The organism is Pandoraea horticolens, from assembly GCF_902459555.1.
GTDB classification, from domain to species: domain Bacteria; phylum Pseudomonadota; class Gammaproteobacteria; order Burkholderiales; family Burkholderiaceae; genus Pandoraea; species Pandoraea horticolens.
In genome coordinates this window covers 337,643-568,328 of the sequence record NZ_CABPSM010000002.1, presented here as the reverse complement: position 1 = coordinate 568,328, position 230,686 = coordinate 337,643, and the positions used below count along the sequence as shown (strand labels likewise).

Annotated in this window: 207 protein-coding genes, 8 tRNA genes, 1 other RNA gene and 2 pseudogenes (2 of these 218 cut by a window edge); 86 read left to right on the top strand and 132 right to left on the bottom strand. The window is 62.1% G+C overall.

All coding sequences use genetic code 11. The features are described 5' to 3' along the window. Nucleotides 1–580, top strand: the 3' portion of a protein-coding gene (lexA, locus tag PHO31112_RS06470) for a transcriptional repressor LexA (RefSeq protein ID WP_010803787.1). Its footprint begins 74 nt before the window's first position; only the last 580 of its 654 coding nucleotides appear in the window; its start codon lies off the left edge, out of view; the stop codon is at nt 578–580. 175 nt (nt 581–755) lie between these two features. Next, nucleotides 756–1,175 (top strand): hypothetical protein, encoded by a 420-nt coding sequence (locus PHO31112_RS06465; protein WP_150619722.1) that lies wholly within the window; start codon nt 756–758, stop codon nt 1,173–1,175. A 43-nt stretch (nt 1,176–1,218) separates the two neighbouring features. Here PHO31112_RS06465 and PHO31112_RS06460 read toward each other — a convergent pair whose 3' ends face one another. Together PHO31112_RS06460 and typA are read right to left on the bottom strand one after the other, a co-directional pair. Continuing rightward, nucleotides 1,219–2,331: an enoyl-CoA hydratase/isomerase family protein gene (locus PHO31112_RS06460; protein ID WP_150619721.1), complete on the bottom strand. Its 1,113-nt coding sequence runs from the start codon at nt 2,329–2,331 to the stop codon at nt 1,219–1,221. 209 nt (nt 2,332–2,540) lie between these two features. Beyond that, entirely contained in the window at nt 2,541–4,364 is a 1,824-nt protein-coding gene (gene typA / locus PHO31112_RS06455) for a translational GTPase TypA (protein WP_010803784.1), read from the bottom strand. Nucleotides 4,365–4,658: 294 nt separating this feature from the next. Between typA and PHO31112_RS06450 the strand changes: the two genes are divergently transcribed. The 5 genes from PHO31112_RS06450 (at nt 4,659) to PHO31112_RS06430 (ending at nt 10,505) form a co-directional block, all read left to right on the top strand. Beyond that, nucleotides 4,659–5,168, top strand: a complete 510-nt coding sequence (locus PHO31112_RS06450; RefSeq protein WP_150619720.1) for a MarR family winged helix-turn-helix transcriptional regulator — start codon at nt 4,659–4,661, stop codon at nt 5,166–5,168. 119 nt (nt 5,169–5,287) lie between these two features. After that, nucleotides 5,288–6,805: an efflux transporter outer membrane subunit gene (locus PHO31112_RS06445; protein ID WP_150619719.1), complete on the top strand. Its 1,518-nt coding sequence runs from the start codon at nt 5,288–5,290 to the stop codon at nt 6,803–6,805. A gap of 73 nt (nt 6,806–6,878) precedes the next feature. Beyond that, complete coding sequence (locus PHO31112_RS06440; RefSeq protein ID WP_150619718.1) at nt 6,879–8,114, top strand: HlyD/EmrA/EmrK family protein; 1,236 nt, start codon at nt 6,879–6,881, stop codon at nt 8,112–8,114. A 37-nt stretch (nt 8,115–8,151) separates the two neighbouring features. Continuing rightward, nucleotides 8,152–9,702 (top strand): DHA2 family efflux MFS transporter permease subunit, encoded by a 1,551-nt coding sequence (locus PHO31112_RS06435; protein WP_150619717.1) that lies wholly within the window; start codon nt 8,152–8,154, stop codon nt 9,700–9,702. 308 nt (nt 9,703–10,010) lie between these two features. Beyond that, nucleotides 10,011–10,505, top strand: a complete 495-nt coding sequence (locus PHO31112_RS06430) for an acyl-CoA thioesterase (protein WP_150619716.1) — start codon at nt 10,011–10,013, stop codon at nt 10,503–10,505. A gap of 68 nt (nt 10,506–10,573) precedes the next feature. Here PHO31112_RS06430 and truB read toward each other — a convergent pair whose 3' ends face one another. From truB to scpB, 7 genes are all read right to left on the bottom strand, one after another. Then, nucleotides 10,574–11,560: a tRNA pseudouridine(55) synthase TruB gene (gene truB, locus PHO31112_RS06425; protein WP_150619715.1), complete on the bottom strand. Its 987-nt coding sequence runs from the start codon at nt 11,558–11,560 to the stop codon at nt 10,574–10,576. A 128-nt stretch (nt 11,561–11,688) separates the two neighbouring features. After that, nucleotides 11,689–12,105: a 30S ribosome-binding factor RbfA gene (gene rbfA, locus PHO31112_RS06420; RefSeq protein ID WP_010803777.1), complete on the bottom strand. Its 417-nt coding sequence runs from the start codon at nt 12,103–12,105 to the stop codon at nt 11,689–11,691. A gap of 83 nt (nt 12,106–12,188) precedes the next feature. Further along, nucleotides 12,189–15,176, bottom strand: a complete 2,988-nt coding sequence (infB, locus tag PHO31112_RS06415) for a translation initiation factor IF-2 (protein ID WP_150619714.1) — start codon at nt 15,174–15,176, stop codon at nt 12,189–12,191. 80 nt (nt 15,177–15,256) lie between these two features. Beyond that, nucleotides 15,257–16,732, bottom strand: a complete 1,476-nt coding sequence (gene nusA, locus PHO31112_RS06410; RefSeq protein WP_150586786.1) for a transcription termination factor NusA — start codon at nt 16,730–16,732, stop codon at nt 15,257–15,259. Then, nucleotides 16,729–17,187 carry a ribosome maturation factor RimP gene (rimP, locus tag PHO31112_RS06405; RefSeq protein ID WP_010803774.1) on the bottom strand — a complete coding sequence of 153 codons (459 nt, stop codon included), beginning with the start codon at nt 17,185–17,187 and terminating at the stop codon, nt 16,729–16,731. The genes nusA and rimP overlap by 4 nt, the downstream gene beginning before the upstream one ends. Before the next feature lie 428 nt (nt 17,188–17,615). Next, on the bottom strand, nt 17,616–19,373 hold the full coding sequence (locus PHO31112_RS06400) for a pseudouridine synthase (protein WP_246177794.1): 1,758 nt from the start codon (nt 19,371–19,373) through the stop codon (nt 17,616–17,618). A 181-nt stretch (nt 19,374–19,554) separates the two neighbouring features. Further along, the gene (gene scpB / locus PHO31112_RS06395; RefSeq protein WP_150619712.1) at nt 19,555–20,778 is read right to left on the bottom strand and encodes an SMC-Scp complex subunit ScpB; all 1,224 of its coding nucleotides are present in this window, start codon (nt 20,776–20,778) and stop codon (nt 19,555–19,557) included. Between the two features lie 327 nt (nt 20,779–21,105). Here scpB and fnr point away from each other — a divergent pair, with 327 nt between their 5' ends. Both fnr and PHO31112_RS06385 read left to right on the top strand, forming a co-directional pair. Continuing rightward, a complete protein-coding gene (gene fnr, locus PHO31112_RS06390) occupies nt 21,106–21,834 on the top strand; it encodes a fumarate/nitrate reduction transcriptional regulator Fnr (RefSeq protein ID WP_150619711.1) in 729 nt (242 codons plus the stop codon). 262 nt (nt 21,835–22,096) lie between these two features. After that, nucleotides 22,097–22,531: a YybH family protein gene (locus PHO31112_RS06385; protein ID WP_150619710.1), complete on the top strand. Its 435-nt coding sequence runs from the start codon at nt 22,097–22,099 to the stop codon at nt 22,529–22,531. A gap of 7 nt (nt 22,532–22,538) precedes the next feature. Here PHO31112_RS06385 and PHO31112_RS06380 read toward each other — a convergent pair whose 3' ends face one another. Then, on the bottom strand, nt 22,539–23,477 hold the full coding sequence (locus PHO31112_RS06380) for a LysR family transcriptional regulator (protein ID WP_150619709.1): 939 nt from the start codon (nt 23,475–23,477) through the stop codon (nt 22,539–22,541). A gap of 140 nt (nt 23,478–23,617) precedes the next feature. Here PHO31112_RS06380 and PHO31112_RS06375 point away from each other — a divergent pair, with 140 nt between their 5' ends. Continuing rightward, complete coding sequence (locus tag PHO31112_RS06375) at nt 23,618–24,634, top strand: zinc-binding alcohol dehydrogenase family protein (RefSeq protein WP_150619708.1); 1,017 nt, start codon at nt 23,618–23,620, stop codon at nt 24,632–24,634. Nucleotides 24,635–24,741: 107 nt separating this feature from the next. Here PHO31112_RS06375 and PHO31112_RS06370 read toward each other — a convergent pair whose 3' ends face one another. The 5 genes from PHO31112_RS06370 to hrpA all read right to left on the bottom strand — a co-directional run bounded on the left by PHO31112_RS06370 (nt 24,742) and on the right by hrpA (nt 33,192). After that, a complete protein-coding gene (locus PHO31112_RS06370) occupies nt 24,742–25,581 on the bottom strand; it encodes a competence/damage-inducible protein A (protein WP_150619707.1) in 840 nt (279 codons plus the stop codon). Between the two features lie 89 nt (nt 25,582–25,670). Next, nucleotides 25,671–26,615, bottom strand: a complete 945-nt coding sequence (locus tag PHO31112_RS06365) for an EI24 domain-containing protein (RefSeq protein ID WP_150619706.1) — start codon at nt 26,613–26,615, stop codon at nt 25,671–25,673. After that, nucleotides 26,612–27,652, bottom strand: coding sequence for a sterol desaturase family protein (locus PHO31112_RS06360; RefSeq protein ID WP_150619705.1), 1,041 nt, complete (start codon nt 27,650–27,652; stop codon nt 26,612–26,614). Before PHO31112_RS06360 ends, PHO31112_RS06365 begins: the two co-directional genes overlap by 4 nt. Before the next feature lie 63 nt (nt 27,653–27,715). Next, nucleotides 27,716–28,711 (bottom strand): YncE family protein, encoded by a 996-nt coding sequence (locus tag PHO31112_RS06355; protein ID WP_150619704.1) that lies wholly within the window; start codon nt 28,709–28,711, stop codon nt 27,716–27,718. 296 nt (nt 28,712–29,007) lie between these two features. Continuing rightward, entirely contained in the window at nt 29,008–33,192 is a 4,185-nt protein-coding gene (gene hrpA, locus PHO31112_RS06350) for an ATP-dependent RNA helicase HrpA (RefSeq protein WP_150619703.1), read from the bottom strand. A gap of 44 nt (nt 33,193–33,236) precedes the next feature. On the opposite strand from hrpA, the gene argA reads away from it, so the two are divergent. Then, the gene (gene argA / locus PHO31112_RS06345; protein ID WP_150619702.1) at nt 33,237–34,586 is read left to right on the top strand and encodes an amino-acid N-acetyltransferase; all 1,350 of its coding nucleotides are present in this window, start codon (nt 33,237–33,239) and stop codon (nt 34,584–34,586) included. Between the two features lie 189 nt (nt 34,587–34,775). Beyond that, nucleotides 34,776–35,051 (top strand): oxidative damage protection protein, encoded by a 276-nt coding sequence (locus tag PHO31112_RS06340; protein ID WP_010804639.1) that lies wholly within the window; start codon nt 34,776–34,778, stop codon nt 35,049–35,051. Between the two features lie 194 nt (nt 35,052–35,245). On the opposite strand, the gene PHO31112_RS06335 is transcribed toward PHO31112_RS06340, so the two are convergent. Next, a complete protein-coding gene (locus PHO31112_RS06335; RefSeq protein WP_150619701.1) occupies nt 35,246–36,316 on the bottom strand; it encodes a zinc ribbon domain-containing protein in 1,071 nt (356 codons plus the stop codon). Between the two features lie 15 nt (nt 36,317–36,331). Beyond that, the gene (rpiA, locus tag PHO31112_RS06330) at nt 36,332–37,024 is read right to left on the bottom strand and encodes a ribose-5-phosphate isomerase RpiA (RefSeq protein ID WP_150619700.1); all 693 of its coding nucleotides are present in this window, start codon (nt 37,022–37,024) and stop codon (nt 36,332–36,334) included. 127 nt (nt 37,025–37,151) lie between these two features. Between rpiA and tal the strand changes: the two genes are divergently transcribed. Further along, nucleotides 37,152–38,102 carry a transaldolase gene (gene tal / locus PHO31112_RS06325; RefSeq protein ID WP_150619699.1) on the top strand — a complete coding sequence of 317 codons (951 nt, stop codon included), beginning with the start codon at nt 37,152–37,154 and terminating at the stop codon, nt 38,100–38,102. 48 nt (nt 38,103–38,150) lie between these two features. Here tal and rlmB read toward each other — a convergent pair whose 3' ends face one another. Both rlmB and rnr read right to left on the bottom strand, forming a co-directional pair. Continuing rightward, nucleotides 38,151–38,924, bottom strand: coding sequence for a 23S rRNA (guanosine(2251)-2'-O)-methyltransferase RlmB (rlmB, locus tag PHO31112_RS06320; RefSeq protein WP_150619698.1), 774 nt, complete (start codon nt 38,922–38,924; stop codon nt 38,151–38,153). A 216-nt stretch (nt 38,925–39,140) separates the two neighbouring features. After that, nucleotides 39,141–41,693, bottom strand: coding sequence for a ribonuclease R (gene rnr, locus PHO31112_RS06315; RefSeq protein WP_150619697.1), 2,553 nt, complete (start codon nt 41,691–41,693; stop codon nt 39,141–39,143). A 280-nt stretch (nt 41,694–41,973) separates the two neighbouring features. On the opposite strand from rnr, the gene PHO31112_RS06310 reads away from it, so the two are divergent. Further along, nucleotides 41,974–42,058 (top strand) — tRNA-Leu (locus tag PHO31112_RS06310). Nucleotides 42,059–42,280: 222 nt separating this feature from the next. Here PHO31112_RS06310 and PHO31112_RS06305 read toward each other — a convergent pair. Next, complete coding sequence (locus PHO31112_RS06305; protein ID WP_150619696.1) at nt 42,281–43,165, bottom strand: LysR family transcriptional regulator; 885 nt, start codon at nt 43,163–43,165, stop codon at nt 42,281–42,283. 97 nt (nt 43,166–43,262) lie between these two features. Here PHO31112_RS06305 and PHO31112_RS06300 point away from each other — a divergent pair, with 97 nt between their 5' ends. Further along, a complete protein-coding gene (locus PHO31112_RS06300) occupies nt 43,263–43,871 on the top strand; it encodes a short chain dehydrogenase (RefSeq protein ID WP_150619695.1) in 609 nt (202 codons plus the stop codon). Nucleotides 43,872–43,934: 63 nt separating this feature from the next. On the opposite strand, the gene PHO31112_RS06295 is transcribed toward PHO31112_RS06300, so the two are convergent. Beyond that, nucleotides 43,935–44,132: a hypothetical protein gene (locus PHO31112_RS06295; RefSeq protein WP_150619694.1), complete on the bottom strand. Its 198-nt coding sequence runs from the start codon at nt 44,130–44,132 to the stop codon at nt 43,935–43,937. 232 nt (nt 44,133–44,364) lie between these two features. Between PHO31112_RS06295 and PHO31112_RS06290 the strand changes: the two genes are divergently transcribed. From PHO31112_RS06290 to PHO31112_RS06250, 9 genes are all read left to right on the top strand, one after another. Then, on the top strand, nt 44,365–45,279 hold the full coding sequence (locus PHO31112_RS06290) for a LysR family transcriptional regulator (RefSeq protein WP_150619693.1): 915 nt from the start codon (nt 44,365–44,367) through the stop codon (nt 45,277–45,279). Nucleotides 45,280–45,416: 137 nt separating this feature from the next. Further along, a tRNA-Leu gene (locus PHO31112_RS06285) sits at nt 45,417–45,501 on the top strand. Nucleotides 45,502–45,870: 369 nt separating this feature from the next. After that, the gene (locus PHO31112_RS06280) at nt 45,871–46,914 is read left to right on the top strand and encodes an AraC family transcriptional regulator (RefSeq protein ID WP_150619692.1); all 1,044 of its coding nucleotides are present in this window, start codon (nt 45,871–45,873) and stop codon (nt 46,912–46,914) included. A 176-nt stretch (nt 46,915–47,090) separates the two neighbouring features. Further along, on the top strand, nt 47,091–47,657 hold the full coding sequence (locus PHO31112_RS06275; RefSeq protein WP_150619691.1) for a carboxymuconolactone decarboxylase family protein: 567 nt from the start codon (nt 47,091–47,093) through the stop codon (nt 47,655–47,657). Then, on the top strand, nt 47,654–48,793 hold the full coding sequence (locus tag PHO31112_RS06270; protein ID WP_150619690.1) for an acyl-CoA dehydrogenase family protein: 1,140 nt from the start codon (nt 47,654–47,656) through the stop codon (nt 48,791–48,793). Before PHO31112_RS06275 ends, PHO31112_RS06270 begins: the two co-directional genes overlap by 4 nt. Next, nucleotides 48,790–49,641 carry an ABC transporter ATP-binding protein gene (locus tag PHO31112_RS06265; protein WP_150619689.1) on the top strand — a complete coding sequence of 284 codons (852 nt, stop codon included), beginning with the start codon at nt 48,790–48,792 and terminating at the stop codon, nt 49,639–49,641. Before PHO31112_RS06270 ends, PHO31112_RS06265 begins: the two co-directional genes overlap by 4 nt. A 34-nt stretch (nt 49,642–49,675) precedes the next feature. Beyond that, entirely contained in the window at nt 49,676–50,860 is a 1,185-nt protein-coding gene (locus tag PHO31112_RS06260; RefSeq protein ID WP_150619688.1) for an ABC transporter substrate-binding protein, read from the top strand. Next, complete coding sequence (locus PHO31112_RS06255; protein WP_174995557.1) at nt 50,853–51,704, top strand: ABC transporter permease; 852 nt, start codon at nt 50,853–50,855, stop codon at nt 51,702–51,704. The genes PHO31112_RS06260 and PHO31112_RS06255 overlap by 8 nt, the downstream gene beginning before the upstream one ends. Before the next feature lie 158 nt (nt 51,705–51,862). After that, nucleotides 51,863–52,534, top strand: coding sequence for a 16S rRNA pseudouridine(516) synthase (locus PHO31112_RS06250; RefSeq protein WP_150619687.1), 672 nt, complete (start codon nt 51,863–51,865; stop codon nt 52,532–52,534). A gap of 33 nt (nt 52,535–52,567) precedes the next feature. On the opposite strand, the gene PHO31112_RS06245 is transcribed toward PHO31112_RS06250, so the two are convergent. From PHO31112_RS06245 to PHO31112_RS06220, 6 genes are all read right to left on the bottom strand, one after another. Continuing rightward, a complete protein-coding gene (locus PHO31112_RS06245) occupies nt 52,568–53,440 on the bottom strand; it encodes a 23S rRNA (adenine(2030)-N(6))-methyltransferase RlmJ (protein ID WP_150619686.1) in 873 nt (290 codons plus the stop codon). Further along, nucleotides 53,440–54,102, bottom strand: coding sequence for a DNA-3-methyladenine glycosylase I (locus tag PHO31112_RS06240; RefSeq protein ID WP_150619685.1), 663 nt, complete (start codon nt 54,100–54,102; stop codon nt 53,440–53,442). The genes PHO31112_RS06245 and PHO31112_RS06240 overlap by 1 nt, the downstream gene beginning before the upstream one ends. A gap of 263 nt (nt 54,103–54,365) precedes the next feature. Then, nucleotides 54,366–55,127, bottom strand: coding sequence for an SDR family NAD(P)-dependent oxidoreductase (locus PHO31112_RS06235; protein ID WP_150619684.1), 762 nt, complete (start codon nt 55,125–55,127; stop codon nt 54,366–54,368). A 121-nt stretch (nt 55,128–55,248) separates the two neighbouring features. Continuing rightward, complete coding sequence (locus PHO31112_RS06230) at nt 55,249–56,109, bottom strand: fumarylacetoacetate hydrolase family protein (RefSeq protein WP_150619683.1); 861 nt, start codon at nt 56,107–56,109, stop codon at nt 55,249–55,251. A 19-nt stretch (nt 56,110–56,128) separates the two neighbouring features. Next, complete coding sequence (locus tag PHO31112_RS06225; protein WP_150619682.1) at nt 56,129–56,884, bottom strand: SDR family oxidoreductase; 756 nt, start codon at nt 56,882–56,884, stop codon at nt 56,129–56,131. Between the two features lie 90 nt (nt 56,885–56,974). Continuing rightward, nucleotides 56,975–57,703, bottom strand: a complete 729-nt coding sequence (locus tag PHO31112_RS06220) for a FadR/GntR family transcriptional regulator (RefSeq protein WP_150619681.1) — start codon at nt 57,701–57,703, stop codon at nt 56,975–56,977. Between the two features lie 389 nt (nt 57,704–58,092). On the opposite strand from PHO31112_RS06220, the gene PHO31112_RS06215 reads away from it, so the two are divergent. Further along, nucleotides 58,093–59,175, top strand: coding sequence for a calcium:cation antiporter (locus tag PHO31112_RS06215; protein WP_150619680.1), 1,083 nt, complete (start codon nt 58,093–58,095; stop codon nt 59,173–59,175). A gap of 112 nt (nt 59,176–59,287) precedes the next feature. Here the strand turns inward: PHO31112_RS06215 and PHO31112_RS06210 are convergent, their stop codons facing one another. Beyond that, the gene (locus PHO31112_RS06210; protein WP_150619679.1) at nt 59,288–59,509 is read right to left on the bottom strand and encodes a hypothetical protein; all 222 of its coding nucleotides are present in this window, start codon (nt 59,507–59,509) and stop codon (nt 59,288–59,290) included. 71 nt (nt 59,510–59,580) lie between these two features. Next, nucleotides 59,581–59,868, bottom strand: coding sequence for a hypothetical protein (locus tag PHO31112_RS06205; protein WP_150619678.1), 288 nt, complete (start codon nt 59,866–59,868; stop codon nt 59,581–59,583). A gap of 84 nt (nt 59,869–59,952) precedes the next feature. Between PHO31112_RS06205 and PHO31112_RS06200 the strand changes: the two genes are divergently transcribed. The 3 genes from PHO31112_RS06200 (at nt 59,953) to PHO31112_RS06190 (ending at nt 61,922) form a co-directional block, all read left to right on the top strand. Then, nucleotides 59,953–60,690: a riboflavin synthase subunit alpha gene (locus PHO31112_RS06200; protein WP_150619677.1), complete on the top strand. Its 738-nt coding sequence runs from the start codon at nt 59,953–59,955 to the stop codon at nt 60,688–60,690. Nucleotides 60,691–61,084: 394 nt separating this feature from the next. Further along, nucleotides 61,085–61,672 (top strand): DUF2975 domain-containing protein, encoded by a 588-nt coding sequence (locus PHO31112_RS28130; protein ID WP_150619676.1) that lies wholly within the window; start codon nt 61,085–61,087, stop codon nt 61,670–61,672. Between the two features lie 10 nt (nt 61,673–61,682). After that, nucleotides 61,683–61,922: a helix-turn-helix domain-containing protein gene (locus PHO31112_RS06190; RefSeq protein ID WP_150619675.1), complete on the top strand. Its 240-nt coding sequence runs from the start codon at nt 61,683–61,685 to the stop codon at nt 61,920–61,922. 307 nt (nt 61,923–62,229) lie between these two features. On the opposite strand, the gene PHO31112_RS06185 is transcribed toward PHO31112_RS06190, so the two are convergent. Further along, nucleotides 62,230–62,481 (bottom strand): hypothetical protein, encoded by a 252-nt coding sequence (locus PHO31112_RS06185; protein ID WP_150619674.1) that lies wholly within the window; start codon nt 62,479–62,481, stop codon nt 62,230–62,232. A 331-nt stretch (nt 62,482–62,812) separates the two neighbouring features. Between PHO31112_RS06185 and xth the strand changes: the two genes are divergently transcribed. Next, nucleotides 62,813–63,592 (top strand): exodeoxyribonuclease III, encoded by a 780-nt coding sequence (gene xth / locus PHO31112_RS06180; protein WP_150619673.1) that lies wholly within the window; start codon nt 62,813–62,815, stop codon nt 63,590–63,592. A 92-nt stretch (nt 63,593–63,684) separates the two neighbouring features. Here the strand turns inward: xth and PHO31112_RS06175 are convergent, their stop codons facing one another. The 6 genes and pseudogenes from PHO31112_RS06175 to glnA all read right to left on the bottom strand — a co-directional run bounded on the left by PHO31112_RS06175 (nt 63,685) and on the right by glnA (nt 73,301). Continuing rightward, complete coding sequence (locus PHO31112_RS06175) at nt 63,685–64,629, bottom strand: flagellar brake protein (protein ID WP_174995555.1); 945 nt, start codon at nt 64,627–64,629, stop codon at nt 63,685–63,687. Nucleotides 64,630–64,933: 304 nt separating this feature from the next. Continuing rightward, on the bottom strand, nt 64,934–67,795 hold the full coding sequence (locus PHO31112_RS06170; RefSeq protein WP_174995553.1) for a pentapeptide repeat-containing protein: 2,862 nt from the start codon (nt 67,793–67,795) through the stop codon (nt 64,934–64,936). A 125-nt stretch (nt 67,796–67,920) separates the two neighbouring features. Next, nucleotides 67,921–68,802: a dTDP-4-dehydrorhamnose reductase gene (gene rfbD / locus PHO31112_RS06165; protein ID WP_150619670.1), complete on the bottom strand. Its 882-nt coding sequence runs from the start codon at nt 68,800–68,802 to the stop codon at nt 67,921–67,923. A 53-nt stretch (nt 68,803–68,855) separates the two neighbouring features. Then, nucleotides 68,856–70,442 (bottom strand): nitrogen regulation protein NR(I), encoded by a 1,587-nt coding sequence (ntrC, locus tag PHO31112_RS06160; protein ID WP_150619669.1) that lies wholly within the window; start codon nt 70,440–70,442, stop codon nt 68,856–68,858. Between the two features lie 62 nt (nt 70,443–70,504). Continuing rightward, a pseudogene (gene glnL / locus PHO31112_RS06155) lies at nt 70,505–71,572 on the bottom strand (nitrogen regulation protein NR(II)); the annotation flags it as partial. Between the two features lie 313 nt (nt 71,573–71,885). Continuing rightward, on the bottom strand, nt 71,886–73,301 hold the full coding sequence (gene glnA, locus PHO31112_RS06150) for a type I glutamate--ammonia ligase (protein WP_010804603.1): 1,416 nt from the start codon (nt 73,299–73,301) through the stop codon (nt 71,886–71,888). Between the two features lie 482 nt (nt 73,302–73,783). Here glnA and PHO31112_RS06145 point away from each other — a divergent pair, with 482 nt between their 5' ends. From PHO31112_RS06145 to PHO31112_RS06105, 9 genes are all read left to right on the top strand, one after another. Beyond that, nucleotides 73,784–74,251 (top strand): rhodanese-like domain-containing protein, encoded by a 468-nt coding sequence (locus PHO31112_RS06145; RefSeq protein WP_150619668.1) that lies wholly within the window; start codon nt 73,784–73,786, stop codon nt 74,249–74,251. Nucleotides 74,252–74,301: 50 nt separating this feature from the next. After that, the gene (locus tag PHO31112_RS06140) at nt 74,302–74,919 is read left to right on the top strand and encodes a LysE family translocator (protein ID WP_150619667.1); all 618 of its coding nucleotides are present in this window, start codon (nt 74,302–74,304) and stop codon (nt 74,917–74,919) included. Nucleotides 74,920–75,176: 257 nt separating this feature from the next. Next, the gene (locus PHO31112_RS06135) at nt 75,177–75,497 is read left to right on the top strand and encodes a DUF4148 domain-containing protein (protein ID WP_150619790.1); all 321 of its coding nucleotides are present in this window, start codon (nt 75,177–75,179) and stop codon (nt 75,495–75,497) included. Between the two features lie 421 nt (nt 75,498–75,918). Next, entirely contained in the window at nt 75,919–76,158 is a 240-nt protein-coding gene (locus tag PHO31112_RS06130; RefSeq protein WP_010804600.1) for a hypothetical protein, read from the top strand. Nucleotides 76,159–76,332: 174 nt separating this feature from the next. Continuing rightward, nucleotides 76,333–76,518: a hypothetical protein gene (locus PHO31112_RS06125; RefSeq protein ID WP_150619666.1), complete on the top strand. Its 186-nt coding sequence runs from the start codon at nt 76,333–76,335 to the stop codon at nt 76,516–76,518. A 72-nt stretch (nt 76,519–76,590) separates the two neighbouring features. Continuing rightward, nucleotides 76,591–76,666 (top strand) — tRNA-Lys (locus tag PHO31112_RS06120). A gap of 56 nt (nt 76,667–76,722) precedes the next feature. Further along, a tRNA-Lys gene (locus tag PHO31112_RS06115) sits at nt 76,723–76,798 on the top strand. Nucleotides 76,799–76,853: 55 nt separating this feature from the next. Beyond that, nucleotides 76,854–76,929: transfer RNA gene (locus PHO31112_RS06110), tRNA-Lys, on the top strand. 193 nt (nt 76,930–77,122) lie between these two features. Further along, entirely contained in the window at nt 77,123–77,311 is a 189-nt protein-coding gene (locus tag PHO31112_RS06105; protein WP_150619665.1) for a glycine zipper 2TM domain-containing protein, read from the top strand. 27 nt (nt 77,312–77,338) lie between these two features. Here the strand turns inward: PHO31112_RS06105 and PHO31112_RS06100 are convergent, their stop codons facing one another. Next, nucleotides 77,339–77,701, bottom strand: a complete 363-nt coding sequence (locus PHO31112_RS06100) for a hypothetical protein (protein WP_150619664.1) — start codon at nt 77,699–77,701, stop codon at nt 77,339–77,341. A 352-nt stretch (nt 77,702–78,053) separates the two neighbouring features. Between PHO31112_RS06100 and PHO31112_RS06095 the strand changes: the two genes are divergently transcribed. The 5 genes from PHO31112_RS06095 (at nt 78,054) to pdxY (ending at nt 84,788) form a co-directional block, all read left to right on the top strand. Beyond that, on the top strand, nt 78,054–78,323 hold the full coding sequence (locus PHO31112_RS06095) for a MoaD/ThiS family protein (RefSeq protein ID WP_150619663.1): 270 nt from the start codon (nt 78,054–78,056) through the stop codon (nt 78,321–78,323). A 46-nt stretch (nt 78,324–78,369) separates the two neighbouring features. Continuing rightward, nucleotides 78,370–79,485, top strand: a complete 1,116-nt coding sequence (locus PHO31112_RS06090) for a beta propeller repeat protein (RefSeq protein WP_150619662.1) — start codon at nt 78,370–78,372, stop codon at nt 79,483–79,485. A 306-nt stretch (nt 79,486–79,791) separates the two neighbouring features. Beyond that, nucleotides 79,792–81,438 (top strand): methyl-accepting chemotaxis protein, encoded by a 1,647-nt coding sequence (locus PHO31112_RS06085; RefSeq protein WP_150619661.1) that lies wholly within the window; start codon nt 79,792–79,794, stop codon nt 81,436–81,438. Nucleotides 81,439–81,690: 252 nt separating this feature from the next. Further along, complete coding sequence (gene fusA / locus PHO31112_RS06080) at nt 81,691–83,787, top strand: elongation factor G (protein ID WP_150619660.1); 2,097 nt, start codon at nt 81,691–81,693, stop codon at nt 83,785–83,787. 143 nt (nt 83,788–83,930) lie between these two features. Further along, nucleotides 83,931–84,788, top strand: a complete 858-nt coding sequence (gene pdxY, locus PHO31112_RS06075; RefSeq protein WP_150619659.1) for a pyridoxal kinase PdxY — start codon at nt 83,931–83,933, stop codon at nt 84,786–84,788. Between the two features lie 28 nt (nt 84,789–84,816). Here the strand turns inward: pdxY and fghA are convergent, their stop codons facing one another. Next, the gene (gene fghA, locus PHO31112_RS06070; RefSeq protein WP_150619658.1) at nt 84,817–85,671 is read right to left on the bottom strand and encodes an S-formylglutathione hydrolase; all 855 of its coding nucleotides are present in this window, start codon (nt 85,669–85,671) and stop codon (nt 84,817–84,819) included. Nucleotides 85,672–86,061: 390 nt separating this feature from the next. On the opposite strand from fghA, the gene PHO31112_RS27390 reads away from it, so the two are divergent. The 6 genes from PHO31112_RS27390 (at nt 86,062) to PHO31112_RS06045 (ending at nt 89,655) form a co-directional block, all read left to right on the top strand. After that, entirely contained in the window at nt 86,062–86,214 is a 153-nt protein-coding gene (locus PHO31112_RS27390; protein WP_217427010.1) for a hypothetical protein, read from the top strand. Nucleotides 86,215–86,619: 405 nt separating this feature from the next. Further along, nucleotides 86,620–86,826 (top strand): hypothetical protein, encoded by a 207-nt coding sequence (locus PHO31112_RS06065; RefSeq protein WP_150619657.1) that lies wholly within the window; start codon nt 86,620–86,622, stop codon nt 86,824–86,826. Nucleotides 86,827–86,935: 109 nt separating this feature from the next. Further along, a complete protein-coding gene (locus tag PHO31112_RS06060; protein WP_150619656.1) occupies nt 86,936–87,127 on the top strand; it encodes a hypothetical protein in 192 nt (63 codons plus the stop codon). Between the two features lie 413 nt (nt 87,128–87,540). Beyond that, nucleotides 87,541–87,834: a hypothetical protein gene (locus tag PHO31112_RS06055; protein WP_150619655.1), complete on the top strand. Its 294-nt coding sequence runs from the start codon at nt 87,541–87,543 to the stop codon at nt 87,832–87,834. A 127-nt stretch (nt 87,835–87,961) separates the two neighbouring features. After that, nucleotides 87,962–88,705 carry a GntR family transcriptional regulator gene (locus PHO31112_RS06050; protein WP_150619654.1) on the top strand — a complete coding sequence of 248 codons (744 nt, stop codon included), beginning with the start codon at nt 87,962–87,964 and terminating at the stop codon, nt 88,703–88,705. A 2-nt stretch (nt 88,706–88,707) separates the two neighbouring features. Beyond that, nucleotides 88,708–89,655 carry an AEC family transporter gene (locus PHO31112_RS06045; RefSeq protein WP_150619653.1) on the top strand — a complete coding sequence of 316 codons (948 nt, stop codon included), beginning with the start codon at nt 88,708–88,710 and terminating at the stop codon, nt 89,653–89,655. Between the two features lie 60 nt (nt 89,656–89,715). On the opposite strand, the gene PHO31112_RS06040 is transcribed toward PHO31112_RS06045, so the two are convergent. After that, nucleotides 89,716–90,798 (bottom strand): GGDEF domain-containing protein, encoded by a 1,083-nt coding sequence (locus PHO31112_RS06040; RefSeq protein ID WP_246177774.1) that lies wholly within the window; start codon nt 90,796–90,798, stop codon nt 89,716–89,718. A 526-nt stretch (nt 90,799–91,324) separates the two neighbouring features. Here PHO31112_RS06040 and PHO31112_RS06035 point away from each other — a divergent pair. From PHO31112_RS06035 to PHO31112_RS06020, 4 genes are all read left to right on the top strand, one after another. Then, nucleotides 91,325–91,660: a hypothetical protein gene (locus PHO31112_RS06035; RefSeq protein ID WP_150619652.1), complete on the top strand. Its 336-nt coding sequence runs from the start codon at nt 91,325–91,327 to the stop codon at nt 91,658–91,660. Between the two features lie 255 nt (nt 91,661–91,915). Then, nucleotides 91,916–92,440, top strand: a complete 525-nt coding sequence (locus PHO31112_RS06030; RefSeq protein ID WP_150619651.1) for a GNAT family N-acetyltransferase — start codon at nt 91,916–91,918, stop codon at nt 92,438–92,440. A gap of 293 nt (nt 92,441–92,733) precedes the next feature. Then, complete coding sequence (locus PHO31112_RS06025) at nt 92,734–92,937, top strand: cold-shock protein (protein ID WP_150619650.1); 204 nt, start codon at nt 92,734–92,736, stop codon at nt 92,935–92,937. 143 nt (nt 92,938–93,080) lie between these two features. Next, nucleotides 93,081–94,076 (top strand): glutathione S-transferase family protein, encoded by a 996-nt coding sequence (locus PHO31112_RS06020; protein ID WP_150619649.1) that lies wholly within the window; start codon nt 93,081–93,083, stop codon nt 94,074–94,076. A gap of 14 nt (nt 94,077–94,090) precedes the next feature. Here the strand turns inward: PHO31112_RS06020 and PHO31112_RS06015 are convergent, their stop codons facing one another. From PHO31112_RS06015 to PHO31112_RS06000, 4 genes are all read right to left on the bottom strand, one after another. After that, complete coding sequence (locus tag PHO31112_RS06015; protein ID WP_217427009.1) at nt 94,091–94,903, bottom strand: SDR family NAD(P)-dependent oxidoreductase; 813 nt, start codon at nt 94,901–94,903, stop codon at nt 94,091–94,093. Between the two features lie 87 nt (nt 94,904–94,990). Continuing rightward, nucleotides 94,991–95,422, bottom strand: coding sequence for a MarR family winged helix-turn-helix transcriptional regulator (locus PHO31112_RS06010; protein ID WP_150619648.1), 432 nt, complete (start codon nt 95,420–95,422; stop codon nt 94,991–94,993). A 194-nt stretch (nt 95,423–95,616) separates the two neighbouring features. Further along, nucleotides 95,617–96,819 (bottom strand): formate-dependent phosphoribosylglycinamide formyltransferase, encoded by a 1,203-nt coding sequence (gene purT / locus PHO31112_RS06005; RefSeq protein ID WP_150619647.1) that lies wholly within the window; start codon nt 96,817–96,819, stop codon nt 95,617–95,619. A gap of 105 nt (nt 96,820–96,924) precedes the next feature. Further along, nucleotides 96,925–97,611: a TetR/AcrR family transcriptional regulator gene (locus PHO31112_RS06000; RefSeq protein WP_246177772.1), complete on the bottom strand. Its 687-nt coding sequence runs from the start codon at nt 97,609–97,611 to the stop codon at nt 96,925–96,927. Between the two features lie 122 nt (nt 97,612–97,733). Between PHO31112_RS06000 and PHO31112_RS05995 the strand changes: the two genes are divergently transcribed. From PHO31112_RS05995 to PHO31112_RS05980, 4 genes are all read left to right on the top strand, one after another. Continuing rightward, nucleotides 97,734–98,630 carry an SDR family NAD(P)-dependent oxidoreductase gene (locus PHO31112_RS05995; RefSeq protein WP_150619645.1) on the top strand — a complete coding sequence of 299 codons (897 nt, stop codon included), beginning with the start codon at nt 97,734–97,736 and terminating at the stop codon, nt 98,628–98,630. Nucleotides 98,631–98,652: 22 nt separating this feature from the next. Next, a complete protein-coding gene (locus tag PHO31112_RS05990; RefSeq protein WP_150619644.1) occupies nt 98,653–100,233 on the top strand; it encodes a flavin-containing monooxygenase in 1,581 nt (526 codons plus the stop codon). 67 nt (nt 100,234–100,300) lie between these two features. Next, on the top strand, nt 100,301–101,320 hold the full coding sequence (locus PHO31112_RS05985) for an alpha/beta fold hydrolase (RefSeq protein WP_150619643.1): 1,020 nt from the start codon (nt 100,301–100,303) through the stop codon (nt 101,318–101,320). A 145-nt stretch (nt 101,321–101,465) separates the two neighbouring features. Further along, a complete protein-coding gene (locus PHO31112_RS05980; RefSeq protein ID WP_150619642.1) occupies nt 101,466–103,163 on the top strand; it encodes an MBL fold metallo-hydrolase in 1,698 nt (565 codons plus the stop codon). Between the two features lie 18 nt (nt 103,164–103,181). Here PHO31112_RS05980 and PHO31112_RS05975 read toward each other — a convergent pair whose 3' ends face one another. From PHO31112_RS05975 to PHO31112_RS05950, 5 genes and pseudogenes are all read right to left on the bottom strand, one after another. Beyond that, nucleotides 103,182–103,433, bottom strand: coding sequence for a hypothetical protein (locus PHO31112_RS05975; RefSeq protein WP_150619641.1), 252 nt, complete (start codon nt 103,431–103,433; stop codon nt 103,182–103,184). An 86-nt stretch (nt 103,434–103,519) separates the two neighbouring features. Further along, nucleotides 103,520–103,774 (bottom strand): DUF1488 family protein, encoded by a 255-nt coding sequence (locus tag PHO31112_RS05970; protein ID WP_150619640.1) that lies wholly within the window; start codon nt 103,772–103,774, stop codon nt 103,520–103,522. Nucleotides 103,775–104,740: 966 nt separating this feature from the next. After that, nucleotides 104,741–105,100 carry a hypothetical protein gene (locus PHO31112_RS05965; protein WP_150619639.1) on the bottom strand — a complete coding sequence of 120 codons (360 nt, stop codon included), beginning with the start codon at nt 105,098–105,100 and terminating at the stop codon, nt 104,741–104,743. Nucleotides 105,101–106,060: 960 nt separating this feature from the next. Beyond that, nucleotides 106,061–107,017: a hypothetical protein gene (locus tag PHO31112_RS05955; protein WP_246177771.1), complete on the bottom strand. Its 957-nt coding sequence runs from the start codon at nt 107,015–107,017 to the stop codon at nt 106,061–106,063. Beyond that, nucleotides 107,014–108,029 (bottom strand): annotated as a pseudogene (locus PHO31112_RS05950) (Tn3 family transposase); the annotation flags it as partial. The gene PHO31112_RS05955 and the pseudogene PHO31112_RS05950, both read right to left, overlap by 4 nt. A gap of 10 nt (nt 108,030–108,039) precedes the next feature. On the opposite strand from PHO31112_RS05950, the gene PHO31112_RS28125 reads away from it, so the two are divergent. Then, entirely contained in the window at nt 108,040–108,243 is a 204-nt protein-coding gene (locus PHO31112_RS28125) for a helix-turn-helix domain-containing protein (protein ID WP_150619638.1), read from the top strand. A 156-nt stretch (nt 108,244–108,399) separates the two neighbouring features. Here the strand turns inward: PHO31112_RS28125 and PHO31112_RS05940 are convergent, their stop codons facing one another. The 5 genes from PHO31112_RS05940 to dusA form a co-directional block, all read right to left on the bottom strand. Beyond that, the gene (locus PHO31112_RS05940; protein WP_150619637.1) at nt 108,400–108,876 is read right to left on the bottom strand and encodes a hypothetical protein; all 477 of its coding nucleotides are present in this window, start codon (nt 108,874–108,876) and stop codon (nt 108,400–108,402) included. Nucleotides 108,877–108,974: 98 nt separating this feature from the next. Beyond that, a protein-coding gene (locus PHO31112_RS05935; RefSeq protein WP_150619636.1) for an IS3 family transposase occupies nt 108,975–110,080 on the bottom strand; the annotation gives its coding sequence in 2 pieces (ribosomal slippage) (nt 108,975–109,814 and nt 109,817–110,080; 1,104 coding nt in all). A gap of 68 nt (nt 110,081–110,148) precedes the next feature. Continuing rightward, nucleotides 110,149–110,673, bottom strand: a complete 525-nt coding sequence (locus PHO31112_RS05930) for a hypothetical protein (protein ID WP_150619635.1) — start codon at nt 110,671–110,673, stop codon at nt 110,149–110,151. 1,111 nt (nt 110,674–111,784) lie between these two features. Beyond that, nucleotides 111,785–111,860, bottom strand: a tRNA-His gene (locus tag PHO31112_RS05925). A gap of 186 nt (nt 111,861–112,046) precedes the next feature. Then, nucleotides 112,047–113,060 (bottom strand): tRNA dihydrouridine(20/20a) synthase DusA, encoded by a 1,014-nt coding sequence (gene dusA / locus PHO31112_RS05920; protein WP_150619634.1) that lies wholly within the window; start codon nt 113,058–113,060, stop codon nt 112,047–112,049. Between the two features lie 230 nt (nt 113,061–113,290). Here dusA and PHO31112_RS05915 point away from each other — a divergent pair, with 230 nt between their 5' ends. After that, on the top strand, nt 113,291–114,175 hold the full coding sequence (locus PHO31112_RS05915) for an EamA family transporter (RefSeq protein WP_150619633.1): 885 nt from the start codon (nt 113,291–113,293) through the stop codon (nt 114,173–114,175). Here PHO31112_RS05915 and PHO31112_RS05910 read toward each other — a convergent pair. Together PHO31112_RS05910 and PHO31112_RS05905 are read right to left on the bottom strand one after the other, a co-directional pair. Next, on the bottom strand, nt 114,144–114,608 hold the full coding sequence (locus PHO31112_RS05910; protein ID WP_150619632.1) for a GNAT family N-acetyltransferase: 465 nt from the start codon (nt 114,606–114,608) through the stop codon (nt 114,144–114,146). The two genes, PHO31112_RS05915 and PHO31112_RS05910, sit on opposite strands and share 32 nt — an antisense overlap. A 114-nt stretch (nt 114,609–114,722) precedes the next feature. Further along, nucleotides 114,723–114,799 (bottom strand) — tRNA-Met (locus PHO31112_RS05905). 199 nt (nt 114,800–114,998) lie between these two features. On the opposite strand from PHO31112_RS05905, the gene PHO31112_RS05900 reads away from it, so the two are divergent. From PHO31112_RS05900 to PHO31112_RS05875, 6 genes are all read left to right on the top strand, one after another. Continuing rightward, complete coding sequence (locus PHO31112_RS05900; RefSeq protein WP_246177792.1) at nt 114,999–115,616, top strand: NUDIX hydrolase; 618 nt, start codon at nt 114,999–115,001, stop codon at nt 115,614–115,616. A gap of 59 nt (nt 115,617–115,675) precedes the next feature. Beyond that, nucleotides 115,676–116,440, top strand: coding sequence for a leucyl/phenylalanyl-tRNA--protein transferase (gene aat / locus PHO31112_RS05895; protein ID WP_150619630.1), 765 nt, complete (start codon nt 115,676–115,678; stop codon nt 116,438–116,440). After that, nucleotides 116,437–117,213, top strand: a complete 777-nt coding sequence (locus tag PHO31112_RS05890; RefSeq protein ID WP_150619629.1) for an arginyltransferase — start codon at nt 116,437–116,439, stop codon at nt 117,211–117,213. Before aat ends, PHO31112_RS05890 begins: the two co-directional genes overlap by 4 nt. A gap of 146 nt (nt 117,214–117,359) precedes the next feature. Beyond that, nucleotides 117,360–118,388: a quinone-dependent dihydroorotate dehydrogenase gene (locus PHO31112_RS05885; protein ID WP_150619628.1), complete on the top strand. Its 1,029-nt coding sequence runs from the start codon at nt 117,360–117,362 to the stop codon at nt 118,386–118,388. 44 nt (nt 118,389–118,432) lie between these two features. Then, complete coding sequence (locus tag PHO31112_RS05880; RefSeq protein ID WP_150619627.1) at nt 118,433–119,230, top strand: transporter substrate-binding domain-containing protein; 798 nt, start codon at nt 118,433–118,435, stop codon at nt 119,228–119,230. Nucleotides 119,231–119,343: 113 nt separating this feature from the next. Next, nucleotides 119,344–120,003, top strand: coding sequence for an amino acid ABC transporter permease (locus PHO31112_RS05875; protein ID WP_150619626.1), 660 nt, complete (start codon nt 119,344–119,346; stop codon nt 120,001–120,003). Between the two features lie 99 nt (nt 120,004–120,102). Here PHO31112_RS05875 and PHO31112_RS05870 read toward each other — a convergent pair whose 3' ends face one another. The 3 genes from PHO31112_RS05870 to PHO31112_RS05860 form a co-directional block, all read right to left on the bottom strand. Then, nucleotides 120,103–121,512, bottom strand: coding sequence for a lactate utilization protein B (locus PHO31112_RS05870; RefSeq protein WP_150619625.1), 1,410 nt, complete (start codon nt 121,510–121,512; stop codon nt 120,103–120,105). A gap of 79 nt (nt 121,513–121,591) precedes the next feature. Further along, entirely contained in the window at nt 121,592–122,317 is a 726-nt protein-coding gene (locus tag PHO31112_RS05865) for a (Fe-S)-binding protein (RefSeq protein ID WP_010807259.1), read from the bottom strand. A gap of 110 nt (nt 122,318–122,427) precedes the next feature. After that, on the bottom strand, nt 122,428–123,777 hold the full coding sequence (locus tag PHO31112_RS05860) for a hypothetical protein (RefSeq protein ID WP_150619624.1): 1,350 nt from the start codon (nt 123,775–123,777) through the stop codon (nt 122,428–122,430). Between the two features lie 275 nt (nt 123,778–124,052). Here PHO31112_RS05860 and PHO31112_RS05855 point away from each other — a divergent pair, with 275 nt between their 5' ends. Beyond that, nucleotides 124,053–124,883: an IclR family transcriptional regulator gene (locus PHO31112_RS05855; protein WP_150619623.1), complete on the top strand. Its 831-nt coding sequence runs from the start codon at nt 124,053–124,055 to the stop codon at nt 124,881–124,883. A gap of 77 nt (nt 124,884–124,960) precedes the next feature. Here PHO31112_RS05855 and pbpG read toward each other — a convergent pair whose 3' ends face one another. The 4 genes from pbpG to PHO31112_RS05835 form a co-directional block, all read right to left on the bottom strand. Further along, nucleotides 124,961–126,226, bottom strand: coding sequence for a D-alanyl-D-alanine endopeptidase (gene pbpG / locus PHO31112_RS05850; RefSeq protein WP_150619622.1), 1,266 nt, complete (start codon nt 126,224–126,226; stop codon nt 124,961–124,963). A gap of 188 nt (nt 126,227–126,414) precedes the next feature. Beyond that, the gene (locus PHO31112_RS05845) at nt 126,415–127,146 is read right to left on the bottom strand and encodes a nitroreductase (RefSeq protein ID WP_150619786.1); all 732 of its coding nucleotides are present in this window, start codon (nt 127,144–127,146) and stop codon (nt 126,415–126,417) included. A gap of 134 nt (nt 127,147–127,280) precedes the next feature. Further along, complete coding sequence (locus PHO31112_RS05840) at nt 127,281–128,270, bottom strand: DMT family transporter (RefSeq protein WP_150619621.1); 990 nt, start codon at nt 128,268–128,270, stop codon at nt 127,281–127,283. After that, on the bottom strand, nt 128,267–129,208 hold the full coding sequence (locus PHO31112_RS05835) for a histone deacetylase family protein (RefSeq protein WP_150619620.1): 942 nt from the start codon (nt 129,206–129,208) through the stop codon (nt 128,267–128,269). The genes PHO31112_RS05840 and PHO31112_RS05835 overlap by 4 nt, the downstream gene beginning before the upstream one ends. 477 nt (nt 129,209–129,685) lie before the next feature. On the opposite strand from PHO31112_RS05835, the gene PHO31112_RS05830 reads away from it, so the two are divergent. Then, the gene (locus tag PHO31112_RS05830; RefSeq protein WP_150619619.1) at nt 129,686–130,246 is read left to right on the top strand and encodes a phasin family protein; all 561 of its coding nucleotides are present in this window, start codon (nt 129,686–129,688) and stop codon (nt 130,244–130,246) included. Nucleotides 130,247–130,666: 420 nt separating this feature from the next. Here the strand turns inward: PHO31112_RS05830 and lpdA are convergent, their stop codons facing one another. The 4 genes from lpdA to aceE all read right to left on the bottom strand — a co-directional run bounded on the left by lpdA (nt 130,667) and on the right by aceE (nt 137,537). Then, nucleotides 130,667–132,430 (bottom strand): dihydrolipoyl dehydrogenase, encoded by a 1,764-nt coding sequence (gene lpdA / locus PHO31112_RS05825; RefSeq protein WP_150619618.1) that lies wholly within the window; start codon nt 132,428–132,430, stop codon nt 130,667–130,669. 20 nt (nt 132,431–132,450) lie between these two features. Further along, entirely contained in the window at nt 132,451–133,032 is a 582-nt protein-coding gene (locus tag PHO31112_RS05820) for an Ntn hydrolase family protein (RefSeq protein WP_010807268.1), read from the bottom strand. An 82-nt stretch (nt 133,033–133,114) separates the two neighbouring features. Next, nucleotides 133,115–134,752 (bottom strand): dihydrolipoyllysine-residue acetyltransferase, encoded by a 1,638-nt coding sequence (aceF, locus tag PHO31112_RS05815; protein ID WP_150619617.1) that lies wholly within the window; start codon nt 134,750–134,752, stop codon nt 133,115–133,117. A gap of 97 nt (nt 134,753–134,849) precedes the next feature. Beyond that, nucleotides 134,850–137,537, bottom strand: coding sequence for a pyruvate dehydrogenase (acetyl-transferring), homodimeric type (gene aceE, locus PHO31112_RS05810; protein WP_150619616.1), 2,688 nt, complete (start codon nt 137,535–137,537; stop codon nt 134,850–134,852). A 342-nt stretch (nt 137,538–137,879) separates the two neighbouring features. Between aceE and PHO31112_RS05805 the strand changes: the two genes are divergently transcribed. From PHO31112_RS05805 to PHO31112_RS05790, 4 genes are all read left to right on the top strand, one after another. Continuing rightward, on the top strand, nt 137,880–140,363 hold the full coding sequence (locus PHO31112_RS05805; RefSeq protein ID WP_246177769.1) for a PAS domain-containing sensor histidine kinase: 2,484 nt from the start codon (nt 137,880–137,882) through the stop codon (nt 140,361–140,363). Then, nucleotides 140,360–141,004 (top strand): response regulator transcription factor, encoded by a 645-nt coding sequence (locus PHO31112_RS05800; protein WP_150619615.1) that lies wholly within the window; start codon nt 140,360–140,362, stop codon nt 141,002–141,004. The genes PHO31112_RS05805 and PHO31112_RS05800 overlap by 4 nt, the downstream gene beginning before the upstream one ends. Before the next feature lie 332 nt (nt 141,005–141,336). Then, nucleotides 141,337–142,191 (top strand): bifunctional methylenetetrahydrofolate dehydrogenase/methenyltetrahydrofolate cyclohydrolase FolD, encoded by an 855-nt coding sequence (folD, locus tag PHO31112_RS05795; RefSeq protein ID WP_150619614.1) that lies wholly within the window; start codon nt 141,337–141,339, stop codon nt 142,189–142,191. A 343-nt stretch (nt 142,192–142,534) separates the two neighbouring features. Next, on the top strand, nt 142,535–144,613 hold the full coding sequence (locus PHO31112_RS05790; protein WP_150619613.1) for a M3 family metallopeptidase: 2,079 nt from the start codon (nt 142,535–142,537) through the stop codon (nt 144,611–144,613). 117 nt (nt 144,614–144,730) lie between these two features. Here PHO31112_RS05790 and PHO31112_RS05785 read toward each other — a convergent pair whose 3' ends face one another. From PHO31112_RS05785 to ndk, 17 genes are all read right to left on the bottom strand, one after another. Then, nucleotides 144,731–145,588: a DUF4189 domain-containing protein gene (locus tag PHO31112_RS05785; protein WP_150619612.1), complete on the bottom strand. Its 858-nt coding sequence runs from the start codon at nt 145,586–145,588 to the stop codon at nt 144,731–144,733. Between the two features lie 41 nt (nt 145,589–145,629). Then, on the bottom strand, nt 145,630–146,166 hold the full coding sequence (locus tag PHO31112_RS05780) for a phosphoribosyltransferase (RefSeq protein ID WP_150619611.1): 537 nt from the start codon (nt 146,164–146,166) through the stop codon (nt 145,630–145,632). Nucleotides 146,167–146,193: 27 nt separating this feature from the next. After that, nucleotides 146,194–147,534 (bottom strand): adenylosuccinate synthase, encoded by a 1,341-nt coding sequence (locus PHO31112_RS05775; protein WP_150619610.1) that lies wholly within the window; start codon nt 147,532–147,534, stop codon nt 146,194–146,196. Nucleotides 147,535–147,608: 74 nt separating this feature from the next. Beyond that, nucleotides 147,609–148,769, bottom strand: coding sequence for an ATP phosphoribosyltransferase regulatory subunit (locus tag PHO31112_RS05770; protein WP_150619609.1), 1,161 nt, complete (start codon nt 148,767–148,769; stop codon nt 147,609–147,611). 38 nt (nt 148,770–148,807) lie between these two features. Next, nucleotides 148,808–148,999 carry a DUF2065 domain-containing protein gene (locus PHO31112_RS05765; RefSeq protein WP_036660910.1) on the bottom strand — a complete coding sequence of 64 codons (192 nt, stop codon included), beginning with the start codon at nt 148,997–148,999 and terminating at the stop codon, nt 148,808–148,810. A gap of 72 nt (nt 149,000–149,071) precedes the next feature. Then, nucleotides 149,072–149,971: a protease modulator HflC gene (gene hflC, locus PHO31112_RS05760; protein WP_150619608.1), complete on the bottom strand. Its 900-nt coding sequence runs from the start codon at nt 149,969–149,971 to the stop codon at nt 149,072–149,074. Nucleotides 149,972–149,983: 12 nt separating this feature from the next. Then, nucleotides 149,984–151,306, bottom strand: a complete 1,323-nt coding sequence (hflK, locus tag PHO31112_RS05755; RefSeq protein ID WP_343042713.1) for an FtsH protease activity modulator HflK — start codon at nt 151,304–151,306, stop codon at nt 149,984–149,986. Between the two features lie 250 nt (nt 151,307–151,556). After that, nucleotides 151,557–152,720: a GTPase HflX gene (gene hflX / locus PHO31112_RS05750; protein ID WP_281355083.1), complete on the bottom strand. Its 1,164-nt coding sequence runs from the start codon at nt 152,718–152,720 to the stop codon at nt 151,557–151,559. A 105-nt stretch (nt 152,721–152,825) separates the two neighbouring features. Continuing rightward, the gene (gene hfq, locus PHO31112_RS05745) at nt 152,826–153,062 is read right to left on the bottom strand and encodes an RNA chaperone Hfq (protein WP_010807283.1); all 237 of its coding nucleotides are present in this window, start codon (nt 153,060–153,062) and stop codon (nt 152,826–152,828) included. 126 nt (nt 153,063–153,188) lie between these two features. Next, nucleotides 153,189–154,526: a ribosome biogenesis GTPase Der gene (gene der, locus PHO31112_RS05740; RefSeq protein ID WP_150619606.1), complete on the bottom strand. Its 1,338-nt coding sequence runs from the start codon at nt 154,524–154,526 to the stop codon at nt 153,189–153,191. A gap of 78 nt (nt 154,527–154,604) precedes the next feature. Next, a complete protein-coding gene (gene bamB, locus PHO31112_RS05735) occupies nt 154,605–155,783 on the bottom strand; it encodes an outer membrane protein assembly factor BamB (protein ID WP_174995579.1) in 1,179 nt (392 codons plus the stop codon). 105 nt (nt 155,784–155,888) lie between these two features. Next, entirely contained in the window at nt 155,889–156,518 is a 630-nt protein-coding gene (locus tag PHO31112_RS05730; protein WP_010807286.1) for a YfgM family protein, read from the bottom strand. 32 nt (nt 156,519–156,550) lie between these two features. After that, nucleotides 156,551–157,927 (bottom strand): histidine--tRNA ligase, encoded by a 1,377-nt coding sequence (gene hisS / locus PHO31112_RS05725; RefSeq protein ID WP_150619604.1) that lies wholly within the window; start codon nt 157,925–157,927, stop codon nt 156,551–156,553. 23 nt (nt 157,928–157,950) lie between these two features. Next, on the bottom strand, nt 157,951–159,231 hold the full coding sequence (gene ispG / locus PHO31112_RS05720) for a flavodoxin-dependent (E)-4-hydroxy-3-methylbut-2-enyl-diphosphate synthase (protein ID WP_150619603.1): 1,281 nt from the start codon (nt 159,229–159,231) through the stop codon (nt 157,951–157,953). An 18-nt stretch (nt 159,232–159,249) separates the two neighbouring features. Beyond that, nucleotides 159,250–160,326: a helix-turn-helix domain-containing protein gene (locus PHO31112_RS05715; protein WP_174995551.1), complete on the bottom strand. Its 1,077-nt coding sequence runs from the start codon at nt 160,324–160,326 to the stop codon at nt 159,250–159,252. A 261-nt stretch (nt 160,327–160,587) separates the two neighbouring features. Beyond that, on the bottom strand, nt 160,588–161,709 hold the full coding sequence (rlmN, locus tag PHO31112_RS05710) for a dual-specificity RNA methyltransferase RlmN (RefSeq protein ID WP_150619601.1): 1,122 nt from the start codon (nt 161,707–161,709) through the stop codon (nt 160,588–160,590). Between the two features lie 59 nt (nt 161,710–161,768). Continuing rightward, nucleotides 161,769–162,194, bottom strand: a complete 426-nt coding sequence (gene ndk / locus PHO31112_RS05705) for a nucleoside-diphosphate kinase (RefSeq protein WP_150619600.1) — start codon at nt 162,192–162,194, stop codon at nt 161,769–161,771. Nucleotides 162,195–162,601: 407 nt separating this feature from the next. Here ndk and PHO31112_RS05700 point away from each other — a divergent pair, with 407 nt between their 5' ends. Beyond that, nucleotides 162,602–163,303, top strand: coding sequence for a Bax inhibitor-1/YccA family protein (locus PHO31112_RS05700; RefSeq protein ID WP_010807292.1), 702 nt, complete (start codon nt 162,602–162,604; stop codon nt 163,301–163,303). A 193-nt stretch (nt 163,304–163,496) separates the two neighbouring features. Here PHO31112_RS05700 and rlmD read toward each other — a convergent pair whose 3' ends face one another. The 11 genes from rlmD to PHO31112_RS05645 all read right to left on the bottom strand — a co-directional run bounded on the left by rlmD (nt 163,497) and on the right by PHO31112_RS05645 (nt 175,314). Beyond that, complete coding sequence (gene rlmD, locus PHO31112_RS05695) at nt 163,497–165,026, bottom strand: 23S rRNA (uracil(1939)-C(5))-methyltransferase RlmD (protein ID WP_281355081.1); 1,530 nt, start codon at nt 165,024–165,026, stop codon at nt 163,497–163,499. 108 nt (nt 165,027–165,134) lie between these two features. Next, on the bottom strand, nt 165,135–165,911 hold the full coding sequence (locus PHO31112_RS05690) for a 3'-5' exonuclease (protein ID WP_150619599.1): 777 nt from the start codon (nt 165,909–165,911) through the stop codon (nt 165,135–165,137). A gap of 96 nt (nt 165,912–166,007) precedes the next feature. After that, complete coding sequence (gene rpoS, locus PHO31112_RS05685; protein WP_150619598.1) at nt 166,008–167,105, bottom strand: RNA polymerase sigma factor RpoS; 1,098 nt, start codon at nt 167,103–167,105, stop codon at nt 166,008–166,010. A 15-nt stretch (nt 167,106–167,120) separates the two neighbouring features. Beyond that, entirely contained in the window at nt 167,121–167,903 is a 783-nt protein-coding gene (locus PHO31112_RS05680) for a peptidoglycan DD-metalloendopeptidase family protein (RefSeq protein ID WP_246177789.1), read from the bottom strand. Nucleotides 167,904–167,988: 85 nt separating this feature from the next. Continuing rightward, a complete protein-coding gene (locus tag PHO31112_RS05675) occupies nt 167,989–169,137 on the bottom strand; it encodes a protein-L-isoaspartate(D-aspartate) O-methyltransferase (RefSeq protein ID WP_150619596.1) in 1,149 nt (382 codons plus the stop codon). Next, nucleotides 169,134–169,895: a 5'/3'-nucleotidase SurE gene (gene surE / locus PHO31112_RS05670; RefSeq protein WP_150619595.1), complete on the bottom strand. Its 762-nt coding sequence runs from the start codon at nt 169,893–169,895 to the stop codon at nt 169,134–169,136. The genes PHO31112_RS05675 and surE overlap by 4 nt, the downstream gene beginning before the upstream one ends. Before the next feature lie 172 nt (nt 169,896–170,067). Continuing rightward, nucleotides 170,068–170,886 (bottom strand): ABC transporter permease, encoded by an 819-nt coding sequence (locus tag PHO31112_RS05665; protein ID WP_010807299.1) that lies wholly within the window; start codon nt 170,884–170,886, stop codon nt 170,068–170,070. A 162-nt stretch (nt 170,887–171,048) separates the two neighbouring features. Then, nucleotides 171,049–171,861 (bottom strand): ABC transporter ATP-binding protein, encoded by an 813-nt coding sequence (locus tag PHO31112_RS05660; protein ID WP_150619783.1) that lies wholly within the window; start codon nt 171,859–171,861, stop codon nt 171,049–171,051. After that, nucleotides 171,861–172,892, bottom strand: coding sequence for an ABC transporter substrate-binding protein (locus tag PHO31112_RS05655; protein WP_150619594.1), 1,032 nt, complete (start codon nt 172,890–172,892; stop codon nt 171,861–171,863). Before PHO31112_RS05655 ends, PHO31112_RS05660 begins: the two co-directional genes overlap by 1 nt. A gap of 107 nt (nt 172,893–172,999) precedes the next feature. Beyond that, a complete protein-coding gene (locus PHO31112_RS05650) occupies nt 173,000–174,202 on the bottom strand; it encodes a CaiB/BaiF CoA transferase family protein (protein ID WP_150619782.1) in 1,203 nt (400 codons plus the stop codon). 326 nt (nt 174,203–174,528) lie between these two features. Further along, nucleotides 174,529–175,314: a helix-turn-helix transcriptional regulator gene (locus tag PHO31112_RS05645; RefSeq protein ID WP_246177764.1), complete on the bottom strand. Its 786-nt coding sequence runs from the start codon at nt 175,312–175,314 to the stop codon at nt 174,529–174,531. A gap of 79 nt (nt 175,315–175,393) precedes the next feature. Between PHO31112_RS05645 and PHO31112_RS05640 the strand changes: the two genes are divergently transcribed. Beyond that, the gene (locus PHO31112_RS05640) at nt 175,394–176,104 is read left to right on the top strand and encodes a hypothetical protein (RefSeq protein ID WP_150619593.1); all 711 of its coding nucleotides are present in this window, start codon (nt 175,394–175,396) and stop codon (nt 176,102–176,104) included. Nucleotides 176,105–176,247: 143 nt separating this feature from the next. Here PHO31112_RS05640 and PHO31112_RS05635 read toward each other — a convergent pair whose 3' ends face one another. From PHO31112_RS05635 to ffs, 12 genes are all read right to left on the bottom strand, one after another. Then, nucleotides 176,248–177,579 (bottom strand): hypothetical protein, encoded by a 1,332-nt coding sequence (locus PHO31112_RS05635; RefSeq protein WP_150619592.1) that lies wholly within the window; start codon nt 177,577–177,579, stop codon nt 176,248–176,250. 306 nt (nt 177,580–177,885) lie between these two features. After that, nucleotides 177,886–178,647, bottom strand: a complete 762-nt coding sequence (locus PHO31112_RS05630) for a peptidase C39 (protein ID WP_150619591.1) — start codon at nt 178,645–178,647, stop codon at nt 177,886–177,888. 12 nt (nt 178,648–178,659) lie between these two features. Next, nucleotides 178,660–179,370, bottom strand: a complete 711-nt coding sequence (locus PHO31112_RS05625; protein ID WP_246177763.1) for a C39 family peptidase — start codon at nt 179,368–179,370, stop codon at nt 178,660–178,662. 52 nt (nt 179,371–179,422) lie between these two features. Then, the gene (locus PHO31112_RS05620; protein WP_150619590.1) at nt 179,423–180,598 is read right to left on the bottom strand and encodes a hypothetical protein; all 1,176 of its coding nucleotides are present in this window, start codon (nt 180,596–180,598) and stop codon (nt 179,423–179,425) included. A 30-nt stretch (nt 180,599–180,628) separates the two neighbouring features. Continuing rightward, entirely contained in the window at nt 180,629–181,279 is a 651-nt protein-coding gene (locus PHO31112_RS05615; RefSeq protein WP_150619589.1) for a hypothetical protein, read from the bottom strand. Then, complete coding sequence (locus tag PHO31112_RS05610) at nt 181,276–181,782, bottom strand: hypothetical protein (RefSeq protein ID WP_150619588.1); 507 nt, start codon at nt 181,780–181,782, stop codon at nt 181,276–181,278. The genes PHO31112_RS05615 and PHO31112_RS05610 overlap by 4 nt, the downstream gene beginning before the upstream one ends. Nucleotides 181,783–181,787: 5 nt before the next feature. Further along, nucleotides 181,788–182,339, bottom strand: coding sequence for a hypothetical protein (locus tag PHO31112_RS05605; protein WP_150619587.1), 552 nt, complete (start codon nt 182,337–182,339; stop codon nt 181,788–181,790). A gap of 746 nt (nt 182,340–183,085) precedes the next feature. Then, nucleotides 183,086–184,444 (bottom strand): sigma-54 dependent transcriptional regulator, encoded by a 1,359-nt coding sequence (locus tag PHO31112_RS05600; RefSeq protein WP_039374662.1) that lies wholly within the window; start codon nt 184,442–184,444, stop codon nt 183,086–183,088. Between the two features lie 250 nt (nt 184,445–184,694). Next, complete coding sequence (gene recR, locus PHO31112_RS05595; protein ID WP_150619586.1) at nt 184,695–185,291, bottom strand: recombination mediator RecR; 597 nt, start codon at nt 185,289–185,291, stop codon at nt 184,695–184,697. A gap of 34 nt (nt 185,292–185,325) precedes the next feature. Next, nucleotides 185,326–185,652 carry a YbaB/EbfC family nucleoid-associated protein gene (locus PHO31112_RS05590; RefSeq protein WP_010807314.1) on the bottom strand — a complete coding sequence of 109 codons (327 nt, stop codon included), beginning with the start codon at nt 185,650–185,652 and terminating at the stop codon, nt 185,326–185,328. A 101-nt stretch (nt 185,653–185,753) separates the two neighbouring features. Further along, entirely contained in the window at nt 185,754–187,640 is a 1,887-nt protein-coding gene (gene dnaX, locus PHO31112_RS05585; protein ID WP_150619585.1) for a DNA polymerase III subunit gamma/tau, read from the bottom strand. Between the two features lie 302 nt (nt 187,641–187,942). Continuing rightward, nucleotides 187,943–188,041, bottom strand: an RNA gene (gene ffs / locus PHO31112_RS05580) — signal recognition particle sRNA small type. Between the two features lie 291 nt (nt 188,042–188,332). On the opposite strand from ffs, the gene trxA reads away from it, so the two are divergent. The 3 genes from trxA (at nt 188,333) to PHO31112_RS05565 (ending at nt 191,350) form a co-directional block, all read left to right on the top strand. Next, on the top strand, nt 188,333–188,659 hold the full coding sequence (gene trxA, locus PHO31112_RS05575; protein WP_010807316.1) for a thioredoxin TrxA: 327 nt from the start codon (nt 188,333–188,335) through the stop codon (nt 188,657–188,659). A 190-nt stretch (nt 188,660–188,849) separates the two neighbouring features. Further along, nucleotides 188,850–190,112: a transcription termination factor Rho gene (gene rho / locus PHO31112_RS05570; protein ID WP_150559269.1), complete on the top strand. Its 1,263-nt coding sequence runs from the start codon at nt 188,850–188,852 to the stop codon at nt 190,110–190,112. A gap of 233 nt (nt 190,113–190,345) precedes the next feature. After that, complete coding sequence (locus PHO31112_RS05565) at nt 190,346–191,350, top strand: tetratricopeptide repeat protein (RefSeq protein ID WP_150619584.1); 1,005 nt, start codon at nt 190,346–190,348, stop codon at nt 191,348–191,350. 156 nt (nt 191,351–191,506) lie between these two features. Here the strand turns inward: PHO31112_RS05565 and PHO31112_RS05560 are convergent, their stop codons facing one another. Continuing rightward, nucleotides 191,507–192,562: an extracellular solute-binding protein gene (locus tag PHO31112_RS05560; protein ID WP_150619583.1), complete on the bottom strand. Its 1,056-nt coding sequence runs from the start codon at nt 192,560–192,562 to the stop codon at nt 191,507–191,509. A 473-nt stretch (nt 192,563–193,035) separates the two neighbouring features. On the opposite strand from PHO31112_RS05560, the gene PHO31112_RS05555 reads away from it, so the two are divergent. Continuing rightward, a complete protein-coding gene (locus tag PHO31112_RS05555) occupies nt 193,036–194,106 on the top strand; it encodes a patatin-like phospholipase family protein (protein WP_246177760.1) in 1,071 nt (356 codons plus the stop codon). A 155-nt stretch (nt 194,107–194,261) separates the two neighbouring features. Here PHO31112_RS05555 and PHO31112_RS05550 read toward each other — a convergent pair whose 3' ends face one another. From PHO31112_RS05550 to PHO31112_RS05530, 5 genes are all read right to left on the bottom strand, one after another. Next, on the bottom strand, nt 194,262–194,972 hold the full coding sequence (locus tag PHO31112_RS05550; protein WP_150619582.1) for a C40 family peptidase: 711 nt from the start codon (nt 194,970–194,972) through the stop codon (nt 194,262–194,264). 311 nt (nt 194,973–195,283) lie between these two features. Continuing rightward, nucleotides 195,284–196,879, bottom strand: a complete 1,596-nt coding sequence (locus PHO31112_RS05545) for an ABC transporter ATP-binding protein (protein WP_150619581.1) — start codon at nt 196,877–196,879, stop codon at nt 195,284–195,286. Then, on the bottom strand, nt 196,876–197,988 hold the full coding sequence (locus PHO31112_RS05540; RefSeq protein ID WP_150619580.1) for an ABC transporter permease: 1,113 nt from the start codon (nt 197,986–197,988) through the stop codon (nt 196,876–196,878). The genes PHO31112_RS05545 and PHO31112_RS05540 overlap by 4 nt, the downstream gene beginning before the upstream one ends. Nucleotide 197,989: 1 nt before the next feature. Further along, entirely contained in the window at nt 197,990–199,045 is a 1,056-nt protein-coding gene (locus PHO31112_RS05535) for a microcin C ABC transporter permease YejB (protein WP_150619579.1), read from the bottom strand. Between the two features lie 44 nt (nt 199,046–199,089). After that, the gene (locus PHO31112_RS05530) at nt 199,090–201,177 is read right to left on the bottom strand and encodes an extracellular solute-binding protein (RefSeq protein WP_425495161.1); all 2,088 of its coding nucleotides are present in this window, start codon (nt 201,175–201,177) and stop codon (nt 199,090–199,092) included. A gap of 127 nt (nt 201,178–201,304) precedes the next feature. Here PHO31112_RS05530 and PHO31112_RS05525 point away from each other — a divergent pair, with 127 nt between their 5' ends. Then, complete coding sequence (locus PHO31112_RS05525; RefSeq protein ID WP_246177758.1) at nt 201,305–202,213, top strand: aspartyl/asparaginyl beta-hydroxylase domain-containing protein; 909 nt, start codon at nt 201,305–201,307, stop codon at nt 202,211–202,213. Nucleotides 202,214–202,280: 67 nt separating this feature from the next. Here the strand turns inward: PHO31112_RS05525 and PHO31112_RS05520 are convergent, their stop codons facing one another. The 8 genes from PHO31112_RS05520 to cysS all read right to left on the bottom strand — a co-directional run bounded on the left by PHO31112_RS05520 (nt 202,281) and on the right by cysS (nt 211,080). Then, nucleotides 202,281–203,507, bottom strand: a complete 1,227-nt coding sequence (locus PHO31112_RS05520; RefSeq protein ID WP_150619576.1) for an MFS transporter — start codon at nt 203,505–203,507, stop codon at nt 202,281–202,283. Between the two features lie 132 nt (nt 203,508–203,639). Further along, entirely contained in the window at nt 203,640–203,981 is a 342-nt protein-coding gene (locus PHO31112_RS05515) for an FKBP-type peptidyl-prolyl cis-trans isomerase (RefSeq protein ID WP_010807328.1), read from the bottom strand. A gap of 121 nt (nt 203,982–204,102) precedes the next feature. Beyond that, nucleotides 204,103–204,196 (bottom strand) — tRNA-Ser (locus tag PHO31112_RS05510). Between the two features lie 226 nt (nt 204,197–204,422). Further along, the gene (locus PHO31112_RS05505; RefSeq protein ID WP_150619575.1) at nt 204,423–205,673 is read right to left on the bottom strand and encodes an aspartate kinase; all 1,251 of its coding nucleotides are present in this window, start codon (nt 205,671–205,673) and stop codon (nt 204,423–204,425) included. Between the two features lie 197 nt (nt 205,674–205,870). Continuing rightward, nucleotides 205,871–207,343, bottom strand: coding sequence for a tRNA lysidine(34) synthetase TilS (gene tilS, locus PHO31112_RS05500; protein ID WP_174995549.1), 1,473 nt, complete (start codon nt 207,341–207,343; stop codon nt 205,871–205,873). A 115-nt stretch (nt 207,344–207,458) separates the two neighbouring features. Beyond that, a complete protein-coding gene (locus PHO31112_RS05495; protein WP_150619573.1) occupies nt 207,459–208,427 on the bottom strand; it encodes an acetyl-CoA carboxylase carboxyltransferase subunit alpha in 969 nt (322 codons plus the stop codon). 154 nt (nt 208,428–208,581) lie between these two features. Then, the gene (locus PHO31112_RS05490; RefSeq protein ID WP_150619572.1) at nt 208,582–209,652 is read right to left on the bottom strand and encodes an endonuclease III domain-containing protein; all 1,071 of its coding nucleotides are present in this window, start codon (nt 209,650–209,652) and stop codon (nt 208,582–208,584) included. A gap of 24 nt (nt 209,653–209,676) precedes the next feature. Beyond that, nucleotides 209,677–211,080 (bottom strand): cysteine--tRNA ligase, encoded by a 1,404-nt coding sequence (gene cysS, locus PHO31112_RS05485; RefSeq protein ID WP_150619571.1) that lies wholly within the window; start codon nt 211,078–211,080, stop codon nt 209,677–209,679. A 336-nt stretch (nt 211,081–211,416) separates the two neighbouring features. On the opposite strand from cysS, the gene PHO31112_RS05480 reads away from it, so the two are divergent. From PHO31112_RS05480 to PHO31112_RS05465, 4 genes are read left to right on the top strand one after another with little or no spacing between them, the layout of a single operon-like run. Beyond that, nucleotides 211,417–212,055 (top strand): tetratricopeptide repeat protein, encoded by a 639-nt coding sequence (locus tag PHO31112_RS05480; RefSeq protein WP_246177757.1) that lies wholly within the window; start codon nt 211,417–211,419, stop codon nt 212,053–212,055. 52 nt (nt 212,056–212,107) lie between these two features. Continuing rightward, nucleotides 212,108–212,704 carry a peptidylprolyl isomerase gene (locus tag PHO31112_RS05475; protein ID WP_150619569.1) on the top strand — a complete coding sequence of 199 codons (597 nt, stop codon included), beginning with the start codon at nt 212,108–212,110 and terminating at the stop codon, nt 212,702–212,704. 44 nt (nt 212,705–212,748) lie between these two features. Then, the gene (locus PHO31112_RS05470; RefSeq protein WP_150619568.1) at nt 212,749–213,243 is read left to right on the top strand and encodes a peptidylprolyl isomerase; all 495 of its coding nucleotides are present in this window, start codon (nt 212,749–212,751) and stop codon (nt 213,241–213,243) included. Nucleotides 213,244–213,271: 28 nt separating this feature from the next. Then, complete coding sequence (locus PHO31112_RS05465; protein WP_150619567.1) at nt 213,272–214,144, top strand: UDP-2,3-diacylglucosamine diphosphatase; 873 nt, start codon at nt 213,272–213,274, stop codon at nt 214,142–214,144. Nucleotides 214,145–214,217: 73 nt separating this feature from the next. Here the strand turns inward: PHO31112_RS05465 and cysE are convergent, their stop codons facing one another. Then, entirely contained in the window at nt 214,218–214,997 is a 780-nt protein-coding gene (cysE, locus tag PHO31112_RS05460) for a serine O-acetyltransferase (protein WP_150619566.1), read from the bottom strand. Between the two features lie 93 nt (nt 214,998–215,090). Further along, entirely contained in the window at nt 215,091–215,918 is an 828-nt protein-coding gene (locus PHO31112_RS05455) for an RNA methyltransferase (RefSeq protein WP_150619565.1), read from the bottom strand. Nucleotides 215,919–216,315: 397 nt separating this feature from the next. Here PHO31112_RS05455 and PHO31112_RS05450 point away from each other — a divergent pair, with 397 nt between their 5' ends. Next, nucleotides 216,316–217,176, top strand: a complete 861-nt coding sequence (locus PHO31112_RS05450) for an inositol monophosphatase family protein (RefSeq protein WP_150619564.1) — start codon at nt 216,316–216,318, stop codon at nt 217,174–217,176. Between the two features lie 122 nt (nt 217,177–217,298). Here the strand turns inward: PHO31112_RS05450 and gltX are convergent, their stop codons facing one another. From gltX to ssuE, 6 genes are all read right to left on the bottom strand, one after another. Beyond that, nucleotides 217,299–218,690, bottom strand: a complete 1,392-nt coding sequence (gene gltX, locus PHO31112_RS05445) for a glutamate--tRNA ligase (protein WP_150619563.1) — start codon at nt 218,688–218,690, stop codon at nt 217,299–217,301. A 256-nt stretch (nt 218,691–218,946) separates the two neighbouring features. Next, a complete protein-coding gene (locus tag PHO31112_RS05440; RefSeq protein WP_010807342.1) occupies nt 218,947–219,162 on the bottom strand; it encodes a TOBE domain-containing protein in 216 nt (71 codons plus the stop codon). A 53-nt stretch (nt 219,163–219,215) separates the two neighbouring features. Then, on the bottom strand, nt 219,216–220,229 hold the full coding sequence (locus tag PHO31112_RS05435) for an ATP-binding cassette domain-containing protein (RefSeq protein ID WP_150619562.1): 1,014 nt from the start codon (nt 220,227–220,229) through the stop codon (nt 219,216–219,218). After that, entirely contained in the window at nt 220,226–221,077 is an 852-nt protein-coding gene (gene ssuC / locus PHO31112_RS05430) for an aliphatic sulfonate ABC transporter permease SsuC (RefSeq protein ID WP_150619561.1), read from the bottom strand. Before ssuC ends, PHO31112_RS05435 begins: the two co-directional genes overlap by 4 nt. A gap of 87 nt (nt 221,078–221,164) precedes the next feature. After that, nucleotides 221,165–222,316, bottom strand: a complete 1,152-nt coding sequence (gene ssuD / locus PHO31112_RS05425; protein WP_150619560.1) for an FMNH2-dependent alkanesulfonate monooxygenase — start codon at nt 222,314–222,316, stop codon at nt 221,165–221,167. 14 nt (nt 222,317–222,330) lie between these two features. Then, entirely contained in the window at nt 222,331–222,933 is a 603-nt protein-coding gene (gene ssuE, locus PHO31112_RS05420) for an NADPH-dependent FMN reductase (RefSeq protein ID WP_150619559.1), read from the bottom strand. Nucleotides 222,934–223,221: 288 nt separating this feature from the next. Between ssuE and PHO31112_RS05415 the strand changes: the two genes are divergently transcribed. From PHO31112_RS05415 to PHO31112_RS05405, 3 genes are all read left to right on the top strand, one after another. Next, nucleotides 223,222–224,007 carry an AraC family transcriptional regulator gene (locus tag PHO31112_RS05415; RefSeq protein WP_150619558.1) on the top strand — a complete coding sequence of 262 codons (786 nt, stop codon included), beginning with the start codon at nt 223,222–223,224 and terminating at the stop codon, nt 224,005–224,007. A gap of 125 nt (nt 224,008–224,132) precedes the next feature. After that, complete coding sequence (locus tag PHO31112_RS05410) at nt 224,133–224,471, top strand: tRNA-binding protein (protein ID WP_150619557.1); 339 nt, start codon at nt 224,133–224,135, stop codon at nt 224,469–224,471. A gap of 229 nt (nt 224,472–224,700) precedes the next feature. Further along, complete coding sequence (locus PHO31112_RS05405) at nt 224,701–226,311, top strand: phosphoethanolamine transferase (RefSeq protein ID WP_150619556.1); 1,611 nt, start codon at nt 224,701–224,703, stop codon at nt 226,309–226,311. A 101-nt stretch (nt 226,312–226,412) separates the two neighbouring features. Here the strand turns inward: PHO31112_RS05405 and PHO31112_RS05400 are convergent, their stop codons facing one another. The 4 genes from PHO31112_RS05400 to purF all read right to left on the bottom strand — a co-directional run. Then, nucleotides 226,413–227,846, bottom strand: coding sequence for an NAD-dependent succinate-semialdehyde dehydrogenase (locus tag PHO31112_RS05400; RefSeq protein WP_150619555.1), 1,434 nt, complete (start codon nt 227,844–227,846; stop codon nt 226,413–226,415). 232 nt (nt 227,847–228,078) lie between these two features. Next, the gene (gene hisC, locus PHO31112_RS05395; protein ID WP_150619554.1) at nt 228,079–229,149 is read right to left on the bottom strand and encodes a histidinol-phosphate transaminase; all 1,071 of its coding nucleotides are present in this window, start codon (nt 229,147–229,149) and stop codon (nt 228,079–228,081) included. A 14-nt stretch (nt 229,150–229,163) separates the two neighbouring features. Next, complete coding sequence (locus PHO31112_RS05390; RefSeq protein WP_150619553.1) at nt 229,164–230,351, bottom strand: O-succinylhomoserine sulfhydrylase; 1,188 nt, start codon at nt 230,349–230,351, stop codon at nt 229,164–229,166. A 246-nt stretch (nt 230,352–230,597) separates the two neighbouring features. Then, nucleotides 230,598–230,686: the 3' end of an amidophosphoribosyltransferase gene (purF, locus tag PHO31112_RS05385; protein ID WP_150619552.1), read on the bottom strand. The gene runs 1,432 nt beyond the window's last position; the window shows 89 of its 1,521 coding nt (coding positions 1,433–1,521); its start codon lies beyond the right edge, outside the window — the gene reads right to left on this strand; the stop codon is at nt 230,598–230,600.

Here is a 230,686-nt window from a genome sequence, read left to right as displayed (position 1 = left end):
ACCGACACGCGCTGAAATCGCCGCCGAACTCGGCTTCTCTTCCGCCAATGCCGCGGAGGAGCACCTGCGGGCGCTAGCGCGCAAAGGGGTGATCGAATTGGCTGCGGGTCAATCGCGCGGCATCCGCCTCAAGCGCCTGGACGAAGCCGGCGGTGTGCACCAGTTCACGTTGCCGCACATGGGCCTGATGCAGTTGTCGCTGCCGCTCGTCGGACGCGTGGCTGCCGGCAGCCCGATCCTTGCGCAGGAACACATTGAGCGCAACTTCCAGTGCGACCCGAACATGTTCGCGCGCCAGCCCGACTACTTGCTGAAGGTGCGCGGGATGTCGATGCGCGATGCAGGCATTCTCGACGGCGATCTGCTGGCCGTGCAGAAGGCCGCCGATGCGCGCGAGGGCCAGATTGTCGTGGCGCGCCTTGGCGACGACGTGACCGTTAAACGCTTTCACCGCGTGCCGGGCGGCGTCGAGCTGATCGCCGAGAACCCGGATTTCGAAAACATCAACGTCAATGAAGGTAGCGGCGACTTTGCGCTCGAAGGCATTGCGGTCGGCCTAATCCGCAACAACGATCTCTAAGCGCGACGCCGGGGACTGCGCGTGGTAGCGCAGCCCCCCCCCCCCCACTCCCTGAAGATTTGCATTTCCGACTGCGCCGGGCTGGGTCCGGCGCCCGTGCCCTGCTGCGCCCGCGATTTGCGAAATACGTGGCAGGACGCGTCCTTCAGACCCACATTGGAAAAAGGATCGCATCATGGCTCGACTCTTTGGTTTGCTGCGTACGTCTTTTGGTCAATCGCGTGTGCGAGTCACCTCGCAAGCTCGGCTGTCAGCCGTGTACGGACTCTCGGCCTTGTCTGGCCCGTTCGCCTCCGCCCCCGCCATTGCCCGCTCCTACACGGTGCCCGCACGCGCACGCAGCACCGTCCTGCCCCGCACCCTCGCGGCCGCCGTGGCGTCGGCAACGCGCCGCGCATGTCCATCCGGAAAAGCCATCAAGACATCGCGTAATGTGCGCGAACTTCAACGTCGCGATACGCAAGCGACATCAGCGGATCACGACGTACGTGTATATCGCGACGTATCCCACATCGTGATGGTGGGCAGCATCGCCGACATCTGCCGCAAACTCGATCAGGCGGTCGGCGAGCAGTTCTGTCTCGCAGCGGTATAAGCACTCAGGCTCGCCCGCGGCTACGTCGCTCGGCAGACGACGCTTACTTGCCGAGTTGGCGTAGCGGATTGTCGGCGCCGAGCCGATCCCCGTCGAAGAAGCGCGCAACGTCTGCGGGTTTCACCGACTCAATGTCGGCATGCCGCCAACGCGGCGTGTGGTCCTTGTCGACAACCAATGCGCGAATGCCTTCGACACTCTCCGCGCCGGTACGCCCATCGAGATTGAAGACGCTTCGCATCATCAGCCATTCCTCACGGAGTTCATCGGCTAACGACAGCTTGCGTGCGCGACGCACCTGCTCCAACGTGACGCAAACCATCAACGGCGAGCGCCTGCTGCGCAGAAGATGTTCCGTCTCCTCTGCCCATCCCGAATATTCACAGCGCGCTTCGTGCTTGAGCGCCCTCAGAATGGCCGGCATGTCCGACTGCCCGAAGTGGCTGTCGATCACATCGCGCAGCGGCGCGAGCTTGCCCGGCGCCAAACCAGCCGGCGGCAGCGTTTCACGGGCGAACAGGCGCGCGGCGTTGAGTACGGCGTCGCCATCTTGCCACTCGCCGTTTGCCAGCAACTCGCACAGCGCCGGCAATGAGGCACGCGGAACAACCGCGTCGGCCAGACCGATTTCACAAGCGTCGACCGCACCAAACACAATACCGGTCGTGCCAAGGTACTCGCCGAGATGCCCCGCGAGGTTAGCAAGGAAGCTCCCGCCGCCAACGTCCGGGAACAGACCGATGGCTGTCTCCGGCATCGCCATGCGCGTTGCCTCAGTAACGATGCGCAACGCTGCGCCCTGCGAGATCCCCATGCCGCCGCCCATCACCACGCCGTCCATCAGCGCAATGTAGGGCTTCGGGTACGTGGCGATCGTGTAATTCAACGTGTACTCGTCCGTGAAGAAATCCATGATGTCGGTGCGCCCTGCGCTCACGGCCTCGTGGAAATATCGAATGTCGCCACCCGCACACAAACCCTTCTCGCCTTCGCCTTGCAAGACAACGCCCAGCACCCTGGGATCGTCACGCCAAGCGTCGAGTGCCGACGCCATCGCACGAATCATGTCATGCGAGAGTGCGTTGAGCGCCTTTGGGCGGGTCAGGGTAATGAAGCCGATGCGGCCGCGGATTTCGGTTCGAACAAATTCGGTCATGTCTGGCGAGTGCTTCAGAAATATCTACGGAACGGACGCGCGCGCGACGCGACCTCTCGGGGGCTATCGACAGCATGCAGGCACCCGTGCACCGCATGTCGGAAACCACAACGAAAAAAGCCGGTGCGAAGCACCGGCTTTCTTTCCAACAGACTAGCGGCGAGGCGCAGCAGATACTCATCTGCTACGCTGCGTCGCCATTGCCGGCGTTACTTCTGCTCACGCGATGCGCGCTTACGCTCGTGTTCCACGAGGTAGCGCTTGCGCAGTCGAATCGTCTGCGGCGTGACTTCAACCAGTTCGTCGTCATCGATGAACTCGACAGCGTATTCGAGGCTCATCGCGATCGGCGGCACCAGACGCACGGCTTCGTCGGTACCCGACGCACGCACGTTCGTAAGCTGCTTGCCCTTGATCGGGTTGACCACGAGGTCGTTGTCACGGCTATGGATACCGATGATCATGCCTTCGTACAGCGCGTCGCCCGGCGACACGAACATGCGGCCGCGATCCTGCAGCTTCCACAGCGCGTAGGCCACAGCGGCACCGTCATCCTGCGAGATCAGCACGCCGTTGCGGCGCTCACCCAACGTACCATCCTTAAGCGGTGCGTAAGCGTCGAAAATGTGGCTCATCAGGCCCGTACCACGGGTCATCGACAGGAACTCGCCCTGGAAGCCGATCAGGCCGCGAGCCGGAATGCGGTACTCGAGGCGCGTACGGCCACGACCGTCCGACACCATGTCCAGCATTTCGCCCTTGCGGCGGCCGATTTCTTCCATGACCGCGCCCTGGTGCTCGTCTTCCAGGTCGATGGTCAGCATTTCGTACGGCTCGTGCTTCACGCCGTCGATTTCCTTGAGCACCACGCGCGGACGCGACACGGCCAGTTCATAGCCTTCGCGACGCATGTTCTCGATGAGAATCGTCAGGTGCAGTTCGCCACGGCCCGACACTTCGAAGACGGAGTCTTCCGCCGTGTCTTTCACGCGCAGCGCCACGTTGTGATTCAGTTCCTTGTGCAGACGGTCGCGGATCTGACGGCTCGTCACGAACTTGCCTTCACGGCCGGCCAGCGGCGACGTGTTCACGCAGAAGTTCATGGTCAACGTCGGCTCATCCACCGTCAGCAACGGCAGGGCTTCCGGCGTGTCGACGTCGCAAATCGTCGCGCCGATACCCACGTCTTCAATGCCGTTGATCAGCACGATGTCGCCCGCTTCCGCACCTTCCGGCGACATCACACGCTCCAGGCCCCTGAACGTCAGCACCTGGTTGATCTTGCGCTTGAGCACTTCGCCTTCCGGACCGAAGCGCATCACCACTTGCTGGCCCGGCTTGATGCGGCCACGCGTGATACGGCCGACACCGATGCGGCCAACGAACGTCGAGTAGTCGAGCGAGCTGATCTGCAATTGCAGCGGGCCGTCGACATCCGCTTCGCGGACCGGCACATGCTCGAGAATCGCCTCGAACAGCGGGCGCATGGTGCCCTCGCGCACATCGGAGTCGAGGCTCGCGAAACCGTTCAGCGCCGACGCGTAGACGATCGGGAAGTCGAGCTGCTCGTCGGTTGCGCCGAGCTTGTCCATCAGGTCGAACGTCTGGTTGATCACCCAATCCGGACGTGCGCCCGGACGGTCGATCTTGTTGACCACGACGATCGGCTTCAGACCGAGGGCCAGCGCCTTGCGGGTCACGAAGCGCGTTTGCGGCATCGGGCCTTCGACGGCGTCGACGAGCAACAGCACGCTGTCGACCATCGAAAGCACACGCTCCACTTCACCGCCGAAGTCCGCGTGTCCCGGGGTATCGACGATGTTGATGTGCGTGCCTTCGTATTCGACGGCACAGTTTTTGGCGAGGATCGTGATGCCGCGCTCTTTTTCGATGTCGTTCGAGTCCATCACGCGTTCAGCGACTTGCTGATTTTCGCGGAAAGTGCCCGACTGGCGCAGCAACTGGTCGACGAGCGTGGTTTTGCCGTGGTCGACGTGCGCGATGATGGCGATATTACGGAGAGCGCGGGTCATGAAAGAGGTGCTCGAAAAAAGCCTTTGGAGAATCCGCGATTCTACCACTTGCGCATGTCTCGCGTCATGGCCTTTCTGCAATGCAACAACGATGTACGACTTTCAGGCACCGTCGTCATGAAACGCTCCCCACCCTTCCTCCCCCCCCCCCCGATTTTTGTCGCCACGCACCAATCTGGCGTAAAGCATCGAGCTCTCTGTCGAAATACTTGCCCAGTCAACTATTGCATGGCCTTGAAATTTATTAAGCGGACGCTATAATCGTGACTAGTCAACTATTGCAGCAACACGGAAATGACCGAACCGCCCGCCCCCCCCTCCGCTACCGCGCCGACGCCGCAGCCGGGCGCGCCCCAGAGCGATCCTCCCCGCAACGCATATGACATCGACGATTCCCTCGGGTATCTCGTTGCCCGGGTGCGCCAGTTGATTCTGGCCGAGTTGACGAAGGAAACGTCGCAGTACGGCCTGACGAGCACACAGGCGACCATGCTTTACAAGGTCGCCACGGGTAAGAGCAAGACGGCGGCCGATCTGGCGCGTGACTACTGTATAGACGCGAGCGCGGTCACCCGCCTGCTCGATCGGCTTGAAGCACACGGGTTGCTGATACGTGAGCGCAGCAAGATGGATCGCCGCACGGTGAACCTGAGTGCGACCGAAGCCGGATACGCAATGGCCGATCGGATGCCCGACATTTTCGTGCGTGCCGCCGACCATCTGTTGCGCGGTTTTACCGTGGAGGAAGTGGGTTTTCTGAAAAGCCTGTTGCGGCGAGTCATCGCCAACGGCGAGTCTGGGTGACGGTGAAAGCCGTTCCGATCTGCCCTAAAAAAACATGACGAGTCCACTATTTCATGCCCTCGTCAATGCCCGATTCCCGATTATTGTCAGTACAAGACTTCACTCGTAAAGGTTTTGCGATGAAAGCGGCCTCACCGTTCCTCCCGCATCTGCGGGCCCGCTCAGCGATTTCCGCCCTCTGTCTCGCGGCCGTCACACTGAGCTTCGCGGGTTGTGCGAATTTCGCCGGCATCCACAGCGACAAGCAGATCAGCACACCCGATCAGTATCAAACTCAGCGTAGCCTGCCCTCCGAGGGTGGCCAATGGCCGGGTACCGACTGGGCGCAACGCTTTGGCGATCCGCAACTCGTCTCTCTGATCGACGAAGCCCTCGCAGGCAACCCCGATCTGGCCATGGCGGCCGCCCGGTTGAAGGCGGCGCAAGCGCAGACCGAAGGAGCCGCCGCAGCATTGCTGCCGTCGGTCGGCTTCTCGGGCGACATCTACCGCTCGAAGTTCACCGAAAACACGATCTACCCGGCAGGCTTCGGCGGTGCGTGGTTCACGCAGGGCGATCTGACCGCTTCGTTGTCGTGGGAACTCGACCTGTGGGGCAAGAACCGTTCGGCACGCGCGCAAGCCACGTCGGCTGAGCGGGCCGAAGAAGCCGAAGATCAGGAAGTGCGGCTCGCGCTGGCCACGGCCGTCGCGCGCTCGTACAACCAGCTCGCGCAGCAATACGCACTGCACGACGTTCTCGATCGTGTGAGCAAACAACGCCAGAACCTCGGCAGGCTCACCGCTGATCGCGTTCGCTCGGGTCTCGATACGCAGGTCGAGCAGAAGCAGGCTGACAGCAACACCGCCGACATTCAGACGCAAATCGCCCAACTCGACGGCCAGATCCTGCTCACGCGCCATCAACTCGGCGTGTTGCTCGGCAAGGGGCCGGATCGCGGTCTGGAAATTGCACCGCCCAAACTGGCTCAGTTGCCTACACCCGCCCTGCCCGACAACCTGCCGCTCGCGCTGCTCGGCCGTCGCCCCGACATCGTCTCGGCACGCTGGGGCGTGGAAGCGCAGCTCAAGGGCGTGGACGTCGCGAAGGCACGTTTCTATCCGGATGTGAACCTCAACGCCGCGTTCGGCTTCTCCACCTTCGGGCTGGGCAAGCTGATCGATCCGAGCAGCCAGGGCATTCAGGCCGGCCCGGTGATTTCGCTACCGATCTTCGACGGCGGCCGTCTACGCGCCAACCTGAAGGGCCAGTACGCCGCATATGAAAGTGCAGTGGCGAACTACGATTCGACGCTTAACAAAGCGCTTGGCGACATCGCCGATCGCATGTCGTCGATCCGCTCTGCCGACAAGCAGATGGTGTCGCAACGCGTGGCGCAGGATGCCGCACAACGCGCCTACGATCTGGCCGTCGATCGTTACAAGGCCGGTCTCACGCCGCAGTTGACCGTGCTCACGGCCGAGTCGTCGCTACTCGCACAGGAACAGACACACGTGAATATCGACAGCGCACGGCGCGACCAGCAGATCGGCCTGATCAAGGCATTGGGCGGCGGTTTCGATGCTCAGGCAGCGGGCCTCGTCGTGGGTCAGGAACGCCCGGCAGATACCCAAGGCGGCGCCGCACAGACGCACTGACCGGCAGCTACACGTCACACAAGACAGAAAAGACAACGTCAAAGCACATTAAGAGATTAGTACGGAGCAAATGATGAGCGAGAACCAACAACAAGCGCCTGCTCAGCCGGCCCAAGGCAATGGCAAGCGCCGCCGCATGATGCTGACGCTGACGGCCGTGATTGCCATTGCGGCCATCGGTTACGGCGCCTACTACGCGCTGTATGCGCGCTACTACGAAGATACCGACGATGCGTATGTCGCGGGCAACGTGGTGCAGATTACGCCGCAGGTGGCCGGCACCGTGACCGGCGTGAAGGTCGACGACACGCAGATGGTCAAGGCTGGCCAGCCGCTGGTCACGCTGGACCAGACCGACGCTCGTGTGGCGTTGCTGAAGTCCGAAGCGAATCTGGCGCAGACCGTGCGTCAGGTACGCACCTATTTCGTGAATAACGATGCCTATGCCGCCACCGTGGCAATGCGCGAATCGGAACTGGCCAAGGCGCAGGCCGACGTGAAGCGTCGTGAAATGGCGATTGCCACAGGCGCCGTGTCGCGTGAAGAACTGGCCCACGCTCAGGACGCCGTGAAGTCGGCACAAGCCGGTCTCGAACAGGCGCGTGCGCAGTTGGTGTCGAACAAGGCGCTCACCGACAAGACCTCGGTGACCACGCACCCGAACGTGCAGCAGGCCGCAGCCCAGGTACGCGCCGCGTATCTCGACTACGCTCGCACGTCGATCCCCGCCCCGGTCGACGGCTACGTGGCCAAGCGCTCGGTGCAGGTCGGCCAGCGCGTAGCGACGGGTGCCCCGCTCATGGCGCTGGTGCCGCTCAACCAAGTCTGGGTCGACGCCAACTTCAAGGAAGTGCAGATCGCGCACATGCGTGTGGGACAGCCGGTGACGCTCACGGCCGACGTGTACGGTTCGTCGGTCGAATACAAGGGCACCGTCGCGGGCTTCTCCGCAGGCACGGGCAGCGCCTTCTCGTTGCTGCCGGCGCAGAACGCCACGGGTAACTGGATCAAGGTCGTGCAACGTCTGCCGGTGCGTATCGCGCTCGATGCGAAGCAGTTGCAACAGCATCCGCTGCGTGTCGGTCTGTCGATGCAGGTCAAGGTCAACGTGCGTAACACGGACGGCAAGGAACTGGGTGAAGCGCCGACGCTGCCGGTGTATTCGACCGACGTGTACGACAAGGTCGGCCACGACGCCGACGACATCGTCGCCAAGATCATTACCGAAAACGCGGGTGCCGCGGCTGCCGCTGGCAGCGGTGGCGCCAACGACACGCGCAATCAGCCGGCTCGCGCACGTCCCCTGTAAAGCGGAGGGGGGTGCCCCCCACCCCCTTTGATATCTCATGGCAACTCAACACGCTCCTGGCCCCCTGTCGGGGGGCCAGTTGGTACTCGGCACCATCGCGTTGTCGCTCGCCACGTTCATGAACGTGCTCGACACATCGATTGCCAACGTATCCATTCCCGCCATTTCCGGCGACCTGGGTGTCTCGTCGAGCCAAGGCACATGGGTGATTACGTCGTTTGCCGTCGCCAACGCCATTTCGGTACCGCTCACGGGCTGGCTCACCGAACGCTTCGGCGCGGTGCGACTGTTCATCACGTCGATCCTGCTGTTTGTGCTGGCCTCGTGGCTGTGCGGCATGGCGCCCACGCTCGAGATCCTGCTCGCGGCCCGTGTGTTACAAGGCGCCGTGGCCGGGCCGATGATCCCGCTCTCGCAATCGCTGCTGCTCTCGAGCTACCCCCCCGCAAAGAGTTCGATGGCGCTGGCGTTATGGGGCATGACAACGCTCGTCGCGCCGGTGATGGGCCCGATTCTCGGTGGCTGGATTTCCGACAACTACCGTTGGCCGTGGATCTTCTACATCAACATTCCAGTCGGCATTGCCGCCGCGTATGTCACGTGGCTGATCTACGCCAAGCGCGAAACGCCCACACAGCGCAAACCGATCGATACGGTCGGGCTGGCCTTGCTCGTGTTGTGGGTCGGCTCGTTGCAAGTGATGCTGGACAAAGGCAAGGAACTCGACTGGTTCAATTCGTCGACCATTGTCGTGCTTGCGCTCGTGGCGCTGGTGTCGTTCTGCTTCTTCGTCATCTGGGAGATTACCGAGAAGCATCCGGTGGTCGATCTGACGCTCTTCAAGCGGGTCAACTTCACCGGCGGCGTGGTGGCTATCTCGGTGGGCTACGGCCTGTTCTTCGGTAATCTCGTGATCCTGCCGCAGTGGTTGCAGATCTATCTCGGCTACACGGCCACGGAGGCGGGTCTGGTAATGGCGCCGGTGGGTCTGTTCGCCATCATCTTGTCGCCGATCATCGGCAAGACGCTGCCAAAGCTCGATGCCCGCTGGGTCGTGACAGTCTCGTTCCTGTTGTTCGCGCTGGTGTTCTTGATGCGCTCGCATTTCAACACCCTCGTCGATACGCGCACGCTGATGATCCCGACGTTCCTGCAGGGCGTACCGATGTCGATGTTCTTCATCCCGCTCACGGCCATCATCCTGTCGGGGTTGCCGGCGCACCGCATTCCGGCAGCGGCGGGTCTGTCCAACTTCGTGCGGATTACCTGCGGCGCGGTGGGCACGTCGATTGCGACGACCATGTGGGACAACCGGATCACGCTGCACCATGCACAGTTGACCGAGCATCTGACACCGTACGACTCAACGTTCAATGCCTCGGTGCAGAGCCTCAACCAACTCGGCATGACGACGCCGCAGGCCAACGGTTACATCGACCAGTTGGTCACACAGCAGTCGGCCATGCTCGGCGCCAACGACATTTTCTGGATCTCGGCGCTGCTGTTTGTGCTGATGATCGCGATGGTGTGGATTACGCGCCCGATGAAGGGCGGTGGCGGCGGAGACGCCGCAGCCGGCGCCCACTGAAGCCAAGTCTTCCCCCCCGAGTGCCCGGCCCTGCTCTGTACTGCCGGGCACTTCTTGAACCCCGCTGATGTTTAGCGGGGTTTTTTTCATCGGCCACGGCAGGCGCTTGCGCGCTTGGCACGCTCTCGGCATGGGTGCGAGGCGGTCATACCGACCCAACCACCGTGAATCAACGTGAACGGGTACCTGCGCGAGGCGTCGGCATACCTTGCGCAATCGCAGTATCATGGCGCTTTCCCCGCCTCGCCACCCCAAAACCGGAAGGTAGCCGGGAAAGAAAGAACCATCAGCCCGCAAAAATAAACATCATGAATACCCCGCAGAACCAAAGCGAACGCTCCGAAATCACTTTCCGCTTTCTGGCCGAGCCGGCCGCCGTCAATTTCGGTGGCAAGGTGCACGGGGGCTCCCTCATGAAGTGGATAGACGAAGTGGCGTACGCTTGCGCAGCCACGTGGTCGGGCCGCTATTGCGTGACGGTCAGCGTCGGCAACATCCGCTTCCGCCGTCCGATTCTGGTGGGTAATCTCGTGGAACTGCGCGCACGTATCGTGGCGACGGGCCGCACCAGCATGCACATCCATGTATCCGTGCACGCGGGCGACCCCAAGTGGGGCGAGTTGCGTCAGACGACCGACTGCCTGATGGTGTTTGTCGCCGTCGACGAAAACAATCACCCGGTCGGCGTGCCGTCCTTCGAGCCAAAGACGGAAGAGCAAAAGGCGTTGGCGAAGTACGCGATAGACGTCAAGGCAGCGCTGGACGCCATCGTCGAACTCAAACCCGAAAACGTCTCGAACTAAGAACGGCGAACCGTCAGCGGTAAGGGTGACGGCGATGCGCGAAAACGCACCACCGTCAGCACGACCGCTTACTGCGTTTTCAAAAGGCGCTGCGGCGTGAGCAGTGCCTCGCCATCCAACCGCGCAACCCCCAGCAAACGAACAGCGGCGTCGCCAACGGCTTCGGCGTAGACCTTCACCTCGATGTCATGATGTGCGGCGGCGCACGCGCGCAGGGGCTGAGGACAGCGGGTCTCGTCCAGACGCAGCCGTTGCCCATGAGCGAACCGCTTCGCGAGCGTTTCGTCGAGCCAGACTGCCGGCAGCGTCTTCAGCAGCGCATCGACCGGTGCCAGCTTCTCAACGCGCTGCGCGTGACCGATCGCCGCCAGATCCTCCAGCGTGACGGCCCCTTCCAGGGTAAGCGCGCCAACCGCCGTGCGTCGCAACGCGCGCAAATGCGCCCCGCAGCCCAGCGCTTCGCCGATGTCTTCCGCCAGCGTACGCACATAAGTACCTTTGCTGCACGTCACGCGGAAAGTGAACTCGGCAGCGTCGGGCAACGAGCACGCCATCATTTCCAGCAGATGGATCGTGACGTCGCGCGCTTCACGCTCGAGGGTCTGCCCGGCACGCGCATATTCATACAACGGTTTTCCATCGCGCTTGAGCGCTGAGTACATCGGCGGCACTTGGGAGATGGGTCCCGTGAAGCGCGGCAGCATCGCGCGAATCGCCGCTTCGTCCACCGTCACGGGACGCGTGAGCAGCACCTCCCCTTCCGCGTCACCCGTCGTCGTGGTCGCGCCCAGACGCACATGCGCCTCGTATGTCTTGTCGGCTTCGAGCAAATCCTGCGAGAACTTCGTCGCCTCGCCGAAGCACAGTGGCAACAAACCGGTCGCCAGGGGGTCGAGCGTGCCCGTATGGCCCGCCTTCAACGCCTGCAACAGACGCTTGGCCTTGATCAGCGCGTCGTTGGACGAGAGGCCCAGCGGCTTGTCCAGCAGCAGCACGCCATCGAGGGCGAAACGGGGGAGTTTTTGGCGGGGTGCCTGCGAATGCGGGTCCGTCATGATGCGGGGATTGCTTGAGAGATTCTTGTCGGAATCGACCCCTGGCACTCTTCACGAATGCACAGGCATCGCTAAATCACCGGGCTCGCCATCGGCCAGCCCGGCAGGCTGCGTCGTCAATCGACAGCTTACTTGCCGTCGTCTTCCTTGTCGCTGTCTTGCACGCCGCCTTCGCCCGCTTCTTCTTTCGCGCGCGTAGCGTTGGCGGTATCGATCAGTCGCGACATCTCGATGGCGCGCTCGATCGACTGATCGAAGTGGAAGTGCAGCGTCGGCACTGTGTGGATGTGCAAGCGCTTGAACAGCAGATTGCGCAGATAACCGGCTGCCTCGTTGAGCGCCTCACCGGTCGCCTTCGGATCGCCGGTCAGCGTTGTGTAATACACCTTCGCATGCGCATAATCCGGCGTCACTTCCACGCTTTGCAGCGTGACCAGACCAATACGCGGGTCCTTCACTTCGCGTTGAATCAACTCCGACAGATCGCGCTGGATCTGGTCGTTGATACGAAGATTCCGACCCGGAACGCCACGTTTCTTTGCCATAACATACTCGCTAATAATGCAATGGCCCACGCCACCGGTTTCCCGGTTTGGTGGGCCATTCCACATCCGTTGTGCAAATCGCGTTACAGCGAACGCGCAACTTCCGTGATTTCGAACGCTTCCAGTTGGTCGCCTTCCGTGATGTCGTTGAAGTTCTTCACCGACAGACCGCACTCGAAGCCGGACTTGACTTCCTTCACGTCATCCTTGAAGCGCTTGAGCGAATCCAGCTCGCCCGTGAAGATGACAACGTTGTCGCGCAGCACACGCACATGCGACGAACGCTTGACGAAGCCGTCGAGCACCATACAGCCGGCGACCTTCCCGATCTTCGGCACGCTGAACGTCTGGCGCACATCGATGAGACCCGTAATCACTTCCTTCTTCTCCGGCGCCAGCATGCCCGACATCGCCGCCTTCACCTCATCCACTGCGTCATAGATGATGTTGTAGTAACGAATGTCGATACCGTTCGACTCGGCCAACTTGCGTGCCAGTGCATCCGCACGCGTATTGAAGCCGATGATGACCGCCTTCGAAGCCGTTGCCAGGTTGACGTCGCTTTCGCTGATGCCCCCCACCGCCGCGTGCACGATCTGCACACGCACTTCCGGCGTCGAGAGCTTGTTGAGCGATTGCGCCAGCGCTTCCTGTGAACCCTGCACGTCGGCCTTGATGATCAACGGCAGCGTCTTCACTTCGCCTTCGGTCATCTGCTCCAGCAGGTTCTCGAGCTTCGCCGCCTGTTGCTTGGCCAGCTTCACGTCGCGGAACTTGCCTTGACGGAACAGCGCGATTTCGCGTGCCTTGCGCTCGTCCTGAACCACCAGCACTTCTTCACCGGCACCCGGCACTTCCGACAGACCCTGAATTTCCACAGGGATCGACGGACCGGCTTCCTTCGCGCTCTTGCCGGTTTCATCCAGCATGGCGCGCACACGGCCGTAAGCCTGACCGGCCAGCACCATGTCGCCGCGATTGAGCGTACCCGACTGCACCAGAATCGTTGCCACCGGACCCTTACCCTTGTCCAGCTTCGCTTCGATCACGATACCCTTGGCCGGGGCATCCACCGGCGCCTTCAGCTCCAGCACTTCGGCCTGCAACAGCACGTTCTCGAGCAGATCGTCGATACCCGCACCCGTCTTGGCCGACACCGGCACGAACGGCGAATCGCCACCGTACTCTTCCGGCACCACACCCTCGGCCACGAGTTCCTGCTTCACGCGGTCCGGGTTGGCTTCCGGCTTATCGATTTTGTTGATCGCCACCACGATCGGCACACCGGCCGACTTCGCGTGAGCGATCGCTTCCTTCGTCTGCGGCATCACACCGTCGTCCGCCGCAACCACCAGAATCACGATGTCCGTTGCCTGTGCGCCACGAGCACGCATGGCCGTAAAGGCCTCGTGACCCGGCGTATCGAGGAACGTCACCGTGCCGCGCGGCGTGTCGACGTGATACGCACCGATGTGCTGCGTAATACCGCCGGCTTCGCCCGCCGCCACCTTGGCACGACGGATGTAGTCCAGCAGCGAGGTCTTGCCGTGGTCGACGTGACCCATCACGGTCACCACCGGCGGACGCGGGAGCGATTCGACTTCCTTCGCTTCGTTGCCCAGTTCCAGCAGCGTTTCCGGATCGTCCAGCTTCGCAGCGATCGCACGGTGGCCAAGCTCCTCCACCACGATCATTGCCGTTTCCTGATCCAGCACCTGATTGATGGTCACCATCTGCCCCATCTTCATCATCAGCTTGATGACTTCTGCGGCCTTGACCGACATCTTGTGTGCAAGATCGGCAACGCTGACGGTTTCCGGCACATGGACGTCACGCACCACCGGCTCGGTCGGCGCCTGGAATGCCTGACCATCCTGCGAATGACGGTCGCCACGACGGCCGCCACGGCCACCGCCGCGCCAACCATCCGAACCGCCGCTCGCGTCGCCGCGCGTCTTCATGCCGCCACGCTTGTTGCGATTATCGGCATCTTTCTGCCAGGCACCGGCCTTCTTGTCCTTCTTGTCCGCTGCACCGGCCGTCGTCGACGCGGGCGCTGCGGCCGGCTTCTTGTCTGCCGGCTTGGCACTCGCGGCACCTTCCGGCTTGGCCGGCTTGTGCAGCGTACCCTTCGCTTCGGCCTTGGGCGCGGCAGCGGCGGCAGCAGCGGCAGCAGGTGCCGGCTCCGGTGCCTTCAGCACGCGACGCGGCGCATTCATCATTTCGCGAATCGCACGCGCTTCGGCTTCTGCCGCTGCACGACGCTTGCGAATGGCTTCCTCTTCGGCACGCGCCTTGTCGGCAGCCGCGCTCGCCTTTTCGGCGGCCGCGCGGGCTTCCTCGCTGGCCTTGCGGGCTTGCTCGCGCTCGGCGTCGGCCTTGGCCGCTGCCGCCTTCTCGGCTTGCTCGGCCTTTTCAGCCTTTTCCGCCTTCTCGGCGTCTGCCTTGGTGGCGGCTTCGGCGTCAACACTCGACGCCTTTTCGGCTTCCACGCCGGCCTTGGCTTCGGCCTTCGCCTTCTGCTCTTCGGCCGCCTTGGCTGCTGCGGCTGCGCGCTCCGCTTCCTCACGCGCACGGCGCTCGGCAGCTTCCTTCTCTTCCCGCTCGCGACGCTCGGCCTCTTCGCGCTCCAGTTGTTCCTGTCGACGCTTAAGCTCGGCAGCTTCTGCCGCCAGACGCTCCGCTTCGCGGCGCGCATCTTCCTCACGCTGACGAAGCGATTCGTCTTCGGCGGCAGCGGCCGCCGCGTTATCCGCGCCTTCCGCAACGTCGTCACGCTTAACGAAGGTGCGCTTCTTGCGCACTTCGACTTGAATCGTGCGCGCCTTGCCGGTCGCGTCGGCTTGCTTGATTTCCGAGGTCTGGCGACGCGTCAGAGTAATCTTCTTTTTGTCGCCGTCACCCGCGCCGTGGGACCGGCGCAGGTGTTCCAACAGACGGGCCTTGTCGGCTTCCGTCAGCGAATCGTCGGCGCTGAGTTTGTCCACGCCGGCGGCTTTGAGTTGCTCCAGCAACACGCCGGCCGGCATTTTCAGTTCTGCAGCAAATTGGGCTACGTTGATGCTCGCCATTCAAACCTCTTCAAGCAAGGCCAGGCGCCTTGCGGTTAACTTCAAAGTTCACTGTTCCATATGCATGCCGGGGCAGGTCATCATTGGAACCAGTGCTCTCGCGCTTTCATGATCAGTGCCTTCGCAGCTTCTTCGTCGACGCCGGTCATCTCGGTCAGTTCGTCGACAGCCAGCTCGGCCAGATCATCGCGCGTCTGAATTTCATGCTCGGCCAGCTTGGCCAGCAACTCGGGCGTCATGCCGTCGAGGCTCTTGAGATCGAGTGCAACACCCTCGACCTTTTCCTCGGTGGCAATCGCCTGCGTCAGCAGTGCGTCGCGTGAACGATTGCGCAGTTCGTGCACCGTGTCCTCGTCGAATGCTTCAATCTCGAGCATTTCGTTAAGGGGCACGTAGGCGATCTCTTCCAGACTCGAGAAACCTTCCTCGATCAGGATGTCCGCCACTTCTTCATCCACATCGAGACGCTGCATGAACAACGTACGCAGCGTGCCGCGTTCTTCGTTCTGCTTCTCTGCCGATTCATCCGGCGTCATGATGTTGATTTGCCAGCCGGTCAGTTCCGACGCGAGACGCACGTTCTGACCGCTGCGACCAATCGCCACTGCCAGTTCGTTCTCGTCGACGACGACGTCCATGCTGTGCTTTTCTTCGTCCACGACGATCGACTGCACCGCCGCCGGCGCGAGCGCGCCGATCACGAATTGCGCCGGGTCTTCCGACCACAGCACGATATCGACGTTCTCACCGCCCAGTTCGTTACGCACGGCCTGCACACGCGTGCCGCGAATGCCCACGCAAGTGCCGATCGGATCGATGCGCTTGTCGTACGCCACCACGGCGATCTTGGCGCGTACGCCCGGATCTCGAGCGGCCGACTTGATCTCCAGCAGACCCTGCTCGATTTCCGGCACTTCCATGCCGAACAGCTCAATCAGGAATTCCGGCGCCGTGCGCGAGAGTTCGATTTGCGGGCCGCGTGCCGTGCGGTCGACCTTCACGATGTAAGCGCGAACGCGGTCACCGATACGGAGGTTTTCTTTCGGAATCAGTTGATCGCGACGCAGCAGCGCTTCGACACGGCCCGACTCGACGATCAGGTTACCCTTGTCGAGACGCTTGACCGTGCCGGTCATGATCTTTTCACCGCGCTCGAGGAAGTCCGACAGGATCTGCTCACGCTCGGCATCGCGAATGCGCTGCAGAATGACCTGCTTGGCCGCCTGCGCACCGATACGACCGAACTCCAGCGATTCCACCGGCTCTTCGATGAACTCGTTGATTTCGATCGACGGGTTTTCTTCTTTAGCTTCGAACAACAGGATCTGCTTGTCCGGCTCTTGCAGACCGGCTTCGTCCGGCACGACCAGCCAACGGCGGAAGCTCTCGTGCTCGCCCGACTCGCGGTCGATGTGCACGCGAATGTCGACGTCTTCGGTGTAGCGCTTCTTGGTGGCCGAAGCCAATGCTGCTTCAAGCGCGCCGAACACGACATCCTTGTCGACGTTCTTTTCGCGCGCGAGCGCATCGACCAACAGCAATACTTCGCGACTCATCGTTTGCGACTCCTAAAATCAATCTGCGGCACAAGGCGCGCACGGTCAATATCCGCGAGGGTGAAATCGAGCAGCGCCGGGCCGCCCTTGCCTTCGAACTCCAGGCTCAAGTTTTCGCCTTGCGGTGCCTGCAGGATGCCGCGGAACTGCTTGCGGCCTTCGAGCGGCACACGCAACGTAAGACTTACTTCCGCACCGGCAAAACGCTCGAAGTCACGCAGCTTGCGCAGCGGACGATCCAGCCCCGGCGACGATATTTCGAGTCGGTCGTAGTTGACGTTCTCGACCATCAGGACATGCGAGAGCTGACGGCTCACCGTCTCGCAGTCATCGATCGTGATGCCTTCCGGCTTGTCGATGTAGACGCGCAGCAAACCGCCGCCGGCGCGCTCAAGATCGACCAGCTCGTAACCCAGGCCTTCGACCGTGGTCTCGATCAGTTCTGGCAATTGCAACTTTGCTCACCCTAGAAAAACTCGCGCGCATTAGCAGCGCCCGACATGTCTGCGCGCCCCGCATGGGACGTCGCACGATACCTGCCTCGACCGCCCGGGCCGGCGTACCTGTGTCGGCACACCCACTCCCCGACGCGGCGGCATCGGCCGCGTGTAAAACGCTCGCGGCAAAAAAAAAATGGGCGAAACGCCCATTTCTTACAGCCTCATTGCGCATGAGGTGCGCGCCGCAACAGATCGCTCGGCACGCAAACCAGCTTATTCATTGATTTTATATGGTTTTGGGCCGATTTGCAACGCTTGGCGCCCCAAAAGCCCGCCTGACGGGCATCAATGCAACGTTGCTGCGCTGCAAAATGGGGGGGACGGCCAATCGCTCGCCGCCGCCCATTCTTCTCCGCCGTCCACATCGGGACGTTCAGGCAGCCTCAACGCGAACGGTTACCGCCGCGATTGCCTCGGTTGCCGCCACCGCTGTTACCACCACCACCACCACCACCACCACCACCACCACCACCACCACCGCCGCCACCGCCGCCACCCGTCCGGTTGCCGCCACGGCTGCGGTTGCCATTGGCGTTGCCGTTACCATTGCCGCTACGCGACTGGCCGCCGAAACCGCCGCCGCCCGTCGAGCCACCACCGCCGAAGCGTCGCCCTTCACCCCGCGGCGAAGGCGTCTGCCCCGGATAACCGCCGCTCGGGCCGACGAATGCCGTCAGCGGATTGGCGCGGGGACGACGCGACTGCCCTGGCTCGCGACTGAAAACACCCAGAGCGGTCTGCATCGGGTCCGGCTGACGGCGCGGCTCCTTCGGTGCACCAGCCTTGCCGCCGCGAGCGCCCTTTGGCTTCTCGTCCGGGCTTAGGCCCGGCATCTTCATGCCGACAGCCGAAAATAGCGAGCGAACCTGTGCGTCGTCCAGTTCTTCGTAACGACCGCGCTTGAGACCGCGCGGGAGCGTCAACGGGCCATAGCGCGTACGGATCAGACGGCTCACCATCAGCCCCGCCGCGTCGAACATACGACGCACTTCGCGGTTCCGTCCTTCGGCCAGCGCCACGTGATACCAGTGATTCGAGCCTTCGCCGCCCCCATCCTTCAGACGCAGGAAGTTGGCCTCGCCGTCATCCAGCTTGATGCCGTGCAGCAGTTGCTGGCGCGAGGCTTCGCTCAGTTGCCCCACGGTACGCACGGCGTATTCACGCTCGATTTCGTAACGCGGATGCATGAATCGGTTCGCCAGATCGCCAGACGTCGTCAGAATCAGCAGACCTTCCGTATTGAAATCCAGACGGCCGACAGCGAGCCACTTGGCCGTCTTCATCAGCGGCAGGCGATCGAACACCGACGCGCGGCCTTCCGGATCGGCGTGGCTGACGATTTCGCCCGCCGGCTTGTGGTACAGCAGCACGCGCGGCGGCTTGCTCGTGATGCGACGCTTGACGAGCTTGCCGTTGATGCGAACCAGGTCGGTGGGCAGAATGCGTTGGCCGATGTGGGCCGGCTCTGCATTGACGGACACACGCCCGGCGAGAATCAGCTCTTCCATCTCGCGACGCGAGCCCATGCCGGCTTCGGCAAGCACCTTGTGCAACTTCGGCGCCTCGTCGTCCGGCGACAGCACACGGCGATCTGCCGGACGGCGGCCACGCTTGGCGGCTGCCTTGGCGTCGCCATCGGACTCTTCGCTGTCGAAGCCCCCCGACGTGACGAACGAAAACAGATCGTCGTCGCCGCCCTTGCCGCCGGCGCCACCGGCGCCGGGCGCACCCTTGCGGCCACGGCCCTTGGCCCCTTGCGGCGCCTTGCCGGCCGGCGCAACACCGTTGCCAGCACCGCCACCGGCCTGTGCCGGCTGCGACGCCTGCGAGGCACCGTCACGCTTGCCGCCGCGCGGCTTGCGTGCGCCATTGCGAGGGGGACGCCCCTGAGCGGCCGACGGCGCACCGTCAGCGCCCGATGCGGGCCCCTGCGGTGCGTCGTCAAGTGGTGCGCCGTGCGCGGCGTCCGGCGCGGACTCACCCGCACCGCCGTCCTCGCCTTCGCGCTTGGCTTGCTGAGCCGCACGACGGCGGGCAATCAGACTGCGCGGACCACGGCGCAAACCGCGGCGCGATGTCTTGTCGTCACCGCCCTCGCCTTCCGGCGCGCGTGCTTCGGCACCGGCATCGCGTGCGTGCAGGTCCTGGGATTCTTCGTTTTGTTTCAACACAACCTCATTGGAAAACGGGATCGTCGTGGGCAGGCGTTAGTGGCTGCCCTGATCCGTGTTCGCACCATGAATGCGCGGCAAATGCTTGCCGCGACTTCGTTCTTATCGCTAACGGTCCCGCGGGTGTTCCCGGCGCCAGGCGCCGGTGCCTTCAGGTACCAGTGACGAGATTCTTGTCGTCCCCGTCGTTCTCGTCGTCATCCATCGCACCGGACATGGGCTGTCCGGCGGCGGCGGCTTCGTTCGCTGCCGAGTCAACAGCGTGCGGGGAAACCTCCTGCGTGACCGACGCCGCGGAATCTGCCGCCTGCGTCGCTACGTCCTGCATATCTTGCGGCGGATCGTCGCCGACCGACACCACAGACTCTGATTCTTCGGAATATTCCTCGTCCTGCGCAACATCTTCCGACAGGCCAGCAATATCATCCTCCGCCAGATCGGCATCGAATGCCGCTTTCGCGGCATCCCGCGCACCGTCGTCGGAACGTTCGCCGTGCAGTGCATCGCCCTGCTCACTGACGTGAGCAATGTCCGCGAGTTCATCAACGTCCAACGTCATTTCGCTCGACGCCTGCGCCAACACCTCGGGCGACACCTCGCACAAGCCTTCGCCTTCCGCCATCACGGCATCGAGCAAAGCGTCTTGCGTCAACTCTTCTTCGATCGACGCCAACGGGCGCTGACCTTCCGGCAGCCCTTGGGCAAGCGGCAAGTCATCGGCGCGCGTTTGCGCCAGACGCGCCAGCGCGTCGGCATCGGCGACGGGCGCGTCGTCGGACGTCGCCTCGTCACCCGCCTCCCCCTCGGCACGCTCACCGAATTCGATGTTCTGCTGCGCGAGCAGATCGATCTGCGCCTGTGCCGCCGGATCTTCCAGCGGTGGCAGCGCATCGAGCGCACGCAACCCCAGGTCGTCGAGGAAGTCCTTGGTCGTGGCGTACAGGCCAGGGCGTCCCGGCACCTCGCGATGACCAATCACCTCAATCCAGCCACGGTCTTCGAGCTGCTTGATGATCTGCGTGTTGACCGTCACGCCGCGTATCTCTTCGATGTCGCCTCGCGTGACAGGTTGACGGTATGCAATGATCGCCAGCGTCTCCATCACGGCGCGCGAATACTTCGGCGGCTTCTCCGGATTGAGGCGATCAAGGTATTCACGCATGCGCGGACGGCTCTGGAAACGCCAGCCGGTGGCCAATGCCACCAATTCCACACCTCGGCCATCCCATTGCACGCGGATTTCCTCGAGCAGCGCGCGCACCGTGTCACCAGACACGGCGTCATTGAAGAGCTTGCGCAGATCGCCGACCTTGAGCGGCTCCTGCGCGCAAATCAACGCGGTCTCGAGGACGAGTTTCGCCTCTTGGGTATTCATGTGCGACTAAGCAAACCGGGGGCTTGGCGACCCGGTATCAGGAATAAATGGATGCTTGGAACACGAGAAGCGGTCGTAACCGCTTCGCATAAGTGCGCGCCCGTTTGTGTTCGGTCGTAGTGACGGCGGCGCAACCTGGATGCTTCGAACGACCTGCCGGGAAAACGCCCAGGCCGATGGTACGGCGAGACGGACGTCCGGTATGTGCGCAATTATTACTGAAACACCGACGCCCGTAAAGCTTCGTCGAAACCCTGACGTCTTGGTAAGGAAAACGATAGGTCGGCGCCCCCATGGTAAACTCGCGAAATAACTTCAGGGGCCTCCATGACCACCGAGATCGGTCGAACTCCCATCGCTCAGCCCCGTTGTTCCACGTGTTCGCTGGGGCAGTTCTGCCTGCCCGTCGGCATTCCGGAACCCGAACTGGAACGACTGGATGCACTCGTGAGCGAGCGCCGTCGCCTCAAGAAAGGCGAAGTGCTTTATCACGCCAACGATGATCTAAACGCAGTCTATGGCATTCGCTTCGGCTCGCTGAAAAGCTGCGTTACCGCGCCCGACGGCCGCGAACAGGTCGTCGGTTTCCACCTTCAGGGCGAGCTGATCGGCCTCGACGCCGTGGCCGACAACCATCACCCGAGCACCGCCATCGCCCTCGAAGACAGCGAGTTGTGCATCGCCCGCTTCGGCGAACTGGAGACGCTATCGCGTCAGGTGCCGTCGCTGCAACGCCAGCTTCACCGCCTGATGAGCCAGGAAATCCGCAACGAGCACCAGCAACTGCTCGCGCTCGGCACGATGCGCGCCGAAGAGCGCCTGGCGGTCTTCCTGATCAACCTTTCCGAGCGGCTGGCCGCCCGCGGCTATGCAGCCAACGAATTCGTGCTGCGCATGAGCCGCGAGGAAATCGGCAGTTTCCTCGGCCTCAAGCTGGAAACCGTCAGCCGGCTGTTTTCGCGATTCGCTCAGAACGGCATGATCGAAATCCGGCAGCGTCACGTCAAGATCGTTGACGCCATTGGGCTGCGCGAACTCGCTGGCGCACCCTGCTGAGACCGGCAACCCGGGGGCGCCCCACGCGTCCCCGCGTTCCTCCCGCCCTAAGCCGCCGCCCGCGCTGGCTTCTACTTTCCTGCATTACCGATAAGCTACCGGTGCCGGGTCGGCATTGCCTTGCGCCAGATCAAGAGTCGCTCACGGGGCGCCGCCATCGTCCGAGGGTTCGACAAGCTCGGGCAAACCCTCCATAATCGGCGCGTTCGCCAGGCGGCATACCCGCAAGCCAGGCGCATCATCCCGACGGAGGCTGCCCGTTATGCCCGCTGCCATTTTCCTGAGCCCGGAAGACGCCGAGCATGCGTATTACGAAGCGCTGCGCGCCGGCGACACCGATACGCTGATGGATGTCTGGTCGGAAGACGAGGAGATCGTCTGCATTCACCCCTCGGGGCCAAGGCATGTCGGCCCGGCGGCCGTTCGCACGAGCTGGCGCCAGATCCTCGCTAACGGCGGAATGCAATTGACGGTGAGCCATCTTCAGGTCGCTCACAATCCGTTGTGCGCCGTCCACAACGTGCTCGAACAGATTCAGGTCGAAGTCCATCCCGAGGCACGTTACGCCTTTGTGCTCGCCACCAACGTCTATCTGAAGGAAGCCGATGGATGGCGGCTCGTGCTGCATCATGCCAGCCCGGCCATCGGTCACGAGGAACCCCGCACGCAGCAGCCCCGCAACCATCGCCTGCACTGACGCACCGTCACTGCGGCGTGGCCAACGCCGGCGAGGCATCGGCAGCATCCCAGTCCCAATACGGCGCTGGGCCAAAGCGTGCTTGCAGGAATTCGATCAGTGCATGGGTCTTCGGCGGCACGAACACCCGACTCGGGTAGACGGCCCAGATCGCCACCTCCTCCGCCAGCGGATACGCCGGCAGCACCGGCACCAGTTCGCCGCGCTGCAAGTGGGCGCCGATGTCCCACGTCGACTTGAGCGCAATACCCAACCCCGCCAGCACAGCATCGCGCAGCACCTCGCCGTTATCCGACGCGAGACGCCCGCTCACACGCACAACCAGCGTGCCGCCCGGCGTGACGAACCGCCAGTCGCGCTGTTCGCCGAGAATCAGGCAGTCGTGCCCGGCAAGGTCGCCGGGGTGCTTCGGCGCCCCCCGCGCCGCGAGATACGCCGGCGATGCGCACAACGTGCGCCGATTTGTGGCGAGCTTGCGGGCCACCAGCGTCGAATCGCGCAATGCACCCACGCGAATCGCAAGATCCACGCCCTCCTCGATGAGGTCGACGACGCGATCCGTCAGCCGGAAGTCGAGCGAAATGCCAGGATAGGACTCAAGGAATTCGGGCAACGCTGGCGAGATGTGCTGACGGCCGAACGACGACGAGCACGACACCCGCAAACGCCCCTGAGGCGCCGCCAGCCCCTGCCCGACGCTCGCCAGTGCCCGAGCCTCGGCGGCAAGCAGCGCCTGCGCCTGGAGCAGGAAGATTTCCCCTTCCTGCGTCAGTGCGACGCGTCGCGTCGTACGGTGCAGCAGGCGCGTGCCCAGCGCCCCTTCCAACTGCACGAGCCGCGTACTCGCGGTGGCCGGCGATAGCCCCCGCTCGCGCCCTGCCGCCGAGACATTACCGAGCGCCGCCACGCGCACGAACAACGCCACCGTATCGAGGTCCAATGCCATTTGATGGATTTCCCAAAAAATCTTTTCTGCATTATGCGAATTATCAAAGCAATCGACTAGCCGTAGTCTCTCGCTATCGCACTGCGTGCGTCGTCGCCCCTCCCCCGTGCACGGCGCGCCGCAACTCAAGGAGAAAGCAGATGAAAGCCATCGGATTGACCCGTTACCTGCCCATCGACGACCCCAAGTCGCTCGAAGACTTCGAGCTCCCCATGCCGGCAGCGGCCGGACGTGACTTGCTGGTCAAGGTCGAAGCCATTTCCGTGAACCCCGTCGACACTAAGGTTCGCGCACCGAAAGACAAGGTCGAAGCTACGCCGCGCGTACTCGGCTGGGACGCGGCAGGCACCGTTGCCGCCGTCGGCCCGGACGTCACCCTTTTCAAGGTCGGCGATCCGGTCTATTACGCAGGCAGCATCACACGTCCCGGCGCGAACAGCGAGTTCCATCTGGTGGACGAGCGCATCGTCGGCCACATGCCCGCGTCGCTCGATTTCGTGAACGCTGCGGCGCTGCCGCTCACGACGATCACCGCGTGGGAGGCCCTTTTCGATCGCCTCGGCATCGCCCCCGACGGCAGTGACGAAGGCAAGTCGATCCTGATCGTCGGGGGCGCCGGTGGCGTTGGCTCCATCGCCATTCAGCTCGCACGCCGTCTGGCTCGACTGACCATCGTGGCGAGCGCGTCGCGCCCGGAATCGGCCGATTGGTGCCGTCAACTCGGCGCGCAGCACGTGATCGATCATTACCAGGACATCCCCGCGCAATTGAAGGCGGCCGGCGTGCCTCAGGTGGATTTCGTGTTGTGCCTGAACGACACCGACGCCCACTTCCCGGCCATGGCCGAAGCCGTGGCCCCGCAAGGCAAGATCTGCTCGATTGTCGAGAACGCAGGGCCGCTCGAGATCGGTCTGCTCAAGAGCAAGAGCGCCACGTTCGTCTGGGAATTCATGTTCACGCGTGCGATGTACGAAACGCCGGACATGATTGCGCAGCACAAACTGCTGACCGAAGTTGCACGGCTCGTTGATGCTGGCACGCTGCGCACGACGGTCGGTGAAGTCATTGGTCCGATCAACGCGGCGAACCTGCGTCGCGCCCACGCGCAGCTCGAAGGCGGACGCACCATCGGCAAGCTCGTGCTCGCCCCGTTCTGAGCGGCGCGAACGCGCGCCTCTTCCACGTTAGCCGTCAAAAAAACGGCGCTTGCCCCATCACAGGTAAGCGCCGCTATCGTCGTGTCAGTCGTGTCAGTGCCAGCTAGTCACTTCGCCGACGGCACCGTTCCCTCGGGCAGCACAATGGCCTCGGCCGGATGAACGATCTCGCCGCCCAGCGCATCCACCCCGGCGATCAGGCGCTCGAAAGCGGCCCCGACCAGCGACGGGTCGCCCTTCACGCCCAGATCGATGTGACGGCGCGCGTAGATCTCCCCGCGCTGCGGGTCGCCCACGCTGGGCAGGCTGAACACCTTGACGCCGTGGTACTCGGCCTCGATGGCCTCCATAAGCGGCGTCAGCGTCGACTCGGCCAAACCGAAGACCAGCATCGATCGCTCAGTGTGTTTCGTCAGATGATGCAGCGCTGCGTAGTCCGTATCGAGCACCCAGGCCATCATCGGCCACGCCATAACCGGGAAACCGGGCATGAAATGATGCTGCGCGACCGAGAAACCGGGAATCTTGTTATACGGGTTCGGCAGCACGCGCGCACCGACCGGAAACTCGCCCATTTTGAGACGATGCCGGTTGTCCGGCTGGCTCATGTCGGCGCGGCCATCGGGGCTGGTGTCGGCAATGCGCTCCATGATGAGCGCTTCGGCTTCCGGGGTGAGCACGAGCGGCACACCTAGCGCCGCCGCCGCGCACTGGCGCGTGTGATCGTCGGGGGTGGCGCCAATGCCGCCGGTCACGAAAACGATATCGTCGCTGGCGAAACTGCGGCGCAGCGTGGCCGTGATGCGCGCCGGATCGTCGCCCACGTACTCGGCCCAGTCCAGTTGCATGCCGCGCTCGGCCAGCAACTCGATGATCTTGGGCAGATGTTTGTCCTGACGACGTCCCGAGAGGATCTCGTCGCCAATGATGATGATGCCTACCGCCATGATGCTTCCTTTGTCTTATCGTCAGAGCCTGGGGGGGAATCGCGCGGCACCGCCCGGCGGCAGCGCGCAGTGAAGCGATTGTGCCACTTTCACGGCGAACCGTTCGAGGGCCCCGGCCCAGTTCCCGGCAGCGGCGGTACCGGCGGCGACAGCGCAGGCGGCAGGTCTTCGCTCTCGGACGACGGCGAGCCCGAGTCGGGCAACACGGTCGCAGCCAGCGTCGGCCCGTGCCGGGCGGCCTCTTCCGCGCGCAATCGCGACAACGCACGCAGACAGTAGTGTGCGAACCACAGCGCAGAGAACACGAAGATCACGACGTAGAGCCAGATTGCCAGCAACGCAATGACCGGGAACAGCACGATCATGATGACGGACGAGACCCACAAGAGCGTCGGCAGCGAACCGAGCAGCCCCGTCGCCACCCCGATCACGAGCAGCGGCAAACGTCGCTCGCGCACAATCCGGCGCCGCTCGTCGGCACTGGCGTGATACGCCAGCGCGTCATACGTCATCACGCGATACGTCAGCCAGCCCCACAACAACGGCGGCACGATGGCGAAGAATGGCGGCACGAGCCACAGCGGCAGCGTCACGAGTGCCGCGATGAGAAAGACCACCGTCGCACCGAGCGACTGTCCGAGACTGCCCCAGAATGAGCCGCCCTGCCGCGCCTCTAGGTGAATGAAGTGGCGGCGCGAGAGGTGACGCAGCACCGCCGGCATCGACCATCCCGCGATCAGCAGCAGCGCCGTCACGACGATCAGGGGGACAAGCAGCGCCACGAGAATGAACGGTGCGAGCGCCATGCGCACACTGTCCACCCCGAAATAGCCGAAGAAGCGGTAGATCCACTGGGTGAATTGCCATTGCTCGAGCCAGACGCGCAGGAAATCGGTAAACGGCTCCCAGCCAAACCAGATCACGGCGCCCCAGATCAGGCCGGAGACGATGAAGGGCATTGCGGTGAGCCACAACATGCGCGGATGCAACAGGCTCACGAGCGCGCGGCCAAGCGCGCGAAGAATATCGTTCATGCAGATTCGGTACGGTCGGTGCCGTCGGTACGAGAAGCGGAATCGGAGGCGCCGGGGCGACGTGGCAGCAGGCTCGCCCACAGACGCCGCAAGCCGAGCCATTGCTGGGCCCAGAAGCCCTCGCCATAGTCGGCCAGACGGCCCGCCGGTGGCGGGAGTTGGTCGCGAATGCCGGTGGCGACACCCGCGTGCGAAAAGTCGGCGGTGCCGAACAGCATGTCCCACCAGGGGAACAGCACGCCGAAGTTACAGCCGCGATGGCGGCCTTCATGGCCGACACCGATCGCGTGGTGACGCCGATGATATGCCGGGCTCACGAGCAATCGCTCGCCGAGCCGGCCGAAACGCAATCGCGTATTCGCATGCTGAAGGCTCTGGAGCCATTCCGAGACCGCCACGAGCAGCACGAATTGCACCGGACTCACGCCGATCAGAATGGCGAGAGTCGCAAAAAACGCCGCCTTGATGAGATCGTCGAGCAGATGATTGCGGTTATCGGTCCAGAGCGACATCTGCCGCTGGCTGTGATGCACCGCATGCAGCGCCCACCCCCAGCGCAACGTGTGTTCCCAGCGGTGATACCAATACCCTGCGAAGTCGAGTATCAGCAGGTAGATCAGGAAGCTCGCGAACGCATGCCCCGTCACCGGCGGCCATAGGTCCTCGACGTTCAGATTCACGAAACCGGCCAGACGCAACCACGACTGGAGATTGTCGAAGAACGGGCGGAACGCGAAGAAGAACACCAGGTTGAAGAGCCCGAGCCGGTGCACGAGCGTGTAGATCACGTCCACACGCACGGCACGGCGCTCGCGCCACTGCTCGGCAGGCGCGAGCGCCTCGAGCGGGCGCAGCAGCGCAAGCATGAGCACGATCTGGAGCACGCCGATCAGGAAAAACTGGACACCGTCGAAGGCGTCGTCGGCGAGCGGCATCAGTCCGGTGGCAAACAGCGCCGGCTGCACGATGCGGATGTAGATCTCGGTCTGCACCGCCGAGAAGGCGGTGGAGAAACCGTCGACCAGCGAATCGAACATGTCGCGGGGCCGGGCGTCGTGAGGACGCCCGGTCAGTAGAGCCTTGGCGGCAATAGTTCGATGTTACAGCACCGGCGCACGGTCGTAGAAATAGATCCCGTGCGGGGAGCGTCCTACCGGAATGGTATTGATCAGCTTGCGCTGCGTCAGGTCGATGATGCCCACCTTGCGTGCCCAGCGGAACGTCACCCACAGGGTCTTCCGGTCGGCTGAGAGTTCCATGTCGTCCGGTCCCGGCAGCAATCCGGTGATGTTGCCCACGTTCGTGAGCGCATCCTGATCGATGATGCTGATCGTGCTCGACACCCGGTTCGAAATCAGCACATGCTTGCCGTCGGCGAGCGAGCGGAAGTTGTGCGCGCCCTTGCCCGTCGGAATCGTCTTGATGACCTTCTGGTTACGCCAGTCGACCACGGCGGCGTAGTCCGCCCCCGTCATGCCCACGAGCAGGTACTTGTCACCCGGCGTGAGCCACACCCCGGCCGGGCTGTCGCCGACCTTCAGCGTCCACAGCACCTTCTGGGTGGCCAGATCGATGGCGGCGATCTCGTTCGACTCCTGCAACGAGATGAACACCGTCTTGCTGTCCTGCGTGAAGACCAGATGGCTTGGCATCTTCTTGAGCGGGATGCGCTGCGCCACGCTCAGGTTCTTGCCGTCGAAGCGGTACACGTCGACCCGATCCAGTCGCAGCGCATTGGCGACGAACCACTTTTTGTCGGGCGAGAAGCCAATCTGGTACGGGTCTTCGATGTTCTCGATCTTGCGCTGAATCTGCCCCGTCTTCGGGTCGAGGAAGACCAGATTGTTGCCCACCGAATTCGCCACGATGAGCGACTGATTGTCAGGGGTGGCCATCAAATGGTGTGGCTCCTTGCCGACCGGGAACGTCTGGATGACCTTCTGCGTAGCCTTGTCGATGAGGCTGACGCTGGCATCGGCCGAATTGAGCACGACCACGACATTGTCGGGCACCGGCGCGGCGGCTCTGGCCGGTCCGGCAAGCGCAGCCAGCCCCAAAGAGGCAGCCAGACTGGCAGCGATCAGAAGTTTGCGCATTGCAGAGTCTCTCGGGAGAAAAAATGGACAGAAAAGTGACTGAAACGGTGACGAAGCATGCAGAGATGAGGCTTCGAAAAAGTCTCGCTATTGTAAGGCCGGGAACGCCTCGTCAGTGCGACTGCGGCATACCTATTTTGATCTGGCGAAACGCTTTTTCAGCACTTCCTGATGTAACGCAAACCAGCGGCCGGATTGCCCGCAGGAATGGCGTCCCGAGGAGGGCTCCGGACGCCACGATCTCACCTGCGCGGCATTCGCCCCGGTCGCCGGGCGACACGCATGCCTGGGTCATGTCAGCGTTGCAATGCCTCCCAGACCTTATGCAGACGCTTGACCGACACCGGCATGGGCGTGCGCAGCTCCTGAGCGAACAACGAGACGCGTAGCTCCTCGAGCAGCCAGCGGAACTCTTCGAGCCTCGCATCGCCGTGATCGCGGCGTTGCGACGTCGCCCGCTGCCAGTTTTGCAGCAGCGGCCCGAGTTCGCTCATGGCACGCGCGTCACGCGCCGGGTCGGCCTTGAGCTTGTCGACGCGCCCGGCCATCGCTTTGAGGTAGCGTGGGAAATGCGCCAGTTGCGCGTAGGGCGTGTCGATCAGGAACCGCTTGCCGATCAGCCGCTGCAATTGCGCCGTCATGTCCGCATACGCCTGCGCGAACGGTTTGGCTTGCGCCAGCTTCTTCTGCAACGCGGCGTACTCGGTGAGAATTTGCCCGGCCAGGCGCGCGATCTCCTGCGCCAGCAGCGTGAGGCGCCCTCGCCCCTCGTCCTTGCGCGCGACGAACGACGCGTTCTCGCTCGGCCACGGTAACTGGAGACACGCGCGCTCAAGCGCTAAATCGACGATCTGCTCGCGCAGTTCCTCCTGCGTGCCCAGACTCATGTACTGCATCGCCATCTGCTGCAAGCCCGGAATGTTCTTCTCCAGATACTTCACCTGCTCGCGCAACTGGATCGCGAAGAGCCGGCGCAGACCGGCGCGATGCTGACGCTGCGCCTCGTCCGGATCGTCGAACACCTCGAGATCGCAGTGATCGCCGCGATCGACCAGCGCCGGGTAGCCGAACAGCGTCTGACCGCCGCGACGGATTTCGAGCATCTCCGGCAACTCGCCGAAGCTCCATGTCGTCAGGTTGTCGTATCGACCCGGTTCGACAGCGGCCGCCACAGGCGCCTGTGCGGCCTGCGTTGCCGCCCTGCCCCCGCCCTTGGCATCCCCCCTTTCATTGCTCTTTCCAGTACCTCGCTCTGCCGCGGACGTTGCCGAGGCCGAGGCCGACGCACCACGCGTCTGCGCATCGACGGCCGCACCGCCGGTCGGCGTCGCGCCGCTTTTCGCCGCCAGTTGCTGGAAAGTGCGCTGCGCCTGCTGGCCGAGTTCGGCGCGCAGTTGCGCAAGATTGCGCCCCATGCCGAGTTGCCGCCCGTGCTCGTCGATGACCTTGAAGTTCATCGACAAGTGAGCCGGCAGCATTTCGAGCTTGAAGTCGCTCGACTTGAGCATGACGCCAGTCAACTCGCGAGCGTCGGCCATGAGGGCATCGAGCAGCGCTCCCTGCCCGAATGTCGCGCGCTCGAGGAAGCCTGCGGCATACTCCGGCAACGGGACGAAGTGACGCCGTAGTTTCTGCGGCAGCGACTTCATCAGTAAATGCGCCTTTTCCTTGAGCATGCCCGGCACCAGCCACTCGCAGCGGCGCGCGTCGACCTGATTGAGGGCGTAGAGCGGCACGGCGAGTGTCACGCCGTCGCGCGGCGAGCCCGGTTCGAAGTGGTACGTGAGCGCCATCTCGATGCCCGCGATGATCGTCTTCTTCGGGAACAGATCCGTCGTGACACCGGCAGCCTCGTGACGCATCAGATCGTCGCGCACGAGGTACAGCAACTTCGGTGTACCCTTCGCCGTCTCGCGATACCAGTGTTCGAAGCTCGCGCCGTCGTAGAGGCCCTCGGGCACGCTGGCGTCGTAGAACGCGTAGATCAGTTCGTCGTCGACGAGCACGTCCTGGCGGCGCGACTTGTGCTCAAGCTGCTCGATATCGGCAATCAGCTTGCGGTTGTGGGCGAAAAACGGCAGCTTCGTCTCCCATTCGCCTTCCACGAGCGCGCTGCGCAGGAAGATTTCACGAGCGCGGCGCGGGTCGCGCGGGCCGAAGTTCATGCGGCGGCGCGCGTAGATGGTCAGGCCGTAGAGCGTGCCACGTTCGTACGCGGTGACTTGCGCGGCCTTCTTCTCCCAATGCGCGTCGGAGAGCGACGTCTTCACGAGATGCTTGCCCACGCGCTCGATCCATTCCGGTTCGATGCGCGCGATGCACCGCGCGTAAAGACGGCTCGTCTCGACGAGTTCTCCGGCCATCACCCATCGCCCGGCCTTCTTCACGAGCGATGAGCCCGGCCAGATATGGAACTTGATACCGTGCGCGCCGAGGAAGTACGGATCGTCGTCGGCCTTGCAGCCAATGTTGCCCAGCAGGCCTGCCAGCAGCGCCAGATGCAACTGTTCGTAGGTCGCCTCGGATTCGTTGATGCGCCAGCCCTGCTCCCGCACGACGGTAAGCAACTGGCTGTGAACGTCGCGCCATTCGCGCAGGCGCAATTGCGACAGGAAGTTCTCGCGGCAGGCCTGCGCCAGCAGACGGTTCGACTTCTTATGGGCGATCGCCTCGTCGAACCACTGCCAGATCTTGAGCCACGAGAGGAATTCGGACTTCTCGTCGGCGAACTTGCGATGCGCATTGTCGGCGGCGTCCTGCGCCTCGATGGGCCGGTCGCGCGGGTCTTGCACGGCCAGCGCGCTGGCGATGATGAGGACTTCGCGCAGCGACTGGTGGTCGCGCGCGGCCAGGATCATGCGCCCCACACGGGGGTCGAGCGGCAGACGCGCCAGTTCGCGCCCAAGTGGCGTGAGCTGGTTGGTATCGTCGACGGCGCCCAGTTCGTTCAGCAGTTGATAGCCGTCGGCAATGGCACGGCCGGGTGGCGGTTCGATGAACGGGAATTCCTCGACCTTCGCGAGCCGCAGCGATTGCATGCGCAGAATGACGGCGGCGAGCGACGAGCGCAGGATTTCCGGGTCGGTGAAACGCGCCCGCGACTGAAAGTCCGTCTCGTCATACAGACGAATGCAAATGCCGTCGGCCACGCGACCGCAGCGCCCTGCCCGCTGGTTGGCGGCCGCCTGCGAAATCGACTCGATTTGCAGTTGCTCGACTTTGTTGCGATACGAATAGCGTTTGACGCGCGCCGTCCCCGCATCGACCACGTAGCGGATGCCCGGCACGGTAAGCGACGTTTCCGCCACGTTGGTGGCGAGCACGATACGACGCGCGTTGGAGGGCTTGAACACGCGCTCCTGATCGGTTGCCGACAGACGTGCGAAGAGCGGCAGGATTTCGGTATGCGGCGGGTGGTGCTTGCGCAGTGCCTCGGCCGCTTCGCGGATTTCGCGCTCGCCGGGCAGGAACACGAGCACGTCGCCCGAGCCTTCACGGCACAGTTCGTCAACGGCATCGACGATGCCGTCCATCAGATCGCGCTCGCGGTCACGGGCGCTGGCGCGGCTGCCCTCACGCCCTTCGGCGTTGGCGATGCGCGCATCGTCCTGAATCGGCCGGTAGCGCACTTCCACGGGATACAGGCGGCCGCTCACCTCGATGACGGGCGCCGGGCGCAGGTCGTCGCCCTCTCCCGTGCCGAAATGTCGGGCGAAGCGATCCGCATCGATGGTGGCCGACGTGATGATGACCTTGAGGTCCGGGCGCCGCGGCAGCAGTTGCTTGAGATAGCCGAGCAAGAAGTCGATGTTCAGACTGCGCTCGTGCGCCTCGTCGATGATGATGGTGTCGTACGCGCGCAACAGCGGATCGGTCTGCGTCTCGGCGAGCAGAATGCCGTCTGTCATCAATTTGACGGACGCGCCGTTCGACACGGTGTCGTTGAAGCGCACCTTGAAGCCGACGATCTCGCCGAGCGGCGTGTTCAGTTCGTCGGCGATCCGGCGCGCGGTGGCGGACGCGGCGATGCGGCGCGGCTGGGTGTGCCCGATCAAGCCGGTGCCACCGGCGCCGAGTCCGCGCCCGAGCGCCAGACATATTTTGGGAAGCTGGGTGGTCTTGCCCGAGCCGGTCTCGCCGCTCACGATCACGACCTGATGGCCGGCGATGGCGCGTGCGATCTCCTCGCGACGGCCGGAGACCGGCAGCGCTTCGGGGAAGTTGATTTCGGTAACGCGGTTGGCAGCCGCCTGCCGGACGGCCAGACGCTCGGCGTCGCGCGCATCGCGCTCAGCGGGTGTCAGACGACGCCCACCCGCAGGGTTCTGGCCACGAGCGTTGTCGGCACGTGGGGGTTTGGGCGCGCCCTTGGCGGCCTTCTGGGTTGACGCCGTGGCCGTGGATTCGGCACGCGTATGCCCCGGCGCCGTCACTTTCGGCTTCGGGGGCTGAGATTGTCGATTTCGTTCATCACTTGCCATGGGCGCGCATTATATAATCTGCGCATGTTTGCGCACGTACACCCATGCTGACCGAACCTGACCCCACCCTGCAAGACGACGAGACCGCCCACCAAGCCCAGTTCGTGGACTGGCTGCGATCGGTGGCCCCCTATATCCATGCATTCCGTGACAAGACCTTCGTGGTTGCCTTCGGTGGCGAGCTTGTCGCCGCCGGCGGGCTCGACTCGCTGATTCAAGACGTTGCGCTGCTGTGCGCCATGGGCATGCACATCGTGCTGGTGCACGGCTCACGACCCCAGGTCGAAGAGCAGATGCGCCTGCGACATATCGAATCGCACTTCGCCCAGCAGATGCGTATTACCGACGCCGCCGCGCTCGAAGCGGTGAAGGAAGCGGCGGGTGAGCTGCGTCTGGACATCGAGGCTTCGATCAGTCAAGGGCTGCCGAACACGCCGATGGGCAACGCGCGTATCAGCGTCGTGTCGGGCAACTTCGTCACCGGGCGCCCGGTCGGCATTGTCGACGGCGTAGACTTCCAGCACACGGGCGTCGTACGTAAGGTGGACGCCGAATCGATCCGCCTGTCGCTCACGAACGGCAAGATCGTGCTGCTCTCGCCACTGGGCTTCTCGCCCACCGGTCAATCGTTCAACCTGACGATGGAAGACGTCGCGTCGTCGGCCGCCATCGCGCTGCGCGCCGACAAGCTGATTTTCATCACCGAGACGCCCGGCGTTCTGAACGAATACAACGAGCTGCAACACGAACTGACACTCGAAGACGCCCAGCGCCTTCAGTCGCAAGGCACGCTCGACCGCGACTCGGCCTTCTACCTGAAATACGCCACGCGCGCCTGCCGCGCAGGCGTCGGCCGCGCCCACATCGTGCCCTTCGCCCTCGACGGCAGCATGCTGCTCGAACTCTTCTCGCACGATGGCGTGGGCACCATGATCTCGTACGAGAACCTGGAAAGCCTGCGCGAAGCAACCATCGACGACGTCGGCGGTATTCTGCAACTCATCGAACCACTCGAGTCGGACGGCACACTGGTACGACGCGGACGCCACCAACTGGAACGCGACATCGATCACTTCTCAGTCATCGAGCACGATGGACGCCTCTTCGGCTGTGCCGCACTCTACCCCTATCCCACCGAACGCATCGGCGAGATGGCCTGCCTGACAGTCGACCCGGAAGCGCAAGGCTCAGGGGACGGCGAACGCCTGCTCAAACACATCGAGCAACGCGCCCGCGCCCGTGGCCTGGAACGCCTGTTCGTACTCACCACCCGCACCGAACACTGGTTCCTCAAGCGCGGCTTCGTCAAGGCCGGTGTCGACGATCTACCCGCCGACCGCCGCCGCCTGTACAACTGGCAACGCCGCTCACTCGTGCTCATCAAGAAACTGTAACCACCGACCGGCAGGCTGCGCGCTTCTTCCAAGGTTTTCATCCCTTGAGTCCCGCCTCCCTGCCCCCATATCCAACCATCGGCCGCGGCGCATCACCCAGATGCGCGCCCCCGTCAAACCCTCCGGTAGACGACCGCCAGCGCACGGCCTCCCTTTCACGCCATACCAAGATTACGAAGGAGTTCCCCCATGGCCCGCATGGTTCAATGCATCAAGCTCGGTAAAGAAGCCGAAGGCCTCGATTTCCCCCCCATGCCCGGCGAACTCGGCAAACGCCTCTGGGAGAGCGTCTCGAAAGAAGCCTGGGCCGGATGGCTCAAGCAACAAACCATGCTGATTAACGAGAATCGCCTCAATATGGCCGATCCGCGCGCCCGTCAGTACCTCGTCAAGCAGACGGAAAAGTATTTCTTCGGTGACGGTGCCGACGTCGCTCAAGGGTATGTGCCGCCGCCTTCCGAGTAATCGGGCTCCGTTTTTACACCGTCCTCCAGACGGATCGGGGCCCCTTTTCGCCTCTCAGACATAAACCCAACTCGCTGCAGAAAGGAGCCCCGATCCGTCTCCGTATCAGCCCCGTCCCACGCCTGACAGGGCCGCAAAAAAGGGCACACGAATCGCTTCGTGTGCCCTTTTTCTGTTCTCTTTCTTGAGGTCTCTCAGGTCGCCTTTATTTGGCTACCCTCCACACTTGTTCCCGTCGACCGCACACCGCAGTGGTGGCAGAAATGCGCAAACGCATTTTTTCGCGTCGTACAGGTGCCGCAACGATCGAACAAGCAAATGCCACAATGCACGCAGAAGTCACGCTCAGCGTCGTCCAATTTCACCGGACGCTCACACCCCGGACACACCGACTTCGCCAGCCGTGCCTGCGTCAAATCGTATGACAACGTCTTGCGCCGCTCTTCGTCCGGCAACTGCTCTTCCGCCTTCTGCCGCGCCAAATACCTCTGCAACGATACGATGGCGTAACGCCCGATCAACACCGTCAACACAATGCCAACCAGATAACGAACATAGCCACCGTAGTCCGGCAGATACGGCACCAACTCCACAAAGAACGCGAACAACGCAAAGAAGACGAAGCCCCACACGAACGGCCACCACGTACTCCTACGCTGCCGCACGAAAAGCCATCCCGCCACCGCCAACAACGGTATCGTCAACGCCAGCCGAATGCCGAAGACCCTCAATTCCCGCGAACGCTGAACCACCACCAACCGTTTACCCGCCGCCGCATTCAACGCCTCACGCGCCGCCAGAGCCGTTTGAACCGCCCGCTGCGCTTCAAGCTGCTTCGCCTCTAACGTGTCAACCTGCGTCTGAGCATCGCGTTCAGCCGCTTTCAGAGTGTCGAGCGCGTGCGTGCGTGAGACAAGCTCCGCATCCTGACTGGCCTGCGCCGTCGCCATACGCGTGGCCACCCAATCGTCGAACGACTCACGAGCATTGCGATACGCCGTGCTTCGCGCCTTAAGTTGCAGACGCGCCGTCTCGAGTCCACTCTCAATGTCTTCGAGTTGCGTCTGTGCTTGCTTGATCGTAGCGTCCGCGCGCCCGGCCTGCGCACGATCCACGAACGAGTCGAGCGTCGGCGCAGAGGCAACCCCCGGCAGTTTGTCGACAACGAGCCCGCCAAGACCAATCAGGAACGCCGCGAACAACACGGCGATCAACCACAGACCGCGACGGAACCAGGTTTCGGGAAGACGACGAGATCCAGCCATCCTACCCTCCCAGAATCAGTTTTTGTAGTCGATGGTACGCACCCCTTCCGGTGTGCCCATCAACGTGATATCCGCGCCACGTTGCGCGAAAAGGCCGACCGTTACTACGCCCGGAATCTGGTTGACTCGCGCCTCGAACGCCACCGGGTCCAGAATCTGCAAGCCATGGACGTCGAGAATAGCACAGCCGTTGTCGGTCATATACGGGCTGCCGTCGGCACGCACACGCGCCTGCGGCTTACCGCCAAGCGCGGCCAGTGCGCGTGCAACGCTGGCCTGCGCCATCGGAATCACTTCGACCGGCAGCGGGAAAACGCCAAGCACGGCTACTTCTTTCGATGCATCGACAATGCAGACGAATTCTTTGGCCACCGATGCGACGATCTTCTCGCGCGTGAGCGCTCCGCCACCGCCCTTGATCATATGACCGAGCGTATTGATCTCGTCGGCACCGTCGACGTACACGGGCAGGCTTTCGATCTGATTGAGGTCGAACACTTCAATGCCATACTTGCGCAAACGCTCGGTACTGGCTTCGGAGCTGGAGACAGCACCGCGATAACGGCTTTTGTGAGCAGCGAGCGCGTCGATAAAGCAATTGGCCGTGGACCCTGTGCCCACGCCGATCACACTGCCCTCGGGCATGTGCTTGTTCACATAGTCGGCAGCCGCCTGGCCGACCAGGCGCTTGAGTTCGTCTTGGGTCATGGGGATTTCCGGCAAAGTTTGGTAAAGTCGGAAGTTTACCGGAGTCGGGCGTGCCGCGCCTTTTTTCGTCGCCCGGACGTATCCCGGACTTCATGTCACGCAGTGCATTTCTCGCAGGGGCGCTCTCATGAATCAGCTCGATCAGCTCAAACGCCACACCATCGTCGTGGCCGACACCGGCGACTTCCAGGCGATGGACGCCTACAAGCCCCAGGACGCCACCACCAATCCCTCGCTGATTCTCGGCGCGGTCCAGAAGGATGCCTACCGTCCGATTCTCACGCGCGTCGTGAGCGAACACCGCGCCGACTCCACCGACGAAATCATCGACCGTCTGCTGATTGCCTTCGGACGCGAAATTCTCGACATCGTGCCCGGTCGCGTATCGACGGAAGTCGACGCACGCCTGTCATTCGACACCGCAGGCACGGTCGCCCGCGCACGCAAACTCATCGCAATGTACGAAGCGCAAGGCATCGAGCGCGATCGCGTGCTTATCAAGATTGCATCAACCTGGGAAGGCATTCGCGCCGCCGAGATCCTCGAGCGCGACAAGATTCGCTGCAACATGACATTGCTCTTCTCGCTGGTGCAAGCCGCCGCCTGTGCCGAAGCGGGTGCGCGACTGATTTCGCCGTTCGTCGGCCGGATCTACGACTGGTACAAGAAGTCGGCAGGTGCAAACTGGGTGGAAGCGGACAACGCCGGAGAAAACGACCCGGGCGTGCGCTCGGTCGCCACCATCTACCGCTACTACAAGCACTTTGGCTACGACACGGAAGTCATGGGTGCGAGCTTCCGCTCGACCGGACAGATTCTGGCACTCGCGGGCTGCGACCTGCTGACGATCAGCACCGCGCTGCTCGAACAACTCCGCACAACGGAAGGCGAGGTGCGCCGCCAACTCGACGCGAAAGACGCCCGTGCCGCAACCATCGATCGCGTGAGAACGGACGAACCGTCGTTCCGCTTCGCGCTCAACGACGACGCGATGGCCACCGAAAAGCTCGCAGAAGGTATCCGCGCATTTGCCGCCGATGCCGTCAAACTCGAAGGTCTGATCGAAGCTGCACGGTAAGCGGACGCAGGAACATGCCCGGCGAACGCACGCCGGGCATCGCTTCGCCTACTTCGCGCCCTTGGCTGCCACTGCGCGCTGGCGCACCGCTTCATACAGGCATAGGGCACTCGCCACCGAGACGTTCAGGCTTTCGCAGCCGCCAGCCATCGGAATGCTCATCAACGTGTCGCAGGTCTCGCGCACCAGTCGGCGCATGCCCTCGCCTTCGGCACCCATGACAATCGCCATCGGCCCGGTGAGCGTGGTGTGGTAGATGTCGTTGGTTGCGTCGTCGGAGGTACCAACGACCCAGATGCCACGCTCCTGCAATTCGCGCAGCGTGCGCGCGAGATTGGTCACCGTGATGTATGGCACGGTCTCGGCCGCGCCGCTGGCAACCTTGGCGGCAGTCGCATTCAGGCCGACGGCACGGTCCTTCGGTGCGATCACCGCATGCGCCCCGGCCCCGTCCGCGACGCGCAGGCACGCGCCAAGGTTGTGCGGATCGGTCACGCTATCGAGCACCAGCAGCAGCGGCGGCCCGGAAATGCCATCGAGCAGTTCGTCGAGATTGAGCGCCAGCGACACTTCCTGAGCCCGCGCGACAACGCCCTGATGGCGCGACGATCCGGCCATGCCGTCGAGACGTTTGCCGTCGGCCTGAATGACCTTGATCGTCACACCCGGTGCGCCCTTGACCGACTCCACATGCTTCAGGAAGTCCGTCATGCGGCGATCGCGGCGGCTCGGATCGTAGTAGATTTCTTCGACGCTGCCCGCATCGTGACGCAGACGCGCAGTCACGGCGTGAAAGCCGAACAGCAGTTTCAATTGACTCATTTCACATCCTCAAAATAGCGTGTGCCCGCGCGGCCGTTCGCAACTGCCGCCGCACAAAGCACGACGGCGGCGGAGCCCGCATGGGCCACCGCCGCCGCAATCCATCGCTGGCATCAGATGCCGGTTGCTACCGGCACAAGGCGCCCATCTTACTGTAAACCGCGCAACACGCCGCGCACCGGTACCCGCGACATCGACCGCAACGCGAGGCGCAAATCAACGACGCTGCTTCTTCGCCGGACCTCCCGGACGCTTCGCAGGCGCATTACCGCCCCCCGTGCGCTTGATCGGTGGCGCCGCACCGCGCTCGGCACGCGCGTCTTTCACTTTCGCCGATTTCGGCTTGGCCGGATGCTTTCCTGCCGGCGCCAGTTGAACGCCGTTAAGCAGCGCACCGCCCTTGGGCAACTGCCGGATGGTCGGGCCGGCACTCGCCGAACCTGCCAAGCCGGGCGTACCGGCGGCGGGTGCCGGTACCGGGGCGCCACCGCGTTCAACACGGCCTGAGGTCTTGGCGAGCGTGCGGGCGTTCGGCTCACGCACGAGGCGGAAGTCGATCTTGCGCGCGTCCAGATCCACGCGGCTCACTTGCACGCGAACGCGGTCGGTGAGGCGGTAGCGAATACCGGTCCGCTCGCCGCGCAGTTCGTGCCGGACTTCGTCGAACTGGAAGTAATCGCTGCCCAGTTCCGTGACGTGCACGAGGCCTTCGATAAACAGATCGTCGAGTTGCACGAAGATGCCGAACGACGTCACGGCACTGACCGTACCGCCGTACTCTTCGCCCAGCTTGTCGCGCATGAAGTAGCACTTGAGCCAGGCTTCGACATCGCGCGAGGCTTCGTCGGCACGGCGCTCGTTCGCGGAGCAATGCAGGCCGAGTTCGTCCCAGATCACATCGCGCTTCTTCGCGCTGACGGGCTTCTTGCCCTTGGCCGCGTCGTCGTCCTTCTGCAACTTGCGCGCATGCGGCGAAAGACCGGTCGTCAGCTCGACACCGCCAGGGATCTCCGGCTCGTACTTCTTACCTACGAGGATTGCCTTGATGGCGCGGTGCGTCAGCAGGTCCGGGTAGCGGCGAATCGGGCTGGTGAAGTGCGTGTAGGCCGGATAGGCGAGACCGAAGTGACCAATGTTGTCCGGGCTGTAGACCGCCTGCTGCATCGAGCGCAGGAGCATGGTCTGAAGCATGGGCGCATCGGGACGGGATTCGATCTGCGTCATCAGTTCCGCATAATCGGACGTCGCAGGCTCGTCGCCGCCGCCGAGCGAGAGCCCGAGGGTTTTGAGGAACGTGCGCAGCACCTGAAGCCGTTCGCCGGAGGGCCCGGCGTGAATGCGGTACAGACCCGCCTGTTTGTGACGCTTGAGGAAATCGGCAGCGCACACGTTGGCCGTGAGCATGCATTCCTCGATGAGACGGTGGGCGTCGTTGCGCGTGCGGGGCAGAATCTGTTCGATCTTGCCTTGCGCGTTACAGACGATGTAGGTCTCGGTCGAGTCGAACTCGATGGCGCCGCGCGACTTGCGGGCTTTGGCCAGCACCTTGTACAGGTCATACAGGTTTTGCAGGTGCGGCAGCAGTGCGGCGCGGCGTTGAGCTTCGGCACCCTTGGTGTTGCCGAGAACGGCGGCGACTTCCGTATAGGTCAGACGTGCGGCCGAGTGAATGACGGCCTGGTAAAACTGATACGCCTTCACTTCGCCGTTAAGGGCAACGAGGGCGTCGCACACGAGGACACAGCGGTCCACTTCGGGGTTGAGCGAGCACAGGCCGTTCGAGAGCTTTTCCGGGAGCATCGGAATGACGCGTCGCGGGAAGTAGACCGAGGTGCTCCGCGTGAGGGCGTCGGCGTCGAGCGGGCCACCGGGGGTGACGTAGTGCGAGACGTCGGCAATCGCAACGATCAGGCGGAAGCCGTTGGCGCGGCCGATTTTGGCGGGTTCGCAGTAGACGGCGTCGTCGAAGTCGCGAGCGTCCTCGCCATCGATGGTAACGAGCGGGACATCGCGCAGATCGATGCGGTGGCGCAGATCGGGGGCGCGAACGTCGTCGGGCAGAGCACCGGCCGCCGCGAGCGCTTCGGCAGAGAACTGGTGGGGAACGCCGTATTTACGCACGGCGATCTCGATTTCCATGCCGGGGTCGTCGATATCGCCGAGAACTTCCGAGACGCGGCCGATGGGTTGGCTGTAGCGGCTGGGGTAATCGGTAAGTTCGACGGAGACGACCTGCCCGACCTTGGCTTTGCCTTGGGCGCGGGGCGGGATGAGGATGTCGTGGCCGATGCGTTTGTCTTCGGGGGCGACAACCATCACGCCGCTCTCGTTAAGGAGGCGGCCGATGACGTGCGTGTTGGCACGGCTGACCACTTCGACGATGTGACCTTCCGGGCGGCCGCGGCGATCGTAGCCGGCGATGCGCAGGAGGACGCGATCGTTGTGCATGACCTTCTTCATCTCCTCGTTGGGGAGGAAGAGGTCATCGCCGTCATCATCGCGCACGGCGAAGCCATAGCCGTCGCGATGGCCGATGACACGGCCGGCGATGAAGTTCGAAGGGTGAGTCAGTTGATAGTAGCCGCGGCGGTCGAGGCGAATCTGGTCATCGCGTTCCATCGCGGCGAGGCGCTTGAAGAAGCCCTCGCGTTCCTGCTTTTTGATGGCCAGGGCTTCGGCGATATCGTTGGCAGACAGCGCGGAGTCGGCGGTGCGCAGGACACCGAGGATTTCTTCGCGGCTCGGGATCGGATAGGGATATTTGCTCAAAGGTCGGTAGCGTTACTGTGCCGGTTGAGTCCGGCCGAGTGGCGCACCATGCGCCCGACGGTCCGTGGTGGTTGTGCGTAGCGCGGATAGCGGCGTCGCACGGTCAGGGACAATCATACGGCAAACCTCGCGAAAACTTCTACCTGTGCGGAATTTGAGCGTGAGGCTGGGAGTGCACGAGGGAAATGAAATTTTTTCCGCCAGAAGTGTTGACATCGCCGCACGGTATACGCATAATCTCACTTCTTCGCGGCGAGCAAGCAGTAAGCGAGCTGACGGGGCCCAGATGGCGGAATTGGTAGACGCACTAGTTTCAGGTACTAGCGGGTAACACCGTGGAGGTTCGAGTCCTCTTCTGGGCACCAAAAAATTCCCAAAAAGCCGATGATCGAAAGATCGTCGGCTTTTTTCATATCTGCCCAGAAAGCAATGTGCCTGCGCACATTGCGTGGGGACTCGAAAGGCATCGCTTGCAAGCGATGCCGGGGTCGCGGAACGTGACCGAGTCCTCTCGGTACCGCAGGTGCCGCAAGGGGGCTGGCGCCACCGCTGATCCGGGCCTTATCGAAGGTTCGGCGTTGAAGAGGCTACCCCACACATGCCCTGACCAGATCCCGAAGCCACTGCCCCAGCGCGCTTCCTGAGGTACGCCGATGCCATGCGGCGACGACGGAAAAGGGATCGGGTTTCACCTCGAATTCAATGCGTTTGAATTGACAGGCGGAGGCGATGGCAGAGGGAACGAAGGCAACGACATCGTTGTGTTCGAGGAAGGGGCGCAGCGACGTGTAGCAGGCGAGCGTGGCGACGGGCGTACGCAGGGGCACGTCATTCGCGGCCAGAAACCTCTCGACAGCGTCCCCCGAATAGCTGGTACTGTCCGCGAAATCGACATAAGCGAACCCTGCCAGATCCACCGGACGCCGAACTGCCTGCGCAATCTCGGATCTCTCGCCCGCGACACAGCAATAGTGTTCATCGATCAGCGAGATGCGCGGGAGCGAATCGTCGACAAACGCTGAAAATCCGATCGCCAATTCAACATCGCCTTCGGCAAGCCGTTCGGCGTGCGAGCGCCGGTCAAAATCCACAATCCGCACTTTCAAATCCGGCGCGAGTTGCCGAACTTTCGCGAGAAGCTTCGGGACAATCGACAATTGAGCATATTCATTGGCGATAACGGTAACCCAGCGATTCAGCGAACGCGGATCAAACGCCTCCGCCTGAAAAACATCATCCACGTCCGCGACGATCTGCTCGAACTTCCGCGCGACACCGAGTGCGAAATCCGTCGGCTCGAGCCCACTGCTATGCCGCAGAAATATCTCATGAGGAAAGGCGTCGCGAAGCCGCCTCAAATACCCGCTGACGGCTTGTTGTGAAATCCCGGCATCATGCGCCACTCTCGATGCGCTTCTCTCGCGCACCAATTGCAGAAAGATGCGCATGTGTTTTAAATCGATTTTATCCACAACAAATCCTTGTAACGCATACAACCGGCAGATGATTTACACCGCACCGCCCGATTTCTAAGATGGTCTCTCTTATTCATGAACAGAGGTAAGCGCAATGAAAACCATCATCGTCATCGGTGCCAGCGGCAACATCGGCAAAGCGGCCATAAAGGGCCTTGGCAAGCACAAAGTGATCACAGCCAGCCGTTCCGGCAAAGGATGCGACTATCAAGTCGACATCACCGACAAGACATCGATCGCAGCACTGTACAAAGCCGTGGGTAAATTCGACGCTGTTATCAGCGCCGCGGGCCATTGCGAATACGCCCCGTTCGAATCCATGACGGACGATCAGTGGCAAGCCACGATTCAGAGCAAGCTGGTCGGTCAGATGAACGTGGTGAAAGTCGGTCTCGATCACATCGAGAACGGTGGTTCTTTCACGCTGATCTCCGGCATTCTCAACATCAAACCCATGCCGCTGGCCATTGCCGATGCGACCACGAGCGGCGCGATCGACACGTTCGTAAAATGCGTTGCATTTGAATTGCCGCGCGGTATTCGGATCAACGCGGTCAACCCGACGGTGATCGAGGAAGCGTGGGAAATGTATGGTGAGATGATGCCGGGCTATCAGCCGGTGCCGGGTGCGTTGGTTGGCAAGGCATTCGAACGATCGGTCGACAGCTTCATTACTGGACAGGTGATTTTCGTGGACGCTTGATTAGCCGTCCATTGAATGACAAAAAGATGGGGCGATTCCCACGGAATCGCCCCAAACAGTCACCTATAGGATGTTGCAAAAGTTGCTCACGCCGATTGCACGGATCCTGCCAATCTCACGCAACCCTTCCAGCGCACGCCCCCCCTCCCCCTTCCGAGTGAACACCCCATAGACCAGCACGGTATCGATCAGGTTGATGCTGCGCGCGGCGGCGTGACGAATCGTGGCAGTGGATTCGGCATCGTCCGAACCGTCCCCCATTCCCCATCGCCCGGCCAATGGCCCGGGCACCAAGCACGATACGGCTCGCCGGTTTACCGATACTGAGAATGTGTAGCGTTTCCGTCACGTCGCGCATGGCGCCGCTACAGAATCGAAAGGAAGCCGGTAAAATTTGCCTCACAAAAAAATGAATAATGCTCAACAGATGCGTAATACGTTGGGCTTGTCGGGTGTTTCTGGATTTTGTTGCTTGATACTTGCTGGGAATTTCATGCCTGCTTTCACTCGCGGCGAGCTTGCCGATTTGAATGTTTTTGTCACGATCTGCCGCCGGCAGAGCTTCCGGGAGGCCGCCACCGAGTTGGGCGTGACGACCTCGGCCCTGAGTCACGCGATGCGCAATCTGGAAGCGCGCCTGGGCGTGAAATTGCTGAACCGCACGAGCCGGTCTGTGTCGCCGACGGCGGCGGGCGCGGCGTTGGCGAAGGAATTGGAACAGGGCCTTGAGCAGATTGCATCGGCGATTGGCGCGCTGGATCGTTATCGCGCATCACCTGCCGGGCGATTGCGCCTGAACGTACCGCGCGATGCGGCGCGCTTGCTGCTCGACCCGATCCTCCCCCGATTCGTGGCGTCGTATCCAGACATTGAACTCGATGTCACGGTGGATGACCGGATGCTGGATATTGTGGCGGAAGGCTTTGACGCAGGGATGCGTTATGGCGACACGGTGCCGGGCGACATGATTGCGACGCCGTTGACGCCTGCGCTGAAGTGGATCGTGGTGGGGGCGCCAGCCTACTTCGCGAGGCATGGACGGCCGAGAGTGCCACAGGATTTGATGTCGCACAATTGCATCCGGATGCGGTTGGGGGACAACACGTTGTACAAGTGGGAATTGGGTCACGGGTCGACGGCGCTGGAATTGGATGTACCGGGTGCGCTGAGCATTAACGAGAGCGATGGCGTGATCGCTGCGGCGGTGGGTGGTTTGGGGTTGGGTTATGTGTTGGAGCGCAACGTGTCGGCGGAATTGTCCAATGGCACGTTGGAGGCGGTACTGATGGATTGGGCGGTGGACGGACCGCCGTTGTCGATGTATTACCCGAGCCGGCGTCAGACGTTACCGGGATTGCGTCACTTGATCGATATGATTCGGTTGGAGCATATGGGGCGAGCGGCATAGTGAATTGAGGGGGTTGTGGGATTGTGTGGGCGCATGAAAGATTTTTTAAATTCTGGCGCAAACCTGTTGACAGTCCACTTCCCTCTCGGCATAATCTTGTTTCTTCGCAGCGAGCAAGCAGTAAGCGAGCTGACGGGGCCCAGATGGCGGAATTGGTAGACGCACTAGTTTCAGGTACTAGCGGGTAACACCGTGGAGGTTCGAGTCCTCTTCTGGGCACCAAAAAATTCAAGAAAAGCCGATGATCGAAAGATCGTCGGCTTTTTTCATATCTGCCCAGAAAGCAATGTGCCTGCGCACATTGCGTGGGGACTCGAAAGGCATCGCTTGCAAGCGATGCCGGGGTCGCGGAACGTGACCGAGTCCTCTCGGTACCGCAGGTGCCGTAAGGGGGCTGGCGCCACCGCTGATCTGGGCCTTATCGAAGGTTCGGTTTCCATCCCCCCACCGCCGCCGCACTCCGCCCTCGTAATAAGCATCCAACGAAAAAATAGTTGCCCAACGTTATGTGCATGGGGAGGATGGTCGTTTTGCTGAGGGATTGGCATATACGGGTGGGTAGCGATGCGGGACGAGACGCAGGGCACGAGAATGCGGCGAGAGAGCCAACAGGGCTTTTCCGAAGAGAACTCAGGACATCCGGATCGGGTTGCCGATTGGTTGTTGGCCGGGCTTGAGTTGAAGAGCACGCTCTTTCACGTGGGAGAGTATTGCGGCGTTTATCAGGCGTCGACGGCAGGTCATCAGCGGGCAAGTTTCCATGTGCTATTGGAAGGCGGATGCTATTTGCACATAGGTGCCGAGGGTGGGCAGACGGCACGAACGATCCCGCTCAGCGCGGGCGATGCTGTCTTCCTGCTATCCGACGTACCGCACTGCCTGTCGCCGAACGCGGCACCTCCTGCGGACCTGTCGGCACGCGCCGGCGAGATGACACCGCTGCCAACACAGCCACGCCCTCACGCAACAGCCCCGTCGTCCGTCTCCCTGGCCTGCGGTTTTTTCGAATTCCGTACCGACCTCGACGCGTTGGTACTCGGCATGTTGCCGAACCCGATCGTGGCGCGTCGCGCCAGCGGGCGTCTTGAGGGGATGACGCAGATCTTCTCGCTGATTCAGGCGGAGGCGCGCCGCCCCAGTGAGACGCCGTCGCCGCTGCTGGCGCGCCTGACCGACCTCCTCTTCTACTACGCATTACGTGAAGCCGTCCATGCTGAAGACGTTGCACCGGGTATGTGGCGTTTGATGCGGCGCGACGCCTTCGGGCGCTTGGCTGCAGCGATCATCGAGTCGCCGGGCGAACGCTGGACGACGGATGCGATGGCCGAGTTCGTCCACATGTCGCGGGCGCGCTTTTGCAAGCAGTTCGCCGAGATTGGCGGCCAACCGCCCGCACAATTCGTCACGTTGGTTCGAATGAAGACTGCGGCCGCATTGCTTCGCGAGGGCGTCTCGTTGCCCGAAGCTGCGGAACACGTCGGGTACCAATCGGAATCGGCCTTTGCGCAGGCCTTCAAACGGGTAACGGGAATCCAGCCGGGCGCATGGCGACGTCAGGCCACCCGCGGCGCCGCGCCAGACGCCGCTCCGACACACTCGGCCCTCACGCCTGCCGCTCCCTACGCACTGCACTGACCCGCGAGCCTGACTCGTCTGCCGATGCCGTGCCGCCCCCTTGCGGCAGCGGCACGGCATGCACTGAGACATCTCCGTGGCACACCGAGACAAATCCGCAGAATTTCCAGACACGCGCGCATTGAGCATTTGGCCGCGCCTGCGCACAATGGAGGCTCGACTGTAAGGAGCCCGATATGAGCCGACTGCCATTGCATACCCTTGAGACCGCCCCGGAGGCGAGCCGTCCGTTTCTGGAAAAATCGCTAGCGGCAAACGGATTCCTGCCGAATCTGGTGGCATCGCTCGCCAACGCCCCGACGGCGCTCGAAACCTACCTGAGCGTGGGCGCAATCAACGGCCGCGCCAGCCTGACGCTCGCCGAGCGCGAAGTCGTGCAGATCACGGCGGCCGGCATTCATGGCTGCGGCTTCTGCGTCGCAGGCCACACTGCCGTTGCCCTGAAGAAGGCGCAATTGCCCGAGGCCCTCGTCAATGACATTCGCGACCAACGCAGACTGTCTGACGCCAAGCTCGACGCCGTAGCCGTATTCACGCGCGCCGTGATTGCTACGCGTGGCGCCGTGTCGGACGCGGAATTCACCGATTTCAAGTCGGCCGGCTTCGACGACGCCGCAGCACTCGAGGTGGTTCTCGGCGTGTCATTGGCTACCCTATGCAACTTCGCGAACAATCTTTCTCAAAACGAACTGAATCCACAACTGGCGGCATACCGCTGGGAGCCTAAGGAACAAGCCGCATGAGCACACACGCCAGTCTGCGCGGACTCGCCGCACGCGCCCCCGCGCTCGCGGCCTGGCTCGACGCCCACGCCGAAACGCTCGACACGGATGCCACACTCTGCGGCGAAGTCTTACCGCAACTGGCTACGGCGGGCCTGCTGCGCATTGGCGTGCCGGCCGAGCTGAATGGGGCTGGCGGCACGATTGGCGACGCGATCGACAGTGTCGCCGACGTTGCGGAGCATTCCTTTGCGGCAGCCTTCGTCCTGTGGGGACAACGCACGTTCATCGAATATCTGTTGCAAAGCCCGAATCAGGGGCTGCGCGAGCGTCTCCTGCCTACCCTGCTTTCAGGCGAACTCGCGGGCGCGACGGGATTATCGAACGCCATGAAATTCCTCTCCGCCATCGAACCACTGCAAATCCGCGCGACGCAGGCGCCGGGTGAGCATGAGTCGGTTGGCAAACCGGCATGGCGCGTGACAGGCGCGCTGCCGTGGATCACTAACCTGCGCAAGCAGGGATTCGTCGCCGCGGCGGCAGCAGATCACGAAGCGGGTGGACCGCCGTCGATCTTCGCCATCGCGCACGACGCGCCGGGTGTTACACGCAGCGACGATCTGGATCTGATCGGCTTGCGCGGCACCAATACGGCGGCGTTGCGAATGACAGACACGCTGCTCACCGACGACGAACGCATCACCGACAACGCGCCGGCGTGGCTCGTGCGCGTGCGTCCGGCATTCCTCGGGCTGCAATGTGGCATGTCGCTGGGCCTCGCACGACGAAGTCTCGCGGGCACCAACGACGCTGGACCGAGCGCCCGTGCCGCCGTGGCCGATGAAGTCACCGTGCTGTCAGAGCAGCTTGATACACTCAAGGCTCGCCTGAAGACAGGGGTCGCGCAAGGCGAGTTCGTCGAGACACCTGCGCGTCTGTTCGAACTGCGGATTGCCCTCGCGAACGTCGTCCATGGCGCCGCTACGCTCGAAGTCCAAACGGGCGGCGGACACGGGTATCTGCGCGGCTTGTCGGGCGTGGCACGACGTCAGCGCGAGGCCGCCTTTGTTCCCATCGTCACACCCAGCCTCGTGCAACTGAAGAACCAACTCGCGGCGCAACGCGCGCAACAACTCAAGACCGGAACGGCTTCATGACCCAACCCACGGCGACGCAACGCGCGCATACCGACACGTTCATCGCCACCGCGCGCGAGGATGACTCGCGCGCGCCGTCCTTTCTGACACTGCGCAGCATCGGTCTGTCGTACGGTGACCGGGCAATCCTGCGAGGCGTCGACCTTTCTGTCGCCCCCGGCGAACTCGTTTCCGTCCTCGGGCCCAGCGGCTCCGGCAAGTCGACACTGCTGCGCATCGCCGCAGGCCTGCTCTCCCCGAGCGACGGCACGGTCGAGGTGGATGGCTCGCCGCTGTCCGGCCCTCGGCCTGACGTAGCGTTGGCGTTTCAAGACCCATGCCTGCTGCCTTGGTTGTCCGTTGAGCGCAACGTCGCCTTCGGGCTGACCTTCGCGCGACAGCCGGTACTCTCGCGCGAAACGCGACGCGCGCGAATCGATGCCGCACTGGCCGAAGTGGGACTTTCGCATGCCCATCAACTGCACCCCCGTCAGCTCTCCGGTGGCATGGCGCAGCGCGTCGCGCTTGCCCGTTGTCTCGCACGTCAACCCCGTGCGCTGCTGCTCGATGAGCCATTCGGCGCCCTCGACGAAGTGACACGCGCCGACATGCAGCGCCTGCTTGTCACCGTCGTTCGGGACACTGGCGCCGCAACCGTCCTCGTGACACACGATATCGACGAAGCGTTGCTCGTCTCCGATCGCATCGTGCTGCTCGGCAATCAGGGCCGCACGCTGGCGCAATGGCGAGTAGACCTGCCATTGCCGCGTGAAGCGCAAGTGCAAGCGTTGGGCACATTGCGCATCGAAATACTGCAAGCGTTGCAGCACGCCATGTCCCGCGATGCGACGACGCGTCAAACACAATAGACCACACCGTCCTACCTACGGGGATTCTCAGACCATGTGCCAAATTTCTCGCCGTGAATGGCTCAAACTCGCTTCGATGATGACCGTGGCCGGTGCCGCTCCGCTACTGGCCTCAGCCGCCGCACGTGCCGCCGCCGAGCCGGACGCGCCGTTGCGCATCGGCTATCTGCCGATTACCGACGCCACGCCACTGCTGGTCGCTCACAACAACGGCTATTTCGAACAGGCGGGCATCAAGGCGGAAAAGCCGACACTGCTGCGCAGTTGGGCACAGTTGATCGAAGCCTTCCTCTCGGGACAGGTCAACGTCGTTCACCTGCTCTCCCCGATGACGGTGTGGGCCCGGTACGGCAGTCAGGCCCAAGCCAAGGTGGTGGCGTGGAATCACGTCAACGGGAGCGCGATCACCGTGACGAACGACATTAACAAGTTCGGCGACCTTGGCGGCAAGACAGTGGCCGTGCCTTTCTGGTATTCAATTCACAATGTCGTGCTGCAAGGCTTGCTCGCCGCCAACGGCCTCACGCCCGTCCTCAAGAAGTCCGGTGCGCCTGCGGCCAACGAGGTCAACCTGATCGTCATGGCGCCCTCGGACATGCCGCCGGCGCTCGCCGCCAAGCAGATCGCCGGCTACATCGTGGCCGAGCCGTTCAACGCGGCCGCCGAGAACCTGAAGGTCGGCAAGGTGCTTCGCTTTACCGGCGACGTGTGGAAGAACCATGCGTGCTGCGTGGTGACGATGCATGAGCGCGACCTGACGTCGCGCCCGGAATGGTCGCAGAAGGTCGTCGATGCCATCGTCAAGGCGCAGGCATGGACGCGGACACATCCGGAAGACGCGGCACGTTTGCTGTCGAAGGAAGGCGAAAATCGCTACACACCGCATCCGTTCCAGATCTTGCAGCGTGTGCTGGCGCCGGCCGCGTCGGAGCAAGGCCGCTACCTCGCCGACAAGGCGATCGTTCACGCCGATTGGCACGAGAAGCGTATCGACTTCCAGCCGTACCCGTATCCGAGCTACACCGAAGCCCTCGTGCGTCATATGCAGAAGACGCAGGTCGAAGGCAATGCGCAATTCCTCGCGAAGCTCGATCCGGCATTTGTCGCACGCGATCTCGTCGACGACCGGTTCGTCAAGAAGAGCATCGCGGCGGTGGGCGGCATGAAGGCGTTCGGTCTGCCGGAGGGTTTCACGCGTCAGGAGGTGATCGTTGTCTGATCTCGCGTCCGCTCGTGTCGCCGAGAGCGCGAACACGGCAAACTCAGCGACCCGCGACTCGCCGACGAGCCCATCGATCCGACGTTTCGGTCGGCAAACATGGCTCGGCCTGGCGGGGCTGGCCGGCATCGTTGCGATCTGGTGGCTCGGGATCGCGATCTTCACCACGCCCGGCTCGCTCGCCGCACAATTCTCGCCTGCGGCTGCCCTGAGCGCCCTGCCCGACCTGATTCGCGACGAACAGTTGGGTCTGCATATTTTGTCCAGCCTTCGACGTATCGGCGTCGGACTGGCATGGGCCGTCATCCTTGGCGTTCCGCTGGGTTTCCTGATCGGACGCATTCGTTGGCTGGATAAAGCGCTCACGCCATCGCTGCAGTTTCTGCGGATGGTCTCGCCGCTGTCATGGATGCCGATTGCCGTCATGTCGCTAGGCGTCGGCGACCCGGCGGTGTACTTCCTGCTCGCGTTTGCGGCACTGTGGCCGCTGGTCATGAGCACGGCCGCGGGCGTGACCCATATCGACCGCCGTTGGGTACAACTGGGCGAGAGCCTTGCCGCAACACGCTGGGAAATGCTCTGGCATGTCTACGTCCCCGGCATCGCCGCCCACGTGCTCACCGGCGTGCGGCTGGCGATCGGCATTCTCTGGATAGTGCTGGTGCCAGCAGAGATGTTGGGAGTCAATGCGGGACTGGGCTACCTGATCCTCGACACGCGCGATCGTCTTGCGTATTCGGAACTGACGGCCGTCATTCTCGTCATCGGCGTCCTTGGCTTCCTGCTCGACTGGGCCGCGCGCTTCATCTACCGCCGTTTCAGCGGCACCATGCAGGACGAGTAAGCGACAGACACGCACTTACGTGTGAGCGTCAGGCATCGAGGCTATGGCGCGTGAAGTCCAGGCCGCTACAATAGCGGCCTGAATTCACATGGCCTGACGGAGAACGCATCATCGAGTTAGATCGCTTACTGCAATCGCAGGGCTTCGGCAGTCGCAAGATGTGCCGCAAGCTCATCCAAACCGGCGCTTTCGCCATTGAGGGCGTGGTGCACGACAATCCGCGCGAAACCGTGGACCCGCTGGGCCTGCAGTTCACGCTTGACGGCGAACCGTGGGAGTACCGCGAGCACGTCTACGTGCTGCTCAATAAGCCTGAGGGCTTTGAGTGCTCCACAAGTCCGACGCACCACGAAGGCGTGCATTCGCTGCTGCCCCTGCCGCTGGCAGTGCGTGGTGTGCAGCCGGCCGGCCGGCTCGATCAGGATACGACCGGCATGCTACTGCTCTCCGACGACGGGCCGTTCCTGCACGCCATGATGTCGCCGCGCCGCCACGTACCCAAACGCTACGTGGCGACCACCAAGCATCCGGTGACCGAGGAGATGTTGCAGGCTTTACGCGAGGGCGTTCTGCTGCGCGACGAAACCGAACGGCTCGCTGCGACGGACGTCATGAGTCCCTCGTCGCACGAGATCGACCTGACGATCACGCAAGGCAAATACCACCAGGTCAAACGGATGGTCGCAGCGGCAGGCAATCGGGTGGAGACACTGGTCAGAATCGCCATCGGCGGCCTGCCGATGGGTAATCTCGCGCTGGGCGAATGGCGCTATTTGTCGCCGGAAGAGCTTCTGTCGCTGCCGTACGAAGCACCAGCTTCAGGCAAATGAGCACCGCGCACCGAGCGCTCTCGACGCAACGCCTCAGTTTTGCCGGCCTTCGAGCAGGAATTGGGCACCCTTATCCTGACCGAGCGTCTTGACCAGATACGGCAGGGTCGCCTTGAGGGTGTCCTGCAACATGTACGGCGGGTTCACGATGAACATGCCGCTGCCGTGCAAACCCATACCGCCCGGCACTGGACTGCAAACGGTCAGCGCGGCATGCACCCAGTTCTTGATCGGTTGTCCGTCGATCGTGAGACGCTTCATGCGCTCCGGCAATTGCGACGCCTCACGGCGTTGCACCAGCGGATACCACACGGCATACATTCCCGTCGGGAAACGATCAAGGCCTTCCTGCACGGTCTGCGTCGTGCGCGTGTAATCACGCTTGTCTTCATACGACGGGTCGATCAGCGTGAACGCCCGGCGCGGCGCCGGCGGCAAAATCGTCTTGAGTCCCGCAAAACCATCGGCACCAAAAATCATCGTGCGCCGCGCCACGGCCCGGCCCTGCGCTTCGAAATTCTCACGCAGCACGTCCTGTTCGGTCGGGTGCGCCTCGAACAAACGCAACCGGTCGCGGTCGCCCAGCAGTTGCAGCGCAAAGTATGGCGAGCCTGGGTAATAGCGCAGTTTGCCGTCCGGATTGAATTCGCGCACCAGCGCGACGTAATCCGCGAGAGGCGGTGGCAGATCGTCGCGCGTCCAGAGGCGGCCGATGCCGGTCTCGAACTCGCCCGTCTTGTCCGCCCACTTGCCGTCGAGCGCGTAGCCGCCTGCGCCCGCATGCGTGTCGATGTACCAGAACGCCGTGTCTTTCTGGCGCATGTAATCGATGCATTCAACGGCGATGAAGTGTTTCAGCACGTCGGCGTGGTTGCCGGCGTGAAAGGCGTGGCGGTAGCTGAACATTAGGCAGATCCTGATTCGTCAGGCGCGATTGTAGCCGACGACGCCCCCGCACGGCGTTTCCGGCCCTGCGCGATACCGTTTTTACCGCCCGGTAACGCGTAGGCCTTCACCGCCTTGTGACGCGGACAAGCCACGAGATGATCGTTCACCATCCCCGCTGCCTGCATGAACGAATAACAGATGGTCGATCCCACAAAGGTGAATCCGGCCTTCTTCAGCGCCTTGCTCATTGCGTCGGAGACGGCCGAGGTTGCCGGCACCTCGCCAAGCGCCGCCCAGCGGTTCTGCAACGGCTCACCGCCAACGAACTGCCACACGAAATCACTGAACCGCGTGCCCGCCGCTTCCATCGCCAAAAAGGCGCGGGCGCCCTTGATGACACCATTGATCTTGAGGCGGTTGCGCACGATACCGGCGTCCGCCATCAATCGCGCCTCGTCCTCCGGGCCATATGCTGCGATGCGCTCCGGATCGAAGTTGTCGAAAGCCTTGCGGTAGGTATCGCGCTTCTTGAGAATGGTGGACCAGGACAATCCGGCTTGCGCCCCCTCGAGCATCAGCAACTCGAACAACGCGCGCGAATCTCGCAGCGGTACCCCCCACTCCTCGTCGTGATACCGGCGATACTGGTCGAAGCCTTCGCTCCACGGACAGCGTTCCATTTGCCCCTCGATAGTTGTGTCCGCGCGTAAGTGTCACAGACGAATGCAGACGAATGGGGCAAGTGTGCCAGCATTTGCCGGCGAAGCGAATCGGCAATGCCGTGCCGGCCCCAACTTTGCGTCGCGCGGCAATGCCGACGCAGAATTTTCTGGGGGAAATGCGGAATTTGTCCCGGCGGATCGCCCTCAGCCGATCGGCCCGCCGGGACCGGACACGTGGCGGCAATCGCCCGCGTCGCCTTTACACCTGACGTCGAACCGTGTCAGAGCATCAACTGCCCGCCGTTGACCTCGATGATCTGCCCAGTCACATAGCTCGCCAACGTCTCCGATGCGAGATACAGAAACGCGCCGGAGCACTCGTCCGGATCGCCGAGGCGTCCCATCGGAATACTCTGACGGAAGGCCTCGATCTGCGCCTCGGTGCTGAATTGCTCGTGGAATGGCGTCATGATGACGCCCGGCGACACGGCGTTCACACGAATGCGATCCGGCATCAGTTCCTTCGCCATACCGCGCGTAAGCGTGCTCACGAACCCCTTGGCCGCCGCATAGATCAGGGCCCCCGGACCGCCACCGTGACGTGCGGCGATGGACGTCACGTTGACGATCGCACCGCCGCCCTGCTTGCGCATCGCGGGCACGACAGCACGCGAGAACGCCACGACCGAACGCGCGTTGACGTTGAGCACGTCTTCGAAGTAGGCATCGGAGACTTCGGTGAAGGGCGTGCGTTTGACAAGGCTGCCAGCGTTATTGATAAGCACGTCGATGCGTCCGAAACCATCGAGCACATGTGCCACAGCAGCGTCTATTGCGCCGGTATCCGCCACATCGGCGGCCACCGTCATCGCTTTCACGCCGTGTGCCCGTACCACCTCGGCCACCGCTTCCGCCTTGTCCGCCGAGCGGTTGTAGTGCACAGCCACGTTTGCGCCCTGCGCCGCGAAGGCCTTGGCCGCCGCCGCGCCGATACCGGTGCTCGCGCCGGTAATCAGAACGCACTTACCTCTCAGGTCTTGCATGATGAATCGCTCCCGATGCTGTCGATGACGAATGTGACGGATATGACTGACATGACGGCGGCCAGCGCCGCCCGACGCCCGTCACCGTACAGGATGGATGTGAAGGAAATCTGGCACGCGCTCAATCGAGCCAGCGCGTGTCGTATGCGTGGACTTCCTGTGTTTGCTCGCCCAGACCGTCGATGCCTAAACGCATCACGTCACCCGGCTTGAGAAACACCGGCGGCTTCTGACCCAGGCCCACGCCCGGTGGCGTGCCGGTCGTCACCAGATCGCCCGGCTTCAGCGTGGTGAACTGGCTCAGGTAGTGCACGAGATACGCCACGCTGAAAATCATCGTCGACGTGTTCCCCGTCTGACGGCGCACGCCATTCACATCGAGCCACAGCCCAAGTTGTTGCGGATCGCGGATCTCGTCGGTCGTCACGAGCCACGGGCCAACCGGTCCGAACGTATCGAAGCCCTTGCCCTTGTCCCACGTGCCGCCTCGCTCGATCTGGTACTCGCGCTCGGACACATCGTTCACAACGCAATAACCGGCCACGTAATCAAGCGCCCGCTCAAGCGGCACATAGCGTGCCGTAGTGCCGATGACGAAACCCAGCTCGACCTCCCAGTCGCCTTTCACAGAATTCCTGGGCAGCACCACGGGATCGTTCGGTCCGTTCAGGCAGTTCTCCCACTTGGTGAAGAGCACCGGCTCAGCCGGCACGGCCAGCCCGGCCTCGGCCGCGTGATCGCTGTAGTTCAGGCCGACGGCCAAAAATTTGCCCAGCCCCGAGAACGGCACGCCCAGACGCCCCGGCGAGGCCGCTACCGGCAACGACCTCACATCGAGCGCGCGCAACGCTGCCAGCCCCTGCGGACTCAGCGTCTCCGGCGTAATGTCGGCGAGCACGTTGGAGAGGTCACGCACTTGGCCGTCTGCATCGAGCAGGCCCGGCTTTTCCCGGCCCTTCGGGCCAAAACGCAGCAGTTTCAAAGCAATTCTCCTTGCGAAATCAGTTGGACCAGCCGCCGTCGATCAGATGGATCGCGCCGGTGGTAAAGGTGGATTCGTCCGAACCCAGGTAGATGGCCAGCGCAGCAATCTCTTCCGGCGAGCCAACGCGTCCCATCGGCTGACGCGCCACGAACTGCTCGCGCACTGCCGCGAGGCTCGTGCCCGCCACATCGGCTTGCGTCGCAATGCGCTGGTGCAGCGATGGCGACTCCACCGTGCCGGGACAGATGGCATTGCAGCGAATGCCACGCGCCACGAAGTCGGCCGCAATCGACTTCGTCAACCCAATCACAGCGGCCTTGCTCGTGCCGTAGACGCAGCGATTGGCCACGCCCTTCACGCTCGACGCCGCCGACGACATGTTGATGATCGCGCCGCTCCCTGCGGCCAGCATGGCGGGAAGAAAAGCGCGCGTGGTCCGGTACATGCTCTTGACGTTCAGATCGAACGAGAAGTCCCACGCCGCCTCGTCGCACTCCAGAATCGAGCCGTGATGTACGAAACCCGCGCAGTTGAACAGCACGTCGATCGCACCGAATTCCTGGGCGAGCGCCGTGACCGCAGCGGCATCAGTCACATCGAGCGGACGCCGCAGCAGATGGGGATGATCGTCGAGTTGCGCGAGCGTCTCGACGTTCAGATCGGTTGCGACCACGCGTGCGCCTTCGCGCAAATAGGCTTCGACGCTTGCGCGGCCGATGCCCTGTGCCGCGGCGGTAATGACGGCGGTCTTACCCGCCAGCCGGCCTGTCATGGGTGCCTCCTCGTGGGCCTGTGGATTCGGTTCGGATGGGATCGGATGGGTTTGGGATAGGTGTGGGGCACGTTGACGACCGTGGGCAGATCAGATGTCGGCCGTTCCTTCAGCCGCGCTTACCGGGCTGCCCGACGCCGCATAGGCGTCGCGCACGCGGCAAAGATGACGCCGCATCGCTTGCGCCGCCTGCTCGGGGTCGCGAGCCTTCAAGGCGTCGAGAATATGGCGATGGTCCTGAAGACTGCGTGCCAGCACCCCATCGACTTGCGACGTCACTCGGCGGCTCCGCTTGCCGAGCAGATAGAGGCTGTTCGAGATGCTTTGCAGGAACGGGTTCTCGCACGCATCGACGATCGTCTCGTGAAATGCCATATCCGCCGCCGAGAACGTTTCCGGATTGCCCAGGAGCGCCTGTTCGTCATCGACGAGTGTGTGCAGCCGCGCGATATCTGCATCGCTGATGTGCATGGCGGCAAGCGCCGCGACACCCGGCTCGATGACCAGCCGCGCATCGAATAGCGCTTCGAGCGTGCCCGCATTGAGTTCGATGACCATCTCGAGGGGCTCGAGCAATTCGCGCATCTCGAGCGATCCGACGAACGTCCCCTCTCCCTGCCGGATACGCAGCAAGCCCAACAACGCGAGCCCCCGGATCGCTTCGCGTACCGCCGGACGGCCGACACCCAGCATGCTCGCGAGATCGCGCTCAGGCGGAAGCTGCTGACCGGGCTTGAGCAGCCCGGTACGAATCATCGTGAGCAGACGCTGCGCGACCTGCTCAGAGACGGAAACCTGCACGATGGGATCGAAGGACATGGCGTCGGTGACAGAGGCGAACGGCAGCAGGAAACAACGCCTTTCAGTGGTAAGACCAATGAACGAGACATTACGCCTGACATTCATCGTGTGTCAACGCGAGTGCTGCGGCTCCCGCATTCGCCATTCGTCCTATGGAATTTCCCGACGGCATCCGACTCGGGTTCAGAAGCATCGTCGCGTAAGATCGTTTGTCTACGCGCTTCTCGACGGACCTGCGTGATCCGTCCGATGACACGGCCAGGCCACGCCTTTCTGTTGTCGGGGTGTCACTTTTCTGCGACCATGAGTCGCCGCCCCGACATTCTCACCGAGGCAATGTTCCCGCCGTTGCTTGATCAGCCGTACCTCAAGCCGCATCCGTTCCCCGAATTCTGGAGTCTCCGACGATGTCCTCCTCAAAGACCGCCAAGCTGGTCCACTGGACCATGTACATGCCAATCCTGGCCCTCGTTGCACTTGGCGTCGCCGGGTTCCTGCCTTACGGCGCATCGCTTGCACTATGCGGCGTCGCGCTAGCTGGCGCCGTGTTCTCTGCCGTTCATCACGCCGAAACCGTCGCCCACAAGGTTGGCGAGCCGTTCGGCACGCTCGTGCTCGCGGTCGCCGTGACCATCATTGAAGTGGCGCTGATCGTCTCGGTGATGCTCTCGGGTGGCCCCGACAAAGCGGGGCTGGCGCGTGACACCGTGTTCGCAGCCATCATGATCGTGTCGACGGGGATCGTGGGGCTGTGCCTGCTTTTCGGCGGCGTGCGTCACCACACACAGGGCTTTCACGTGGAAGGCGCGAGTGCGGCGCTCGCGGTGCTGTGCGCCTTGTCGGTACTCACGCTGGTTCTGCCGAACTACACCAGTTCGGTACTGGGCCCAGGGCTCACGGCGTCGCAACTGGCCTTCGAAGGCATGATTTCGCTCGTGCTGTACATGGTGTTCGTGTTCGTGCAGACGGTGAGCCATCGCGACTACTTCCTCGCGCAAGCGCCGAGCGAAGAGACCCACGTGCCGCCGCCGTCGCGTCGCGCGGCCATCCTGAGTCTGGGGCTGCTGGTAGTGGCGCTGCTGGCTGTCGTCGGTCTCGCGAAAAAGCTCTCGCCCGCCGTGGAAAATGCCGTGGCGGTGGCCGGCGCACCGAAAGCAGTCGTCGGTATCGTAATTGCAGCGCTGGTGTTGTTGCCGGAAGGCCTGGCGGCCCTGCGCGCCGCGCGTGCGAACAAACTTCAGACGAGTCTGAATCTCGCTCTCGGCTCGGCACTGGCGAGTATCGGGCTCACCATCCCGACCGTAGCGGCCGTCTCGCTGCTGCTCGACCAGCCTATCGAACTCGGTCTGGCGCCGAAAGATATGGTGTTGCTCGCCGTCACGCTGCTCGTCGGCGTAATCACGCTCGGCACCGGACGCACGACCGTGCTGCAAGGGGCCGTTCACCTGGTGCTGTTCGCCACCTTCCTGTTCCTGGCGATAGTGCCCTGATTTGCGGGCGGCCCCGCCTATCGGGCGAGGCGGCTCCCCCCGGTTACCCGTCAATAACCCGGCTGACGCAGCGGGCTGAGCGCGGCGGCGTCAGCCGCGCGCCGGTGTCCGCTCAAGACTGGCTGGCGTCCTGCGTCTTCGTCTCGCCCGGGGTCGTGCCGGTAGCGTCCTTCGTGTCCGACGGGACGCCGAGCAACGCCCCCAACAGCTTGCTGCCAGCCGCATTGCGTTTGCCTTGCGCGCCGACCTGCTTGCCGCCTTGCGGGCCACGACGCACACCGGCGTCGATCTTCAGGCCCTTGCGTTTCTGAATTTCAAATTTTGTCTGGGTCATGATGCTGTCCGTTGTGGGCTGCCCGCCAGGCATCAGGCAGGCTGAATCAAATTCAGGGGGGTCCGGAAGGCTCAGAGGTCGATACCGAGGCTGCCATCGGCGGCCAGCGCCTTTGCCAGCGCGTAAGCGGCTTCGAGCGCATCGCCAGCCCATCGGTAGCCGTCAGGCGTGGTGTGGGTGAGCGGCGGATCCAGCGTTTCGATGACGTCATCTACATCGCGCCAGCCGGTGAAATGCACCACGCCGTGGAACTGCCCGTCCGGCGCCGGCGACGTCTCCGCCCAATAGTAGAAGTCCTCCGCCTGCAGGCAGCCCTCGAAACCCATATCGATCCTGTCGATCCGGTGAAAAGGCGGCATCGTAGCACGCCGCATGACGAGCGGCATACCCGCGCAAGGCAGTAGAATACGGCAGCATAGCAACCCACGACTCTAGACATCACGATGTTCACCGGAATTGTTCAAGGCACGGCCACGCTGTCATCCATCGAAGATCGCGACGGCATGCGCACCCTCGAGTTGGCGTTTCCCGAAGGCTTCTGCGAAGACCTGACGCTCGGTGCCAGCGTCTCGGTCGATGGCGTCTGCCTGACGGTCACTCAACTGCTCTCGTCGACCGCCGCATCGTTCGACGTCATCCTCCAAAGCCTGAACGTCACGACGCTCGGCAGCTTCGGCACCGGCGCGCAGGTCAATATCGAGCGCGCGGCGAAGGATGGGGCCGAAATCGGCGGCCATCCGCTATCGGGCCATATCGACTTCTCGACGGAAATTCTGAGCGTACGCACATCGGACACCAATCGTGTGTTGCGCATCGCCATTCCCGAAGCGTTCCGCAAGTACATCTTTGCGAAGGGCTACATCGCGATCAATGGCGCGAGCCTGACGGTCTCGGAGGTGAATCGGCAGGAAGGCTGGTTCGAAGTGTGGCTGATTCCGGAGACACGCCGGATGACGACGTTCGAAGACAAGCTCGCCGGCACGCGCGTCAACATCGAGATCGAACGTAGCACGCAGGTGGTTGTCGACACGGTACGTGAGGCGGTTCAGGAAAGTCTTGGCCGTCTGCAACCGGTGCTAGAAGCCCTGCTCAAGGAAAAGGGGCTTTCGCTCGACGACTTCGTCAGTGCGCCGCGCTTGCCTTCGGGCAAGGCAAGCGACAAACCGGCATCCAAGGCCTGAGCCTGAACCCGCCGCCCGGCATCGAAGACACTGCGCTAACTTGCCAACGGCAAGTTTTACGAGTGCCTCAACATGCCCCTCCGGGGGTCTTCTCCCCGATGCGCCGGGTATAGCGGGACATTTGTCTCGCACCGACGCAACGCGTCTCGATATGGCTCGCCGAAAGGGGGCCAGTTGAGTGGCCAGCGCACCTCTGACGCACTGGCTACCGATTCTTCACACCCCGCCCTGGCTCGATAGTGCGATTCCCTCGATGACGCCCCCGTCCATCTATGTTCCAGCGCGTAGTAAGGCGCGTGAGGACGCCCATGACCCATCGCGATAAAATTTCGCTTAACGAAAATAAATTATCGTGAAATAATAATTATCATCCCGACAACACGTTGCGCCTCCCATGGTCCCGAACAAAACGCTACCGCCCGGCGCCTCCGCTGGCCTGCCGGAACCTCCGCGGCGAATCGCGCGAATCCGTCGCCTGAGCAACGTGATGGCGTGGGCGTGCCTCACGGTTCCCGTGCTGCTTGTGCTTGGCATGCTGCGTTATTGGACGGCGACATCTGCCGCAGACGTCTTTCGTCACGCAGGCCTGGGCATCGCGCCCCCCGCAACGATCGACGCGCTCTCACGCGTCGGAGGATTTGCGATTTCGATGGTGCCGCTCGCCGCATTGGTCTTTGGCCTCCTGGCCGCACGTCAATGCTTCCAGTTGTTTGCGAACGATCAGGCACTTACTGCCGCGGCCGTGCGTTCGCTTCGGACATTTGCCTTGGCCATGGCGGTATCCGCCGCGCTGCAGCCTTTGGCAGGTGCGGCGCTCAGTGTGCTTCTTAGCACATTGAGCACCGAACGGACATGGAGCCTCGCCGTGAACGTGGGATCGGACACGCTGCTGCAATTGCTGTTCTCCGGAATCGTCGTCGTGATCGCCTGGGTTCTCGTCGAAGCGACCGAAATCGCGGACGAGCATCGACAGTTCGTCTGAGGGAAGGTTGATGCCAATACGAGTCACGCTGGGCGTGATGCTCGCCGAGCGCAACGTCAAGTCCAAGGAATTGGCAGAGTTCGTGGGGATCACGGAAGCCAACCTCTCCCTTCTCAAGCAGGGGAAGGTCAAGGGCATTCGCTTTGAAACGCTCGAGCAAATCTGCGTCTATCTTCAGTGCCAGCCCGGCGACTTGCTTCGCTACGAACCCGCCATTCACACCGAAGACGGTGAAGACACCGACACATGATGCCCAACGCAAATTCGCTGCGCCGTTCCGCACGGCGGCATTCGTTCGCCATCGCCCTCATTGCGATATCCGGCGGGCTTGGTGGTTGCTCGTCGCAACAGATGTATGCCACCGGACAAGCGTGGCACAGAAGTCTTTGCAACGAGCAGCCCGTCGATATGCGTAGTCGGTGTCAGGCCGACGCGAACAGAAACTACGACATGTACCGGCGCGACACCACACCCGCAAAGCCGGATTGACCCGTTATCGCTTTGCGGTGAGCTTCATATCGGAGAGCACGCCGTCAGTCCACGAAGCGGGAGGCTCGTCACGACGAGTCCCCCTGCTCCGGGGCGCCGAGTATGACATCGATCGCTGCCTGGCCGGCGATTTCCGCCACCAGATAGGCCCATCGCCGCGAAAACGGTCCGTTGCGAACCTTGATAGGCGTACCAAGTGCCACGATGCCTGCCAGCTTGATCGGACCATCCACGCGAAACCATACGTCGAACGTGTCCTGCGCGACCGGCTTCAACTCTACGTGGATCTCAAAGCCACGGTACGCAATCGTTCTTTCCATCGTCACCTCCCGGCGTCGTCGAGGACACAGCCTGCAGAAAACATCAGCACAGCCGTCTATCGAGTTGCAACGCGCGCAGTGATGGTACTCCCTCAAACACCATCGCCCCCGCCAATGACTGGTTCGTCTTGTCGTCAACATGCCGGCGACATCACAGCAGAAGGCATTGCGCCGTGAGTCGGACAATCGCGGCCCGAAGGATAGTCGCCTACAATGCGGGCATGGTGTTTCGCCACGATCCGCCTACCGGGCGGAACAAGGATAGTCCGCTAGAAGCCACCGTAACGAAGCACCCATCCAACCCTCGCCAAATCAAGAGATACGATTCTTCATGCAACTTGCTACCTGGAACGTCAACTCGCTCAAGGTTCGTCTCGGCCACGTACAGGATTGGCTGCGCAGCAATCCGGTCGACGTTCTCTGTCTTCAGGAACTGAAGCTCACCGACGAGAATTTCCCGATCACGGAAATCGCCGCGCTTGGCTATACCTCGCACTTCACCGGGCAAAAAACGTATAACGGCGTTGCACTGCTGGTCAACCACGCGAAAGTGGGCGAAGCCAAGGATCTCGTCAAGAATTTGCCGAACTTCGCCGACGAGCAGCAGCGGCTCATCACGGCGACGATCGGAGACGTGCGGGTGGTCTGCGGCTACTTCCCGAACGGACAGGCGGTCGGTTCAGACAAGTTCGCCTACAAGCTGAACTGGCTTGACGCCCTCACCCATTGGCTCTCCGATGAAATGGAGCGTCATCCGAAACTCGCGCTTCTCGGCGATTACAACATCGCGCCCGAAGACCGCGACGTGCACGATCCCGCGAAATGGGAAGGCCAGAATCTGGTGTCACCGCAAGAGCGTCAGGCGTTCGCACGCCTGCAAGGGCTTGGCTTGCGTGACACATTCCGCATGTTCGATCAGCCGGAAAAGACGTTCAGTTGGTGGGACTACCGCATGGGCGCCTTCCGCCGCAATGCCGGCTTGCGCATCGACCACATCCTCGTGTCGTCCTCGTTGGCAGAGCGTTGCATCGCTTGCGAAATCGACCGTGTACCGCGCACCTGGGAACAGCCGTCGGATCACACCCCGGTCGTTGCCACGTTCAAGGACTGACGAGCGCGTCTGCGCTCGTTTCCCCCTCGGCAATGCAAAACGGCACCTGAATCAGGTGCCGTATTTTCTTCATCGGGCGAAGCCTTGGCAGGTCACTGGCCGGCGCGCGGGTCCGTCAGACGCGACTCATAGACGAAGCAGCGAATCGCCGCCTTGTTGCGCGTGTCCATTTGCATGAATTCCAGCCCGTAAGCCCAGGTGCCATCAACAAGCGGCCCCTCGACGCCGCGCACCGCCGCCATGCCGAGAATCGGCACGACGTCCGCACCGATCGGCACACGGAACTGCAACGCGACATGATGGCAGCCATCGGGTAACGACGCCTTCGCCAGGATCCCCGCCCCATCGGCGCTGATGTCTCGCACCATCACCAGCCACTCGGGCGTGTCCTGCGGATCGGCGAGCATGCGGGTAAATGACGCCCGCGTCGTTTCGTCCAGCGGCGACAGTCGCGCGACCAGCCGCGTATCGACACGAGGCGTGCGTCGCACCGGTGTCTCACGTACATGAGACGGACGCGAGACCAACACATAATCGAACGGCCCATGGTAGACGCTATGCACATCGCAGGTGAATTCGTACAGGTTGTCGCCAGGGAACGTCCAGAAAGCGAGCCTATCGCCCGCGCTCACCGGCAAACGCGTCTCCCCTGCCGTGGGCGGCGTGATGATCAACATGCCATTGGGCGCCCGGCCGATCAGCCGCGCACGCACACGCGTGGTCTGCGCTTCCGGCGCGACGCGCACCTGTATCCATGCACCGATAGGCAATGGCACGGGCAAACCGTGGAGATACACCGTCGACGCCCCCGCTCCCAGCGGCGATGCTGCGTTTGCCGCCTCCGTGCGGCCTGCCGCCTCGCCCGTGGTGGCCCCATCGGGCAGCGGCCGGTGCGGCGCGAACATGGTGAAGAGCCAATCGAGATCGGCCTCGGACGGCAAACGTTCGCCCGCCGCCAGCAACGGCGTGCCATCGGCATCGAACAAAGGCCAGGAGAGTGGAACATGTGCATCAAGCTCGCGGCGGTTGACTGCCACGAACCCCGGATAGCCTGACGCAATACAAGTCGAGTGCATGGTACCTGGAGGGTATGAAACCCTTGATAGTTTGGGAACAAGGCATTGGCCTTCCCCGCATTCCGGCACGCGGGGCCGCATCTTGGGCGACCCTCTTCGTGCCGGCATCCGTGGCCAACACCCAACAAATGTCGCCAACTACAGAAATGCCACGCATCCAGCCGGCTGGAAACGCCGCTCCCACAAGGAGCGATGCGTTGCGTGTACGTATTTTTACCACGAAAGCACGCCTGTTCTGACGACGGAATATCGGGCAAAAGGCCCGTCAATCTCCGCTTGGGTCAACGGATGCAACACCCGCAGCCCCTCGCCGCACCAACATGGATTGACGAATCGTGCCGGCCTGAAGCGGCAGGCGAATGGCCCAGAACCAGGGAAGCGTGTGACGGCATGCTTGCGCCAGCCCCGGCAGGTAACGAACTTCAGGGCATGTCAGCCAATCGGCCAACCGCTCCGCTAACGATTCCGTCGAGCCTGCCTCGCTCGACAGGCACATGCGCAACGCGATCGCCTGAGGCAAATGACGCCATGCCGCGTCACCGTTCATTGTTTCGTTGAGCAGCGCCAGCGCGTAGTGGCGATACAGGCGAAGAGCATCCGCGGAAGTCGTCGCCCCCCGGAGCGCACTCGACTCGTCTTTCGCGGTCGACCAAGGTCGTTGCCATTGCGGCTGAGTCGCCAGCCAGCTCAGTCCGGCCACGAGGGAAATCAGCCGAACCCGGCGCGATATCGATGGGCTCAGGGGTGTCTGCCCGACAGGCATCACGAGCGGGACATCGCGGAAAATGTCTTCGATATCGGCATGTCCGGCGGGGCGCAATTGCACATGGCCGGGCGCGCGAGCCGAACTCACCAGCGCGTTCAGCCGGTCTGTCGCACTCAATGATGCGCGTGCAGCGTCTTCGGGGGTACCGATGTCTGTGCCGACGGTAGTGACGTCGGTATGCGTAGTGTCCCACGTTCCATGGCATGCGGCATTGGCACGGTGCTCGCCTTCCTTCCCACACCAACGTCCGATCAGCCTGACGAAGCCATCCAGACGACGCTCTACCGGCCAGAGTCCGGCGAGAAACCCGAACTCTCGCAGCAGTGCCGGGAGCTGTGCCATGGTGCCGGGCAGATAATCCTCGGGCGACTCGGCATCGCGCACAACCACTCGCGTGCCAAGCCATTGCCAACCCGGCAGCGTATCGTGAACGAAAGGCGCGTCACTCTCCTTCGGCTCACCACCGGTATGCGAGCCAAGAAGTCTGGCCAGCAGATGCACCGGCAGTCGCGCGGCGACGTTGCCGTCCGCCCGAATCAACACGGCGAAACTCGCGTCGGACGCATTGATCCCATCCGCAGAGAGGGCGATGGGCACCTGTGCCGGCAAAGCATCGAACCATGCCTCACGCAACGCCTGAGTGCGCAACGGGCCGACGCCACCCGCACGTTCACCCGCCCAGTAGAGGGTCTGGCACATTGCCCCGGCAAGTGACCAGGGCGCCTTCTGCGAGGCAGGCCCACAGTCTCCGTGCAGCGCCCTCATCAGCGACGGCGTGACCCATTCCGCTCGCCCACGCCATAGGGGTACGTCGGTCAATTCCTGAAGCGTTTGGGTCAGCCATTGAGCACGCAGTTCAGAGAGTCCGTCATGCTCGCCAATGCCCCCTGTCTCACTCAATGCGGCCAGCAAGCATCCGAGCCACTCGCTGCGCCGCACATGTTCCGGCAGCCGATGCAACGGCGGCGCCGCTTCGTGCCCCATGTCGAACATGCCCGGCTTGCGGCCCAATGCGATCAGCAGTTGCATGAAGACATTCGCTCGCGCCGTCGGCTGATCGGGCGGAAGTGTCATCCACGACTGCACGACCTTGTCGAGTTCCGGCGGCGCCAAGCTGCGAAGCCATGTCGCATCGAGACGAATGCGAGCGTCCAGCCACCGCGTACCAGCCAGATTACAATCGGGCCCGATACGCAGGCGTTTCAGACTCGCGCCGCAAAACCGGGCATTGCGCAGATTGCAAGACGCAAAGAACGCGCCGTTGAGCTTCGCCCCGCGAGCGTCCCATTCGGTAAGCACGCACTGGCGGAATTCGGCCCCACGAAGATCGGCACCCAACGCCTGCGCTTTGCGCATCGCCATCGACGTCCATTGCGAACGCTTTGCCTTGGTCCCGACCAGTTTCATGCCGTGCGCGCTGCCACCGATGAAGCGGGCGCCGTGCAACGTGGCTTGTTGGAAAGAAACCTCATCGAGACGCGCCTTCGTGAATGTCACTCCCGCGCATTTGGCTTCACTCATGTCAGCACCACACATGACGGTGTGCAAGATCACGGCGTCACGAAGATCGGCTTTCACAAACCGCGCATCGCTCAGATCCGCCGCCCGAAAATTCCCGCCACGCAGATTTGCGCTTTCAAAATCCGCGCCGATCTGCTTCGAACAAGCGAACCCCGACTTGGGCAATGACGCTCCGCCCCACCACACACCATTGAAATGCCCGCCGCAAAACTGCGCGCCCGGCGCTATCACGCCGCGCAAATCAGCATTGGGCATCCACAAATCGGGAAGCCTGGCATTGCGCAAATTCGATAGTGTCAGTGCGGCATTCAACACGGAAACCGGCCATTCGCGCATGGGCAGGCGCTCACATGCCAGCACGTCGCCCGAAGCCTCGTCGGCCGACGGCAACCAATGCCATAGCGCGGCCGTTGCCGCCTGGCAATGCTGCGTGCTGCACCATTTCACCAGATCGCGCGCCACCGCTGCGGCACGCTCGCCATCGAGCAGGTGCGAAAAGCGAGTGACCCATGCCTGTTTGAGCGCCCCCTTGTCAAACGGCAACTCCCCCGACGAGGCATCCGCCGTTGCTCCCAGCGTCTCGATGCTTGCGTATCGCCCCAGCGCTTCCGGCGACGAAGGGAGAATGTTCACCAACCAAGCGACTTGCTGAGCGATCATGCGCCGCTCGTCTTCGTTGGCACGCAGAATCGCACGGCGCAGCGCCTCGGGCGGTGCCGCGCTGAGCGCTGCGATATCGGAAGACGATAATGAGCCGCGACTGACGGCACTGCCCTCGACATCGCGGACTGCCGCCGAGGTTTGTTCCCCGCCGGATATCTGGTTCTGAACCGACCACATGCATCGCTCCTTGGCACACGCTTGTGCGTATGCGCGAAAAGCCACCATGTTGCCGAAGGAATTCGGTGCCGCGCGTTAAGGAATTTCTGATTTAGTGCGCAGCCCCGTCGCGGGATGCCGTTGTCTCAGGCGAGACAGAGCGTCAGCGCGTCACGCCAGTCGGGCGCCCGAACGCCGAAGGTGCGTGCCAGCTTGTCGTTGTCGAGGATCGAGTAGGCAGGACGTTTGGCCGGCAGCGGATAGGCAGAAGTCGGAATTGCCACAACGTTCGGCCGCTTTTCCGGCGCGCTCAGATCGAGAATCGCTTCGGTGAATCCGTGCCAGGTCGTCTGCCCGGCGGCCGTCAAGTGATACAGACCACCGTGCTCGCGCCAGAAGTCCGCGTCGACACCGCGCTCGCCGAATCCCTGCACCAGAACCTGCGACGTCAGTTCGGCGATCGTGCGGCACCACGTTGGCGCACCATGTTGGTCAGCCACGATCCGCAACTCGTCGCGCTCGCGGGCAAGACGCTGGACGGTGAGCAGGAAATTCGCACCGCGCGCCCCATACACCCAGCTCGTGCGCAGCACCAGATGATTCGCGCCGCTCGTCGCGATGGCCGTTTCACCGGCAAGCTTGGTACGGCCGTAGACGTTCTGCGGATTGGTAGGTTCGTCCTCGCGATAGGGCGTCGACGACGTCCCGTCAAAAACGTAGTCGGTGGAGTAATGCACGACAAGCGCACCAATACGCTTGGCCTCTTCGGCCATGATGCCCGGCACGACGGCGTTGACTTGATACGCCGCGGCCTCGTCCGTCTCCGCGCGGTCGACCGCCGTGTAGGCCGCCGGATTGACGATCATGTCGGGCGCGAAGTCGCGTAACGTACGCACCACGCTGTCGATGTCGAGCAAGTCCATCTCGTTGCGCCCAGGGGCGTGCACGTCGCCCAAGCCTTGCAGGCTACGTGCCAGCTCCCAGCCCACCTGCCCGGTCGCACCGGTCAACAGGATGCGTCTTGCCATGGTCCGACTCCCTTGTCGTTATCAGTGACCCGGGGAGCCTAACCCGATTGGCTTCAGGTTTCCAGCCCCAACTCCTGAATCTTGCGCGTAATGGTGTTCCGGCCGATGCCGAGACGGCTCGCCGCTTCGACCTTGCGCCCGCGAGTGAAATCGAGTGCCTCGTTGATCAAGGCCGTTTCGAAACGGCGCGTCAGTTGGTCCATCACGTCGGGCGATGCCGAACGAAGCAAACGTGCCACTTCACGGCGCAAGATCGGCTCCCAGCTCTCGGCCCCCGTCACGTCTGCCGGCGCGCCGGCAACGCCTGTCGCCGCAGGCACACCATTGACGCCCGACGCCACACCGGAGGCCGCAGGCCCGGCGCCCACGCCACCGTACCCGATCGCAGCACCCGCGGGTGTCGACGCCGCCGCAGCGGTAGTCGACGCGGCAGCATACGCCGCCCCCCCCGCAGACGACGTGCCCGCGCCAGTCATCGATATCGGCGTCAGTGTCTGGAATTCCGGCGGCAGATCCTTGATCTCGACCGTCTGCGCCGGGGCCATGACCGTCAGCCAGTTGCTCAGATTTTCCAGTTGACGCACGTTGCCGGGGAACGGAAAGCGCGTCAGATGCGCCAATGCCGCTTCGCTGATGCGTTTCGTCTCCACCCCGAGGTCACGTGCGCTCTTCTGCAGGAAGTGACGTATCAGCAGCGGAATATCCTCGTTACGCTCGCGCAACGACGGCAAACGCAGGCGGATCACGTTCAGGCGGTGATACAGATCCTCCCGGAAGAGTCCCTGACGCACGCGATCTTCGAGATTCTGGTGCGTAGCCGCGATCACACGAACGTTCGCCTTGATCGGGCTATGCCCGCCGACGCGGTAATAATTGCCGTCCGAGAGCACGCGCAACAGACGCGTTTGCAGATCCAGCGGCATATCGCCGATTTCATCGAGGAACAGCGTGCCACTTTCGGCCTGCTCGAAGCGTCCGCGCCGCGTGGCTTGCGCACCGGTGAAAGCCCCGCGCTCGTGGCCGAACAATTCGGATTCCAGCAAATCCTTCGGAATCGCCGCCGTATTGAGGGCAATGAACGGCCCCGACGCGCGCGGTGAATGCCGGTGCAGCGCGCGCGCGACCAGCTCCTTGCCCGAACCGGATTCGCCTGTGATGAGCACCGTCGCGCTCGAATGCGATAGACGCCCGATGGCGCGGAACACGTCTTGCATCGCACTGGCCTGCCCGAGGATTTCGGGCTCTTCCGTGATGCGCTCGTCGTCCGTCGCCTCGCGCAGGCTCTCTTCGACGGCGCGCAGAATTAGTTCGACTGCGCGATCCACGTCGAACGGCTTGGCCAGGTACTCGAACGCGCCGCCTTGAAAGGCAGCAACCGCACTGTCGAGATCCGAGAAAGCGGTCATGATGATGACCGGCAGTCCGGGATGCCGTTGCTTGGCCATTTGCAGCAGTTCGAGCCCGGAGCCGCCCGCCATGCGGATGTCCGAGACCAGCACCTGTGGTGAGTCGTGTTCGAGCGCCGCACTGGCTTCGCGCGGGCCGGTAAAACTGCGCACCGGCAGGTTGGCACGCGAGAGTGCCTTTTCCAGGACCCATCGAATCGATTGATCGTCGTCTACTATCCAGATCGGCTTCATTGTTCACCGTATAACGTCTATGCCCGGCCGCAGGTGCTACGGCCAACGGCGTGAGGGCCGCATCAGCCCAGGGGCAGCAGGATTCGGAAATCCGTTCGTCCGGGCCGGCTTTCGCATTCGATCAAACCATCGTGGCGCTGCACGAACGATTGCGCCAACGTCAGTCCCAGACCGCTTCCGCCCTCTCGCCCGGAAACGAGCGGATAGAAGATACGATCACGAATGTCGGCGGGAATGCCGGGCCCGTTGTCGATCACATGCAATTCCAATGCCAGCTTGTGCAATCGCTTGGCGATCGTGATCTTTCGCGCCACGCGCGTGCGCAATTCGATACGTGCGTCGCCTCGCGCGATTTGCTCGCGTAACGCTTCGGCACCATTGCGCACGATGTTGAGCAGCGCCTGAATGAGTTGCTCCTTGTCTCCGCGAAAATCCGGCAGGCTCACGTCGTAGTCGCGCTCGATCGACAAGCCCTGCGGAAACTCGGCAAGCACCACGGAACGTACACGTTCACACACTTCGTGGATGTTCACGTCCGTGGCGATATAGGGGTGGCGATGCGGCTCGAGCAGGCGGTCGACCAGCGTCTGGAGTCTGTCGGACTCCTTGATGATGACCTGCGTGTACTCGCGCAACTCTCGCTGATCCAGCTCGAACTCCAGCAACTGCGCCGCGCCACGAATCCCGCCCAGCGGGTTCTTGATCTCGTGCGCCAGATTGCGGATGAGCTGCTTGTTCATCAACGCCTGATCGATGATGCGTTCTTCTCGCTCGTTCTTGATCTTCTGCTCGTTCTCGATCAGTTCGACGATCACGAAGTCAGGCGCTGACTCGGGCGCAGCCACGATAGCGTGCGTATGCAACGGTTCCTGAGCGGTGCGTTCAAGCACCAGATCGAGGCGTGTCGCCTGAAAGTGGTTGGCAATCAGGTCGGCCATCGTCGAGGTCAGCACCTCGCCGTTTGCGAAAACGTCGTTCCACGTCATCTGCGACAGCGAACGACGCGAGAGCGCAAGCAGCGCCTCTGCGGCCGGATTGGCGAACACAACGCGCATCGTGTGCTTCTCAAGCACCAGCAATACGGTCGGCAACGCTTCGAGACCGGGCAGGATACCGGTCGCCGCGAGCTTCGCCTCCCAAGGCTCAATACTCGTGTGCAGCGCCGACATGTGACCGGACAACCCGGCTGCGTCAGCCGTCACTTCGGTGGCATGGGTGTCTTCATCGGCAGCGGCATGCGAAGCACGCTTCGTCTGCCCTTTCGCACCAGCGCGGACACTTTTCATCAAGGATCGAGGCGATAGGTTCATGGATGGCTACGAGGTGAATACGCGCTGCGGATAAAAAAGGGGGACGGCCGCGGCCATCCCCCTTGCTTGTCGAGCATGACGGTCGGCCGCTGGCGTTCCGTCATGCCGGCGCATTCCCTGCGCAGCGATTCGATTACAGCGAGTAATACAGTTCGAACTCGAGCGGGTGCGTGGTCATTGCCACACGACGTGCTTCTTCCGTCTTGAGCGCGATGTACGAATCGAGCATGCCGTCCGTGAACACGCCACCACGGGTCAGGAACTCGCGGTCTTCGTTCAGGTATTCCAGCGCCTGTTCGAGGCTCGAGCACACGGTCGGGATCTTTGCATCCTCTTCCGGCGGCAGGTCGTACAGGTTCTTGTCGGCAGCTTCGCCCGGGTGGATCTTGTTCTGCACGCCATCCAGACCGGCCATGAGCATGGCCGAGAAGGCCAGGTACGGGTTGGCCATCGGGTCCGGGAAGCGCGCTTCGATGCGGCGGCCCTTCGGGTTGGCAACGTACGGAATACGGATCGAGGCCGAACGGTTACGCGCCGAGTAGGCCAGCTTCACCGGGGCTTCGAAGTGCGGCACGAGACGCTTGTACGAGTTCGTCGACGGGTTCGTAATGGCGTTCAGCGCGCGAGCATGCTTGATGATGCCGCCGATGTAGTACAGCGCGAATTCCGACAGACCGCCGTAGCCGTTGCCGGCGAACAGGTTCTGACCATCCTTCCAGACCGATTGGTGGATGTGCATGCCCGAACCATTGTCGCCCACGATCGGCTTCGGCATGAACGTGGCCGTCTTGCCGTAGCTGTGTGCCACGTTGTGCACGACGTACTTCAGGATCTGCGTCCAGTCGGCGCGCTGAACCAGCGTCGAGAACTTGGTGCCGATTTCGTTCTGGCCCTGACCGGCGACTTCGTGGTGGTGCACTTCAACCGGCACGCCCAGTTGTTCGAGCAACAGGCACATTTCCGAGCGCATGTCCTGGAACGTGTCGACCGGTGCGACCGGGAAGTAGCCGCCCTTCGTGCCCGGACGATGGCCGGTGTTGCCACCTTCGAAGTCCTTCGACGACGACCACGGGGCTTCTTCCGAACTCACGCGGACGAACGTGCCCGACATGTCCGTGCTCCACTGGACCGAGTCGAAAATGAAGAATTCCGGCTCCGGACCGAAGAAGGCCGTGTCGCCCAGGCCCGTGCTCTTCAGGTAGGCTTCAGCGCGCTTGGCGATGGAACGCGGGTCGCGATCGTAACCCTTGCCATCGGCCGGCTCGATCACGTCGCAGGTCAGCACCAGCGTGCTTTCTTCATAGAACGGGTCGATATAGGCAGTGTTGGGGTCCGGCACCAGCAGCATGTCCGAGGCTTCGATGCCCTTCCAGCCGGCGATCGACGAACCGTCGAAAGCATGACCGCTCTCGAACTTGTCGGCGTCGAAGTGCGACACCGGCACCGAAACGTGTTGCTCCTTGCCGCGCGTATCGGTAAAGCGGAAGTCGACGAACTTGACGTCTTCTTCCTTGACCAGATTAATCACATCTGCCACAGATTTGCTCATGCTATCTCCCGAAAGATTCAATCTGGCGCTGCTGGCGCTTATCGCCCGCGTCGCCGTACCCTCTTAACGAACTCCGTGTTCGGATTCGTCCAAGTAAAGCAGGAAGCGTGCCAACGTCTGGCCGGCGCACCTTGCCTCACCCTCTCCCTCTGATTTCTAAGGAAATAATCGATTCTGGTGCGTCCAGCCCCGAATTCCCGCTCACGGACTCAAATTCCCCATTTCGGTGCATACCACATCGAAATAGATTCATTCTGGTGCATTTGCCGATTATGCACCTTTTAGGTGCCTATAGCCGGATGCCGCGAACCGGAATTGTGCATCACAGTGCACCGTCCTAATGCACCGCTAAATACCGCGCGTTTGGCGCGTATGCGCCGAGCATCCTACGCCACGCCATTTCCAATGTCGCCAAAAGCGCATCTCGCGCGAAGTGCACGCTAGAATGAAGGACAACCATCGACTAGCGAGATCACAGCAATATGACAAGCGCCAAAGCCATTCTCGATCAAGCCACCCAACGCCGCGCCAGTGGCCAGCTCGCCTATTCGGGCGCCGTGACCCCGGAAGAAGCGTTGGCGCTGCTCAACGCCGATGCCAACGTTCGTCTGATCGACGTGCGCACGCGCGCCGAACTCGATTGGGTCGGCCGTCCGCAAGTACCCGACGGTCAGTACGCCAACGTCGAATGGGTGCGTTATCCCGGTGGGGTGCCCAATGAGCACTTCCTCGAACAACTCGCCTCGCAAACGCCCGACAAGAGCACGCCGCTGCTGTTTCTTTGCCGCAGCGCCGCCCGCTCGAAAGCGGCGGCCAAAGTTGCCTTCGAAGCAGGTTATACGCAGTCGTTCGACATTCTCGAAGGCTTCGAAGGTGACAAGGACAGCGAAGGCCATCGCAAACATGTGAGCGGCTGGTGCTTCCGCGGCCTTCCCTGGCTCGGCGCATGAGCCGCTTTCTCAGATCACGCTGATCGTCATCAACGCGAGGAGACATCGAGATGGAATGGACACATTTGCTAACTTTCGCCCTCGCCCTGTTCGTGGGTGCAGGCACACCAGGTCCGGGCATTGCGGCCATCGTCGCGCGAGTCCTCGGTCGCGGCATGCAGGGCGCGATCGCATTCTCGGCAGGCGTGGCGATCGGAGACGTTGTCTGGCTTACCCTGGCCGTGCTCGGCGTAGCCGCGCTGGCGCATACGTTCTCGGGTGTCTTCCTCGCGATCAAATACGCGGGCGCCGCTTACCTCCTCTATCTCGCATGGAAGATGTGGCACGCCCCGGCCATCGCCCCCACGGAGCCGATGACCACTGCACCGCGTGAGAAATCGTGGCGGCTCTTTCTGGGGGGCTTGTCCGTCACGATGGGTAACCCGAAGGTCGTGGTGTTCTACTTCGCCTTGCTGCCCAACCTGCTCGATCTCCAGAAGGTGACGGCGCTCGGCTATATCGAAGTCGTGGGTGTCACGCTGACAGTGCTCGCGATTGTGTTCGGCAGCTACATCGCGCTCGCCGCTCGCGCCCGCCGGCTGCTCAGTTCGGCACACGCCGTGCGACGCCTGAATCGCGCGACCGGCACGGTCATGGCCGGCGCTGCGGTCGCCATCGCTACACGCTGAACGCCGAACGCGACGCCGGCACCACCGGTCGCATCGCAAACGCCACCTCACGGGTGGCGTTTTTTCTGAGAGAGCGCATCGCGCATTGTTGCGAATCCCGTAAGTATTTATTCGCTTGATTGCCGTTTTTCCGCGATAGCCAGACGTTTAGACTCTTTTCAACGGTTGCACGCAACGCATACCGCGTCGTCACAAACCCAACGCCGGTACCGAGGCATTGCGCGCCCCCGCAGTACAGAAGAACAGGAGTCATCGTCATGAATCGCAAGCTTGTCGCCTCTGCTCTGGTGTCCACCGTGATGGTCACCGCAGCCGGCGCGGCCTTCGCGCAGAGCGCTCGCACTAGCGACGCGTATCCGGAAGGCACTCAATTCGCATGGGTAGCACAAACGTCGCAAGTCACGCGCGAGCAAGTTCGCCAGGAACTGGCCGACGCACGCGCCCAAGGATTGATCCCGCAAAACGACTACGAGTATCCGGCACTCCACTCGATAAAGCCGGGCAAAACCCGCGCTCAGGTATACGAAGAACTCGTGCGTGCACGCCAGAACGGCGAAATGAAGTGCGCGAATCCGTAACACGCCGCCGCGCTTCGCGGCATCTCTCCCCGACACCGGTCGGCGCTCGCCACTGATAGTTGCGTGCTGCATCGGCCCACATTGCCCCTCGTCATGTTGCCGTACCCCGGCAGCATGACATGACGCACACAGGCGGGACGGCATCGCCTGCCTGTGTTGCGTCACCTCGTATTGTCCCGTCGGCAGGCGCGCGCCCACGCCTCACCGGGCAAACCGTTATCTCCCCCGACCAGTTCTCTTCCCCTCTGGCCGGGCAGGCACCGACGGTTTCCCACGGGCGCATCTCCTGTCGCCATGCGTTCCCCGTTATCGCATGGGACCTTCGCCCGTTCCCCGCCCAGGGAGCGGGCATTTTTTCGTGTGCCGCGCAAGCTGCGTGCTACCATGCAGCCGTTTCAATTTGCATAGACAGGATCATCCGGTGAGTCAGATCGAATTCGATATCGAATGGACCGAGCGCGCGGCGAAGAAGGCCGAAAAGCTCGTCCCCAAAGGCACCCCTCTGGCGTTGCCGCCGATCGAATGCATGCCGGCCGAAGGCGACGTGCTGTTCCTCGGTCAGGGCGACAAGAAGCAACCGTTTATCGTGGTGGAACGTCAGTACCATCACGAAGGCGAAGACGCATGGACGATCGTCCTGATTCTCGATCTGCCCGAATAACATTGATGTCCATACGCGGCGTTCGAGTCGACTAAATCGGACAGATCGCAGAGCAACAACGCACGGCGCGGCCACTGGGGAAATCCCGGTTGTCGCGCCGCTTTGCTTGGAAAGGGCGGCTTTCTATACTGGAATCGCGTCTTAACTCATGCGATAACGGCGGAGAGATCGACCATGATCATGCCCCACCTTTCCAACGCCCAACTCATCAGCATGTTTGCGATCGCCGTCTTCGGCGCAATCATCGTGGGCGCAATGCCCTGCAAGGGCGCCATTCGAATGTGCTGGCGCTCGCTGCTCGTGGTCGTCGGTGCAGTGCTCACGGTACTGGCGTTCGAGCTGGTTCCGCTGCTCGCCTGAGACCTTTTTTGCGGATTTTCACCATTTAGGGTTGACCCCCTGCGGAAGAGTCGATATTATCTCGGTCTCGTTGGGGCGTTAGCTCAGTTGGTAGAGCAGCGGACTCTTAATCCGTAGGTCGAGTGTTCGAGTCACTCACGCCCCACCAAACGAATTCTGAAAAGGCTGCTTTGCCGTGCAGCCTTTTTTATTCCCGGTTGCATCGGGGCGTTAGCTCAGTTGGTAGAGCAGCGGACTCTTAATCCGTAGGTCGAGTGTTCGAGTCACTCACGCCCCACCAAAGCACGACAGGAAAGGCTGCATCGCATGCAGTCTTTTTTGCTCCCGGTAGCACAGGGGCGTTAGCTCAGTTGGTAGAGCAGCGGACTCTTAATCCGTAGGTCGAGTGTTCGAGTCACTCACGCCCCACCAGATGCACACAAGGGCCGCACATCGTGCGGCCCTTGTCGTTTCTATCGTCACTTCTGCTGCCCGCCCTTGCGCCTGTCGTCCTATTCCTACAGTCGATTCAGTCTTGACCGATAGTGCGCGCAACGCCGTCCATCTAAGCTGGACTCATGCCGCTGCGCTGCGCGCAACGCGCACACGCCACAGGAGATTCATCATGAAAACGGCGAAGTCGATTCTCGTTGTCATCACGGCGCTCGCCATAGGCTCGTCGATCTTCGGTTGCACACTCGGCGGTGCCGTCGCAGGGGGGGTCATCGGCCACGAGGCCACCGGTGGCAGCACCGCCGGTACCGTCGGCGGCGCCGTCGTCGGCGGCGTCATCGGTCACGAACTGGGTAAGTAACAACCGCCCGCGAGTGATCGCTTGCCGTCACCGCCCCACGACATAGAGCGGGGTGTTGACGGCATAGCCGTACATGATCAGCACGCCACCCACGATCGCGTCTCCTGCCGCCCTCGCCTGCGCCTCGGTCGCGTAGCGTTTCGCTTGCGCCGTGCACGTCGCGTAATGCCGTCCACCGCCCTTGGGGGTGCCGTCGTGACGGCCGACGAACGCCGCCTGACGCACGCTCCACAAGAAGTAACCCTCGCATTTCGCCATCTCCGGCGGGCGCCTGACCGTCACGTCCTCCTTCTGCGACTCCTCCCCCGCCCGGTGTAGCCGCCACTGACGCTTGATCGCCGCATCGGACCAACGCCCCATGCCAATGTCTTTTGCTTTGCCTTTTGCCATTGCTCCCTCCTTGGATTTACCTGCGGCACTGCGCTCGCGGGCACTCCGATAATGGTGAACAATAACGAGGTGAATGGGGGATAGGGAGTGTCCGATATGCGATGCCATACCCTGTGACGACGCTTTCCAAGGAATCGACACTCGCAGATCGTCATCCAAAGGACACCAGACTGCGGCCCTGCTATGGCGCATAGGCCGCAGCGCGCGTTATTTCCTGCGGAACATAGCGCAGCGGCCACGCAACGATGCCGCAATGCACACTGCGCGAGCCATCCTCATTGTCTACACTGAAAGTCTCGTTCTCATCGCACTGCGGGTTCGTGTGTCGCCACGGCATCCGCATGACCGGGGTATGGCGACCGTCACCTTCGCACCAGCAATCCAGCGCCACGTCAGCGTGGACGCCCAGTCCGTCGATGGACCGACCGTCCACGACGTGCTCGCCCAATGCGTCGCTCACACGCCCGAGCTACGTGGCTATCTGTTCAACGATCAGGGGCGCTTGCGGGCGCACGTCGCCGTCTTCGTCGATGGATGGCTGATACGCGACCGCCGCTCGCTGAGCGACCCGCTCGAGGACGCCAGCCGCGTGTACGTGGCGCAAGCGCTCTCGGGGGGATGAACCCGCGGGCGACAAACAAGACCCGCACGCATCAAGGAGGAAGACCGTGGAACATGTCACCGGAGCCACGCTGCTGGTCGCCACCCGCAAGGGACTATTCACGTGGCAACGTGAGGGCACTGCCTGGCGATTAATGTCGAACACTCCCGACTTTCCCGGCGAGCCGGTGAGCATGGTGTTGCACGACGCGCGCGACGGCACGGATTACGCTGCGCTCAATCTCGGACATTTCGGCGTGAAACTCTGGTGCCGCGCTCGCGACGCGAACGAGTGGACCGAACTCCCCCCGCCCGCCTTCGCCCCGCAAACGCAGCAGTCCGAATCATCTTCCGGTGACGCCCAGGCCCCCTCGGTAGAGCTGATCTGGTCGCTCGAAGCGGCCGGCCCGGACGCACCCGGCGTCCTGTGGGCGGGCACGATTCCCGGCGGCCTGTTTCGCTCTGGCGACCATGGGCAGCACTGGGAACTGATGCAAAGCTTGTGGGATCGCCCTGAGCGCGCCGAGTGGATGGGGGGCGGCTACGACCATGCAGGCATTCATTCGATCTGCATCGATCCGCACAACAGCCGGCAGGTGATGGTGGCCGTGTCGACCGGCGGTGTCTGGCGCACGCGCGACGACGGACGCACCTGGGCGTTGGCAGCCAGCGGCATGGAAGCCGATTACATGCCGCCCGAGCGACGCCTCGATCCGAATGTGCAGGACGTGCACCGGCTCGTGCAATGCCACGACGCACCAAACGCCTTGTGGGCACAGCATCACAACGGTATCTTCCGCACCCTTGATTACGGCGCGTCCTGGCGACGGATTCAGGCGGCACCGTCGAGTTTCGGTTTTGCCGTTGCGGTCGATCCGCACGACCCCGACGTGGCGTGGTTCGTGCCGGCGCAACGCGATGCGTGCCGCATTCCGGTCGACGCCCGGCTCGTCGTCACTCGCACGCGCGATGGCGGTGAGTCGTTCACCGCGCTCTCGCACGGGCTGCCGGAGACGCCGTCCTACGACCTCATCTACCGCCACGGGCTGGATATCGACGCCACCGGCCGCACGCTTGCCATGGGCTCGACAACCGGTGCGCTATGGATCAGCAACAACGCCGGCGAACAATGGGAGTGCGTCTCGGCGCACCTGCCTCCGATTTATGCGGTGCGCTTCATCTAACTTTCCTGTCAGAATTCGCCGCACTGCTCATCCCGCCGTTTACCCCGCCTGTGCGTAGGAACACCTTCAGTTATCGTATTTTTCGTCGTATACGAAGGTGGACGGACAGGCTTTCATCGAATCCCCCGTCACGCGTCGCCGGACATCTCGCACGTGTCGTTCTCGGCGCGTGAGCCAACGTCGCGTCACGCTTCACCCGCCGTATCGAAGCGCTCTGCGACAGACCGGCGACCACTCCTCGAAACGCCGCGCACCACACGTTACCCGTGTTGTCCCGGCATCAAATCCCTAAATGGAGTCATTCCTATGCGAATCGCCGACCTGAAGATCCGAACCCGGCTGTCCATCGGCTTCGGCACGTTGCTAGTCCTGTTGTTAAGCATGCTGGTCATCGCACTGGTGCGTTTCGTCGCCATCGAACGTGCCAATGAAGAACTGCTCACCCGCGCGTGGGCCAAAGCCGATGCGGCGCACCGCATCGATGCCATGGTGCGCGGCAACGCCCGCCGCCTGATCGAGGCCATCGTCACCACGGACGCCACCCAACGCAATGCGTTCAACGAGCGCATCGATGCCAACCTCGCCCGCATCGCCAAGGCGCAGGAAGTGCTCGACAAATATGTGACGTCGGGTAAAGGCAAGCAGTTGCTCAACGCCGTGCGGCAGCACAACGATACCTTTCTGAAGGCACGCGGCAGCGTGATCTCGGCGTTGAACGCCAGCCAACGCGACACCGCGCTGCGCATCGCGCAGCAGGACGCCCTGCCCGCACTCGACGCCATGCAGGCCGAGGCCGTCGAACTGGTCACGCTCCAGCAAAAGATCGTCGACGAAACCGGTGCCGCCACGAGCGCCGACATCGTCTTCGCCAAATGGCTGCTCGCCACCCTTGGCGCTGCGGCGACCGTCGCAGGCATCGTTGCCGCATGGTCGGTCACGCGCAGCATCACACGTCCGCTCGCGCGCGCCGTCGAAGTGGCCGAACGCGTGGCGCAGGGCGATCTCTCGAGTCGCATCGACGTGACGAGTCGCGACGAAACCGGCCAACTGATGGCAGCGCTTAAACACATGAATGAAAGCCTCGACCAAATCGTGCGGCGTGTGCGTAGCGGCACGGCAGCCATCGCGTCGGCTTCGGGGCAATTGCTCTCAGGCAATACCAATCTGTCGGCACGCACCGAAGAACAAGCGGCGTCGCTCGAAGAAACCGCTTCGTCGATGGAACAACTGACGGCGACCGTGCGCCAGAATGCCGACAACGCCCGCCAGGCAAGGCAACTGGCGTCGAACGCATCGGACATCGCCGGCGAAGGGGGACGCGTCGTCGAACGTGCCGTCACATCGATGCAGGAAATTGCCGCCAGCTCGACGAAGATCAACGACATCATCGGTGTGATCGACGGCATCGCCTTCCAGACGAACATTCTCGCGCTGAACGCCGCCGTCGAGGCCGCGCGGGCCGGCGAACAGGGACGCGGTTTCGCCGTCGTCGCCGGTGAGGTTCGCACGCTCGCCCAGCGCAGCGCAGCCGCTGCGAAGGAGATCAAGACCCTCATCGAGACCTCCGTCGGCAAGGTGGAAGACGGCTCTGCACAAGTGCGCGATGCCGGTCGCACGATGACGGAGATCGTGCAAGCCGTGCAACGCGTGACCGACATCATGGGTGAGATCTCTGCGGCATCGAACGAGCAGTCGGGCGGCATCGAGCAAGTCAACACGGCCGTCATGCAGATGGATCAGGTTACGCAGCAGAATGCCGCGCTCGTCGAAGAGGCCACGGCCGCCGCCGGGTCGCTGGAGGATCAGGCGCGTCAACTGCGCGAAGCCGTCGCCGTGTTCCGGCTCTCGGATGGAGGCGCCTACACGTCCGGTCACGATGGCGACACGGACGTCGCTGCCAATGGTTCGCGCGGGGCAGTACTCGCGTTCGCCCGCCAGCGCCAGGTTGCCTGACGAGTGACAGCGTAACAGTGTGACGGTGTGACGCCCGCTGTGCGGGCAGCGCCGCCGAGGCACGGCGAATTGCATGGGGTTGCGAAGGGTTGCGCACGGTTGAGAAGGCTTACGACACGGGGCCTCAGCCCCTCGCAAATCCCCATGCTTGCTGGTCTTTCGCGCGATATCGCCGCCTGCGCGGCATTGCAACATTGGAGTATGATGGCTGCTGTTATGTTTTTTCCCCACCGTCCGGAAAAGAGGTGTACCGTGGCCCGAAAGACCCCCATCGAGCGCTATCGCAACATCGGCATCAGTGCTCATATCGACGCTGGCAAAACAACGACGACCGAACGCATCCTGTTCTACACGGGCGTCAACCACAAGCTGGGCGAAGTCCACGAAGGCGCTGCCACGATGGACTGGATGGAGCAGGAACAAGAACGCGGCATCACGATCACGTCCGCCGCGACAACCTGCTTCTGGCGCGGCATGGCCGGCAACTATCCCGAACATCGCATCAACATCATCGACACGCCGGGCCACGTCGACTTCACCATTGAAGTCGAGCGGTCGATGCGCGTGCTCGATGGTGCGTGCATGGTCTACGACTCGGTCGGTGGCGTGCAGCCGCAATCCGAGACGGTCTGGCGTCAGGCCAACAAATACAAGGTGCCGCGCATCGCGTTCGTCAACAAGATGGACCGCGTGGGCGCCGACTTCTTCCGTGTCTACAAGCAGATTCACGAACGTCTGCGCGGCAACGCCGTGCCGATCCAGATTCCCATCGGCGCCGAGGACGGCTTCCAGGGCGTGGTCGATCTCGTGAAGATGAAAGGCATCGTCTGGGACGAAGAATCGAAGGGCGTGAAGTTCGAGTATGTCGACATTCCCGCCAACCTCAAGGACACGGCGCAGGAATGGCACGAGAAGATGATCGAAGCCGCCGCCGAGGCCGATGAGGCGCTGCTCGAGAAGTATCTCGGCGGCGAAACGCTGACCGAGGCGGAAATCCAGGCAGGGTTGCGCAAGCGCACTGTCGCGGGTGAGATCGTGCCGATGCTGTGTGGCACCGCCTTCAAGAACAAGGGCGTGCAGGCCATGCTCGACGCCGTGATCGATTACCTGCCCTCGCCGGTCGACGTGCCCGCCATCGCCGGTCACGATGAGGACGACAAGGAAATCGAGCGCCATCCGTCGGATGACGAGCCGTTCGCCGCCCTCGCGTTCAAGATCATGACCGACCCGTTCGTCGGCCAATTGATCTTCTTCCGCGTGTACTCCGGCGTGATCGAATCGGGTGGCACGGTGCTCAACCCGCTCAAGGGCAAGAAAGAGCGACTGGGCCGCATTCTGCAAATGCACGCGAATACGCGCCAGGAAATCAAGGAAGTGCGCGCGGGTGACATCGCCGCCGCCGTCGGCCTGAAGGAAGCAACGACTGGCGACACGCTGTGCGACCCGAACAACGTCATCATTCTGGAGAAGATGGAATTTCCGGAGCCGGTGATTTCACAGGCCGTCGAACCGAAGACCAAGGGCGATCAGGAAAAGATGGGCCTCGCGCTCAATCGTCTGGCGCAGGAAGATCCGTCGTTCCGCGTGCAGACCGATGAAGAATCGGGGCAGACGATCATCTCAGGTATGGGCGAGCTGCACCTCGAAATTCTGGTCGACCGCATGCGTCGAGAGTTCGGCGTGGAAGCGACCGTCGGCAAGCCGCAAGTCGCCTATCGCGAAACGGTGCGCAAGAAAGTCGAAGACGTGCAGGGCAAATTCGTCAAGCAATCGGGCGGCCGTGGCCAGTACGGTGATGTCGTCATCTCGCTCGAGCCGGACAAGGAAAAGCCGTACGAATTCGTCGACGCGATCAAGGGCGGCGTGGTGCCGCGCGAGTACATCCCGGCCGTGGACAAAGGCATTCGCGAGACGCTCAACAGTGGCGTGGTGGCCGGCTATCCGGTCGTCAACGTGAAGGTCACGCTCACGTTCGGTTCGTACCACGACGTGGACTCGAACGAGAACGCGTTCCGCATGGCAGGCTCGATGGCCTTCAAGGAGGCAATGCGCAAAGCCGATCCGGTGCTGCTCGAGCCGATGATGGCCGTGGAAGTCGAAACGCCCGAAGAGTTCATGGGTAACGTGATGGGCGACCTCTCAGGGCGTCGCGGCATCATGCAGGGCATGGACGACATCGTGGGCGGCGGCAAGATCGTGCGCGCCGAAGTGCCACTCTCGGAAATGTTCGGCTACTCGACGTCGCTGCGCTCGCTCACACAAGGGCGCGCCACCTATACGATGGAATTCAAGCACTACGCCGAGGCACCGAAGAACGTGGCCGACGCCATCATTTCGTCCAAGAAGTAACGCATCAGACGTCGGGCGCGGCGGGCAGAACAGGCTGCACACCGCGCTGACGATCAACGCCCGCGACTGGCACGCTCTCGTCTCCCGACAGGATCGTTCCGCTAGCGGGCGTTGTCCTTTTTGCCTTAGCGCGTCACGTCAATATGAAGAACATCCTCAGCATCCAGTCTCATGTCGTGTTCGGCCACGCCGGAAACAGCGCCGCCGAGTTCCCGATGCGGCGTCTTGGCGTCAACGTCTGGCCGATCAACACGGTGCAGTTCTCCAATCACACCCAATACGGCAAATGGACCGGGCAAGCGTTGCCCAGCGAGGAAATCCTGCGGCTTGTCGATGGCATAGACGACATCGGTGAGCTGGGACATTGCGACGCCGTACTCTCCGGCTATCTCGGTGCGCCGGAGCAGGCGGGCTTCGTGCTCGCGGCGGTGCAGCGCGTCAAACAGGCCAATCCCGCCGCGATCTACCTGTGCGACCCGGTGATGGGGCATCCCGAGAAAGGGTGCCAGGTCAAGCCGGGCATCGAACAATATCTCGTCGAACACATGCCTGCGGCGGCCGACATCATGGCCCCCAATCATCTCGAGCTGGAGAAGCTCTCGCAGCACCCGATCGACACGCTCGACGATGCCGTCGCGGCATGCCGCGCCCTACTCTCGCGCGGGCCGAAGATGGTGCTCGTCAAGCATCTGGAATACGCCGGCAAGCCTGCCGATCGGTTCGACATGCTGGTGGTGACGAACAACGAGGCCTGGCATGGCTACCGTCCGCTGTATCCGTTCGCGCGTCAGCCTGTGGGCGTGGGCGACCTGACCTCGGGTGTCTTCCTCGCGCGCTTGCTCAAGGGCGATACGACACGTGCGGCGTTCGAGCACACGCTTGCCGCAGTCGACGCCGTGCTGCGCGCCACGCATCTCGCCGGCCGTTATGAGTTGGAAATCGTGCGGGCGCAAGACGAGATCGTCACGCCGCCGCGCCATTACGAGGCGCGGGCGGTCTGACAGTGCAGACAGTACGGCGCCGGGCGAATCAATACGTGCGCAGTTGTTCGGCGTGATGTGACAGATGGTCCGCCATGAAGGTCTGGATGAAGTAGTAGCCGTGATCGTAGCTGTTGTGACGTCGCAGCGTCAGCGGCTGGCCGGCGTCGCGGCATGCCTGCTCGAAGATGTCCGGGTTCAGTTGCGCTTCCAGGAACTGGTCGTTCAGGCCCTGATCGATCAGAATGCCGCCCGGGAACACCATCTGCCCGGCCTTCGCCATCAGTTCGCTGGCATCGTACTGCCGCCACGTTTCTCGATCCGTCCCCAGATACCCGGTGAACGCCTTCTCGCCCCACGGGCAACGCATCGGCGCCGCAATCGGTGCGAACGCCGACACCGAGCGGAATTTGTCAGGGTTGCGCAGCGCGAGCGTCAATGCACCATGTCCCCCCATCGAGTGGCCGAAGATGCCGACGTGCTCCGCGTCGATGGGCAGCGATTGCGTCACCAATGCGTAGAGTTCGTCGACAAGATAGCTGTACATGCGATAGTTCGTGGACCATGGCGCCTGCGTCGCGTCGAGATAGAAGCCTGCGCCGACGCCGAAATCCCACGCATCGGTCTCACCCGGCACACCCGCACCGCGCGGGCTCGTGTCGGGGGCAATCAGCGCCACGCCATGTTCTGCGGCCAGCCACTGTGCGCCGCCCTTGATCATGAACGTCTCTTCCGTGCAGGTCAGCCCCGCAAGATAAAACAGCGCAGGCACTGCACGGCCGTCGCGCACTTGCGGCGGCAGGAACACCGAAAAACGCATCGGCAGACCGATGGTGGTCGAGGCGTGACGATAGAAGCGCTGCGCGCCGCCGAAACAACGGTGTTCTGAAATGAGTTCAAGCATGACGAAATCCGGGAAAGTTCGGGAAGCCGGTAATGGCATCGCTACCAGCCATCTGGCCGCCATTGCGATACGGCAGCTATCTTACCTCGCGCGGCGACGCGTGACATCGCCAAGGCACCCAGGGCGTACAACGCATGTCGGTGTGCGCCGGATGACGGCATCTATGTCGCGCTTGTCGCCTTGTGACAGGCAAACGCGCATCGCTAGGGTTGGTGTCCCTGACTCGTTACAAGGAGCGCCCCATGCCGATGTCACCACATGACGCCGTTCTACTTCAGCGGCAAGACCTCGCTCGACGATACGACACCGGGAGGTGGCTCATGAGCCTTCTCCTTTCTCCTTTCCCGGCGGCTCGAGCCGTCGACCTGGGCCGGACTGACCGGACTTGTGGTGGCCCTCGGCACGTCGCCAGACGTGATGCACGAGCTTGTCCAGGCAGGCGCAGCGCCGGCGTCGCTTGCCGCCATGGTCTTGCCTGAGCGCGGCGGCCCGCCGGCCGGTCAGGCGGGCGGGCCGCACAACGACGGCTCGCATCAGGCGTAAACGCACCGTCGGCGAGATACGGGCCAAAACGCGGTGGGATCTCGCTTTTGACCCGTGCTCAAAAAAAGTGTCAGGATTTCTAAACTTTTCGCCGCAGCCGTCGCTATACGTTAAAGGATGTGAGGTGACGTGCTGCACCGCCAGTGAGAATTTGATCTCCGCGGCGCGTTGTCATAATCGCTGGCTATGATCCGTCGCGCAGTACGAGACGCGGCCTCAGCCAGCGTCGGACGCACCGAAGCCCCCTCCCGTCAGGCAGTCGCGGCAACGTAATCCGTCAAGCAGTGCATCACAGAAGCATCGCGCCACCCTCACCGGCACGGTCCCCTTTGGCGGACCGGCCAGGACGAAAACGACGATGCATAACACCGACCAGATTCACCAGAGATTCGCCCCGGGGGTCATATGAAGCTGATCTTGCTGGCGCTTGCCGCCTCGCTGCTTACGCTCGTCATGATGGTGCAGGCGCGCAGCGAAGCTAACGACGTTGCGGCCTCCGCCCCGAGTGCACGGCCCGCGGACATCAATGCCGGTGACCGCATACGTACTCGCAAAGACATGGCGATGTGGAACGCACGCCGCAAGATGCACGCCGTGCGTCAAGAAGATTGATACCGCCAGAGCGGCATTCTCTGCGCAGCAACATGCTGCGCCGCACCAAACTTGGGCATCCTCCGCCGCCGTCCTATAGTGGAAGCGCGATTCAGGTGAGGAGACAAGAATGCTGCCCATATTCCACTTCAACCTTTACGACTTGACGTTGTTCCTGCCGATGGCGGTGGCCGGTGCCTTGCTCGTTGGCGGCATCCCCGTCGCGACCCGCAGCACGCGCTACGGCCTGCGTGCGGCCGGCGCGGTGGCCGGAGCGCTCGTTGCGCTCCTTGTCGTGGAGGCGTTGCCCGTGCTCGTGTAGCCGGCCTACGCACTCAGCCGCATTGAACAACGGAAGGCCTCTGGCGCGCAGCGCGCGCGGTGGGTGCTTTTCCCGAAATTTTTTCAGAATTTCGTGTTCCGAACTGGCAGCGGGTCACGGCAGGTGTCGAGCCCATCGTCAAACACAACGGTCACGACGCTGTCATCGCTGCCACCTATGCTGGTCTTCGGCAACTTCGGTTGCGCTGTCACCCTCTCTGTTGCGCCGCCGACCCGCTCGGCGGCTTTTTTTGCTGCCGCCGGCACGCGCTATCGGCCACGCGCATGCCCACCGCTTTTGTCCCGACATGTGCCTCGCCATCGCCTACAATCACCGGAAGTGCAACGCCGAGTGCGTAGTTCCGATGATCGAGATCGGAGACTTCGCACGACGCCGACAGAGGAGGTCCCCGCATGTCCGACGCGTTCTCCCGCGCCTTTGCCGTAGTCATCAATCAATACCGTTCGCCGCGCCAATACACCGTGTCGGTGGAGCGGGCGAGCGAGATGATCGCGAAGAACATCGGCCTGTTTTCCGACGGCTTTGCCGCAGAACCGCACCTGATCGTCGGTTTATTCGAACACGAGGCCGACGCGTGGGCGCTCGCCTGTCGCCTCCAGCGCACCCGCACCACCGTTCAGGCCCTGCTTCAGACACCCGCGCGCACCGCTTTCGTCGCCCCCCCCGAACTGGACCCGAGCGACTGACGTAAGTCCCGCTATTCTCGCTTCCCCCTCACGACTGCCATGGGTCAAAAAAGCGCGCCAGCGTCTGTTCGCAAGCGTAGAATTCGGAATTCCAGATATCACAGAGACCGGCGAGCCCCGGAATTCCATGTCGAACCCCGCTGCATCCCCCGACTCGACGGCAACCGACCGGCCCCTCGCGCCGCTTGAACCCCTTGTGAGCACGCCCGTACTGATCGATCAGGTCTATTCGCGTCTGCGCGACGCCATTGCGGATCTCACGCTGCCCCCGGGCGAGCGCATCCGGCAAGCCGAACTGGCCGATTCGCTAGGTGTGTCGCGCCAGCCCGTCAGCCATGCTTTGCAGTTGCTCAAGCGCGACGGTCTGGTTTGCGACAGCGGGCGTCAGGGCCTGGAGGTCGCCCCCATCGATGCCGATCACCTGCGCCAGCTCTATCAGGTGCGCACGGCCCTTGACGGTCTGGCGGCGCGGCTCGCAGCCACACGTATGGCGCAAGGCACGTTGAGCGAGCCGGAACTGCGCCGTCTGCAGCAGGCGGTTGCGACAGGCATGGCGATGACGCGAGGCACACCGGTAGCGCGTCAGGTACGCATTGAGGTTGCGTTTCACACGGCGCTGCATGACGCGTCGGGCAACCCGCTGATCGCGCAGACGGTCGCGCCGCAATGGGCGCACATCATGCGGGCGATGGCTGCGACGCTTGGAGCCATGCCGATGCAGGAAGTTGTCTGGCACGAACACGGGGAAATTGTCGCGCGCATCGCGGCAGGGGATGCCAATGGCGCCGAGACCGCCGCCCGCGAACACACCGAAGCGGATGGCGGCAACGCGCGTCGCGAGTGGCTCGCGCGGCTGGCCGCGTCGCATTGATCATGCAAGCCGTCATCTCTGCCGCCCTCCCCGTCTTCGGGCTGATTTTCGTCGGCTATCTGTGCGCCCGTCGTGCCTGGCTCGGCGAGGCTGCGCTCGACGCACTCAACCGCTTCGTCGTCTATCTCGCGCTGCCTGCCGTGCTGTTCCAGTCGATGGCGCAGATCACATGGGCGGAGCTGGTCAACCCTGGGTTTCTGGGGGCATTCGGCGGCGGCATGGCCGCAACGTTCGCGCTGTCTTTCATGCTCGATCGCACGGTGCGCGGACGTCTGACCGACGCCAGCATCGAAGGCATGGGCGCGGCCTATCCGAACGCCGGGTTCATGGGATTGCCGCTATGTCTCGTGGCCTTCGGTCCGGCCAGCGTACCGGCGGTGGTCGTCGCGATGCTGCTCACGGCAACCGTGCTCTTCGCCATCTCCATCGCAATCATCGAGACGGATCTGCAAGCCACACCGAACTGGCGTCGCACGGCGGGCTTCGTCGTCCGGGCGCTGGTACGCAATCCGCTCGTCGTTTCGCCGTTCGCCGGCATGGCGTTTGCGGCCGCAGGTATTGCGCTGCCCGCCCCCGTGTTGCACTTCACCACGTTGCTCGGCGGGGCGGCCAGTCCGTGCGCACTAGTGGCGATCGGCATGTTTCTCGCGCAGAGCTCGGGGGCGGCGAAAGAGCCTCGGATTGCACGCGCGGTGGGACGTCTCGTCGGACTCAAGCTCGTCTTTCAACCGGCGGTCACGGCATTTCTGGCGTTCCGCGTCTTCGATCTTCCGGCGATCTGGGCGCACAGCGCACTGCTACTCTCGGCCCTGCCCATCGGCACGGGGCCATTCATGCTGGCGCAACTGTACGGACGTGAAGCCGCTGTCGCCTCGCGCGCGATTCTGATTTCGACGGTGCTTTCGGTGGTGACGGTATCGCTGCTGATCGGCTGGTTCAGCGGTCGATAAGACAGGGGCAAGCAAGCCCCGGCGACATTTCGGGCTTGTTGCCGTCCGCCGGCGATACGCTCAGCGCAGCGTCGCTGCGGAGGCCACGACGACGCGGTCGCGACCGGAACGCTTTGCGGTGTACAGCGCCGCGTCGGCAGCGCCAAGCAGACGCATCGGGAGCGTCTCAGGGTCGTGACTATCGCGCGGGTCCACACTCGCCAAGCCAATGGAAATCGTGAGCGGCACGGGCGCACCGTCGTCGTCCGGAACTTCCAACCGCGCCACAGCGCGACGTACCCGCTCGGCAACCGTCCCCGCCCAGCTCTGTTCCGTCTGCACGAGCAGCGCGGCGAACTCTTCCCCACCGTAACGTGCGAGGGTATCCGTCACTCTCAATTGCGCACGCATGCACACACTGGCCGCGCGCAACGCACGGTCGCCGGTGGCGTGACCATGGCTATCGTTGACGCGCTTGAAATGGTCGATATCGATCAACAGACACGCGAGCGGCGCACCATAACGTGCGCCGCGCACCACTTCTTCACGCAAGCGCTGATCGAAATAGCGGCGATTCGAGAGCCCGGTAAGCGGATCGGTCAGGCCGATGCGCTTGAGGCGTTCGCGATTCCACATGTTCTCGAGACATACGGCAACGACCGCGCCGAAGCGTTCGAGAAAATCGGTCGCCATTTCCGGCGAGAAGCGGCGCGCGTCACGGCTGCCCAGTGCGATGATGCCGAGATAGCGGCCGTTGCGGGCCAGTGGCATAACGACGGCACTCGCAGGCGCGCGCGGCCCGAAGAGCGGCGCATGGCGCTCACGCGGCGCGCCGATCCAGAGTTGGCCGTCGCCACACACGGCAGAGAACGTACCGGCATCCTGCGCGATGCAAAGACCGGCGTCGAGCGCACGAATGCCTTCGGCAGTGTCGATGAGATCGCGCAACGTGTCGTCGACCTCGGCGAGCATCAGACGCACCCCCGACAGATCGAAATCGTGCCGCAAGCGGTTGAGCATCACTTCCAGAAACTGACCGAAGTCGGGCGCCCCCATCAGCGCCAACTCGATGTCCTGAAAACGTTTTAACGAACGCTCATTGCGCTGGACGGTCGCCAGCAGCGATTGCAGGGAGTCGAGCGTCGGTGCCTGGTTGGTTGCCACGTAAGGTCTCGAGAGACACGCGGCACTTCGCGGCCGCCTAGCTTGTTTGCCCTGCATCGTGCCCTGGCGCTTCGGCGTCGCGCCCGTCATGCGCGCCGGAGGACAAGTAACAGGCCGGAACGAATAATATCGAACGCGTTCGCCGAGCCCATGGTGAGGCCGTCATGATGACAGTCGGCAAGGAGACTGTCATGAGGCCGTTAACGGCACTCGCCCATCAAATTGAAGGGCAGTGCCACTGAATTTTGCCGCCATGAAATCGAGCCGTGGTGGGGTTTTTTGTGTTGCTAGGGAAAATACCTAGTTCATAGGCAGATCATGCGGCAGCGCACCAAATTCGTTGGCCGTGACTCAACGCCTCATTCGGACGGTCGGCCGACCATCTCGACAAGTCATTTTTGCAGCCCTACAATCGCGGCCGCTCGAACGCACTGTCAGTGACAAAGCTGGTGGCGCGACCCGATTGGGCGGCGGCGGCGCGGCACACCCGCCGGCGACGCCAGCACTCAAACCTACGGAGACCCTGTTGTCCATGCTCTACCCGCGCACCCTGCGCAACGTCGGCGTCGCTCTTGCGCTGGCAACGTTTGCGATGTTCTCGGCCTCGGCATTCGCCGCTTCCGCCGCCCACACCCGGCCCGGTCATCACGCCAAAGCGCAGCATGCCTCGTCATCGAAGCATCGCCACCACGGCGCCGCGACGAAAGCGTCGGCGAAGACGTCTGCGCATAAGAAATCTCACGCGCACAAGACAGCGCACGGCAAGACGGCCATGAAGGCACATCACGCGTTGCCGCCCAAAACGACGCACCGTGCACACCCGACAGTGGCCAGCCAGCGGCATCCGCATTCGCGTGCCTGAAGTCGTGCACCGCGTTATAGTGAACGTTGAGTGAGCGCGCATGGCAAAGCGGCTCACTCTGCCGTTCTCTTTCACTCAAACCGCATAGCGCGATGACACGTCCATGACAGCCTGGCAAGCCAGCGCTCGCGTTGCGTCCACGCCACAAGACACGCTTTCCATCACTTCGCCCGAGGATATTCTGGCGCACGCCGTTTTCGGTGACGGCGCTTCTCATTGTGCCGAGCATGCCTCCCAATCAATGGGAGCGCCAGCATGACATCACCCCGCATCCTGCCGGCGACGATGGCGGACGTTGCGCCTATCGCCGAGTTGCACGCGCGTAGTTGGCAAGCGACGTATGCGCATATGCTGCCGACGGAACATGTGCGCTCTCATCTCGTGCAAGAACACGCTGCGTTGTGGCGCGACCGTTTCATGCGCGCCGACGATCCCGCAATGCGTATATGGAAAGCCTGTCCCGACATGGCGAATGGATCGCTCGCCGGATTTGTATGTGCGTTATCTGGCGGTGACGGCATCTTGCTCGATAACCTCCACGTGGCCGCCACGTGGCAAGGTCGGGGCATTGGCCGGGCCTTGTTCCATCAGGTAAGGGACTGGGCGAGCGCCCTCGATCCTGACGCTGCGCTTTATCTCTGGGTGCTCGCAAGCAATACGCGCGCCCGGCAGTTCTACGACCGGCTCGGGGGCCGCGCGGGTAGGGTTCATCCGATTGCGGTGTCGCCCGGCATTGAAGTGCCGGCATTGCGTTACGTCTGGCAGACCGAAAAGATATGACTTCGGACGTGCCATCGCAATGGTAGTCAGACCGGTCGCCCGGCCATACCGAATGCATACCGCAACGCAGCGAAAAATGGCTTGAAACTGGCGTGGATCAACAATCTAAAGTTTCCCTGCTTGACACCTTCCCACCTTTCCCGTAAAAAAACGGGTGCATGAACGTTGTATGGCGAGTCTTGTGTCATCTAATGTCGCCCTCTGCGTCAACTCGGTTGTACCTGATCAGCTTTAATGTCATGCGCTCGCTGAGCTTCTCGCTCGCTCATTTGAAAACTTTAAGGATTTAAGAAATGGCAACTGGTACCGTCAAGTGGTTTAACGACGCCAAGGGTTTTGGATTCATTACGCCGGACGAAGGTGGTGACGATCTCTTCGCTCACTTCTCGGAAATCCAATCGAAGGGTTTCAAGTCGCTGCAAGAGAACCAAAAGGTCAGCTTCGAAGTGAAGATGGGACCGAAGGGCCGTCAGGCCAGCAACATCCAGCCGCTGTAAGCGACGGATGTTTCGCTGCTGATCGCTAACGCGATCGACGCGCCTCGGATAGCGCCGCAAGGCCTGCCCGAACTGAAAACCCCGCTCACGCGGGGTTTTTTCGTTTTTGCAGGTATGCTGAACCTTTCAATCCGGAGGTGACGATGGGCTTACTGGTAGACGGCGAATGGCACACTGACGGGTACGACACACACGCCACTGGCGGACGCTTCGAGCGACGCCCCGCCACCTTCCGCCACTGGGTCACACCGGACGGTGCTGCCGGCCCCAGCGGCGAAGGTGGCTTTGCAGCGCAACGCGATCGCTACCTACTGTACGTGAGTTATGCCTGCCCATGGGCGCATCGCACGCTCATCATGCGTGCCCTGAAGGGTTTGCAGGACATGATTCCCGTGGCGGTCGTGAACTGGCTGATGCTCGACGACGGCTGGACGTTCCAACCCGGCCCCGGCGTCACCGGCGATCCGGTGGGCCGCGCGCCTTTTCTGCGCGACGTCTACCTCGCCGCCGACGAACACTTCACCGGCCGTGTCACCGTGCCCGTGCTGTGGGACAACGTACGCCGCACGATCGTCAGCAACGAGTCTTCGGAAATCCTCCGCATGTTCAATAGCACCTTCGATGCGCTCGGTGCGACCCCAGGGGACTACTACCCGCTCGCCCTTCGCGAGGAAATCGACAGCCTGAACGCCCGCATCTACGACACCGTGAACAACGGCGTCTACAAAGCTGGTTTTGCCACGACGCAGGTGGCCTACGAGGAAGCCGTCGCGCCGCTGTTCGAGACGCTGGATTGGCTCGATGCACGTCTGGCCACCCGCCGCTTCCTGACCGGCGAGCGCATGACGGAAGCGGACATTCGATTCTTCACCACGCTGATCCGCTTCGATGCCGTGTATGTCGGCCATTTCAAGTGCAACCTGCGACGCATTGCCGACTATCCGAATCTTTCTGCCTACACGCGTGACATCTATCAGCAGCCAGGCATCGCAGCCACGGTGAATTTCGAGCACATCAAGCGCCACTACTACGAAAGTCATCGAACCATCAATCCGACGGGTATCGTGCCCAAAGGCCCGTTGCAGGGTTTCGATGCTCCGCATGGCCGGGCGCGAATGATGACGCTACCGAGTCCCTGAGTCACGGCGCCAGTTCAACCTGCAAGAAAGCCGCCGTCTGCTGCCAGAACATGTCCAACGACATAACTGGACTCACTTGAACTCAGCCAGACGACGGCAGCGGCGACCTCCTCGGGATGCCCCATCCGCTTGAGCGGAAGACCCGCCGCAACGCTGCGCATATCCGCAATGCCCGAGGCGAGCATCATGGCCGTCACCACACGCCCGGGCGCGACCGCGTTGATGCGAATGCCCGAAGGGGCATATTCCATCGCGGCGGCACGAGTGAGCGAATTGAGCGCCGCCTTGGAGGCACCATAGAGCGCGAGCCCGGCATTGGGATTTCGTACGCCGCTCACACTCGTGTTGTTGACGATCGTGCCGCCACCGGAGGCGAGAAGCGCTGAAATCTCGTGACGCATCGCGTGAAAGACAGCGCGAACATTGGTGTCGAACACCTGTGAGTACACAGCATCAGTCTGGTCAGCCAATCGCGCACGCGGCTCTTGGAAACCGGCGTTGTTGAACACCGCATCGAGCCGGCCGAATTGCGTCATCGTTTGCGTGACCGCGCCGACGATATCCGTTTCGCACGTCAAATCCGTGCTGACGAACAAGCCCTCCGCCCCGAGCCGCCGGATATCGTCGGCCAGTGCGCCTCCGAGCTCCTTGCGCCGTCCAGTGACGATCACGGCACGCGCCCCCTCCTGAGCCATACGCAAGGCCGTGGCGCGGCCGATACCGCTGGTGCCACCCATGACGAGGCACACGCGGCCGTCGAGCCTTCCAGCGGGCACACTGACGGGCATCGGCCCGGCAAGTTCGGTCAGCGAGGGGAAATCGTTCATGGTGGCGACCTCTCTAGATGTTGTTTCAGGACGGCTTCGCCCGGGCAACGTTTCCGAGCCTGCGTCACACGCCCAGGCACGCACTCGTCAACGTTGCTTCAACGCGGCGGCGTAAAGCCGCATTCCTTCCAGTACGATGCGGTCCTGCCCGCGCTCCAGACGGCCCAGCGCCTCCATCACCTGCGCGCGAGCGAACGCGTGAATTCCTGCCACGCGCTTCTTGCCGACCGGTGTCAGGAACAACCGCTTCACACGGGCGTCGTGCTCCGAGACCGCTTCGCCGACATCGCCGGACTGCACCAGCTTGCGCAGCATCCGGCTGACGCTCGACTTCTCGAGACGTAGTCGCGCGCCAAGGTCGCGCGCCGTGATACCGCCGCGCTCGATCTCGATCAACGCATGGACAGCGGACGGCGAAAGGTCAGTGCCGGCAAAATTACCGCCCATGAAACCCAACTCCCGGACCATCTCGCGCGATACGGCGCGAATGGATTCGACCAACGACGGATCGGGGCTCACTGTGCAAACGCTCCCATTGGTATTTCGCTGAAATGCACTCCAATATAGTTGTACAATACAACTTAATAGTTGCACTTCGCAACCACAAAAATAAAAAAGGGCATCGTGAGCCGTTACCCACGATGCCCATCTATCGCTTCAATGCGCAATGCTGCGTGACGCTGCGTGATGCTTGCGTAATGATCCGCCTCGGATCAGACAGCGCGCGGCTTCACACGACTGGCGGCTTCGACCGCGTTGCTGCGAGCGACATCCAGATCGTTGTCATACGCCAGCGCAACACCCATACGGCGCTTCACGAAGCTCTCCGGCTTGCCGAACAGACGAATGTCGGTTTGCGGCACTTGCAGGGCGCGATCTACGTCGTCGAACACGATGCCCGTCGCGTCCACACCGCCGTAAATGACGGCACTCGCGCCCGGCGTCTTCAACGTGGTGTTGACTGGCAGACCGAGAATGGCGCGCGCGTGCAGCTCGAACTCGTTCTGCCATTGGGTAATCATCGTGACCATGCCTGTGTCGTGCGGACGCGGACTGACTTCGCTGAACCACACGTCTTCCCCCCTCACGAACAGCTCGACACCGAAGATGCCCTGCCCGCCGAGGTTGTTCGTAACATCGCGCGCGATCAGACGAGCGCGTTCGAGCGCCACCGGCGACATCGGATGCGGCTGCCAGCTCTCGACATAATCGCCGCTCACCTGCTTGTGACCGATGGGGGCACAGAAGTGCGTCTCGATCTGCGCGTCGGCACCACGCGCACGCACGGTCAACAGCGTGATTTCGTAGTCGAAGTTGATGAAGCCCTCGACGATGATGCGACCGTGGCTCACTCGGCCACCGGCCATCGCGTAATCCCATGCAGCCTTCACGTCGGCGGGGCCGTCGATCTTGCTCTGCCCCTTGCCCGAACTGCTCATCACCGGCTTGACGATGCACGGATAGCCGATGCCGCCATCGATGGCGGCCTGCAATTGCTCGAGCGAATCGCAGAACTGATACGGGCTCGTCGGCAACCCCAGCGTCTCGGCGGCCAGACGACGAATGCCTTCGCGATCCATCGTCAGACGCGCGGCGCGAGCCGTCGGGATCACGCGCACCACACCGTCCGCTTCGAGCGCTTCGAGCATCGGCGTGGCAATGGCTTCGATCTCGGGCACGACGAGATCCGGCTTTTCGGCTTCGATCAACGCCTTGAGTTGCTCGGGATCGGTCATCGCGATGGTGCGAGCGTGGTGGGCAACCTGCTGCCCCGGCGCGTTCTCATAGCGATCCACGGCAATCGTCTCAACCCCCAGACGCTGCAAGGCAATCAGCACTTCACGGCCGAGTTCGCCCGCGCCCAACAACATGACCTTCGTCGCGTTCGGCGACAGCGGTGTTCCGATAGTGGTCATTTTCGACCTTTGGAGAGTAAGAAATCAGAAGCGTCGACGCGCCTTAGCGTCCTACGCGAAAACCGTATTGTAGCGAGCATGACCACCGCTGCGCCGCCGGCCACGTCAAACAAGCGCACCTCGCAACACACGGCGGCAACTCGCCACCATGCATGCCTCGCTCTCCTGATAGCCCGTGAGCACCCAGGCGGTGCCGGCGTTGGTCATCGCGCCCACCAGCGCCACGCCGACAATTCTCGCCTGCGCTTGCGCATCCTCACTGGCCGGTGGCGGCACGTTGGCCATGCTCAGGATCAGCTTTGCGAATTCCGAGATATAGCGGTGATAGGCCTGGTCCGTCTCGGGGCTCACGCCCATCACCTCGAGCAGCAAGACACGCGCCGCATGCGGGTTGCGCAGAAACGCGAAAAAACTGTGCAGACTGGCATCGAGCCGCGCGTCGAGCGTTGGTGCGCTCGCAGTAATGGCGGCTTGCAACTGCCCGAGCAAGGTTTGCGCATGATGCGCATACGTCGCACGCAACAAATGCTCCAGATTCTCGAACGCCGCGTAGAAATACCGGTCGTTGAGCTTGGCCAGACGGCACACCGAACGCACCGTTGCGCGACGAAATCCCACCGTGCCGAAGACTTCCGTGGCGGCATCGATCAGTGCAGTAAGGCGTGCCTGCTCCCGCTGGGCCTGCCCCACCCCGCCATAGCGCCGCCCGCCGGTCGCCGCTGGCGGCGCAACCGGCCCCGCAGTTGGCGATGCCGTCGACGCGGCATCTCTCGATTCGAGCCCTTGTTCCATTTCGCTATTTGACATCACCTAAGGGCAAAACTAAAGTGGTGACACTCAACACCAAATTACAGATAATGCGATGCCCATCACTTGGCGGTGGGTAGACGCGTCACGAATCGGAGACAAACACCATGACGACGTTTACGGACAAAGTGGCAGCCATTACCGGTGCCGGATCGGGCATGGGCCGTTCGCTGGCGCTCGAACTGGCGCGCCGCGGGACGCACCTCGCATTATCGGATATCGACGAGAACAGCGTGGCGAACACGGCCACTGTCTGCCGCACGTTGGGCGTTCGCGTCACGGCGCAACGGCTCGACGTCGCCGATCGAGACGCCGTTTTCACCTGGGCTCACGAGACGGCCGCGGCCCACGGCAAGGTCAATCTCGTCTTCAACAATGCCGGCGTTTCGTTGTCGGTGCCGGTGGCGACCATGCGCGAGGAAGATTTCAAATGGCTGATGGACATCAACTTCTGGGGCGTAGTGCATAGTACGCAGGCGTTTCTCCCCCACCTGATGGCGTCCGGCGAAGGGCATATCGTCAATACGTCGAGCCTGTTCGGCATCATCGCCATGCCGACCCAATCGGCCTATAACGCCAGCAAATTCGCCGTGCGCGGCTTCACCGAAGCGTTGCGGATGGAGCTTGAACTGGCACACGCGCCCGTCTCGTGTACGTGTGTACATCCGGGCGGCGTCGCGACCAATATTGTGCAGACCTCGCGTATCGACGACAGCATCACCATGCTCACCGGCGTGGACGCCCACACGCACCGCCGGCGCGCCAACAAGCTCATCGACGCGACGAGTGCGGACGCCGCCGCGCGGCAGATCCTCGCGGGCGTCGAGCGTAATGCACGACGCGTGCTCGTCGGCAACGACGCACACCGCGTCGATAAACTGGCCCGTCTGCTCGGCGCGCGCTATCAGGCCGTGGTGGCCTGGTTCTACCGGCGCTCAGCCATGGCTCGCAAGCCTTCGTCGACCAAGCGCGACGCAGCGGCTCGCGCCACGGCAACCAAATAAACGACGCCCGGAGACCATCGCCATGACGGCAAACACGACAGCCACCGACATCGCCCGTGTCCCCACGGACCTCGACGTCATCATCGTCGGCGCAGGACTCTCCGGTATCGCCGCCGCGCATTTCCTGCGCGAGCGCTGCGCTGGCACGCGGTTCGCCATGCTCGAAGCGCGCCAGTCGCTCGGCGGCACGTGGGATCTCTTCCGTTATCCCGGCGTGCGCTCCGACTCCGACATGTTCACGCTCGGCTTCAGCTTCCGTCCTTGGGCCAGCCCTCAGGCCATTGCCGATGGCGGCGAGATTCTCGACTATCTCAAGGACACCGCTCGCGCAGAGGGGCTCGACAGCCTGATCCGCTACGGCCACAAGGTTCGTGAAGCCCGCTGGGATTCGACGATCGCGCGCTGGACGTTGGACATCGAACGCACACACGCCGATAGTCGTCAGGACACGCAGACCCTCACGTGCCACTTCCTCTTCATGTGCAGTGGGTATTACGCCTACGACGCCGGACACGCACCGGCGTGGCCGGACATGGACACCTTCACCGGCGCCATCGTGCATCCGCAGCACTGGCCTCAGGATCTCGACTATCGCGATAAGCGCGTGGTCATCGTCGGCAGCGGCGCCACGGCGGTAACGCTGCTGCCGAGCATGGCGGCGACGGCGGCGCACGTCACCATGCTGCAACGCTCGCCGAGCTACATCCTGTCGATGCCGAGTCGCGACGGCGTCGCCGAACGTTTGCGCGCGTGGCTACCGGCGGGCATGGCACACCACGTCGTGCGCGCGAAGAACGTGCTCATCGCCCTCGGCTTCTACAATGCGGCGCGACGCTGGCCGAACGCCATCCGTCGCGTACTGATTCGCCGCGCAGCACGGCAGGCACAAGGTCATGTCGACGTCGAACGCGACCTCACGCCCCGCTATCAACCGTGGGATCAACGGCTTTGCCTCGCACCGGGCGGCGATATCTTCAAGGCGTTGCGCGGTGGACGAGCCGCCATCGTGACGGACGAGATCGCGTCCTTCACAACGAACGGACTCGCCCTCAAGAGCGGCAAGACGCTCGACGCCGACATCGTCGTGACGGCGACCGGCCTGCGCGTGCAGTTGATGGGCGGCGCCCGTCTGCTGGTCGACGGCAAACCCGTGGTGCTCTCCGACTCGGTCGCCTACAAGGGCATGATGTATAGCGATGTGCCCAACCTCGCATCGGTCTTCGGTTACACCAATGCGTCGTGGACACTCAAAGCCGAGTTGATCGCGCAATACGTTTGCCGTCTCATCAATCATATGAATGCGCAGGGCGCAGACACCTGCGTGCCGCGATTGCGCGACGGCGAGCGCGGCGAGATGCCGGCCATCGGCCTGACGTCGGGCTACATTCAACGCGCCGCCGGGGCACTGCCAAAACAAGGTGGCCGCAAGCCGTGGGTGTTCTATCAGAATTACCTGCGCGATTTGCGATTGATGCGTTGGGGCAGCGTCGACGATGGCGCCATGCATTTCGAGCGTCGCGCGACGCGCTTGGTCGGGCCGGACGCGACTACGGCCTCACAGGCGTCGAATACGACGAGCGCCGTGGCATCGGCGACACGTTAAGCCCGCTTGCGCCCCGCATCGTTACGATGCACCCTGACTCACTTTGCCTGCTGCTAGATACGACATCATGCTCATTGCTTATTTGTTCGGTTGCCTCGTCATTGCGTTTGCCGCCATTGCGGTCGTGTTGATGCGTTTCACGCATCGCGTCGCGCGCCGAGCCGAAGCGGCCGTGCCGCCGGACGGCCAATATCTCGATATCGATGGCGAACGCCTGCATTACGTCGATTTCGGCCAGGGTCCGGCCGTCGTCTTCATTCACGGCCTTTGCGGTCAGTTGCGCAACTTCGCCTATTTGCCGCTGGCAGCGCTGGCGCGCACACATCGCGTCGTGCTCGTCGACCGGCCAGGGTCCGGCTACTCGACGCGCGCCGCACAACACGACGGCGCGATTGCCTCGCAGGCGAACGCCGTCGCCCGATTGATCGACACCCTCGCGCTCGAGCGTCCGCTTGTCGTGGGGCACTCGCTGGGCGGGGCGGTATCGCTGGCGCTGGCGCTCGATCATCCGCAACGCGTCGGCGCACTCGCCTTGATCGCGCCGCTGACGCAGCCAGTGTCCGAGGTACCCGCCGCCTTTCGCGCCCTGGCCATTCGCAGCGCCCGCTGGCGCCGCTGGGTCGGACGCACCCTCGCCGTGCCCATCGGCATGATGACGGGCCGCACGACGCTCACGTATGTCTTCGGCCCGGAAGACGCCCCGAAGGACTTCCTCGTTCGCGGCGGCGGCGTGCTCGGCTTCAGGCCGGGCAACTTCGAAGCGGGCAGCGTCGACATCCTCGCCGCCGAGCGCGACATGCCCAGCCTCGCGGCACGTTACCCAGCCTTGTCGGTCCCCGTCGACATCCTCTATGGACGTGGCGACCGTATTCTCGATTACCGACTGCAAGGCGAGACCATGCCGCTCGCCAGCGAGCGCGTGCAATTGACGCTCGTGGACGGCGGCCACATGCTGCCCGTCACGCAGCCCGAGGCGACGATGCAATGGCTGAAGGACGTTGCAGCATGCATGACCGCGCCACAGTACGGTGCCTCCCAGCCTGCCATGACCGTGTCGGTGCATGTGGCGAATGGCACGGCGTCATGACGCCGCCCTGACACATTCCCCCCCCCCCCGGACATCGCACACACCGCTCGCGCCGCACGTCGCGGGTAGCCCCGCCTGCGGCGAGGGCCTTCCAGTGGCAAACTAGACGCTTCCCGATTCAGCGCGACTTGCGTGCGCATGCCTCATGTCCGATCGTCACGAAGCCCACCCGGCGCCACCCAGCCTCCGAATGGCCGCCAGCCTCGTCGTGCTGCGCGAGCGAGTCAGCGGCATGGAAGTCCTGCTGTTGCGACGCGCCGTACGCGCGAGCGACTTCAGTTCCGATGCCTACGTGTTCCCCGGCGGCGTCGTCGATGCTGCCGACCGGCTGGGCCACGTCGTGTGCGATGCCCTCGACGACGCGACGGCCAGTCAGCGTCTGCAACTGCCCGAGGGTGGCCTCGATTACTACGTGGCTGCCATGAGGGAATGCTTTGAGGAAACGGGCGTGTTGTTCGCCAACGATGGTTCTGGCGCCCCCGTCGACGAACGTCGCCTCGGCATCATGCGCGGTGAACGCGAGGCGTTGCACGAGGGGCGGGTCGATATTGCATCGCTATGCCACTCGTTCGACGTGCAGCTTGCCGCGCAACGTCTGCACTATCTGAGTCATTGGGTTACGCCACTCGGCTTGGCAAAGCGTTTTGACACGCGGTTCTTTCTGGCGATGCTGCCCGAGGGCCAACAGGTCGAAGTCGATCAGATCGAGACGGCGGCGCACCGATGGATGCGCCCCCGGTACGCCCTCACGCATGCCGATCAACTTCGTCTGCTGCCGCCTACGCGCAAACTGCTGCAATGGCTGGAGGGCATGGGCACCAGGGAGCAGGCGATAGCCGCCGCAGCGGCACTGAAAGGGATACCGCGCATTCAGCCGCGTCTTGCCAGCGGCAAACGGGGTCACTGGCCGGTCACACCGGACGAACCGGCCTGGGCTGAATTGACCCTGACCGATCCGCACGAACAAGGCACGGGCAGCTACGAGATTGTGCCAGGGCGGGTGGTGACGCTGATGCCCGGCATGCTGCGTCTGACCGCACCGAATCCGGGCATGATGACCGGCCCCGGCACGAATACGTATCTGGTGGGCGGTGGTTCGGACAACGCGTGGGCGGTGATCGATCCGGGCCCCGATGACCCGGCGCACATCGACGCAATCCTGGGCGCCGCTCGCGGCCCCGTCCGGCAGATTTTCGTCACCCATACGCACCGCGATCATTCACCCGGCGCGCGCCTGTTGAAAGCGCGGACGGGGGCAACGACCTATGGCATGCGTGCGCGTCATGACGAAGGGCAAGACATCGCGTTCGTGCCTGACGTAACGCTGGCAGACGGCGACGCCGTGACGTTGCCGGACGGCCGTATCCTGCGCGCGATTCATACACCGGGGCATGCGACCAATCATCTTTGCTATGCGTTGGAAGGCGCGAAGCTGGTCTTCACCGGCGACCACGTCATGCAGGGCTCGACAGTCGTCATCAACCCGCCTGACGGGCATATGGCGACCTATCTGGCGTCGCTTGAGAAACTGGCCGCGCTTGCGCCCGAGTGGCTCGCCCCGGGGCATGGCTTTGTGATGGATCAGCCGGCGCAACGAATTGCCCGGCTCATCGCGCATCGGCTCGCGCGCGAGTCGCGCGCGCTCGATGCGCTTGCGCAGACAGGGCCGGCGACGATCGAGACGCTCATACCGATGGTGTATGCGGATGTGCCCGTGTCACGGCACGCCGTTGCCCGGCGCTCCTTGCAGGCGCATCTGGAGAAACTGGCGGAGGACGGTCTCGCTTCGGTATCGGCAGACGGTCGATGGCGGCGACATGCCGGTGCCGCGACGAGGAATTGAGACTGCCCCCAGCTGGCATCACTCGTACGAATCGTCGCCGAGCAACTCGTCGACGATGCGCTCTCCGGCCTTACGCCCGGCCATCTCCGCGTCGACACGATTGTCGCGGTGCCCATCGGGGGATCGCACCTCAGGCCCCTCCGGTTTGCCGTGTTTGATGACCTGCACCAGATAGTCCCACGGCCCGGCGTACTCCTTCTGAAAGGCGCGCACGCGAACTTGATAACCTGCGCGGTATTCGTAGACTTGCTCATGCGATGCGTAGTTCATAACAGACTCCGGTTGGCGGGATGCAGGAAACGGCATGTCGAATGGGGTGGCTCGTGTTCGGCGCGAAAGGGTTGACTCGCGTGGGCTCAGGGCACATCGATGACGATGGGCTCGGTGCGCACACCACTGGCAATCGCGTTGGCGGCAAGCTCGACAATCTCGTCTTCGGCATCCATGAACTGATCGAAGAGTGCTTCGCCGCTGGCGTCGGCTTTTGCGAGACGATTGAGTGCGGCCCGCCCGATCTGGCAGTTGAAAACGCTGCCATCGACGTTGACGTAAAAACGCACGAACTCACCGTCGTTTCCGAGTCCGATGCCGCCATGCAGGAAGGAACTCATTGCCGTCTCCGCTGTGTCCTGAAAGTCGAAAAACACCCTACGCTTTCGAAAAGCGTAGCACGTTCGAATTCAATAGGTGGCATCGGCACATTTCACCTGGAATGCGGCGGAGGGCGGCGCAGACGAAAAAAGACCCACCTGGGGGGTGGGTCTCGAAACCGGGTCGCATGGGGCACCATGACCACCCGGGAAGACAGGGTCATGAAAACATGACGAGATCATTATGGACGGCCTCGCTCGCATTGGCGGCCGACGTCGAACGCAGGATTAGACATAGATCAAACTTTGTCAGCCTTTGCTCAGGGGGCGCCTCCCCGCCAAGCGATGCCATGAATCGCTCTCATACGACATCGCGCCCTCAGGCGGCCAGTCAACCTGGCCGAATTATTCTCACCGGAGTGCTTTATGTACGAAGACGAAGTCAAAAAATGACGTGGCTGGCTGAATGCCCGACACATGAATTTCTTGGAAATTTTCCCTGACCGGGAGAGAACTTGACGCGAACAACGCTACGAACCACAAGGGAATTTTGGGGTGACCGATGGGACTCGAACCCACGACGACTGGAATCAAAATTCAGTGATCAAACCTCATTTTTCCATTTTATTTCAAGTTCTTAGCAACACCGATTTGTCAATCGCATCGCCGAATCGTGGCACGGTGCGACAAGGGTTTGCGGGCGATCGTTGACAAGAAATCACGACGATTTCGCCTTCCTTTCCGGCGCTGCGTTGGCCCAAGCGGCCATGGACCCTGCATCCGGCAGCGTCACGAAAGACCGCGCCTCATCCGTCGATCGAGCGCCAAGCCAGTCGCCATAGTCGGCCGTGTCGTTTATCGTGCCTCATGCGGTATGACTCCTCAGCATTTCGTCAACGGGCCATTGGCGTCCCGCCCTGTAACCGACCAGAATTCAAGCGCCAGCCTTGGATAGTCAATGGGGCCACACCATGGCCCGCTGCAACGCTATCGAAAGTAGTGCAGAGAAGCTGCATCCCGCTTCTTTTGAGCTTCCATGTAGTCAAAATCAGCTGCAGAAAACTCGGCGCTCCCTAACAGGGACGTTGATACTTGAAGCGTCGCCATATCCACCGACAATGAAGGACTGCCATGCCGGAACACGTTGTCGTCATCAAATACAACGTAATCGTACTTCTCCGCAATTTCTGATATTAGCCGCTCGATGGATGACTGCTGTCGCTCGGCCTCATAGCAAACCTCGCTCATGACTGTCGTGATGTGAAGCTGCACATCCGCACAAACATCGTCGGGGAATGCGGCGAGGATGTTTTCCGCGAACACAGCGTGGTCGGCTTCGGGTTGCAAGTGTGCAAGAATTGCCCGAGCTGTTTGATTACCTCTGTATATCACTGCGACCCCAAGACACGGCCCACATCCGATAGTCGATGCCCTTGGAAAGCTCTCGCGCGTGTCAGACAGTAAAAGTGCCTGCCCCATGCCGACCAACCCTAATTCAATATTACTTGGCGATGGAGTGCCAACAACAAGATTGGCGTTTGATGCGAGCCCGTCGAATGGGCCATTAGCTTGACGGGGCGCACAAGCCTCAAGTCTGCTGGGGGATATTACGCTAGAGATAACTATTGCTGTGGGAACACGACTCGTGAACATACGAGATCAAATCAGTTAATGGGCAATAGCGGAAGAATACCTCCACATGGGAAGTGCGGCACAAAATTGGCATCACCAGGATGGCTGGCCGTAACACGCCAATGTTTGCCCACTGGATCTGGGGAAGCCCCATTTTCATACAGTATTCTGTGCTAGTTTCCCTCCCCCGAAGTCACCGAGGGAGGCCGCCACGCGAGACCCGCACACCACCAGATTCATCGTCGTCCCGTTCCGCAGAGGGTCTCGGTGGACTGCTCCCCGTAGAGGTTCGGCCGGCCGGGACAAGCGTCGGCGCCGTGCGCGTTGCCCACTCGATGCGCGACCGGCAATCGGAGTCGCAGCCTATGAGGTGATGGTTGATCCCGAGACAGGCGCGATGGAAGCGCCCAAGGTGCTTTTCCAGCACGGACGGATTCCTGCACTCGATGAGTATGTCGCGGCGTAGAGGAGGGAAAATATGCCTCTCAATCCCCGATCGTCAGACCTGCCCATCGACCAACTGCGCAGCTTGTGGCTCACCAACCGGAATCCAGACATACGGCGCGTGATCGAGGAAGTCGTCAATGGGGTTTGGGGAGCAATGGAACAGGGAAGTCAGTTAAGCGTACGCGGCCATTATTGAAGCTGCTCGACGAGTGTTGCGCCGATCGGTTCCTACTTCTTCCTGCCCTCCCGAAACCCGGGCGCTGAGGTTGCCCAGAAGATGATGTTGGCTCCCAGATAATTGACTGCGAAATCAGTTTGCTCCGCCTTTCCGGCCCGCTTGCCGGTCCGAGGGTCGCGATAGTTCAAGTCAGGCTCCTGAACTGCCATGGCGACCAGATCGAGTCGTCCCTTGTACCGGTTAAAGAACGGATAGGCGTTATGCATCTGCCCCGGCTTGTAGGGCAGGACATCGGGCCCGCCAAGGCCGATGTGATGCGCGGCTGCGAATTCAAAGGTCCGTTCCATATAGCGATGGCTATTGTTCCATTCGCAGGGCCAGAAGTTGACGTACTGGACCACCGCGCTTTGCCGGAATACCTTCCTCGCGTACGCCATATTGTCGATGGTCGCCTGAAAGTAGCCGTCGCAAGTGAAATCGCCGTGGTCCTTTCGATCGGCGACATCGATCGCGGTCTCGGGGAGATTGATGCCTCGGATGCGGCCGTCGAAGTGTTCCGCCAACGCTTTAAGCAGCGCCTGGTACCGTTCGCGTAAGTGTGGATTCCATTGTTTTGATGCCCAGCCTGTCTCGCCAGATGCATCGCCCTGTTTGACCAATCCGCCACCATAAACCGGATCCTCCAGGAGATACTGGGGAATGCGTCGTGCATCTATTGAGAAGAATCGGTCCTGCAATTGAATGAAGAGCCGCTTGTGAAGCGACTGGAGATGGGCCAGATCCTTTTCGATTGGCGAGAAGTCGTACACGCCTTTGCTTTTTTCCAGCATGCGCCACGGGTAGACGATTTGCGCTCCACTAATGTCGGGCCGGTTCAGCAGCGTTTTCACCGAATCGAAATCTCCGGCCGACGTGTAGATGTAGTTTTCAACGGCTCCTGCTGTGTACGAACAGAGCATCAAAGTCAACGCGAGCAGGCCTGATGGCATCATTTTCCCGTACTTCATAGTTCATTCCCTCTTGTTAAAGGGCGCAGTTCTCCGCGGGCAACCGATTCCGGCACTGAGAATGAATAGCGCCCAAGCATGTTGATGTGCTCGTGGCCGAACGGTGACCGCCGGACTTCGTCCTCAGGCCGTACCGAATAGTCCTCGCTGCGCAACTGCGTCAGCACCGCGTCCATGTACAACGTATTCCACAGCACGATCATGTTCACGACCAGGCCGAGCGTGCTCAACTGGTCTTCCTGCCCTTCGCGGTAGCGTTGGAACAGTTCGCCGCGCTTGCCGTGGAAGACATCGCGTGCCAAGCTGGTCGGACGCTTACCGACCTGCAAGGTACGCATGATTCCCATCGCGGGTAATAGGCCGAGCTTGAGCGAGCCGATCAGGCGCAGCACGTCGTCCCAATGCCGCGTGATGCGGTCGAGATTCACCCGCTGCCGTGCCAGCGCATTGAGTTTGCCGTAGTCGGCCTGGGCGTCGACACGCTAGAAACGCGTGCCGCCGATATCGGCCAGACGCGGGCGGAAGCGGTAGCCCAGTAGCCGGAACAGGCCGAATACCACGTCGCTGTACGCGCCGGTCTCGGTCATGATTTGCGTGGGCTGCAACTCGCTCCGCTGCTCCAGCACGACGGCCATGAGCACTAGGCTGTCGCGCAGCGTGCCGGGGACTGTGATCGCGTTCAGCCCGGTACCCTGATCCGACAACAAGTTGTACCAGGTGACGCCGCGCCCACGATTGAAGTATTTCGGGTTCGGCGCGGCGTGAATGGTGCGCACCTGTACCACGAAACGCATCGGTGGGCAGAGGCCACGTCGCCACCGCCCCAAGTGCGTGCCAGCGCGATGCGGTTCTGCGCAGCAACCAGTACGGCATTGCAAGCGATCAGCGATGGCGGTTCATCCAGCGCCTCCAAGGGACTGAGCACCAGTTCGGTCCTGTCGCCAACCGTCTCGAAACGCACGGCGTCGTTCTCGGGCAGTCGCGCGGCGACGCGTCGGTAGGTCTCGTCCAGTCTGATCCGCATGCGCACCCGCGAAGGCATGGCCATCGCACGCGCCAAGGGAAAACTGCGGGGAAAGCGACCCAAGCTTTCCATCAAACAGCAAAAGGAATTATGTCGACTGCATGACGATGGCAATCATTCCGTCAGCGATCTGGCCGAGTTGTTTTCCGTTTCCCGCCCAACCGTCTATCGAACCCTCACTCGTCTACCCGGAGGGGCATAGCACGTCCCCTGCAGGCGGCATCCTCCGGAAACTTTACGTCTCAGGCGCGTTCGAGCTTAACTGACTTCCCTGTTTCATTGCTCCCCTGCCCCGAAATCCAGCGTGCAAGACGGATGAATCACGCCTTTCCCGCTCCCCAATAGTAGACAGCGCATCTCATTCCGAAACCGGGTGAGTGCCCGACGCGAAACTTGACCGGACGGCCTTGAGCTGAATAAACCGCTCATAGGCCCACACCAGAACCAGACACATCACCATCCAGATCAGCCAAGGGACCAAGTCGCGAATCAGCCCTTGCCACGCCAGACCACCAACTACCTGGTCCATTACGAGTTGCCTGAGCAAGCGACCCTGGCTCGCCAGTAGCAGCAATGCCATCACCAAGCCACGCGCAATCAGACTTTGCCGCTTCAACATCGGGCGAATGAGTCCATATAACAGAACCAGCCCGATACCCACTTCGATCGACGTGAGCGCAGCCAAAAGGGTCACGGACAGGGAATAACTCGGCCCCATCGGCTGACCAGCGAGCCATTTTTCCAAGATGTCCACGTCCAGTACGTGCAGGGTGAACCCCGTCAGGCAGGTCAAGGCAGCGGTGAGCGCATACGCAACCTTTCGATGCATTCCCATAGGACGACTCCATTCCGATTGGAACAATAGTGTTTTCGCAGTCTGATCCGCTTGGGTTCTCCGGACCAAATCTAGAGCGAGTTTTTCGGCGTTGCGGGTCAAGCTGCCCCGGGTAAAAACACCAGTTGTCGGGCGAATTCGGCTGGTGCCAGCTCTTTGAGAGCTGAGTGAGGCCGACTCTCGTTATCGTCCTGGCGCCACGCTTCGATGATCGCCTTTGCTTCGTGCAGCATCTCGAACCAATGCAAGTTCAAACATTCGTCGCGGAATGATCCGTTAAACGTCTCAATGTGGCAATTATCCGTCGGCTTTCCCGGGCGACTGAAGTCAATTCTCGACATGTGGTGATACGCCCACATGTCGAGCAAGCGCCCGGAAAATTCGCTGCCGTTGTCCACGAAAATATGTCGTGGGGCGCCGCGCCTGGCAGCGATACGATTGAGTGCCGACACCACATGCTCGCCCCTCAACCGCTGTCCGACTTCGATGGCCAGCGCTTCTTTCGTAAACACGTCCACGACCGTCAATGTGCGGAACTTCGACCCGTCTGCGAGTTGGTCTGAGACGAAATCCATACTCCAGGCGTCGTTCGGTTTGCCTGGCACAATCTTCTGCACACGGGTGACGACCATCTTGCGTCGCTTGGGCAGTTTTGAGCGTAACTGCAGTTGCTCTTCGCAGTACAGCCGGTATGCCTGATCCCGGCCCAACTGCCAGCCTTCGCGCCGTAGCAGCACGTGTACACGCCGGTAGCCGTAACGCACCCGCGTATAGGCAAGCTCTCGCATGCGTGCACGGAGCGCCGGCCGAGGGTCTTTCACGCTTTGGTAATACTGCACGCTGCGGGGTTGCTTGACTAGCCGACAGGCCCGCCTCATCGTTAATCCATAGTGGCTTATCACGTAATCCACCACGTCTTTCCTCAGCGCGGGCCGGACCATACATTTTTTGAGGCGATGTCCTGCAGAATGGCCTTGTCCAGACTTAGCTCAGCAACCAACCTCTTGAGCCGTGCGTTCTCTTCCTGCAACTGTTTGAGTTCGCGCACCTGATCGGACTGCATACCGGCATATTGCTTTTTCCATCGGTAGAACGTCTGTTCAGAAATACCGACGTGCCGGATGAGATCGGCGACCGGCACGCCCAATTCCGCTTGCTTCAGTACCGCCACAATCTGTTCGACTGAAAAGCGCTTGCGTTTCATGGCAAACCCCTCCTTTTTCCAAGGGTAAAGTTTGCCGAAAGACGAACATTCCAGGTGGTCCGGATTTCTCAATGCAGATCAGCACCGTGTTGCTCCTCAAGCGAACTTTCGTAACTTCCGGCCAGTTCAGCCAACGGCGCTTCTAAAGAGGCTCCGTGCCACTCTGTCACTGACTGGCTGTGAGCAACACTCACTAAGTCCGTCACATCTCTCAGGATTTCGGTGATGTGGCACGGAAGGTGTGATTCGCCATAGAAGATCTTGTCAAATGTGGCATGGCGGCGGGTGCACAGGCGAATGAGGGCCGCTGACATGCGTTCCAGCTGTTCATTATCAGGTGAAGGCTCCGCCGTTCCGGCAAGAAAAGCAGATACTGAGGAGCTTAACGACACATGACCCGCACCGAAATTCAACTGCCGGTGTAGATACAAGATCGCCGACCTCACCCGTTCAAGGAAAAATACATTCCCCGAGAAATCGTGAACTATGTTGCGAACGATTTTGGTGTCCTCAGCGCGCTGATCGCGGAGAGAGCCGCCGTCATGGTTTCGTGCATACGCTCGGACATCATGGCCAGTTCTTAAGATCGGCATGACAGCTCCTTTTTTGAAAATGGATAGGCACCGTCCATAGACTACGGCCTGCCCAAGTTTCGTCTACTACATTTCGCTCATGAGACGCTTGGCAACGGCGTTAGGCATGCCGGCGGTGGGCCTTGCAGAGTAGACAATCGCTTACCCCAGGCTGGCCGCTCGGTGGAAGCCAAAGCACCTTCAAGTGAGCAGATCCGCGTCGGCGCGGCGGCGATAAATAGCCCGTATCCCTCTTCCCCGATCTGATCAGGATCTCGGGTCTGCTCTCTTGAGGGTGAGCGATGGAATTAGGGGGCTGCAGTCACTGAACAGTCCGGCTTCGGCTTCCCGTTTGAAAACCACACAAGACATGTGATCAATCGGTTCGAAGCTGTGTCTATATACGCAACCATCGCGCCACCAGCATTACCGCTCGGCGTCATTCCGAGCGGTACTACGGAGCTTGTTGAAATAGGCGGGGGCTTGTGTGGCTCGGGAATGGGCGGAGGCGCGATCATTTGAGCGTCGGACGCAGCAAATGCCGCGGAGCAACCGAGAAGACACAGTGCCGCAATCGTTGATTTGAACATGCATTTCCCCGTAGAAGTTTTGATTCTTGTGGAATGAACGGTCGCGATTTGTAGGGCAATTAGCAGACGAATTTCAACAGCTTGCACATAGAGCGGCTCGAAAACCGAGCAGAGCCATTAACCGCTCCACGGCGAGCTTCGCATGCAAGACCCAATCTGCGCATCCACCATTTGAGTGATGCGGTTACACGCGCAGCGGTTGGGGGTGTGTACGGCAGGGTGTGCAGTTTGCATGGATCGCGTCGTTCGATCGAGCAGTGCGAGCGGAATGGGGTGATCCGGAGAAGCGAGCGTCATATCTGATCACCGGCCACCCAGCGTACTTCACGCTGAACGACGGAAGACCTGGGGCGATCACAGAAAAGCTCGAGCGCCGAGAGGCGGACGTGTTCGACTTTGCGGCACACGCAGACCCGGGCACAACGATGCGGTACTACGATCGCAGACGCGTGAAAAAGGCGTCACCGACGAAGTGAGCAAATTGACAAACGGGGATTTCGTTGAAAAACGAAGTGGTTATTACCGGGAAAAACAAGGAGTTTTGGGGTGACCGATGGGACTCGAACCCACGACGACTGGAATCACAATCCAGGACTCTACCAACTGAGCTACGGCCACCGCCGTGATCAGCAACTTGACTTGCTTGCTGAACAGAAACAAGATTATAGCGACGTTTTTATTGCGTTGCCAAGCACTTTTTTCACTGCTTCGAAATATTTCTTCGCTCTCGTGCACGATCGATGCGCGACATCGTCATCTAACGCGGCAAACGCTCGCAAAGCACGTTCGTTCGCCGCCCCAGGATCACGCTGCTGCGAACGACTCCGCATCGTCTCGCTCGGAAACCGCGCCCGCACGCAACTGCTCACGCGCCTCTTCGAACGCGCCGATACCCGCCTTCAGACGCTTCGGATCGGATAGCACACGACGCCACCCACGCGCGCCCGGCACACCTCGATACAGACCCAACGCATGACGCGTGATCGCGCCAAGATACTTGCCCTTCTCCACTTGCGCCGCGGCGTACTCGATCAGCGCGTCTTCCACTTCCTCGCGTGATTTCACCGGCGACGTGTCGCCATAGAAGCGCGCGTCGACGTGCGCCAGTACGTAGGGATTGTGATACGCCTCCCGGCCCAGCATCACACCGTCGACATGCTGCAAATGCAGTTCGACTTCATCGAGCGTCTTCACACCGCCGTTAATCAGAATTTCGAGCTGTGGGAAGACTTGCTTGAGACGATACGCATAGTCGTACTTGAGCGGCGGAATCTCGCGATTCTCCTTCGGGCTCAATCCCTTCAGAATGGCATTGCGCGCATGAACGATGAACGTCGTGCAACCGGCCTCTGCAATCTTGCCAACGAAGTCCTCGACGAACGAGAACGACTCGACGTCGTCGATCCCGATGCGATGCTTGACCGTCACCGGCACCTGCACCACGTCGCGCATCGCTTTCACGCAGTCGGCCACCAGTTCCGGCTCGGCCATCAGACAAGCGCCGAACGCACCGCGCTGCACGCGCTCCGACGGACAACCGCAGTTCAGGTTGATCTCGTCATACCCCCACTGCTCGCCCAGCGTCGCAGCGCGCGCGAGATCCTGCGGCTCACTGCCGCCAAGCTGTAGCGCAACGGGATGCTCCACGGCATCGAAGTCGAGATGGCGCGCGACGTCGCCGTGCAGCAGCGCACCGGTCGTGACCATCTCGGTATACAGCCACGTATGGCGCGAAAGCTGGCGATGAAAGACGCGACAGCTCGAATCCGTCCAATCCATCATCGGCGCGACACTGACGCGGCGGGCAGGCAATCTCATGCAATTTCCTCAGATACGGCAAACGCCATCTTGTCCTGGCAAGACGGCGTCTCTTCATCAACAAAACACGAAGTATACGTCATGCCCTCGACACCCGCCCGGACGGGGCAAACCGCATGAGCCCTGCCCCACAAGCCGTGGCCCCGGTTTTCCACGCGACACGTCGACGCCCCAGGAGTACACTTTCGCCTTCCTCCAATAACCTCGATGCAGCACAAGGAGACACCGGCATGGCACCGAAGGATCTGTTGCAGGCACTTATCGTCGTACTCGCCTGGGGCGTGAACTTCGTCGTCATCAAGGTCGGCCTGCATGGCGTGCCGCCGATGTTGCTGGGCGCCCTCCGATTCCTGCTCGCCGCCTTCCCTGCGATCTTCTTTGTCAAACGTCCGCAGGTGCCCTGGCGCTGGCTGATCGCCTACGGCATCACGATTTCGTTCGGGCAATTCGCACTGTTGTTTACCGCGATGTACGTCGGTATGCCCGCCGGCCTCGCGTCACTCGTGCTTCAGGCGCAGGCGTTCTTCACGTTGGGGCTCGCTGTGCTGTACCTCGGAGAACGCTTTCGCGCGCAGAACGTCTTCGGCCTGCTCATCGCAGCAGCGGGCCTCGCAGTCATCGGCATGCACGGCGGCGGCGCGATGACGCCACTCGGTTTCGTGCTCACGCTCTGCGCGTCGCTTAGCTGGGCGACAGGCAACGTCATCACGAAAAAGATCGGCAATGTCGATCTCGTCGGCCTCGTGGTCTGGGCCAGCCTGATTCCGCCGATTCCGTTCGCGCTGCTCTCTTATTGGTTCGAAGGCCCGCAGCAAATCGCCAACTCGCTGTCGCATATCTCCGCGGCCTCGATCTTCGCCATCGCCTATCTCGCCTTCATCGCAACGCTCGTCGGCTATTCGCTGTGGGGCCGCCTGATGACGCGCTACCCCGCCAGTCAGGTCGCGCCGTTCTCGCTGCTCGTGCCGATCATCGGCCTTGCATCCGCCGCGCTGCTGCTCGACGAACAACTGGCCGAAGCACAAATCGCAGGGGCCGCACTGGTGATGACCGGCCTCGTGGTGAACGTCTTCGGCGCGAAGATCAAACAGCGCCTGCTACCGGCTTCGCGCTAGCGAGCCGCATGTGTAGCAGCGGGAACGGGCGGCCCTGCCCGTCGAGTTCCGATCGCCCCATCACCTCGAACCCTTCGCGCAGATAGAACGCCAGCGCCTGCGGGTTCTGCTCGTTCACGTCAACACTCGTGCAACCCAGTTCACGCACGGCATAGGCTAGCAACGCAGCGCCGATGCCTTGTCTGCGCACGTCGGGCGCAACAAACAACATCTCCACATTGCCCTGCGTCACCCCCAGAAAACCGCGAAGGGCGCCAGCGTCGTCACGAAATACGCGCAGCGTGACCGCCCCCAGATAGTCATGACGAATGCGCGGGCGCAGCCAGGCGATATCGGCGTCGCCCAGGAAATCGTGCGTCGCGCGCACGGATACCTCCCAAAGCTCAACGATGGCGTCGAATTCCTTTTCGTTCGTGGTGAAGATGCCTGACATGGAAACCCGCAAGTGGATATGTCGAGAGACGCGCACGCGCACCCATCACAAAAATGCGCGACGGAGGCAAAACGCAAAAAGCCTGATTTCTTGTAGAAATCAGGCTTTCGAATTTGGTTGCGGGGACAGGATTTGAACCTGTGACCTTCGGGTTATGAGCCCGACGAGCTGCCAGACTGCTCCACCCCGCGTCTGAAGAATTGAATTATATGGCAATTGCCATCGCAGTGCAACATAACTGACCGATTATTTTTCTGGCGCAGGTCTGGGAGCCGAGGGAAAACCGTCACATGTGCCTCAACACGGGTTACCCCAACGCGCCGTTGGCCTTGCCGCACAGCGTGCGTTGCCGATGATACACTCGCAGCAACCATGAACCGACGTCCTCTCATCCAATTCTGTTCCGCCTGCGGCCACCCGGTCGAGTTGCGCATTCCGCCCGGCGATAATCGCGAGCGGCATGTCTGCACCCATTGCGGCACCATCCACTATCAGAACCCGCGCAACGTGCTCGGCACAGTGCCTGTGTGGGGCGATCAGGTGCTGCTTTGCAAACGCGCCATCGAGCCGCGTCTCGGTTACTGGACGCTACCCGCAGGCTTCATGGAAATTGGCGAGACGACGTCACAGGCTGCCGCTCGCGAGACACTCGAAGAAGCCGGCGCCGTCGTCGAAGTCGGCGCCCTCTTCTCGCTGCTCAACGTACCGCATGTGAATCAGGTTCATATCTTCTATCTGGCACAGATGTGCGAGCCGCAGTTCGCCGCCGGCGAAGAGAGCCTCGAAGTCGCCCTGTTTTCGGAAGACGAGATCCCTTGGGACGAGATCGCCTTCCCGACCGTGGCGAAGACCCTGCGCTTCTTCTTCGAAGACCGTCGTGCAGGGGCGTTCGGCGTACACCTCGAAGCGTCGCAAGACGAAGCCGCCGTGCCGGGGGCACCGGTACCGTCGCTGCCCGTCAATACAGCGCACACCGAGGACATCCTCACACCGATGCTGCGTGTCTGAGCGCACACTCATCGCGCGTCGCATGAAGCCGACCGCCGCTCCGGAGCGCTAACCTCACCATGGTCGTCTGGCTCGAAGCAAACGATCCGTTCCCGCCGGTGGACGAAGCGCTCGACGCATCGAGCGAGGCGCCGGGGCTGCTCGCGGCCGGACTCGACCTCTCTGCACAACGTCTGCTCGCCGCCTACCGGCAGGGCATCTTCCCGTGGTACTCACAGGGCCAGCCCGTTCTCTGGTGGAGCCCCGACCCGCGCATGGTGTTGCGCCCCGAGAACTTCGTCGTCAGCCATAACTTCCGTAAATTGCTGCGCCGCGTGCTACGCGACGACGCCTGGGAGATCCGCCTGGACGTCGACTTTGCCGCAGTCATGCAGGCATGCGCTCAGGCACCGCGTCGCGGCCAGGACGGCACATGGATCACGCCAGCCATCGTTGCCGCCTACCGTGCGCTGCACGGCACCGGGCTCGCCCACAGCGTGGAAACCTTCTATGACGGCGAGCGTGTCGGTGGCCTTTACGGCGTGGCAATCGGCCGCATGTTCTACGGCGAATCGATGTTCGCCAAGCGCACCGATGCGTCGAAAATCGCGCTTGCCGCGCTCGTCGCGTTTGCACGCACACACGCAATAGAGGTGATAGACTGCCAGCAAAGTACCGCACATCTGGCGTCGCTCGGCGGCGGCGAAATTCCGCGCCAGGCATTTCTCGCGCACGTGAAGACGGCGGTCATGGCCCCCGCGCCGGTCTGGCGCCTGGACAAACAGGTGCTTAGCGCACTGGTCTACGGTAACGCAGCAGATAAGGCTCACGAGGTTTCCCAGTGACCCATCCGAACGAACTGCCGCTCTCTCCGCTGTCTGCCCTTCAGTTCTACGCAACGGCGCCGTATCCCTGCAGCTATCTCGACAATCACACGGCCCGCTCGCAGGTCGCCACGCCCAGCCATCTGATCAATTCGGACGTCTATAGCGAACTCGTTCGCTCCGGCTTTCGCCGCAGCGGTGTCTTCACGTATCGCCCGTACTGTGACGGCTGCCGCGCGTGCGTGCCGGTGCGCGTGCCGATCGCGCGCTTCGTGCCGAACCGCACGCAGCGCCGCATCTGGAGACGCCACGCAGGCCTCGCCGTCAACGTATCGGGTCTGCATTACACCGAAGAGCATTACCAGCTCTATATGCGCTATCAGTCGCGGCGCCATGCGGGCGGCGGCATGGACCACGACAGCCGCGAGCAATACGAGCAATTCCTGCTGCAAAGCCGCGTGAACTCCCGTCTGGTGGAATTCCGCGAGCCGCCCGGCCATCAGGGTGCAGGCGCACTGCGCATGATCAGCATGGTGGACATCTTGAGCGACGGCCTGTCGTCGGTCTACACGTTCTTCGAGCCCGACGTCGAAGGCGCGTCGTACGGCACGTACAACATCCTGTGGCAGATCGAACAGGCGCGCGCCCTCGGGCTGCCGCACGTCTATCTCGGCTACTGGATTCAGGCGAGCCGCAAGATGGTGTACAAGGCCAACTTCCGGCCGCTGCAAGGCCTGCTCGACGGTCAATGGCAAGACATGCCGGAAGCCATACTCGACGCCGCCGGCCAATAGCCCCAGTCACGCCAGTAGTGCGCATCGCGCTCATCCATCCCCCGGCACTGCCCAAAACAAGAGTACGCAGAGCGTAGAAAAAGACGCGCTCTGCGACCGGGATACCGGTAAAATGGCGACTTTCCGATTCTGCCGAACCCGACATCGTGCTTGCGCCCCTCTACCCTCTGGCTCGTCGCGCCTTGTTCTGCCTCGATGCGGAACAAGCCCACCATCTGACGCTGGCCACGCTGCGCACCGCCACCTCGCTCGGACTGACCGGCCTCATTGGTCAGACGCTGCCCGAAGATCCGCGTACGGTCATGGGTATCCGCTTTCCAAACCCCATCGGTCTTGCCGCCGGCCTCGACAAGGACGGCCGTTGCATCGACGGCCTCGCCGCGCTGGGTTTCGGTTTCGTGGAAGTGGGCACGGTCACGCCGCGCCCGCAGCCGGGCAATCCGAAGCCTCGCATATTCCGTCTGCCGCAAGCCGAAGCCATCATCAACCGCATGGGCTTCAACAACGGCGGCGTCGAGCAGTTTCTTCAGAACGTGCAGTCGGCGCGCTACAAAGGACCGTTGGGCCTGAACATCGGCAAGAACGCCGACACACCGATCGAGCGCGCGGTCGACGACTATCTCATCTGTCTCGAGAAGGTGTATCCGTACGCCACGTATGTAACGGTCAACATTTCGTCGCCCAACACCAAGAATCTGCGCCAATTGCAGGGCGCCGGCGAACTCGACGCTCTGCTCGGCAAGCTCAAGGACAAGCAGCGCGAACTGTCCGATCGTCACGGCAAGTACGTGCCGATCGCACTCAAGATCGCGCCGGATCTCGACGACGAACAGATCAAGGTCATCGCCGATACGCTCACGCGTCACGGCTTCGACGGCGTGATCGCCACCAACACGACGCTCTCGCGCGAAGCCGTGGCGGGCCTGCCGTACGCTAACGAAACGGGCGGCCTATCGGGACGCCCGGTGTTCGACGCCTCGAATCGTGTGATCCGTGCGCTCGCCACCGAACTGGGTGGCGCATTGCCGATCATCGGCGTCGGCGGCATTCTGTCGGGTGCCGACGCACGAGCCAAGCTCGATGCGGGGGCCAGCCTCGTTCAGATATACAGTGGTCTGATTTACCGCGGCCCCGAGCTGGTGCGAGAATGTGTGCAAGCGCTGCGTACGGCCTGACCGGCTGAACGTTGCCCCTTCATCTGTCTCAGGGAGACTTCATCATGAAAGCCTGGCTCAAGACGCTGTGCCTCGTACCACTGGCCGCCGCCGCACTCGTGGGCACCACGCCCGCCCGCGCGGCCGATCTGCTCGACACAGTGAAGTCTGCCGGTGTGCTGAAAATCGGCATCGAAGGCACTTACCCGCCGTTCAACTATCGCGGCACCGATGGTCAGCTCGACGGCTTCGATGTCGACGTTGCCAAGGCCGTCGCTCAGCGTCTCGGCGTGAAGCCCATGTTCGTGACGACGGAATGGAGCGGCATTATCGGTGGACTCGTGGCGGGCAAGTTCGACGTCATCGTCAACCAGGTCGCCATCACGGACGAGCGTAAGAAATCGCTCGACTTCAGCCAGCCGTACACCTACTCCGCCGCCCAGCTCATTCAACGCAAGGACGACAAGCGCGAATTCGCGTCGCTCGAAGCACTCAAAGGCCACAAGCTCGGCGTCAGCCTCGGCAGCAACTACGACAAGCTCGCGAAAGCGGTGCCCGGCATCGACGTGCGTACGTACCCTGGCGCCCCCGAGTATCTGCGCGATCTCGCCGCCAGTCGCGTCGATGCGGCCCTCAACGACCGTCTGATGCTAGCGTATCTGATCAAGACATCGAACCTGCCGCTGCGTCCGGGTGCCGTGCTGCAAGACACCAATCAATCGGTCGGCATTCCGTTCCGCAAGGGCAATCCGAAGTTCGCGAAGGCCATCGACGATGCGCTCTCGAGCATGAAGCAGGACGGCTCGCTCGCCAAGCTCGCGGAAAAGTGGTTTGGTGAGGACACGTCCAAGCCAGCGAAGTAATACGCAAGCCGCGCAGCGACACACTTCGGTCGCATCACGGCCGGCACTACGCAAATGATGCGAGTGCCGGCCGTCGTCTTTCCAGCTCACGATTCACCACCAGAAATCCCCCCATGAATCCACTCGAACTCGCCGCCCAATCCATGCCGGTGCTGTTGCAAGGCACCGTGCTCACGATCAAGTTCGCATTGATGTCGATGGTGTTCGGTCTGGCGATCGGCGTCATCGTGGCGATCATGGGTATCGGCAAGATCCGCGTGCTGCGCGGTATCGCCCGCGCCTACGTCAGCGTCATGCGCGGCACCCCGCTGCTCGTGCAGATCTTCGTGATCTATTACGGCCTGCCAGGCATCGGCATCTCGCTCGACCCGACACCAGCCGGTGTCCTCACGCTCAGCCTTAACGTTGGCGCGTACCTGTCGGAGAGCATGCGCGGCGCCCTCGAAGGCATGCCACGCGGCCAATGGCTGGCGGCGTACAGTCTCGGCCTGTCTTACTGGCAAACGCTGCGCTACGTCATCGCGCCGCAAGCCCTGCGCATGGCCGTGCCGAGCCTCGGCAATAGCCTTATCAGCCTGATCAAGGACACGTCGCTGGTCTCGGTCATTACGGTAACGGAGCTGTTGCGCTCCGCGCAGGAGGTCATCGCGTCGACGTATCAGCCATTGCCGCTCTATCTCGCGTGTGCTGCCATCTACTGGGTGCTGTCGACCGGATTGTCGGCGGTGCAGCGGCGCATCGAAAAGCGTCTCGCGCTACCCGCGCGAAGCTGAGTCTCACGGACACAAAAAAACCGGTGCCCCCTGCTGCCTGTCTCTGACATCCGGGGCCCGGCCTTCTTGCTGCCTCACTGGCGCATCATCACGCCACACTTATCGCGGTGCGCGACGCTCGCGATACATCGCACGGAACGTCTTGCCGCTCGGTGCAGGCATCTCACGTGTATCGGTCCAGCCGCCAGCGAACGGCAGCTTAGAGATGCTGCCGCGATCGCGCCCCATCCGCCGCAATGCCCAAGCGCCCAGCCTCGAGAGCGCTGCATACAGACGCGGGCGACGCGCAGCAAACGCCCACGCGGCGAGCGCCGCCCGCTCCTGCCACGGCCGCAGACCACGATCAACCTGACGCTCGCGCAGTTTGCGCAGCAGATCGGAAATCGGGATTCCCACCGGGCAGACGCGATTGCACTCACCACACAGCGTCGCCGCCTGCGGCAGATCGAGCGTCTTTTCGAGCCCGACGTAACTCGGCGTAAGCACCGATCCCATCGGCCCCGGATACACCCAACCGTAAGCATGACCGCCGATCTTCTGATAGACCGGACAATGGTTCATGCACGCGCCGCAGCGGATGCAGCGCAGCATCTCCTGGAACGCGCCGCCGATCAGACCCGAGCGGCCGCCATCCACCAGCACGAAGTACATGTGGTCGGGGCCATCGACCTCGCCCTCGGCTCGCGTGCCGGTCAGCAGCGAGAAGTAGTTCGATGTGCCCTGCCCGGTTGCCGAGCGCGGTAGCAGACGCATCGCCGTCGCCAGGTCCTCGAGCGTCGGCAACACCTTCTCAATACCCGTCACCGCCACGTGCACGCGCGGCATGATCGTGCACATGCCTTCGTTGCCCTCATTCGTCACCACGGCCACGGAACCGGTTTCTGCCACGAGGAAGTTGCCCCCCGTCACGCCCATGTCCGCCGAAAGGAACTGCGGGCGCAGCATCTCGCGGGCTTCGCGCGTCATCGCCGGAATTTCGGTCAGGCGCGGCTTGTGGTGAACGCGGGCGAACAGGTCGGCGACTTCATCCTTGTCCTTGTGCACCACCGGCGCAATGATGTGCGACGGCGGCTCGTTGTCGTTGATCTGAAGGATGTACTCGCCCAGGTCGGTCTCGACCGACTGCACGCCCATGTCCGCGAGCACCTTGTTGAGCTGCAACTCTTCCGTGACCATCGACTTCGATTTGATGACCTTCTTCACGTCGTGCTTGCGGGCGATCTCCGCAATCAGCCGCGCTGCATCCTGCGTCGATTCCGCGAACAGCACGGTCGCACCGCGTCGCGTGGCTTCGCGCTCGAAGATCTCCAGCCAGACGTCGAGCGTCTCAAGCCCGCGATTGCGGCGCTCCTTGAGCGCCTCGCGCGTCGCCTCGAAGTCGATCTCTTCGATGGCCGCGGCACGCGCCGTCACGAACTTGGTCGAGAGCTTCTTGAGATTGGCTTGCAAACGCTGGTCAGCTAGCTTCTGCCCGGCCCGCGCCTTGAATTGCATCGATTGAACTTGCATCGCGACTCACGAGAGGTGACGGCCGCCGGCGCGCATCACCGCGCGCACCAGCGTGATTGTCGGAAGGACTGCGGCGAACTCACGCATCGCCGGCGAGTACCTGAGCGATGTGCAGCACGCGCGTCTTGGTGTCGCCGGTGCGGCGCAGACGCCCTTCGATGTTGAGCATGCACCCGAGGTCGCCAAGCACCACTGCCGGCGCACCGCTCGCCGCGATATTGGCGCACTTCTCGTCGACGATGGCCGTCGAGATGTTGCCGTACTTGAGCGCAAAGGTACCCCCGAAGCCGCAGCAAGCCTGACAATCCTTCATCTCGGTCATCTTCACGCCAGGCATTTTTGCGAGCAATGCGCGCGGCTGTGCCTTGACGCCAAGCTCGCGCAGCCCCGAGCAAGCGTCGTGATAGGTGACTTCGCCGTTGTAATCGCCGGGCACCGTATCGACGTGCAGCACGTTGACGAGAAAATCGGTCAGCTCGAACACGCGGGGACGCAGCCGCTCGTAGCGCCCCATCAGTTCGGGGTCGTCGGCGAAGAGATCGCCGTAATGCGCCTTGACCATGCCGCCACACGACCCTGACGGCACGACGACATAGTCGAACGATTCGAATTCATCGAGAAATTTCTGAGCGAGATCGCGGGCGATGGCCCGTTCGCCAGAGTTATAGCCGGGCTGACCACAGCAGGTCTGGGAATTGGGAATCACGACCTCGCAGCCGGCCGTCTCGAGCAGCTTGAGTGTCGAGAAACCGATCTCCGGGCGCATCATGTCGATCAGACACGTGACAAAGAGTCCGACGCGCATTGGGGGAATCCTCTATTCGGGAATAATGCGCCATTATAAGTCGCTGGACCGAACCGGCCCAGCGTAGATTCCCGCATCTCGCGCAGATGGGCGCAGACACTCGCAGCCGACTAGGCCATGCGGGCGCCGGCGTGTGTATATGGACTCCAGGAATTCGCGCGTTCGGGCATCTGCCGGTTGCGGTACGATGCATCGCCCGTAGGAAATGTGGAGAGCGCTACCAGCGCCGAACGCATTGACGTGACCTCTTGCAAACGCGACAGCCGCTGCAGATCTCCTCTGAAATCGTCGAGCTTGCGTTCAACCCCACTGAAGCCCGACACCAGTGTTTCTTGCGTCGTGCTCAATGCCTGCGATTGCCGTCCGACATCGCTTTGCAACGCGCCCACTGTTCCTTGCAAGACGCGAACGTCGCCTCGCAGCGAGTCCACACTGGAAACGACGCCGCTCATTTGCTCCGCCATGGCGCTGACCCGGGCATCCGTGCCTTGCGTCTGGGTCCTCACGTCCTTCAGCAGATTCCACATCATGTCCTCACGTGCCAACGCGGCACGCCGGTCGCTGATATCCAAATACGTCTTCATCGTTGCCCCCTCCGTTTCAATGAGTTGCTTTGTACTCGCCAACAGACTCTCGACAGACTTCCACCCCCGCTCGCGGTCGAACCCGCGAATGCTTCCCAGACTGACGACACGAATCACTATCGCCAACACTACCCCGACGATGGCGAGCGTGCCGCTCGACGCAATCAGCGCCGCAATCGCAATGCCACCCGCTATGCAATACAGGACGGCCGAAATCGCAAAGCGCTTGCCGAAATGCTTCCTCTCCGGCCACACCTCCTTCGACCCGCACCTGATCGTCTCGCGTGCAGCGTTCAGGCACTGCTCGACTTCGGCCAGAACGTCCATACACTCCGCGCCGATCTTCGCGTACTCGGCTCTTTGCGCATCGGCGTCCTCAAAAGTCGCACTCCTGAGCGCCGTCGAGCGTTCAACCATCTCGCCGCATTTGTGCAGAATCTCCTCTTCTTTGCGCAGCGCATCCGCCAGATGCCCCAGGATCATCGAAAACCGCCTGGCAGACGGCGTGAGACTGTCGATATCGCGATCATGCAACTGCTCGCCAACCAGGAAGTACAACCCCTGACGGCTGGGGTTGGATGTGTAACGATAAAACCCATCCCAAAGTCCGCCTCCCCAGTAGCCTGAGGTCGCCTTCTTGTACGTCGACACAAATGCGCTCTCCAGCCTAGTGATCGACTCGCTGCTCAATCCCAACTGCGCCTTTGTATTAGCGATCTGCTGAAACTGCCGGACGATTTCCTCGTGCTTCTCGGCGATCGACTTTCCGCTCGTGGCGGCCTTCTGCTTCAACTCGCACTTCCCCTGCGACCATGGGGCCGCCGGCGCATAAACATACCCATACATTCCCAGCGCCTCCTTTATGGTGCTGACCACATCTTCCGATCCGGCCGGACACCGAATTAAATGGCAAGGGAATGATAGGCATGCGGGCGAAAGACCACTTTTGGTTTAGACCGGCAGTTACTGCGGCAACGACGCTTTCCTATAACACGCCCGTCAAGGCTCGCCGGACACACCAGATGCGTCAACCGTCGATTGCGCCAGCGCCTCGCAGAGCTGGATTTTTCGCAGAAGTCCTCTACGCGAACTCTGCGAATTTTTCACAATATGATATAGAATCGTCTCTATACGAAACTCGGCCCTACCCTATGAAAGACGAAAGCCATCAAGGCGCGGAGTCGCGCACGTCCATTCAGGTAATCGAGCGCATGATGCGTCTGCTCGATGCGCTTGCCGGCCATGCCGATCCCGTCAGCCTCAAGGAACTGGCGCAAGCCACCGAACTTCATCCGTCGACCGCACACCGCATCCTGAACGACATGGTGGCTTGCCGCTTTGTCGATCGTTGTGACCCGGGCACGTACCGTCTCGGCATGCGCCTGCTCGAGCTCGGCAATCTGGTCAAAGCGCGCCTGTCGGTACGCGATGCCGCGCTCGCGCCGATGCGAGGCCTGCATCGCGTCACCGGTCAAACGGTCAATCTGTCGGTGCGCCAGGGCGATGAAATCGTCTACATCGAGCGTGCCTATAGCGAACGCTCGGGCATGCAGGTGGTGCGCGCCATCGGCGGTCATGCGCCGTTGCATCTCACCTCGGTCGGTAAGCTCTTCCTCGCCGCCGACGAAGCCTCGCGCGTGCGCGCCTACGCTGCGCGCACCGGTCTGTCTGGACACACACGCAATAGCATCACCGATCTGCAAAAGCTCGAGCGTGAGCTGAACCACGTGCGCAAGTCGGGCTATGCACGCGATAACGAGGAACTCGAACTGGGTGTGCGATGCATTGCGGCAGGGATCTACGACGATAGCGGTAAGCTCGTTGCGGGGCTTTCGCTGTCTGCGCCGGCCGATCGGTTGCAGGACGCGTGGCTCGCCAACCTGAACGAGACAGCGTTGCACATTTCGACGTCGCTGGGCTTTCACGCGCCGAACCCGGATGCTGGTGGCGGCGGTGTGTCGCAGAGCGCCACGGCCGAATAATAAAAGGCGCTCCCGAGGGAGCGCCTTTTGTTTTGCAGTTGGCGCGACATGCGCCGCGCAACTTAACGTGACACGACTTACAGCGCGTGTTCGCTGTTGGTTGCGACCTGTGCCGTCGGCGTCGTGCCCGCCGTGCGCTGCGGCGTAGCGCCGCCGCCGTCGAGCAGCCACTTGCGAACACGCGTGGCATCGGCGAAGCGCGAATACTTGCCGGTCGAATCGAGCAGAATCATGATCACCGGACGGCCTTCGACATTGGCTTGCATCACGAGGCATTGACCTGCTTCATTGATATAGCCCGTCTTCTGCAGACCGATTTCCCAGCCCGGATGACCGATCAGGTGATTCGTGCTGACATAGTGCAATTCACGGCGGCCGGTATTGACGTCGTAATTGGTATCCGTCGAGAAACGACGAATCATCGGGTACTGATAAGCGGCCTTGACCATCTTCACGAGATCACGCGCACTCGACACGTTCTGGCTCGACAACCCCGTCGGATCGTTGAAGTGTGTGTCGTTCATGCCGAGTTGCTTGGCCTTGCGATTCATCGCCGCCAGGAACGCGGGACGGCCCCCCGGGAAGTAGCGAGACAGCGCAGCCGCCGCACGATTCTCCGACGACATCAGTGCAATGTGCAGCATGTCTTCACGCGACAGGTGCGAACCCACCGACAGGCGCGAACCTGTGCCCTTTTCGTAATCGCGATCTTCGTCCGTCACTTCCATGACGTCGGCCATCGGGATACCGGCGTCGAGCGACACCATCGCCGTCATCAGCTTCGAGATCGAGGCGATCGGCAGCACCGCTTGCGAGTTCTTGTCGAACAGCGACTCGCCGGTGCGCTCGTCAATCACGTAAGCCACCGAAGAACGCAACGCGAGAGTGTCAGGCGTTTCGTGCAGACCGAACGCACGGCCCGTCGACAGACGCTCCGGTGTCTGCGGCGTAAAGTTGACAGTGCGATACGACGTCACGACCCGGCGCTTGCCGTTTTTGTAGACGACGCGTTTGACGGCGACACGCTTGGCAGCAGAGTCGTCGTCGACGGTGGCCAGCTTACGCGCCTTGCCGCCCGCCTTCACGCTCTTGGTATCGCGAGCGGCGGTCGTGGCGACGGCACCTTTGGCGCCGGTTTTGGAAGCGGCGACGGATTTCGTCGCTTTGGGATTGGCACATGCGCGCTTCTGGGCAGCAGTCTTGGCCGTCTTCGGCGAGCATTCGCTCGTCTTACCAGCGGCGTAAGTGACTGCCGGGGCACCGGCGGCGAGCGAAATCGCCACGACGGCAGCCCCCCAGAAGCGGGAGCGGCACAGACGCGCAAGAGTCGTGATCGCGTACATAAATTGGGGGTAGCGTGAGGTTGGCAGACAACGAGGTTGTGAGAAGTTTAGTAACTTCCGAAAAAATAAGCAATATGAATGACTTAGCTGAAATACTTAAACCGGCATCTGGCAGTTTTGTGCAACGCAACGCAAAAAACCACATGATCGCCAAAAATTGCCAAATTACGCCAACTCTTTGAGAGCCATCAGTTCAAGAAATGCGCCCACTCATTCAGAGGCGCACGCTCGGTGACGAGCCGGTTTTCGATCGCCTCCGGATCTGCGTAACCCAACGCCATACCGCACACGACCATCCGGCTCTCGGGCAATCGCAGTTCCGCCGAAATGACCTGATGGAACGTAGCAAACGCCGCCTGCGGACAGGTATCGAGCCCTCGTGCCCGCGCCGCGACCATCACGCTTTGCAGGAACATGCCGTAGTCCAGCCAACTGCCCTGCTCCAGATGCCGATCGATCGTAAAGATCAAACCCACCGGCGCATCGAAGAACGTGAAGTTACGTGCGTGCTGCCCGTGCATGCGCTCCTTGTCGGCACGTCCGATGCCCAGCAGGCTATACAGATCCCATCCCACCTTGCGACGACGCGCCTGATAAGGCTCACTCCACTCACGCGGGTAGTAGGCGTACTCCTCCTGGTGCATCAATCGCTGGGCCGGGTCGTTAAACGCGTCCAACAGCCGCGTCGTGAGCGACTTCAACGCCTCACCGGACAGCACATAGGTCTGCCACGGCTGGATGTTGCTGCCCGACGGCGCACGCGACGCAACCGAAAGAATGTCCTCCACGGTAGCTTGCGGCACTGGCGTTGGCAGGTAGGCTCGAATCGAACGCCGGCTGCGAATCGCCTCGTCAACATATTCCACGCGCCGCGTGGCGTTATCGTTGACAGCCGGGCGATGGGTACTTTCCCCAACCATGGGTTGCATGGGCAGGCCGGATGTTGCTGCGCTGTCGCTTTGCGATGGCTGCGCAGCTTGCGCACGCGGGGGTTCTTGTTTCATAGACTTTTGCTCGCGCCAAGTAGTGAAAGGAAAGGGAAATGGCGTCCGGCTCAAGACGCTGACGCGACAGGCGCCGCCCGCCGCTCGATCACAAGCGCGACACCAAGGGCCGCAACGACCATCCCAGCCGCGCTCAGCGGTGACAGCATCTCGCCAAACAGCAGCCAGGCCATGACGGCGGTGGTCGGTGGTGTCAGATACATAAGGCTGGAAACCTTGGTCGCGGCACCATGCCGGATCAGCAGAAACAGCAAAGAAATTGCACCGATCGACAACGCCAGCACCGACCATGCGAGCGCGCCGAACATTTCGACGTTCCAACGCACTTGCATGGTTTCAAGCGCCCCCGCCGCAGGCAGCGTCACGACGAAAGCAGCGCCGAACTGCACGAGCGTACCGACGCGCAAATCGAAATGCGCACAGAAACGTTTTTGATAGAGTGTGCCGGCCGTAATTGCGAACAGGCTCAGCACACACAAAGCCACCGGCCCCACGCCGATGCCGCGAACACCGACCTTGTTGGCAACGACGAGCCCAACGCCGGCAAATCCACACAGCAGCCCGAGCCATTGGCGTCGCGAGACCGGCTCACCGACCACACGTGCGAAAAGCGCCGTCAGCAATGGCTGGATACCGACGATCAGCGCCGCCAGTCCCGCCGGCGCGCCCTGTTTGATCGCGGCCCATACGCCGCCAAGATACACCGCCTGAATCAGGATGCCGGACACGGCGAGATGCGCAATGAGCGGCCAGTCGATGCGCCCGGCGCTGCCGCCCGCGCGTCGCATGGGCCAAGGTGTGCCCGTCAGCAACGCGACGGGCAGCATGACCAGCAGCGTGCCGCCGAAGCGTAACGCCAGAAACGTCAGCGGTTCGGCATTCGGCATGCCGTATTTGGCGACGATAAAGCCCGTGCTCCAGATCAGCACGAACCACCACGGCATGGTCGCGCTCCAGATGCTTAGCCGTGCGTTGCTCGCCGTTGCGCGACCCTTGGCCGAATGCGAGGGGGGCCGTGCGGCCGTTTGACGCTCGCTCATACAAGAACGCCGTCCGCCTGCGTGCGGAAGACACGGCGGCTCGCGCGCTGGAATTGGCTGGCGAGTCGGATCGTGGCGAAATGCGCGGCGACCGTCTGCCCGATGTCCCGGCCATAGCCACCAGCCATCGCGATAGCAACCGGCAACCCCCGCTCGGCGCACGCCGTCAATACACGACGGTCGCGCGCGAGCAACCCATCGGGCGTCAGGGCCAGCCTGCCGAGCCGGTCGTTTTCCAATGGATCGGCCCCCGCGAGATAAATCACGAGAGACGGCGTGAACTGCGCGAAAAGATCGGTCAGCGCATGACCGAGCGCGACGAGATATTCATCGTCGCCGCAGCCGTCCGGCAGCGCCACATCGAGGTCGCCGTTCGCCTTATGAAACGGATAATTGTGTTCGCCGTGCAGCGACAACGTGAAGACGCTAGGGTCGCGCTCGAAAATGGCTGCGGTGCCGTTGCCCTGATGCACATCGAGATCGATGACCGCGACGCGCGTATGGGGGTCGAGTTCGGCCTGCATCGTGCGGGCGGCGACGGCAACATCGTTGAACACACAGAACCCTTCCCCGCGATCGGCGGACGCATGATGGGTGCCGCCAGCGAGATTCACGGCCACGCCATCGGAGAGCGCGGCACGGCAGGCAGCCACTGTCGCCCCGGCAGACCGGCGCGAGCGCTCGACCATCTGCGGCGACCACGGGAATCCGATATCGCGCTGCTCTTTCGGATTCAACTCACCGGCACTCACGCGCGCCACGTACTCCCTCGAATGGGCTCGACCCAGCATCGCGTCGTCTGCGGGCAATGCCTCGGTCAGCACGACTTCCGGCAGCTCACCGGCAACGCGTTCGCGCAGACGGGAATACTTCTCCATGGGAAACCGGTGCCCCGGCGGCAATGGCAGGACGAAATGGTCGCTGTAAAACGCTTGCATCGACGCGAGTGGCCGGCGGGTGCGGCGCGCAAAAAGGCGTTGAAGGATATCGGCACCGGCGGACAGGGCACGCTCCCTTCGAAAGGGGACCAATCTTGCATGCGTTACCATCCCGCCGGTGCCGGAACCCGTTGATAGTACCATCGCCGTGCATGGTGCGCCGGGCGCCAAAACAGTGCAAAGCCGCACCAATCAAGGCTCTCCCCGAGGGTGCGAAAACGTCGCCGCGACGCAGTGTCACTCGCCATTCATGGGATCCCAAGCTTTTGATTTTGTAAGCTTTTGTTGAATTGGTGCGGCGCACAAAAAAGACTTGACACTGCCAAGAATATCTCTACACTTGCAATTGTGCGATGCACAAAAGAGAATGCATCGATTTGAGAGGCCCCAACCGTGTTTTCACCGACATAAGGTGAGAACCAACCAGCGAACACGGAGTGGGTCGATATGTTGTGTATGACACCATAGGAGAACGCCATGTCGTTTCTGACCCCCGAGCAACTCGCTGCCGCCCATAAAGCTAACCTCGAAGCCCTGTTTGGCCTGACCAACAAAGCCTTCGAAGGCGTTGAAAAGCTGGTCGAGCTGAACCTGCAAGCCGTCAAGGCATCGCTGGCCGAATCCGCTTCGACCGCGCAGAAGGCTTTCGCTGTGAAGGACGCGCAAGAGTTGCTCGCTCTGCAAGCCAACCTCGTCCAGCCGGCTGCCGAAAAGGCACTCGCGTACGGCCGCCACCTGTATGAAATCGCTTCGTCGACGCAAGCTGAAGTGACCAAGGTGGCTGAAGCCCAACTGGCTGAAGGCTCGCATAATGTCCAAGCGCTGTTCGACAACCTGGCCAAGAACGCCCCGGCCGGTTCCGAGTCGGCGGTTGCACTCGCCAAGTCGGCGCTGTCGGCTGCCAATAGCGCTTTCGACAGCGTGCAGAAGGCGACCAAGCAAGCCGTGGAGATCGCCGAGACGAACTTCGCTGCTGCGACCAACGTTGCATCGAAGGCTGCCGCTCAGGCTTCGCGCGCTACCAGCGCCAAGAAGTAATCGATAGCGCTTTCATAGCGCTGTCACGAGGGACGCTTGAAAATCTGTCGCTGTGCCTCAAAGTGATACAGCGACACCCAGTTGTCTCCTCGGTACTGTAAGTACCTTTCAAACCCGGCCCGCGCCGGGTTTTCTTTTTTTGGGCAGCCGGTTTGACATCCCCACTCCCGTGCCCTTCCCACCGCGACGAGGTCGATCGAACGTCAGTCGCGACGCGTGCGGCAGGCGCTCGCGCCAGACGTTTAGCCGCCAACACCCACACATAAAAAAACGCCATCCCTAAACGGGATGGCGGCGTTCTTCCGGCAGATGCCATGACAGCCGAACGGAGCGCTTGAGGACGTCCGCCACCGCATCGGCCTTCGACGCTTGCATCGCAAATGCGTGATACTCGATGCCAAGCGTCGATGCCGACGCGAGTCACTTTTTGCGCGCTGGCGGTACGTCGGTGCAAACTCCTTCGTAGATCTCCGCTGCCATGCCGATCGATTCGGCCAGCGTCGGGTGCGGGTGAATTGTCTTGCCGATGTCGACGGCGTCTGCCCCCATCTCGACGGCCAGGCACAGCTCCCCAATCAGATCGCCCGCATGCGTGCCCACAATCGCGCCGCCAACGATGCGATGCGTCTCTTCGTCGAACAAGAGCTTCGTGAAGCCCTCATCGCGGCCATTGGCAATGGCGCGGCCTGATGCTGCCCACGGGAACACGGCCTTGCCGTACTTCACGCCTTCCGCTTTCAGTTGGTCCTCGGTCTTGCCGGCCCAAGCCACTTCCGGATCGGTATAGGCTACCGACGGAATCTGGATGGCATCGAAGTATGCCTTCTCGCCTGTGGCTGCTTCGGCCGCCACATGCGCTTCGTGCACTGCTTTATGAGCAAGCATCGGCTGCCCCACGATGTCGCCGATCGCGAAGATATTCGGCACATTCGTGCGCATCTGCTTGTCGACGGAGATGAAGCCGCGATCGCCCACCGACACGCCAGCATTCTCGGCACCGATTTTCTTGCCGTTCGGACTGCGGCCCACGGCGACCAGCACGAGGTCGTAGCGCTGCGGCTCAGCCGGTGCAGCTTCACCCTCGAACTTCACATAGATGCCATCGGGCTTGGCCTCGGCACCCACCGTCTTGGTCTTGAGCATGACGCCACCGAAGCGCTTCGCGTTCATCTTCTCCCAGACCTTGACCAGGTCGCGGTCAGCACCTTGCATCAGGCCATCGAGCATTTCCACAACATCGATCTCAGTACCCAGGGCGCTATAGACCGTCGCCATTTCCAGACCGATGATGCCCCCGCCGATCACCAGCATCTTCTTCGGCAATTGGCGCAACTCGAGCGCGCCGGTCGAATCGACGATGCGCGGATCTTCCGGCAGGAACGGCAACTTCACCGCCTGCGAACCTGCAGCAATAATCGCCTGCGCGAACTTCACCGTGCGCTTGCTGCCGTCTTCAGCCACGACTTCCATATGGTTCGGGTCGAGGAACTTACCTACCCCGCGCACGACTTCCACCTTGCGCATCTTAGCCATACCGGCCAGACCGCCCGTGAGCTTCCCGACAACGCTTTCCTTATAGGCGCGCAGCTTGTCGAGATCGACTTCGGGCTTTCCGAACGAGATACCGTGATGACCCAGCGATTGCGCTTCTTCGAGGACGGCTGCCGTGTGGAGTAGCGCCTTCGACGGGATGCAACCTACGTTCAGACACACACCACCGAGCGTTGCATAGCGTTCGACGAGCACTGTCTTGCGGCCCAGGTCAGCGCTACGGAACGCGGCCGAGTAACCTCCCGGACCGGCGCCCAGCACGAGCACGTCGCATTCGGTGTCTGCGCCGCCACTATGCTTGGCAGCGGCCGGCGCAGGAGCGGTGGGCGCGGCCGCAGGCGCAGCGGGCGCTGTCGGGGCGGGCGCAGCCGCCGGGGCCGCAACCTTGGCACCCGCATCATCGGCTTCGATCAGCGCGATCAGTGTGCCCTGGCTGGCTTTGTCGCCCACCTTGATCTTCACTTCCTTGACCGTGCCCGACACTTCGGACGGCACTTCCATGGAGGCCTTGTCGGATTCCAACGTAATGAGCGACGCTTCCTTGGCGATCTTGTCGCCCGGCTTGATCATCACTTCGATGACGTCCACGCCCTCTGCGCCGATGTCCGGCACCTTGACTTCGATGAGACTCATGCGGGGTCTCCCTGTCGCATTTATGACTTGATGGTGGTATCGATCGGAAACGCATGCACCTGAAACGGGCCGGCGGAACTCTTGTCGAACTCCGCCCCCGCCTTCACGCCCGCTTCGGCGATGGCGCTAGCGCTCAGATCCTGGTCGTAGAGGGCATACATGGCACCGAGCGCGAAGTTGCGCCCCGAACCGATCCCCCAGAACCGATCGAAAACAAACACTTCCCGGTAGGAATAGACCCCGTAAATGCCAGTCGGATTCGCGATCACGCTGGTGATCTGCGACGACTCGTACGGATCGTCCTCCTCTTCCTTCGTGTTGAGGAAATACTCTTCCTTGAGCTTCTGATGGACGCGACAGAACGTGCGGAACACTTCGTCACGAGAGTGCAGACGGCACTCGTCTGCCATGCCAGAAAGAATGGCGCGCATGACCGGAAAGTGCGCGGTCGTGCCGGCCAGTCCGACATAGGAATCGCCCACGAGAAAAACCTTCCGATTCTCCTCGTACGATTGCGAGAGTCTTGTGTCGCCGAACGTCACGAGCGAATCGGCAGCAATGGCGATCTCGCCTGCCTTCTTGACGACTACCACGGTGGTCATGATGCCCCTCCCCGTCCAGATCCTGAAGCTATCCGCGCGCGCCGCCGGTTTGCGCTTATGCGCCACCGGCGGCGGCCGCCTGTTACAGCATTGCGCGACGGAAGTCCTGCAACAGTTGGCCCAGGTAGGCGTTAAAGCGTGCGGCTTCGGCGCCGTCGATCACGCGGTGATCGTAGGACAACGACAGCGGCAGCGTCAGTTGCGGCAGGAACTGCTGCTTGCGCTCGTCCCACACCGGCTTCTGATACGAACGCGACAAGCCCAGAATCGCCACTTCCGGCGCGTTGATGATCGGCGTGAAGGTCGTGCCCCCGATACCGCCGAGCGACGAGATCGAGAAGCAACCGCCCTGCATTTGATCCGGCTTGAGCTTGCCTTCGCGAGCGAGCTTGGCCAGTTCCGAGGTCTCACGTGCGATCTCGAACACCCCCTTCTTGTCGGCATCGCGAACGACGGGCACAACGAGACCGTTGGGTGTGTCCGCCGCGAAGCCGATATGGAAGTACTGCTTGAAGACGAGGTTGTCGCCGTCAAGGCTCGCGTTGAACGTCGGGAACTTCTTCAGGGCCAGGACGCAGGCCTTGATAACGAAGGCAAGCATCGTCACCTTGACGCCGGCCTTTTCGTTTTCCTTGTTCAACTGCACGCGGAAGGCTTCGAGTTCGCCGATATCCGCTTCGTCGTTGTTCGTGACGTGCGGGATCATGACCCAGTTGCGATGCAGGTTCGCGCCCGAAATCTTCTTGATACGCGAAAGTGCCTTCGGCTCGACCGGACCGAACTTCGAGAAGTCGACCTTCGGCCACGGCAGAAGATTCAGCTCGCCTCCCCCTGCCGACGCTGCACCCGCAGCCGCCGGACGGTTGCCCGAGAGTGCGCTCTTGACGAAGTTGCGCACATCGTCAACGACCACGCGGCCCTTCGGACCCGTGCCCTTCACTTGCGTAATGTCCACACCCAGTTCACGGGCGAACTTGCGCACCGATGGGCTGGCGTGGCTGATCGGCTGATTGCCTGCTGCGGCAGCAACCGCCGGCCCGGCGGCAGGCGCCGGAGCAGCGGCGGGAGCCGGCGCTACCGGTGCTGCGCTCTGGGCAGCCGGAGCGGAGGCGGGTGCCGGTGCTGCGGCCTTGGCCGGAGCCGCCGCGGCAGCACCTTCGAGCACAACGATCAACGTGCCTTCCGACACCTTGTCGCCAACCTTGATCTTCAGTTCCTTGACGACACCTGCTGCCGGGCTCGGCACGTCCATCGATGCCTTGTCGGATTCCAGCGTGACCAGCGATTGCTCGGTCGTCACGGTGTCCCCTACCTTGACCAACACGTCGATCACGGGCACATCGTCGTAACCACCAATGTCCGGCACCTTCACGTCGATCATGCTCGTACCGCCGCTGGCGGCCGGTGCCGGTGCAGCGGCTTGCGGGGCAGGTGCCGGCGCGGGGGCGGCGGCACCGTTTGCCTGTACGGCCGAGCCGTTCGCTGTCTCGAGCGTCAGAATCAGCGACCCCTCGGATACTTCATCGCCGACCTTCAAGCTCAACGCTTTGATGGTACCGGCGGCCGGGCTGGGCACGTCCATGGTGGCCTTGTCCGACTCCAGCGTGATCAGGGCCTGCTCGGCATCGATCTTGTCGCCCGCCTTGACCAGCACGTCGATGACGGGCAAGTCCTTGAAGTCACCGATATCCGGGACTTTCACTTCGATCACTTGACTCATTTTCCACAGTCTCCTCGAGGCTGCGCTTGACGTGCGGCGTGTGCCCGCCTGCCGCCCAAGGGCGGCTGACGGTCGCACACACCGCGCGAAGCGGCCTTTAGACGGTCATCGGGTTGGGTTTGTTCGGATCCAGGTTGTACTTAGCAATCGCTTCGGCAACCTTACTCGCCGGCAGCGTGCCTTCGTCGGCCAGCGCCTTGAGGGCAGCGACCGTGACCCAGTTACGATCCACCTCGAAGAAGTGACGCAGCTTCTCACGCGTATCCGAACGGCCATAGCCGTCGGTGCCAAGCACCACGTAACGACCACGGACGAACGGACGAATCTGGTCAGCGTACGTACGGATGTAGTCGGTCGATGCGATGACCGGACCACGGGTGTCGTTCAGGCACTTCTCGACATGCGTCAGACGCGCCGTCTCGGTCGGGTGCAGCAGATTGTAGCGCGCGACATCGTTGCCTTCGCGGGCCAGCTCGGTAAAGCTCGGGCAGCTCCACAGATCCGATTCGACCCCCCAATCGTTCTTGAGCATTTCGGCAGCGGCGATCACCTCGTTGAAGATCGTGCCCGAACCCAGCAGTTGCACGCGCGGCGCCTTGCTGTTGTCCGCACTGCGACGGAACGCGTACATCCCCTTCAGGATGTCCTGCTCCACGCCTTCCGGCATGGCCGGATGCGCGTAGTTTTCGTTCATCACGGTCAGGTAGTAGTACACGTCTTCCTGATCCTGCACCATGCGGCGCAAGCCGTCCTGAACGATCACGGCGAGTTCGTACGCGAACGTCGGATCGTACGGCAGACAGTTCGGGATCGACGACGCCCACAGCAGCGAGTGTCCGTCTTCGTGCTGCAAACCTTCACCGTTCAGGGTCGTACGACCGGCCGTGCCGCCCACGAGGAAGCCGCGAGCGCGCATGTCGCCAGCCGCCCAGGCCAGATCCCCAATGCGCTGGAAGCCGAACATCGAATAGAAGATGTAGAACGGGATCATCGTCTCGCCGTGCGTCGAGTACGACGTTGCGGCAGCGATCCAGTCGCACATACCGCCGGCTTCGTTGATGCCTTCCTGCAGAATCTGACCGCTTTCGGATTCGCGGTAGAACATCAGTTGATCCTGATCCTGCGGGATGTAACGCTGACCTACCTGACTCCAGATACCAATCTGGCGGAACAGGCCTTCCATACCGAAGGTGCGCGACTCGTCCGGCACGATCGGCACAATACGCTGCCCCAGCGCCTTGTCCTTGAGCAGCACGTTGAGAATGCGCACGAACGCCATCGTCGTCGAAATCTCACGGCCTTCTGCCGTCGCCTTGAGCAGTGCATCGAATGCACTCAGCGCAGGCACCGGCAGCGAAGCGGCCTTGGTGCGGCGCTGCGGCAGGTAGCCACCCAGCTCCATGCGGCGAGCGCGCATGTACTCCAGTTCCTTCGAGCCTTCCTCGAACTTCAGGTACGGCACCTCGGCAATCTGATCGTCCGAAATTGGCAGCTTGAACTGGTCGCGGAACTTCATGAGCGACTCGACCGGCATCTTCTTTTGCTGGTGGGTGATGTTCATGGCCTGGCCGGCTTCGCCCATGCCATAACCCTTGATGGTCTTGGCCAGAATAACGGTCGGTTGCCCCTTGTGTTGCGTAGCCGACTGATACGCTGCATAGATCTTGTGCGGATCGTGACCACCGCGGTTCAGCGCCCAGATGTCCTCATCGGACCAATCGGCGACCATCGCCTTGAGTTCTGGCGTGTTGAAGAAGTGCTCGCGCACGTAGGCACCATCCTTCGACTTGTACGTCTGATACTCGCCGTCCACACACTCCATCATGCGCGTCATCAACAGGCCCTTCTTGTCGCGGGCCAGCAGCGAATCCCAGCGGCTGCCCCAGATGACCTTGATGACGTTCCAGCCGGCGCCACGGAATTCCGACTCGAGTTCCTGGATGATCTTGCCGTTACCGCGCACCGGGCCATCGAGGCGCTGCAGGTTACAGTTGATCACGAACACGAGGTTATCGAGCTGCTCGCGACCGGCCATGCCGATGGCGCCCAGCGACTCCGGCTCGTCCGTCTCGCCATCGCCAAGGAATGCCCAGACCTTGCGGCCGTCGGTCTTCACGATGTTGCGCGACTCGATGTACTTCATGAAACGAGCCTGGTAGATCGCCATGATCGGGCCCAGTCCCATCGACACCGTCGGGAATTGCCAGAAGTCCGGCATCAGCCACGGGTGCGGGTACGACGACAGACCGCCGCCGTCCACTTCCTGACGGAAGTTCTCGAGCTGGGTCATTTCCAGACGGCCCAACAGGAACGCACGGCTGTACACACCCGGCGACGAGTGACCCTGCACGAAGACCAGATCGCCACCGTGCTTGTCGGACGGGGCGTGCCAGAAGTGGTTGAAACCGACGTCATAAAGCGTTGCCGCCGAGGCGAACGAAGCGATGTGGCCGCCGACGTTCGTGTCCTTCCCGGCACGCAGCACCATCGCGATCGCATTCCAGCGGGTGTACGAGCGGATCTTGTGCTCGACATCTTGATCGCCCGGAATACGGGCCTGCTGGTCGACGGGGATGGTGTTGATATAGGGGGTGTTGGCCGAGAACGGGTGATGTTCGCCATTGATACGAGCGAATTCGATCAGTTTCTCAAGCAGGTAGTGGGCACGTTCCGGGCCCTCAGCAGCCAGCACGCCTTCGAGCGAGGCCAGCCATTCTTGCGTTTCTTGGGGATCAGCGTCCGCAGGGGATACGATTTTCAGGGCTTCTTCAGGTACGGCGGACATGGTGTCTCCTTGTCTGTCGTTAGCGGGTTGGCGTAACGGTCGATACCCGCTTCATGGACGGGCCCACCGGCTTTTTTACCGGGGCATTGTACGAAGGATATTCCTGCCTTCGCAAGCGAAATTTCAGATTACGATAGCAAATTTCATAATACGGAATTCTGTTGCGGTGCACATAAAATCAAAGAGTTGCTGGCACTATCACACCACGATTTGAAAGCGTACCGATCGGTCTCAGTTGCACTTTGCGCTGGCGTCTTACCGAAAACATCGGACCCTTCCGAAAAGCCATCCTTAACAGGTAGCGACAGAGGGAAACCGGCCCGCCTGCGCTACAATCTCGCCATGCTTTCGCCACGCCTTGCCAACTCCGCTCCGCCGTCCCGGTCTGCCACCACGCCTGCCCGCTCCAACCGCTGGTTGCAAGGGTTCGCGGAATCGCATTACTACCTGCTGGTCCCGCTGGTCTCCATTGTGATCTTCCTCGTGGTGATGAGTTTGATCCTGTGGAGCCTGAATCGGCGGGAGACGGAGCAGCAACAAGACACGCTGTATCGGAATGTGGCCTGGGCACAGCAGCAGATCCGCCTCAATATGCTGGCCATTCAGGACCAGATCAGTTCGCTTGCCCGCGATACGGCGGCAAAGCCGCAGGACATTGCGCACTTTCAGAATACGGCGAGCGAACTGATGCAGAATCATGCGGACATCGTCTTCATGAACTGGCTCGATGCGTCGCAACGCCCGAAGTGGGCGGTGCCGGCCGACTCGCCTTTCGTTTCGCGTTTGCAGGGATCGGCTCAGCATCCGATGGAGGACGAGCTCCTGGTCGCATTTCGTGCCGCCCGCGATTCGCGCCGCTCGGCCTATTCCACGTTGATCTACGACGCGTCCGGCGCAAGCTACATCGTCGTTCAGGTCCCCGTGCTGCGCGAGCGCGAGTTCCTCGGCACGATCAGCGCCGTGTATTCCGTCGAAGGCCTGCTGATTCACGAATTGCCGCAAGAGCTCGGCGACAAATTCAAAGTGTCCTTCATTGACACCCACAACAACGAGTTGGCGACGACATCGACACGGCCGCCCCTGCCGCGCGACGTCTCGTACGAGTTGCTGCTCGACCCGCCCGGTCATAGCCTCGCCGTACGGATCTATTCGTATCCGGCGGTCGGCAATTTCGTCAACAACACGCTGGTCTGGTTGATTGCCGGATTGTCCTGCTTCGTCCTCTGGAGTCTCTGGAGCCTCTGGCGGCATACGCGCCAACGGTTCGAGGCCCAACAGGCGCTGTTCAACGAGACGTCGTTCCGGCGAGCGATGGAAAATTCCATCGTGATCGGCATGCGGGTGCTCGATCTTCAAGGCCATATCACTTATGTGAACCCGGCGTTCTGCCGGATGACGGGGTGGGATGAGCAAGACCTCATGAACCGGGCACCGCCCTATCCTTACTGGCCCAAGGACGACATCCACGAGATGCAGCGTCGCATTGACATGACGCTGCGCGGCAAGGCCCCATCGCACGGGTTCGAAATTCGTGTGCAGCGCAAGGACGGCACCATCTTCTACGCGCGCATGTTCGTCTCACCGCTCGTGGATGCGCATGGCCGCCAGACAGGCTGGATGTCCTCGCTGACCGACATCAGCGAACCGAAGCGGGCACGTGAGGAACTCGCCGCAGCCCACGAGCGATTTACGACAGTGCTCGAAAGCCTTGACGCGTCGGTGTCCGTGCTCGCCGTCGACAAGGCCGAGTTGCTGTTTGCGAACCGCTACTACCGCCAATTGTTCGGCACGCGCCCTGAAGGCCATCTGGAGTTGTCGGGCGGTGGCGAACTCTCACCGGCCTCGCTCGATCACATCGACATGGTCGACGCGTTTGCCGGATTGCCTGCTGCCTCGCTTACGGACACGGCCGCCGAGACGCAGGAAATCTATCTGCCGACGCACCAGAAATGGTTCGAAGTCCGACGTCAATATATTCAGTGGGTAGACGGCCATCTGGCACAGTTACAAGTGGCGACCGATATTACGGCGCGGCGTCATGCGGAAGAATTGGCCCGTCAGGAAGAAGAGCGCCTGCAGTTCACGGGACGTCTGACGACGATGGGAGAGATGGCCTCGTCGCTCGCCCACGAACTGAACCAGCCGCTCGCCGCCATCAATAACTACTGCATGGGCACCGCGGCCCTCGTCCGTGCCGGCCGCACCTCGCCGGAAACGTTATTGCCCGCCCTGGAGAAAACATCCCAGCAGGCGGTTCGCGCGGGCATGATCATCAAGCGGATCCGGGCATTCGTAAAACGCAGCGAACCGAAGCGCCAACCGTCATCGATTTATGAGATCGTGGCGGACGCCGTGGGCCTCGCCGAGATCGAGGCGCGCAAACGCCGCATTCGCATCGTCACCGAGTTGCCTGCGGGTTTGCCGCAGATCAACGTCGATCCGGTCCTCATCGAACAGGTGATCGTGAACCTGCTCAAGAATGCCGCCGAGGCGATGCACGGTTACACGCCGCCGCCGGGCCAGCGACGTGACTCCACGGTGCGTCTGCATGTGGAACGTCGCGACAAATCGGTCGAATTCCAGGTCTCGGATCACGGGCCCGGCGTCGACGAAGCGACGATCGAACGATTGTTTGAACCTTTTTTTAGCACTAAGTCGGACGGCATGGGCATGGGCCTGAACATCTGCCGTTCGATCATTGAATCGCACCACGGCCGTCTTTGGGTAGAAAACAATGAAATCAATGGCGTGCGGAATGGTTGTACATTTTGTATTCTGTTACCGTTAGAAGGCGATACGACATCCGGATCCGGGGGAGGACTATGACGACACCCAACACCAATACTGACCAAGAAACCGTCTTCGTTGTCGATGACGACGAAGCGGTCCGTGACTCGCTTCGCTGGCTTCTCGAGGCCAATGGCTACCATGTGCGAGGCTTTGCAAGCGCAGAGGAATTTCTTTCGCACTACAACGGACATCAGGTGGGCTGCCTGATTCTCGACGTTCGCATGCCCGGCATGAGCGGGCTGGAGCTACAGGAAAAACTGGTTGAAAACCGGTTCAACATTCCGATCATCTTCGTGACGGGCCACGGCGACGTGCCGATGGCGGTCGACACGATGAAAAAAGGCGCGATGGATTTCATCGAAAAGCCTTTTGACGAAGCGGAACTCCGCGCTCAAGTCGAACGAATGCTTTCGAAGGCCCGGCAAGACGCGAGCAGCCAACGTGAGCAGCAAGCCGCCGAAGACCTGCTTTCGAAGCTCACGAGCCGCGAACATCAGGTGCTGGAGCGCATTATTGCCGGCCGCCTGAACAAGCAGATTGCCGATGATCTTGGCATCAGCATCAAAACGGTCGAGGCACACCGCGCCAACATCATGGAGAAGCTCAACGTCAATACCGTCGCCGACTTGCTCCGCCTTGCACTCTCCAAACGCTCAAGCGGGTCACCTCGCCCTTAACCGCATCGTAGACTGACGTATGCATTGCGCCGCGTCGACCCACCGACGGGGCGCCGGATTAGCGGCCGGATTGTCTTCCGGCCGCATCCGCATGGCGTTGCTCGCCATCAGCATCGAGCGACGCCAGTCCGACGAAGCACTTCGCTTCCCAGGCGGTCGAATGACGGCCAAAGGCAAAGCCCGTCAATGCCTGGTCCGAGGTAACTCGCCCCCTCCCGCCCGTTCCGGCGCGCCGTTATAATACGGTCTTTGCGTCTGTCACCCGCCTGACTATCGCTGCCGTATCCGGCCCTATAGGCCAGCCCCCTTCCTTCATACGATACCCACGCATCATGACCGCCACCCTCATCGACGGCAACGCCCTCGCCAAACGCATTCGCGCCGAAGTTGCCACGCGCGCCGCCGCCCTCACCGCCCGCGGCCATCAGCCCGGTCTTGCCGTGGTTCTGGTCGGTGAGGACCCCGCCAGCCAGGTCTACGTACGTAATAAGGTCAAGGCTTGCGAAGACAACGGCCTGCATTCGTCGCTCGACCGCTACCCGGCCGACCTGACAGAGAGTGCCCTGCTCGCCCGCATCGACGAACTCAACCGCGATCCGAAGATCAACGGCATCCTCGTGCAACTCCCCCTGCCGAAGCATATCGACAGCCACAAGGTGCTCGAGGCCATCGCCCCGGGAAAGGATGTCGACGGCTTTCACGTATCGAATGCCGGCGCCCTGATGACCGGCGCGCCCCTGTTCCGCCCCTGCACGCCGTATGGCTGCATGAAAATGCTGGAATCGGTGGATTTCCCGCTGCGTGGGGCGGTGGCCGTGGTGATCGGTGCATCGAACATCGTTGGCAAGCCGATGGCCATGATGCTGCTTCAGGCGGGCGCCACCGTCACGATCTGCAATAGCAAAACGCGCGATCTGGCCGCTCACACCCGCAACGCCGACGTGATCGTCGCCGCCGTAGGCAAGCGCAACATCGTCACGGCCGACATGGTCAAGCCGGGTGCGGCCGTGATCGACGTTGGGATGAACCGCGATGACGCAGGCAAGCTGTGCGGCGACGTCGATTTCAATGGCGTCAAGGATGTCGCCGGCTTCATCACGCCGGTGCCGGGTGGTGTCGGTCCGATGACAATCACCATGCTCCTCGTGAATACCATCGAGGCAGCCGAGCGCGCGCTCGGCGCCTGAGCGTCGGGCAGTTCCGGCAGTTCCGCACTGCTCGCAGGGCGCAGCCGACCGACAGGCCGGCTGCGCCCTCGTTGTTTGTCTAGGCCCGGCGCCAATGCCCTCGGCGAAAGGGCCGATGCCTGGGTCAGAATGTCCCGAAAATCCTGCCTGTATCGCGTATCGGTACCGTCGTCAGCCGCCGCCTCCATCAACCCAGCAAAACCCGGCGAACGCATGCCCGACAGGGGGTTTCAGGCGGTTCCCCATCAGTCATCTCAATCGTGCCAGTTGAAAAAAACGACTGGAAAATTCGACTGGATGCCCCCACACTCCTTGTAAGCCCCTTCAAGTGGACACCGAACGCATGAATACGCCGCAAACCAATCCTCTGCTCGATATCGAAGGACTCCCGCGTTTCGCCGAGATCCGCCCCGAACACGTGACACCCGCCGTTGACGTATTGCTGGAGCAAGCGCGCGCGGCGGTCGACCGGGCGGCGGCCCCGTCTACGCCGGCGACCTGGGCCGACATTCTCGACGCCGTGGAAGACGGTACCGAAGGCCTGGGCCGTGCCTGGGAAATCGTCGGGCACCTGAACGCGGTCGCCGATACACCGGAGCTGCGTGCGGCGTACAGCGAAAACCTGCCGCGCGTCACCGAATTCTCGGCGAGCGTCGGTCAGAATCTGGCGCTGTTCGAAAAGTACAAGGCCATCGCTGCAGGCTCGGAATTCGCAGGTCTGTCGCCAGCGCGCAAGAAGATTCTCGACAACGAGATGCGCGGTTTCCGCCTGGGCGGCGCCGAACTTCCCGAAGATCAGAAACCGCGATTCGCCGAAATTCAGGAACGGCAGGCATATCTGGCCAAGAGCTTTTCGGACCACGTGCTCGACGCCACGAATAAGTTCTCGCTTGTCGTGACCGACGAGCAAGCGCTTTCCGGCGTACCTGACGACGACAAGGCCGCTGCGCGCGCCGCAGCGGAACGCGACGGCCTCGAAGGCTGGAAATTCACACTGCACTTCCCGTCGTACTTCCCGGTGCTGCAATACGCGGACAATCGTGCGCTTCGCGAGAAGTTATATCGCGCCAACATCACGCGCGCATCAGAACTTGGCCCGCAATTCGGCGACGGCGAAGCCAGTTGGGACAACACTGAGATCGTTATCGAACAACTCTCTCTGCGCCGCGAAGAAGCCCACATGCTCGGCTTCAAGAACTATGCCGAGGTATCGCTCGAACCCAAGATGGCCGAATCGCCCGCGCAAGTCCTTGAGTTCCTCGAAGACCTCGCCCGACGCGCGCGTCCGTACGCCGAAAAGGATTGGGAAGAACTGCAAGCGTTTGCCGCCGCCTCGCTTGGCATCGATAAGTTGCAGCCGTGGGACACAGCCTACGTGTCGGAAAAGCTGCGCCAGCAACGCTACGCCTTCTCGGAAACGGAAGTCCGCCAATATTTCCCGTTGCCCAAGGTGCTTGACGGTCTGTTCCGCGTCGCTGGCACGCTGTTCGGTGTCACGATTCGTCCGCAAGATGCCGAAACCTGGCATCCGGATGTGCGCTTCTTCCGCATCGAGCGCGATGGCGAACTGGTCGCGCAGTTCTACATGGACCTGTTCGCCCGCGAAGGCAAACGCGGTGGTGCATGGATGGACAGCGCCCGAACCCGCAAGCGCCTGCACGATGGCGAGTTGCAAACGCCGGTGGCCTACCTCGTGTGCAACTTCCCAGCCCCCGTTGGCGACAAGCCTGCGCTGCTGCCGCACGACGACGTCATCACGCTGTTCCATGAATTCGGACACGGCCTGCATCACATGCTCACGCAAGTAGAAGATGCTGGCGTGGCGGGCATCAATGGCGTCGAGTGGGATGCCGTCGAATTGCCGTCTCAGTTCATGGAGAACTTCTGCTGGGAATGGGATGTGCTGGAACACATGACGGCGCACGTCGACACAGGCGCGCCGTTGCCACGCACGCTGTTCGACAAGATGATCGCAGCGCGCAATTTCCAGAGCGGCCTGATGATGCTGCGCCAGTTGGTCTTCTCCGACTTCGACATGCACCTGCATTACGACTTCGATCCGCGTGGCAACGAATCGGTGCTGGCGCTTTCGAAACGCATCAACGATCGGCTGCACGTCACGCCGCAAGCAGAGTTCTCGCGTTGGCCGAATACATTCAGCCACGTCTTTGCGGGGGGCTATGCGGCCGGCTACTACAGTTACAAGTGGGCCGAGGTGCTGTCTGCCGACGTGTACGCGGCGTTTGAAGAGGCCGCGCAGGTGAGCGGGTCGGTACTCGACACGGCGACGGGCGCCCGCTATCGCGATGAAATTCTCGCGGTGGGTGGTAGCCGCGAAGCAATGGCGTCGTTTATCGCGTTCCGGGGCCGCGCGCCGCAAGTTGATGCCCTGCTGCGTCACAGCGGCATGTCGGCAAGCTGACGCCCAACGGGAGTCTTCAATGAAAAATGGGCGCCTTCGGGCGCCCATTTTCGTTGATGGCGGGATGCACGGAACAACACATCACGCACCGGACGATCCCCACAACATGCCGAACCATCAGCCCCCATCGCCGCAACCGTTCGGTCGCCACACGTAGCTGTTCGTCTCCGGGTCCAGGCAGCGTGCAGCCTGGAAGCGAACCGTGCACCCGTTCTCGTACGTCCGGATGCACTCGCCGTTGATACATCGCGTCTGCATGCGTACGACCTGCCCCGTGGGAATCTTGCACTGCACGGGCGGCGCCTGAGCCGCAGGAGGCGGTGGCAAACGCTTGCCTGGACGCTGGCCGTTATCGAACCAGATGTACGCGTTATCGACAGAGCATTCGCCTCCGCGCTGACAAACGACAAATGCATCCTGAACGGCAGATGTCTGGGTATCGCCGAGCGCGACGCCGACCTCCCCGTTACTTGCACGCACAACCGCCCAGTAAGCGGGCCCGTTCCCGGCCATCAGCACCTCGCATTGCCCTCCCCGGCTGCCGGAAGCGAGTTGGGTTCTACACCGGTCCAACACGGCCAGTTTGGCCTTGGCCATCGATGTCTGGTTGGTCACATAGACATATCGAAGCCCGTTTGCCGTACGCACTCCCGCCACGGCAGACGCGGCAAGACTTGGCGTGCCAGTCAATGCCATCACGCCAAGAAGACATGTAGAAAAAATCGCAGAATAGTGGTCAAACCACTTCATCGTGACGGAACCGCAGTCGAGGAATCTGCGCAGGTCGTGATTGATATCGTATGAAATCACGCCCCCCGAACCACTGAAGCTTCGAGCAGAGGGGAGATTGCCCGCCAAATAACCTTGCCGCACCATCGCATGTCTAATCGACGGCAAAAACTCGGAAACGGACGCACAAAACAATACAGGCGGGGCATCTTCCGATGTCACCGCCTGTTTGTTGGATTTCCCCACCGAACTACGCCTCTCAGCACACCCGGCCTTACCAATATCGCTTAGGTGCCGCGCTTGATCCACGCAGACAAGTTGTGCGGACGCAGCGTGTCGTATTCCTCGAAGGGCTGGTGAATCCAGGGATTCGTTGCCAGGAATTCGACCGCGTAATCCGGAGCCACCTTCGAACAGGCCTTGTGCCACAGCACTGCGGAGCGCACATCGGTCACCTTCGGGAAACGCTCCTTGAGGTGCTTGCCAACGCGTTCGAGCGTCACCCCCGAATCGACCAGATCGTCGACCAGCAACACACGGCCTTCCAGCTCGCCGCGCGTGATGGTGATGTACTGCGCGATGTCGAGATCGCCACGAACAGTGCCTTCGGCTTCACGATACGAACTGGTCGCCAGAATCGCGAGCGGCACGTCGTAGATGCGCGCAAGCTGATCGCCTACACGCAAACCACCACGGGCCAGACACAGGATCTTGTCGAACTTCCAGTTGGACTCGTAGACCTTGAGCGCCAAGCGTTCGATCAGTCGATGGTACTCTTCCCACGAGACCCAGAGGTTCTTATCGTCGTTTTGGGGCAAATTCATGGTATGCCTTGCCAGTCCTACGGTATTTCAGCTCTTGAAGGGATGACGCAACAGAATGGTTTCGTCACGGTCCGGTCCAGTCGACACCATATCGATCGGAATACCGCTCACCTCTTCAATACGCTTCAGGTAGGTTTGCGCCTGAAGCGGCAGTTGATCCCACGACGTCACGCCAACCGTGCTCTGCGTCCAGCCGGGGAAATCTTCGTACACCGGTTCGCAACGCGCCACATCCACAGCGCCGCGCGGAAGAATGTCGACCGTCTTGCCGTCAATCTTGTAGCCCACGCACAGACGCACGGTCTCGAGGCCATCGAGCACGTCGAGTTTCGTCATGCACAAGCCGGTCACGCCGTTGATCTGGATCGAACGCTTGAGTGCTGCCGCATCCATCCAGCCCGTGCGGCGCGGACGGCCCGTCACCGAACCGAATTCCTTGCCAACGGTCGCCAATTGCAGGCCAATGGCTTCCTGACGTGCGGAGTTGTCCGCATCGTACAGCTCGCTCGGGAACGGACCTGCGCCAACGCGCGTGCAATATGCTTTGGTGATGCCCAGCACATAGTGCAGTTGCTGCGGACCCACGCCAGCGCCAGCCGAAGCGGCACCTGCAACGCAGTTGCTGCTGGTCACAAACGGATACGTGCCGTGATCGATATCGAGCAGCGTGCCTTGTGCGCCTTCGAACAACAGGTTCTGACCTTCGCGGTTGGCTGCATAGAGCATCTGCGACACGTCGGCAATCATCGGCTTCAGGCGCGCAGCATAGCTGAGCATCGTGTCCAGCGTTTCCTGAAAGTCGACGGCCTTCGCGCCCAGATACTGCGTCAGGACGAAGTTGTGATAATCGAGGTTTTCACGCAGACGAGCGGCGAATGTCTCCGGATCGAACAGATCCTGCACGCGCAACGCACGGCGGCCGACCTTATCTTCGTACGCCGGACCGATACCGCGACCGGTCGTGCCGATCTTGCCAGCACCGCGACGCGCTTCGCGCGCCTGGTCGATGGCAATGTGGTACGGGAGGATCAGGGTACAGGCTTCGGAAATACGCAGACGGCCACAGACGTTCAGACCGGCGCTTTCCAGCTCTTCGATTTCCTTGAACAGCGCTTCGGGCGAGAGCACCACGCCGTTGCCGATGTAGCAGGTCACGTCCTTATGCATGATGCCCGACGGGATCAGGCGCAGAATCGTCTTCTTGCCACCGATGATGAGCGTATGTCCGGCATTGTGGCCCCCTTGGAATCGCACCACGCCTTGCGCGTGATCGGTCAGCCAGTCGACGACCTTACCTTTGCCCTCGTCGCCCCACTGGGTTCCGATAACGACGACGTTGCGTCCCTGATTCAAAGCATTGCCGGACATAACAATAGTTGGTTTGGTTAAAAACGTATTCTACCCGTGTTGACGGGCGCTAGTGCCGCTTTTTTCAGCGAAGTTCACCGGGGCGTCACAACCCACTGGCCATTTTTCTCGACAAGCACACGGTCCCCCGTGAACTCCTCGAAATCCTGATCGTGCCCCGGCAGCATGCGGATAACGACCTCGCCCGCATCTCGCAGACTCTCGATCTTGGCGCGCAACCCAGGGACGTCATCCGCCGGCGCCAAGATTGCGTTACTGCGTGCTTCAACCGGCGAAATTGCCGCCAATTCACGCAAATCAAGTGAAAAACCGGTCGCCGGACGGTCTCGCCCGAACGCCTGCCCCACCTTGTCGTAGCGTCCACCGCGCGCAATCGCATTGGGAATACCGTCGACATACGCGGCGAACATCACGCCACTGTGGTACTGATAGCCTCGCAGATCGGCCAGATCGATGGACAACACCGCCGGGCCATCCTTGTTCTGCGACGCCGCCAGATAGGCCAGATCGTCCAATGCGGCCTTCACACCGGGCAGATCCGGCAGCACCTTGCGGGCGCGGACGAGTGTCTCGGACGGCTCACCATACAACGTGGTCAACACGAGCAGTTCATCGCGAAGGCGCACAGGCAAGTCACGGGTCAACGCTTCGAGTTGCGGCACATCCTTGGTCGCGAGAGCACCGAACAACTGGCTCTCGATAGCCTCGGCAGCCGGCACGCGCTCAATCAGCGCCTCCAGAACGCCGGCATGGCACAAATCGATCCGAATCTGCTTCAGGCCGGCAAGTTGCAGGCAGTAGAGCAACAGTTCCTGAATCTCGAGATCGGCTTCCAGCCCGCTATGTCCGAAGATTTCAGCGCCGATCTGGAACGGTTCGCGCGTTGCCAGCAGATTGCGTGGACGCGTAAACAGAACGCTCCCCGCGTAGCACAGACGCGTCACGCCCTTGCGATTAAGCAAGTGGGCATCGATACGGGCGATCTGCGGGGTGATGTCGGCGCGCAGGCCCATCGTACGGCCCGAGAGCTGGTCAACGAGCTTGAACGTGCGCAGATCGAGGTCGTGGCCGGTGCCGGTCAGCAGCGACTCGACGTACTCAAGCATCGGCGGCATTACGAGTTCGTACCCGTAGGTGCGGAAGCGATCGAGCATGAGTCGGCGCAGATCTTCGATCTTGCGCGCCTCGGACGGCAGCACGTCGGCGATATTTTCGGGAAGGAGCCAGTTCGGCATGGGTATTTCGGTACTCAGGCGGCGCAGGGAAGCGCCTTTTAGTGGTCGGCCAGCAACATCAGAATCAGCCCCAACGAGACGGCGGCCAGGCCGAAGAAGCGAATCTGGCCGGACGGCATTTCCGTTATTTTACGAAAACTTTGCCGCCACCGTTCCGGCGCGACAAACGGAAACAACCCCTCGACGATCAGCATGAGGGCCAAAGCGAGAATTATCGTGCTGCTGGTCACAGGGGGACTCGGCCAAAACGCCACCGCCCGCGTTTGACGCGGGCGGTGGCAGCTACTCGGATGTCAAAGGCGTTATTTTCCCGCTTTTCCGCTCGACGCGCCAGCACCACCGGAACTGCGCATAAATCGGAAGAAATCACTGTTCGGGTCGGCAATGATGACGTCCGCCTTGTCACGGAACGTCGCCTTGTACGCTTCCAGGCTCTGGTAGAACTGCGCGAACTGCGGATCACGGCCAAATGCCTGCGCGTAAATACCCGCCGCTGTGGCATCGCCCTCGCCCTTAACCTGCTGGGCCTTGGCATAGGCTTCCGCCACCACCACGTCACGCTGACGGTCGGCGTCGGCACGAATCTGCTCGGCCTCGGCAGCCCCGGTCGAACGCAGCTCGTTCGCCACGCGCTTACGCTCGGCAGCCATCCGGCTATAGACCGAATCGCTGATGCCAGCGGCCAGATCCACCCGGCGCATCCGCACGTCGACAATCTCGATGCCCACTTGCGCAGCATCTTCGCCGACCTTCTGCTTGACCCACTGCATCACCTGCTCACGCTGCGACGACACCACTTCCGTCACCGTGCGCTTGGTGAACGCTTCCTGCAATGCCGAGCGAATCTGCTGCGTCAATCTATCCTGAGCAAGACGGCTCTCACCCTTGAAGCTCACGTAGAACTTGCGCGGGTCGACGATACGCCATTTCACATACGAGTCGACGATCAGGTTCTTCTTCTCGGCCGTGATGAATCGCTCCGGCTCCGGGTTATCGATGGTCATGATGCGCTTGTCCAGATACAACACGGTCTGGAGCGGCGGCGGCAACTTGAATTTCAGGCCAGGCTGGCTATATACGTCGCGGATCTCGCCCAGCGAAAACACCACGGCAAAACGGCGCTGATCCACCACGAACATCGTCGAGGCAAGCACGATCAACAGAACGATCAGCGCAACAATTACGGTTCCAATACGGTTCATGCGCTTATCCCCTTAGCGTGAATCGCGGTCGCGGTTGCGCAATGCCGCGCGCGATCGATCATGGTCAGCATCCGTGCTGTCGTCAGCAGCAGACGATCCCGTGGCCGCGTTCCCGGCTACACCGGAGGCCGGTGCCGGCGGCGACGCATCGCCACTGCGGGTGCGCTCCATGATCTTGTCCAACGGCAGGTACAACAGACTGTTGTTCTTCGAATCCACCATGATCTTCGTGGTACGCGAGTAGATCTGCTGCATCGTGTCCAGGTACATCCGTTCGCGAATAACGCCCGGCGCCTTGGCATAGGCTTCCTGCACCAGCTTGAAGCGATCGGCATCGCCCTGCGCCTGCGACACGACACGCGCCTTGTAGCCGGCAGCCTCTTCCGTCAGGCGCGACGCCGTACCCTTGGCACGCGGAATCACGTTATTGGCATAGGCCTGCGCTTCATTCTTCGCGCGCTCCAGATCCTGCCCGGCCTTCACGGCATCGTCGAAAGCGGCCTGCACCTGCTCAGGCGGCTGCACGCTTTGCATCGTCACGCTCGTCACCAGAATGCCGGTCTTGTAGTCGTCAAGAATGCGCTGGATCGAAGTGACCAGGTCGTTCGCGATCTCCTCGCGACCGGCGTAGAGCACAAAGTCCATCTTGCTCTTACCGACGATCTCGCGAACCGCCGTTTGCGCCGCCAAATTCACCGACGATTCGGCGTCCACGTTATTGAACAGGAATTCGGTCGCATCCTTGATACGGTACTGCACGGCAAAGCGCACGTCGATGATGTTTTCATCGCCCGTGAGCATCGACGAATCCTTCAGATCGGTATCGCGAATCGTATTCGAGCGGCCGATTTCGACCGAACGGATCTGCGACATGTTGACGATCTCGACCGATTGGAACGGGTACGGCAGGCGCCATTGAATCCCCGAAGTCGTCGTGTACTTGTATTTGCCAAATTGCGTAACGACGCCGACCTGACCTTCCTGGACGATGAAGACGCCGGTGGCCAGCCAGATCAGGAATGCCAGCGCGATAACGACGCCGGCGCCAATACTCGATCCGCGCGAGCCACCGGAGAAATTGCTCGAGCCGCCGTTGTTGCCACCTCCGCCGCCCTTGCGGCCGAAGATACGGTTAAGACGCCGATTGAAATCGCGCCAGAGTTCGTCGAGATCGGGGGGGCCATCCTGCTGCGGGCCTTGCGGTCCGCGCTGCGGCTCCTTCGGATCCTGCGAATTCGGATTGTTCGCACGATCGGGGCGGTTCGGCTCCTGATTGCCGGACGGCGCATCGCCGCCATCCCGCCCCCAGCGCGGGTCGTTCAGGGAGAATATCAAGCCAACTCGTCGCATCAAAGCTCTTGGAAGCATAGGTAGAAGCATGGTGACTGAAGCGGTCTTGGCGTTGCGACCGGCGCGCCTCACTTCGGAGCGCGCATGCTGCCGGTTCGCGCGTGGTTCCCGAATCTCTGGTGTGCCAATCGGTGGCCTTGCCCGGCCTCCGTCTAGTCTCTTGCCAGTTCGTCACCCGTGTCGTGTGCTGCCGGTGTCCCCGTGGCAGCCACCCTTCACGGCGTGACGTCTCGTGTTATCTGTCTTCTGCGCGCGGCACATCGCCCCAACGGTCGATGAGCCGGACATCGGGCGCTTCGATCTGCGATTGTAACCCAGCAGTGCCGGCCACAACCGCCTCGCTAATGGCCTCACGCAGCAGGTCGAGGCCCTGGCCGGTGCGCGCGCTCAAAAAGACTCGCGTAATGCGCCCGGCTTCATCCCGTTCGATTCTCGGCCCTTGTGCGGCCAGTTCCGGCACCGCGTCGATCTTGTTCCAGACGAGAATCTGCGGGATGTCGGCCGCATCGATCTCCGCCAAAACGGCGTTGACCTCGGCCATCTGCTCCTGGCGTACCTGACTCGAGGCGTCCACCACATGCAGCAGCATGTCGGCGTGTACCGTCTCCTCAAGCGTCGCCCGGAATGCCGCAACCAATTGGTGCGGCAGCTCGCGGATGAATCCGACAGTGTCAGACAGCACGATGTTCCCGACATCGCCAAGATAAACACGGCGGGACGTGGTATCGAGCGTGGCAAACAACTGATCTGCGGCGTAGGCGTTGGCCTTCGTCATCGCGTTGAACAGCGTGGACTTGCCCGCATTCGTATAGCCCACCAGCGAAATCGACACGGTGCCGCTGCGCTGGCGCGCGCGACGTTGCGTGTCGTGCTGGCGCCGGAGCTTCTCGAGGCGAACCTCGAGCGACTTCACGCGATCGCCGAGCAGTCGGCGGTCGGTTTCCAACTGCGTTTCACCCGGTCCGCGCAAACCAATACCGCCCTTCTGACGTTCCAAGTGAGTCCAGGCGCGCACCAGGCGCGTGGACAGGTACCGCAACTGCGCGAGTTCGACCTGCAGCTTGCCCTCATGACTCTTGGCACGTTGGGCAAAGATATCGAGGATCAGGCTGGTACGATCGACCACGCGACGCTGCAGCAGGTGTTCGAGGTTACGCTGCTGCCCGGGCGTCAGGGCGTGATTGAAAATGACCAGTTCGACGTCGTACTCTTCGATAGCGACACGCAGCTCTTCGGCTTTACCACTGCCGATGAAGAGCTTTGCATCCGGGCTGTGACGGCGACCGGTAATGGTCACGACAGGCGTGGCGCCTGCAGATTGCGTCAGAAGGTCGAGTTCCTGGAGGCTGGCTTCGAAATCGAGTTTGCCGAAATCGATGCCGACGAGCGCGGCGTTGATCGTCAAGCTACGCTGGGGATGGGTGTTGGGGCTGTTGGACAAGAGTGGGCGATGGGGAAGAGAAATTCGCCCGGCCGGAGAGACTCCCGGTCGGGCGAGCCTGAATCAGGACTGCTCGGCTTCCGGATGGAAATTCACCGGACGCGCAGGTACGACCGTCGAAATGGCATGCTTATAGACCATTTGGGTAACCGTGTTGCGCAGCAGGACGACATACTGGTCGAACGACTCGATGTTTCCCTGCAGCTTGATACCGTTGACCAGATAGATCGAGACGGGAACATGCTCCTTACGCAAGGCGTTCAGAAACGGGTCTTGTAAAAGTTGCCCTTTGTTGCTCATAAGTTACTCCATTGTATTTTTAGCAAATGACCGTAAGCCAAGGCGTGTGCGCGCTTCCCACCCTGACTTCCACACTATAGCTGATTTTGCTAGCGTCGCCAGCAAAACCCCGCCCTGGACTGGCTTTCACTCGCCCTTGGCGTAAGGGTTCGCGCTGTTCCGGAACTCTATGCGTAATGGAGTGCCCTTCAACTTAAAAGTTTCGCGGAAACGGTTCTCGAGGTAACGCCGATAGGTATCGGTCACCCCATCGAGACTATTCCCGTGAATGACGATGATCGGCGGATTCGAGCCCCCTTGGTGGGCGTAGCGCAGCTTCGGACGGGAGAACCCCGAACGCCGCGGTTGCTGATGCTCCACCGCCTCGATGAGGGCTTTGGTGAGCTTCGGCGTCGGCAGTTTGCTCATCGCCGCAGCGTACGCCTCGTCCACCGAGCGCATCAGCGGGCCAATGCCCGTGGCCTTCGCGGCCGAAACAAAGTGAAAGTTCGCAAAAGAGAGGAACTTGAGCTTTCGCTCCAATTCCTGCTTGGTCTGCTCACGGGTGTACTCGTCCAGTCCATCCCACTTGTTCACGCCAACGACCAGCGCACGCCCCGATTCGACGATAAAACCGGCGATATGTGCGTCCTGGTCCGAGATGTCCTGACGGGCATCCAGCATGAGGATCACGACGTTCGCATCGGCGATCGATTGCAGCGTTTTCACAACCGAGAACTTCTCGACAGCCTCGAAAACCTTGCCGCGACGGCGCAGACCAGCGGTATCGATCAGCGTGTATTTGCGTCCCTGACGCTCGAATTCGATATGAATCGAGTCGCGCGTGGTGCCCGGCATATCGTATGCGATCACGCGCTCTTCACCGAGGAGCGTATTGACCAACGTCGATTTGCCAACGTTCGGACGTCCGACGATGGCGATCTTCACGCGCCCGTCGTTCTGCTTGTCCTCTTCGCTCTCGTCCTGATTCGCGTAAAACGGCGCGATGGCTTCGTCAATGACTTCCTTCACACCGTCGCCATGCGCGGCCGAGATGGCGAGCGGGTCGCCCAGACCGAGTTCGTAGAAATCGTTCGCGACCGACGAATACTTCATGCCTTCGGCCTTATTGACCACGAGCATGATCTTGCGCCCCGTCTTGCGCAGATAATCGGCAATGATCTGATCGTGCGGCGTGAGGCCCTGACGCCCGTCCACGATATAGATCACCACGTCGGCCTCGACCACGGCCTGACGCGTCTGCTTGGCCATTTCGTGGAAGATGCCTTCCTTGGCCACAGGTTCGAAGCCACCGGTGTCGATCAGCAGGTACGGATGCTCGCCAACGCGCCCCTCGCCATAGTGACGGTCGCGCGTGAGCCCGGGCATGTCGGCGACGAGCGCGTCGCGCGAGCGGGTCAAACGGTTGAATAGCGTCGATTTGCCGACGTTGGGGCGCCCTACGAGCGCGATCACGGGTTTCATGAATAAGCCCTAAAAACGAAGACGGCCGGCGCGCTGCCGGCCGTTCCCGGAAAATGCCCGGGTGCTGCCGGTAACCGGTTATTCCGGACGGAAGCCGTAGATGTTGCCGTCGCGCGTTTGCACAACCAGCGTCTGGCCGGCAAGGATCGGTTGCGCACCGATCGCACCGCTCAGTTTGACGCGAGCCAGAAGCTCACCGTTGTCACGCGACAGGAAATGCAGATAGCCCTGCTTGTCGCCCACCACCACCACGCGGCCGAGCGCCAACGGCGCCGACAGGTCGCGGTACTTGAGCTTGTCGTTCTGCCACAGTGTACTGCCATCGGCAGCGCTGAAGGCGTAGACGGCGCCGTCGGTGTTCACTGCCGCCACCACACGCTCATCCTGCGTCACACCGTTCGGCGACGAGAAATCGCGCGCCCACAGGCCATTGCCGGTCTGCACATCGGCACAGCCCACACGACCCTGGAACGTCGCACCGCACACCTGACGGCCGAACACGACCGGCGAGCCGGTCACGTCGTTCACGCGCTCCACTTCCGTCACCCCCTTCGGGTACGACAGCGGCGTGATCCACAGCGGGTTGCCAGTACTGGCGTCGAGCGCCACCATCTTGCCGCCCGGGAAGCCCGTCACGACCGCACGGTCACCCACGAACGTCATGCCCGTGCCGGTACGCAGCGTGAGCGTCGACGAAGGCTGCGAATACGACCAACGCACCGAGCCCGTACCCGAATCGAACGCCGTCACGCGATTGTTGATCGCACGCACGACAACGATGCCGCGACCGACCAGCGGCGCCGTGAGCACCTCGCTACCGGCGTTAGCCTTCCAGGACTGCTTGCCGTCGTGATCGAACGCGATCACATCGCCCTTGTGCGTGGCGACGACGGTCGTCTCGCCGTCGCTGCCCGGACCGGCGGTGATGTTCGTATCCGCCTTGGCCGACCAGGTCGATGCCCCCGTATCCGCATCCACGCGCACGATACTGCCGTTCGCGCCTGCGGCGAACACGGCGTTGCCCACCGCGACCGGTGCGAAGCTGTAAGCGCCGGCCTTGCCAACGCTGGCTGTCCAGATCTGCTTGACGGTCAACGCCTGCTTGATCTCCGTGAGCGGCGTCGGTTCGTGCGCCGGCTTGCCGCCGAAGATTCCGCAACCACCCAGCGTACCCAGCACGGCCAGCGTCAGCACGGCACTGCCCGCGCGCTTGAAAATGCCACGGCGCGTCGACGCCGCCTGCGCGGACTGTGACATGGCCATCGTTTGCGGCATCGATCGACGGAAGTCGTTAAAGATCATCATGTACCCGGTTATGCGTTATGGGAGGGTAATACTTGCCAACGGAGTGCCAAACGCGCGTCAGGCCCCCAGCGCGTCGAGCTTGAACTGAACGAACTGGCGCATGCCCGAATCCTGCTTGTCGAGCTTTTCGAGCGCCAGCTTGTACGCGGTACGCGCATCGGCCACCTTGCTCTGCGCGACCAGCACATCGCCACGGCGATCGGCGAACAGACCGGCGTAAGGTGCGGGCGGATTGTCGAGCAGCTTGAGCGCTTCGTCGTACGCTTTCTCGTCGAGCAGCACACCGGCCAGACGCAGCTTGGCAAGTTGCTTGTACTCGTCGTCCTTCGCGTTCGACACCGCCCACTGCAGTTGCGCCTTCGAACCCGCAGCATCCCCCGCATCCGCGAGCGACTTGGCCGCGAGCATGGCCGTCATCTGCGCGTACGGCGTGCCGCTGAACTTGCTTTCCATGTCCGACGCGATACGGGCCACCTTCGCCTTGTCCTTCGCGTCGATGGCATTCTCCAGCTCGCCATACAGTACGCCAGCCTCGACCGTCTGCTTGCGGTCGTAATAGCGCCAAAGGTTCCAGCCACCATAGGCCAGCATGATGACGACCAGCGTCCAGATAACGTAATTGCCGTACTGCTTCCACCAGGCCTTTACGTTCTCGATCTGTTCCTGTTCCTCGTGATAGCTGCTCATTCGCCGGTGCTCTCCGTGTCTGGCGTCTTGAATTAATGAAGGGTTTCGTTACCCGCGCCGACATCGGCCAGGCTTTCGTTCACACTTTCGTCGGCACTGGCGACGATCGTATCGATCAGATGCTCCGCGAGGCCGTCGAACGCCACGCTCGTCTGATTGTTCGCCTGATCGGCGGCACGCAGGTGCTTGACCACTACAGTGCCCGAAGCCACTTCGTTCTCGCCGATGATCACTGCGAAGTTCGCACCGCTCGCGTCCGCACGCTTCATTTGCGACTTGAAGCTGCTGCCCTTCCCATCCGGGCTGCAATGGAATACGACGTTCAAACCGGCATCACGCATACGTTCGGCCGCGATCAGCGCAGGCGCGACAGCCGCGTCACCCTGATGCACGACGTACACGTCGGCGCCTTCGGCCTGTGGCACGAGATCGTCTTCGCGCAGCAATTCGAGAATGCGCTCAACCCCCATGGCCCAGCCGCACGCCGGCGTGGCATCGCCACCCAGTTGCTCGACCAGCGGATCGTAACGGCCGCCACCGGCAACCGTGCCCTGTGCACCCAGCTTGTCGGTCACCCACTCGAACACGGTCAGATTGTAGTAATCCAGCCCGCGCACCAGACGCGGATTGATCGTGAACGGAATGTTGTTCGCCTTGAGCAACGACTGCACGCCTTCGAAATGCTTAATCGAGTCCTCACCGAGGTAGTCGATGAGCTTCGGTGCCCCTTCGACCATCTCCTGCATCGCCGGGTTCTTCGTATCGAGCACGCGCAGCGGGTTCGTGTAGAGACGGCGCTTGCCATCTTCATCGAGCAAGTCGACATGCTTCTCGAGATACGCGACCAGATCGGCACGATGACGCGCACGCTCTTCGCCCTGCCCCAGCGAGTTCAGTTGCAGATGAATGCCGGTCAGTCCGAGATCGTCCCACAGGCGCTGGCACATCAGAATGATTTCGACGTCCGCATCCGGGCCGGCGAGACCGAGCGCTTCAACGCCCACCTGATGGAACTGGCGATAGCGGCCGCGCTGCGGCTTCTCGTGACGGAACATCGGGCCGAAGTACCACAGACGCTTCGGCCCGCCGTACAGCAGATTGTGTTCGAGCGTCGCACGCACTGCGGCCGCGGTGCCCTCCGGGCGCATCGTCAATTGCTCGCCGTTGAGCGAATCGGTGAAGCTGTACATCTCCTTCTCGACGATATCGGTCACTTCCCCGATACCGCGCGTGAACAACTGCGTGTGCTCGAGAATCGGCGTACGGATCTGCTGATAGCCGTACGCACGCAACATGGCGCGCACCGATTCCTCGAAGAACTCCCACAGGGCTTCGTCCTGCGGAAGAATGTCATTCATGCCTTTGACCCCGGCCAGTTTGGCGGGGCGCTTCTTCTTTGCGTCAGTCATATTCTCTTGTGTGTCCTGCCTGCTTATGCGGCGACCGCCCCTTCGGCCTGACCGTAGCGGGTCTTCACGTACTCGTCGACGATCTGCTGGAATTCTTCGGCGATACGATCGCCGCGCAGCGTGCGCACCTTTTCACCATCGACGAACACCGGCGCCGCCGGCGATTCGCCCGAACCCGGCAAGCTGATGCCGATGTTCGCGTGCTTCGACTCTCCGGGGCCGTTCACGATACACCCCATCACCGCGACGTTCATGTTCTCGACGCCCGGATATTGAGCCTTCCATATCGGCATTTGTTCACGCAGATATGCCTGAATATTCGAGGCCAGTTCCTGGAACACCGTACTCGTCGTGCGGCCGCACCCAGGGCAGGCGATGACCATCGGCGCAAACGCGCGCAGACCCATCGTCTGCAGGATTTCCTGCGCCACCACGACCTCGCCGGTACGCGCGCCCCCCGGCTCCGGCGTCAGCGAAATACGGATCGTGTCGCCAATCCCTTCCTGCAGCAGCACCGACAGTGCGGCCGTCGACGCCACGATACCCTTCGACCCCATGCCGGCTTCGGTCAGCCCCAGATGTAGGGCGTAGTCGCAACGCTTGGCCAGTTCGCGATAAACAGCGATCAGGTCCTGCACCGCACTCACCTTGCAGGAGAGCAAAATCTTGTTAGCCGACAAACCCACGCGTTGCGCCAGTTCCGCCGACTCCAGCGCCGACGTGATAAGGGCTTCGTACATCACGCTCTGTGCGTCCCAGGGCGTCGCACGCGCCGCGTTCTCGTCCATGATGCGCGCGAGCAGCGACTGATCCAGGCTGCCCCAGTTCACACCGATACGCACAGGCTTGTCGTACTTGATCGCCATTTCGATCATTTGCGCGAACTGCGTATCACGTTTGGCGCCTTGCCCTACGTTACCCGGGTTGATGCGGTACTTCGACAGCGCGTCGGCGCAATCCGGATAGTCGGCAAGCAGCTTATGGCCGTTGTAGTGAAAGTCGCCGACCAGCGGCACCATCACGCCCATGCGGTCGAGTTGGTCGCGAATCGCCGGCACCGCGGCGGCGGCTTCCGGCGTATTCACGGTGATGCGAACCAGCTCGGAGCCTGCTTGGGCCAGCTCCTTGACCTGAATGGCCGTACCGATCACGTCTTCCGTATCGGTGTTGGTCATCGATTGCACGCGAATCGGCGAGTCGCCACCGACCGTCACCAGTTGCCCACCCCAGCGAATCTCGACCTTGCGCGACTGACGGCGGGGTGCCGGACCGCCGATGATCGGCATGCATTCTACAGAAGCCATGATTACCCTCTTTCGGTCTTACTGGAGCGTCAGACGCGCCACGTTGCCCGCGTTGCGGGACTTGATCTCGACCGGTTGACCGTTGAATTCCAGCGACTCGACGCCCGCGACGTTACCCACAACGACCTTGAGCGGCGCATCGCCCGTAATTACCTGTTCGGCGCCTGCGCGCATCAACTGGGAGAACAGCACCTTGCCGTCCTTCGAACGCACTTCGACCCAGCTATCCGCCTTCAGGCGCAACGCAATCTTGCCATTACCCGACACACCCGGGCTGGACGCCTTGCCATCGGCCGAGGTTCCCGGCGTAGGCGCCGGCGCCACGGGCGCGGCCGCAGCGCTGGCGCCCGCCAGCCCGGCAACCACATGCGTCGGATCGGTAGCCGCAATCAGACCCGGGCCCGCTACGGCAGCGCTGGCCGATGCATTATTGACCGTGCCTTCGGTATTACCGGTATTGACGCTATTCGTACCATCTGCGCCGGGCGGCGTGCCATTGGCATCGGCCACCACCGGTTGACTGGCCGGTTCGGCAACGTCCGTCGCTCCCTGTGCCGATACAGCGCTGGCCAACTCTGCCGGTTCGGTGGAACCACGTCCCGGCTTGTGTGCATTGCCGAAATACCAGGCAGCGCCGGCGATCACGACGAGCGCAGCCAATGCCCAAGGCCATTTGGCCTGCGACGCGGCAACCGGCGAGCGGAAGCGCACCGGGCTCTTCGGAATACTCGGCTGGCCCGTTGGGGGTTGCGGAATATCGACGGGCGCGGAGCGGCCAAAACGGCGCAGCGGCTCGATCATCGGGTCCGGATCGGCCCCGAGCATGCGTGCGTAGCTGCGCACGACACCCAGAATAAACGGCATTTCCGGCAAGGCATCCCACTCGCCGGCTTCAAGACGCTTGAGCTTTTGCACCGAGACTTTCAGGCGCGCCGACACGTCTTCGATCGACATGCCGCGCTGCTCGCGCAATGCGGCCAGTTGCGCACCCACCTGCGCCCCCAGCTCAGTCCATCCGACGGTCGCTCCCTGCGGCAATCCTTGGCCCTCGGCCCCGGCTTGCCCGCCGGCATCCGCCTGATTCTGGTTATCCATCGATACGCCCCCGTTCGTAAACAGCCGCCCACAGCGGCTGAGGATATGCTGGCGACAGCTCCACTGCATCACCTCCCGTGCGCGCGGCGTGAAGATCTGCACGGCGCATCGGACGATTCGGCGAGGAACTGACGGAATCGCGCGGGACACGATACGCCCCCCGCGCAAGGAATGCTGTAGTGCGAGACTGATCCGACGGACGGCATGGCGCGTGCGGGGCCGACGGCCCTCGCCACGGTCCGCGCACGCTCATGCGCAACCTCATACGGTACGCACCTCGACCGCGATTTTCCCGAATTTGCCGCGCTGCGCAAGCCGCGTGCGATCCTGCACCTCTCCGGCGAGCTGACCGCATGCCGCATCGATGTCGTCGCCGCGCGTCTTGCGCACGGTGGTCACGAGTCCTGCGTCGAGCAGAATTTGCGCGAAGCGCTTGATCTGCGGGTCTTTCGAGCGCAACAGGCCGGATTCGGGAAACGGGTTGAACGGAATCAGATTGAATTTGCACGGCACGTCGCGCGTCAGGGCGACAAGCTCGCGTGCATGCGCCTCAGTGTCGTTCACACCGTCGAGCATGCAGTACTCGAACGTGATGAAATCGCGCGGCGCCACCTCCAGGTAACGCTCGCACGCGCCCATTAGTTCGCGTAACGGATATTTCTTGTTGAGCGGCACGAGCACATCGCGCAGTGCGTCGTTGGGCGCATGCAGCGACACAGCCAGCGCCACGGGGAGTTCCTGCCCCAGGCGATCCATCATCGGCACGACACCCGAGGTCGACAGCGTGACGCGGCGACGCGACAACCCATAGGCGTTATCGTCGAGCATCAGGCGCATTGCACCCACGACATTGTCGAAATTGAGCAGCGGCTCGCCCATGCCCATCATCACCACATTGGTGATGACGCGTTCGTTCTTGCCCTCGCGCCCAAGGTCGCGGCGCAACGCAAACTCGGCCATCCACAATTGACCGATGATTTCGCCAAGCGACAGATTGCGCGAGAAACCCTGCTTGCCGGTCGAACAGAACCGGCAGTTGACGGCGCAGCCCGCCTGCGATGAAACGCAAAGCGTGCCACGCGTCTCTTCGGGAATGTAGACGGTCTCGACGGCATTGCCGTTACCTACGTCCAACAGCCATTTGCGCGTGCCATCGGTCGACACATGATCGGTGATGGCCGCCGGCGCGGCAATGGTCGCACGCGTGTGCAACTTTTCGCGCAGCGACTTCGCAAGATCGGTCATGCCGTCGAAATCGACGGCACCCATCTGGTGGATCCAGCGCTGGAGCTGGCGAGCGCGAAACGGCTTCTCGCCGAGCGTGCCGCAATAGGCGGCCAGACCGTCCGGATCGAAATCAAGCAGATTCGTAAGGTTGGTCATGGCCCTGGTCCGTCAACATCCCTTCGGTATCTTCCTGCGATTGAGCGGCTAAACGCGTATTAACGCGCGTAGACGTTCAGGCCGGCGAAGAAGAACGCCACTTCGACAGCAGCCGTTTCGGCGGCATCCGAACCATGCACGGCGTTCGCGTCGATGCTGTCGGCGAAATCGGCGCGGATCGTGCCCTTCTCAGCCTTCTTCGGATCGGTAGCGCCCATCAGTTCGCGGTTCTTCGCGATGGCGTTCTCACCTTCCAGCACCTGAATCATCACCGGACCGGAGATCATGAAGTCGACCAGATCCTTGAAGAACGGGCGCTCCTTGTGCACAGCGTAGAATTGCTCGGCTTCGGCGCGCGACAGGTGCACCAGCTTGGCAGCAGCGATCTTCAGGCCTGCGCCTTCGAAACGGCTATAAATCTGGCCGATCACGTTCTTGGCAACGGCATCGGGCTTGATAATCGACAAAGTGCGTTCGACTGCCATGAAAAACTCCAAAAAATTAAGCAGTTATATAACCAACATGAACCCGTAATTGTAGCACGAAGGCTGTTATGATGGTGATGGAACCTACGGTGTGCATACCGCTCAAACGCAGGACGGCCGGGACGATCCGGCTTTTCGAGAAGTTGACGTAAGGGTGTGATTCCGGCACCTTACCCAAATGGGAAGGTCGGATGGCGTGCCGGCGGATTGAAATTCAGGCATTCGCCCTGAGATTTCGAGAATCGTCTGAGCGCTTTCCCGGGAGTCTTTCGGTATCCTTTGACTTCTACGACAAGCCAGACCAACGGCTGCGGGGGATTTACCGGCGCGAGAGCCGGTCATCGTAAGCGTCAAGAGGCGCTTGCCGGCCCCGCCGGCGGGCACAATGACCACGGAGAATACAATATATGAATCAGGATTTCCAACGTTTCGGCTACGGTGGGACGCAAGGCGCCACAACCGTTCAGGTGCGCAACAAGGTACTGCGCAATACGTACTGGCTGCTCGCGCTGTCGATGCTGCCGACGATTGCCGGGGCTTGGCTGGGTGTGAATTACGGTTTCTCGCTGTTCGCGGGCAGCCCGATGGTCAGCGTGATCGCATTTCTTGCCATCGCTTTCGGCTTCATGTTCGCCATCGAGCGCTTCAAGAATAGCGGCGTGGGCGTGGCGTTGCTGCTGGGCTTCACGTTCTTCATGGGCCTCATGCTTACGCGTCTGCTGAGCTTCGTGCTCGGTTTCTCGAACGGCGCATCGCTGATCATGCTGGCGTTCGGTGGAACCGCCGTGATTTTCGGCGTGATGGCAACGGTCGCCACGGTCAGCAAGCGCGACTTCAGTGGCCTGGGCAAATGGCTGTTCATGGGCGTGCTCGTGATCCTGCTGGCTTCGGTTGCCAACATCTGGCTGCAACTGCCGGCGCTGATGTTGACGGTCTCGGTCCTCGCCATCGCCATCTTCTCGGCATACATCCTGTTCGACGTGCAGCGCGTCGTGAACGGCGGCGAGACGAACTATGTCACGGCAACGCTCGCGATTTATCTCGACCTGTACAACATCTTTACCAACCTGCTCGCCATCCTCGGCGTGCTGGGCGGCAACCGCAACTGACGCACGCGTTGTGGTGGTGCGGGCATCAACGCATCACCGGGTAGACGCAGAAAAGCCAGTCCCGAGGGACTGGCTTTTTCTTTACGCGGCGCATTTTTCCGGCTCACCTCGCCTCGCGGCCCTGCCTACCCGGCACCTCAGGCAACCGGCCGCACCTCGTTTCGCGCAGTCGGCGGCCAATCACGCAATGCGGTCAGGCGTCTTCGTGAATCACGCCATCACCACCGGTAGCCCCGGCAATCGCCTCAAGACCTTCATCTGCCTGATGCGCAGCGACGTCGGGTTCCGACACCCGCACGCGCGGCACCCAGGGCTGACCGATGCTCTCGTGCTCGAAAACCGCCATCGACTCGACGTGCGAGGTGTGCGGGAACATATTCACCACACCGGCCAGCGTCAAACGATATCCTGCTTCATGCACAAGAAGACCAGCATCTCTAGCGAGCGTCGCAGGACTGCATGAAACGTAGACGATGCGCTTGGGCAGACCTTCGTACCCCTGCTGCGCCAGTTCGGCCAACGCCTTCGATACCGCCAGAGCGCCCTCTCGCGGCGGATCGATCAAGTAACGATCAAAAGCGCCCAAGGCACGAATATCGTCTGCCGTGATATCGAACAGATTGCGGCAAGCGAATTCGGTGCGGTCCGCCACGCCATTGCGCTGCGCGTTGGCGAGCGCGCGTTCGGTCAGCGCGGTACTGCCCTCGATCCCCACAACCGACCCGGCACGACGCGCCAGGGGCAGCGTGAAGTTGCCCAGACCGCAGAACAGATCAAGCACGCGTTCATGCGGCTCCGGCGCGAGCAATCGCAGCGCACGATGCACCAGAACGCGGTTGATCTGGTGATTGACCTGCGTGAAGTCGGTAGGCTTGAATGGCATCCGGATCTGGTACTCCGGCAGCGTGTAGTGCAACTCCGGCTCAAGCGGATAGAAAGGTACCGCAGTGTCCGGCCCCTTCGTCTGCACCCAGAATTGCACGCGATTCGCGTCTGCAAATGCGCGCAGCGTGTCTTCATCCGCCGGCGTGAGAGGTTCGAGAATACGCAACACCAGTGCTGTCACGTCCGCACCAATCGCCAACTCGATCTGCGGCAAACGCTCGCGAATCGATAGCGATTCGACCAGACGCCGTAGCGGCACAAGCATATCCGACACATGACGCGGCAGCACTTCGCACGAGTCCATGTCGGCCACATAGCTGCTCTTGCGCTCGTGGAACCCGATGAGGACACCGCCCTTCTTCGGCACATAGCGCACCGTCAGACGTGCACGGAATCGGTAACCCCAATCTGGCCCCTGAATCGGGCGAAGTATGGCTTCAGCCTTCACCTTACCAAGACGCGCCAGATTATCTTCGAGCACCCGTTGCTTAATGGCGATTTGCGCACGCGGTTCGAGATGCTGCATCGAGCACCCCCCGCACTTGCCGAAATGCGGGCATTGCGGCTTGGCACGCATCGAACTTGCGCGCAGCACATTGATGGCTTCCGCCTGCTCGAACTTGGGCTTGCGCCGATAGCTGAGATACGTGACGCGTTCGCCCGGCAGCGCGCCTTCGACGAAAATCACTTTGCCGGGCTTAAAGTCCGGCGTACCTGGCTCTCCCTCGGGTGCGGTGCGGCCGACACCGCGCGCCTCCATGTCGAGCGATTCGATATCGATGATGCCGGGCTCGGCGCTGGGCCGGTTGCGCGAGGAGTTTCGGGAGGAGCGGGTCACGTCTTCATTCTCATATGCGACAGCAAACCCGGCATTTTAATCGATTCGCCCGCTACTCATGCAGCACTCGTGAGGCGATCCTGCCTAATTTGTCGCAAATGAATGGCATCACGCCCAAGCGGCGAGATATTCCTTCCAGTGCGGCGCCGCTTCCTGCTCGAGCGAGCGTTTTACGAATTCGATTTCCTGATCGTACTCGACCTGACGCAAACCACCGCGCATCAATTGATAACGACAGTAGACGAGGTACGTATTAACGACGTCGGTCTCGCAATAGTTGCGAATCTCTTCGAGCTTGCCACCGCGATAGGCCTCCCAGACCTTACTGCCGTCCATCCCGAGCTTGCCGGGGAATCCGCACAGCTTGGCGAGATCGTCGAGCGGTGCATTCGCGCGCGCCTGATACATCGCCAGCAGGTCCATCAAATCCAGATGGCGCTGGTGATAGCGGCTGATGTAGTTATTCCACTTGAACTCGCGATCGTCTTCGCCCATGTCCCAATAACGGGGGGCGGCAATGCCGTGAATCATCGCGCGGTAATGCAACACCGGCAGATCGAAGCCACCGCCATTCCACGATACGATTTGCGGCGCGTATTTTTCGATGGTGCGATAGAAGCCCGAGACGAGCGCCCCCTCGCCATCGTCAAGTGTACCTAGCGACTTCACGCGAAACCCGTCGCGATCGCGGAACACGCACGAGATGGCGGCGACGCGATGCAGGTGAAGAGGCAGGAAGTCGTGCCCGACCTTTTCACGGCGCGCGGCGAAGGCGGCTTCGGCAACGGCGTCGTCGGAAAGCCCGGCATACGCCGGCTCGAGCTTGCGCAAGCCGTCGACGTCGGGAATCGTTTCAATGTCGAAGACGAGTACGGGAGATGGCATGATGAAAATCGAAAAAAAGAAATAGCGAGCATCGCAATTCGATATCGCCGCCCCGCCCGCACGCATTCAACTCGGGACAGGACAGGCCTACGTCGATCAGAGCACGGCGTCCTTACGAACACCGTTCGACGCGAAATAGCGCTTGAGTTTGACGAGCGCCTCCTGCTGGATCTGACGCACGCGCTCGCGGGTCAACCCCATCTCGTCGGCAAGTTCCTCGAGCGTGGCAGGTTCCACGCGATTGAGGCCAAACCGGCGCTCGATGACATAACGATGTTTGGTGGACAGTCGCGAGAGCCACAGGCGCATGAGGTCTTCCAGCTCGCGATGCTGCACCTCCTGCTCGGGGGCCTGGCTATGATCGTCAGAAAGCAGGTCGAGCAGACTGCTGCCGGGATCGATTTCCAGCGGTGCGTCCAGCGACGCCACGTGCTCGTTGAGCGCGAGGATGTCGGTGATCTCCTCGGGTGTCTTGCCGGTGAGATCGGCAATATCCTCGATGCGCGCATCCCGTTGCTCACCGCCGTCGACATACGCCGCACTCTTTTCAAGGTGACGCTTTGCGCGCAGCACCTGATTGAGTTCGCGAATGACATGCACCGGCAAGCGTACCGTGCGCGCCTGATTCATGATGGCGCGTTCGATGCTCTGGCGAATCCACCACGTGGCATACGTCGAAAAACGGAAACCGCGCCCTGGGTCGAATTTTTCGATGGCGTGCATCAGGCCGAGGTTGCCCTCCTCGATCAGATCGAGCAACGGCACTCCGCGATTGAGATAGCCCTTGGCAATGCTCACAACGAGGCGCAGATTGCGCTCGATCATGACCTGGCGCGCAGCAAACTCGCCCGCCTGCGCACGCGTGGAGAAATCGAGCTCCTCGGTGGGCGTCAGCAGCGGCTTGATACTGATGCGATTGAGATAGTGCTGGACGGTGTCGGCGGTGAGTTCGGCTTGCAACACGGTGCCGAAGTCGTCGCCGTCGGCAGCTTTGCGCTTGCGGCCGGTGGCGGCAGTGCTTCCCCCCTCCTCGGCGGTGTCGGACGGCGAGGCGTCCTCCTCCTCCGCCTCGCGCTCGTCGAAAGCGTCGTCCACGTCCTCGTCCTGCCGGGATTGCCGATCGTCAACGTCCTGATCGGTCTCCGGGGCAGCGAGGTCTTCCTCTTGCGAAGTACGACGCTTTCTCTTGAGCATTCGACCCTGCCTAGTTTATTGAGGCGGCAAATACTTCATCGGATCCACAGGCTTGCCGTCACGGCGCACCTCGAAGTGCAGCATGACACGATCTGCATCCGAGTTACCCATTTCGGCAATTTTCTGACCCCGCGTCACGGAGTCGCCTTCCTTGACCAACAGTGTGCGGTTGTGCGCATACGCCGTCAAGAAGGTGGCATCGTGTTTGATGATGACAAGGTTGCCATAGCCACGCAGGCCAGCTCCCGAGTACACCACTTTACCCGCGCCCGCCGCATAGACGGGATCGCCGGTGCTGCCAGCGATGTTCAGGCCTTTATTCTTCGAATCGTCGAAACGACCCACGACACTGCCCTTGGCCGGCCACGAAAGCTGCAACTCGCCACTCGACACGGCAGACGGTGCCGCCGATGCCGACGAACTGGCCGGCGGCGTCACCACAGCGGGCGGCACCGACGCCGGATTGCTGCTCGCGGACGGCGGCGTGCTGGCCACGGGTGCCGGCACAGGCGCACCTGTGTCGCCTGCCGGCGGCTTCACACGCAGTACCTGACCGACTTCAATCTGGTCCGGGTTTTGAATATTGTTCCAGCGCGCGATGTCGCGATAGTTCTGACCGTTCTCCAGCGCGATGCGATAGAGACGATCCCCCGGTTTGACGCGATAATACCCGGCCGGCACCGGTGTGTTGTCAATGACGGGCGCGGTGCCCGGCACATTGCTGTCGGTCGTCGTACCGCCTACGGTACGGTCGACGACCGGCGCCCCGACTTGTCGCGATGCACACGCTGCCAGCATGCTCAGCAACAGGACACTGGCGACGCGTTGTTGGAAACCCGCTCGCAAATTCACTCAAATCCTCCGCAGAATAGGCCCGACGGGCTTAAATGATGCCCGATTTTAAGGGGACGAATAACACCCTATCAAGCTGCGTCTCGCGCCATTGGCGCGCACCGATGCGCTCGATGAGGGTCAAAATCTGTTGCTCACCACCCACCGGGGCGATAAGACGTGCGCCGACGGCAAGTTGATCGATCAGCGCGTCCGGAATTTCCAGTCCGGCAGCCGCGATGACGATGCCGTCGAAAGGCGCGACGGCCGGCAGGCCCAACCGCCCATCGCCGTAGTGCAGGCGAATATTGGGCACCCGCAAGGGCCGCAGATTGGCCTTTGCCCGCTCATGCAGTGGACGAACGCGCTCAATTGAATAGACGTCGCGTGCCACGCATGACAACACCGCCGCCTGATAGCCGCAACCCGTGCCGATTTCCAGCACCTTCTCCAGCGGACGCCCTCCGCCAAGCAGCAATTCGATCATGCGCCCGACGACCGACGGCTTCGAAATGGTCTGTCCGTGCCCGATCGGCAACGCGGCGTCTTCATAAGCCTGATTAGCAAGCGCCGCGTCGACGAACCCATGACGCGGCACCGTCGCCAGCGCCGCCAGCACGCCCGGGTGTTTGACGCCCGACGCCGCCACGCGTTCAGCCATTCGCGCCCGCACCCGATCCGACGTCAGCCCGATGCCATCGGGCAAACTGCCAAGGGTCGATGTGCCTACGCGGGCTGTGCCGCCAGTCGAAACCTTCCCAGGCATCGCACTGCGCACCGCGCTCTTCGCACCCGGCGCACTCCCCTTCTGAGCGACACCCGCGCCCGACACCTTGGCGGCAGGCCGAGGAGCGCCTTTCGCGATATGCGATGCTGGCTGAGCATGCGGTGCCGACGCCGGTCTTGCAAGTCCTTTCGGTACGACCGAGTGCGGCGCGTGCGCGCCGCCGGGCCGGGCCGAAGCCCCCGCCAGCGGCGTGGAAGCAGCTCGCAGGCTGTTATGCGTCGCGGCGGAAGCACTTCCGTTCGCCGTCGGTTTTCCATTTCCCTGGTTCGCAGGCGCAGTTCCCCGCGTCATCGCGGCGGGCGGTGCACCAGCGGGACTGGCCCGCGACGCCTTGTCGAGCACCGGTGCCTTGCGTTGCCGGCGCGTCATGACTTCGGCAAGAGGAAGAGGAAAACGCTTCGGCGATGTCGTCATCGTTGGGCCACCCCTGCGCTGGCCAGCCAATCGTGCACGACGCCAAGTCGTGCGGTATGCGTGAGATCCAGTTGCAAGGGGGTGACCGAGACGTAATCGTGCGCCACGGCATGGAAATCCGTGCCTTCGCTGCTATCGCGAGCATCGCCGGCCGGACCGATCCAGTAAATCGTTTCGCCGCGTGGGTTCTCCTGACGGATCACTGGCTGCGATTGGTGTCTCTTCCCAAGACGCGTCGCGAGCGAACCTTTCAGGTGGTCGTACGGCAAATTGGGGATATTGACGTTCAAAAGGAAGGGGGCCCCCAGCGGCCGCTCCATATAACGCTCGACAATCTCGCGCGCTACGCGCGCTGCGCTTTCCAGATGATCCCAGCCTTTGTTGACTTGCGAGAACGCGAACGAAGGAACGCCAAAGAGAAAACCCTCGGTGGCCGCTGCCACGGTACCGGAGTACAACGTGTCTTCGCCCATGTTCTGGCCGTTGTTGATACCGGAGACCACGATATCGGGCCGCTCGTCGAGCAACCCGGTCAGCGCCACGTGCACACAGTCGGTCGGCGTACCGTTGATGAACGTAAAGCCGTTGCCCGCCTTGAACACCGAAAGCGGTCGTTGCAGGGTCAGAGAATTGGACGCACCACTACAGTTCTGTTCGGGCGCCACCACGGTAATGTCGCCAAGCGGTGCCAGCGCCTCATATAGCGCGGCCAGACCTGGCGCCTGATACCCATCGTCGTTGCTGAGCAGGATTCGCATGCGGCAATTGTAACCGAGGAAAGGTGCTCGGATATGACGCCATAGCGGCATCGGTCGCGTCTTCGCCACGGCACGGCGTCGACAGTTTGCCACGGTCCTGCCACAAGTTTGCCGCCAATCGGTCATGGCCGCCGGCGGCGAAACCGCGTCCGCCGAACGGCCCGACACGCCGTTACATCTTCTCGGTCTCGCCGGCTTGCGGCTGCCAGACAAGCAAACGCCGCTCAACCACCCCCACCAGTCCATCGAGCACGAGCGCAAACGCTGTCAGGATCAGCACCCCCGCGATGACCGCGTTGATGTCAAAGGTTCCTTCCGCTTGCAAGATCAGATAACCCACACCGCGCGCCGAGCCGAGGTACTCCCCGACCACGGCCCCGACGAACGCCAGTCCAACGGAGTTGTGCAGACTGGAGAACACCCAACTGGTAGCGCTCGGCAGGTACACGCGACGCAACAACTGACGCTGGTTCGCCCCCAGCATGCGCGCATTCGCCAGCACGACCGGGCTCACCTCCTTCACGCCCTGATAGACGTTGAAGAACACGATGAAGAACACCAGCGTCACGCCCAATGCCACTTTCGACCAGATACCCAGCCCGAACCACACGCCGAAGATCGGCGCGAGGATGACGCGAGGCATCGAGTTGGCCGCCTTGATGTACGGATCGAGCAGCGCCCCCGCACTTGGCGAGAGTGCCAGCCAAAGCCCCACTGCCAACCCGAACACGGTACCGATCGCGAAGGCGAGCACCGTCTCTAGCAGCGTGACGCCGAGATGAAGATAGATCTCGCCACTGACGAACCATTGCCAGATCTGGAGCAGCACCTTCTGCGGCTCACCGAAGAAAAAAGCCGCCTTGTCGGGGCTGTCGAAATAGAACGCGGGCAACAGCGTCGGGCTCGTGAGAACGTACCAGACGAGAAAACCCACAACTAACAGCAGCCACTGCCACAAACGCAGGTGGCGCATGAACGAACGATTACGCATGACGAACGAATTCCGGGAATATCAAACAAGCCACCAGGCGAATCAGATGGGCCAATCGAACAAGCCAAAGCCGTCCGGCAAATTGAACCATTCCATCCAGTCCAGCCAGCGCACCCAGCCGCACGCACCTATCACAAGCCCTGAGATATCACACATGACGATTCATACGGCCTTCAACTGTTGTGCGTAACCCTTAAGCACTTCTTCGCGCAACACGTCCCATATCTGGGCGTGCAGTTCGGTGAAGCGCGGATGATTCCGAATTTCCGCCACGTCTCGCGGACGCGGCAGATCGATCCGGAATTCCCCGATGGGATGTGTGCCCGGCCCTGCCGCAAGCACCACGACACGGTCCGATAGCGCGATCGCTTCATCCAGATCGTGGGTGATGAACAGCACCGCACGGCGCTTGGCAGCCCATAACTCGAGCAACTCGTTTTCCATGAGTTGACGCGTCTGGATATCGAGTGCCGAGAACGGTTCGTCCATCAAAATGATGTCCGGATCGAGAATCAGCGTCTGCGCCATGGCGACACGCTTGCGCATGCCGCCCGAGAGTTGGTGCGGATAACGATCACCGAACCCGCCCAACCCCACACGCTTGAGCCACTCGTTTGCGCGCACCGAGGCCTTCTCGGACGTCACGCCTCGAAATTCGAGACCTGCGCTCACGTTATCGATGGCGTTACGCCAAGGCATCAATGCTTCAGCCTGAAACATATAGCCGGCGCGCGAATTGATGCCTTTGAGCGTTTCGCCAAACACCTTGACGGTGCCTGACGATGGCGCCAACAGCCCGGCAGCGACGTTGAGCAACGTCGATTTGCCACACCCCGTCGGGCCAACGACCGAGACGAACTCGCCCGGCGCAATATCGAGCGAGGTATCGGCCACTGCTGTGTAACGCTTAGAGCGATCGTCTCGCGCGACGAACGTACACGAAATACTGTCGAAACTAAGAGCCGGCGCAGTCATCATTTGTACTTGGCATCGGCCTTCTTGGTGAACTCGTTCGTGAACGTCTTCGACAAGTCGATCGACTTACCCTTGACCGTCGCGTCAAACGCCTGCAACGTGCGCAGCGCGGTCGCCGGGCCATCCGCAGGAATCAGGCCGTCCGGCGAAATGGCTTCTTTCACGCGGCTCCACGCATCGAGGTACAGTGCGCGGTCACCGAGCAGATAAGCGTCGGGCACCGTCTTGATGAGGTCCGACGGCCCTGCTGTCTGAAGCCAGCGCAGCGCACGCACCATGGCATTGGTGAGCGCCTGCGTCGTGTTCGGATTCTTCTGAATGAATGATTCGTTCGTGTACAGACACCCCGCCGGCATGTTTCCGCCGAACACCGACACCGTTTCCTTGAGCGTACGCGTGTCCGAGATCACGCGAATTTCCTTGTCGCGCTCCAGCATGGTGATAACCGGATCGAGATTGACGATGGCGTCGATATTGCCCGAGCGAATTGCAGCAAGCGCACCGGACGACGCACCGACACCGACGAACGCTACCTCATTGGGCTTGACACCGCCCTTGGCAAGCACGAAGTTCGCCATGATGTTCGTCGACGAACCCGGCGCCGTCACGCCGATCTTCTTGCCGCGCAGGTCGGCCAGCGACTTGTAGTTCGGCATGGTCTTGTTCGACACGCCGAAGACGATCTGCGGCGCACGTCCCGGCAAGACAAACGCCCGGATGTATTGATTTTTCGCCTGCAACAGGATCGTATGTTCGTAAGCGCCCGATACCACATCGGCGCTACCACCCACGAGGGCTTGCAGCGCCTTCGAGCCGCCAGCGAAGTCGGAAATCTCGACGTCGAGCCCTTCGTCCTTGAAATAGTTCAGACGTTCGGCAATCGTAAGCGGCAGGTAATAGAACAGATTCTTGCCGCCGACGGCAATCGCGACCTTGGTCTTTTCGAGCTTACCCTGGGCGAAGCCGGGGCGAATGCCCGTGCCGATCAGGCCAGTGGCGGCCAGTGCCGTGACGAACTGACGTCTTTGCATAGTGTTGGTCTCCGTGGTTGCAGCGTTCTTTCTTCGTCTGACGTGCTTATTATTCGCGGATCGCGGCGAGCGCCACGCCCCGTGATACTGCGCGCAATCGCGTCAATTCAGATGACGCCACCCTCGCGCAGCGCCTTGATTTGCCCGGCATCATAACCCAGTTGGCCAAGCACCTCGTCCGTGTGAGCGCCAAGTGCCGGGCCGAGCCATTGTGTCTGGCCGGGCGTGTCCGATAGCTTCGGCGCGACGTTGGGCAAATCGATAGGGGTGCCATCCGGAAACGTGTGTCGCTGGATCATCTGACGCGCGATGAACTGCGGGTCCTTGAACATGTCGGCCACGGTGTAGATACGGCTCGCGGGCACATCCGCACCTTGCAACACGGCCAGCGCTTCATCGATGGAGCGCCCGCGCGTCCAGTGGCCGATCGCCTCGTCGATTTCCTGCGTGCGCGGCACACGGCCGTCGTTGTGCGCCAGCGCGGGATCTTCCGCCAGATCGGACCGGCCGACGGCGTGCATCAGGCGCTTGAAGATCGGGTCGCTGTTGCCCCCCACGACGATCATGCCGTCGGCGCAAGGATAGGTGTTCGAAGGCACGATGCCGGGCAGCGACGCACCCGTTCGTTCTCGCACCATGCCGGCCACGCTGTATTCCGGCACCACGCTTTCCATCAGGTTGAAGACGGCCTCATACAGTGCGACGTCGACCACCTGACCTCGCCCGCCGTTCACGTTGCGGTGATGCAGCGCCATCATCGCGCCAATCACGCCGTGCAATGCCGCGATGGAATCGCCAATGGAGATCCCGATGCGCGGCGGCGGCAGATCGGGATAGCCCGTAATGTGACGCAGCCCGCCCATCGACTCGGCAATCGCGCCAAAACCGGGCCTGTCGCGATACGGCCCCGTCTGCCCATATCCCGACAGGCGCACCATGACCAGCCCCGGATTCTCGGCCGACAGTTGCTCATACCCCAACCCGAACCGCTCGAGCAGGCCGGGACGGAAATTCTCGACCACGATGTCGGCCTGTGCGGCGAGCTTACGTACGATCTCCTGCCCCTCGGGGGATTTGAGGTTGATCGTCACCGATTTCTTGTTGCGAGCCTGCACCGCCCACCAGAGCGACGTGCCTCCCGCATCGGGGTGCATTTTGCGCCACTTGCGCAGCGGATCGCCATGCTGCGGATCTTCGATTTTGATGACTTCGGCCCCGAACTCGCCCAACATGCGCGCGGCAAACGGGCCAGCGATGAGCGTGCCAAGTTCAAGGACTTTCACGCCGGCGAGCGCGCCACGCGCTGGCAGGCCGGCGCCACTGGCAGCAGGCGAGGCGGAAGATTCGGGAGACGTGCCGGCGGCGGATGCCGTAGACGCCGTGGCAGGACCTTGCGGCAATGCAGATTCAAACGGCTTGGACGACTTGGACAACACGTAGACTCCTGTGCCTTGCGACGGCCATCACCCTCGACTTCGCGACGCCGCCCGAGGGCAACGCCTGTACGAATGGGTGGCAAATGAAGTTCGTATAGTAATTCGACACTCGGCTATCGGCCAATAACCTCGCAGCAAATCCTGGAAAGTTCCGAGTCAAATCGCTCCGAAGTCCGATCGAACGGTGCTTTGGCGATATCTCATGTTTCGAACAGATGACGCGCGCCGCGCTGCGCCGCAATATAAATTGCCTCGCCGCGATTGCGCGCGCCGAGGCGCCGGTATAGGGCAGAGACATGCGTCTTGGCGGTCCCCTCGGAAATCACCAGTTGCTGGCAGATCGTCTTGATGGATAACCCGCGCGAGAGCAGCGCGAGAATTTCGTACTGCCGCTGGGAGATGCCGAGCAGCGCCGATTCGGCCAGTTGCGTCGCCTTGTCGCCCCCCAGCGGGAACACCGGCAAACGCGAGAGCGGCAACGCCTCTCCCATGGCCTCCTGCCGCCAGAGCACAAGTAACGCCGAAAGCGCTTCTTCCGGCACGAATCGCCCGCCCGAGAACGCAAGATCGAAGACCGAACGAATTCGTGCGACCGAATTCGGCCAAGGCAGACATGCGGCAACGCCCGCCTGCAGCCAGCGAATGATCTCATCGGGAAAACCCGCATCGCCGACGACGATGACGGGCACCGGCGGCACACATTCGGCCGCCATCGTGCAGAGGGAGTCAACAGCCGGTGTACGGGCCACCGATTCTTCGAGTACGAGCGCGCGCCGCGAAGGCAATTCGCGTAACCAGAGCCAGTCCTGCACCGTCACATCGTCGACATGACGCAAGACCGGCGGTGTCGCGTTCGCTTCGGTCTGCAACGCGACTTGCAGGCCGCTCAGCCAGGTGGCAGCCTCACCTACGACCAGCACACGCATGGTTTCCCCTGTCGTTCCGGTCAGCACCGTGGTACTGCCGTCCCCCGCTTTTCTTGTCACACCCGCTGCCTACCTAATTTGCCAGCTCAGGAATGATAATCATCCCCGTTGCCAGGACGAAAACCGAGGAAACCCTCAAGTGTTCGTCATATTTTATGCATCAGGCGTCACCTCGCTTTCGGCCAAGTTTACGCGCGAAGCCCGCATGGCGGCGGGATCCCCTCTCGGGAATGCCGATCATTGTTGCCTCAGCGCGACAAACCGCAATCTGCGTAAATTATTTACTCAATTTTCGGAAATTCCGCTATTACTTTTTTCCCTTTCTTTTCTCAAATCGCGCAATAGAATACAAGCAGTGCTGGGAGGACAGCACGCGGAGGCCGGGGGGCACGCTATGTTCAAGATCACCGTCAAGACGATGCGCAGTGCCACGTTCAGCTTGGCAGCTGCGTGCTTTGCGAGTGCTGCGCAGGCCGACATTACCGGCATTGCCGGTGTCCCGGTCGCCGTGAGCGACATGCTGCTCGCCAGCACTCGCGCGGCGAACCTGCAGCAAAGTGTCGTCGCCAATCTGTCCGGCACGGCACCGGTCGTCGTCGCCCCCGTCAACGCCACCACAACCACCGCCAACAACGTTCGTCTGTGGGACGAAGTGATTCCCCCAGCACCGGCACCCAAGCCAACTCAGGCATCAGCGACTTTTCCCGCCCAGCCACACCCGGCGGTGACGGCGTCGGCCTACTCGGCCAACTCACCCAACTCGCCGCCGTCCCTCGCATCGGGATTGCAGACGACGAGCCTGAAAGGCAATGCCAACGTCGGCCGCGTACCTGTCGGTATCGCACGTTGACCGATGGGCCGGTAGCACCGCGATACCTCCAAAACCCGCTCCCTCCCCTTTAGCTCGTATTGCTGCGCGTCCCCGATCAAGGCGACGCGCAGCACGCTTTGCGCAATCTACTTCTGCTCGGCGCTATGCGCCGAAGGCATCCATCAGAACGTGTACGGGAAGCGCAGGCCGACGACATAGTTCGGTGCGTCCGGCGACATGCCTGCGTTGACATAACCATTCACGGTCCAGTGCTTGTTGATCGCGTAGTTGATGCCGAAGTTGAGCGATGCCGCGTTCGTCGTGCTGCCCGCCACCGTGGTCCAGGCGCTACCTGGCGTGGCCGTCTTGGTCGCACGCGAGATCGCCGTCGAGTATGAGATCGACAATGCGGTCTTGTCGTTGAGCGCCAGCGCCATCCCCGCGCCAACCTGAATGATGTCGCCCAGCTTGACCTTCGCGGGCTGCGTCGTGCCTTCGATGGTCGAGATGTCGTTGAACGTGCGAGCCACGTTGTACGTGTACGCCACGTTGGCGAACAGCACGATCGGATCGTAGGTGCGCAAGAACGACAGGCCGGCCGTGACCGCCCATATCCCGTTACCCGTGGGCAGACGCGAGGGCGTCGTCAGGTTGTTGTTGGTCGGATCGGGCGTGCCGAGCTTGATGCCGAACGGCGACGTGCCGGTCGGCGCGGTCACCCGCAACGACGCTACGATATCGGGCCAGTTCGCGTTCTCCTTGACGATCTGGTAGTACAGGGACGCATTGACGTCGCCGATGTTCGCCGAATTCTTGCTGATGTCGCTGATCGACGACGCCGCACCGCCCACCCCACCCGAAATGAAATCGGAATTGCGATAGAGGTACGGCACGTCGAACGCCACACTCAGCCGGTCGTTGATTCCGTAGCGCGTGTTGACGTCGAACGTCCACACATTGGCCTTGGTCTGGCCGAGGTTCAACTGACCGAGGAAGATGGCGTCGAGGGCGAGAAAACCGCTCAACACGAGTTGGCGACGGTCGTAGTAGCTGTAACTGATACCGGCGTCGATAGTGAGCTTGCGGTCGAACAGCGGCGCATGTTGCGCCTGCACCACCGCCTCTTCGGCCGGCGTGCGCTGCGAGTCGCTCTCGCTCTTTTGCATCTGCTGCGTCTCGCCGATCGGCGTGGCCGTTGTCGGGCCCGCAGCCCCGGCAGCGCCGCCGCCGGGGGTACCTGCAGAGCCCGCAGCCGAACCATCACCGGGCGAGACCTGCGCAATCTGCGCAGTGTCCCACGCGGTCAGACCGCGACCGCGTTGCGCCATCTCAATGTCGGTGAGGCGCTGTTTCAGAGAAGAAATTTCCCGCTGCTGCCGGTCGACCATGTCCATCAGCATTTGCAGACGGTCGTCCGGCGATGGGTTCGTATGCTCCTGAGCCTGGGCCGATAGCGTGAAAAGCAGTACCCCCAACGGAATAGCGGCAACGGGAAAAAAGCGGTGAGTGTTCATGATCCCCCCCGGGTAAAAGTGCGGACAGGCGTCCGCGCGCAATCCAACAAACGTGTATTACCAACAACGTTGTCCTTGCTGCTCGACTGCGGGGTGATGCGTGCGAGACCCGTTGCCATCCACCTCGATATGTCATGCCCGGGCCCTGCCGACATCACCTTCTTTGCGCCGCGGATGTTGCTGCGGCGACGCCCCACTTCTAGTTTTCATGGTGTCCGGCGACGACTTGCATTGCCGGACACTGCTGCCGGCGTCGCCCCGTGCACACACGGCAGCGCGACGCCGTTACTCCACTTGCTCTTCACTTCATCGGCGCAGGGCGACCATGTTCGCCATTGCGTTCTGAATACCGACCTGACGCAGCACGTTCGACGTGAGCGGACTCGTCTGCAGGTTCAATTGCATCGTGTTCATGACCTGCTGAGCGTTACCCGCGACCTGCGCGACCTGCATGATCTGGTTCATCGCCGCACCGGCACCGCCGCCCACGCTCTGACCGAGATTGCCGTTCGGCGTATTGAGCGAGATCTGCATGCCTGCGGATGTAATGGCCACGCTCGCGCTCAAGTTGCCCACCGTCGTGCTGGAACTGTTCGCGCCCTGCCCGCTGACCGGTACCAGCGTGGCAATCAATACCCCAGGGCCGAACTGAATTGTGGCTTTGTTCAGCGCATTGTTTGCATCTCCCGCAACTTGCGTAATCTGAGCGACGCCATTCACGAACACGCTCATTCCCCCCCCTACGACTTGCGTGATCGGCGTGGTTGCGCTTACGAAGCCGGGGACGATGCCAGTGGCTGCACCGGTCTGCACCTGGAAGCCGGAACTCCCTTGGCTGACGCTGAGCACGCCGGTGGCCGCCAGGCTCGCCCCGGTCGGCATTTGCCATTGCGACTGCATCACGAGTTGAAAGCCGGTGATCATGTTTTGTTGCGCGTACTTGCCGGTCGCGTGCGCGAGCACTTCGTCGCTCACGGGCGTCCACGTCTCGGGCACCACGCTCGATGCAAATGCCGGCAGGGCGCTCGCAAACAGCGGGATTGCCAGCATCGGAACATATCGGTTCATGATGGTCTGATCTCAAAACAGGTCCGCCCGGATGATGCCGAAATCCACCATCGGGGTCGGTGACGTCCCGGTCGCCAGCGCACTGTCGCGCAGCTTGACTGCCAGGGATTCGTTTCCTTTGAGCAGCGGTGAATCCTCCATAAACGGCTTGCCGATGACCGCCAACACCAAGCCGTTCCATTGCTTGGCAAAATCAGCTTGCTCGATGATGCGATTGCCGAGCGCCGGATCGGATACGAACACGCGTCCGTCCTTCGCTGCCTTGATGACCACAAAATGCTGATAGCCGTTGACGTCGATCAGCGCGATAACCGGGATCTTCAGGTCGTAAAGCGCATTCACGTCAACTTTGAAACCGCGGCCCTCGAGTCCAAGCGTCTCCACAAATTTCTTCATGTCGAGCATCGAGAAGCCATTTTTGATGACCGTTTCCGGATTGGAAAACACCATCATTTTCTGGATCATTTCCGGCTCCGGAATATCGATCCCGTAGCCATAACGCAGCAGTGTTGCCAGGGCCGCCGATCCGCAACTGAAGTCGTATTCCTGCTGGACCAGATTCACGTAGTGCATCGATTTGAACGAGCGCATCTTCTTGACCGCCGGTACACCCGTCGAAGACTCGAGATTCACCGATGCGTACTGCGCGTGCCCGGCCACGCTTGCGCACGCCAGAGCGCAAACCGTAGCGATTCTTACCGCGGCACGACGCACATCTCTCATGACACACCTCATGAAAAAACCGGTCCGGGAATTCCCGGACCGGTTAGTGGCATCACTTGATTGCCGAGATGGCGAGGTTGTTGGCCTGCACGTTGCCGATACCTGAAGCCACGTTCACACCGACGTTGCCGCTGGCAAAGGCGAGTGCGCCCTTACCCAGCGAAGCGTTGGCGATGAAGTCACCCGAGGCCTTCATGCTTGCCGATTGGTCGGTTTGCGCCGTCGAGTTGGCGGCACCGCCCTTGTGCCAGCCGCTGCCGCCTTGCGAGACTGCTGCGGCCAGACCGTTCTCCTGCACGTTGCCAACACCCGCCGCCACGTTCACCCCCACGTTCCCGGTCGCACCGGCGAGCGCACCATCACCCACGCTGGAGTTGACATAGAAATGCGAGATGCTGGCCGAGCCCTTCGACGACTGATTCGCGAACACCTGAGCCGAGGCATACACCGGCTGAGCATTGAGCGAAGCGATCGCGACGTTGTTGGCCTGCGCATTGTCGGCACCCGCTGCCACGTTCACACCGATATTGCCGTTGGCGTTAGCCAGCGCACCAGCACCCAGCGTTGCACCCATCGTCTGGTACTGCGCCGTGTTGAAGTGGTACGTAATCGCGCCCTTGGTCCATACGCTGGACTTCGCGAACGTGTTGGTGAAACCCCACAGCGCGGCGGCGGCAATCGTATCGCTCTCGACCGATTTATTGCCGTGGTTCAATACGGCATGGAACGCTGCATCGAAGCTCTTCTGCGTGTTCAGGAAGCCTGATGCGAAGAAGCCATGCGGGAAGTGGAAAAACACGGCTCCGGCCTGGAACGATTTGCTCGTGTTCAGGTGGCCGTCCGCGCTGGCGTTCACCCACGACGTGGAGTTGTCGTAGTGCGTGGTCGTCTTGCTTGCCAGCAAATAAGAGCTGCCGTGATCCGAAATCGTCGTCGTCTTCGAGTCGACGCCATACGTGACCTTGCCCGTCACAAAGTTGCCAAGCAGCGGCCCCTTCAGATTCACGCCGTATACATCTACGCTCTGATTGCTTTGCACGACGGCGTTGCCGGTGTTATCCACCGTGACGCAGCCCCTGATGCCGATCAGCCCGAAAATGCCGACCAGATTCAGAACGTTGGTCTCGTTGCCGATGAACGAGAAGCTATATTGCTGGTGATTGGGCGACGCCAGGGCGCTACCCGTTGCTACCAGCAGTGCAGCCGCTGCAATTGCTTTCGTTTTCATGACCATCTCCTTGACGAGAGAGTTACCCAGTTAAAAAGATGTGCCCGCCGGGGGACGGAGCACAAAAACATTTGCGGTTACATTGCCTATCCCAGCCGACTGGTTGACTTGGACCACACCGCTCGCCCCGCGAAAAGCGTCACTGGATATCGACGCCGTGCGGAACCGATCGTTGAGGTTGTCGCGCCCAGCCGGGCCACCCTTGGAGATCGCAGCGGATAGTGCCGTATCCGATACGCTCACCACTCCAGACGCATCGCCAGTCACAATGACGGTCGCGTTGCGTTGAAGATTGCCGGCACCGCTCGCCTGGTTGACTTGCGTCAGCCCCGAGGTGCCTGAAAATGCGTTGCCTTGAATCGCGGCGCTGGCAGCGCCGGTCGTCGATGTGACGAGGGCTTGTTGATGAGTGCTCGACGCACCGACCGTCAGCCCGCCGCCGTTTGCAATCACGGCGCTGTTGGCCTGAGCGTTATTGACGCCCGCCGCCTGGTTCACCCCCAGCGCTCCGGTCACGCCCACCGCCGCACCGTTCTCGATCGTGGCGTGCGTGCCGGCCAGTTCGCCGTTCACAATCCATAGGTCCTGCGCCGACGACACCCCGGCAAACGTCGCCAGTACCACCGCGACGGCCAGAGGGAGACCGCGCCGCGCGCCGCGCAACCCGCGATGTGCGCTCATTTCGCCGCTCCTGCTGCACCGATGCTGGTGAGCGGCGCCAACGCCGAGCTGATCACCGACGGCACGAGTGTGCCGATGCTGCCGACACCACCGCCGGCCCCGGCACCGAACCCGCCGCCGACACCGTTGGAGGTATTGAGCGCGTTACCCCCACGGGCATTGCCCACGAGCACGCCCATCACCGGGTTGATGCCGGATTGCACCGCACTCGTCACGAGCCCCGCATTGCCGCGCCCTGTCAATTCACCATCGGTGACCTGATTGACGGCCCCCATGGCGGTATTGAAGGGCCCCGTCGGGAAGGCAGGCACCGAGACGGCGATGGGGTTCTCGACGCGCGGCAGACCGCGGTACGCGATCTCGGGGCCAATGCTGCGCTCGACCACGATATCGCCGGGCGTCGCCGGTTCGGCATGTGCACGTCCGGGCAGCATCGCCGGTGTCAGCGCCACGATCATCGTGGCGAGCAGACGTCCGGCATGGGTCATGGAAATTGGGGTCATCTTGTTCACCGCGTCGTGTAGATCACACGTGTCACCTGAACGTTGTTCACGCCATTCGACAGTTGTTGCGGGCGCGGCGTCGGCGTCACGGCGCCGGGCAGTTCGTCCCACAACGTAACGCCGTTGGCGAGTGCCATTCCGGGTGAATTGACCATCGCGCCGCCTTGCAGATTGCGGCCGCGCTGGCTCCCAAGTTGTTCGTCGTCGATGCGGGCGGCGGCGAGCGGCATGCCAGCTTCGCTCATACGCTTGCCGTCGGCGACGTTGCCCGAGTCGTCGCTGCTCGCGACAGCCGCGGCTTCGTCCACGGGCGGCTGCGCAGCGACCGGTGTCACGGCGTCGGCGTCGGAGACCGGCGTGACCGGACGCACCGTCGTGCCAAACGATGCCGGCACCATCGAGCCGGTGAGCATCGCGACATGCATGAGCGGCGAGCGCGAAACGTCCTGAGCGTGCGCCGGTACCGCGCACAGACCGAGCGTCACGACGACGACTGCGCTCAACACGCTGACGCTTTGTCGTACGTGGTACTGCATTTCGGTGGTGAGAATTCGCATCGCTAAGCCCTCCTTGCCCGGCTCAATAAAGCGACTTCCGTGCCACCCGCCTTAAGTAATTGAAAATATTGGCGTTAATTTCTTCGACCGGAGGGCATGCGAGGGCGTGTGTGCGAAAACGTTTCAGCATTGATACGTAGCTTGCGTCTGACCGTGAATGTCAGCGCCATCGCGCGATCGCCAGATATTCCGAACCGCGAACGATATTGACGTCTCCAGCGACGGGGACCGAAGAGGCCCGGCTTACAAGGGTTTCGCGTGACGGATTTGCGACGAAATTGCTGGGCAGCGGCATAACGATATGGCGCCGTCACATGGGATCGTGCGTGGCACGACGGCGTGCGCCCCCCCCCCCGGACGTTTCATCTTTGATGTGTTCGCGGGACAGCCCTCGGTACCGGTTTCGCGGCACGACGAAGCCACAGCACATCGCCTCGTGACGGCGTCGGGAGAGAGGCCCGATGCCCCATCCCCTCCAGGCACGCGTGACATCTCGGGAGGCGTTCGCTCGATGAGTGAAACAACGCAATGCGTATGGGAACGGCACGTTGGGAACGCCACGGGAATCGCTCGAATCGCCCGTCGTTATTGGCGATGGCAGAAATCGTGAAACGCGAGGACAGCAGGGAGAATATCGATGATTTTCGGCGCTTTCGGACGATTCGACATGGCGATACTCAGGAGCCCAAAAAGAAACGACCGCCCTGCTCATCACAGGACGGCCGCCCTCTCTTCGCCAGAAGATATCAGGCCGGCACGCCCGATTCGTCGCCACGCAGCCCGTACCGGCACATGAGCCGATAGAGGGTAATGCGTGAAATGCCCAACTCTGCTGCCACGTCCGTCAGCCGGTGACAGTGGCGCAGCAATGCCTGCTCGATGGCCGTTCGCTCGGCCTCCGCGCGAATTTCTTCCAACGTGCGCACCAAAGTCGGTACCCACGGCAGCAAATCAAGGTCTTTCGCCGAGATCGTTCGGCTGTCGGCCATCACGATGGCGCGGCGCACGCGGTTGATCAACTCGCGCACGTTGCCCGGCCAGTGATATTCGTACATCGCTTGCACTGCGCACTGCGTGAAGCCGCGGATCTTGCGATGGTTATCGCCTTTGAAGCGTTGCAGCACATGGTGCGCCAGAATCTCGATGTCCTGTCCGCGAGCGCGCAGCGGCGGTTCCTCCACGCGCAGCACGCACAGGCGGTGGTACAGATCCATGCGGAAACGGCCTTCCTTGACGGCTTCCTCCAGATCGACGTGCGTTGCGGAGATGATGCGCACATTGACCGGAATCACCTCGTGACCGCCCAGACGCTCGATCGCGCCCTGCTGCAGGAAACGCAACAGACTCGCCTGGCTCTCGAACGGCAGATCGCCGATTTCGTCGAGCAACAGCGTGCCGCCGTTGGCAGCCTCGACCCGGCCGATCTTGCGCGCATTCGCGCCGGTAAAGGCGCCGCGCTCGTAGCCGAATAGTTCGGACTGCATCAGGTGCGGGGGAATCGCCCCGCAATTGATCGCCACGAATGGCCCCTTCGCGCGCAATGAGCGCTCGTGGATAGCCACCGCAGTCAGTTCCTTGCCCGTGCCCGACTCGCCCGAGATGAACACGGGAGCGTCGGTATTGGCGACCTTGCGAATAGTGCGAAAGAGTTGCTGCATCGCCTCGCACGTTCCGACCATCTCCTGATCGCCGCCAACTTGCGGCGTGAAGGTCGGCACTTCCGAGAGCGACGCCATGCCCCACGCATGACCGATCGAATGCGCGAGCTGATCGTTCGTACACGGGACATTGACATAATCGAAGCAGTAATCGCGAATCAGCCGACGAATGGCTGTTGTCGTGAGTTGCTCGGGATTCGTGGCCGCTACCCAACCGACAGTGGCAGGTTGCATGCAGGACTCGAACGCCCCCATCTCGCGGTCGCTATAACCGCTCGCCAGGTCAATGAGTGCCGCACTGGTGACCCCCGGATTCAGAATGCGCCCGACGTCGCTGGCGCTCTTGGCCGGCACGACTTGCCAGCCTTGCTCCCCCAGAAACGACAGCAAGCCATCGTTATGCTTTCGGGAGGCGTAAATCAGGGTGCGCCCGGTATCGTTAGCCATACCTTAACTCCCTGCCTAAGCAGTGCCTGCGTACAGTTTTTTGGTCTTCGACCGGATCTGCACAACAGGTATACGGCCCCACGCCGCTCGAGAGTTATGGTGTTCCCTTTGCAACTGGGTCCTCAAGTCGGCAGGTTCAGTCTAGAAGACACGGGTCGGCGCAGGGTATAGCGAAAAACAGCTAATCCGATTGGATGACTGGTACCAGTACCTACGCGCAAGTACAGGCGGCGTCACGTCCGCGCCATGCTCAGAGCGTATGCCGGTCGAGGACTGCGCGGGCGATGGTGCCGGCGTCCACATACTCCAGTTCGCCTCCAACGGGCACGCCTCGCGCCAGTCGGCTCACGCGCAGACCGCGGGCTTTAAGCATCTGTCCGAGGTAGTGGGCGGTGGCTTCGCCTTCGTTGGTGAAGTTGGTGGCGAGCACCACTTCCTTGACCACGCCGTCGGTGGCGCGGCGAATCAACGGCTCGAAATGTATTTCGCCCGGCCCCACGCCGTCGAGCGGCGAGAGATGGCCCATGAGCACGAAATACAGCCCCTTGAAGGTCATCGTCTGCTCGAGCATGTTCTGATCGGCGGGCGTTTCCACCACACATAACAGGCTCGTATCGCGCTCGGGATCGAGGCACGTCTCGCAGACTTCAACTTCGGAAAACGTGTTGCAGCGCGCGCAATGGCGGATCTGCTCGGAGGCATGCACCAGCGCTTCGCCCAGCCGTACCGCGCCTTTGCGGTCGCGTTGCAGCAGATGGTAAGCGATGCGCTGCGCGGACTTCGGACCGACACCCGGCAACGCGCGCAAGGCGTCGACGAGTTCCTGCAGGCTCGAGAGCTGGGGCATGCGTCGTCTTTCTCTGGGAACTGGCGAGCGATGCTCAGAACGGCATCTTGAAGCCCGGCGGCAGCGGCAGACCGGCGGTCAGGCCACCCATCTTTTCCTGCGCGGTCGCTTCAGCCTTGCGCACGGCGTCGTTGAACGCAGCCGCCACCAGGTCTTCGAGCATGTCCTTGTCGTCCGCCAGCAGGCTCGGATCGATGGTCACGCGACGTACGTCGTTCTTGCACGTCATCACCACCTTGACCAGACCGGCGCCAGACTGACCCTCGACTTCGATCTGGGCCAACTGTTCCTGCGCCTTCTTCATGTTTTCCTGCATTTGCTGAGCCTGTTTCATCAGACCCGCGATGTTTCCTTTCAGCATCTTGACTCCTGAGTAAATCGTATGAGGGGCATGCAGCGTATGTAACGCGCGTTTGGGAGGAAAATTCAAAAAACCGTGCCGTTTCGCAAAAGCGAATTTGCTTATTGTACCGGGCGAATGCTGCCTGGCAGGATCTGCGCGTCGAATTCGTCGATCAATTCGCGCACCAGCGGATCGTCGGCAATCGCCTGTTCCGCCGCCCGTTGACGCGCGGCGGCCGCTTCTGCCGCGAGCGACGCCGCCGTCGTACCCACTTGCCCGAGTTCGACCTGCAATTGCACCTCGGTACCGAAGTGCTCGGTGAGCACCTGACGCAGCTTGTCGGTCGTGGCCGCATCCGCCAATTGACGCAACGGCACGCGCAGATGGAACGCACGCCCTGCCACTTCGGTCAGTTCGCTCTGGAAGGCCAGTTGCTGTGCGAGACCTCGCGCCGGGAGTTCGGCAGCCAACGCCGGCCATTCACCGGTAAAGACCGGTGCAACGCCGTCTGCTTCCCGGTAGACGCAGGCTCGCTGCAGCGCGGCAGGTGCGGGCGGTGGCGCCGCAGATCCAGCAGGCTCGGGCTCTGGATCGGCGCCGGCCGGCGCATCGTCCGACGCACGCGAGGCGCTGCCGCGATTCGCGTTGGCAGCACCGCCCCCCGTACGCCCTGGCGTGCCCTTACGCCCCGCATTGAGTGCCGCGAGCGCAGCACGGGCGGGCGACATCGGCGCACCGTCGGTCGGCGCACTGGTGCGAGCAGCCGGGACGCGACGTGCTTCGGGCTGCGCCGCCGGAGCGGCGGGAGCAGATGCTGCAGACGGGCGAGTCGGCTCACTCGCCGGCGCACGCGACGGTGCGGCGGCGCGCGCGACGCCAGCCGATTGCGGCGTCGGCGGCTCGGCAAGCGTGCCGCCCGCGAGCAACGGCGTAAACGCTGCCATACGCAGCAGCGCCATCGAAAAACCGGTGTATTCGTCGGGGGCGAGACCCAGTTCGCCGCGTGCCCGCGTAGCGATCTGGTAATAGAGCTGCACGGCTTCGGGAGACAACGCTTCGGCCAGACGTCGCACGTCGGACGCTTCGGGCCAGTCGTCGGAGACCGCCTGCGGTGCGTATTGCGCCAATGCAATTTTGTGCAGCAAGCTGCCGAGATCCTGCAATCCAGCGGCAAACGAGAAGCTGCGCTCGGCCATTTCGTCGGCAACGGCCAGCAGGTCTGTACGCGACTCGTCCTTAAGGGCATCGAGCAAACGCACGAGCACGCTCTGATCGATCGCGCCGAGCATGCCTCGCACGGCGGTCTCGCTCAGCGGGCCCGCCGCGTAGGCGATGGCCTGGTCGGTGAGCGACAACGCGTCGCGCATGCTGCCGCCCGCCGCTTTGGCGAGCAGGCGCAACGCCTGCGGCTCGCTCTCGATACCTTCCTCGCCAAGGATATTCGTCAGATGCGACACGATGTGCCCAGCCGGCATCTGCTTCAGATTGAATTGCAGGCAGCGCGACAGAACGGTGACGGGAATCTTCTGCGGATCGGTCGTCGCCAGAATGAATTTGACGTGCGCGGGCGGCTCTTCCAGCGTCTTGAGCATCGCGTTGAACGCGTGGCCCGTCAGCATGTGCACTTCGTCGATCATGTAGACCTTGAAGCGCGCGTCCGCCGGCGCATAGACGGCCTTCTCGAGCAGCGACGTCATCTCGTCGACACCGCGATTCGACGCCGCGTCCATTTCAACGTAGTCGACGAAGCGCCCCTCGTCGATGGCACGGCATGCCTTGCAAACACCGCACGGCTGCGCCGTAATCCCCGTCTCGCAATTGAGCGCCTTGGCCAGAATGCGCGAGAGCGTGGTCTTGCCGACGCCGCGCGTGCCGGTAAACAGATAGGCGTGATGCAGACGCTGTTGCTCGAGCGCGTGCGTCAACGCACGCACGACATGCTCCTGGCCCACCAGGGTCGAGAAGCCTTTGGGGCGCCATTTGCGCGCGAGTACTTGATAGGTCATGCCAAATTGTAACAGTTCGGCGGTGTGCTTCAGCACCGATGTCAACGCCCGATCAGACGTCCGCGGCCAGCTAAATCCAGCAGGCTATCGGCGCGATAGAAAAAAATGTTGCGCGATTCTACCAAGCCCATCCGGCCCACGCGATACGCGGTGAAACAGTGAGGATATTGATCGTCGGTAAGCATCCGCAGGCAACGGGAATAGCGTCACGTCCATACACAATGGGGACGATAGACGACAGCGCCAAGCGAGAGAAGAAATTGCGCAGAACGCGCGAAGAACACCGATAAAACAAGGAGGTAGGTGACGAGCCTGACCCTCGGCACTGGTAGAAAACGGCTGTGGCTGCTTCGTTCCCGACCTGACCAGATTGGCCGCGCCACCATGCGAGGAGGCCCGTCAGGAACGAATTCTACCAGAGTCGACGCGTCAACAGAAGCTCAATTTCCGCGAGAGCGCCGTACATGACCGCCCGCCGGCGGTGTTGCGGCATGTGAGGCACCGCGCGCAAGCGTTTGCGATTTCCGCTAAGATGGGCACAAACTGCATTGGCGTACGCTATTGAAGCACGCGATTGCAGCCTCCATATGGAGAATGCACGCCCGGCGAAACCGGGTGACATCTCTAGCGTCGGTGAAAGCGAGCCGTTTTCGCCGGACGTTTCCGAATAGTCAGACGAGGCAACTTTACTCATGAGCGAACAAATCAAGCACATTTCCGACGCCAGCTTCGATGCGGACGTTTTGAATTCAGACAAGCCGGTCCTTCTCGACTTCTGGGCGGAATGGTGTGGTCCGTGCAAGATGATCGCCCCGATCCTGGAAGACGTGGCCAAGGAATACGGCGACAAGGTGCAGATCGCCAAGATGAATGTCGATGACAACCAGGCGACCCCGGCCAAGTTCGGCATCCGCGGCATCCCGACGCTGATCCTGTTCAAGAACGGCGCCGTCGCGGGCCAAAAGGTCGGCGCCCTGGCCAAGGGCCAACTGACCGCATTCCTCGACCAGCATCTGTAATCCTGAGCCGAAGGCAGCCGGGGCCTTTGTCGTCGCCGTGCGACACCCCGGCGCCCAACAAACGGCACAGCGCTTGCGCCCCGCGCTGCTTGCTATATAATCCGGCGGAAAGCATCTCAAAGTTCTTCGAGCGTTCGCTCATCTTTTTTCCCTGATACTTCACTTGTCGTCCAACGGACGGCACCTCCGTATGCATTTATCCGAACTAAAGTCCCAGCACGTCTCCGAACTGCTTGAAATGGCGAATGGCCTCGAGATCGAGAACGCCAACCGCCTTCGCAAGCAGGAGCTGATGTTCGCCATTCTGAAGAAGCGCGCAAAGACCGGCGAAACCATCTATGGCGACGGTACGCTCGAGGTGCTGCCGGACGGCTTCGGTTTTCTGCGCTCGCCCGAGACGTCGTATCTGGCCAGCACGGACGATATCTATATCAGCCCGTCGCAGATCCGCCGTTTCAACCTGCATACCGGCGACACGATCGAAGGGGAAGTGCGCACGCCGAAGGACGGCGAACGTTATTTCGCGCTCGTGAAGGTCGACAAGGTCAACGACCACCCGCCCGAGGCCTCGAAACATAAGATCATGTTCGAGAACCTCACGCCGCTGCACCCGAACAAGCCGCTGCTGCTTGAGCGCGACATTCGCGGTGAAGAGAACGTGACGGGCCGCATCATCGACATGATTGCCCCGATCGGCAAGGGCCAGCGCGGTCTGCTCGTGGCCTCGCCGAAGTCGGGCAAGACCGTGATGCTGCAACACATCGCTCACGCGATTGCCACCAACCATCCGGAAGCCAAGCTTTTCGTGCTGCTCATCGACGAGCGCCCGGAAGAAGTGACCGAAATGCAGCGCTCAGTGAAGGGCGAAGTGATCGCTTCGACGTTCGACGAACCGGCCACGCGTCACGTGCAAGTCGCCGAAATGGTGATCGAGAAGGCCAAGCGCCTGATCGAAATGAAGCAGGATGTCATCATTCTGCTCGACTCGATCACGCGTCTGGCCCGCGCCTACAACACCGTAATCCCGGCGTCTGGCAAGGTGCTCACCGGCGGTGTGGACGCCAACGCGCTGCAACGCCCGAAGCGTTTCTTCGGCGCTGCGCGTAACGTCGAAGAAGGCGGTTCGCTCACGATCATCGCCACGGCGCTGATTGAAACCGGCAGCCGCATGGACGACGTGATCTACGAAGAATTCAAGGGCACGGGCAACATGGAAGTGCACCTCGAGCGCCGCCTCGCGGAAAAACGCGTCTACCCGGCGATCAACCTGAACAAGTCGGGCACGCGCCGCGAAGAACTGCTCATCAAGCCGGAAATCCTGCAAAAGATCTGGGTGCTGCGCAAGCTCATCTACGATATGGACGAGGCCGAAGCCATGGAATTCCTGCTTGGCAAGATCAAGCAGACGAAGAACAACGCAGAGTTCTTCGACCTGATGCGCCGCGGCGGCTGATTCCACCCCGGCACATCAAGCGAAAAAGCCGCGACACCTGTCGCGGCTTTTTCATTACGGCGCGTGTTCTCGGCGCCGCCCCCCCCCCCTATTTCTCGCCCCGTTTCAGCGTCACCGCACCCCATGCCGCAGCGGTGCGGGCTGTCACGATGACTGTTATATGATGGGACGGTACCGCGCACTGGCCGCCGGTACGCCTTCCCTCTAAAGCTGTTCCCGAAGGAGAATTTGCAATGTCCGAGCAAGACGAATTGATGGCGGAAGCTTTTGCCCACCTTGAAGCCGGCGATCCCGAATCGGCCCTGGAGGTCGGCAAACGGCTCGAGTCGATGCAGTACTCGGGCGCCTATGAGGTGCAGGCAATGGCCTACGCCGATATGGACGAAATGGAACAGGCAGTGGCCGTGCTCGAAGCCGGCGTCGCCCATGCACCGGGCGTCTGGCTGCTCTGGCAACTGCTCGGCAACTATCGCTCCGATCTCGGGCGCTTCCCCGCCGCCATCGAGGCCTACGAGGCCGCCAGCAACTGCGCGCCGGATGAAGACCTCGTGATCGTCGACTTCAATCACGCTAACGCCCTCGCCCGCCACGGCAATTTAGCGTCGGCGCAAACGCGGCTCGATCGTGTGCTCGAAAGCCCGCACCTTGCGCAGGCTGGCCGCACCTTCATCGAAAATGCCATCGCGCTGCGCATGCATCTGTTCAATGCGCAAGGCGAGCCGAAAGCCGCCATCGCCACCTACGAGGCGCTGCACAAGCACGAAGCCGGCGACGAAGGCAGCAACGTCTCGATGGCCGACGTCGTTGCCGAGCTGTCGCTTGCCTACAAGCAGTCGGGCGAGAACGACAAGGCGCTCGCCAGCGCGCTGGAAGCCGTGCAACTGTACAAGTGGAGCGACGCTGCCCTGTGGGCGCTGCGTGCCGCACGCGACGCCCAGTCGGACACTGCCCACGCGATGCATCTGATCGTGGAAGGCCAGTGGTATGAGCCGCTGGAAGACGAAGATCCCGATGGCCCGGCCCCCGAATTCGTCACCACCTACGATGTGGTGGCCGACGACGCAGAAGAAGCACTGCGTTTGATCGCAGAATGCGAGCCGCCGCAAGTCCGCGAATCGCTGCGCATCGTCGAGACGCATCCGATCGATCACGAAGACGAGTCGCCTACGCCCTACAAGGGTGTCTACGCCACGGGCGATTACCACATGTATCAACCGGGCGAAGAAGAAGTCGACTAAGCCGGTCGTCGTGGCCGGCGGTGAACGGCAACGCCGCCAGCCCCGCAAACACCGTAAACACCAAAAGGGCACCGGAATTCTCCTGGTGCCCTTTTGTTTTTTGGGCGCACATGCCAACGGCGCACGTCAGCGACAGAGGGGGCTCCCCCTGTCGCTTTACTTGTAGCCTGCGCGATCCAGAATGCGCTGCGCTTCCGGCAGATGCTTCGCAATCGTGCCGATAGGCACGTCTTCCGCCTTGAATTCGCCAAGCGCGGCAAGCGCCGGATTGTCGACCTTGGTCGTCGTCACCGCCGGCCACTCGTTGTTACCATTTGCGAAGTATTGTTGGGCTTCGTCGCTCGCCAGATACTCGAGGAATTTCACGGCGTTCGCATGATTCGGCGCGTGCTTGGCAATGCCTGCGCCCGCCACATTCACGTGGGTGCCCTTACCCGCCTGATCCGGCCAGATGAAGCCGACCTTCGACATCAGGGCCTTGTCTTCCGGCTTGTCCGAGCGCGCCATGCGCACGTAGTAGTACGAGTTCGCCAGGGCCACGCCACACTCGCCGGTTGCTACCGCCTTGATCTGATCGGTGTCGCCACCTCGCGGCGCGCGGGCGAAGTTCGCCACCATGCCCTCGGCCCACTTCTGCGTCGCCTGGGCCCCTTCACGGGCGATCAGCGCGCCAACCAGCGAGAGCATGTACGGATGCGAGCCCGAGCGCGTGCAGACCTGCCCCTTGTGCGACGGCTCGGCGAGCGACGCGTACGTCTGGACCGTCTTCGGGTCGACCTTGTCCTTGTTGTAGACGATCACACGGGCGCGCGTCGAAAAGCCGTACCAGTCGGTACCCGCCTTGGTGCTCGCGGCGTGCAGCTTGGCCGGAATGCGTGCATCGAGTATGGCCGACTTGGTCGGCTGGAACAGCCCCGCTTCGTCAGCTTTCGCAAGACGGGCGGCGTCGACCATCAGGATGACATCCGCCGGGCTCTTGGCGCCCTCGCTCTTCAGACGCTCCAGTAACGCCGCATCGTCCGCTTCGATCCGATTGATCTTGATGCCGGTCTGCTTGGTGAACGTGCCGAAAAGCTGTTCGTCGGTCTGATAGTGACGCGCCGAGTACAGGTTCAGCACGCCAGCGGTGTCTGCTTGCACGCCGAATGCCGCCGCCATCGTGGTGCCGAGCACCATCAGTCGCGCCAGTTTGCCGATCGTCTTCGCCTTCATGGGCCATTCTCCCGCAGTCGTAGTTTCATAGAGAGGAACAGCATAATGAAAAACGACCATCAACACAAATGATTCCCATTTTCATTTATTTCGATATTCACTATTCGGAACGAGGATGCGACGCAGCGTGAGATTTACCGCGATAACCACCGCGAGAGGAAGAGGCGTCGGGGTCGCCAACACGGTTGGCGCGATTGCGCATCAAGGCACCGACGGACGCTAGCACACTACGCGTGTTGCGGCTGATAAGACGAGCCACGGCGCGAAGGGTTCCCTAGCAGGCGCCCGCACTTTGATGTCCCCCTCGAAAAGTGAACCGAATTGCGCCTGCGTTGCTCCAATCGCCGTAAAATTGCACGTCGACGCGCGCCGGTGCCCTCTCATCCCCACGATAAACGGTACCGCGGACGTCAGTCCTGCCTAGCCGGAGTTTCCCCTTGTTGTCGTTGATTCGAGTTTTGCGTCGCGCGCTCATGCCGACCGCCCACAGTGCCCCCGCCATGTCGTCTTCGCCCCGGCCCGCCCTCGCGCGCCGCCGCCGGCTTACCACATCCCCGCGCACGGCCCTGAGCGCCCTCGCCATGGCTGCCGTGCTGGCCGGGTGTGCCAGCGCCCCGCCGATCGACTCGCAGGGCAATGCGCTTGCCACGCCCACTAGCTCGACACCGCCGGTTGCGCAGGCGCCGGCAGTACCCGCCACACCGATCGCTCCGCCCAAGGTTGTACGGCCGCTGAAGATTGGCCTGGCGCTCGGTGGCGGCGCGGCCCGTGGGTTCGCGCATGTGGGGGTGATCAAGGCATTGGAAGCACGTGGCATTCACGCAGACATCGTGGTTGGCACCAGCGCGGGCAGCGTCGTTGGCGCGATGTATGCCTCCGGGCTGAACGGCTTTCAGCTCAATCGTCTGGCCTCAACGATGGATGAGGCGTCGATCAGCGACTGGACTATGCCTTTCCGCTCGCGCGGCATGTTGCGCGGTGAAGCGCTGCAGTCTTACGTCAACAAGATCCTCAAGGACCGTCCGATCGAGCAGATGCCGCGTCAGTTGGGCATTGTGGCCACCGACTTGCAGAGCGGCGCGCCCATCCTGTTCCGTCGCGGCAACACCGGTCAGGCAGTGCGGGCTTCGAGCAGCGTGCCGGGCGTGTTCGAACCCGTACGCATTGGCGCTCGCGATTATGTCGACGGTGGTCTCGTCGCCCCGGTGCCTGCCGAATATGCCCGGCAGATGGGCGCCGACTTCGTGATTGCGGTCGATATCTCGGCCAATCCGACCGTACAAGCGACACAGGGCCAGTTCGACATCCTCATGCAAACGTTCACGATCATGGGACAGTCGATCAAGCAGTACGAACTGGAGAAAAACGCCGACATCGTGATTCGCCCGTCGCTGGCAAAGATGGCAGCCTCGGACTTCCAGGGCCGCAACCGAGCGATTCTCGCCGGAGAGGAAGCCGTTGCGAAGCTATGGCCGGAGATTCAGCGTAAGCTGGCCGACGCACGGACGGACGCTACGCGCGGCATGCCTCAGGCTTCGCGCTGAAGGGGGCGCCCCCGCCGGGCCGCCACGCGCGGACCAGGGTTGCCAGAACGCGTCTAACCAGCCCCATCGTGGGCCGGATGCCTCAAAAGAAAAGCCGCCCATTGGGCGGCTTTTTCATTCGCGTTGATGTCCACTGACTCAGCGGACACCGCAGCTTACATCGGGTGGTCGTTCTTGAAGAGCTGCTCGACACGCGTCAGTTCGGCGCTGGCTTTGAGCGTTTCGACGCGGCGAGCGCCGTTGTAACGGGCCGACCAGTACGACTCACGCAGGTCTTCCACGCGAATCTTGCCGCCCGTGGCCGGAGCGTGCACAAACTTGTCGCCGCCAATATAGATGCCAACGTGCGAGAAGCTACGGCGCATCGTGTTGAAGAACACCAGATCGCCCGGCTTTAGATCGGTCTTGGCGATACGCTCGCCCACCTGGCTCATTTCTTCCGAGCGGCGCGGCAGCATGAAATTGAGCGTGTCCTGGAACACATAGCGTACGAAGCCACTGCAATCCAGACCGCTATCCGGCGTGTTACCGCCGTACTTGTAGCGCACGCCGATGTAGTTCAACGCGCCAAGTACGACGTCTGATGCCTTGTCGGTAACGTTCGAGAGCAGTTTCTGCGCACGTTGCACGCGCGACTCTTCGACAGCCGCCTGCGGGGCATCGGACATGCCTGCCGTGGCAGCGTTGGTCGTGGCGTTCTGGGAAGCGTTGGCGGCCTGAATGGCGGCGGCAGCTGCCCGAGCAGCGGGGCTCGGGCCATTGTTGTAATCGTCAGCCTTCGCTGTCAACGAAGCGGTGACGAGGCCAGCGGCAGTGAACGCGAGAAGGAGAGTCTTGCGGGTGCGCGAAGGGGTCGTCGTCTGCATTGGTCGCCGGGTTGAGTGTGTCGGATGGCCGATGAGTAGCTCGTCAGGTGCAACAGGATGCTGCCATGTCGAATACCATCGAGTCACGCCCGGCCAGACCCACCGCCGAACTTGTCGTCTGAACTGACCTGTTAACTCGTTGAATATTCAACTTTATTGGTAGGCGATAGTAATGTGAACGTCACATGATGTCAAAAGGTAATAGAAAAAAACAATCAATACAACCAGAAAATTCTCATTACCAATCAAGCCTTTGAGATTTAGCCGACGTTCCGCGACGTTACGTGACGTTTCATTGCTACGTCATGGGCCTACAACATGGCCGCCGCGACCAGTTCCCGGGTGTAATCGTTTTGCGGATCAAAAAATACGGATTCCGTATCCCCCTGCTCCACCAGATGTCCGTCCTTAAACACCAGAACGCGGTGCGCCATAGCCCGCATTACCGCCAGATCGTGACTGATAAAGAGGTAGCTCAGGTTGTACTTGATCTGCAATTGGGCGAGCAGATGAAGCACCTGCTGCTGAATCGAGACGTCGAGCGCGCTGGTCGGTTCGTCGAGCACGAGAATCTGCGGATCGACGACGAGTGCGCGCGCAATGGCAATCCGCTGCCGTTGGCCGCCCGAGAACTCGTGCGGATAACGCGACATGGCGCGTACATCGATCCCCACCTCGCGCAACACGTCCGCCACGCGCGTGCGCCGCTCGTCCTCCGTCTGCTGCGGACGATGCAGCGCGAGCCCCTCCCCCACAATCTCCTCGACGGTCATACGCGGCGACAGCGAGCCGAACGGGTCTTGAAATACGATCTGCATGCGTGAGCGCAACGTGCGCTGCGCGGTGCCACGATAGGACGAAAGCGGCTCGCCCTGAAACTCGATCTGTCCGGCGCTCGCGCGCTGAAGCCCGAGCAACGCCATCGCGAGCGTCGACTTGCCGGAGCCCGACTCGCCCACCACGCCAAGCGTCTCTCCCTGACGCAATGCCAGATCGACCGGATGCACCGCCCGGAACCGCCCGCGCCGGAACCAGCCGCGCATACCGGGCTGTGAGATCGGATAATCCACCGCGACGCCACGCGCTTCGAGCAACACCGGCGCAATCGGCAGCACGGGATGAATCTCGCGTTGCGGGCGGCTGTCGATGAGTTTCCTTGTGTACGGATGCTGCGGATTCGCAAAGAGCGTCTCGGTATCGGCGCACTCCACGAGCATGCCCTTCTCCATTACCGCCACGCGTTGCGCGAACCGCCGCACCAGATTCAGGTCGTGCGTGATGAGCAGCACGGCCATGCCGCGCTTCTCAGCGGCGTCGCGCTGCAATTCGAGCAGCAGCTCGATGATCTGTGCGCGAATGGTGACGTCGAGCGCCGTGGTCGGCTCGTCCGCCAACAGCAACTTGGGACGGCAGGCGAGCGCCATGGCGATCATGGCGCGTTGGCGCTGGCCGCCGGACAACTCATGCGGGAAGTGCGACACACGGCGTTCCGGCTCGGGGATGCCCGTGCGGCGCAGCAACTCCACCGCACGCGTCTTGGCGTCTCTGGAAGAGAGTCCCTCGTGCAGTTCGAGCGCCTCGGCAATCTGCTCACCAACCGGATACAGCGGATTGAGCGCGGTCATCGGCTCCTGAAAGATCATGGCGACGTCGTTACCGCGCACCCCACGCATGGCACGCTCGCTCAACGACGCCAGATCCACGCCGTCGAGCATGACGCGTCCCTGAGTCTGTGCGTCCTGCAACAGACGCAGGATGGCCAGTGCCGTCACGCTCTTGCCGGAACCCGACTCACCGACCAGCGCGACGCGCTCGCCGCGCTCGATGGCGAGGCTCACGCCCTTCACCGCTTCAGTGTCGCCGAAGCGCACCGACAGGTTTTCGATACTGAGCAACGGCGCGGTCACATCGCCCCCCCGGCCGCGGCCTGTTTGTCCGCGATACGCGTGTCGAGCGCATTTCGCAAGGCGTCTCCCATGAACGTGAGCAACAGAAGTGTGAGCACCAGCACGACGAACGTGGCCAGCGAAATCCACCACGCGTCGAGATTCGCTTTCCCTTGATTGAGCAACTCGCCGAGGCTTGGCGTGGGCGGCGGCACGCCAAGCCCGAGGAAGTCGAGACTCGTGAGCGCCAGAATCGCTCCGCTCATGCGGAACGGCAGGAACGTGATCACTGGCGTCATGCTGTTGGGCAATACGTGACGCCGGATGATCTGCCAGTTCGAAAGCCCCATCGCCCGCGCCGCACGAACGTAATCGAGCTGACGATTGCGCAGAAACTCGGCACGCACATAATCAGATAACCCGATCCAGCCGAACAGCGAGAGCAGTACGAAGAGCAGCCACAGATGAGGCTCGAAAATCGACGCAAAAATGATGAGCAAATACAGCTCGGGCAGCGATCCCCATACTTCGATGAGGCGTTGCAGCGTCAGGTCGATGCGTCCGCCGTAGTAGCCCTGCACGGCACCGGCCAGCATACCAAGCAAGGTGCCGGAGATGGTCAGCGCCAGCGCGAAGATCACCGATAGCCGGAACCCGTAGAGCAGCCGCGAGAAGACGTCGCGCCCGCGGTCGTCCGTGCCAAGCCAGTTCTCAGACGACGGCGGCGCCGGATTGGGCACCTTCGCGAAATAGTTGATGGTGTCGTAACTGTAGCGCACCGGCGGATAGATCGCGAAGTTCTCGCCTGCGCGGATACGGCCTTCGATGAAGGGATCGAGGTAATCGGTCGGAGTCGGGAAGTCGCCGCCGAAGGTCGATTCGGGATACGTCTTCACGAGCGGGAAATACCACTGCCCGTCGTAGCGAACGACCCACGGTTTGTCGTTGGCAATCACCTCGGCAAAGAGGCTGATGCCGAACAGCACGACGAACGCGACAAGGCTCCAATAGCCCATTCGATGGCTGCGAAAGCGCCGCCAGACGCGCCAGCGCGGCGAACGCGATGGCGAAGGCGATGGCGTTGAGGCGAACGACGACGGGCGTGGCGATGGCGTGGCGGATCGGGTCACGTCAGTGCTCCAGTCGATCGAATTGAATGCGCGGGTCGACCAGCACGTAGCACAGGTCGGAGATGAGCTTGGTCAGCAAGCCGATGAGTGTGAACAGATACAGCGAGCCGAGCACGACCGGGTAGTCGCGACGCTGAACCGATTCGTACGACAGGCGGCCGAGTCCGTCGAGCGAGAACAGCGTCTCGATCAGCAGACTCCCAGCGAAGAATGCGCCGATGAACGCCGCCGGAAAGCCGGTAATCAGCGGAATCAGCGCATTGCGAAAGACATGCTTGAACAGCACCTTGCGCTCCGAGAGACCTTTGGCGCGCGCGGTCAGCACGTACTGCCGGCGAATCTCGTCGAGGAAGGCGTTCTTCGTGAGCATGGTAATCACTGCGAAACTGCCGACGACCGACGCCGTCACCGGCAGCGTGATGTGCCACAGATAATCGGTGATCTTTGCCGGCCACGACAGATCGCTCCAGTTATCGGAGACGAGTTCGCGCAGCGGGAACAACTGCCAGAACGTGCCCCCGCCGAAGAGCACGAGCAGCAGCACCCCGAGCACGAAGCCCGGGATGGCATAGCCGACGAGCACGACCAGACTCGTGAGCGTGTCGAATCGGGAACCGTTACGCACCGCCTTGGCGATACCCAACGGTACCGATATCAGGTACGTCAGGAAAAACGTCCACAGCCCGAGAGAAATCGACACCGGCAACTTCGAGACGATGAGCGACCACACGCTCTGGTGACGGAAGTAACTGTCGCCCAGGTCGAATTTCGCGAAGCGCTTGAGCATCAGCCAGTAGCGCTCCGCCGGCGTCTTGTCGAAGCCATAGAGCGCCTTGATCTGCGCGAGTTGTTGCGCGTCGATACCGCGCCGTCCGCGATAATCGCTACCGCCTCCGCCGCTCGCCTCACCGCCACCGCCCGCGCGGCCCTTGAGTTCGAGCATCACCTGCTCGACCGGGCCGCCCGGCACGAATTGAATGACGACGAAGGTCAGCGTGATCACGCCGAGCAGTGTCGGAATCATGATCAACAACCGTTTGAGTATGTAGGACCACATGGTTGGGGGACAGCTCCTGTCGGTGTCTGGCGCTCAGGGAGAATCTATCGGGACGCCGCAGAAGCGGCGGGGGCCGGGGGAACAGGCGCACCGGACGCCTCAGGCACCTCAGACGCAGCGGACGTTACCGCCTTGCCCTGCCCGACGCGCGAATCCCACCACATCGACACGAGCCAGCCTTCCGCGGTGTAGTACTGCGGTAGTTTTTCCGGGAAACGCAGATATTGCCGGTAAGCCATGCGATGCGTCGACGAGAACCAGTTCGGGACGATGTAGTAGCCGTGCATCAGCACCCGGTCGAGCGCGCGCGCGGAGGCCACGAGGTCTTCATAGGTATGCGCGCGCACGAGCGAAGCCACGAGCGCATCGACGGCCGGGTCTTTCAGACCAATGACGTTGTCCGAGCCGTCCACATTGGCCGACTGACTGCCGAAGCGATCGATCAACTCCGTGCCGGGGATCTGTGAATCGGGATAGCGCAACGAAATCATGTCGAAGTCAAAGGTCTCGATACGCTTCTGATACAACGCAAAGTCGCTCGTGCGGAAGTTCAGTGTGATGCCGAGCTTCGCGAGATTGCGCGCGTAAGCCGACGCGACCGGTCCCATCGCACCGCCGTCGTCGAGAAACTCAAATACGAACGGCTCCCCCTTCGCGTTACGCAAAGCGCCATCGCGATAAGTCCAGCCCGCTTGCGCCAGCAGTTGCCGCGCCTCGCGCAGGTTCTCGCGCAGACTCGCAGGCGGGTTCGTCGTGGGCTGCACGACCATCGGCCCGAACACGGCCGGATCGAGCTTCTTGCGCAATGGCTCGAGCAGCTTCAACTCCGCCTCGCTCGGCATGCCGCGCGCCGCGAGATCGCTGTTGGTGAAGTAGCTGTAGATGCGCTGATACTGGTTGTAGAACAGTTGCCGGTTGAGCCACTGATAGTCCAGCGCGAGGCCCAGCGCGCGGCGCACACGCACGTCGCGGAACATGTCGCGGCGCACGTTCAGGATGAAGCCCTGCATGCCGGCCGCATTGTGATGCGCGAACTCGCGCTTGATCAGTTCGCCATCGCGAAAGCGCTTGCCCACGTAACTGCGCACCCAGCTTCGGGCGCGGAACTCGGTGGTCGCATCGAACTCGCCCGCCTTGAAGCCTTCGAGTCGCACGATGTCGTCGGAGTAGAGCTTGTAGACGATGCGATCGAAGTTGTACGTGCCCCGTCGTACCGGCAGCTCGCGCCCCCAATACTTCGGATCGCGCCGGAAAGTAATACGCCGCCCGCCGTCGTACGACTCGATCAGATAGGGGCCACTCGCAATCGGTGTCTCGAACGTCAGAGCGTCGAATGCCTTGCGCTTGCCATCGGCGCCTGCCCCCCACTTGGGTGAGAACACCGGCACCGTTGCCACGAGCAGCGGCAGATCAGGGCTCACGCGACGAAAGTCGAAGCGCACGCGGCGCTTGTCGAGGACAGTCGCGCCCTTCACGTCCGAGAGCATGACCTTGAAACCCGGCGCGGACTGCGGACCCATCAGGGTATCGAAGGAATACTTGACGTCCTGCGCCGTCACCGGATCGCCATTGTTGAAACGCGCCGCCGGATTGATGTGGAACGTGACCGAGGTGCCATCGGGGGCCACGGCGATGTCGTCGGCGAGCAGACCGTAGACGGTCGCGGGTTCGTCCGCACTGCCAATGCCGAGCGTCTCGAACATGAGACCGAGCACCCCCGGCGGCGACGTGCCGCGCAGCGTGAACGGGTTGAACTTGTCGAAGCTGGTGCGGCGGTCGGGGTTCGCCAATGTCAATGTGCCGCCACGCGGCGCGTCGGGATTGACGTAATCGAAGTGCGTGAACCCCTGCGGATACTTGGGCTCACCGTATTGCGCGATGGCGTACTTGGCGTAGGCCGCGGGGGCCAGCAACAGGCCTGCGGCAAGCACCGGAACAACCGTCAGGGAAAACACGAAGCCACGGAGCGAGCCCCGCGTTGTGTGTGGATGCCGTGTGGTGCGCGCGTTCATGCGTCTCCTGTGTTGGTCGGCGCGTGCGCCAGACTGTCGGGGCCCGGACGCATCCAGCCCCCTCCCCTTCGCTCCGCCGCGACATCTGGTAACGTCTCGTAACCACACCGTCACGCACATTTCCCGCATGAGGGTTGGCGGCACGGTCGGACCGCGCGACAATTGTACCCAAAAGCCCGGCGTTCACCGCACTGAAAGGCATTTGCCCGCCGGCCCGGTTCCCTTATTTCCGCCCTGGAGGCCGACGTTGAGTGCTACACGATCGCCCGTGCAGAACCCCAACCGTACTCTTCCCCGCTGGCTCGCCAGATTTTTCTTTCAGTGTGTCGAAGCCGCGCAACGCCGCATTGCTCGCAGCTCGCTGGTCGGCGACAAACCCATCTTCGATAACGCCCAGTTCCCCTGGGTCGAAGCCATCGAAGCACAGGCCCCGGCAATCGCCAAAGAACTCGAAACCATCCTGGCTACCCCCGGACGCCTGCCCGCATTTCACGAGATCTCGCCCGATGTCGCCACCATCACGCAAGACCATCAGTGGCAGACCTTTGTCTTTCTCGGCTACGGCATGCGTGCCGAACGCAATCTCTCACGTTGCCCGGCCACGGCAGCCGCCCTCGAAGACATTCCCGGTCTGCGCACTGCGTTCTTCTCCATCCTCTCGCCCGGCAAGCAGATCCCGCTGCATCGCGGACCTTACAACGGCGTGCTGCGCTTGCATCTCGCGCTGAAAGTGCCGCGCCAACGCGAGAATTGCTGGATCGAAGTCGATGGCCAACGCTATGTCTGGCAAACGAATCACGCAGTAATCTTCGACGACGCGTACCCGCATCAGGTGCATAACGATACGGATGAGACCCGCGTGGTGCTGTTCGTCGATTTCGAGCGCCCATGCAAAGCGCCGGTGTCCTGGCTCAACAAATTGCTGCTCGCCTTCGCCCCGCTAACACCGGAGTTGCAGCAGGCCAAGACCAATCACGAAAAGTGGGAGCGCGACTACTACGCCACGCCCGCCGCGACCACGCAGCGCGCTGCCAACATACCGGCGGCAAACGCGCCCGAGGTCACTCCAGCGGCACAGGTCGAGCAGGTCGAACATGCCGAACATGCGGACTCGCATCGAGCGCAAGCCGTCGCTGACGAACGCGCACACGGTTAAACCCCGCACACAAAAAAACGCCAGCGAACTTTCCGCTGGCGTTTTTTATTTCGGGCCTGACTGCCGACTACCGTCCGGGTTGGGCAAGCGCGTCCTGCGCGGGCGGCGGCACGAAGTTCGCCGCCAGCACCGCAACGAGCGCCGCGGCCATCATCGCGCCAATGCCGAGCGCGGAATCCCCAAAACGCAGATACGCTACCTTCATCGCCTCGATCACGGCGACCGCGACAACGATGGTGATCATGCTGAGCATGCCGGCCACCGTGGCGCGATTGGGACTGTCGACGGCGAATAACGACTGCCGATAGACCACGCCGTAACACATACCCATCCCGAACGCATGCAGCGACGTGCCGACGAGCAACGCCGGATAACCCGGCGCGAGAATCGCCGTTCCAATCAGCGATACCGCCGCACCGATCAACATGGCCGCCACGCCGGTCGCCAGCAACCGGCCATTGGACCAGCGGCCGACCTGACGTGCGAGCAACACGTTGCCGAGAATCAACGCCGCGAACACCGGCACTTGCAGCACGGCGTACTGCATCTGCGACAAACCGGCGCGCTCGATCAGGAACACCGGACCCAGTGCGATCCAGGTGAGCAGCGGCGTCACGGCAAGCCCCGTCAGCACGGCGCCACGCCAGAAACGTGCACTCGAGAGCGGCAGCTTGTAGCCCGCCCAGAGTTGCTTCGCGTTCAACGCACCGCGATCATGGCGCGAGAGTTCCGGCATGGTGCGATACAACCCGATGAACGAGAACACGGCCACGATGGCGATCAGCCAGAAGATACTGCGCCACGGCCAATACGACACGACCGCAGCGCCCGCCAGCGGTCCGAACAACGGCGAGAGCAGCGACACGTTCGCCATGAGCGCCATGACACGGACCGCCGTCTTCTCTTCGAAAGCTTCGTGCACGGTCGGATACCCCACCGTCAGCACGAAGCAGCAGCCCATGCCCTGCAAGAAACGCAGCAGGATGAATTGCGGCATCGTCTGTACGTAGTGCATCGCCAGACACGCCACGACAAACATCGCGAGGCCGCAGAGCAGCACGCGACGGCGTCCGAAGCGATCGGCCAGCGGTCCGAGCAGCCATTGCAGGCTGGCGTTGCCGAGCATGGCGGCGGTGAGCGCCAGCGTGGTCATGTCCGCCGACGCGCCGAACTCGCGCGTTACCAGCGGCATGCCGGGCATGATCATGTCGTTCGAGATATAGACGGCAAACTCGAAGAGCACAAGCGAGAAGGGAAACCAGAATCTGGAAACCGGCGCGACTGAGTGAGACACCTCGTAAAGGCTCCTATGAAAGGCCAGCGCGCATGACGATGACCTTCGAAAAAACGACACCCCCGGTGCCTGCGAGGCACCGGGGGTGTCTGTGGTACCGGTGATGCCGTTTGCGTTACGGCATTCGATCGTTCAGACGTCCAACAGTTCGACCTCGAAGACCAGCGTCGCGTTAGGCGGAATCACGCCGCCGGCGCCGCGTGCGCCGTAGCCCAGTTCGGGCGGAATGACCAGCTTGCGCTTGCCGCCGACCTTCATGCCGGCAACGCCTTCGTCCCAACCGCGAATGACCATGCCGCCACCAAGCACGAAGGCGAACGGGTCGTTACGGTCTTTGCTGGAATCGAATTTCTTGCCGTCGGTCAGCCAACCCGTGTAGTGAACGGTGACGGTCTTGCCCGGCGTGGCTTCGGTGCCGTCGCCCACTTGCAGATCGTCGTATTGCAGGCCGGAATCGGTGGTGATAGTCGACATCGTTGTCCTCGCTGGAAGAAGAGATGGTATCGACGCGCGAGGTATCGCCAACGCGCGAACTCGGGAAAGAAAAAACCCCCGGCTCTCCGCGAAGAGCCGGGGGTGTTCCGCCAAGGCGACTTGGCGGAGACGGAGGGATTCGAACCCTCGATCCAGGTTTTGGCCCAGATGCTCCCTTAGCAGGGGAGTGCCTTCGACCTCTCGGCCACGTCTCCCAAACTTGTCGTCACATCAGGGAGGTGATGCAACGAAGGCGTGATATTACCTACTGTTCTCGATGCCGTCAAACATTATGCGCATCAAAATCCAACATTTTTTGCACGGGTGTCATGCACTCGACACGTTCGGGGAGTTTTCCCCGCATCACATCGCGAAATTCGCGCTGTGCGCCGCATGCTCCACGCAAGCACGCGACACGCCGTGCGACTCGACCGAGGGCGTTTACGCCTGATCGAGTTCGAACGCCTTATGCAGCGCACGCACCGCCAGCTCCATGTACTTCTCGTCGATCAACACGGAGATCTTGATCTCCGAGGTCGAGATGAGCTGGATGTTGATGCCCTCTTCCGACAGCGTGCGGAAGGCCTTGCTGGCGATACCGACGTGCGAGCGCATGCCCACGCCGACGATGGACACCTTCGAGACCTTCGGGTCGCCCACGACTTCGGCAGCGCCGATGTGAGCTTGCACATCGTTTTGCAGCAGCGCCATGGCACGCTGATAGTCGCCGCGCGGCACGGTGAACGTGAAGTCGGTCTTACCTTCCACGCTCAGGTTCTGGATGATCATGTCGACATCGATGTTCGCGTCGGCGATCGGGCCGAGGATCTGGTACGCGATGCCCGGGCGGTCCGGCACGCCGCGCACGGTGATCTTGGCCTCGTCGCGCTGGAATGCGATACCCGAGATGATGGCCTTTTCCATTTGTTCGTCTTCCTCAAAAGTAATCAGCGTGCCCGAGCGCGCTTCTTGGTCGAGCGCAATCATCGGATCGGTCAGGCTCGAGAGCACGCGCGTCTTGACCTGGTACTTGCCGGCGAATTCCACCGAACGGATCTGCAGCACCTTCGAGCCGAGACTGGCCATTTCCAGCATCTCTTCGAAAGTGACCTTGTCGAGGCGGCGCGCTTCGTCGACCACACGCGGGTCGGTCGTGTACACGCCGTCGACGTCAGTGTAGATCAGGCACTCATCGGCCTTCAGCGCAGCAGCCACCGCCACTGCCGACGTGTCCGAGCCCCCGCGACCCAGCGTGGTCACGTTGCCGTTCGGATCGATCCCCTGGAAGCCGGTAATGACCACCACGCGGCCGGCATTGAGATCGGCCATCACGCGTGTGTCGTCGATTTCCGAAATGCGGGCTTTGGTAAAAGCGCTGTCGGTCTTGATCGGTACTTGCCAACCGGCGTAGCTCACGGCATCGACGCCGGCTTCCTTGAGTGCTATCGCCAGCAGGCCAACGCTCACTTGCTCGCCCGTGGCGGCAATAGCGTCGAGTTCGCGCGGATCGGGGTGAGCCGAAATTTCTTTGGCCAGACCCAGCAGACGATTGGTCTCGCCGGACATCGCCGACGGCACCACCACCATCTTGTGACCGGCCTTATGCCACTTGGCCACGCGCTTGGCGACATTCTTGATGCGCTCCACCGAGCCCATCGACGTGCCGCCGTATTTGTGTACGATCAGAGCCATAACATTGCTAACACATTGATTTAAAACCGTTTATGAATCCTGCGCAGATACCCGCCAATGGATATCGGTGACGTTTCGATTCGCGGAACTTTTAATTATCGCACGAATGTATCGCGCCTGAGCCGGTTTGGCGCAGATTGCGCTGCCATTGCCACGAGATGCCGCATCCGGCAGCAGATTATGCTGTTTTTCGCGCCCTATGCTTCGTCGCGCCACATCATCCGCCAGCGTACGCCGGTACTCTCGTCACTTTGTGCCGCGCCATCGATCCCCAGACGTGCAACGAAGACAATCTCGCTCCCCTGCCAGACGATCGGCACCTGCCGCAACCACGCGGCGACCCCGCGACTTTGGTACCAGTGCTTGAGCGAGCGCGAATGGCCACCCGCACGCTCGCGCCATCTCTCGCCGCCCGCACGCGACCTTGCCACAAGGGGATGGGCACGCAACATGCGCTCGTCGACGGTGTCCTCGACAGACTCACCCTCGGCGACCGGCGTAAACACGATGTGCCCCTGCCATTGCGGCAAAGGCCATTCCCGCTGGCCCGACCATCGCAATACGGCGTCAGGCGCCGCATCGTCTCGATGTGCCGAACCGTAGACCGCTGTCCATTGCAGTTCGTCGCGATACAACCGCAAGACGGCGTCGCCATGTGGCAACTCGAGCGAAGCGTCGGCCTGCGCATCGCGAATCTGCCGCACCCACTCGTCCAGCCGCGCTTCCGGCGGCATAGCCAACCCGCGGCGCGCAGTCCAGTACCGCAGAAGATTCGCCAGTCGAGATGAGGCCAATGCCTGCAAACGGCTGCGCTGCAAACGCTCGTCTCCATTGGCAGATGGCGAGCGCGCCATGTCGAAATCGGCTTGTGCGAGTTGGTCGAGCAGCGACTGCGCCTGTGCGGCATGCCGCGCGAACCGCGCCAAGGTCTCCCGGTACGCGGGGACATGCGCCGCGATCGCAGGCATCACATCGTGACGCAACGCATTACGCAGGTAGTGACGATCGTCGTTGGACGGATCTTCGACCCACGATAGCGAACGCGCCTTTGCATATGCACGCATCGTCTCGCGCGAGATGTCGAGCAGCGGGCGCAGCAAGCGCACGCGACACGGCTCGCCCGATTCGCCCGATTCGCCCGATTCGCCCGATTCGCCCACCTCGCCGCCCACAGCGGGCAGCGCGCCTTCCACCGCCATCGCCGCCACGCCGGGCAGCCCAGCGCCACGCAACATTTGCAGCAGTACCGTCTCTGCCTGATCGTTCGCGTGATGAGCACTCAGAAGCCATCCCACGCCATGCGCGACGCAAGACGCCGCGAGGGCTTCATAGCGCGCCGCACGTGCCGCGCCTTCTATACCCTGGCGCGCGTCGCGCGGCACACTCACGCGCCGCGCCTCAAACACAAAGCCGCGCAAACGCGCTTCGCGCTCACACACGACGACCCAGTCGTCCGCGTGTTCGGACAGTCCGTGATGAATGTGGATGGCCAGCGGCGGCGCAATCGCCTCGCCGGCTTCACGACGCGTCTGAACCCAATGTGCCAGCGCATCGAGCAGCACCATCGAATCGAGGCCGCCGCTCAGCGCGAGAGCGAAGGGGCTGCCGGGTGCGAGTGCGTCGCAAGCGGTGACGTGCGCCGCCAGCGCCATACGCAAAGCGACGTCCACATGTGCAACTGCCGCGTCGCATCGGGCAGATGCGAACGCGGCAGCGGAAGAATCGTGATGAGGCATCGGATTCGGCGTCATCGCCACGACAGGCGACGACGCAATGACGGACGCTTTACTTCGCGCCGGCTTCCTTGAATTTGCCATAGCTCATCAGACGCTCGAAGCGACGCTCGAGCAGTTCCTTGTGGCTGATGCCCTGGAACTGGCGCAGCGAGTCGGCCAGTCCACGCTTGAGCATGCCGGCCATGCCGAGCGGGTCGCGATGCGCACCACCCAGCGGCTCGTTGATGATCTTGTCGATCAACCCCAGTGCCTTCAGACGGTGAGCCGTCAGACCCAGCGCTTCGGCCGCCTCGGGCGCCTTGGCAGCGCTCTTCCACAGAATCGACGCGCAACCCTCCGGCGAGATCACCGAGTACGTCGAGAACTGAAGCATCATGACCGTATCGGCCACGGCAACAGCCAGCGCACCGCCTGAACCGCCCTCGCCGATGATCGTGGTGATGATCGGCGTCTTGAGTTCGGCCATCACGTACAGGTTGTGACCGATGGCTTCCGACTGGCCGCGCTCTTCGGCGTCGATCCCCGGATAAGCGCCCGGCGTATCGACGAACGTGAAGATGGGCAGACCGAACTTCTCGGCGAGCTTCATCAGGCGCATGGCCTTGCGATACCCCTCGGGACGCGGCATGCCGAAGTTGCGCAGCGCACGCTCCTTCGTGTCGCGGCCCTTCTGGTGACCGATGACCATGCAGGCCTGGCCGTTGAAACGCGCCATGCCACCCACAATGGCGTGATCGTCAGAGAAGGCGCGATCGCCATGCAGTTCGTGGAAGTCGGTAAAGATGTCGCGAACATAATCGAGCGTATAGGGACGCTGCGGATGACGCGAAATTTGCGAAACCTGCCACGGAGACAGGTTCGTGTAGATGTCCTTGGTGAGCTGCTGGCTCTTCTTCGAGAGGCGCTCGATCTCTTCGGAAATGTCGACGGCTGAATCGTCTTGCACGAAGCGCAGCTCTTCAATCTTCGCTTCGAGTTCGGCGATCGGCTGTTCAAAATCCAAAAAGGTGTTCTTCATCAGGTTTCCCCGGAAATGCGGCAGCGTATTGTACCGCCGGCAACGTCTACCCGGCCGAGATAGACAACTTTCATTGTCATTCAACCCGCAATAGACGCCAATAATGACTGAATGAGACGGAATGGACGCGGATTATACGTCCTCGGCAGAACAATCAGTATTCCACCGGCACCGGTTCGAGACTGCGCCACATGTACCAGGTGGCAACGGAGCGCCACGGCTCCCAATTGGCGGCCACTTCCCGCGCTTCGCTGCGCGTGACGGGCTCGCCGCTGAAATAGTTGACGCTGATCGCGTTGATCAGCCCGACATCGTCGAGCGGCAACACGTCGGGGCGCATCAGGTTGAACATCAGGAACATCTCGGCGGTCCAGCGGCCGATACCGCGAATGCCGGTCAACTCGGCGATGACGGCCTCGTCGTCCATGCTCGCCCAGGCGTCGACGTGCAGCACGCCCGATTTGAAGTGCGTGGCCAGATCGAGGATGTACTCCGCCTTGCGGCGCGACAGCCCGCAACCGGCGAGCGCGTCGTGCCCGGCCTTGATGAACTGGGCTGGCGTGAGCTTCGGGCAGACCGCTACCACCCGATCCCATACGGCCTGTGCCGCTTTCACGGAGATCTGCTGGCCGACGATCGAGCGCGCGAGCGTGACGAACGGTTCGCCGCGTCCGGTCAGATGCGCCGGGCCAAATTGCGGAATCAGTTTTTTGAGAATGCGGTCGCGCTTCATCAGATCGGCACACGCCTGATCCCAGAAGCCGGGACGCGTCGCGCCCGAGGCCACCGGCAGCGGCACCACACCGGTCACGACCTGCTCGATGACGTCGTGATCGATTCGCGCGATCTCCGGCGTCACGATGCGCGTCTCGCCATCGCGCTTGGCGATAAGGCGATGCGAGGTCGCGGGCGCTGACTTCGCAGGCGCCTTGCGCGCGACCTTCCCTGCGGACTTCGGCACCGCCTTTTGCGCGACCTTCGATGCCGCCGGCTGTGCAGCCTTGCGGGCGACACTGGTTTTCGCCGCCTTTTCGGTCGTCTTGCCGGCGGCGGTCTTCCTGCCGGTCTTGACAGCCGCAGGCTTGCCGACGGCTGCCTTGGCCGGCGTGCGACGTGCGCTCTCGCCGGCCGTCGCCGATTTGACGGCCTTGGTCGCCTTCTGCGCTGTCTTGGCCGCAGCGGTCTTGGTTGCAACCTTAGCGGCCACGGATTTACGAGTCACCATGAGATTTGCCTCGATGCGCCGCGCTCAGGCACGACGCCATTCGGTGGCGCCTCCGGGACGGTCTTCCAGCACGATGCCTTCGGCCAGCAGTTCGGCGCGAATGCGATCGGCTTCAGCGAAATTGCGTTCGCGCTTGGCTTGGGCGCGCGCCTCGACGCGCACTTCGACGGAGATACGTAACGCATCGCCATCGCCCGCGTCCTCGCCGCCCGCCGCCCCTTGCAGGAACGATTGCGGGTCACGGCCGAGCAACCCCAGCGTACCGGCAAGCCCCTGCAACTGACGCACGAGCATCGGATCGCGCTGCTTGTTGATTTCGCCGGCGAGTTCGAACAGCACGGAAATCGCTACCGGCGTGTTGAAATCGTCATTCATCGCCGTAGCGAAGCGCTGCGCGTATGGCTCGTTCCAGTCGAGCGGCGCCCCGTCGCCTGCCGCGTCCTTGAGCGCCGTGTACAGACGCGTGAGGCCGCCGCGCGCGTCGTCCAGATGCGCATCGCTGTAATTGAGCGGGCTGCGGTATTGGGCTCGCAGAATGAAGAAGCGCACGACTTCCGCGTCGAACTTCGCGAGCACTTCGCGAATCGTGAAGAAGTTGCCGAGCGACTTGGACATCTTCTCGTTGTCCACGCGCACGAAGCCGTTGTGCATCCAGTAATTCACGAACGTCTCGCCCGTGGCGCCTTCGCTCTGCGCGATCTCGTTCTCGTGATGGGGGAATTGCAGATCGGCCCCGCCGCCGTGAATGTCGAAATGATTGCCCAGCAACTGGCAGCTCATCGCGGAGCATTCGATATGCCAGCCCGGTCGGCCCGCGCCCCAGGGCGAGGCCCATTTCGATTCGTCGGGCTCGGTGTCTTTCGCGCGCTTCCACAACACGAAGTCGAGCGGGTCCTGCTTCGCGGTATTGGCGGCAACGCGCTCACCGGCACGCAGATCCTCGATGGACTTGCCCGACAGCTGGCCGTAGCGGGAGAACTTGCGCACGGCATAGTTCACGTCGCCGTCTTCGGCCTGATAGGCGTAACCGTTGCGTTGCAGCGCACCGATCATGTCGACCATCTGCGGGATGAAGTCGGTCGCACGCGGCTCGTGATCGGGGCGCTGGACGCCAAGCGCGCTGGCATCTTCATGCATTGCCGCGATGAAACGCGTCGTCAGTTCGCGCATCGTCTCGCCGTTCTCGACAGCACGCTTGATGATCTTGTCGTCGATGTCGGTAATGTTTTGTACGTAGGTCACCTGATACCCAAGCGTACGCAGCCAGCGCTGCACCATGTCGAACACCACCATCACGCGCGCATGACCAATGTGACAGTAGTCATACACCGTCATACCGCAGACATACATGCGGACTTCGCCGGGAACGAGGGGTACGAACGGTTGTTTGTCTCGCGCGAGCGAGTTGTAGACACGGAGTGAATCCATAGATAAGCGCTTGACCGGGCGGCAACAGCGCCGGACGCTGCGACGATGTTCTCGGGGACGTCACGGACTTCGTGACGAGAGCGACATCGCGAGGCGGGCTGCGCGCCGTGCGGTAGAAAAAACGAACTTGCGAACCACATCCACCGCCACTACGAGAAATGGCGCGGGCCGGGCGCAGGTGTTTTGTTAGAATGCGGCCGAGTATAGCATCTCTTGCGCACCTCTCAGGCATCCCAAGCACCCACTATGACGCAACGAAGCCGGTCACTTTTGTCCCCCGCAACGCGCCTTGTCTCCCGACTCCGCCCGGTCGCGGCTGCTGTACGCAGCGCCCGTGTGCTGGCGCTTACGGGTGCCACCCTCGGCCTCGCGGGCACGTTGTTCGCATTGCCCGCCGGTGCTCAGGCCATCATCGATCCGCCGCCGCCCGCCCCGCTGCAAACGCCGCAGCAAGCCAGCGAATCGGCCATCAACAAGCTGGTCGGCGCAGGCAAGTTCAGCGATGCGCTGGCGAAGATCGACGATCATCTCAAACAGTATCCGCGCGACGCGCAGGTGCGCTTTACACGCGGTCGCGTGCTCATGGAGATGGGTCGCAACGCCGAAGCCATCGACGCCTTCACCGCCCTCACGCAGGACTTCCCGGAACTGCCCGAGCCGTTCAACAACCTCGCGGCGCTCTACGCGCAGGCAGGTGAGTACGATAAGGCGCGTGCAGCGCTCGAGAGCGCGATTCGCAACAATCCGGGCTTCGCCGTGGCCTACTCAAACCTTGGCGACATCTATGCCAAGCTCGCCCAGCAGGCTTACCAGAAATCGCTGAAGCTCGCGCCGACGGCACGCGTATCGAACCGCGAAAAAATCCTGTCCAACATGCTTGCCCCGCAACGCGCAGCGCCCGTGAGCCAGACGCCGGCACCGGCCAAGGCCAGCGACGACGCCGCGCTCAAGAATGTCGGCAAGTCCGGCAACTGAGACGCTCCGCGTCTTCCCTCGAACCGAACCCTCATTGCATACGGAGACACGCATGTCCTTTCCGAATCGCCTGCGGCGCGCGCTGCTCGGCAGCGTGATTGCTGCGGCCGCCCTGTCGGGCACGAGCCTGTGCGCGTTCGCGCAAAGCGTCCAGCCGCAGGTGCAGTTCAAGACGTCGGCCGGCAACTTCGTGGTCGAACTCAACCCGAAGGCAGCCCCGAAGACGGTCGAGAACTTCCTTCAATACGTCAACGGTGGCTTTTATAACGGCACGATCTTCCACCGCGTCATGAACAACTTCATGATTCAGGGCGGCGGTTTCACGCCCGAGATGAATGAAAAGACCACGCGCGCGCCGATTCCCAGCGAATCGCAGAACGGTCTGAAAAACGTGAAAGGCGCCATTGCCATGGCCCGGACGTCGAACCCGAATTCGGCGACCGCGCAATTCTTCATCAATGTGAAGGATAATGCGTCACTGGATTACCCCAGCCCGGACGGCTACGGCTATACGGTATTCGGTAAGGTGGTGTCCGGCATGGATACCGTCGAGAAGATCAAGGGCGTTGCCACGACCCGCAAGGGCATGTACGACGACGTGCCGGCCACGCCAGTCGTGATCGAATCGGCTAGCGTCGTCAAGCACTGAAATCCGCCGGCCCATCGGAACCATTTCATCAGAAGGAAAGCATCATGGTTGAACTGCACACCAATCACGGCGTCATTCGCATCGAACTCGACGCAAACAAGGCCCCGAAGACGGTCGAGAACTTCCTCAACTACGTCAAGAACGGCTTCTACGACAACACCGTTTTCCATCGCGTGATCAATGGCTTCATGATCCAGGGCGGCGGCTTTGAACCGGGCATGAAGCAAAAGCCGACCGAAGCACCGATCGAGAACGAGGCCAACAACGGCCTGAAGAACGACAAGTACACCCTGGCCATGGCGCGCACGAACGATCCGCACTCGGCCACGGCACAGTTCTTCATCAACGTCAGCGACAACGACTTCCTGAACCACAGCGCGCCAACGCCGCAAGGCTGGGGCTACGCCGTGTTCGGCAAGGTCATCGAAGGTCAGGGTATCGTCGACCAGATCAAGGGCGTGAAGACCGGCTCGAAGGGCTTCCACCAGGACGTGCCGGTTGACGACGTCGTCATCGAAAAGGCCGTGATCGTCGCGTAAGCGCCGCCACCGCCAACTGCGATATTCGATGCCAGTATCGACTGCGCGGTGCCCGCAATGCCCCGTAACACCCCGGGGCGACGGGCCCGCGCTTTTCATTTCCGATCTTCACTTGTCGCCGGCGCTGCCGGGCACGGTGCAAGTCTTCGAGGACTTCCTTCGCGGCCCTGCGCGTGAAGCGTCCGTTCTGTTCATCCTCGGCGATCTGTTCGAATACTGGATCGGCGACGACATGCTCGATGTCGACGCGCCGGCCGCCACGAACGGTACCAACGTCGCCGCTGCCCCCCGCACATCGCCCGCCGCAGAACCCCTCGGCGCGTTCGCCCGCCGGATGACGGCGGCCATGGCCGAATTGTCGGCGAGCGGCGTGCCCATCGCCGTGATGCGCGGCAACCGCGATTTCCTGCTCGGCGAGCGATTTGCACGTGCCGCCGGTGCCGTCATGCTCGACGACCCGTGCGTCTTCTCGTTTCTCGGGCAGGCGCTGGTGCTCAGCCACGGCGACCAGTTATGTACCGACGATGTGGGCTATCAGCGCTTTCGCCGCGTCGCCCATTCGCCGCTCGGCAAGGCGTTTTTCCTGAGACTTCCGCTGCGATTGCGCATGGCCATTGCTAACCGCATCCGCAGACGCAGCGCCGCCAAGGGCGCGCATCGCATGGCCTACGCCGATGCCAATGCGAACGCCATCGCAGCCCTGCTCGACGCCGCCGGCGAACGCACCCTCGTGCATGGGCACACACATCGTCCGGCGCGGCACGCCGATGGCCGTCGCGTGCGCTGGGTGCTGCCCGACTGGGAGTTCGACGTGGAGCCGCCGCGCGGCGGGTATCTGCAATGGGACGCGCACGGTCTGCGCGCCATCGATCTCGCCCCTTCCACGACGTCAAGCGTCTAAGCCGGTCTCGATGCAAAACGGCCCGTGCTGATGACGGGCCGTTGGTCTATCGACGATGTTGCCCCGTATCGCCTCACATATCCTGAATTTCCTTGCCGAGCTTGCGCAGTTCGGCGGTGTCGATCTTGCTCGCGCCGAGGGCTTCGAGATGGGCACCAAGCTGGTTGAGCGCCGCCACCATCACGTCGATCTTGTGCGACTGATCGGTGGCATTTTCGATCAACCCGTGGATGGCAAGCGAGACAGGATCGTCGGCGTTCGGGGTGATGCCGTACGCAGAGAATTCCGTCTTGCGACCGCTGCCCTGAGACTTGGCCTCGCCCCCCTCGCGAGGCGTATCGGGACGAATGATGCGCGCGGGATTGCCCACTGCCGTGCCACCGGCAGGCACCGCTTTCACGACCACGGCGTTCGAGCCGATTTTCGCACCCTCGCCTACCGTGAAGCCACCGAGCACCTTGGCCCCGGCGCCGACGATCACACCGGATTCGAGCGTCGGGTGACGCTTTGCACCGCGCGACAACGACGTGCCGCCAAGCGTGACGCCCTGATAAATGGTGCAATCGTCGCCAATCACCGCCGTCTCGCCAATCACCACCCCCATGCCGTGATCGATGAAGACGCGGCGGCCAAGCGTCGCACCGGGATGAATCTCGATGCCCGTGAGAAAGCGTGCGTACTGCGACACATAGCGGCCGAGCCACTTGAAGCCAGACTGCCAGCAGCCATGCGCCACCCGGTGCAGCATCACCGCGTGCAGGCCGGGATAGCAGGTGAAGACCTCCCAGTTGCTGCGGGCCGCAGGGTCCTTTTGCCGAATGGCGGCGATGTCTTCGCGAAGATGGGTAAACATGAGCGTGATTCGATCCTGTCGTTTGCGTCCGGCCGTCTTCGGGCGGATCGCTGCGAAATTACCGGAAAGCGAGCGGCATGAGAGAGTGTCGCATCAATGCCGGCGCTTGCGCTCGAGAATGTGTTTCGCGATGCCGCGCAGAATGTTGACTTCCTCGCGCTCCAGATGACTCTTCGCGAAAAGCCGGCGCAGGCGCGTCATCAGCTTCTTCGGATTATCGGGATCGAGGAAATCGAGGTCGACGAGCGCTCGCTCCAGATGAGACAGCATGCCCTCGACGTCGTCACGGGTGGCGAGCGCCTCCGGAGTTTGCGCATCCAGCCCTGACGGCAGCGACGCCATCGCCACCGCCGCCGCGACGGGAGGCGCCTCGCCGCGCTCTCGCGCCAGACACGCCATGCGCACTTCGTAGGCGATCAACTGCACTGCCTGCGAAAGATTCAGTGAGCTGTACACCGGGTTGGCCGGAATATGCACGAGTGCATTGCAACGCTCCACGTCCGTATTCGACAGGCCCGTACGCTCGCTGCCAAAGACAAACGCCACCGCCTCGCCCTGCGCCGCATGCTGCACGGCCATCGCGGCACTCTCGCGCGGCTCGGCATTGGGCGGGCCGTATTCACGCGAACGCGCCGAAAGGGCCACGGCCCAGTTCACGCCCTGTAACGCCGCCCCCAGATCGGGCACGATTCGCGCGTTCGCCAGCACGTCGTCTGCGCCGCTCGCGAGCGCCGCGGCTTCCGGATCACGGAGCACGGCCTCCCCGGCGCGCGGCGCGACCAGCACCAACTGGCCAAAGCCCATCGTCTTGATCGCGCGCGCCGCCGAACCGACGTTGCCGGGGTGGCTGGTCTCGTTGAGCACGAAACGCACTTGATCGAACAACCGTGGCGACGGTATGGCAGCAGCAGATTGGGACATGAGGCAGCGGAGATGAGAAACCAGAGGCAGTGAACGGAATGGCGCAGCAGAAAACGCCGGCCGTGGATCGGCGCAACGACATTGCAGCACAACGGGCGGCACAGCGGCAAACGTCGCTATTTTGCCCTGAATCGCGAGCGCTGCGTGTCGTCGCACCGCACCACGCGCGGGAAGACCCCTTCGATGAAAAGGGGTCAGAAGACAAAGACGACACAGCGCACGGGCCGCGTTTTTGCTAAAATACGCGTTTTCGTCCTTGCAAACGAGCCGCCACCCAGTGCGCGGCGCTTGCGGGGCATCGCTCTTGCTCAATTTGTTCGCTTTGTCTGCCATGCCTGCCGTCCGGCCCAGAAAGGGTCGCGTGTACCGTCGGCAATGGCCTTAACAGGAATCTGTCATGCAGCATCCCATGCTCAATATCGCGGTGAAGGCCGCGCGCCGCGCCGGCAACATCATCAGCCGCGCCTCTCTCGACATCGACACCATCAAGGTCAGCAAGAAGCAGCACAACGACTTCGTGACGGAAGTGGACAAAGCAGCTGAGCTGGCGATCATCGAAACCCTCCTGCAAGCCTATCCGGACCACGCCATCCTCGCCGAAGAAACGGGCGAGGAGCACGGCAAGACGGGTTCGGAATACCAGTGGATCATCGATCCGCTCGACGGCACCACCAACTTCATTCACGGCCTGCCCTACTACTGCACGTCGATCGCCCTCGCGCACAGAGGTATCGTCTCGCAAGCCGTGGTCTACGATCCGACCCGCAACGAACTCTTCACCGCCTCGCGTGGGCGCGGTGCATTCCTCGACGGCAAGCGTATTCGCGTGTCGCGCCGCGATCGTCTGGCCGACGGCCTGATCGGCACCGGTTTCCCGTTCCGCGATCTGCAAGGCGTTGAAAACTATCTGAAGATGTTCGGCACGATGACCGAGCATTGCGCCGGCATCCGCCGTCCGGGTGCTGCGGCACTCGACTTGGCCAACGTCGCTGCCGGACGCATGGACGGCTTCTTCGAGCAAGGCCTGAACGCGTGGGACATGGCCGCCGGCAGCCTGCTGATTACCGAAGCCGGTGGTCTGGTCGGGAACTACACCGGCGAGTCGGACTTCCTGTTCGAAGGCGAAATCCTCGCGGGCAACCCGAAGATCTACGCGCAGATGGTCAAGCTGCTTGAAGGCTATTCGCGCGCCAAACGTCCGGCCACGCCGGCACGCGCCAGCAGCAGCGCGGCCACGCAAGACAGCGCACAGTCGTAAGAAGCGCATACGGGGGCATGACGCCCCCCTGTAAAAAAACCCCGGCGATGCTCGCGCATCCCGGGGTTTTTTGGTTTCCGGAGCGGCTACAGGCAGCCCCGGAACGACTCACACGTAACGCCTTACGCGCCCAGACGCGTGAGCACCGTATCGCGGCCGAGCAGCTCTAGCACGGCGTCGATGGCCGGCGTGTGCGTCGTGCCGACCACCAGCAGACGCACCGGCATCGCGAGCTGCGGCATCTTCATGCCGTGCTGCGCGAGCGTAGCCTTGAAAGCGGGCGAAATCGCTTCCTTCTTCCACTCCGGCAGCGCCGCCAGTGCGGTGGCCAGATCCTTCACCGCCGCACGCGCGGCATCCGTCATGTGCTGGGCCAGATCGGCTTCCGACGGCACAGGCTTGCGGTAGAACATTTCGGCGCTTTGCGCGATGTCCTTGATCGTGTTCGCACGATCCTTGAACAGCGCGACCACACCGGCGAGCGACGGGCCGCCTTCGACTGACACACCCGCCTTTTGCAAGAACGGATCGGTCAGCCCGGCCAAACGCTCGTTGTCGGCCTGTTTCAGATACTGGTTGTTCAGCCACAGCAGCTTTTCGGGATTGTGCTGCGCCGGCGACTTGCCCAGATGTTCGAGATCGAACCACGCAACGAACTGCTCGCGCGTGAAGACTTCCGCATCGCCGTGCGCCCAGCCCAGACGCGCCAGGTAATTCACCACGGCTTCAGGCAGGAACCCCTCTTCGCGATACTGAACCACGCTCATGGCGCCATTGCGCTTGGACATCTTCTCGCCCTGGTCGTTGAGCACCGTGGGCAAGTGCGCATACACCGGCGGCTGCTTGCCGAGCGCTTCAAAGATGTTGATCTGACGCGGCGTGTTGTTCACATGGTCGTCGCCGCGAATCACGTGCGTGATGTCCATGTCGATGTCGTCGACCACGACGCAGAAGTTGTACGTCGGCGTGCCGTCCGGGCGCGCGATCACGAGGTCGTCGAGTTCTTCGTTCGAGATCTCGATGCGGCCCTTCACCGCATCTTCCCACACCACGCTGCCGCTGAGCGGGTTCTTGAAGCGCAGCACCGGCTGCACGCCAGCAGGTGGCTCGGGCAGCACCTTGCCCGGTTCCGGACGCCAGCGGCCGTCGTAACGCGGCTTCTCGCCGCGCGCACGCTGCTGCTCGCGCAACTCGTCGAGTTCTTCCACGCTCATGTAGCACGGATAAACATGCCCGGCCGTCTTCAGTTGCGCGAGCACTTCGCGGTAGCGATCCATGCGCTGCATCTGGTAGAACGGGCCTTCGTCGTAATCGAGGCCGAGCCATTCCATGCCTTCGAGAATGACCTGCACGGCTTCCGGGGTCGAGCGCTCGAGATCGGTGTCTTCGATGCGCAGCACGAACGTGCCTTTGTTGTGACGCGCAAAAGCCCACGGATAGAGAGCGGAACGAATATTGCCCAGATGGATGAATCCGGTCGGGCTAGGCGCAAAGCGGGTGCGGACAGTGGTCATGGTTTGGCTTCGGTGCATCGCGTTGGCAACAAACAAAAACGCCCGCGGCGGAGGGTCTCGCGCAGGCGGGTCGCCAACATTCGGAAGCCGTCATTATATCAGCCGAGTGCGTGCATTCGCGGCACAGTCCGAGCGCGGGATCGGAATTTCCCTCCATCCGCGTCGGACGCCGCCCCCCGCGCGCGTCCGATGCGGCCCCGTCACCTCGGAACGATGCCCGGCAAAACGCCGCTGGACGCGACGCCGTGCCAAGGTTTCAGAGCTTGGCGAGCGAGACCTCGGTCGCCTTGACGAGGGCCACGACTTCGGAGCCGACGTCCAGCCGCAGTTCGTCGATCGAGCGCGTGGTGATGACCGACGTCACGATGCCGCTTGGCGTTTCGACATCCACTTCGGACAGCACCGGGCCGCGCAGGATTTCTCGAATACGGCCCTTGAACTGGTTACGGACGTTGATAGCGGTGATACCCATGATGAACTCCTGTGTTCGGAAAAGAGAGCGAAGAAACGAATGAACGGATGCCGTCAGACAGCCCAGCGCACGGTTGCCGCCGGCCACAGCGGCTCGGGTGCGGGAATGTGGGCGCCGGCTGAGGGTTCGGTTTGGAGCACACGTGCGAGTACCCGGGCCTCAAGTCCGGCAAACTCGACACTGCCGCGAGCGCGCGGACGCGCCAGCGACACCGATTGATCAAGACCCAACTGCCCTTGCTCGATGAGCACCACGCGATCGGCCAGCGCCACCGCCTCCTGCACATCGTGCGTGACAAGCAATGCCGTGAAGCCATGGGCACGCCACAGACGTTCAATCAGGGCATGCATTTCGATACGCGTGAGCGCGTCGAGCGCACCGAGCGGCTCGTCCAGCAGCAGCAAGTCGGGTTGATGCACCAAGGCGCGTGCGAGCGCCACGCGCTGGCGCTGGCCGCCCGACAACTGACTCGGCCAGTCGTTTGCGCGCTCGGCCAGACCGACTTCGCCCAGCACGTCCAGTGCCTTGGCGTGCGACGATTTCGGCAGCCCGAGCGCGACGTTTTCCAGCACCGTGCGCCACGGCAGCAGACGCGCGTCCTGAAACATGATGCGTGTGGACACCGCGCCGGACGCACCACCGAGCGCACGTCCGTCGAGCGTAATGCGCCCCGCGTCGGGCGTCTCGAGGCCCGCGATCAGTCGCAGCAGTGTCGACTTGCCGCAGCCGCTGCGCCCCACGATGGCGGCAAACCCGCCGCGCGGAATGGTCAGTGAGAAGTCGGAGAGCACCGGACGAGCGCCGTAACGCTTGCCGACACTGTCGATACGCAGGCCAGCCGTCGATGCCGGGGCATCCATGTCGCTCGCCGGATGCACCACTTTAAGATTCGTCCCCGGTGCAGTGCGCGGCACGGCGTGGCCGGCAACGTTCGGACCGAGCGGCAGTTGCGTGCCGAACGGATCGGCTTGCGGATCGAGCGGCAAGCGGCCTGCGGCGCGCTGCTCGGCCGTCCATTCGGCCTCGATGTCGACGCCCGAGACCGGGGCCAATTGTTGTGCACTCATGCGGCGGCTCCTCGTTGAAAGGCCGGATGCCAACGCAACCAGCGAAATTCCAGTTCTTTGGCCAGCACATCGGCCAGCTTGCCGAGCAAGGCGTACAGCAGAATCCCCACGAGCACGATGTCGGTCTGGAGAAACTCCCGGGCGTTCATCGTCAGATAACCGATACCCGACTGCGCCGAGATGGTTTCCGCAACGATCAGCGTCACCCACATCAAGCCCAGCGAGAAGCGCACGCCCACCAGAATCGACGGTAGCGCGCCGGGCAGAATCACATCTCGATACAGCGCCCATCCCCGCAAACCGTAACTGCGCGCCATCTCCACCAGCGCCGGATCGACGGCACGAATGCCTGCATACGTATTCAGATACATCGGGAAGAACACCCCGATGGACACCAGGAACAGCTTGGCCTTCTCATCGATGCCGAACCACAGGATCACAAGCGGAATGAGTGCCAGATGCGGGATGTTGCGCAGCATCTGGAACGACGAATCGAGTGCCGTTTCCGCCACACGCGACAAGCCGGTCAGCATGCCGAGCAACAGACCGAGGCCACCGCCGATCAGAAAGCCGATCACTGCGCGACCGGTCGACACGCCGATGTCACGCCAGATCTGGCCGCTCGCGGCGAGTTGCCAGGCAGCGTCGACCACGGCCGACGGCGCGGGCAGCACCCGTGTCGACAGCCAGCCTTGCTGCGCGGCCAATTGCCAGAGCGCCACCAGCACGATGGGCACGGCCCACGGCGCAAGCCGTCTCGCTACCGTGCGCCGGTAGCGTTGCAGCGCACCTCCGCCGCTAGCGATGGGGACCGCAGCCTGTGTATCGGTCAAGGTGGATTGCGTCATACAAATTTCTCCCCGAGGCATCGCGGCCTCGCTTCTCTTCAATTCATGGTGAGGCGGGTTCGACGCTGTGCAGCGCATGCCGCGCGTTCAGCTTTGCGACGCCTTCGGCACGATGTTGTTGGCCATGACCTCGCCAACTGGCCCTGCCAGCGGGACATTGCCGAGCCGTTCGCGCACATTGCGCGGTAAATGCGGGAACACCCGTTCGGCGAAGCGATACGCCTCTTCGAGATGCGGATATCCCGACAGAATGAAGGTATCGATGCCCAGATCGGCGTACTCGCGCAGACGCTGCGCCACAGTCGGCCCGTCGCCCACGAGTGCCGTGCCTGCCCCGCCGCGCACGAGCCCCACGCCCGCCCACAGATTCGGCGCGATCACGAGCTTGTCGCGGCGTCCGCCATGCAGCGCCGCCATGCGCCGCTGGCCTTCCGAATCCATCTTCGCGAACTGCGCCTGAACACGCGCGATGGTCTCGTCGTCGAGCTTGCTGATAAGGGTATCGGCCGCGCGCCACGCGTCGTCTTCCGTCTCACGCACGATCACATGCAGACGCAAGCCGAAGCGCAACGTGCGTCCCAGTCTGGCGGCACGCGCACGCACATCGGCGATCTTCTCGGCCACGTCGGCCAGCGGCTCACCCCACGTCAGATAGACGTCGAGTTGCTCGGCCGCGATCTGACGCGCCACCTCCGACGAGCCACCGAAGTACAGCGGCGGATGCGGCGTTTGCACCGGCGGAAAGAACAGCTTCGCGCCCTTGGCTCGCAGATGCTTGCCTTCGAAATCGACGCTCTCGCCGCTGTGCGATTTCTCGAACAGTGAACGCCAGATGCGCAGGAACTCGTCGGTGACGGCGTAACGCTCGGCGTGGTCGGCGAAGAAGCCGTCGCCTTCGAGTTCGCCCGCGTCACCGCCTGTGACGACGTTGATCAACAGCCTGCCCCCCGACAGGCGATCGAACGTCGACGCCATGCGCGCAGTAAGCGCGGGCGAAGCAATCCCCGGGCGTACGGCGACGAGAAACTTCAGATGGCGCGTGGCGCCGATGAGGCTCGATGCCGTCACCCAGGCGTCTTCGCAAGAACGCCCGGTGGGCAGCAACACCCCCTCGTATCCGAGCGAATCGACGGCGCTGGCGATCTGCCGCGCGTAATCGAAATCGAACACCCGTCCGCCGTCGGATGTCCCCAGGTAACGCGTATCGCCGTGCGTCGGAATGAACCAGAAGACTTGCATGCGAACTCCGGCACTCAGGCGGCGAGCGTTGCCCGGGCTGCGGCAGTGCGCGCGGCAGCGGCCGCCGTGGCCGGCCACTGACGAATCACCTCGCGTTCATGCAGCCACTGCGAGAGCTGATCGACCGTGGTGCCCAGACGCTCGGCGATCGGCGCATCGAGCGTGGCGCCCTCTTCCTTCGGCACCTGCTGATCGACAGCGAACACGCCGCGCAGAATGTGCTGCGCGCCAAGAGCGGAAAGCACCGGCTTGAGTGCGTAATCGAGCGCGAGCAGATGCGCAGGGCTGCCCCCTGTGGCAAACGGTGCAACCAGCTTGTCGGCAAGACCGTCTTGCGGCAGCACATCGAGAAAGGCTTTGAGCAGGCCGCTGTAGGCGGCCTTGTACACCGGCGTCGCGACAATCACGGCTTGCGCACCCGCGACTTGCGCAAGCGCATGGCGAAGGTCGTCGTGCGACGTGTCGGCGGCGAGCAGCGCTGCCGGCGAGAGCGCGCGAATGTCGATGCGGCGCACCGCAATGCCGGCCGCAGCCAGTTCGGATTCGACAAAACGCAGCAAACGGGCGCTGCGCGAGGCGGCCGACGGGCTGCCCGAGATCGTGACGGCGTATGTCATACTTCCCTGCCAAAGACGGGCCGTACGCGTGCTGGCACGCTGGCCCTGAGGAATCGAAGCGCACCGGGCGCATAACGGCCCGACGGGCGGCTCGCACGGTGCTGACCGGATCGTCCCGGCTACTGGAGAATCAGTGTAGCGATCCGCCCTGCGCACCCGAACCAATGAATCCGGGATTGCTTTGCGCGTTTTTTCATAACCTGAAGTCATGCACCTTCCGCGACTTATTCCTCAGGACGGTGCTAACGTTTGATTCCCCAGCGTTTGCCGTTTTCACATCACCCCATCATGTCTGCCCCGATCCTCGAACTGCGCGAGTACCGCCCGACCGACAGCACCGACACGCACGATTTTCATCAGGTCGTGATCGGACTCTCGGGGCGCATGTCGATTTCGCTGGACGGCGACGCCACGCAATCCGGTCGTGTCGGGGCGCGTAACGGTGTCGTGATCCCGGCGGGCGTGCGGCACGACTATCGGGGCGACGGGCCCAATCGACAGGTCGTGCTGGATGTGCCGTCGCACCTCGCCACAATGACAGGCACAGAACGGGCGTTCTCATACGAGGCGTTTTTTGCGCTCGACGCAAAGCTGCTGGCACTGGTCCAACAGGTAAGCGCGCGCGTGGACGACGGATGCCCCCTGAGCGCGGACGATCCGGTCGTGTGTGAGTGGCTTGCCGCGCTTATGGCGCGCCTGGCCCCGGCGCGGCCCGCGTTACGCTCTGTCCGGCTAGATCTGGCGCGCATCGACGCGCGGCTGCAAGCCGAACTGGCCACGCCGCTCGATACGGCTACGCTGGCACAGGAAGCTGGAATGAGCGTGCGGCATTTTCACGATTGCTTCGTGGCGATGACCGGCGAGACACCTCACCGGCATCTGATGCGCCTTCGGCTCGCGCGCGCCGCGTCGCTGCTGACGAATAGCGACGCAACGCTCGCCGACATCGCACTCGATGTGGGGTTCAACGACCAGAGCGCCCTCACCCACGCCTTCCGTCGGCACTTCCATCAAACGCCCGCTATCTGGCGTCGCGAACACACCGGGGGCGGCGTCACCGCCTCAGTCAACTGATCCGACTGCGCCCGTTGCGCCGCCCGGGCCGGCTTCCGTCTGCCGAAATTCACAAGCCAGGCCCGGCCGCAACACGCTACGCTTTGCGCCTATTCATCCATCGACAAAGAAATAGGGAACAGGACATGGCCGAGACCATCGAGTGGCAGGACTTCGAGAAGATCGATTTGCGCGTGGGCACGATTGTGGCGGCCCGCGTCAATGAGAAAGCGAAGAAGCCCGCCTACGTGCTGGACGTCAATCTGGGGGACTTGGGCGTGAAGACATCCAGCGCGCAGCTCACCGTCCATTACACCCCAGAGGCGCTCGTCGGCAGACAGGTGCTGTGCGTGTGCAATTTCGCGCCCAAGCGCATCGCCGGCGTTGTCTCGGAAGTGCTGGTGACCGGCTTTGCCGACACCACTGGCGCCATCGTCCTCGCGGGGGTAGAACGCGCCGTCCCCAACGGCGCGCGTCTGCACTAACCGGACTGCCCGGGGCCACGAAGGTCATTGCCGACCATCAACGGCCACGGCAGGCCGCCGGGCGATCCGTTCGGAAACATCCGAATACCGAATGGCATTCGTCAGAAAATTTCTGGACGTATGACACCAAATCCCCAATCTTCGGTCGAATTCCGACGTCGGCCGATCCCGGTCCGCCGGCGATAGACAGGCACGCAACGACGTGCGCGAAATCATGGGGGACATCATCTTGAAATCACTGCTTTACCGCCTTTGTCTCGGGCTGGGCGGACTCGCCCTGTTCTGGGCGCTCGGCATGCTCGGCGCCAGCGAATACGGCAAGAGCGCGGCGCTCATGGCGACGGCCCTGCCGGGACTCGCCGGCCTTTGCCTGCTATTACGCGCGCGTGCGGCGTGGCTGAGCGCGACAACGCTCTGCGTCATTGCCACCTTCTTCCTCGACGCGGCGACCAAAGGGTTCCTGCGCGATTACTTCGGCCTGCGTCCGAATCATCTGCTGGTGTTGCAGGCGGTGTTCAACACCAACCCGTCGGAGACTGGCGAGTTCTTTCGTCACAACTGGCGCGACATCGCCGAGGCGAGCGCCGTCTTCGTGATGCTGATGTCGGCCGTGATCGTGCTGGAGCGCCGCCTGTCGCGCATTGAGGCGACGAGCGCCCCGCCTTCGCTGCGCCGCAGCGGCAAGATCGCCGTTGCCAGCCTGCTCACCGGCTTCCTCGCGCTGCACCTGAATCCGACGATGGCCAAGGAGAACCCGTTGCTCTACTGGCCCATTCGCTATCTCGACTATCAGGGACAGTTGGCCCACGCCGACAAGCTGCAACGCGAACTCGAGCGCAACATGGCGCAGCGCGCCGACTGGCGCGTGCAATATCACGGGCCTGAGCGCAAGACTGTCGTGTGGGTGATCGGCGAGAGCCTGAACCGCGATAACATGTCGCTCTACGGCTACGCGCGAAATACCACGCCGATGCTCAACTCGATGCGCGACGACCTCACCGTGTTCCGCGATGTGGTGTCGTCGGAGCCGGCGACGATGGCGTCGCTCATGAAGATGCTCACGCCGGCGAGCCTCGACGATCCCGAGGCCTGGACGCGTCAGCCCGATCTCGTAATGCTCGCCCGGGAAGCCGGGTATCGCACCTATTGGATCTCGAATCAGGTGCCCAACGACGGCTGGCTCGGGCTGGTGGCCAATCGCGCCGACGAGCGCGTCTTCATCAACAAGGGGTTTGGGCGGGGCGAGAACAATTTCGATGGCAATCTGCTGCCCGACTTCGACACCGCGCTCTCGAGCGACGCGCCTCGCAAGCTCATCATCGTACATTTGCTGGGCGCGCATCCGACCTACGATATGCGCTACCCCGAGGAGTTCGCGCGCTTCGACAACAGCGACGACGCCGTCATGACCGCACTCGAGGCACAAGGCCGCTCGCTGTGGGTACGACGTCTGCGCAACGAGTACGACAACGCGATGGCGTACAACGATTACGTCGTTGCCAATCTGATCCGCAAGACCATGTCGGCCACGGCATCGACCGACGCCAGCCTGCTGTTCAGTTCCGATCATGCACAGGAAGTCGGTCATACGCGCAATCATACGGGGCAGTCAGTCGCAGATGCCTCGGGCTACGAAATTCCGATGCTTGTCTGGACTCGCGACAAGATCGATTCGCAAACACGCGCCGCGCTTGAATCGCGGCCGTATCAGACCGACCAGATCGAACACACGATACTGGGCATGCTCGATATCGACTCGGCGTACTACGACGCCTCGCACGATGTGTTGAGCGACACGTTCCGGCCACGCCCGCGCAGCATCAACGGGCAAGCCTACTGAGGCGAGCCCGCCTGCCCAGTTAACGGCCCGTCGCCGGCAAGCGGCGACAAAAAAAGCCGATGCGATTGCTCGCATCGGCCTTCTCCCTTAGCAGGTACGCGTCAGACTTCCAGACGCGTCACGAACTTCGGCTGCAGATACGCCTCGAGGGCTTCCGGCCCCCCCTCCGAACCGTAACCGCTATCCTTCACGCCGCCGAACGGCACTTCCGGCAACGCCAGACCCGCATGGTTGATCGTCAGCATACCGCTCTCGACGCGCGCCGACAGACGATGCGCCGTGCCTTGCGACGTCGTGTACGCGTAGGCCGCCAAACCATACGGCAGACGGTTCGCCTCGGCAATGGCTTCCTCTTCCGTATCGAACGGGTTGACGATGGCTACCGGGCCGAACGGCTCTTCATGCATGATCTTCGCGCTCATCGGCACGTTGCACAGCACCGTTGGCGCGTAGAAGTGGCCGCCTTCGGCCGCACGCTTGCCGCCGGTCTTGAGCTGCGCACCGTTGGCGACGGCGTCGTCCACGATGGCGCTGATCGCTTCGAAACGCTTGCCGTTGACCAGCGGGCCCATGGTCGTCTCCGGGTCGAGGCCGTTACCCACGCGCAACGATTCGGCGGCCTTCACGAAGGCGTCGACGAACTGATCGTAGACACCGCGTTGCACGAGAAAACGCGTCGGGGCGACACAGACCTGGCCGGCGTTGCGGAACTTGCCTGCGGCGAGGTTGCGCACGGCCGCCGCGATGTCCGCGTCGTTGAAAATCAGCGCCGGGGCATGACCGCCGAGTTCCATCGTCACGCGCTTCATGTGCAGACCGGCCATCGCGGCCAGTTGCTTGCCCACCGGCGTGGAGCCCGTGAACGACACCTTGCGGACGGTCGGGTGCGGAATCAGGTACGACGAAATTTCAGCCGGCACGCCGTACACGAGGTTGAGCACACCGTCGGGCAGACCGGCATCCGCGAAGGCGCGAATCAGAGCGGCCGGCGACGCAGGCGTCTCTTCCGCGGCCTTCACGATCACCGAACAACCGGCAGCCAAGGCAGCCGAGACCTTGCGCACGACTTGATTGACCGGGAAATTCCACGGCGTGAATGCCGCCACCGCGCCGACCGGCGACTGGATCACCATCTGGTAGACGTTCGGCACACGCGCCGGGATCAGTCGCCCGTAGGCACGCTTACCTTCTTCCGCGAAAAATTCGATGATGTCGGCAGCCGAAAGCACTTCGCCCTTGGCTTCGCCAATGGGCTTGCCCTGCTCCATCGTCATCTGACGCGCGATATCGCCGACACGCTCGCGCAGCAGACCGGCAGCCTTACGCATGAGTTTCGCGCGCTCGAACGGGGCGATTTCGCGCCACTTGGCAAAGCCGGCTTCGGCGGCGGCCAGGGCGGCGTCCAGGTCCGGCTGGGTAGCGCGCGCCACCGTACCGATGATCTCGCCCGTAGCCGGGTTCTCGATCGGCAGCGTGAGGCCTTCCGCGCCCGCCTTCCACTGTCCATTGATGAAAAGTTCTACGTTGTGCGACATGCTGAAGTCTCCGGTTGGCAACACGCCCGACAGAATAACGCAGGCTAGAGATTCCTGTTGCCCTCCCACCGCAGCCGTGCGCGGCGGCGTGGGCAACCATGTCGTCACATGAAAACGAAAAAAAAAGCCGGCAGCGCAGGGAGTGTCTCCCCCCAACGCTACCGGCCCTCGTGGGCTCGGGCTACGCGGTCTTGCCTTCAGTGACAAGGCATCGAAACACCCGGACCACGTCTCAGCCCGCCAGAATTTCCTTCAATGCCTGTGTGAAGGTCTGGCACTCGGCCTCGGTGCCCACGGTGATGCGCAGGAACTGCGCCACGCGCGCGTGCTTGAAGTGCCGCACGATGATCGAGCGCTCCCGCAGGGCAGCGGCCAGTTGTGCCGCATCGTGCGACGGGTGACGCGCGAACACGAAGTTCGCCGTCGACGGCAGCACGTCGAAGCCAAGCGCTTCCAGACGCGTCACCAATCCCTCTCGGCTTGCGATCACGGCCTGACGGGTCTGTTCGAAATACGCGTCGTCTTCGACGGCCGCGACACCGGCCGCCTGCGCGAGACGGTCAAGCGGGTACGAGTTGAAGCTGTTCTTCACGCGCTCGAGCGCTTCGATCAGATCCGGATGCCCGATGGCGAAGCCCAGGCGCAAGCCGGCCAGCGAGCGCGATTTCGACAGCGTTTGCACCACCAGCAGGTTCGGATACTTCGCGATCAGCCCCGCAGCGCTCTCGCCGCCGAAGTCGATATAGGCCTCGTCGATCACCACGACAGAATCCGGATTCCCCGCCAACAGGCGCTCGATCTCGCCGGAGGCCAGCACGCGGCCTGTCGGCGCGTTCGGATTCGGGAAAATGACGCCGCCATTCGGCTTGAGATAATCGTCGACGCGAATCTCGAACGTCTCGGTCAGCGGCACGTTCTCGAACGCCACGCCGTAAAGCCCGCAATACACCGGGTAGAAGCTGTACGTGATGTCCGGAAACAGAATCGGCTTGTCGTGCTTCAGCAACCCCTGAAAGACATTCGCCAGGACTTCGTCCGACCCATTGCCCACGTGCACGTTGGCCACTTCGAGCCCGAAGCGCGTGGCGATGGCCTGCTTGAAACGGCGCGCGTCGGGATCGGGATACAGCTTGAGCGCGTCGGCATCGCTGCCGAGCGCCTCGCGAATCGCAGCCAGCACACGCGGCGACGGACCGTACGGATTCTCGTTGGTATTGAGCTTGATGAGACGCTGCATCTGCGGCTGCTCACCGGGGACATAGGGCGTCAGATCGGCAACGCCCGCACTCCAGAATCGACTCATGAAGACGGCTCCGCTCAGCTAACGAAACCGCGAGCCAGATCGGCCCGAATGTCGGCGGGCGACTCCAGTCCCACCGCCAGACGAATCAGACCTTCCGTGATGCCCGCGGCGGCGCGTGCTTCCGGCGTGATGCGACCGTGCGTCGTGCTCGCCGGGTGCGTGATCGTCGTACGCGTATCGCCCAGGTTGCCGGTAATCGAGCACACGCGCGTGTTGTCGATCACGCGCCATGCGTTCTCGCGCTGCTCGGCGGGCGTCGCCCCCTTGAGTTCGAACGCGACAATCGCCCCGCCCGCCTTCTGCTGATGCTGCGCAAGTTCATACTGCGGATGCGACGGCAGCCCGGGGTAGAACACGCGAGCCACCTGCGGTTGCTGTTCCAGCCATTGCGCAATGGCGAGCGCATTGGCCGATTGCTTCTCGATGCGCAGCGACAGCGTCTCCAAGCCCTTGAGCAACACCCAGGCGTTGAACGCCGAGAGGGTCGGACCCGCGCTGCGCACGAACGTGAAAATCTTGCCCATGATGAAGTCTTTCTTGCCGACGATCGCGCCGCCCAGCACACGGCCTTGCCCGTCGAGGTACTTCGTTGCCGAGTGCACGACGACGTCCGCACCATACTCGATGGGGCGCTGCAATGCCGGCGTACAGAAGCAGTTGTCGACGACGAACAGGGCGCCCGCTTCCTTGGCGATCTTGCCGATGGCGGTGATATCGGCGATATCCGTGAGCGGGTTGGACGGCGTTTCGAGGAAGAACATCTTCGTGTTCGGACGAATCGCGGCGCGCCACGCGTCGAGATCGGTCGGATCGACGAAGGTCGTCTCGACACCGAAGCGGCTGAAAATCGTGGAGAAGACGTTCAGCGTGGAGCCGAAAATGCTCTGCGAGCTGACGAGGTGATCCCCCGCCGAGAGGGTGGCCATGACAACCGAGACAATGGCGCTCATGCCCGAGGCGGTCGCCATGCAGGCCTCGCCGCCTTCGAGCGCCGCCAGACGGTCCTGAAACATCGACACGGTGGGATTGGTGAAGCGCGAGTAGGTGAATCCCTCCTCCGAATGCGCGAAGCGTTCGGCGGCCTCGGCCGCGCTCTTGAATACGAAACTCGAGGTCAGGTAAAGCGCCTCGGAATGCTCACCAAACTCGGAGCGCTGCGTGCCCGCGCGCACCGCCAGGGTATCGAAGTCGAAGGAGTCCATCGTGTATCTCGTGATTGGGTTGGCCCGATCGCCGGCCAAAAAAAGAAAAGCCCGTTTCGCTATTCAGCAAAACGGGCTCGAAATCCATCTGTCTAGGCCTCGCTTTAGCTGTTTCGGGGATGTTCCCCCACGTCCGCAAGCTGAAATCAAATCGACGTGAAATGCAGTGTAGCACGTTGCAGGCGAGGAAGGAAAATCCCCCCCGCCCACTGGGCATTTGCCCGGCTGGCCGGCCTCAGGCACCGCTCAGAGGCCAAGCTGAGCCCCGCGCGGCTCGTTATCGTCGCCCTCGCTGGCTTCCACAACCGGTGCCTTCGGTGCCTTGCGTTGTTGCT

Bases quoted from the DNA above. Each gene is read 5' to 3' on its own strand.
- PHO31112_RS06170 (WP_174995553.1), bottom strand. From the start codon at position 67,795: ATGTGGTCGGTTCAGAACCAGATATCCGGCGGGGAACAAACCTCGGCG.
- PHO31112_RS05495 (WP_150619573.1), bottom strand. From the start codon at position 208,427: ATGAAGAACACCTTTTTGGATTTTGAACAGCCGATCGCCGAACTCGAA.
- PHO31112_RS05465 (WP_150619567.1), top strand. From the start codon at position 213,272: ATGCCAGTATCGACTGCGCGGTGCCCGCAATGCCCCGTAACACCCCGG.
- PHO31112_RS05675 (WP_150619596.1), bottom strand. From the start codon at position 169,137: ATGACGACATCGCCGAAGCGTTTTCCTCTTCCTCTTGCCGAAGTCATG.
- PHO31112_RS06045 (WP_150619653.1), top strand. From the start codon at position 88,708: ATGCAAGCCGTCATCTCTGCCGCCCTCCCCGTCTTCGGGCTGATTTTC.
- PHO31112_RS06065 (WP_150619657.1), top strand. From the start codon at position 86,620: ATGAAGCTGATCTTGCTGGCGCTTGCCGCCTCGCTGCTTACGCTCGTC.
- PHO31112_RS05780 (WP_150619611.1), bottom strand. From the start codon at position 146,166: ATGAATTTGCCCCAAAACGACGATAAGAACCTCTGGGTCTCGTGGGAA.
- PHO31112_RS06450 (WP_150619720.1), top strand. From the start codon at position 4,659: ATGACCGAACCGCCCGCCCCCCCCTCCGCTACCGCGCCGACGCCGCAG.
- PHO31112_RS05400 (WP_150619555.1), bottom strand. From the start codon at position 227,846: ATGTCGCACAACGTAGAACTTTTCATCAATGGACAGTGGAAGGCGGGC.
- rlmN (WP_150619601.1), bottom strand. From the start codon at position 161,709: ATGACCAACCTTACGAATCTGCTTGATTTCGATCCGGACGGTCTGGCC.
- PHO31112_RS06260 (WP_150619688.1), top strand. From the start codon at position 49,676: ATGTGCCAAATTTCTCGCCGTGAATGGCTCAAACTCGCTTCGATGATG.
- PHO31112_RS05690 (WP_150619599.1), bottom strand. From the start codon at position 165,911: ATGCCATCTCCCGTACTCGTCTTCGACATTGAAACGATTCCCGACGTC.
- argA (WP_150619702.1), top strand. From the start codon at position 33,237: ATGCTGACCGAACCTGACCCCACCCTGCAAGACGACGAGACCGCCCAC.
- PHO31112_RS06290 (WP_150619693.1), top strand. From the start codon at position 44,365: ATGCCTGCTTTCACTCGCGGCGAGCTTGCCGATTTGAATGTTTTTGTC.
- PHO31112_RS06145 (WP_150619668.1), top strand. From the start codon at position 73,784: ATGACAAGCGCCAAAGCCATTCTCGATCAAGCCACCCAACGCCGCGCC.
- PHO31112_RS05535 (WP_150619579.1), bottom strand. From the start codon at position 199,045: ATGTGGTCCTACATACTCAAACGGTTGTTGATCATGATTCCGACACTG.
- PHO31112_RS06125 (WP_150619666.1), top strand. From the start codon at position 76,333: ATGATCATGCCCCACCTTTCCAACGCCCAACTCATCAGCATGTTTGCG.
- PHO31112_RS05790 (WP_150619613.1), top strand. From the start codon at position 142,535: ATGAATACGCCGCAAACCAATCCTCTGCTCGATATCGAAGGACTCCCG.
- PHO31112_RS05605 (WP_150619587.1), bottom strand. From the start codon at position 182,339: ATGCGAATTCTCACCACCGAAATGCAGTACCACGTACGACAAAGCGTC.
- PHO31112_RS06015 (WP_217427009.1), bottom strand. From the start codon at position 94,903: ATGAACGATTTCCCCTCGCTGACCGAACTTGCCGGGCCGATGCCCGTC.
- PHO31112_RS05930 (WP_150619635.1), bottom strand. From the start codon at position 110,673: ATGCCGATCTTAAGAACTGGCCATGATGTCCGAGCGTATGCACGAAAC.
- ntrC (WP_150619669.1), bottom strand. From the start codon at position 70,442: ATGAAGCCGATCTGGATAGTAGACGACGATCAATCGATTCGATGGGTC.
- PHO31112_RS06105 (WP_150619665.1), top strand. From the start codon at position 77,123: ATGAAAACGGCGAAGTCGATTCTCGTTGTCATCACGGCGCTCGCCATA.
- PHO31112_RS05805 (WP_246177769.1), top strand. From the start codon at position 137,880: ATGCTTTCGCCACGCCTTGCCAACTCCGCTCCGCCGTCCCGGTCTGCC.
- rpoS (WP_150619598.1), bottom strand. From the start codon at position 167,105: ATGCTCAAGAGAAAGCGTCGTACTTCGCAAGAGGAAGACCTCGCTGCC.
- PHO31112_RS05730 (WP_010807286.1), bottom strand. From the start codon at position 156,518: ATGAGCAGCTATCACGAGGAACAGGAACAGATCGAGAACGTAAAGGCC.
- PHO31112_RS06210 (WP_150619679.1), bottom strand. From the start codon at position 59,509: ATGACCCAGACAAAATTTGAAATTCAGAAACGCAAGGGCCTGAAGATC.
- PHO31112_RS06465 (WP_150619722.1), top strand. From the start codon at position 756: ATGGCTCGACTCTTTGGTTTGCTGCGTACGTCTTTTGGTCAATCGCGT.
- PHO31112_RS05995 (WP_150619645.1), top strand. From the start codon at position 97,734: ATGACGACGTTTACGGACAAAGTGGCAGCCATTACCGGTGCCGGATCG.
- PHO31112_RS06355 (WP_150619704.1), bottom strand. From the start codon at position 28,711: ATGCGCAAACTTCTGATCGCTGCCAGTCTGGCTGCCTCTTTGGGGCTG.
- PHO31112_RS05415 (WP_150619558.1), top strand. From the start codon at position 223,222: ATGTCTGCCCCGATCCTCGAACTGCGCGAGTACCGCCCGACCGACAGC.
- PHO31112_RS05455 (WP_150619565.1), bottom strand. From the start codon at position 215,918: ATGTCCCAATCTGCTGCTGCCATACCGTCGCCACGGTTGTTCGATCAA.
- tal (WP_150619699.1), top strand. From the start codon at position 37,152: ATGAATCAGCTCGATCAGCTCAAACGCCACACCATCGTCGTGGCCGAC.
- dusA (WP_150619634.1), bottom strand. From the start codon at position 113,060: ATGAGATTGCCTGCCCGCCGCGTCAGTGTCGCGCCGATGATGGATTGG.
- PHO31112_RS05880 (WP_150619627.1), top strand. From the start codon at position 118,433: ATGAAAGCCTGGCTCAAGACGCTGTGCCTCGTACCACTGGCCGCCGCC.
- PHO31112_RS06435 (WP_150619717.1), top strand. From the start codon at position 8,152: ATGGCAACTCAACACGCTCCTGGCCCCCTGTCGGGGGGCCAGTTGGTA.
- hfq (WP_010807283.1), bottom strand. From the start codon at position 153,062: ATGAGCAACAAAGGGCAACTTTTACAAGACCCGTTTCTGAACGCCTTG.
- pbpG (WP_150619622.1), bottom strand. From the start codon at position 126,226: ATGTACGCGATCACGACTCTTGCGCGTCTGTGCCGCTCCCGCTTCTGG.
- surE (WP_150619595.1), bottom strand. From the start codon at position 169,895: ATGCGAATCCTGCTCAGCAACGACGATGGGTATCAGGCGCCAGGTCTG.
- PHO31112_RS06440 (WP_150619718.1), top strand. From the start codon at position 6,879: ATGAGCGAGAACCAACAACAAGCGCCTGCTCAGCCGGCCCAAGGCAAT.
- PHO31112_RS05915 (WP_150619633.1), top strand. From the start codon at position 113,291: ATGGCACCGAAGGATCTGTTGCAGGCACTTATCGTCGTACTCGCCTGG.
- PHO31112_RS06385 (WP_150619710.1), top strand. From the start codon at position 22,097: ATGCCCGCTGCCATTTTCCTGAGCCCGGAAGACGCCGAGCATGCGTAT.
- PHO31112_RS06055 (WP_150619655.1), top strand. From the start codon at position 87,541: ATGTCCGACGCGTTCTCCCGCGCCTTTGCCGTAGTCATCAATCAATAC.
- PHO31112_RS06085 (WP_150619661.1), top strand. From the start codon at position 79,792: ATGCGAATCGCCGACCTGAAGATCCGAACCCGGCTGTCCATCGGCTTC.
- PHO31112_RS05715 (WP_174995551.1), bottom strand. From the start codon at position 160,326: ATGGATAACCAGAATCAGGCGGATGCCGGCGGGCAAGCCGGGGCCGAG.
- PHO31112_RS05845 (WP_150619786.1), bottom strand. From the start codon at position 127,146: ATGGTTGGGGAAAGTACCCATCGCCCGGCTGTCAACGATAACGCCACG.
- dnaX (WP_150619585.1), bottom strand. From the start codon at position 187,640: ATGACCTATCAAGTACTCGCGCGCAAATGGCGCCCCAAAGGCTTCTCG.
- PHO31112_RS05470 (WP_150619568.1), top strand. From the start codon at position 212,749: ATGGTTGAACTGCACACCAATCACGGCGTCATTCGCATCGAACTCGAC.
- PHO31112_RS05870 (WP_150619625.1), bottom strand. From the start codon at position 121,512: ATGCAAGTTCAATCGATGCAATTCAAGGCGCGGGCCGGGCAGAAGCTA.
- PHO31112_RS05610 (WP_150619588.1), bottom strand. From the start codon at position 181,782: ATGACCCCAATTTCCATGACCCATGCCGGACGTCTGCTCGCCACGATG.
- PHO31112_RS06190 (WP_150619675.1), top strand. From the start codon at position 61,683: ATGCCAATACGAGTCACGCTGGGCGTGATGCTCGCCGAGCGCAACGTC.
- ssuE (WP_150619559.1), bottom strand. From the start codon at position 222,933: ATGACATACGCCGTCACGATCTCGGGCAGCCCGTCGGCCGCCTCGCGC.
- PHO31112_RS06360 (WP_150619705.1), bottom strand. From the start codon at position 27,652: ATGTTCGATTCGCTGGTCGACGGTTTCTCCACCGCCTTCTCGGCGGTG.
- cysS (WP_150619571.1), bottom strand. From the start codon at position 211,080: ATGGATTCACTCCGTGTCTACAACTCGCTCGCGCGAGACAAACAACCG.
- aceF (WP_150619617.1), bottom strand. From the start codon at position 134,752: ATGAGTCAAGTGATCGAAGTGAAAGTCCCGGATATCGGTGACTTCAAG.
- ssuC (WP_150619561.1), bottom strand. From the start codon at position 221,077: ATGACGCAATCCACCTTGACCGATACACAGGCTGCGGTCCCCATCGCT.
- PHO31112_RS06135 (WP_150619790.1), top strand. From the start codon at position 75,177: ATGAATCGCAAGCTTGTCGCCTCTGCTCTGGTGTCCACCGTGATGGTC.
- truB (WP_150619715.1), bottom strand. From the start codon at position 11,560: ATGACGGACCCGCATTCGCAGGCACCCCGCCAAAAACTCCCCCGTTTC.
- PHO31112_RS06270 (WP_150619690.1), top strand. From the start codon at position 47,654: ATGAGCACACACGCCAGTCTGCGCGGACTCGCCGCACGCGCCCCCGCG.
- PHO31112_RS05775 (WP_150619610.1), bottom strand. From the start codon at position 147,534: ATGTCCGGCAATGCTTTGAATCAGGGACGCAACGTCGTCGTTATCGGA.
- gltX (WP_150619563.1), bottom strand. From the start codon at position 218,690: ATGACCACTGTCCGCACCCGCTTTGCGCCTAGCCCGACCGGATTCATC.
- PHO31112_RS05955 (WP_246177771.1), bottom strand. From the start codon at position 107,017: ATGAAGTACGGGAAAATGATGCCATCAGGCCTGCTCGCGTTGACTTTG.
- PHO31112_RS05660 (WP_150619783.1), bottom strand. From the start codon at position 171,861: ATGACTGCGCCGGCTCTTAGTTTCGACAGTATTTCGTGTACGTTCGTC.
- xth (WP_150619673.1), top strand. From the start codon at position 62,813: ATGCAACTTGCTACCTGGAACGTCAACTCGCTCAAGGTTCGTCTCGGC.
- der (WP_150619606.1), bottom strand. From the start codon at position 154,526: ATGAAACCCGTGATCGCGCTCGTAGGGCGCCCCAACGTCGGCAAATCG.
- PHO31112_RS06025 (WP_150619650.1), top strand. From the start codon at position 92,734: ATGGCAACTGGTACCGTCAAGTGGTTTAACGACGCCAAGGGTTTTGGA.
- pdxY (WP_150619659.1), top strand. From the start codon at position 83,931: ATGAAGAACATCCTCAGCATCCAGTCTCATGTCGTGTTCGGCCACGCC.
- fnr (WP_150619711.1), top strand. From the start codon at position 21,106: ATGACCACCGAGATCGGTCGAACTCCCATCGCTCAGCCCCGTTGTTCC.
- PHO31112_RS06375 (WP_150619708.1), top strand. From the start codon at position 23,618: ATGAAAGCCATCGGATTGACCCGTTACCTGCCCATCGACGACCCCAAG.
- PHO31112_RS05625 (WP_246177763.1), bottom strand. From the start codon at position 179,370: ATGAGAGATGTGCGTCGTGCCGCGGTAAGAATCGCTACGGTTTGCGCT.
- PHO31112_RS06050 (WP_150619654.1), top strand. From the start codon at position 87,962: ATGTCGAACCCCGCTGCATCCCCCGACTCGACGGCAACCGACCGGCCC.
- PHO31112_RS06100 (WP_150619664.1), bottom strand. From the start codon at position 77,701: ATGGCAAAAGGCAAAGCAAAAGACATTGGCATGGGGCGTTGGTCCGAT.
- PHO31112_RS05665 (WP_010807299.1), bottom strand. From the start codon at position 170,886: ATGCGTAATCGTTCGTTCATGCGCCACCTGCGTTTGTGGCAGTGGCTG.
- PHO31112_RS05565 (WP_150619584.1), top strand. From the start codon at position 190,346: ATGTCCGAGCAAGACGAATTGATGGCGGAAGCTTTTGCCCACCTTGAA.
- PHO31112_RS28125 (WP_150619638.1), top strand. From the start codon at position 108,040: ATGCGCACCCGCGAAGGCATGGCCATCGCACGCGCCAAGGGAAAACTG.
- PHO31112_RS05560 (WP_150619583.1), bottom strand. From the start codon at position 192,562: ATGAAGGCGAAGACGATCGGCAAACTGGCGCGACTGATGGTGCTCGGC.
- PHO31112_RS05490 (WP_150619572.1), bottom strand. From the start codon at position 209,652: ATGGTGACTCGTAAATCCGTGGCCGCTAAGGTTGCAACCAAGACCGCT.
- PHO31112_RS06205 (WP_150619678.1), bottom strand. From the start codon at position 59,868: ATGCCGCCTTTTCACCGGATCGACAGGATCGATATGGGTTTCGAGGGC.
- rbfA (WP_010803777.1), bottom strand. From the start codon at position 12,105: ATGGCAAAGAAACGTGGCGTTCCGGGTCGGAATCTTCGTATCAACGAC.
- PHO31112_RS05855 (WP_150619623.1), top strand. From the start codon at position 124,053: ATGAAAGACGAAAGCCATCAAGGCGCGGAGTCGCGCACGTCCATTCAG.
- infB (WP_150619714.1), bottom strand. From the start codon at position 15,176: ATGGCGAGCATCAACGTAGCCCAATTTGCTGCAGAACTGAAAATGCCG.
- PHO31112_RS06265 (WP_150619689.1), top strand. From the start codon at position 48,790: ATGACCCAACCCACGGCGACGCAACGCGCGCATACCGACACGTTCATC.
- PHO31112_RS06030 (WP_150619651.1), top strand. From the start codon at position 91,916: ATGACATCACCCCGCATCCTGCCGGCGACGATGGCGGACGTTGCGCCT.
- PHO31112_RS05515 (WP_010807328.1), bottom strand. From the start codon at position 203,981: ATGTCGACTATCACCACCGATTCCGGCCTGCAATACGACGATCTGCAA.
- PHO31112_RS05980 (WP_150619642.1), top strand. From the start codon at position 101,466: ATGTCCGATCGTCACGAAGCCCACCCGGCGCCACCCAGCCTCCGAATG.
- rfbD (WP_150619670.1), bottom strand. From the start codon at position 68,802: ATGGCAAGACGCATCCTGTTGACCGGTGCGACCGGGCAGGTGGGCTGG.
- PHO31112_RS06380 (WP_150619709.1), bottom strand. From the start codon at position 23,477: ATGGCATTGGACCTCGATACGGTGGCGTTGTTCGTGCGCGTGGCGGCG.
- PHO31112_RS05990 (WP_150619644.1), top strand. From the start codon at position 98,653: ATGACGGCAAACACGACAGCCACCGACATCGCCCGTGTCCCCACGGAC.
- fghA (WP_150619658.1), bottom strand. From the start codon at position 85,671: ATGCTTGAACTCATTTCAGAACACCGTTGTTTCGGCGGCGCGCAGCGC.
- lpdA (WP_150619618.1), bottom strand. From the start codon at position 132,430: ATGAGTCTCATCGAAGTCAAGGTGCCGGACATCGGCGCAGAGGGCGTG.
- aceE (WP_150619616.1), bottom strand. From the start codon at position 137,537: ATGTCCGCCGTACCTGAAGAAGCCCTGAAAATCGTATCCCCTGCGGAC.
- PHO31112_RS06095 (WP_150619663.1), top strand. From the start codon at position 78,054: ATGGCGACCGTCACCTTCGCACCAGCAATCCAGCGCCACGTCAGCGTG.
- ssuD (WP_150619560.1), bottom strand. From the start codon at position 222,316: ATGCAAGTCTTCTGGTTCATTCCGACGCACGGCGATACGCGTTACCTG.
- glnA (WP_010804603.1), bottom strand. From the start codon at position 73,301: ATGAGCAAATCTGTGGCAGATGTGATTAATCTGGTCAAGGAAGAAGAC.
- PHO31112_RS05865 (WP_010807259.1), bottom strand. From the start codon at position 122,317: ATGCGCGTCGGACTCTTTGTCACGTGTCTGATCGACATGATGCGCCCG.
- PHO31112_RS05590 (WP_010807314.1), bottom strand. From the start codon at position 185,652: ATGCTGAAAGGAAACATCGCGGGTCTGATGAAACAGGCTCAGCAAATG.
- PHO31112_RS05635 (WP_150619592.1), bottom strand. From the start codon at position 177,579: ATGAACACTCACCGCTTTTTTCCCGTTGCCGCTATTCCGTTGGGGGTA.
- PHO31112_RS06140 (WP_150619667.1), top strand. From the start codon at position 74,302: ATGGAATGGACACATTTGCTAACTTTCGCCCTCGCCCTGTTCGTGGGT.
- hisC (WP_150619554.1), bottom strand. From the start codon at position 229,149: ATGAGTCGATTCTGGAGTGCGGGCGTTGCCGATCTGACGCCCTATGTC.
- nusA (WP_150586786.1), bottom strand. From the start codon at position 16,732: ATGAGTCGCGAAGTATTGCTGTTGGTCGATGCGCTCGCGCGCGAAAAG.
- PHO31112_RS05390 (WP_150619553.1), bottom strand. From the start codon at position 230,351: ATGGACTCCTTCGACTTCGATACCCTGGCGGTGCGCGCGGGCACGCAG.
- hrpA (WP_150619703.1), bottom strand. From the start codon at position 33,192: ATGGCAAGTGATGAACGAAATCGACAATCTCAGCCCCCGAAGCCGAAA.
- ndk (WP_150619600.1), bottom strand. From the start codon at position 162,194: ATGGCAGTCGAACGCACTTTGTCGATTATCAAGCCCGATGCCGTTGCC.
- PHO31112_RS05435 (WP_150619562.1), bottom strand. From the start codon at position 220,229: ATGAGTGCACAACAATTGGCCCCGGTCTCGGGCGTCGACATCGAGGCC.
- PHO31112_RS05620 (WP_150619590.1), bottom strand. From the start codon at position 180,598: ATGAAAACGAAAGCAATTGCAGCGGCTGCACTGCTGGTAGCAACGGGT.
- PHO31112_RS05615 (WP_150619589.1), bottom strand. From the start codon at position 181,279: ATGAGCGCACATCGCGGGTTGCGCGGCGCGCGGCGCGGTCTCCCTCTG.
- PHO31112_RS05875 (WP_150619626.1), top strand. From the start codon at position 119,344: ATGAATCCACTCGAACTCGCCGCCCAATCCATGCCGGTGCTGTTGCAA.
- PHO31112_RS06200 (WP_150619677.1), top strand. From the start codon at position 59,953: ATGTTCACCGGAATTGTTCAAGGCACGGCCACGCTGTCATCCATCGAA.
- trxA (WP_010807316.1), top strand. From the start codon at position 188,333: ATGAGCGAACAAATCAAGCACATTTCCGACGCCAGCTTCGATGCGGAC.
- PHO31112_RS06240 (WP_150619685.1), bottom strand. From the start codon at position 54,102: ATGGAACGCTGTCCGTGGAGCGAAGGCTTCGACCAGTATCGCCGGTAT.
- PHO31112_RS06245 (WP_150619686.1), bottom strand. From the start codon at position 53,440: ATGTTCAGCTACCGCCACGCCTTTCACGCCGGCAACCACGCCGACGTG.
- PHO31112_RS05600 (WP_039374662.1), bottom strand. From the start codon at position 184,444: ATGGCTAACGATACCGGGCGCACCCTGATTTACGCCTCCCGAAAGCAT.
- PHO31112_RS05770 (WP_150619609.1), bottom strand. From the start codon at position 148,769: ATGCCGAACTGGCTCCTTCCCGAAAATATCGCCGACGTGCTGCCGTCC.
- folD (WP_150619614.1), top strand. From the start codon at position 141,337: ATGACCGCCACCCTCATCGACGGCAACGCCCTCGCCAAACGCATTCGC.
- PHO31112_RS06185 (WP_150619674.1), bottom strand. From the start codon at position 62,481: ATGGAAAGAACGATTGCGTACCGTGGCTTTGAGATCCACGTAGAGTTG.
- recR (WP_150619586.1), bottom strand. From the start codon at position 185,291: ATGCCCCAGCTCTCGAGCCTGCAGGAACTCGTCGACGCCTTGCGCGCG.
- PHO31112_RS05840 (WP_150619621.1), bottom strand. From the start codon at position 128,270: ATGAGCGAGCGTCAAACGGCCGCACGGCCCCCCTCGCATTCGGCCAAG.
- PHO31112_RS06275 (WP_150619691.1), top strand. From the start codon at position 47,091: ATGAGCCGACTGCCATTGCATACCCTTGAGACCGCCCCGGAGGCGAGC.
- rpiA (WP_150619700.1), bottom strand. From the start codon at position 37,024: ATGACCCAAGACGAACTCAAGCGCCTGGTCGGCCAGGCGGCTGCCGAC.
- PHO31112_RS05820 (WP_010807268.1), bottom strand. From the start codon at position 133,032: ATGACCACCGTGGTAGTCGTCAAGAAGGCAGGCGAGATCGCCATTGCT.
- scpB (WP_150619712.1), bottom strand. From the start codon at position 20,778: ATGAATACCCAAGAGGCGAAACTCGTCCTCGAGACCGCGTTGATTTGC.
- PHO31112_RS05450 (WP_150619564.1), top strand. From the start codon at position 216,316: ATGCAGCATCCCATGCTCAATATCGCGGTGAAGGCCGCGCGCCGCGCC.
- PHO31112_RS05940 (WP_150619637.1), bottom strand. From the start codon at position 108,876: ATGGGAATGCATCGAAAGGTTGCGTATGCGCTCACCGCTGCCTTGACC.
- PHO31112_RS05440 (WP_010807342.1), bottom strand. From the start codon at position 219,162: ATGGGTATCACCGCTATCAACGTCCGTAACCAGTTCAAGGGCCGTATT.
- typA (WP_010803784.1), bottom strand. From the start codon at position 4,364: ATGACCCGCGCTCTCCGTAATATCGCCATCATCGCGCACGTCGACCAC.
- PHO31112_RS05505 (WP_150619575.1), bottom strand. From the start codon at position 205,673: ATGGCTCTGATCGTACACAAATACGGCGGCACGTCGATGGGCTCGGTG.
- ispG (WP_150619603.1), bottom strand. From the start codon at position 159,231: ATGGCTTCTGTAGAATGCATGCCGATCATCGGCGGTCCGGCACCCCGC.
- PHO31112_RS05985 (WP_150619643.1), top strand. From the start codon at position 100,301: ATGCTCATTGCTTATTTGTTCGGTTGCCTCGTCATTGCGTTTGCCGCC.
- PHO31112_RS28130 (WP_150619676.1), top strand. From the start codon at position 61,085: ATGGTCCCGAACAAAACGCTACCGCCCGGCGCCTCCGCTGGCCTGCCG.
- PHO31112_RS05555 (WP_246177760.1), top strand. From the start codon at position 193,036: ATGCCGACCGCCCACAGTGCCCCCGCCATGTCGTCTTCGCCCCGGCCC.
- PHO31112_RS05655 (WP_150619594.1), bottom strand. From the start codon at position 172,892: ATGCAAAGACGTCAGTTCGTCACGGCACTGGCCGCCACTGGCCTGATC.
- PHO31112_RS06460 (WP_150619721.1), bottom strand. From the start codon at position 2,331: ATGACCGAATTTGTTCGAACCGAAATCCGCGGCCGCATCGGCTTCATT.
- PHO31112_RS05975 (WP_150619641.1), bottom strand. From the start codon at position 103,433: ATGAACTACGCATCGCATGAGCAAGTCTACGAATACCGCGCAGGTTAT.
- PHO31112_RS06220 (WP_150619681.1), bottom strand. From the start codon at position 57,703: ATGTCCTTCGATCCCATCGTGCAGGTTTCCGTCTCTGAGCAGGTCGCG.
- PHO31112_RS05800 (WP_150619615.1), top strand. From the start codon at position 140,360: ATGACGACACCCAACACCAATACTGACCAAGAAACCGTCTTCGTTGTC.
- rlmB (WP_150619698.1), bottom strand. From the start codon at position 38,924: ATGAGTCAATTGAAACTGCTGTTCGGCTTTCACGCCGTGACTGCGCGT.
- PHO31112_RS06020 (WP_150619649.1), top strand. From the start codon at position 93,081: ATGGGCTTACTGGTAGACGGCGAATGGCACACTGACGGGTACGACACA.
- PHO31112_RS06295 (WP_150619694.1), bottom strand. From the start codon at position 44,132: ATGGGGGACGGTTCGGACGATGCCGAATCCACTGCCACGATTCGTCAC.
- PHO31112_RS06235 (WP_150619684.1), bottom strand. From the start codon at position 55,127: ATGCAAGACCTGAGAGGTAAGTGCGTTCTGATTACCGGCGCGAGCACC.
- aat (WP_150619630.1), top strand. From the start codon at position 115,676: ATGGTCGTCTGGCTCGAAGCAAACGATCCGTTCCCGCCGGTGGACGAA.
- PHO31112_RS05830 (WP_150619619.1), top strand. From the start codon at position 129,686: ATGTCGTTTCTGACCCCCGAGCAACTCGCTGCCGCCCATAAAGCTAAC.
- PHO31112_RS05530 (WP_425495161.1), bottom strand. From the start codon at position 201,177: ATGTGCGTGACGGTGTGGTTACGAGACGTTACCAGATGTCGCGGCGGA.
- PHO31112_RS05970 (WP_150619640.1), bottom strand. From the start codon at position 103,774: ATGAGTTCCTTCCTGCATGGCGGCATCGGACTCGGAAACGACGGTGAG.
- PHO31112_RS05680 (WP_246177789.1), bottom strand. From the start codon at position 167,903: ATGCTGGCAGCGTGTGCATCGCGACAAGTCGGGGCGCCGGTCGTCGAC.
- PHO31112_RS06280 (WP_150619692.1), top strand. From the start codon at position 45,871: ATGCGGCGAGAGAGCCAACAGGGCTTTTCCGAAGAGAACTCAGGACAT.
- PHO31112_RS06365 (WP_150619706.1), bottom strand. From the start codon at position 26,615: ATGAACGATATTCTTCGCGCGCTTGGCCGCGCGCTCGTGAGCCTGTTG.
- PHO31112_RS06215 (WP_150619680.1), top strand. From the start codon at position 58,093: ATGTCCTCCTCAAAGACCGCCAAGCTGGTCCACTGGACCATGTACATG.
- PHO31112_RS06225 (WP_150619682.1), bottom strand. From the start codon at position 56,884: ATGACAGGCCGGCTGGCGGGTAAGACCGCCGTCATTACCGCCGCGGCA.
- PHO31112_RS05630 (WP_150619591.1), bottom strand. From the start codon at position 178,647: ATGAACCGATATGTTCCGATGCTGGCAATCCCGCTGTTTGCGAGCGCC.
- PHO31112_RS06000 (WP_246177772.1), bottom strand. From the start codon at position 97,611: ATGGAACAAGGGCTCGAATCGAGAGATGCCGCGTCGACGGCATCGCCA.
- hisS (WP_150619604.1), bottom strand. From the start codon at position 157,927: ATGACTGACGCAAAGAAGAAGCGCCCCGCCAAACTGGCCGGGGTCAAA.
- PHO31112_RS06250 (WP_150619687.1), top strand. From the start codon at position 51,863: ATGTGCCGCAAGCTCATCCAAACCGGCGCTTTCGCCATTGAGGGCGTG.
- hflC (WP_150619608.1), bottom strand. From the start codon at position 149,971: ATGAACCGTATTGGAACCGTAATTGTTGCGCTGATCGTTCTGTTGATC.
- PHO31112_RS05475 (WP_150619569.1), top strand. From the start codon at position 212,108: ATGTCCTTTCCGAATCGCCTGCGGCGCGCGCTGCTCGGCAGCGTGATT.
- bamB (WP_174995579.1), bottom strand. From the start codon at position 155,783: ATGTCACAGTCCGCGCAGGCGGCGTCGACGCGCCGTGGCATTTTCAAG.
- rho (WP_150559269.1), top strand. From the start codon at position 188,850: ATGCATTTATCCGAACTAAAGTCCCAGCACGTCTCCGAACTGCTTGAA.
- PHO31112_RS05835 (WP_150619620.1), bottom strand. From the start codon at position 129,208: ATGCAAGCGTTTTACAGCGACCATTTCGTCCTGCCATTGCCGCCGGGG.
- PHO31112_RS05910 (WP_150619632.1), bottom strand. From the start codon at position 114,608: ATGTCAGGCATCTTCACCACGAACGAAAAGGAATTCGACGCCATCGTT.
- PHO31112_RS06300 (WP_150619695.1), top strand. From the start codon at position 43,263: ATGAAAACCATCATCGTCATCGGTGCCAGCGGCAACATCGGCAAAGCG.
- cysE (WP_150619566.1), bottom strand. From the start codon at position 214,997: ATGTTTACCCATCTTCGCGAAGACATCGCCGCCATTCGGCAAAAGGAC.
- PHO31112_RS06060 (WP_150619656.1), top strand. From the start codon at position 86,936: ATGCTGCCCATATTCCACTTCAACCTTTACGACTTGACGTTGTTCCTG.
- PHO31112_RS06430 (WP_150619716.1), top strand. From the start codon at position 10,011: ATGAATACCCCGCAGAACCAAAGCGAACGCTCCGAAATCACTTTCCGC.
- PHO31112_RS06445 (WP_150619719.1), top strand. From the start codon at position 5,288: ATGAAAGCGGCCTCACCGTTCCTCCCGCATCTGCGGGCCCGCTCAGCG.
- PHO31112_RS06340 (WP_010804639.1), top strand. From the start codon at position 34,776: ATGGCCCGCATGGTTCAATGCATCAAGCTCGGTAAAGAAGCCGAAGGC.
- PHO31112_RS06335 (WP_150619701.1), bottom strand. From the start codon at position 36,316: ATGGCTGGATCTCGTCGTCTTCCCGAAACCTGGTTCCGTCGCGGTCTG.
- PHO31112_RS05550 (WP_150619582.1), bottom strand. From the start codon at position 194,972: ATGCAGACGACGACCCCTTCGCGCACCCGCAAGACTCTCCTTCTCGCG.
- PHO31112_RS05700 (WP_010807292.1), top strand. From the start codon at position 162,602: ATGAATCAGGATTTCCAACGTTTCGGCTACGGTGGGACGCAAGGCGCC.
- purT (WP_150619647.1), bottom strand. From the start codon at position 96,819: ATGACCACTATCGGAACACCGCTGTCGCCGAACGCGACGAAGGTCATG.
- PHO31112_RS05410 (WP_150619557.1), top strand. From the start codon at position 224,133: ATGGCCGAGACCATCGAGTGGCAGGACTTCGAGAAGATCGATTTGCGC.
- PHO31112_RS06370 (WP_150619707.1), bottom strand. From the start codon at position 25,581: ATGGCGGTAGGCATCATCATCATTGGCGACGAGATCCTCTCGGGACGT.